This window comes from uncultured Tateyamaria sp. (assembly GCF_947487805.1).
Classification (GTDB): Bacteria; Pseudomonadota; Alphaproteobacteria; order Rhodobacterales; family Rhodobacteraceae; genus Tateyamaria.
In genome coordinates this window covers 864743-1095428 of record NZ_CANKXW010000001.1, presented here as the reverse complement: position 1 = coordinate 1095428, position 230686 = coordinate 864743, and the positions used below count along the sequence as shown (strand labels likewise).

Here is a 230686-nt window from a genome sequence, read left to right as displayed (position 1 = left end):
TGTTCACCGACCTTCTGCTGTCGCTGGCCCTGCTGGCCGGTGCGGTGGGCATGATCCTGTCCCGCGTGCTGTCGGTGGACGAGGCCTACGAGGCCGTCAGCTGGAGCACGGTGTTCCTGCTCGCCTCGCTCATCCCGCTGGGCATGGCGGTGCAAAATACCGGCACTGCCGCCTGGATCGCTGAACAGATCCTGTCGCTGCTGGATGGCTGGCCGCTGTGGTCGCTTCAGGCCGGGCTGGCCATTCTGGCGACCGTGTTCACGCTGGTGATGTCGAATGTGGGCGCAACCGTCCTGCTGGTCCCGCTGGCGATCTCTATTGCAATCTCCGCAGGCGGTGATCCGGCCGTCTTTGCCCTGACGGTGGCGATCTCGACGTCGAACTCCTTCCTGATCCCCACGCACCAGGTCAACGCGCTGATCATGGGGCCCGCGGGTTACCGCGTCGTGGATTTCGTCCGCTCAGGCGGTATCATGACGGTCTTGTTCCTGATCGTGTCCATGATCGGCTTGACCCTCTTCATCTAGCCGCCCAAACGTGGGCCGACCGATCCGTGCCCGCCGACTCCGACCAAAGGCCCCAACGTGACCCACAGCACCGACCCGTTTGCGCACCACCCCGAATTGCGCGACCGCATCACCCCGACACAAGCGTCTTTCTTCCGGGATTTCACCCTCGACAAGCTGGTGGACCACCACCCCGAGATGGCGCACATGCGCGGCTGGGCCCACAGCGACGCCACCCGAGAGGCCCTGCGCGCCGACGCCCTTGCAGACCACGAGGGCGACCTTTGGATCTTTGCCTATGGCTCGCTGATGTGGGACCCGGCGCTGGTGTTCCAGGAGGTCCGGCGCGTACACGCACCGGGCGTCGCCCGCCGCTTTATCCTCTGCGACGACAAAGGCGCGCGGGGCAGCAAGCAGGCGCCGGGACTGATGGCGGCGCTGGATCACGGGACGGGATGCGACGGTCTGGCCTACCGGATCGCCGCCGCTGACGTAACGGCGGAAACCCGGAACCTGTTTCGCCGCGAACTGATCGGCCCCGCCTATATTCCGGCCCACATCCCCGTGCTGGCCGGAGACGCGCAGATGACCGCGCTCACCTTTCTGGCCGACCCCACCTGCCCCGACATCCTCGGCGCGATCTCGCGCACGGATCAGATCCGCATGATCGCCACCGGCGCGGGCGTTCTGGGCAGCAGCCTCGACTACCTCAGGAACGTCACAACGCAATTGGCAGAGCTCGGCATCGACGATCCCGCCTGTACCGATCTGCTGCGCGCGGTCGAGGCCTATACCGCCCGCACAGGCCCCTAGAACGCGGGCTGCGTGGCACGGCGGCTCTGCAACAGGACCAGCCCGCCCAGCAGCAACAGCGCCGGGATAAAGAACAGCTCTTTCGGCATCCGGTCGTTTTCGATCTGGACCGCCGTGACCTGCACCGGCGTGTCACCGTAGAAATCATACTCGTTGCCAAGGCTCTCGAAGAATGGCGTGCCGGGGAACGGCTCGTCCATGGCCAGAACCTCACCATCGGGGATCACCGCAAGGCCCTGCGCATCAAGCGCCCCGTCCGCATCGCCGCTGATCGCAGGCAGAGTGATGGTCGTCGGCCTGATCTTGCCCGTGTCGAAATCCGGTCCCTCGACCAGAACGCGCACCTCATTGCCGGTCTCTGCGCTGGCCAGCAACTCGATAGCCGCAGGTCCGGACGCGGTCTGATACTTCTCGCTGACCTGATCCAGCAGGTAATCGGGCCGGAACAGCATGAACGCAATGACCAGCAGCGCCACGGTCTCCCACGTCTTGCTCTTGGCGATGAAATAGCCCTGCGTCGCCGCCGCAAACAGCATCATCGCAATGAGCGAGATAAAGAACACCAGCACCGCCTTGCCCAGACCCACATCGATCAGCAGCAGATCGGTGTTGAAGATGAACAGGAACGGCAATAGCGCCGTGCGGATGTCATAGGCAAAGCCCTGCACGCCCGTCTTGATCGGATCGCCCCGACTGATCGCCGCCGCCGCATAGGCGGCAAGGCCCACGGGCGGCGTATCATCCGCCAGAATGCCGAAATAGAACACGAAAAGGTGCACCGCGATCAGCGGAAAGATATAGCCCGCGGACGCGCCCACGGTCAGGATCACCGGCGCCATCAGCGACGACACCACGATATAGTTGGCCGTGGTCGGCAGGCCCATGCCAAGGATCAGCGACATGACCGCCACCAGGATCAGCAGGATCCAGATATTGCCGCCCGCGATCACCTCCACCACCTGCCCGATGACCTGATGCGCACCCGTCAGGCTGATCGTGCCGACGATCACACCGGCGGCACCGGTGGCAACGCCGATCCCGATCATGTTGCGCGCGCCCAGGATCAGCCCCTGGATGAAATCGCGCCACCCTTCGACGGTCGCGCCGCCAAAACCCTCGCCCCGGAACATCGCCTTGAGCGGTCGGTGCGTCAGCGCCACCACGATCATGAAGATCGTGGCCCAGAACGCCGACAGCGACGGCGACAGCCGGTCGAGGCTGTCGGTGCGCACCATCAGGTTCCACACAAGGATAAAGATCGGCAGCGCGAAATAGGCCCCGCCCAGCAACGTCGGCGTCAGCCGCGGCGCCTCGAGCGGACCATCGGGATCGTCCATCGCCACGTCTGGATAGCGCGACGCCATATAGACCAAGCCGAGGTACAGCAGCGCCACGATCACCACCGCACCATAGACGCTTTCGGCCATGAAATTGTCCAGCACGCTGCGCAGCCCGATCATGATGAACGTACACGCGCCGAGGAAGATAAAGCCCGACAGGAACAGGATCAGGATCAGCACGGGGCCGATATGACGCCCCGCTTTCTTGAGGCCCTGCATCTGCATCTTCAGCGCCTCAAGATGCACGATATAAAGGAGCGCGATGTAGGAAATCACCGCCGGCAGAAACGCGTGCTTGACCACGTCGATATAGGGGATGTTGACATATTCGACCATCAGGAACGCCGCCGCCCCCATGACGGGCGGTGTCAGCTGGCCATTGGTCGATGAGGCAACCTCGACCGCGCCCGCCTTTTCCGCCGGAAAGCCGATGCGCTTCATCAGCGGGATGGTGAACGTGCCTGTGGTCACCGTGTTGGAAATGGACGAGCCCGAGATCATGCCGGTCAGCATCGAGGACAGCACCGACGCCTTGGCCGGACCACCGCGCAGCGCGCCCAACATGGCCACCGCCACCTTGATGAACCAACTGCCCCCGCCAGCGCGGTCGAGCAGCGCGCCAAACAGGACAAAGAGAAAGATCATCGATGTCGATACACCCAAGGCCACGCCGAACACGCCCTCGGTCTGCATCCAGTAATGGCCCAGCGCCTTGGACAGCGACGCGCCGCCATAGTTGGTAATGTTGCGCGCCCATTCCGAATAGCCGCCAAAAAAGGCGAACGCGACAAAGATGCTGGCGATGATGACCAGCGGCAGGCCGAGCGACCGATAGACCGCGATCAGCAACACGACCATCCCGATGGAGGACATCACGATGTCCGACGTGCTCCACAATCCGGGACGGTCCGCGATCTCGAACCGGAACACGACAAGGTAAAGACAGGCAGCCACGCCCAGCGCCACCAGCACCCAGTCATAGGCTGGGATGCGGTCGCGTGGCGATGATCTGAACAGCGGAAAGGCCAGCGTTGCCAGCATGATGGCAAAGGCCAGGTGCACGAACCGGGCCTGCGCGACAATATTGGCAAAAAGCCCGATGCCCGTGGCCTGGGCTAAAACACCGGGCACCTTGGACGCGATATAAAGCTGGAACAGCGACCAGACGATGCAGGTCCCAATGATCAGGTTGGCCTGAAAGGCAGAGGACGGGTTGCGCGCGCCGGTGTCGGCCTCAGCGACAAGGTCGTCGGCGGTCTGGTCCACGGTGGGTTGCTGATCGGTCATGGTCTGGTCCCCGTTGCGCGGGCGTTTGGCACCCGTCTGCTGGCTGTGTCGTCATGGCAAAACGCCCGGGGAGATCCCCGGGCGCTGCATTGGTGTGGCTCAGTCGATCAGACCCAGCTCTTTGTACGCCTTCTCCGCACCGGGGTGCAGCGGGGCGGACAGACCGTCCTTGACCATCTGTTCGGGGTCAAGGTTGGCAAAGGCAGGGTGCAGCCCGCGGAAGTCGTCGATGTTCTCCATCACCGCCTTGGCCACGACATAAACCGTGTCCTCGGGCACGTCCGCCGATGTCACAAAGGTCGCTCCCACGCCGAATGTCGTGGTGTCACCGTCGGTACCCTTGTACATGCCGCCCGGAATGGTCGCCACGCGGTAGAACGGGTTGTCGGCCACCAGCTTGTCGATGGGCGCGCCCGTCACGGACACCAGTTGCGCGTCACATGTGGTGGTCGCTTCCTTGATGGCGGCGGCGGGGTGACCGATGGTGTAGATCATCGCGTCGATATTGCCGTCACACAGCTGCTTGGCCATTTCCGAGCCCTTGTACTCGGTCGCCAGCGCCAGATCACCCATGCCGATACCAAACGCATCCATCACGACTTCCATCGTCGCGCGCTGACCGGAACCGGGGTTGCCCACGTTGACGCGCTTGCCCTTGAGGTCCTCGAACCCGGTGATGCCGCTGTCGCCGCGCACGATCAGGGTAAAGGGCTCTGGGTGTACCGACATCACGGCACGGATGCCGGGGAATGCCGCATCGCCCTCGAATTTCGACGTGCCGTTATAGGCATGGTACTGCCAGTCGGACTGGGCCACGCCGAATTCCAGCTCGCCACCCTTGATGGTGTTGATGTTGTAGACCGACCCACCGGTCGATTCCACCGCACAGCGAATGCCGTGTTCCTTGCGCGACTTGTTCACCAGACGGCAGATGGCACCGCCCGTCGGATAATAGACGCCCGTGACGCCACCCGTCCCGATCGAGATAAACTCCTGCGCGGTCGCAATCGGCGCCGTCAGAAGTGCGCCGGCCATCACGGCCGCGCTGATTTTGAGTTTCTTCAACATCTGGATACTCTCCCATAAGGTGTGTGACCCGGCCGGTATGCTCCGACTGCGTGGGTCTGTCCGCCTAGACTGCCGATAGATTCCCGAACGTCAACCTTTGTCACCACATCGCCGACATCCGCCCCTTGGGCATCTTTGCCCCCACCATGTCATGAAACCACCGCGACACCTGACGCCCCACGGAACCCTCCGGTGACGCGCGGATGCAAGCGGTGATTTTGTTATGAAAACAAAAAGATAGATGGCCGTGACCGGCCCGGTTTTCGGGGTGAACGCGGCTTTGCCCCGTCGGCTGGCGGGCCGGTCTCAGGGTCCCGCGCTGTCCGCTGACCCGGCCGGTTCAATCATGGCGCACCGCGTAATGGGACAGGATGATATCCACGCTCGTTTCTGCAATGCGCTCCATTTCTTCGGGCGACACGATGTCGGCCCCGAAGATCACCGGCCAGAACGCCTTGGCCTTGATCAGCGCCACGAACTCTTCCGCCGCGGCTTGCGGGTCGGGCACGCGCAACTGTCCGTCCGCGTCCGCGGCGCGCAGCATGTCGGCAAACACGGTCGTCTTGCCCAGTTTGCCCTGCCCGGCCTGCGCCAGTGCCGGGTCGCGCAAAGTCTCGCTGATCAACATGCGCGACATTGCCATCGTATCGGGCGAGGTCAGGATGCGCCCCTCTGCCATGGCCAGCGCACGCAGCTGCGCGCGCACCGGCTCACCGGGCACAAAGGTGATGTCCAGCGTATCCGTCAACCGCGCCGACAGCGTCTCGACAATCGACAGGAACAGATTTTCCTTGCTTTCAAAGTGCTTGTAGACCGTCCGCTTGGACACGCCCGCCCGCGCCGACACCTGATCCATGCTGGCCGCAGCAAAGCCCTTGGCCTGAAATTCCCGCACGCCCGCCTCAAGGATCAGCGCACGTTTGGACATCGGTTCTGGCGGCGTCGTGGTCATGGCCCAGCTTTGAAACATTCAGGGGCCGCGGTCAAACCGTCTCGCAAATTGCGCCAATGTAAACTCACCAGTTTACAGATGGCGAAATCGCACTATCATGACGGGTATCGCGATGCTTTGCGCAGGCAACCCAGATGAGGGAGACCCAGAATGGCCATTTCACTGAAACTCAACGGCAAGACCCACGCGGTCGATGCCGACCCCGGCACCCCGCTCTTGTGGGTGATCCGCGATGAACTGAAGATGACGGGCACGAAATTCGGCTGCGGCGTGGCCTCCTGCGGGGCCTGCACCGTGCACCTGGACGGCGCGCCCGTGCGCTCCTGCCAGACCTATATCGAAGACGTCGAAGGCGCCGAGGTCACCACGATCGAAGCCATGGCCGAGGACCGCATCGGCGCGGCCGTGCAACAGGCATGGGTCGAACTGGATGTGGTGCAATGCGGCTACTGCCAGTCGGGCCAGATCATGTCCGCCGTGGGCCTGCTCAGCGAGAACCCCAAGCCTTCGGCGCAGGAGATCGACGATTATATGTGGGGCAACGCCTGCCGCTGCGCCACCTATCAACGTATCCGCGCGGGCATCCAACGCGCCGCTGACATTCTGGAGGCGTGACCATGACCCTCAACGCAACCCGACGCGGTTTTCTTCAGGGCGCTGCTGCCGCAGGCGCGATCCTTCTGGTGGGTGTGCGCCCGGACGGGGCCATCGCGGCCTCTGGCGATGCGCAAATGATGAACCCTTTCGTCAAGATCGGCGCCGATGGCAGCGTCACGGCGATTGTAAAGCATTTCGAAAAGGGGCAAGGCCCCGCCACCGGCCTCACCACCCTCATCGCCGAGGAAATGGGCCTGCGCATGGATCAGATCGGGTACGAATTCGCGCCCTCCGATGCGACGCTCTATAACAACACGCTCTTCGGCCCGTTCCAGGGCACGGGTGGCTCCACAGCCATGGCCAACTCCTACCTGCAATACCGCACCGCCGGGGCCGCCGCGCGCGAGATGCTGATCGCCGCTGCCGCCCAGGACTGGGGCGTGGAGGCAAGCGCGCTGACACTGGCTGAGGGCATGATCACCGGCGCAGGCAAATCCGCGCCTCTGGGTGATTTCGTCGCCACCGCCGCCAGCCTCGACGCGCCCGCGGAGCCCAAACTCAAGGACGTCTCCGAACTGCGCCTTATCGGCAACCCGGACGTCCGCCGCGTGGACAGCGCGATCAAGGGCAACGGCACCGCCATGTTCGCCATGGACGTCAACTTGCCCAACCAGATGGTCGCGATGATCGCCCGCCCCGAACAGCAGCGCGCCACCGTCGCGGGCTTTGACGACAGCGGCGCGCGCGGGATCAAAGGGTTCATCCGCGCTGCCACCCTGCCCAACAACGCAGGCGTCGTGGTCTATGCCGAACACACATGGGCCGCCATGCAGGCGCGCGACGCGCTGGTGGTCGATTGGGACACCTCCGCCGCCGAAACCCGCAGCTCGGACGAAATCGAGGCCGAAATCCGCGCCGCCCTCGAGGCCGAACCCACCTACAACGTGAACAAGGCCGACACCGCCGCCACCCATGACGCCATAGACGGCGCGGCACAGGTCGTTGAAAACACGTTCTACTTTCCCCTCCTGGCCCACGCCCCGATGGAGCCGCTCAACTGCACCATCGAACAAACCGACGATGGCGGCATCCTGCTGCATGACGGCTGCCAGTTCCCAACAGGGCCACACATGGCGCTCGCGGAAATCTTCGGACTGCCCATGGACAAGGTGCAGATCAACACAATGCTCGCGGGCGGCTCCTTTGGCCGCCGGGCCACCCCGACCGCCGATTATCAGGTCGAGGCGGCGCTGGCCTTTGTCCTCACCGACCGCACCCGGCCCGTGCACCTTGTCTGGTCGCGCGAGGATGACCTGCGATCGGGCTATTACCGCCCCGCCTTTGGCCACAAGGTCCGCGTGGGCCTAGACACGCAGGGCAGGATCGTCGGCTGGGACCACCGCATCGCGGGCCAGTCGATCATGAAAGGCACTGCGTTCGAGGCGTTCAGCGTCCAGGACGGCGTCGACCATTCCTCGGTCGAAGGCACCTATGACAGCCCCTACCGGATCCCCGGCGCGGCCTTTGGCCTGACCGACACCGAAAAGGCCACCAGCACCCTGTGGTGGCGGGCCGTGGGCCACACCCACACCGCCTATGTGATGGAGGTGATGATGGACATGGCCGCGCGCGCCGCAGGTCTCGACCCCGTGGACTTCCGCCTGACCTATCTGGCGGGCGACGGGGCCGATCAACAGCGCAAGGCGGGTGTCCTGCGCATGGCGGCGGAAAAGGCGGGCTGGGGCAACGCCCCCGCCGGGCACAGTCAGGGCATCGCCGTGCACAAGTCCTTCGGCTCCTACGTGGCCGAGGTCGTGGAAATCTCGGGCAACGCCACCGACGGCGTGCGGATCGAGAAAGTCACCTGCGCCGTCGATTGCGGCGTGGCCGTGAACCCCGACGTGATCAAGGCGCAGATGGAAGGCGGCATAGGCTACGGCATCGGCCACAACATGCGTGACCGGATCACGCTGACGGGCGGTGTCGTGGACCAGTTCAACTTTCCCGACTACGAACCCCTGCGCATCAGCGACATCGCCGCCATCGACGTCCACATCGTCAACAGCGCCGAAGCGCCCACAGGCGTGGGCGAACCGGGCACACCGCCTGCCGCCCCGGCACTGGCCAACGCCATCGCCGCGGCCAGCGATCTGCATGTCGCCAGCCTGCCCATGGCCGACAATGGCGTGTCCTTTGTCTGACACCTGAACACGGGGCCCCGGCGGAGGACACCGCCGGGGCCATCACGTCCCTTGCCCTTTGCCGGTCAATGCCCATGATAGCGCAAACCGCACCGCAGGAGACGACCATGCCCCACACCACCGCAGTCATCGGCCTTGGCTCGATGGGATATGGCATCGCCACGTCCTGCCTTGCCGCTGGCCACGTCACCCACGGCTTTGACGTGGCCGCCGCACAGGTGGACCGCTTCCGCGCAGACGGCGGCGCGCCGGGCACGCTGGCCGAGGTCGCGGGCACGCTTGATGCGGTGATCGTCGTGGTGCTGAACGCGGCCCAGACCGAAACTGTCCTTTTTGGTGCGGACGGCGTGGTGCCACGGCTGCAAAAGGGCGCGGTCGTCATGGCCTGCGCCACCGTGCCCCCGGATTTTGCCCGTGACATGGCGGCGCGCTGCGAGGCGCACGGCGTCCACTATCTGGACGCGCCGATCTCTGGCGGATCGGTCAAGGCCGCCCAGGGCGCACTGTCGATCATGGCCGCAGGCACCCCCGCCGCCTTTGACGCCGCCGCAGGCATCCTTGAGGCCACCGCCGAAACCGTGTTCCGGCTGGGCGATGTCGCAGGCCCCGGCTCCGCGATGAAGGCCGTCAACCAACTGCTCGCTGGTGTGCACATCGCCACCATGGCCGAGGCGTTAACCTTTGGCATGACCCAGGGCGTTGACCCTGCGCAGTTCGTCGAGGTCATCAGCAAATGCGCAGGCTCCAGCTGGATGCTCGAAAACCGCGCGCCGCATATCGTGGCCGGGGACTACACCCCCCACAGTTCGGTCAACATCTGGCCCAAGGATCTGGGTATCGTGCTGGACATCGCGAAATCCGCGCAGTTCAGCGCGCCGATCACCGCCGTGGCGCTGCAACAGTTCGTCGCCGCCGCCGGGATGGGACTGGGTGGCGAGGATGACGCCGCCGTAGCCAAGGTTTATGCCCGCAACGCAGGCCTGACCCTGCCCGGAGAGAACACATGAAATTTTCCGCCAATCTCGGATTTCTCTGGGCCGACCGCCCGTTGCCCGATGCGATCCACGCGGCCCACGCCGCCGGCTTTGACGCGGTGGAATGCCACTGGCCCTATGACACGCCCGCCGCGGATGTGCGTGCCGCCCTAGACGCCACCGGCCTGCCCATGCTGGGCCTGAACACGTCGCGCGGCGATGTGGCGGCGGGTGAAAACGGGCTGGCCGCCCTGCCCGACCGCGTGGCTGACGCGCGCGCCGCCATTGATCAGGCGATTGCCTATGCCGATGTTGTGGATGCGGGCGCGATCCACGTCATGTGCGGCTTTGCCAGTGGCGCGCAGGCGCATGCGACCTTTGTGGACAACCTGCGCCATGCCTGCGCGGCGACGTCTCGCAAGATCCTGATCGAGCCGCTGAACCGCCACGATGCGCCCGGCTATTTCCTGCAAACGACCGATCAGGCGCGCGCCCTGATCACCGAGGTGGGCGCGCCCAATCTCAAGCTGATGTTCGACTGCTACCACGTGGGCCGGACCGAGGGCGACATCCTCACCCGGCTCGATGACCTGCACGACCTGATCGGCCATATCCAGTTCGCCTCCGTGCCCGACCGGGGTGCGCCCGATCACGGAGAGTTGGACTACGCTACGATCTTTGCCCATCTGGCCGCCTGGCCCGCGCCGCTGGGTGCGGAATACAAACCCGGCGGCGACACCGACGCGACCCTGGGCTGGCTCAGCACCGCACGCGGCTGATCACCGCTGTTTGCGTAAGACACCGGCGGGCGGCAGGAGTTGCCCGTCGACCTGGGCCGCGTGGGCCGCATAGTTGAACCAGAACTCCTCGCCCCCCGCCGCGCGGCGGCGCACCCCTTCGGGCATCTCCACTGTCTCAAGCGCGGGGGCCAGTTCGCGGATCAGGCGCATATGCGCGTCATCATCGCCCCAGCCGCCTACATAGACCGTGCGCGCACCGCAGCGCACCGCCACCGGCGCGCCCTCTTCGGTCGTCATCACGACGTCGCTACCGCCCTCAAGCTGTTCAAGATAGCCGATGATCTGACCACCCCCCGCCACATCGAGCGGCATGTCAGGTCGCATCGACTGCACCCGCGACACGGCCAGATCACTGCCCGGCCACGCGGGCGGCAGAGGCGTGGGGATGCAGAAATGCGCATCCCGCGCGCCCGACCGCGGCCCCACGATCACCTGACCCTCCGCCGCCTCCAGCGCGGTTTTTAGATCTTCCGCCATGTGCATCAACCCCGGCGCCAGCACCAGATCATACCCGTCAAAATCGCGGCACGTCACCGGAACGATATCCACCGACAGCCCCAGCTTGCGGCACGCCCGGTACCAGTCAAATACCAGCCCGAAATAGCTCAGCCCCGCCCCGTGCGGCTGCACCGCCCAGGCCGCATCGGCATCGTAGTCGAACAGGATCGCAACAGGCGCCTGCGCCACCTCCACATCCGGCGACCCTGCCAGCTCTGCCATCACCTGCCGGGCCTCACCAAACGCCTCGGCCTCCGCGGAATCGGGGCGCAACAGGCCGGCATGCATCTGCTCCTGCGCAAACGGCGCCTGACGCCAGCGGAAATAGCACACCGCCTCCGCCCCATGGGCAAAGGCCTCCCACGTCCACAACCGCACCATACCCGGCAAGGGGGCCGGATTGTACGGCGCCCAGTTCACCGGGCCGGGCTGCTGCTCCATCACCCACCAACGGCCCTCACGCCCCACGGCACGATAGAGATCATGGTGAAAGGCCTGAAAATCCGGATCCCCCTGTCGCGCATAGGCACGCTGATGCGCGTCACCAGCCCCCGACCGGTCCTCCAGAAACCCCAGAGGATAGGAATCCCACGACGCGATATCCAGATCCGCACCCACCTTGAAGTGGTCGAAATCCGTGATCCGCCCCATGTAGTTGTGCGCAATCGGCGCATCCGAATGGGCCCGCAGAATATCCACCTGCGCCCGGTTGAACGCCACCACCTGATCGGACGCAAACCGCCGGAACGCATGGGCATGCGCCGGGTTCACCTCTGTTACGGTCAGGTTGGGCAGGCCAATCTGATCGAAATCGTCGTAATCCATCGACCAGAACACATTGCCCCAGGCCGCGTTCAGCGCCGCGATATCCCCGTCATTGCCCGCCCCCGGAAACTGCGCCCGCAGCCAGTCGCGGAACGCATCGCGCGCGGCATCGGAATAGCTCAGCACCGTGTCGTGACAGCTATACTCATTGTCCGTCTGCCACGCAGCGACGTGCCCGTTGCGCCCGTATCGCTTGGCCATCGCCGTCACGATCCGGCGGCACTCCTCCAGATATCCCGCATGGGAAAAACAGTAATGCCGTCGCGACCCGTAGCCGCGCACGCGCCCCTCTGCATCCACAGGCAACATGCCCGGATGCTTGGCCACGACCCAGGCAGGCGGCGTGGCCGTGGGCGTGCCCAGCACAACCTTGAGCCCCGCGGCCCCCAATGTCTCGATCGCGCGGTCCAACCAACCCCAGTCATAGGTGCCCTCCACCGGCTCCATCCGCTTCCACGCGAACTCACCAATGCGCACCCATGTCAGGCCCAGATCGGCCATCCGCGCGGCATCCTCGGCCCACTGCGCCTCTGGCCAGTGTTCGGGGTAATAACAAACGCCCAAGGTCCGCTTCATAGGATCACCTGATGTTCCCGCTGGCCCATCACGCCAGCCTCGATTTCAAAGGTCATGCCGCCTTGGCGCTCGTCCGCACCCTGCGCGGCAGAGGTGACAAACATCCGCGTGCCATCAAAGGCCGGACAGGTCGTCTGGCTCGCGGGCAAGGCAATGCTGCGCAGGAACGCGCCATCCGCACCATAACAGGCCACCCGCCCCACACCCCATTGCGCGTTCCACAGGTTTCCGCCCGCATCCACCACACAGCCATCCGGGTTCAACCCGTCAGCGCGCAGGTCAATGAACGCCTCCGGCGCGCCCGCAGGCCAGCCGTCAGCATCCAGCGCAACCCGCTGAATACGCTGCGAAAACGTGTCGGTGAAATAGGCCGTCCGCCCGTCAGCGGCAAAACAGATCGCGTTGGATATCGTGATCCGGTCAAAGAGCTGCCGCAACTCTCCGCGATAAAACCGATAGATCGCCCCGGCGTGCGGCTCTGCACCCACACCCATCGTCCCGATCCAGAAGCCACCTTGCGGATCGGCGCGCCCGTCATTGGACCGCGTGACCGCATTGTCCGCCTCCAGCCCGACAACCAGATCGCGCGCGCCGGTGGTAATATCAAACCGCCACAGCCCCGTGGCCGACGCCATCAACAGCGTGTCATGGTCGACCCATCCGGCGGCAGAGACATATTCGTCAAACTGCCACGCCTGCCGCGTCTCGCCCTTGGCAAAGAGCGTCTTTCCCAGAATATCAAACCAGAATAAGGCTTTGCGTTCAGGGTGCCAGATCGGCCCCTCGCCCAGCGCACAGCGCTGGTCGTCGAACACCGCCACCTGCGCGCCGGTCATTGGCCCGCGTCGTAGGCAGCGACCATGTCGGCGGCACGGCTCGCCACATCCGCCACGGACATCCCCGGTTTATAAAGCGCCGACCCGATGCCAAACCCGGTTATACCGGCGGCAAACCAGTCCGCGAAATTTGCAGGCCCCACACCGCCCACGGCATAGGTCTTGGTGCCCTTGGGCAAGACCGCGCCAATGGCTTTGAGGCCCTCGACACCCAAAAGGGACGCGGGAAACAGCTTCAGCCCATCCGCCCCCGCATGCAGCGCGGCAAAGCATTCGGTGGGCGTCATCACCCCCGGAAAGGACAGCATCCCCGCCTGTTTCGTGGCCACGATCACGCTGGCATTGGCATCGGGCGACACCACCATGTGCGCGCCCATCTCGTGCAGGCGTTCAACGTCGCACACATCCAGAACGGTGCCCGCGCCGATCATCGCGGCATCGCCATGGGCGTCCAGCATTTTGCCAATGCTGTCAAAGGGATCGGGCGAGTTCAGCGGCACTTCGATCCGGGTGATCCCGGCATCGACCAGCGCGTCTGCGACCGGGACGGCCTCATCCGGGGTGATGCCACGCAGGATGGCAATAATCTCTCGGCTCATGCGGCCTCTCCGTAAATCTGGGTGTAGGCGGCGGTCAGGCCTGCCAATGTCATTTCCTCGACGCCCGCCATGTGGGTCGGCACGCCCTGCGCCTCCAGCGCGGTGATATAGGCGCGGCTCAGCGCCTCGGCCCCGATCATCGCAACCTGCTGGCCCAGCCAATAGGGCCGCATCGCGGCCAGTTCGGCCCCGATCAACAACCCGGACAGACGCGCGCGTGCGGCATCGGGGTTGAGACCGGCCAGCAGCCCTTCGGCCCGCAGCGAAAAGAGCGACGCGGCCAGCGCCTCGGGCCGCGACAGCGCCTGATCAACGCCCGCGTCAAAGCTCGCCTTGTCCCAGCCGCCGCCCACCGAATGGCGCAGCACCGATTGCGTGGACAAGAGCGAGAACATCTCCCCCGTCATGGCCGTCCGAAAGCTGACGATTTCGCCCGCGCTGACATGCACCCACTTGGTATGGGTGCCCGGCAGGCAGATGACGCCGTCGAACTGCGGATAGGTGGCCAGATAGCCCGCAATCTGGGTCTCCTCGCCGCGCATGACGTCGGCGGGTCTGTCCTGTTTGACACCCGGCAGGATGCGCACGTTCAAATCCGTGTCAGGTACCTGCACGGCCTCTGCTGCACCCGGCGGGGTGCAAGGGGTGGTGGCATAAGGGGCCTCTTGCCAGCCCTGCCGCGATCCGACCATGCCGCAAGCCAGCACGGGCGCGGGCAGCACGTCACCGATCAGCGCCAGCAGCGCAGGCTGAAACCCGTCGCGATCCAGCCCGCCCATGCCGCGCCCTGATTGCCGACGGTCCAGCACGACGCCATCGCGGCCCATCAGCCACGCGCGCAGCTGCGTCGTGCCCCAGTCCACCGCGATCCACGCCACATCCGCCATCAGCCCGTCACCACCACGCCGCCGTCCACCACCATGGCCTGACCGGTCATCATCCGGCTGGCCTCAGAGGCCATGAACAGGGTCGTGCCCACGATGTCGCGCGGCTCAAGATGTTCTTTCAGACACTGCCGGTCCATATGCGCCTCCAGCCCCTCGGGCGTGGCCCACATGTCCAGCTGTTTCTGCGTCAGCACCCAGCCCGGCGCCAGCGCGTTCACCCGGATCTTGTCGGGCCCGAACTCGCGCGCGAGGCTGCGGCTCATGCCCGTGATGCCGCTGTTGGCCGCCGTATAGATCGGATAGCCCGCATTCCCCATCATGTAGCTCACGGACGAAAAGTTGATGATCGACCCGCCGCCCGCCGCACGCATGCCCGGCACAACCGCCTGACAGGCAAAGAAATAGGCCTTGAGGTTGATCGCAATCATCCAGTCCCAGAATTCGCTGTCCACATCCAGCGTCGCATGCCGCTTGTCATTGGCCGCGTTGTTCACCAGCACCGTGATCGGCCCATGCGCCTCCGCCGCCTGATCGATGCACGCCTTCAGCAGGTCGGTATCGGTGATGTCACACTGCATGAACAACGGCCGCACCCCGTGCTTGGCCTCCATCTCGTCGCAAAATTCCGTCGCATCCGACCGCCCGACAAAGGCCACCTTGGCGCCCTGCTCGATAAACCCCTCGGTCAGCGACGCGCCAATGCCTGAACCGCCCCCGGTGATGAACACCGAAGCCCCGGCAAGGTCGTGGAATGTGGCAATGTCTTTCATGGCTCAACTCTCTCTGGCAGGTCAGGCAAGGTCGCCCTTGATGACCCACATCCGTTCCGGAAAACTCCACGGCAATGTCAGGCCATGGTACATCAAATACGCCCCGCTCACCACGAACGGCCCGGTCTTGAGCGCATTTTGCCCGCGCGACAGCTGATCTACATCCTCGCGGTTGATCAACTCCACCCGGTACTTGGCCTCGGGGCTCAGCCGCGTCAGCCGCAGGGGCCGTGGCGCGATCTGATCGCTCGTCGCGGATTTGCCCGCGAAAACAACGAACTGCCCGCCGCCTTCCTCAAGATGCTGCTCGGCAAACACCGCCGGGTCCGCACTGTCGAGGCGCAGGATATCCGCGCGCGTCATCCAGTCGCGGTTGCCCTTCCACCACGCGGTCACGTCCGTCAGAACGCCCGCTTCCTCATCCGTCAACTCGCGCGGGTCCATCTCGAACCCCATGTGCCGCTGTGCGGCCACCCAGGCCCGGAACCGGATGTCCAGCGTGCGCCCCGAGGTGTGGCACGTGCGCGGGCCCACATGGGACCCGGTCACCGCCATCGGCAGGAAAATCGACGCATTGTGCTGAATGCGCAGCCGCTCGACCGCGTCATTGCTGTCGCTCAGCCACACACGCTGCGTCCGCTCCATGATGCCGAAATCGATCCGCCCGCCCCCCGAGGCACAGCTTTCAATCTCCACATGTGGAAACTCGCGCCGCAACCGGTCCAGCAACGTATAGGACCCCCGCGTTTGCGCCGCATCGGGCATCGGCAGCACGCGGTTGTGGTCCCACTTGATATACTCGATGTCGTGGCGGCTCAGGATGTCGCTGATGCGCGCAAACAGGAACGACTGCACCGCAGGCAGGGCCATGTTCAGCGCCATCTGCTGACGGCCCATGATCTGATCCTCGCCCCCCAGCGCCCAATCGGGATGCGCGCGGAAGATATCCGAGTTCGGATTGATCATCTCCGGCTCGAACCAGATGCCAAAGGTCATGCCCAGCGATTTGACGTGATCGATCAGCGGCGTCAGACCATCGGGATATTTCCTCGGATCAACCTCCCAATCCGACAACGCCTGCGTGTCGTCATCGCGGTTGCCAAACCATCCGTCATCCAGAACAAAGCGCTCCGCGCCCAGCTTGGCGGCACGTTCGGCAATGTCCTTCAACTCATTCAGATTGTGATCGAAATAGACCGCTTCCCAACAGTTGTAATGCACCGGGCGCGGCGCATCGGGCCGGGGGAAGGTGACAATCCGGTCGCGCAAATGGCGCTGGAACGCCACCGCACAGCCGTTCAGACCATCATCCGAAAACACGGCATAAAGCTTGCCCGTGGCAAAGGATGTCTGCGCCGATCCCTCGACCCGCGCCGCGTGCCCGAACTGGATCTGGCGGCGGCCATCGGGCAATTCCTCGGCGACCATACGGTGCCCACCGGACCAGCCATAATGGAACGCATAGGCGTGGCCCGACGCATTCGACGCGCCCCGAACCGGCACGATCAGGCCAGGGAAGTGTTCGTGCCCCGTCCGGCCCGTGCGGTTCTCGCGATATCGGATGCCCGGCGACCACGGCGTGCGGTTCATCTGGAATTCGCCACACCAGCGGCCCGCGAAATCGATCATCTCATCCGCCAGCTGCGGCGCCGGAAACACCGGGGCCGACAGCCAGTGCAGGTGCATGGGCCGGTCGGCCTCCACCTCGGCGCTGGCCTCGATGATATGGGTCGCAGGATCGATGGCGAACCGCGCGCGATAGGTCAGCGTCCGGTCCTGATCCAGATAGGTCAGCACCAGAACGCCGTCGCCCAGATCCGCCTGTTCCAGACAGAACTTGGGCAGGAACGGCGTGCCGTCCCCGTCACGGATGATCAGGCCGGGCTGTCCCGGAAAGGACCGCGTGGCCTCTGGACAGATGCTGAGTTCAGGATTCGCATCCAGCATTCCGCCCGTCACATCAAGGGTATAGGCCTCATAGAGGGTCGTCAGGTCTTCTTCGTCCGGCAGGCGGGGTCCCCAATAGACGACCTCCGCCAATCGGCCCCTGTCAGAGCCGAGAACCAAAGACTGACGCCCGTCATCGAGCCGCCAGCATCTTATCACTTAACAGCCCCCAGGGTCAGACCGGCAATAAAGTGCCGCTGCATAAGGAAGAAACAGGCCACCGGCGGGATCGCAGCCAGCAGCGAGGCTGCGGAGACGAGGTGCCAGTTGTTAACGAACTGTCCATTCAGCGCCCGCACACCGGCCGTGATCGGCTTGGCGCTTTCGCCTTGGGTCAGCACGTTGGCCCAGAAAAAGTCGTTCCACACGAAGGTAAAGATCAGCACCGCCAAGGCGGCAATCGCCGGACGCACCAGCGGCAGGACGACATACCAGAAGATCTTCCACTCCGCGATGCCCTCGATCCGCGCGCTTTCGATCAGGTCGAACGGCAAGGCCTTGATAAAGTTACGCATAAACAGGGTACAGAAGCCGGTCTGGAACGCCGCATGGAACAGGAACTGCCCCGCGATCGTGTCATAGAGACCGGTTTGCACGGACATGTCGCGCACCGGCACCATGAGGATCTGGAACGGGATGAAGTTGCCCGCCACGAACAGGAAGAACAGCGGCAGCGCCACCCGGAACTTGTAGATCGCCAGCGCGTATCCCGCGAGGCACGCAAGTGCTACGGAAATCATAACGGTGGGTACGGTGATCAGGACGGAGTTCCACATGTACTGCGCCGCAGCCGACTGGGTGAAGACGGCCGTATAGTTCTCGATGATCGCGAATTCCGACGGCCAGCCGAACACGTTGCCCGAGTTGATGTCCTTGGCCGACCGGATCGAGGTCAGCAGGATCGCGAGCAGCGGCAGCAGCCAGATGATCAGCGCAACGGGCAGGAACGCCTGGTAGGCTGCGCGCGCGGCGGGCGTGGATTTTTCAATAGGACGTGGAAACATCTTACCGGCCCCCCTTCTCGTCTTGATACATGCGCCACAGGAAGTAGCTGATGAAGAACAGCATGATGCCGAACAGAACCGTCGCCACGGACGAACCATAGCCATAGCGCTCGCCATATTCCGAGATCGCGACCTCGTACATGTAGTGCGACAGCACGTTGGTGGAGCCGAACGGTCCCCCCTGGGTCATGATGGCGATCATGTCGAACGACCGCAGCGCCCCGATCACCGTCACGACGACCGCGATGAAGGTTGCGGGCTTGAGTTGCGGCACCACCACGTACCACAGCATCTTCCACCCCTTCGCGCCATCCAGGCGCGCCGCTTCGATCTGGTCTGCGGCCACGTTGTTCAGTCCGGTGAGATACAGGATCATGCAATAGGCAATCTGCGGCCACAGGCCTGCGGCGATGATGCCATAGGTCGCCCATTCCGGGCTCGACAGGATGTCAGGCGCGGGGCGCGAACACACAAAGGTCACGTTGCCGAGGATGTTGGTGGTCTCTTCGCAGAAGATCGCCTTCCAGATCGTGCCGACCACGCCGAAGTCCGGGTTGTAGAACCAGCCAAAGATCAGACCCACAACGACCTGGGAGATGACGAAGGGAAAGAAGAACATCGACTTGTAGAACCGCATCCCCGTCACCGTCTGGTTCAGGAACAGCGCGATGAACAGGCCCAGTGGCACGGCCAGCATGTAGAGCACCAGCCACGCGATGTTATTGCGCAGGGACGTCCAGAAATTCGGGTCGTCCCACAGCTTGGCATAGTTGGCAAAGCCCACCCATGTCGCGGTGGAGTTGCCGTCGGCATCATAGAGACCGTTCCATTCGTAAAGGCTGAGCCAGAGCGATTCAAAGATCGGGATCACGACATAGATCGCAAAGAAGATCAGAGCGGGGATCAGAAAGATCCACGGCGCAATCGCCAGCTTGTTGCGCTTCATCCAACTGGGTTGGGGTCGGACGTCTGTTTGGGGCAAAACCGCATGGGCCATGAGCGCACTCCTGATGAGAGGATCGGGCTGTCCCCGCGGGGACAAAATTCAACCTTTTGAAAAGACAGATACTTTTGTATTTACAAAAGGTTAACGCGAGAAAGAGCGGTGGGGGTGGGCAGCGATGCCCACCCCCTCAAAGTCTTACTTGTAGACTTCTTCCTGAACGGTATCGAGACGCTCAAGAATGGCCATCTTCTTGGAGGGGTCCAGCATGAATTCCTGGAAGCCTTCCATGCCCGCCTTGGCCATCGCCGCGGGGGCGTCACGGTCAAAGAACTGGGCCAGACCTGTGGCGCTGTTCAACAGGGCGAAACCTTCCTGGATGAACTTGTCGTCCGAGATGTCCGCCTTGGAGTTGATGGGCAGCTGACCGATGGTCTTGTTCCACTGGGTCTGCACATCAGGGCGCGCGACGAAGGCCAGGAATTTCTTGGCATCTTCGACGTTCTTGGCGTTGGCAGGGATAAAGAAGGCGTCCGCAGGCGCTTCTTCGGCCGGTGCCACCGACGGATCAATTGTCGGGAATGGCATGAAGTCGATCTGGTCTTCGGTCAGACCGGCATTCTTGTAGCCGTCCACCGAGAAGTTGCCCATCACGTACATCGCCGCGTCACCGTTGGCGAAGGGTGCAATCGCATCCTGCCAGCTCATCGAGGCGTGGTTGTCGACAAAGCCACACTCGTTGATCAGCGTTTCCCAGTTGTCGAATGTCGCGACGATACGGGGATCGGTGTACTTGATTTCGCCAGCGGTCAGTGCGTTGTGCACGTCATAGCCGTTGGTGCGCAGGTTGATGTAGTCAAAGACGCCAGCCGCGGTCCACAGGAACTTGGTCCCGATGGTGAACGGTGTCACGCCGTTGGCCTTCATCTTGCCACAGGCCGCCAGCAACTCGTCCCATGTCTGGGGCTCTTCCAGCTCAAGCAGGTCAAAGATGTCTTTGCGGTAGTAGATGCCCCACTGGTAGTAGGAATAGGGCACGCCCCAGATCTTGCCATCGCGGCTCATGGTTGCCTTGATCGCGGCCAGATCTTCGTTGAAGCCGTTGTCGGCCCAGACGTCATCGACGGGCTGGAACAGGCCCGCATCGACGAAGGGTGCCATGCGGTTGCCGGGATACCAGCTGGTCACGTCAGGCGCGTCAGCGGTCAGGAAGTTGCGAATCGCTGTCTTGTGCGCTTCGCGGTCATTGATGTTGACGATCACGTTGATGTCGGGGTTCTCAGCTTGGAACTGAGCCACGGCATCTTCGAAGCCCTTTTTGGGGCCAGGGTTGAGGTCGTCAAAGTTGATGACCAGATCGCCAGCCATCGCCGCTCCGGCCATAGCCGACAGGGCAATCGCCGCTGTTGCGGTTTTCAATTTCAGGAACATGGTTTCCTCCCTTAGTTCCGTTTCTCCCGGTCCGGAGCTTGTAACATTGCCCCGGAAACGAAAAGTCAGATTTCTTTTGACTTACAGTCTCGCTTTGTGGATGTTCCACATAGTGAAACCGAATTCCAACTATTGGAACTATGCGGCGGAGCTGGCGGCAGGTCAACAGATTCATTTCAGGCAATGCGCTTTGAATGGGTCGGGCCCCGCAATCAGGTTTGGGAGGACCACATGAACACGGCAGCCCCCCGTTCGGGGGATGGAACCATCGGCAAGGCACTGGAGGTGCTGGACCTTGTTGCGCAAGCCGAACGGCCTGTGCGGTTCTCTGAACTGTTGACCATGTCCCACCATCCCAAGGCGACGCTGTATCGGCTGGTGCAGACGCTGACCAACCTCGGCATGTTGCGTTATGACGTGGACCGGCAGACCTATGCGCCCGGTTTGCGCCTTGTCAGCCTGGCCCATGCGGCGTGGCGGCAAAGTTCGCTGGCCCCGATCGCGCGGCCGCATATCGATGCGCTGAGCGAGACGCTGGGCGAGACCGTGCACCTCGCGCAGCTGGATGGCGGGCAGGTTCTTTATGTGGACAAGCGCAACGCCAAGGACCCGATCGAGATGTTCAGCCAGGCGGGCAAGGTCGGTCCGGGATATTGTACCGGCGTGGGCAAGGCGATGCTGGCCTTTCTGAGCGATGACGCGCTGGAGGTGGCGCTGTCGCAGCAGGCGTGGTTTGCGCACACGCCCCACACCCACACGACGCGCGAATCGCTTTGTGCCGATCTGGAGGTCGTGCGCCGAGAGGGCGTCGCCTATGACCGTGAAGAGCATGAGCCCGGTATTATTTGCGTGGCCGCGCCCATCCTGTCGGATGCCGGGCGGTCCATCGGCGCGCTGAGCGTCACGACATCCACCACCCGCAAGACACTGGATGATCTGTCCGGCCTTGCGCCATTTCTCAAATCCACAGCCCGCGACATCGCGGGTGCGGCTGCCAATTGGCAGTTTCCAAGCCATTAACGAGGGGGAGACCTAATGACTGGCGTCACATTGCAGAAAGCCATCAAACGGTATGGGGCCACACAGGTCATCCATGGCGTAGACCTGACCATTGATGACGGTGAGTTCTGTGTGTTTGTCGGCCCGTCGGGCTGCGGCAAGTCCACGCTGTTGCGTATGATCGCGGGTCTGGAGGAGACCAGCGACGGCCAGATCAACATTGGTGCGCGCGACGTCACGCACATGGACCCGGCCGAACGCGGCGTGGCGATGGTGTTTCAGACCTATGCCCTGTACCCGCACATGACGGTCGAGGAGAACATGGGGTTCGGCCTGAAAATGAACGGCGTGCCCAAGGACGAGATCAAGCGCAAGGTGGACGGTGCGTCCAAGATCCTGAAGCTGGACGATTACCTGAGCCGCAAGCCTGCGGCGTTGTCGGGTGGTCAGCGTCAGCGTGTGGCCATTGGCCGGTCGATTGTACGGGGGCCGGATGTGTTCCTGTTCGACGAGCCACTGTCGAATCTCGATGCCGAGTTGCGGGTGGACATGCGGGTCGAGATCGCGCGTCTGCACAAGGAGCTGGGCACGACGATGATCTATGTGACCCACGATCAGGTCGAGGCGATGACGCTGGCCGACAAGATCGTGGTGCTGCGCGCGGGCTATATCGAGCAGGTGGGTTCGCCCATGCATCTCTATCAGGATCCGGACAACAAGTTCGTGGCGGGCTTTATCGGTTCACCGGCGATGAATTTCGTGAGCGGTGTGGTCGAGGCGGGTGGCGTGCGTGTGCCGGGTCTGAACGACCGGCTGGTGGCGACGTCCGTGGCGTTGCCCGCGGCGGGGACGGCTGTCACCGTCGGGGTGCGGCCGCAGGACATGGAACTGACGGAAGGTGCGTCGCCGATCACGCTGGACATCCGCGAGCGTCTGGGCGGGGTCGCCTATGACTATCTCACCACGCCCACGGGCGAGCGGGTGATCGTGGAGTCCAAGGGCGATCTGGCCATGGAAGAGGGCACGCAAGTGACCGTGAGCTTTGACGATGACCGCGTCATGTTCTTTGACGCCGAGACCGAGCAGCGCATCCGCTGACCGCATTCGTTCCTGAAAATCGACGCCGCCGGCCCTGCTGGCGGCGTTTTTTTGCGCCTGTGGAGGACGTAAAATCCGTCTGTGGGTAAACGACAGAGTATTGCCCGGTATTGTGGGGTTTCAACGTATCTTTTGGGGATATCCTGGTCAAAAGAGTCCGAAATTCACGCGGACTTTTGTGATCAATGGCCAAATTGACCTGTGGATAATTTTAGGCAGAGATGTGCCCACACGCACAGGGTTATGAAGGTGACGCGTGCACGTCACCTGACAAGCCGTTCAACCGATTGGAAAAACCGTCGTTTCAAGTCTGCTGGCGCAGATACTCCATGATCGCGGGTCGGACGTTCATCTCGCCGCGGTGGCGCGCGTCGGCGATGACCTTGCGCACCTCGTCCAGATTTGACCGCCGCAACAGGGACTTGACCGGCCCGATTGACGCGGGGCGCATCGACAGGCTGCGCAGTCCGATGGCGGCAAAGCACAACGCCTCGACCGGGCGGCCCGCGTCCTCGCCGCAGAAGGACAGCGGCGTGTCGGTCTGCACACACCGTTCGACGATGCGTTCGATAAAGCTGAGGAAGGACACGTTCAGCGTATCATAGCGACGCCGCACGCGCTCGTTTTCGCGGTCCGCGGCAAAGAAGAACTGCTTGAGATCATTGCCCCCGATCGACAGGAACCCGACCTCTTCAAAGAACTTCTGCGGCGCAAAGGCGAGGCTGGGCGTTTCCAGCATCGCGCCCACCTTGAGCTCGGACGGCAACACGTGACCCAGCCGCGCCTCGCGGTCCATGGCCTTGTCGACCTCGGCCCGCGCGCGCGTGTATTCCTCGTACTGCGCCACAAAGGGGAACATGATCGTCAGCGGACGGCCGTTGGCGGCACGGATCAACGCCTGCAACTGCATGCGCATCACGCCGGGCTTGTCCAATCCCACACGGATCGCCCGCCAGCCCAGCGCCGGGTTGGGTTCGTCATTGGGCTTCATGTAGGGCAGCACCTTGTCGGAGCCGATGTCGAGCGTGCGAAAGATCACCGGCTTGCCACTGGCCGCGTCCAGAACGCGTGCATAAAGCGCCGACAGCTCTGACCGGCGCGGCATCTGGTTGCGCACGAGGAACTGCAATTCGGTCCGGAACAGGCCCACGCCTTCGGCCCCCGACCCCACCAGCGACGGCAGATCGGCCATCAGACCGGCATTCATGTGCAAGGCCACAACTGATCCACAGCGGGTTTCGGCAGGTTTGTCCCGGATCGAGGCATAGCGTTCGACCGCCGCCGCCTGCATCGCCATCTTGTCGCGAAAGGCCGTGACCACGGTGTCATCGGGGCGCAGGTGCACAATGCCCTGTTCGCCGTCGACCATGACGTGATCGCCATTGAGCGCCTCGAGCGTGGCGCGATCCACATGGACGATCAGCGGGATGGCCAGCGCGCGGGCCACGATGGCCGCGTGACTGCCGACGGAACCTGCCTCAAGAATGATGCCGCGAAGGCTGCGGCCATAGTCCAGCAATTCGGCAGGCCCGATATTGCGCGCCACAAGGATCGGGTCGGCAGGCATTTCGGCGCCCGTATCAGCGCCCTGCCCGGTCAGGATGCGCAAGAGGCGGTTCGACAGATCGTCAAGATCGCTCAGCCGTTCGCGCAGGTAGTTGTCAGTCGCCTGCCCCATGCGGGCACGCGCCAGAGATTGTTCCTTTTCCACCGCCGCCTCGGCGCTGAGACCGTTCGAGATGTCCTCTTGCATGCGCCGCATCCAGCCCTTGGAATTGGCAAACATCCGGTAGGCTTCGAGCACCTGCGCCTGTTCCTTGTCACCTGCGGCCAGTGCCAGCATCTTGTCGACGCCCACGCGCAGATCCTCGACCGCTTCGGTCAGGCGTTCCATTTCGCGGTGCGGGTCATCGGCAATCGGGTTGGTGACGACGACGCGGGGTTCGTGCAGCCAGATATGGCCCTCGGCCACCCCCTCTTGAGCCACCGTGCCGCGCAGCATCGAGGGCTGGCTGTGGCGCGCGCCCATGGCACTGCCCTCGCCCACAAAGGCGCCCAGTTCGGTCATCTCGGCCAGCACCATGGCGACCACTTCGAGGGCATAGACCTCGTCCGCGGAAAATTCGCGCGCCGCCTTGGACTGGACCACCAGCACGCCCAGCGCCTCGCCCAACCGCTGCACCGGCACGCCGAGAAAGCTGGAAAACACTTCTTCGCCGGTTTCGGGCATGAACCGGAAGCCCTTGGCGCTGGGGGCGTCGGCGGTGTTCACGACTTGCCTGCGCAGGGCCACGCGGCCCACGAGCCCCTCGCCCAGGCGCATCCGGGTGCGGTGCACGGCGTCCGCGTTCAACCCTTCGGTCGCGCAAAGTTCGAGCGTTTCCTCGTCGCGGAACAGGTAGATCGAGCAGACCTCGCAGCCGATGCTGTCCGCGATGAGATGGGTGATTTTGTCCAACCGCGCCTGGCCCGGGTCATCGCCTGCCATGGCGTCGCGCAAGCGTCCCAACAGCTTGCGGCTTTCGGTTTCAATGCGTTCGACCATATGCGCCGTGATCCCCCCGGGCGTGCCTGCGATCTCAGCTTAGATCACAGCACGGATCAAAGCGAAACGACAAAGCGCGCCATACGGCGGCGGATTTCCCCTCTTGCGGGAATTTTGGTCAGATGTGATGCGCGCCTCAGGCGGCCTTGTCCAACTCGAACGCGTCATGCAGCGCCTGCACGGCCAGTTCCATGTATTTGCGGTCGATCAGGACCGAGATCTTGATCTCGGAGGTGGTGATGACCTTGATGTTGATGCCTTCGGCGCTGAGGCACTGGAACATTTTGGCCGCGACGCCGGTATGGCTGCGCATGCCGATGCCAACAACGCTGACCTTGGCCACATCGGTGTCGGCCACGAGTTCGGCAAAGTTGATCACGCCGCCGGTCTTGGCCGCGTCCATGGCCTTGGTCGCCCGCGCCACCTGATCGGTGGGGCAGGAAAAGGTCATGTCGGTGCGCCCCTCTTCGGAGATGTTCTGGACGATCATGTCCACGTTCACCCCCGCCTCGCTGAGCGCGGTAAAGATGGTGGCGGCGATGCCGGGGCGGTCTGCCACGCTCAAGAGCGTCATCTTGGCCTCGTCGCGGGAAAAGGCCACACCGGCCACAACATTGCTTTCCATGATGTCCTCCTCGTCGCAGACCAGCGTGCCGGCCTCGTCGGATTGTTCTTCGAAACTGCTGAGCACGCGCAGTTTGACCTTGTAACGCATCGCCAGCTCGACCGAGCGGGTTTGCAGGACCTTGGCGCCGAGGCTGGCCAGTTCCAGCATTTCCTCGAATGCGATGCGGTCCAGTTTGCGCGCCTTTGGGCTTACCCGCGGATCGGTGGTATAGACACCATCCACATCCGTATAGATATCGCAGCGCTCGGCCCCGAAGGCCGCCGCAAAGGCCACCGCGGTGGTGTCAGAGCCGCCCCGGCCCAGCGTGGTGATCCGGCCCTCGGGGCTGATCCCCTGAAAGCCCGCGACCACGGCCACGCGCATGCCCTGCCCGAATTTGGCGTTGATGTTGTCGGTCGGGATCTCTTCGATCCGGGCGCTGGAATGGGCAGAATTCGTCCTGAGCGGCACCTGCCAGCCCTGCCAGGAGCGCGCAGGCACGTCCATCTCCTGCAAGGTCAGCGCCATCAGCCCCGCTGTCACGTTCTCCCCGCTCGACACGACCGCATCATATTCGCGCGCATCATATAGCGGCGAGGTCTCGTTCACCCAGCCCACCAGCTCATTGGTCTTGCCCGACATGGCCGACACGATGACGATCACGTCATAGCCCTTGGCCACTTCGACACCGACACGTTTCGCAGCCCGTCGGATGCGATCCAGGGTGGCCACCGAGGTGCCACCGAATTTCATTACGAGAACAGGCATCATCCGCCCCATTTTTCCGTCCGCACGCCCATAGCCCCCGCGCGCACCAGTTGCAAGATCAGCCGGCCCCCATCCGCAGGGCCAATCTCACAAGGGGCTGAAAAGCCGCTTGTGAAAAACATCGCGTCGCGCGGCAGCGCGTCCGTTCGACATAAGCCACCCGTGGTGTCAGTAGGGATGCGTGCGCCCGTCCCATGTCTCGAAACAGCCCGTCGTCTCGGGCCCAAGCGCGGCAAACCGGTCGATCAGACCACCCACCGCCTCATCCACCGTGATGTCGGCCGCGCTGCCGCCCATGTCCGTCTGTACCCAGCCGGGGTGATAGATGCCCACTGCCACCTCTCCGGCCAGATCCGCCGCGAGGTTCCGACCGAGGTTCAGCACCGCCGCCTTGGACGCGCGGTAAATATAGCTGCCGCCAGGGGCCCGCGTGTGCGACGCCATCTGCGACGAGATGATCGCGACCTTGGGCGCCTCTGCCGCCCGCAGGTTCGCCAAAAGCGACTGCACGGTCAGAAACACACCCGTCACATTGGCCGCGAAACTCTGCGCCCACAGATCGGGCGCATAGCCGGTCTCCAGATCCGCGCCCTTGTCGAGGTAAACGCCTGCATTGCACACCAACAGATCCACTGGCAGCCCGTCCAGTTTGGCGGCCATGGCCGTGTGATCGGCAGGCTGCGTGACGTCCAGGGTCACATCCGCACCGGAAGACCGCCCCGTGCCGATCACGGTGTGACCCGCATCCCTGTAATGCGCGGCCAGACCTGCGCCGATGCCACGTGTGGCACCCGTGATGACTATGTTCATGTGTTCAGTTCGCCTTGCGCGTTGGAATGAAGGGAAGCGGGGCCACCGGCACACCGTCCTCGATCAGGGCCTTGGCTTCGCGGGCATTGGCCTCGCCCCAGATGGGGCGGTCGGGCGCGTCGCCCAGATGCATGTCGCGCGCCTCGCGGGCAAAATTGCCGCCCACATAGGTCGCGTTCTTTTCGACCTCGGCGCGCATCTTGCGCAGCGCCGCCTCGACCTCGGCGGGATCGGCTGCGGCGCCCTCGGGCGGCACGTCCGCCGAGGCATCCTCGGCCGGGACCACCGGGGCCATGCGCGAGGTCGCCACGCGCGGGGCCATGACGGCCTTGTCGATCTGGTTGGATCCGCAGCTGGCACAGGACACATGACCCGCCGCACGCAGGCTGTCATAGGCACCTGCATTTGCAAACCAGCTGTCGAACTGGTGTCCGCTGTCACATTTGAGCGTGTACTTGATCATGGCCTGCCTAACATAAGCCCCAGAACCGGTGGCGCAATGGCGATTGCGCCCCTCGCCCGTTCCGTCAGGCCAACTGGCGCGGGTCAAAATCGCGCAGGATGCGCGCCAGTTCCGGCTCGTCCACCATGCTAGCGGCCTTCTTGCGGCTGACCCATTTGCGTTTGCGTTGGCCTGCTTCGGGGAACTCCCGTGCGAGGGTCTTGACCCGAACCGCATAGACCATGGCCACGCAGGGCAGATCGTCTTCGTCCTCGCCCAGCACCTTGTTGTAAGAATAGATCCCAAGAGGACGATCCTCGGCGCGACCGCGCACGCCCGCCTCTTCCCACGCTTCGGTTGCGGCACTTTCGGCGGGCGTCGCCCCGTCCATGGGCCAGCCCTTGGGCAGGATCCATCGTTGCGACCCGCGCGAGGTCACGAGCAACACCTGAACCTTGTCGTTCTTGATGCGATAGCACAGCGCGGCAAATTGCGTGCGGATATCTCGTTTATGGGCGCCCATGAAACTGAGCGGCAATTGTTTTATCATTGGGCGCTCACTGCACTGCCCCTCCTAATTGTGGATAACATAACCAAAACCGACGGGAATTACCAGAATCCTAATGATTTTCCCGTTTTTGTGACCCTGACGGGCTGGTTGGCGCGCCGACGGGGCGCGATTTTGGGCCTTGAGCCGCCCTGCCCCATGCCCAATAGTGCGCGGTGATGAAAACCTGCAACTGGATCAAAGGCTTGGCCCTTGCCCTGTGCGGTGCCTGCGCGGGCGGGCAGGCCGCGGCGGATCCGGTGCGCGTCTTTGCCGCCGCCAGCTTGCAAGGCCCGCTGGATCAAATTGCGGAGACGCATGGCGCGCAGGCGCGGATCAGCTATTCTGGCAGCGGCACGATCGCCCGACAGATCAGCCTCGGCGCGCCTGCGGATCTGGTGCTGCTTGCCAACACCGACTGGGCCGCGTGGCTTGTGGATCAGGGGCATGTGACCGGCCCTGCGGTGTCCGTTCTGTCGAACCGTCTGGTCGTCATCGCGCCCGCTGGCGCGCCGTCTCTGCCCCAGGCCGATGCACAGACGCTGGCGGCGCGACTGGGGACCGGGCGGCTGGCCATGGGGCAGCACATGTCGGTGCCCGCAGGCCAATATGCGCAGGCCTGGCTGACCCATATCGGCGCGTGGAAGGCCCTGCGCCCGCAACTAGCCGAGACGGAAAATGTGCGTGCCGCCCTTGCCCTTGTGGCGCGGGGCGAGGCACCGCTGGGCATTGTCTATGCCTCCGATGCAGCGGCCAGTGCGGCGGTCGATGTTGTCTGGACCATTCCGCCCGACACCCACCCCACGATCCTCTATCAGGCACTGGCCCTGACGCCTGCGGGTGCGGATCTGCTGGCCCATGTGCTGACCCGTGGGCACGTGTTTGTCGGTGCTGGTTTCGTGGCGGTGCGGTGATGCTGGACGCGGCCGGATGGGAGGCGTTGCGCCTGTCGCTGCTGGTGGGCGTGGTTGCCACCGCGCTGGCGCTGCCGCTGGCGATCTGGGTCGCGTGGCTTTTGGCGCGGGGGACGTTCTGGGGCAAATCCATGCTGAACGCTCTGGTGCATTTGCCGCTGGTGCTGCCGCCGGTGGTGACGGGGTACCTTTTGTTGATCGCCTTTGGCCGGACCGGCCCAATCGGGCGGTTTCTGGAGCAGACATTTGGCCTTGTGCTGGCATTCCGCTGGACCGGTGCGGTGTTGGCGGCGATGGTCATGGGCTTTCCGTTGATGGTGCGCGCCATCCGCCTCGCGATCGAGGCGGTGGATCCGCGCACCGAGGACGCCGCCCGCACGCTGGGCGCGCCCGGCTGGTCGGTATTTGCCACCATCACCCTGCCCCTGATCCTGCCGGGCATCCTTGCGGGGGGCGTCATGGGCTTTGCCAAGGCCATCGGGGAGTTCGGCGCGACCATCACCTTTGTCGCCAACATCCCCGGCGAGACACAGACGCTGCCCTCGGCGATCTATGCGCTGTTGCAGGTGCCGGGCGGAGAGCGCGCGGCGGTTGTCCTCGTGTTCTGGGCCTGCGCGCTGGCGTTGGGGGCGGTGGTGGTGTCGGAATGGCTGGCGCGGCGCGTGGCGCGCAGGATCGCGAGCGCATGAGCCTGTCCGTTGCTCTCCGCCACCGGTTTGGGGCCTTTGCCCTCGACGTGGCCTTTGAAGCGCCGCCGGGTGTCACCGCGCTTTTTGGGCGGTCGGGCGCGGGCAAGACCACGGTTGTGAATGCGGTGGCGGGGCTGGCGCGGCTGGACCAAGCGGAGGTCACGGTGGACGGTGCGGTGTTTGACGGGCCGGGCGTGCGGTTGCCTGCGCACAAGCGCCGGGTGGGATACGTGTTTCAGGACGCGCGGCTGTTTCCGCATCTGAGCGTGGCGCAGAACCTTGACTATGCCCGCCGCTTTGGCGCGCGGGGGGCGGCGCGGGCGCGGGTGATCGAGATGCTGGGCATCGGCGCACTGCTGGACCGGCGGCCCGGGACGCTGTCGGGCGGAGAGGCGCAGCGCGTGGCCCTTGGGCGGGCGCTGTTGTCGGATCCGCGCCTGCTGTTGATGGACGAGCCTCTGGCCGCACTTGATACGGCGCGCAAGGCCGAGATCCTGCCCTATCTCGACAGGCTCAAGGCCGAGACGGGCGTGCCGATCCTCTATGTCAGTCACGCGGTGGACGAGGTGGCGCGGCTGGCCGATCACATGGTGCTGCTGTCGGACGGGCGCGTGGTGCAGGCCGGGCCGCTGTTTGACGTGATGGGCGATCCGGCGGCGATGCCGCTGATCGGTGTGCGCGAGGCCGGTGCGGTGCTGCGCGCACAGGTGATGGCCCATGACGCCGACGGGCTGAGCACATTGCGGGTCGCGGCGGGCGATCTGCACCTGATGGGCGTGCAGGCCCCGGTGGGCGCGGAGGTGCGTCTGCGGGTGCTGGCGCAGGATGTCCTGCTGGCGCTGGAACATCCAACGGGGCTGAGCGCGCAGAACATTCTGCCCGCGACCATTGCCGAGATCCGCGCGGGCGACGGGCCGGGTGCGGCGGTTGTTCTAGATGTGGCGGGCGAGCGTCTATTGGCGCGGGTCACGGCGCGCGCGGTGGCGGCGATGGGCCTGCGCGGCGGTTTGCGGGTCTTTGCCGTGATCAAGGCCACATCCGTTGGCCAGACGGCGATCTCTGCGGCACCTAGCGCAGCGCCAGAACCTCGGCCCTGAGCCGGGCCACCATGTCGTCATGCGGGGTGTCCGCCGCAATCGCCAGACGCCGCAACCCGAAATGCACATGGGCGATGTCGGTGTAATAGCTGGTATAGGCATAGTTCGTCGCGGCCCCCGCGACGGCCCCCAGCACGGGCACGGTCTGTGACGCGAGCTTTTGGCCCAGCACGACCGCCAGCCGCGGCGCCACGCGGCTCAGCAGCGCCTGCATCGCCGCCCCGCTGAGCGCCATCCGCGCCGACAGAAAGGCCACGTCCGACCCGTCATCATGCTCCAGAGGCCCGGCGGCGGCAAAGACATGCACGCAGTCGAACCGCACCGACCGGGCCGTCGGATCAAACCCGTGTTCGACCGCGACCCCTTCGATCAAACGTAACAGAAGCGTCGTCGTGACCGGCAATTCGGCCAGTGCCGTGGGCAGCCCGCCAAATCCGCCCGCAGCCCCGAGGCCGGTGGTTACGGCACGGTTCAGCCACTCCGATTGGTCCGGGACCACGCGCCGCGAGGTGCTGGCCGCGGCCAACGCCTGTTCCAGCGCGCGCTGGGTGGCGTTGTTCAACTGGTCGCGCACAGACGCGGGCAACCGGTCGAGCAACCCGTCCGCCCCGGTGCCAAGCGTGTTGAGAAGCTGGATGCCCAAGCCCCCGGCCCCCTTGTAGCGGCGCGCGAGGCGGTCCAGTTCAGCGTCAAGGTCAAGCGGCGGGTCGGCCAGGATAATATCCGTCATGACCCCAATGTTGGGACGCGGCGCGCCGGTTTCAATGTGCGCGCGTGACCTCTCCGGCAATTCCGTCCCACGCGCCGGGCATAAGGGCCCGGCCCAGCACACGGTCGGGGTTGGTGGGGGGCGGCATGGTCACATCGCCCAGACGGGCAAAGCCAAAGCGGCTGTAATAGGGCGCGTCGCCCACCAGCATCACCCGCGCCCAGCCCGATCCGGCGGCCACGTCCAGCGAGGTTTCGATCAACTGCCCGCCCAACCCCTCGCCCTGCCGCGTCGGGTGCACGGCCACGGGGCCCAGCAGCAACGCCTGCACCGCGCCGATCTGCACCGGCCAATAGCGGATGGCCCCGGCAAGAATGCCATCCGGATCGCGCGCCACATGGCTGAGCCCGGCCACGGGCGGGACATCGTCACGCAACCGGTAGGACGACAGCGCTTCGCGTCCGGGTGCAAAACACAGGTCATAGAGCGCCTCGACCTCCCACCAGTCAGGGGCCGTTTCTTGGATGAGGGTGTACATCGGATCAGGTCGTGTGGCGGGCTTTGGCGGCGTCAGGGCTGGAACCCGCCCTAGCATGGGGTTAGGTCTTGCGCAAACGCCCTAGATCGGAGCCCCCATGTTCTACCGTCCTGCCGATGGCCACGGCCTGCCCCACAACCCGTTCAACGCCGTGGTCACCCCCCGCCCCATCGGCTGGATTTCGACCCGCAGCGCGGATGGCGCGGACAATCTGGCGCCCTATTCCTTTTTCAACGGGGTGGCCTATGTGCCGCCGCAGGTGATGTTCGCCTCGACCGGCACCAAGGACGACCGCGACGGCACCAAGGACAGCGTGGCCAATATCCGCGAGACCGGCGTGTTCTGCGTCAACGTGGTGGAATATGCGATGAAGGACGCGATGAACCAGACATCGGGGCCGTGGGAGGCCACGACCGATGAATTCGACCTGGCCCGCATCGAAAAGGCCCCCTGTTCCGAGATCGACTGTGCCCGTGTGGGTGCCGCACCTGCGTCGATGGAATGCCGGATGACCCAGATCGTGCAGATCGAAGGGGCGTCCAACTACGTGGTGTTCGGCGAGGTTGTCGGCGTGCACCTGCGTGACGACTGCATCGTGGACGGGATCTTTGATGTGCTGCGCTACAACCCGCTGACGCGGTTGGGTTACCGCGATTATTCGGTGGTGCGGGACAAGTTCGCATTGGCCCGCCCCGGAGAGTAGCGCGCCATGCGCGCCCTCTGATACATCTGCGCGGACTTCTTTTTCGCTGGCCAAGACCGGTTTCGGGCGGCAGACTGCGGGAAGAATTTCAAAATTAACTAATGTTGATGTTGTTTGAGGGGGGATCACTGATGCCACCACGTCCCAAGATTACTGTTTCCGAAGGTCTTTTTGCAAATCACACGCTGATCGATTTCCTGTTTGAGGTCGTGATGCTGCGCACCACCATCGATACGAGTTCACCGACAGGTGCGACGCTGACGACCACCGGCTTTGCACTGCCGGCACCGGTGGTGACCCTGACCGGGGTGGGGCTGACCTACCGGGCGGGATCTGATGGTCCGGTTTTGACAGGTGGCACGGTAACCGGGATCCTGTTCACCTACCGTGCGGGATATTTCGTGAATTTCGAAAACCTGTCCCTGTCCGGCGCGGACCTGTTCACGGCGGCCACTGCCGAAGAAACGGGAAGCGACGACAGCGCGCTGGAGACCCTTCTGTTCGGTCTGGACTGGGAATACGAGGGCAACTCGATCTCGGATTTCATCCGCAGCAGCGATGTCACCAATGACGGCCACTCGGCCGAGTTGACCGGCGACAACCGGATTTCCACGCATTACGGCTATGATTTTGTGGATGCGGGCGCGGGCAATGACACCGTGTTTGGTGGCGAACAGAACGACACGCTGATCGGCGGGTCGGGCAACGACTGGCTGAGCGGGGATTCAGGTGCCGACAGCATCGAAGGCGGACTTGGCAGTGACACGATCAAGGGCGGCGGTGGCAACGATGCGGCCCACGGGGGTGACGGCGATGATACGGTCGAGGGCAGCATCGGCAACGACTCGCTGACCGGCGGCGCGGGCAACGATCTGGTTGCAGGCGGCGCCGGCGCGGACGTTCTGGAGGGCGGCACTGGCAGTGACACGCTCAAGGGCGGCGGCGGAAATGACACCATGCGCGGCGACGCGGGCGCGGACAGCCTGCTGGGCGACAGTGGCAATGACAGCCTTTATGGCGGCGACGACAACGACATCCTGCGCGGTGGCGACGGTGCTGACGGGATCTATGGCGACGCGGGCAATGACACGCTTTATGCCAATCTGGGCAACGACACCCTTTTTGGCGGAACGGGCAATGACAGCCTGCTTGGCAGTGCCGATGCCGAGACGCTGAACGGCGGTGACGGGGATGACATCCTGCGCGGCGGAGGCAGCAGTGACCGGCTGCACGGAGGTGCGGGCGTGGACACGCTGATTGGCGGGGCAGGCAACGACACGCTGATCGGCGCCGCCGGCGAGGGCCGGCTTTATGGCGGGGCGGGCGACGATTCCATAATTGGCGGCGGCGTGTCCGACACCCTGTTCGGCAATGATGGCAATGACGTGATTTCAGCCTCTGGCGGCGATGACGTGGTGGTCGGTGGCGCAGGCAATGACACACTGACCGGCGGCACGGGCGCGGACGTATTCGTGTTTTCCGAAACTCTGGGTGGCAGTGACACCCTCACCGATTTCGATGTCGACGAGGACGTCATCCGCCTGTTGCTGAGCGTGGACAACGCCGTCTTTACCGAAGTCGGGTCGGACCTGCGCCTGACCTATGGCGCAGGCGAAGAAATCCTGATCGAGAACGTGGCCTTTGTCGACCTGCAACCGGGCAATCTGGTCGTGGTGGACCTGCTGGACGGCTAGCGACAAGCCGCCCGGTCAGTGACCGCCAAGGATCCCCGTGCGCACGCCATAGTTCACCGCGACGCCGTAATCCGGGTCGTCGTCGCTATCCACGACAAGGTGGCCCGCATTTGTCAGCAAACGGTGGCAATCACGGGTCAAGTGACGCAACTGGACCCGCTTGCCCACCGCCTCGTACTTGCCCGCAATCGCCTCGATCGCCTGCAAGGCCGACTGGTCCACAACCCGGCTGTCGGCGAAATCCACGATCACCTCGGACGGGTCATTGTCGATGTCGAACATCTCGACAAAGCCGGTGGCCGAGCCGAAAAACAGCGGGCCCTGTACCTGATACACACGCGCGCCTTCGGGTGTCTCATATGCCTTGGCGTGAATGCGGCGCGCGTTGTTCCACGCATAGGCCAGCGCGCTCACGATCACACCCACAACCACCGCCACGGCGAGGTCTTCCATCACCGTCACGACCGTCACCAGCACGATCACAAAGGCATCCGTCAACGGCACCTTGCGCAGGATCTTGAGGCTGTTCCACGCGAATGTGCCGATCACCACCATGAACATGACCCCCACGAGGGCGGCCAGCGGGATCAGCTCGATCACGCTCGACCCGACAAGGATGAACATCAGCAGGAACAGCGCCGCCGCAACACCTGCGATGCGCGTGCGCCCGCCTGATTTCACGTTGATCATCGATTGGCCGATCATGGCGCAGCCGCCCATGCCGCCAAAGAACCCGGTGGCCGTATTGGCCACACCTTGGGCGATACATTCCTGGCTTGCACCACCGCGCTGGCCGGTCAGATCACCGACAAGGTTCAGCGTCAAAAGGCTCTCGATCAGGCCAATGGCCGCAAGGATCACCGCATAAGGCAAGATGATCTGGAACGTCTCCCAATTCAGCGGCACGGCAGGAATGTGGAACGGCGGCAGCCCGCCTTCGATGCTGGCCAGATCGCCCACACGCGGCACGTCCAGCCCAAAGCCGATCACGATGGCCGCCACAATGCCGATGCCCGCCAGCGGTGCCGGGATGATCCGGGTCACGCGCGGGGCAAGCCAGATGATCGCCATGGTCAGGCCCACAAGCCCCAGCATCAGGTAAAGCGGCATGCCCGACAGCCAGTCACCGCCCGCCATGCCGTGCCCCGAGGCTTCGGCCGTGCCGGGCACCTTGAACTGCGTGAGCTGGGCGAGAAAAATCACGATGGCCAGCCCGTTCACAAAGCCCAGCATCACGGGATGCGGCACCAGCCGGATGAACTTGCCCCATTGCATCACACCGGCAAAAATCTGGATCAGCCCCATCAGCACCACGGTGGCAAAGAGGTATTCCACCCCGTGTTGCGCCACCAGCGCCACCATCACGACCGCCAAAGCACCTGTGGCCCCCGAGATCATACCCGGACGCCCGCCAAAGAGCGCAGTGATCAGCCCCACCATGAACGCCGCATAAAGCCCCACCAGCGGGTGCACGCCCGCCACAAAGGCAAAGGCCACCGCCTCGGGTACCAGCGCCAGCGCCACCGTCAGCCCCGACAGCAGGTCCGTCCGGATCTGCGCGGGGGTCAGTTTGGTGTCACCGGGCGCGATGGAGAAATCGCCAAACCGGGTTTTTCTGTTCAGATTGTCGAAAAAGGCCATAAAGGCTCCACCTGCATTGATGCCGCTTTGCGCGCCCTCTATCGCACGGGGCGCCGAATGACCATGGCTAGAGCGCCCGCCGCCGATCTGCGCGCCTACCGCGCCGAAAATGTCACCACGGATGGGGGAGCAGATCACATATCAGGGTTAACAATTGGACAACTTCCGCTAGGCTGACGCGCAGGCGCATCACCCTGGGGCAGTCATGGCGATCATTCGGACGTATGAAGAGGTTTTGGCCCTCAACCCTACAGGCGCCGAGCGCAAGCTGATCGAAGCGTGCAAAGCTGGCGAGTGGTGTGTTCTGGGAGACGGTACTTGCCCGGAAACGCTTGATCCGCAAGTGTCCATAAGGGCCGAAATTCTGCGTTTCCTTTTGCTGGGTGGCTGCGCCGACTGCCTGGTCGACGCGCAAGGTACAATGATGGAAGGCGGCGCAGTCACCGGAACTCTGGACGTCAACTTTGCACAGGTTCACGGAACGATGCAGTTGAGAAACTGCTACTTCGAAGAGGCAATCGAGTGCCTGCAGACGAGTATGTCGAGGCTGGATCTGAGCGGTAGCCGCCTGCACGGATTGCGGGCACAGAAAGCGCACATTGACGGAGGCGTATTCCTGCGCCGGATCAGATCCTCGCAAGAAATTGACCTGAACAGCGCAACGATCGACGGGCAACTCGGGTTTGAAGGCACGCAGATGGCGTGCGATGGTGCCTATGCGATCTCGGCCCCGGACGCGCGCATTGAAGGCGGCGTCTTTTTCCATCCGCGCACCGCGCTCGACCGGGAGGACATAGAAACACCGTTCCATTCCACAGGCGAAATCCGCCTGAACGGGGCCACCATGGGCGGGCTTTATGCGCAGCAATGCACCTTTGCCGCGACCTCGACCGGCCAATCGCTGTCGCTGGGCGGGGCGACGGTGAATGGCGCGGTGCGCCTTGATGGTTGCGACAGCACAGGTGAGATCCTGCTCGCCGGGTCGCGCATCTCGGGGCGGCTGACCTGCGAGCGGATCAAGCTGCGCAACGACAGCGGGCATGCGTTCAACGGGCAGGCCATGCGGGTGGAACACGCGTTCGTCTGGAAAAAGGTCGAGCACCGTTCCGGCGGCGTGAGCCTGAATGGCGCGCATGTGGCAGAGCTGGACGACCAGCCCGACAACTGGCCACCCTGCGACCAGCTGTTTCTGGACGGGTTCACCTATGACCGGATCAAGGGGACCGTGTCGACCTCGCCTGCGCGGATGGATTGGCTGCGGGATGGCAGCTATTTCGGGGTTGAGTTCCGCCCGCAGCCCTATTCGCAATACGCCAAGTTCCTGCGCGACACCGGCCATGATGAGGACGCGCGACGGGTATTGTACACCCGTGAGCGCAAGCGCCGGGCCAGCACCCGCGCGCAACTGAGCGCATCCGGCCACAGCCTCGCCATGCCGATCAACCTGTGGTCGCGGTTCTGGGATACGATGCTGCGTTTTGTGGTGGGTTATGGCCACTATCCGTTCCGTAGTGTGGCGGCGTTGGCCGTTCTGATCTGTTTCACGATCATCCCCGCCCATTTCGCGTGGGAGGAGGGCAGTTTCGCCCCCAATGCAGCGCCCATTCTGGTCTCGGATGGATGGAAAGACATCGCAGCCACGGAACCCAACCCTGCGGCCATTTGGTCGGGCGACGAAATCCCGGCGGACAGCACCTTTACCGCCGCCGCGTGGAAAGCCGCCGCACCCGGGCGCGATTGGGAGACGTTCAACCGCTATGCCTACGGATTTGACGTGGTGATCCCGATCATCGATTTCGGCCAGACGGATGCCTGGGCCCCGTCGACCACGCGCGACGTCTGGGGCTGGCACCTGTGGTGGGCGCGCTGGGTGCTGAGCGCCATGGGCTGGATCGTCACCGCGCTGGGGGCTGCGGCGATCACAGGCATCATTCGCCGCGAATGATCCCACCTGTTGCACATGATGGTGAACTTGCGCCCGGTGGGGGTGTACAGCCGCCGCCGCTGTTTGTACCCGTAGAGAACGGTGCGCGCCCGCGCATGCCGCATCCTGGTTCTGACGACATGGGGAGACCCCGATGACCCGCACAAAAATTGCCGTGATCGGCGGCTCCGGCATCTATGACATCGACGGGCTGGAGGGCGCGGACTGGGTGCAGGTCGACACGCCATGGGGCGCGCCGTCCGATCAGATCCTGACCGGCACGCTGGACGGTGTCGACATGGCGTTCCTGCCCCGCCACGGGCGCGGCCATGTACACAGCCCGACCACCGTGCCCTACCGCGCCAATATCGATGCGCTCAAACGGCTGGGCGTGACGGATGTGATTTCGGTTTCGGCCTGCGGCAGCTTTCGCGACGCCATGGCGCCGGGAGACTTCGTGGTGGTGGACCAGTTCATCGACCGGACGTTTGCGCGCGAGAAATCCTTTTTTGGCACCGGCTGTGTTGCGCATGTGAGCGTGGCGCACCCGACCTGCCCGCGCCTGTCGGCGGCTTGTGTCACCGCCGCGACGGACGCAGGCGTCACGGTGCATGACGGCGGCACCTATCTGGCGATGGAGGGGCCGCAGTTCTCGACCCTCGCCGAATCGAAGATGTACCGCGAAAGCTGGGGCGCGGATGTGATCGGTATGACCAACATGCCCGAGGCCAAACTCGCGCGAGAGGCCGAACTCTGCTATGCCTCGGTCGCGATGATCACGGATTACGACAGCTGGCACCCGGACCATGGCGAGGTGGACGTGACCCAGATTATCCAGACCCTCATGGGCAATGCCGACAAGGGGCGCGACATGGTGCGCCGCCTGCCCGCCCTGCTGGGGGCCGACCGCGCGCCCTGCCCGCATGGCTGCGACCGCGCGCTGGAATTTGCCATCATCACCGCACCCGAAGCCCGCGACGCGGCTCTGATGGCCAAACTGGACGCGGTGGCGGGCCGCGTGCTCTGACCTCTCCTCCAAGGATACCTTACCCATGCCTCTCGACCTCTGGCTGACCTTTGCCGCCGCCTCGACCGCCCTCCTCGTCCTGCCTGGGCCCACGCTGATGATGGTGCTGAGCTATGCGATGACCCAAGGGCGCCGCGTGGCCGTGGCCTCGGCCCTTGGCGTGGCGGCCGGTGACCTGATCGCCATGACCCTGTCGGTGATCGGCCTTGGCGCGCTCTTCCTGACCTCGGCACTGGCGTTCAGCGTGCTCAAATGGATCGGGGCCGCCTACCTGATCTATCTGGGGATCCGAATGCTGCGCAGCGCGACATCTGCCAGCCCCCCCTCCGCCCTGACGGACCGGCCCGCGGGCCAAACCCCCGGCAAGGTGTTTCGCGATCTGGCGACGGTCACGGCGCTGAACCCGAAGTCCAACACGTTCTTTGTGGCCTTCGTGCCGCAATTCATCCAGCCCGACGCCGCCTTTGCCCCGCAAGCCGCGATCCTGATTGCAACCTTCGTGACCATCGCCTGCCTCAACGCCCTGATCTTTGCGCTGGCCGCAAACGCCATGCGCACCCGCATCACGCGGCCTGCCGTGCAAATGTGGATGACCCGCGCAGGCGGGGCTACGCTGATCGGCATGGGCCTGCTTACCGCCACCCTCCGGAGATCCACATGAAACAGGTTCAGGACTATATCCGCACCATCGTCGACTTCCCGCACGAAGGGATCATGTTCCGCGACGTGACCACGCTCTTTGCCGACCCGCGCGGGTTCCGCATGGCGATTGACCAGATGCTGCACCCCTATGCGGGCCTCCAGATCGACAAGGTCGTGGGCCTTGAGGCGCGCGGTTTCATCCTTGGCGGTGCCATCGCGCACCAGCTGTCCGTGGGCTTCGTACCGATCCGCAAGAAAGGCAAACTGCCAGGTGCCACGATCAGCCAAGCTTACACGCTGGAATACGGCGAGGCGATTGTCGAATTGCACGACGACGCCATCACGGCAGGCGAAAAGATCCTGCTGGTTGATGACCTGCTGGCCACGGGCGGCACCGCAGAGGCGGGCATCAAGCTGGTGGAACGGCTGGGCGGCGAGATCCTGTCCTGTGCCTTTGTGATCGACCTGCCCGATCTGGGTGGGCGGGCCAAGCTCGAGGCGATGGGCATGGATGTCACGGCGCTTTGCGCCTTCGAGGGGCTCTAGGTCACTGCTCGGACAAAACGCATTGCCGCACGGGCGTGTCAAAATCCGTGACGCCTTCATCCGCGATTGCTTTGGTTGCCGCTGGCGGTGTCTCGGGTGAATAGGCCGGGCACCACGCCCCCTGATTGCGCACATATCCCCCATAGGGCAGCTGCGTACGCGCGCGGGACAAGGCAGCGTCCGCCGCGCCCTCGGATGCAAAGACAGCCACCGTGCGTTTCCATGACCGGATCAAGCGAAGCTCGACCGAGTATGTGCTGGCGGGGATGCCTGCGTTGGTCAGGGCCTTTTTCACCGCGTTGATCTGATCGACCGCTGCGGCATAGGTCTGGTCGGCACCCGTGACCAGGAGCCACCGGTCTTTCCATGCTTCAGGTTCAGTGGGCGGGTCGGCTTGTTCGGGTTGCGACGTGCACACACATGGTCCATCGCCCGCAGAGGGCTGTACGCAAATACCCTTTGTCGCGTCCACCGCACATTGCGCCAAAGCTGTTGGCGCAGGTGTCGGGACATCAGGGCTTTGGCGCTCCACCAGACCGCCATCGCTTTCGCAGGGTGTATTGAGATAGACAGAAATTTCCTTGAGCCGTGCCAGCTCGCAGGTGAGTTTCCTGGCTGTATCTTTTTCGATCGCCGGGAACAGGCGCGCCCATTCGCGCACACGCGAGATCATCGTGTCCGCCTTACCTGAATCGATGCGCTGCACCGACCGGGCTTGCGATGCCTGGCCGGACACTTCGAACCCGCTGAACCCGACCTTGGAAAAGTTCGAACACAGGGCAAACAGCCGGAGCTTGCCCCAGAAATCCGTTGGCAGCATTTCCTGCCGGGCCTCGTCCATCAACTGATACACTGCACGTTCCGTCCGCACGCTTTCGATACTGATGGCGTCGGCGCCATCGGGTACATCGATGGTGCGCGTGTGCTGGAAGCAGGCAAAGCTGTGTTTGAGTTTCTGCGTGGTCTTGTAATCGGGGTCCAGGACATACCGGCTTTGATCCACCAGAATAAGGATCAGGGCGACGGCCGCGAGCGAGCCCAGGATTTTGGCAAAGAACCCGACAAGGTCGAACACTGGCGCATCCGGTGCGGTCGATCGTTTGGGTTTGACCCGGGATTTCAAAGGGGCATCCGTTCGCAAATGGGCGTTTCATCTATGGCGGGAAGGTTGGCCCAATATCGCGCGCAAGCCAACAGGTTTTGTTGACCTGCGCGTTGCGGCTTCAGCCGCGCAGCACGGCACCGGGGTTCATGATGCCCAGCGGATCAAGGGCCGCCTTGATGCTCCGCATCGCCGCCAGTTTCGCCGGATCGGCATAGCGTTCCAGATCCCCGACCTTGAGCCGCCCCACACCGTGTTCGGCACTTACCGACCCGTCCATCTCGTGCACCAGATCATGGACGATGCGCTTGATCTCGTCCCGTTCGGCCATGTGATCGGCGCGCGTTTTTCCGGGCATTGGAAAGACGTTGTAATGTAGATTACCGTCGCCCACATGCCCAAAGCAATTGATGCGGAACGTGCCCAGCGTGGCAATCCGGCGGCCCCCTTCGGCGATGAAATCGGCCAGCGCGCCGAGGGGCACCGAGATGTCATGGGAACTGATGGAACCGACCCGGCGGTTGGCCTCGGGGATGGTCTCTCGGATGGCCCAGAAGGCCGCGCGCTGTGCCTCGTTCTGCGCGATCATGCCGTCCTCCATCAACCCGGCTTCGACCCCGGCGGCAAAGAGCGCCTCGAGCGCGTCCGACGGCGATGCCGCAGCGGAAAGGCCCAGTTCCACCAGCACGCACCAGTCCGGCGTCTGGTCCCACGGGTTGCGGATCTCGGGCACGGTTTCGGCGAGGAAATCAAAGCCCTGCCGGCCGATCAGTTCAAAGGCGCTGACCCCCTCGCCCACCTGATCGCGCGCCAATGACAACAGCGACAGCGCCGCGGCGGGCGAGGCCACCTGAAAGAGCGCCGTGCCCACGGATGCAGGCCGCGCAAAAAGCTTGAGCGACGCCGCCGTGATCACGCCCAGCGTGCCCTCGGCCCCGATCAACAGATGGCGCAGATCATAGCCCGTATTGTCCTTGCGCAGCCGCCGCAGCCCGTGCAGCACCTCGCCGGAGGGCAGCACCGCCTCAATCCCCAGACACAGATCCCGCGCATTGCCATAGCGCAGCACGCCCGTGCCACCTGCGTTGGTCGAAAGATTCCCGCCGATGCGCGCGGACCCTTCGGCGGCCAGCGACAGCGGGAACAGGCGGCCCGCCGCCTCTGCCGCGGCCTGCACATCCGCCAGAATGGCGCCCGCCTCGGCCACCATCACATTTTCCTCTGGATGGACCGCGCGGATCGCCGTCATCCGCGACAGCGACAAGACCAGCGGCACCGGTCCGTCGGGTGCCACCTGCCCGCCCACCAGCCCGGTGCCACCGCCATAGGGCACCACCGGCACACGCGCCGACGCCGCCGCGCGCACCAGCGCGGCCACCTCTTCCGTGCTGCGCGGATAGGCGATCAGCCCCGCCTGCCCGGCATAGCGGCCACGCGGTTCCTCAAGATGGTGGGTTTGCGGCGCGTCAAAGCGGTCCGCAGGCAGGGTGGCGCGCAACGCATCTGCACGCGCGGGGGTCAGGGAATTCAACACGGGGAAGCCGTCACATCCTTTGGAACATTTGCCCCTTTTGCCACCAAACCGCGCCGCACAGCAATGGCCAGTCAGTCGTCCCCATTGTCGATCAGGTACCGGGGCCGCAGCACCATGATCGTCGGACGGCCCGGCAAGCGGTCCAGCGACACATCCAGCGACGGCCCCTGCACATCGACAATGGCAAAGTCGTCGCGCATACCTGTCAGGAACAGGTCCAGCGTGTATTCCCCGAACCAGTGCATCGGGATCACGATGGACGACCGCAGCCGTTGCAGGATGCGGATCATCGTCGGCAGATCGACCGTTGATCCGCCATCCACCGCCGCCATCACCACATCCAGCCGTCCGATGGCTGCGTATTGCTCGGCATTGGGTTCGTGGTGCAGGTGCCCCAGATGGCCGATGCAGAGGCCCGCAACCTCGAAGATAAAGATGGAATTGCCGTTTTTCTCGGTGCCCGACCACTGCGACCGGATGTCGGTGGACACATTGCGCACCAGCACCTCGCCCAGTTCGAGCCGGTGATCGATGCCCTCGCCGAACTCACCCCAGCCGGGCAGCACGTGCGGGATGGCCGGGTCCGGATTGGCCGTCCAGTGGGTGCCATGGGCATGGTTCATCGTCACCACGTCAGGGATCATGTCCGACCCGCCGAGAAACCCGGTAAAATCCGTTACCATGTTGAGCCCGCCCGCCGTGCTCAGAAGAAAGGACGCATGTGCCACGTAGTGGATGCGCACCGTCTCGTCCGGCACGGTGACGTCAAAGCTGGCCCGGTGCACGTACTGCGCGCCGTCGATATCCGCGGCAAGGGCAATGCAGTGGCTGGGCGTTCGGGACTGCGCCGCGGCGGTCAGCGGCGCCGCGATCAGGGCAAGGCAGGCAAAGAACATTCGCATGCAAGAGATGATAGCACGCGCCCGCAAAAATCCAGAAACACGAAACCGCGAATTCAGCCCGCGTCGGTGCGCCCGCGCCGATCCATGCGCAATGCTGCATAAAGAACGTGCGTCCGCCAGCGGCCATCAATCTGCAAATAGCTCTGCGCAACGCCTTCGTACTTGAACCCGCAGGTCTCCAGCAGCCCGCGCGAGGCCACGTTTTCCGGCAGGCAGGCCGCTTCGATCCGGCTGAGGTCCAGCCGCGTAAAGGCGAAATGCACAACCGACAGGATCGCCTCGCGCATATAGCCCTGACGCGCGTAGGCCTCGCCCGTCCAATAGCCGAGCGTACCCGCCTGTGCGGGCCCGCGCCGGATGTTGTCCAGCGTGATCGCCCCCATCAGCGCCTCGTCCTTGCGGCGGATCAGGAACAGAGGCAGCGCCGACCCCGAGCCCACGGAGCGCTGCGCCCAGTAGACACGGTTGGTAAAGGCCTTGCGCGTCAGGTGATCGGTGGCCCAGCTCGGCTCCCACGGGGTGAGATGATCCATGCTGGCGCTGCGCAGGGCGGCCCAGTCGCGAAAATCCGAATGCGTCGGCGGGCGCAGGGTCATGCGCTCGGTTTCGATCCGCAATTTCCGTTTGGCCAAGAGCATCAGGCGGCGCGGTGCTCCTGCAAGGCGTCACGGCTGGGCGCGTGGTCGATGGGGCCGTAAAGCGCCATCGCCATGGGTGCCGCACCCGCGATATGTTCGGCAAAGGCCTGCACGTCAGCGACGGTGACCGCGTCGATCATCGCCACGGTTTCCTCCAGCGGCGGCACGCGGTCCCAGATCTGGACCAGCCGCGCCAGACGTTCGGCCCGGTTCGACGGGCTTTCGAGCCCCATAAGCAGCCCTGCCTTCATCTGGACGCGGGCGCGTTCGACCTCGGCCTCGGACATGTCAGAGGCCGCGCGCTTCATCTCGTCCACGGTGATGTGGGCCAGATCCGCGATCTGGTCGGCGGCGGTGCCCGCATAGATCGTCGTCATGCCGGTGTCGGCATAGGCCCCGGCCTGGGCAAAGATCGTATAGCACAGGCCGCGGCTTTCGCGGATTTCCTGGAACAGGCGGCTGGACATGCCGCCGCCCAGCGCGCTGGCATAGATCTGCGCGGTATAGATGTCGGGATCGCGGTAGCCGGGCGATTCAAAGGCCAGCGCGAAATGCGCCTGCTCCAGCGCCTTGACCTGACGCGTCTCGCCGCCCGCGAAGCGCGCCACATCGGCCACAAGTTGCGGGCGCGGGGCGAGATCGCCAAACAGCTCTTCGGCCAGGCGCACGATGGCGTCGTGATCCACCGCACCGGCCGCCGACAGGATTATCTGGTGCGGGCCGTAATGCTGATTGATGAACCGCGACAGGTCCTCGCGCCCAAAGGCCGAGACCCGTTCGGAGGGGCCAAGGATGGTCCGCCCGAGGGGCTGTTCAGGATAGGCCTGTTCCTGCAACCAGTCAAAGATCACATCGTCCGGCGTATCGAGCGCCTGCCCGATCTCTTGCAGGATCACGCCGCGTTCGGTTTCGATCTCGCTGGGGTCAAAGACCGGGTTCAGCAGGATATCGGCCAGCACGTCCAGCGCCAGCGGCACATCGTTCTGCAACACCCGGGCGTAATAGGCCGTCACCTCGCGGCTGGTATAGGCGTTGATATAGCCGCCCACGTCCTCGATCGCCTCGGCAATCTCGAGCGCGCTGCGCCGTTGCGTTCCCTTGAACGCCATATGTTCGAGGAAATGCGCGATGCCGTTCTGGTCGGCCATCTCGTGGCGGGCACCGGCCCCCACCCAGATCCCGATCGAGGCAGAGGCAAGCCCCGGCATGTTTTCGGTCACGATACGGAAGCCGTTGCTCAGTTGATGTGTGCGTGTGGTCAATTCGGTCTCACTGGGCGCGGTGCGCGATGATGTGGGCCTTGAGGGCGTCGAGGTCGTTGGGCACCCGTGTCAGGCGTTCGGGCCGTTCATACAGGTCCGCCATGCGCGGGGGAAGGGGCGGATGCACGCCCGTGGCCGCCTCGACCGCAGCCGGGAATTTCGCCGGATGCGCGGTGGCCAGCGTGACCATCGGCGTGCCTGCGACGCGCTGCTCTTCGGCGACATGCACGCCCACGGCAGAGTGCGGGCACAGCAGTTCGGTGGTCGCGGCCAAGGTCGCGGCGATCTGGGCGCTGGTGTCGTCTTCGGACACGCGGCCCGAGGCATAGTGTTCCTGCAAGGCCTGCATCGCGCCCTGGCTGACGTCAAAGCCGCCCGATTTCAATTCGTCCATCAGCTGCGCAACCGCGCCGCCGTCACGCCCGTAGGCATCAAAGAGCGCACGTTCGAAATTCGAGCTGACCTGGATGTCCATCGACGGGCTGATCGAGGGGATCGTGTCGCCTTTGTGATACCCCTGCCCCGCCAGACAGCGGTGCAGAATGTCGTTCTGGTTGGTGGCCACGACCAGACGGTCGATGGGCAGGCCCATACGCTTGGCGATGTACCCCGCAAAGATGTCGCCGAAATTCCCCGTGGGCACGGTAAAGCTGACCTGCCGCGCAGGCGCACCAAGCGCCACGGCGGAGGAGAAATAGTAGACAACCTGCGCCAGCACGCGCGCCCAGTTGATCGAGTTCACGCCCGCCAGCCCAACGCCGTCGCGGAAGTCGAAGTCGTTGAACATGTCCTTGAGCCGCGCCTGGCAGTCGTCAAAGTCGCCATCCAGCGCCAGCGCATGTACGTTGTCCTCGACCGGGGTGGTCATCTGGCGGCGCTGCACTTCGCTGACGCGGCCATGGGGATAGAGGATGAACACATCCACGTTGCTCAGCCCCCGGAACGCCTCGATCGCGGCAGAGCCGGTGTCGCCGGACGTCGCGCCCACGATGGTCACACGGTCGCCACGACGGGCCAGCGCGGTCTGGAACAGCTGGCCAATCAGCTGCATTGCAAAGTCTTTGAAGGCGAGCGTCGGTCCGTGGAACAGCTCAAGCAGGAAATGCCCCTGATCCAACTGCACCATCGGCGCGCGGGCGGCGTGGCCGAACCCGGCATAGGCGCGGTCGATACAGCCGCGGAATTCGTCGTCCGTGAACGTGTCGCCGACAAAGGGGCGCATTACCGTATAGGCGATCTGCTCATAGGATTGGCCCTCCATCGCGGCGATGTCGGCGGCGTCAATCTGCGGGATCGTCTCGGGCACATAAAGCCCCCCGTCCCGCGCGAGCCCGGTCAGCATCGTGTCTTCGAAGGTCAGCACCGGGGCCTGTCCCCGCGTGGATACATAGCGCATGTGTCGTCTTTCTCAGCGCGGGCTGCGGCGATGGCGCAGCAGGAAATATGCGGTCATGGCCCCCCAGATGGCGGCCAGCGAAAACCATGTGATGGCGTATTGCAGGTGATCGTTGGAAATACCAGCCGTGTCTACGGGCCAAGGCGTCACGCCAAGGTCCATTTCCGGCGCATCGCGCAGCACGACCATGATCGGCGCGGTCGACAGGGTGTCGGCCATGGCAGGCACATCGCGGGCAAACCACAGGTTGCCGTCGATATCGGGGGCGGGCGTGTAGCTGTCGGCCTCGTTCGGGGCGTCAAGGTTGCCGGTCAGCGTGACGGGCGTTTGCGGGACCGGGTCCACCGCGCGGGCGGCAGGCGCCCAGCCGGTGTCGACGAGGATGCGGCCATAGCCCTCGGCCTCGAAGGGACGGATGATGCGGTGCACGGCACCGGTCGTCTTGCGCGAGGCCAGCATGCGGATATGGCCCGTGCCGAACTGCCCGGTGATCTCGACCGGGGCATAGCGGGTGAACGCGGGCGTGGTGGCCGCCTTCAGGCTGATGGGGGCGGCGCTGATCTCGGTTTCGATGCGCGCCAGCAGGTCCTGTTTCCAGGCCAGCCGCTGCACCTGCCAGTTGCCAAGGGACAACAGCGTCGCCACCCCGGCCACGCCGACGATCAGAAGAAACCAAAGCCGCATCGCGCCCTCACCCTGTGCAAAAGAAAAAGCGCGCAGGCCAGGCCCGCGCGCTTTGAAGCCTTGAGAGATCCTGCGCGATCAGTGCGCGCCGGGCATTTGTGCCACGCCCCAGATGTAGACGGCAAAGAAGAGGAACAGCCAGACAACGTCCACAAAGTGCCAGTACCAGGCAGCGGCCTCGAACCCGATGTGTTTCTCGGCAGAGAAGTGCCCCTTCATCGCGCGCAGCAGGCAGACGAACAGGAAGATCGTGCCGATGATCACATGCGCGCCGTGGAACCCGGTCGCCATGAAGAAGGCGGAGAAGAACGTGTCATTGCCGAACTCCCAGCCCTTGTAGAGCAGATAGGAATATTCATAGCCCTGAAGGATCGTAAAGAACACGCCCAGCACAACCGCAATGGCCAGACCGTTGATCACGTCCTTGCGCTCACCGCCGTGCACCAGCGCGTGGTGCGCCCATGTTACGGCACAGCCCGACAGCAGCAGGATCAGCGTGTTGATCAGCGGCAGGTGGAAGGCATCCACGTGGTAGATCTCGGGGCGGACATATGTCGTGCCGACATATTCGCTCATCGGGTAGATGCCGTCTTTGAAGAAGGCCCAGAACCACGCGGCAAAGAACATGACCTCGGACATGATGAACAGGATGAAGCCATAGCGCAGGCCGATGCGCACGACCGGCGTGTGATCGCCGATCCGGCTTTCGCTGACGACGTCAGCCCACCAGCCGAACATCACGTAAAGCACCGCGACAAAGCCCATCAGGAACATCCAAGGGCCGCTTAGCTCGACGGTTTTGAACAGGATGGTCATGCCACCGGACATCCACGCAACGGCGCCGAACAGCATGAAAAAGCCAGCAAGCGCACCCAGCAGGGGCCAAGTCGATGGCGCAAGAATGTGGTAGTCGTGATTTTTTGCGTGGGCCATGGTCCGTCCCTCAGTTCAGGTTAGTGTCTGTTGCCTGCTCTAACGAAGCATATCCTTCGGGCAAGTCAATTTGGTAAAAAGTGTAGCTGAGCGTGATCGTGTGCACGTATTGCGCATCGCGATCCGTCACGATTTCAGGGTCGACATAGAAGGTCACGGGCATCTGGACACGCTCGCCCGGTGCCAGCACCTGCTCTTCAAAGCAGAAGCAGTCGATTTTGGAGAAGAAGCCGCCCGCCTCGTAGGGGGCCACGTTGTAGCTGGCCGATCCGGCGACCGGTTTGTCGGTCGGGTTGTAGGCCTCGTAAAAGGCCAGCCCGGTTTCGCCGATGCGCAACTCCATCTCGCGGACCGTGGGCGTGAATTGCCACGGCATGTTGCGTTCGAGGGACGCATCAAAGCGGACTTTGATGGTCTGGTCCAGGATGTCGTCGCTGGCCACTTCGCTGACGCCGGTGGTGCCGCCAAAGCCGGTGACGCGGCAGAACCAGTCGTAGAAGGGCACCGACGCCCACGCGAGGCCGCCCATGACGACAACCAAACCCACGGTCTGGGCCACTGTTTTCTGCGGTCCGCTCAATCTTGTCATTGTGTGGCCTCCGCCCGTGGCAATTCGAAATCACCGCTGGTGATCTTGACGAATGTCAGCGCCAGAACCAGCACGACGAAACCGGCCAGCATAAGGCCCACGCCCACATTGCGGCCCTTGCGGCGCTGGTGCAGTTCGTGTTCGGCTTTGATCGTCATGCCCAGATCCCCCATGCTGCGGGCAGAACCGCCTCTGCCAGGATCGCACCGAAGTGCAGGAACAGGTACCACAGCGACAGGCGGAAGAAGGATTTTTCCACCTTGTAGTCATCCGCCTCGGCCTGCGCCTCATCGCGCCGCCAGATGTCATAGGCGCCCTTGAGGAACAGCGCGTTCAGGATCAGCGCGGCGGCAAGATAGACGGGCCCGCCAATCGCGGTGAACGCCGTGCCGACGGCCAAAGCGACCAGCAGGACGGTGTAGACCAGAATGTGCACGCGGGTGGACTTGCGCCCATGCGTCACGGTCAGCATCGGCACGCCCGCATCGTCGTAATCCGACTTCATGAACAGGGCCAACGCCCAGAAATGCGGCGGAGTCCACATGAAGATCAGCGCGAACATCAGCCACGGCTCGATCGACATTGTGCCCGTTGCGACCACCCAGCCAATGACGGGCGGAAAGGCACCGGCGGCACCCCCGATCACGATGTTCTGCGGCGTGGCGCGCTTGAGCCACATGGAATAGATCACGATGTAGAAAAAGATGGTGAAGGCGAGCAATGCGGCCGCCATCAGGTTTGCCGCAAGGCCCAGCATCATCACGGACATGCCCGACAGGGCAAAACCAAGCACCTTGGCCTCGTCCGGAGTGACCTTGCCCGCAGGGATCGGCCGCTTGGCCGTGCGGCGCATGACGCCATCGATATCCGCGTCCCACCACATGTTCAACGCGCCGGACGCACCCGCACCGATGGCGATGAACAGGATAGAGGCAAAGCCGATCACCGGGTGCACCGATACCGGGGCCGCCAGCAAGCCGACCAACGCCGTGAACACAACCAATTGCATCACGCGCGGCTTCATCAAGGCGAAATAATCGCCCAGGCTCGCCTCGGCCTCGTGGGTCTGGTTCTGATAGCTGACGTCGGTCATGTGCACTGTTGTCCGTTATCGCGGGCGTCAGGCGGGGTCGCCCCCGCCCTCAAAGGGTTCAGTTGGAGGCGACCTGAAGGGTGCGCGGTGTGCCCGCGAACTCTTCACGCGCGCCCGCCAGCCATTCGGCATAGGCCTCTTCGCTGACCACTTTGACGGTGATCGGCATGTAGGCGTGGGCGATGCCGCACAGCTCGGAACACTGACCAAAGTAGATGCCCTCCTTCTCCGCCTCGAACCACAGTTCGGCCAGGCGGCCCGGCACGGCATCCTGTTTCACGCCGAAAGCAGGGATGGTCCAGGCGTGGATCACGTCCGCGCCGGTGACCTGGATCACGACGGTCTTGTTGACGGGGATCACGACGGCATTGTCGGTGGCCAGCAGGAAATCTTCACGACTGTAGCCTGCCGCGACGAGCGCCTCTTCGGTTTCCGGCGTCAGGGCGTTGTTGCCGCCCGTGGCCGGGGCACCGATCATGTAGCTGTCGAATGCGAACCCTTCGTCGACATATTCATAGCCCCAGAACCACTGATAGCCGGTCGCTTTGATGGTCACGTCCGCCTCCGGGATCTCCTGCTGGTGGAACAGCGTCGGCAGTGAGAAGGCACCGATGAAGACCAGGATGACAATCGGAATCACCGTCCAGGCAATTTCGATGGGCGTGTGGTGGGTAAAGCTGGCAGGCTCGGGGTTCCGTTTGGCGTTGTAACGGATCACCACCCAGGCCAGCAGCGCCACGACAAACAGCGTGATCAGCGTGATGATGACGAGGATCATGCCATCCAGCCATTGCAGGCGGCGCGCCACTTCGGTGGCGGCAGGTTGAAAGCCGATGCCGGCGTCGATGGGACGGCCAATCACTTCCAAACCGTCCTGTGCCCAGGCAGGCGCTGCGCCAAAGGCGCCGAGCACGCCCGAAATCGAGAGAAACTTTTTCATCTGGTCGTCCTGATCTTGTTGGATCGATCTTGCATTGTCGCGGAGGGCCAATGCACGCACTGCATCCCCGCCCGTTGTATTGTCGCGACTTACAATCATATCTTGCTTCCAAGATAAAGAGTTTACAGGCGCGTCAAACGGACGCTTCACCCCGCCCCCCGTCAGGAGAATGCGATGACCGACACCCCCTTTGCCCCGCTGGACACCGATGTGGACCGCGCCGCGGCCCTCGACATCCTGCGCGCCGCCACCGCCGGGGCGGATGACGGCGAATTGTTTTTCGAACGGCGCACGTCCGAGGCACTGGTTTATGACGATGGGCGGCTCAAGACAGCCAGCTATGATGCGGCACAGGGGTTTGGCCTGCGCGCGGTGCGCGGCGAGGTCGCAGGCTACGCCCATTCCACCGAGATCTCTGAGGCCGCGCTGCGCCGTGCGTCCGAGACCGCGCGCCTTGCGGTGGGGGACGGTGGCGGGACGCTGGCGGATGCGCCGCAGCCGACGAACCGGCGGCTCTACACGGCTGACAATCCGATTGCCGGTGCGTCATTTCCGGTAAAACTCGACACGCTCAAGGAGATCGACGCCTTTGTCCGCGACCTTGATTCGCGGGTCGTGCAGGTGTCGGCCTCGCTGGCCGCGTCCCTGCAAGAGGTCGAGATCCTGCGCCCGGACGGGCACAGCGTGCGTGACACCCGCCCCATGACCCGCCTGAACGTATCGGTCATCGTCGAACAGAACGGCCGCCGCGAAAGCGGGTCCGCGGGTGGCGGAGGGCGCGTTGGGCTTGATGGTCTGCTCCTGCCCGCCGACTGGCAGGCCAAGGCGCGCGAGGCGCTGCGCGTGGCGGTCGTGAACCTTGATGCGGTGCCGGCACCAGCGGGTGTGATGGACGTGGTGCTAGGCCCCGGATGGCCAGGTATCCTGCTGCACGAGGCGATTGGCCACGGGCTCGAGGGCGATTTCAACCGCAAGGGCAGCTCGGCCTTTGCCGGGTTGATGGGCCAGCAGATCGCAGCCCCCGGCGTGACCGTGCTGGACGATGGCACCCTGCCCGACCGGCGCGGATCGATCACCGTCGATGATGAAGGCACACCGTCAGCAAAAAACGTCCTGATCGAGGACGGTGTGCTGGTGGGTTACATGCAGGACCGCCAGAATGCGCGCCTGATGGGCGTGCCCGCCACCGGGAACGGACGGCGGCAGAGCTATGCCCATGCGCCGATGCCGCGCATGACCAACACCTACATGCTGGGCGGTGACACAGCACCAGGCGATATCGTGGCGGATCTGCGTGACGGGATCTATGCGGTGGGCTTTGGCGGCGGGCAGGTCGACATCACCAATGGCAAATTCGTGTTCAGCTGCACCGAGGCCTACCGTGTCGAGAACGGCAAGGTGGGTGCGCCGGTCAAAGGCGCCACGCTGATCGGCGACGGGGCAACGGCGCTGAAACATATCCGCGCGATCGGCAACGACATGGCGTTGGACCCCGGCATGGGCAATTGCGGAAAGGCCGGGCAATGGGTGCCCGTCGGTGTCGGCCAGCCGACACTGATGATCGGCGGACTTACCGTGGGCGGATCGGCCGCCTGATTCTGGAGCCGATTCTGCGCCGCTGTCCCTGTTGGCGGTGCAAACCTCGCTATAAATGAGGAGGCGCGGCCCGCCGGGCGTGTTTCGCTTTTGTTCCAATTCGATAAAATCGAACGAATTTTTCCTTGAGAAATCAACCATGACGGGCATTAAATCGAATTTGCGCGTCAGCGTTCATGCGTTGTTAACCTTGCCAAACCTACAACATTCCCAGCAACGGACGGAGCCGCGGATGACTGACAAGGATACCCATCCTTCTTCCACTCACCCCCCACTCCCACCCACCTCGGAAGATGACCAGTTCTTGCGTCTTCGTCTGTTGCGATCCCGCCGGGTCGGCATTTCAACGTATAAACGACTGCTGATTGAACACGGCACCGCGCAAAACGCGCTGGCCGCGCTACCTGAGGTAGCGCGCGCCGCCGGCGTTGCGCGCTATGAAATCTGCCCCGAGGGCGTCATCCATGCAGAGCTGAAAGCCGCCCGCCTCGCGGGTGCCACGCTTGTCGCGCAAGGCACGCCCGCCTACCCTGCGGCGCTTGACGCGCTGCCCGATGCGCCGCCTTTCCTGTGGGTGCTGGGCGATCCGGCCATCCTGCAACGACCGATAATTGCGATGGTCGGCGCCCGCAACGCATCCTCCCTCGGCACCCGTATGGCGCGTCGTCTGGCCCATGATCTGGGGGCCGCAGGCTATGTCGTGGTATCGGGCCTTGCCCGCGGTGTTGATGCCGCCGCCCATCTCGCGGCGCTTGAGACCGGCACCGTCGCCGTGCAGGCGGGCGGGGTCGACACGATCTATCCGGCCGAAAACGCGGAACTGGCGGAAAATATCGCCAAGCAGGGCGCCCGGCTCAGCGAACAGCCTATGGGCCTGCAACCGATGGCGCGGCACTTTCCCGCGCGCAACCGCATCATCTCCGGCCTTGCCCAGGCCACCGTCGTGGTCGAGGCTGCGGCCAAGTCAGGCAGCCTGATCACCGCACGCGACGCGCTGGATCTGGGTCGCGACGTACTGGCCGTGCCGGGGCACCCGATGGATGCGCGTGCGTCTGGCTGCAACATGTTGATCCGTGACGGTGCCACGCTGGTGCGCAGTGCCCATGACGTGCTTGAGGCGCTGGCCCCCATTGCGCCGCGCGCGCCCGAACTGCCGCTCGAGCCTGCGCCGCAACCGGCCCGCGATTTGCGCACGATGGCGCAGCTGCACCAACAGATCCTGTCGCGGCTTGGCCCGTCCCCCGTGGCCGAAGACCAGCTTATCCGTGACCTCGGCGCACCCACCGCCAAAGTCGCGCCCGTGCTGGTGGAACTGGAGCTTGACGGCGCGATCGATCGGGCCCCGGGTGGCCTGCTGACCCGCGCCAGTTAGGCGCACCCTGTCCGCGCCAGTTGACATTCCGGGCTTGCACCCCACATCTTGCGCCGCCATAGAGCACGCACATTTCCCGTTCGAGGTACGCCCCTTAAATGCCTGTCGTCGTTGTCGAATCCCCAGCTAAAGCCAAGACAATCAACAAATATCTGGGCGACGAATATACCGTTCTGGCCAGTTATGGTCACGTCCGGGATCTGCCGCCCAAGGACGGATCAGTCGATCCCGAGAACGAATTCGACATGCTTTGGGAAGTCGCCAGCGACAGCAAAAAGCACGTCAAGGCCATCGCCGACGCCCTCAAGGAAGACAACGCGCTGATCCTCGCAACCGACCCCGACCGCGAGGGCGAGGCGATCAGCTGGCACCTGCAAGAGGCGCTGACCAAGCGCAAGTCGATCAAGAAGGACACGCCAGTCAGCCGCGTCACCTTCAACGCCATCACCAAGGCCGCCGTGACCGAAGCCATGGCGAATGCCCGCCAGGTCGACATGCCACTGGTCGAGGCCTATCTGGCGCGCCGTGCGCTGGATTACCTTGTCGGGTTCAACCTGTCGCCCGTGCTTTGGCGCAAGCTGCCGGGTGCGAAATCCGCCGGGCGGGTGCAATCCGTATGTCTGCGCATCCTGACCGAACGCGAGATGGAGATCGAAGCGTTCCGCAATCGCGAGTACTGGTCGGTCAAGGCCCTGCTGGCGTCCCCGCGGGGACAGGAATACGAGGCGCGGCTGGTCAACCTTGCCGGAAAGAAGCTCGAGAAATACGACCTCGAGAACCAGACACAGGCAGAGATGGCCCAGCAGGCCATCACCAGCCGCGATCTGAAGGTCCAGTCGGTTGAGGCGAAACCGGCGTCGCGCAACCCATCTGCCCCGTTCATGACTTCGACCCTGCAACAGGAAGCCAGCCGCAAGTTCGGCATGGGCGCACGCCAGACCATGTCGAGCGCGCAGCGTCTCTATGAGGCGGGCTATATTACTTATATGCGGACCGATGGGATCGACATGGCGCCCGAGGCCGTGACCATGGCACGTGACGCGATCAAGGACCGCTATGGCGCCGAATACGTGCCGGCCCAGCCGCGCATGTACAAGAACAAGGCCAAGAACGCCCAAGAGGCACACGAGTGCATCCGCCCCACGGACATGGCGCGCGATGCCGCCAGCCTGAAGATCACGGATGACGATCAGCGCAAGCTTTATGATCTGATCTGGAAACGGACGCTGGCCTGCCAGATGGAGGGCGCGCGCCTCGAACGGACCACGGTCGAGATCGGCAGCGACGATGGCCAGGTGGGCCTGCGCGCCACCGGTCAGGTTGTGCTTTTCGATGGCTTTCTGCGGGTCTACGAGGAAGGCCGCGATGACGATGTGGTGGACGATGACGACAAGCGCCTGCCGCAGTTGAGCCAGGGCGATGCCGCCGACAAGCGCTCGGTCACGCCCGAGCAGCACTTCACGCAGCCGCCCCCCCGCTATACCGAGGCCACGCTGGTCAAGCGGATGGAAGAACTGGGCATCGGGCGCCCCTCGACCTATGCCAGCATCGTGACGACGATCCAGGACCGCGGCTATGTACGCAAGGACCGCAACCGCCTGATCCCCGAGGACAAGGGGCGGTTGGTGATCGCGTTTCTGGAGAATTATTTCCGCAAATACGTAGGGTACAATTTTACCGCCAGCCTCGAAGAAGAGCTGGATGACGTGAGCGCGGGCGACCGCGACTACAAGGACGTGCTGGGCCGGTTCTGGCAGGATTTCAGCGCGGCCATCGCCGAGACGTCCGAATTGCGCATTACGGAAGTGCTGGAAAAGATCAACGAGGTGCTGGAGCCGCACCTGTTCCCGGCCAACGAAGACGGCACCGATCCGCGTCTCTGCCCCAATTGCGGCGCGGGCCGGCTGTCGATGCGCACGGCCCGGTCGGGCGGTGCGTTCATCGGATGTTCAAACTATCCCGAGTGCCGCTATACCCGCGCCTTTGGCCCGCCCGGCGCGGAGGATGACAGCGGCATTCCCCCAGAGGGCAAGTTGCTGGGCGAGGACGAAGGCGACAAGATCTATGCCTTCAAGGGCCGGTTCGGGCCCTATGTCCAGCGCGGCGAAGTGACGGATGACAACAAGAAACCACCGCGCCAGTCCATCCCCAAGGAGTGGCCACCCACCGAAGTGGATCTGGAACAGGCCGTGCGACTGTTGTCCCTGCCGCGCCAGATCGGCCCCCACCCCGAGGACGGGATCATGGTTTGGTCGAATATCGGGCGCTACGGGCCTTATCTGAAACACGCGGAATCGACGTCGGATCGCGGCGGCACCAATGCCAATCTGGAAAGCATCGAGGAGGTGTTTACCGTGGGCATGAACCGCGCGGTTCAGTTGCTCGCTGAAAAGGTGGCGAGCCGTGGTGGCCGCGGCGTAGCGGCCAAACCGCTGCACGAACTTGGCGAGCACCCCGATGAGGGCGGGCCAGTCAATGTGATGAAGGGCAAGTACGGGCCCTATGTGAAGTGGGGCAAGGTCAACGCCACGATCCCCAAGGGCACCGAACCCGAGGCGGTGACCATGGAGATGGCCGTGCAGCTGATCGCCGAGAAAGCGCCGAAAAAGAAAACGACGCGCAAGAAGGCACCGGCCAAGAAACCCGCTGCCAAGAAAAAGGCCGCTAAGTCGAAGTCCGAGTAGCGGCCGCACCGTCCGTCTCGAGCGCCTCGACGCGGCCCGCGACCTGCCCGAGCAGGTCCAGCAGGTTGTCCTGATCACCGCCTGACAGAGCGGACAGAAACAGCTCCATGTTGCGGATGTCTTGGCTGTGGATTGCCTCGGCGATCTGGCGGCCCTGCGTCGTGAGCGTCAGATCATAGGCGCGGCGGTCGGTTTTGTTCTGCGTGCGCGCGACATAGCCACGCTTGACCAGCCGCGCGATCACGCTGCTGGCCGTGGTCGCGGCCACCCCCAACCCGTCCGCCATATCTGACGCCCGCAGGCTAGGCGCCGTGCGCAACATGGAAAGCGTGTGGAAATCCAAGGGGTTGAACTTGATCACATGCTGATGTTCCGGCCCGGTCCGTTCGCTGACCAGCATCACGCGCATCAGCACGTGAACGTATTCCAGCAATTTGCACGCCTTGGTCATAACAGTTTTTCGCCAAACGCACTTGAAGTGGCAAGGGGCAATCCCATTTACTACGATACTCGCACCAATTACTGCGAACTTCGCAACAAAAGGAGTTTTTGTCATGTCCGTCCGTTCAGCTTTCGTTGCCGCCCTGCTTGTTGTGCCTTTGGCCGGAGCCGCCGCCGCAGGCACCGGGATCAGCCCGCCGATCCCCTATCTGACCTATGCCTCGCAAACCTCCGACATCCCTGCCCCGCCGGAACTGGCGGCGCAGAAGAGTTACTTGACCAATACGGAGACGGCGACGTTCACCGGAACGGTCGCAGGGTTCCGCGCCTTTCTGGATGCCAACCCGATCACCGATTTTGTCGTGGCCACGGATGCGATCCCTGCGATCGAGGGCATCACCTATCTGTCGGGGACATGGCCCGAGGTCGGCGCGTTGCGGCGTGTGGACCTGGCCGGCGGGCACAGTGTGCACGAACGCGTCCTGACAAACACGGACGACACGTTTGCCTACCAGATCTGGAACATCACCGCGCCTTCGGGGCGCGCGATCAGCCATATCATGGGGCAGTTCCACTATGACCAGAGCGGCGACGAGGTCACGGTGACGTGGGACTATAACATCAAGCCCAGTATCTTTGTCGCGCGCCCTGCCATTCGCGGATTTCTGCGCGACGATTTCGGCCCGTTCATGGAGGCCGGTCTGACCGGTGTTGTCGCCGCCTATCAGCAGTGATGCCCCTTGGAACAGCCCGCGTTTGCCGGGCTGTTTGACCCGCATCATGGGCCAGTTTGCACTATATCCCCAAAGCGCTGTTAGACAGGCGTTAACTGGCGTCGGCGCGGGCGCTTGCGTTGACTTTGCACCCGGTTGGCGTCACATATTTTACCAGAAGTGAGATTACCTGTTCGCAGGTTGCTTGAGGGTGCGCATGAAAAAGATCTATGGGTCCGCCGCTGAGGCGCTGGACGGTTTGCTGTTTGACGGAATGTTTATTGCTGCGGGTGGCTTTGGCCTGTGTGGTATCCCCGAACTGTTGCTGGACGCGATCAAGGACGCGGGCACAAAGGACCTGACCTTTGCGTCTAACAATGCGGGCGTGGATGATTTCGGCATTGGCATCCTGTTGCAGACCCGTCAGGTCAAGAAGATGATCTCGTCCTATGTCGGTGAGAATGCCGAGTTCATGCGTCAGTACCTGTCGGGCGAGCTTGAACTGGAGTTCAACCCGCAGGGCACGCTGGCAGAACGGATGCGTGCGGGCGGCTGCGGCATCCCTGGCTTTTACACCAAGACGGGCGTTGGCACGGTCATTGCCGACGGCAAGGAGCACAAGGAATTCAACGGCGAGACGTATATCATGGAAGAAGGCATCTTTGCCGATCTGTCCATTGTCAAGGCGTGGAAGGCCGACGAGACCGGCAACCTGATTTTCCGCAAGACTGCGCGAAATTTCAACCCGCCTGCGGCGATGTGTGGTAAGGTCTGTGTTGTCGAAGTCGAAGAAATCGTTCCAACCGGCAGCCTGGACCCCGACCACATCCACCTGCCCGGTATCTATGTCCATCGCCTGATCAAGGGCGAACATGAAAAGCGCATCGAACAGAGAACAACCCGCGCCGCGTAAGGAGCCAGGCCATGCCTGACACCATCGAACAACTGCTGGACGACGACAAAAGCTTTGAGGGGTTCTCTCGGGCGCAGATCGCGATGATCGTCACGAACCCGCATCTGGATGACAATCCGATTGTCTACGTGAACCAGGCGTTCACGCGGTCCACCGGCTATGCCCGGTCGGCGTCCATCGGGCGAAATTGTCGGTTCCTGCAAGGCGAAGGCACAAAGAAATCCGATGTGGACAAGTTGCGCGCCGGTATCGAAGCCGAAGAGAGCGTGAGCGTCGACATCCTGAACTACCGCGCCAATGGCGAGCCGTTCGTGAATCGGCTGATCGTGGCACCGGTGGCGGACGACAGCGGCCACACCCGGTATTTCGTGGGCATTCAGAAAGAGCTGCGCCACGGCGAGATGTCGACCAGCACCGAAGAGGTGCATTCGCAACTGATCGAGATCCAGAATCGTGTGGCCTCGGACCTGTCGATGATCATCGGCATGATCCGCCAGCAGACCGGCGCGACATCCGTGCCGGAAGATTTTGCCGCACTGAGCCGCCGGATCGAGACGCTGCAACTGCTTTATGAGGAAATGAAGCTGTCGGATCAGCAGTCCAACCGAGACAGCATCCAGATGGGCAGCTACCTGTCACGCCTTGCTGCGGCCATTGCCCATGTTGAAGGGCGCTCGGGTATCCGCCTGTCGCTTCAGGTCGAACCGCTCGAAGTGCCGATCGAGACCGCGACGCGTGTGGGTCTGGTCCTGTCGGAACTTTTGACAAACGCGTTCCAACATGCGTTCGACCGCATCGAAAACGGGCTGGTCGAGGTTCGGATGAGCCGCCTGAGCGCGGGCGGTTTGCGCCTGATCGTGTCGGATGACGGCGTTGGCGTGCCGCAGGACATGGATTGGCCCGATCCGCGCACCATGGGTGGCCGCATCGTGTCCGGGTTGATCGAGGGGCTGGAAGGCACCTTGCATCTGGGCCGGGGTGCCGCTGGCAGTTTTATCACCATCGACGTGCCTGCGGGCGCGACACTTGTAGACGAATAAGGAAGACCGATGCCTTGGGATCGCAATCAAATGGCCGCGCGGGCCGCACAGGAACTCGAAGACGGCTGGTACGTGAACCTCGGCATCGGGATTCCGACGCTGGTGTCGAACTATATCCCCGAGGGGATCGAGGTGACGCTGCAATCCGAAAACGGCATGTTGGGCATGGGTCCGTTTCCGGTTGAGGGCACCGAAGACGCCGATCTGATCAATGCCGGCAAGCAGACTATTACCGAATTGCCGCAGACAGCCTATTTCGACAGCGCGCAAAGCTTTGGCATGATCCGTGGCGGCAAGATCGCGATGGCGATCCTCGGCGCGATGGAAGTGGCCGAGAACGGTGATCTGGCGAACTGGATGATCCCGGGCAAGCTGGTCAAGGGCATGGGCGGCGCGATGGATCTGGTCGCCGGTGTGGGCCGGGTGGTCGTGGTCATGGACCACACCAACAAGCACGGCGACAGCAAGGTGCTCAAGGAATGCACCCTGCCGCTGACCGGTCAGGGCGTCGTGGATCGCATCATCACCAATCTGGGTGTTCTGGACGTGGTTGAGGGCGGTCTCAAGATCGTCGAAACCGCCGATGGCGTGACCGAAGACGAATTGCGCGCGGCCACGCAGGCAACGCTGGTTTAACCTCATGCCCGGCTTCGACATCTCGCGCGAGGACGGGGACACCAAGGGGCGCTATGTGCTGACCTCCGACGGGGTCGAGGCAGAACTGACCTATTCCATCTTGTCACCCCGGACCCGCATCGCGGATCACACCGGGGTGCCCGACGCGCTGCGTGGCACGGGCGCCGGTCTGGCACTGGTCACGCGTCTGGTCGAGGATGCGCGCGCCGAAGGCTGGAAGATTGTGCCGCTCTGCCCCTTTGTGAATGCACAGCGCAGGCGCCATCCGGAATGGGCGGACGCATTCAACGTCTGATCGCCGCGCATCAGTTCAGGGCAGCGAACACGCATCCATCCGTCACCAGCTGCGGCGGCGTGATGCACAGGCCGCGCGCCAGTTGGAACGTGGCTAGCACCTTGGGCACATAATCACGCGTTTCGGCAAAAGGTGGCACGCCCTGATGTTTGCGCACCGCGCCCTCGCCCGCGTTATAGCCTGCCAGAACCATCACCGGGTCCCGGTCAAAACTGTTCATCAGCCAATCGAGATATTTCACCCCGCCCGCGATGTTCTGCGCGGGCTCAAAGCTGTCCGTCACACCAAAACGGGTCGCGGTGTCGGGGATCAACTGCATCAACCCCTGCGCCCCTGCCCCGCTTTGCGCATCGACCCGGCCACCGGATTCCACCATGATGACCGCCAACACAAGTGCGGGCGAGACGTCCGTGCCGATGGTTGCCTTGAGAATGTCGATGCCATGGGCCTTGGCCAGCGTTTGCATCTGTTGCAACCTTGGGACGGCCACCGGCGTTTCGGCCCGCGCCAGCGCCCGCATTGCCAGATCCAGCCGCCCCGGCCCTGCATCCGCCAGTTCCGGCGAGACATCCGACCAAAACCAATCATACCGCGTGCCGGGTGCTGCGGCCGTCGTCTCGGCTGCTGGCGCGGCCGGAGCGGTGGCGGGCGCTGCGGGATCAATCTGCACGGTGATGCGTTTGCTTGTGCCTGCCTTGGGGGGTTTGACACGCTTGGCCGAAAAATCCTTGAACGGGGGCGGATCCTGCGCCGCGACCGGGCCCACACATATACATGCGGCCAGAAAACCGGCCAGACAAAGGGATTTCATAAGACTGCTCGTTTTTGGCTGCGGTTCTGTGACTGCTGATCCTTGGACTATCGCAAAAAACCGGTCTCAAATCCAGTATTGCCCCCTCAAACATGGCATTTTCGCCTTATTTAACCCTGCGTTTACCAGGATTTCATCGGATGAAGAAAAAGTTAGGATTTATTAACATGCAAAATCAGTAACTTAGATACTTCGGCGGTAAAAAAGCGGATCGGACGTGAAAAGCCCAATTTGCCGCCAAATTCGTGCCCCAATCAGACGGCTATATAGCGTCATACCAAGTCGGACACGGGCCAAAGAGAGAGAGCGGCCCACACTACGGACGACAAGGTTGAAACGCAAAATCTACTGATCCTTTGGAGGGACACTACCATGATGAAATTTATCAAAAACTTCCGCAAAGACGAAAACGGCGCCGTGACTGTTGACTGGGTTGTGCTGACAGCCGCTGTTGTTGGTCTGGCCGTTGCAGCTTACACCTCGATCGAAACAGGTTCCAAAGAGCTGACAGCCGACACAGACAAGTTCCTGCAGGCTCAAGACCCCAACTAAGTTGGTCTGACTTGACAGTGTAACAACGCTTGAGGGCCGCGACCGATCCCGGACGCGGCCCTTTGTTCTGAACAGCAATCGTCACGAGACATTTGAGTAGAGGTTGAAGATGAAAGAGTATTTGAACAAATTGTTGCGCGACGATGATGGTGCTGTCACCGTTGATTGGGTTGTGCTGACCGCAGCAGTTGTGGGCCTTGCCGTGGCCCTGGTTGTGGCGCTGACCAACGGATCCGCTGGCGTCTCTGCCGGTGTCGAATCCTTCATGAAGAACTGGTCCTTCTGATACGGACAGGGTTCATAAGACACGTGTGACAACGCGAACACCCCGGTCCTGCCGGGGTTTTGGCATTTGCGGGCTCTGCGCGGGCGCCGTTGCCCCGGTACGACCCCACCCGCTCCCTGAATTCGCCACAATCTGCGGTCACAAGGATCGCGAGAGGCTCCCACCCTTCCGGTGCAAGGGCCCAACAAAGAGGTGCTGAAATGCGTATGGTATTTGGATTGGTTTTACTTGCCGGGATCGCCCTGGCCGGTGGTGCCGTTTACATGGCGAAAAACTACATTGGGCAGTATCAGACGGCGCTGGCAAAGGAACGTGCGCAGCGCGAAAAGATTGTGCCGACGATCCCGGTCTACGTTGCTGATCGTCTGCTGAAATACGGCGAAGAGCTGACGATGGAAGATGTCCGCACCGTGGACTGGCCTGAAAACGCCATTCCCGAGGGCGCCTTTACCGAAGACAATCCCCTCTTTGCCGAAGGTGTGACAGACCCGCGTGTTGTTCTGCGTACCATGGAAAAGGACGAGGCCGTGCTGCTGGTCAAGGTGACCGCGCCCGGCGAGGAAGCGGGCCTGACGTCGCGTCTTGAACGCGGCATGCGCGCCTTTGCGATCAAGGTTGATGTCGCCACCGGCGTGTCGGGCTTCCTGCGTCCCGGTGACCGCGTGGACGTCTATTGGACTGGTCGTGTGGACCAGTCACTGAGCCAGGACCGCGGCGAAGTGACCAAGCTGATCCAGCCCGGTATCAAGCTGATCGCCATCGACCAGAATGCCGCCGGTGATCTGGATGGAACGCGCATTGCGCAGACCGTCACCGTGGCCGTGCAACCCGCGCAAGTGGCTGCCTTGGCGCAGGCGCAGTCGACGGGCCGTCTGTCCCTGGCCCTGGTGGGTGCCGAGGATGACACGATTGCCGGATCCATCGAGGTTGACCAACGCTCGCTTCTGGGCATCGAACGCGAAGAGATCAAAGCCGAAGTGCAAAAGGAACAAATCTGTTCCATCCGCACACGGCGCGGTGCCGAGGTGGTCGAAATCCCGATCCCCTGCACCAACTGATCCCTGCAATTCAACGGCTTACCCCGGCGTCACCCCCCAAGGTGGCGCCGGTTTCGTCGTGACCTGTTGCTGGTTATCCACATAAACGAATCGCCTGAAGTCATTGATTCTTGCAAAAAAATCGAAACTGCCCCACAGTGGTGACAATTGCGGGCACGTAGACCCGCCCCCGAGGCGTGATCAAAAAGGCAGGTCACATGAACATTGATGGTATTTTCAAAGCAGCCCTGCTTGGGTTGTCTCTTGCCGTAAGCCCGCTCGCGTTGACCTCTGCCGAGGCAAACAACCTGCGCGTGGTGAGAAAGGCAACCGAATCGACGCTCAGCGTTCCGATGAACCGCGCGGTCGTTGTCGAAAGCGATACGCCCTTTGCGGAACTCAGCATCGCAAACCCGGCCATTGCAGACATCTCGTCGCTGAGTGACCGGACGATCTATGTTCTGGGCAAGTCGCCGGGGTTGACAACACTGACCCTGCTGGATGCGAACGGACGTTTGATTACGAACGTCAACGTACGCGTTGCAGCGGACATTTCCGAATTCAAGGAACGTCTGCGCCAGATCCTGCCCGGCGAAAAGATCGAAGTCCGCACCGCCAATGACGGCATTGTGCTGTCGGGGGTTGTCTCTTCTGCGGCACGGTTGCAACGCGCCCTGGATCTGGCCGAACGCTACGCCGAAGGGCGGGTGTCCAACCTGATGAGCGTCGGCGGCGTGCAGCAGGTCATGCTCAAGGTGCGGTTTGCCGAAATGAACCGCACGGTGTCCAAGTCCCTCAGCTCTTCGCTGTCCTTGAATGGCTCGATCTTCTCGGGAGATGTGGGCGTGAACGGCGGTACCGGCACCACGAACGCATCCGGCAGCGTCGCAAACAGCCTGAGCGGCAACGTCCCGGCGACCAATGAGAACACCGGCGCCATCCTTTTTGGCTTCAGCGCGGGCAACACGCAAGTGGGCCTTCTGTTGGAAGCCCTTGAAACCAAAGGCGTTGTTCGCACCTTGGCCGAACCCAACCTCGTTGCCCTGTCCGGGCAAGAGGCCAAGTTCCTCGCAGGCGGTGAATATCCCGTCCCGGTCAGCCAGGACAACGGCGTCATCACCATCGAATTCAAGCCATTCGGGATCGAACTCAACTTTATCCCCCGCGTGGTGGACAAGGACCTGATCAACCTCGAACTCGAAGCGGCCGTGTCGGCGATCGATCCGACCAACGGGTTTGCCGTGAATGGTTTTGAGATCGACGCCTTCTCGCGGCGCGAGACCTCGACCACCGTGGAAATGCGCGACGGCGAGAGCTTTGCGATTGCGGGCCTGCTTGAAGACAACTTTGACGACAATTCCAGCCAGTTGCCTTGGTTGGGTGACGTGCCTGTACTGGGCGCCCTGTTCCGTTCCGCGTCTTACCAACGGAATCAGACCGAACTGGTGATCATCATCACCGCACATCTGGTGTCGCCGGTGCGCGGCGACGTGCTGGCGCTGCCCACCGACCGTATCAAGCCACCGACCGAAAAGGATTTGTTCCTGTACGGTCGAACAGCCGCCGGAACGCGCGCGCCCAGAACCGGGGCTGCGGGCGAGGTTGCCAAACAGGACTTCTCCGGCTCATATGGTTACGTGTTGGATTAAGGACAGGGTCATGAAACCGATCATCTCAGTCGCATTGGCAAGCAGCATCGCGCTTGGCGCGTGCGCGCCGTCCAGCGACCCGGTCTACACCCAATTCTACCGCGAGGCTGGATCGCTGGTAGACACCGGCCAATTCGGCAACGCGACGGCCAACAACACGCTGATCCTGACGGGCGAGCGGCAATATACCTTTGATCTTGCGAACCGCTTTGCATCCGAGGTGATCACGACGGTCAATTTCGCATTCAATTCGTCGACGCTGGACGCCGGGGCGCGCGACGCCCTGAACCAGCAGGCGCAGTGGATCCGTCAGTTCCCCGAAATCCGTTTCCGGGTCTATGGTCACACCGATGCGGTGGGGTCCAACACCTACAACAAGCGTCTGGGCCTCGCACGCGCGCAGGCGGTTGTGCACTATCTGACGACACGTGGCATCAGCCGGTCGCGGCTCGAAGCCGTCGCGTCCTTTGGCGAAACCCAACCCTTGATCGTTACCCAAGGCCGCGAGCGGCGCAACCGGCGCACGGTCACAGAGGTGAGCGGTTTCGTGAAATCGCACCCCACCGTTCTCGACGGCAAATATGCCCAGATCATCTATCGCGACTATGTGGCATCGGCACGGGCCGAAACGCAATTGTCCGGCATCACCGGCGCCGATCTGCGGACAGAACAGTAAAAACCGAATAAAATCTGAAGGATAGGGCGTGCAGACAATTGTGTCTGCGCGCCCTATACCGTTCACAGATACCCAACAATTGGAGTTTTTTGGCCCAAATCTCGCCTGAATTCGCTGCGACAACGGACGGTGAGGATACGTACGCCCGGACGTCTATGACCGGGTTTGGGGATCACAGTCGCACAGATGGCCAATGCCACGCCTGACTGGATGCCCTTGAATAAAGGACGAGTGGGTAATGAGCAGCGTAATGCCACAACCAGAAACCGCACCCATCCTGGCGTGCACAGTCAGCCGGGATGTACAGAACTTCGATCTGTTGATCGAGGATATGGAACAGGCCCTTGGCGAGGCTTGGGGTGATCTGGGTTTTGCCGAAGCGCTCGCGTTCTTCAGCCAGCCAGAGGCCGCAGCGATGGAATTCGTCGCACTTGCGCTCGATGACGAGGACGAAGACAACCTTGTTCTGATGGGTGAAATCATCACCCAAGCGAAGTCGCGCGAGATCAAGGTGATCCTGATCGCCGAGGACGTGACCCCGGCCGCCCTGCACCAGCTTTTGCGCCAGGGGGCCGACGAATTTGTGCCCTACCCGCTGCCCGAAGGCGAATTGCAACAGGCGATCGACCGTCTGCGCGCGGCATCCCATCCGCAACCCGCAGCGCCCGAGCAAACCGCACAGCTCAAATCCGGGTCCGACAAGCAGGGCGCGGTTTTCGTCAGCCACGGCATTGCCGGTGGCACCGGTGCCACGACGCTGGCTGTGAACCTGGCGTGGGAACTGGCGCTCTTGAGTGAAACGGAGACACCAAGCGTTTGCCTGCTGGATCTGGATCTGCAATTTGGCTCGGCCTCGACCTACCTGGACCTGCCGCGCCGTGAGGCTGTGTTCGAGATGCTGTCCGATACCGAAAGCATGGATGACGACAGTTTCGGCCAATCCCTGCTGACCTTTGAGGACAAGCTGCAGGTGTTGACCGCGCCGTCGGACATGATCCCGTTGGATCTGGTCACGCCCGAGGATATCGGCCGCGTGATCGACATGGCGCGGGCGCATTTCGACTATGTGGTCATCGACATGCCATCGACGCTGGTGCAGTGGACCGAAACCGTTCTGAACGCATCGCATATCTACTTCACCACGCTCGAGCTGGACATGCGGTCGGCGCAGAACACCGTGCGGTTCAAACGCGCGCTGCAATCCGAAGAATTGCCCATCGACAAGCTCCGCTATGTGCTGAACCGCGCGCCAAAGTTCACCGATCTGGGGGGCAAGGCGCGCGTCAAACGGCTGGCAGAAAGCCTTGATATCGCGATTGAAATTCAGCTTCCCGACGGAGGCAAGCCGATCACGCAAGGGGCCGATCATGGCCTGCCGCTGGCCACGTCGGCCGCCAAGAACCCGCTGCGCCGCGAAATCGCGAAGCTTGCAGCCTCCATTCACGAACTCAATGCGGATCAGGCCAAAGCGGCCTGATCTGACAACCCGGGGGACCCTCGATGTTTTCGAAGTACAAAAAAGCAGCACCAGCGCCACAAGCCACTCCGAAGGCGGCCAAGGTCACGGAACTGCCCAAGGCGGACGCCGCGCCCAAGATTGCGCGCAAAGCCAACCCTTCGGCCGCGTCCGTCGCCCCGCTGGACAAGGAACGCAAGAAAAAGGAGCGCATGGGCGAGATCAAGCTCGAGCTGCACCGCGCCCTTCTGGACAACCTGAACCTGTCCGCGTTGGAAACGGCCTCGGAAAAGGACCTGCGCCAGGAAATCAGCGCGATTGCCAGCGAGGTGCTCGAAGAAAAGAACATCATCCTCAACCGTGAGGACCGGCTGACCCTGAACCAGGAACTGTTCGATGAGGTCACCGGTCTTGGCCCGCTGGAAACCCTTCTCAAGGACGAGTCGGTCAACGATATTCTGGTGAACGGCCCGCAACAGATCTTTGTGGAACGGGCGGGCAAGCTGCAGCTGACCGACATTACCTTCAAGGACGAACGCCACCTTCTGCGGATCATCGACAAGATCGTGAGCGCCGTGGGCCGGCGCGTCGACGAATCGAACCCCTACGTGGACGCCCGTTTGCAGGACGGGTCGCGTTTCAACGCCATGGTGCCGCCGATTGCGGTGGACGGGTCGCTCGTTTCGATCCGGAAATTCAAAAAGGACAAACTGGGCATCGATGACCTGGTGCAGTTCGGCGCCTTTACCGAAGAAATGGCCGCATATCTGCAGGCCGCTGTGGCCACACGCCTCAACGTGATCGTGTCGGGCGGTACAGGCTCGGGTAAAACGACCACGCTCAACGCTCTGTCGTCCTTTATCGACAACGCCGAACGCATCCTGACCATCGAGGACACCGCGGAACTCCAGCTGCAACAGACCCATGTGGGCCGGATGGAAAGCCGCCCGCCCAACGTCGAGGGCAAGGGCGAAGTCTCCCCCCGCGACTGTCTGAAAAACGCCCTGCGGATGCGCCCTGACCGGATCATCGTGGGCGAGACCCGCGGCGAGGAGGTGATCGACATGCTTCAGGCCATGAACACCGGCCACGACGGATCCATGACCACGATCCACGCCAACTCGGCGCGCGACGGGGTCAGCCGTCTGGAAAACATGATTGCGATGGCCGGCATCGAGATGCCGCTCAAAGCCGTCCGCAGCCAGATTTCCTCGGCTGTGAACCTGATCGTACAGGCCAGCCGCCTGCAAGACGGCTCGCGCCGCATGACATCGATCACCGAAATCACCGGCATGGAAGGCGACGTGATCTCCATGCAGGAAATCTTTCGGTTCCAGCGGGTTGGCCTGACCCCCGAGAACAAGATCATCGGCCACTTCACCGCGACGGGCGTGCGGTCGCACTACTCCGAACGCTTCCGGATGTGGGGCTATGACCTGCCCGCGTCCATCTATGAACCCATCGCGGCCGAGTAAGGACACCAAGAAATGTCCGACCACATTCGTTATCCAAGGACCTGAACCATGAGCGCAGAACCAATCATTTACGGCCTGATCTTCGTGGGCGTCCTCGTTCTCGTCGAAGGTCTCTACCTCGTGGCCTTCGGCAAATCGATCAGCCTCAACAGTCGCGTCAACCGCCGCCTCGAGATGCTGAACAAATCCGGCGGCCGCCGCGAAGAGGTGCTGGACCAGCTCCGCAAGGAGATGCAGCAGCACATGGGCGCGCGGTCGATCCCGCTTTATTCCCTGCTCGCGGACCGGGCACAAAAGGCCGCCATCGCCTTTACCCCGCAACAGTTGATCTTGGTCATGGCAGGCCTCAGCGTCGTAGCCTTCGTCGGCCTCAGCGTGGGCACCGAAACGGATACGCCCGTGCGGATCCTGTTGTCGGTGGGCATCGGCATCGGTGCGGTGTTCTTCTGGGTGTCGTCCAAGGCCAGCAAGCGCCTTTCCATGATCGAGGAACAGTTGCCCGACGCGGTGGAACTGATGGTGCGCAGCCTGCGCGTCGGTCACCCCTTTACGTCGACCATCCAGGTTGTGTCCAAGGAGGTCGCTGACCCCCTGGCTTCGGAATTTGGACTGATCGCGGACGAAAGCGCCTTTGGCCGCGATGTGGGCGAAAGCCTCAAGGACATGGCCGAACGTCTCGATATGCAGGATTTGCGCTTTCTCGCCGTTGCGGTGACGATCCAGCAGCAGTCGGGTGGTAACCTGGCCGAGATCCTCGCGGGTCTGGCCAAGGTGATCCGCGCGCGGTTCCGCCTGTTCCGCCGGGTCAAGGCGATTACGGCCGAGGCAAAGTGGTCGGGCAAGTTCCTGTCCGCCTTCCCTTTGGTGGCATTGGTCGTGATCAACGTCGGCGACCCGCATTACTATGACGAAGTGCGCGACCACGCGTATTTCATCCCTGCCTGTTTCGTCGTCGGTATCTTTCTGTGTGTGAACCTGTGGGTCATGCGCGTGCTGACCAACATCAAAGTGTAAGGAGGCTGACATGGACGCCCTGCTGCAACCCATAACAGACATCCTCGGCCCGCTTGGTCCCATCATTCTTGCGGGTGTTCTGGGGGTGATGATGGTGGTCATCGTGGTCATCATGATAATGCGCCAACCCGAAGACCCGCTGACCAAGCTCAAGCGCTCCACCCACGGGAACGTGTCGGGCGCACCGCAAAAAGAGCGTCTGCGCCAAGGCGCGCGCAACGAACAGCTCGAGCGGTTTTCGAAGTTTCTCGAACCGGAGGACGTGGCCGAACTCAGCAAACGGCAACTGATGCTGCGCCAGGCGGGCTACCAGTCCCGTGATGCGGTGCGGATGTTCCATGCGGCCCAGTTCATTCTGGGTGTGCTTGGCCTGATTGCCGGCGTAATCTACACCAACTTTGTTGTTGGCACCGACAACATGGATACGCAAAAGATCATCATGTGGACCCTCGGGCCGGGCGGTGCGGGCTACTACATTCCGCAATACTGGATCACCAAGCGGGTCGAAAAGCGCAAGGAAGAGATCACCCAGGGCTTCCCGGATGCGCTCGACATGCTGCTGGTCTGCGTCGAGGCCGGGCAGTCGCTGGATCAGGCGATCACCCGTGTGGCCAACGAGCTGACCGCGTCCTTTCCCGCGCTGGCCGACGAATTCATGGTCGTCAGCTATGAAATGAAGGCCGGCAAGGACAAGACTACCGTGCTGAACGACATGGGCGAACGCTGTGGTGTGCAGGATGTGGCGTCTTTCGTGACCGTGCTGGTGCAATCGGCAAGCTTTGGTACCTCCATCGCCGAAGCCCTGCGGGTCTATGCAGGCGAGATGCGCGACAAGCGCGTGATGCGTGCCGAAGAGGCCGCCAACAAGCTGCCGACCAAGATGACGCTGGCCACCATGATGCTGACCGTGCCACCCCTGCTGATCATCCTTGTGGGTCCGTCCGTGCACGGCATCACGCAATTGGGCAACATGAGCGGCGGCAACTAGGCGCGGCCCTAGCAGGACGGGCCCCGTTGATATAAGACAGGCGCATCGCACACCATTCCAGGTGCGCGTTGCGTTTCGTTCTGAATTGGTCGCAAAGACAGCAGATGATCACAGGCATGCGGGGCGGTATCGCCCTTTTCTTCGCAGTTTTCGTCGCGGCATGCGGGCCGCCGGGTATCGACACGTCACAGACCGGGCCCTTTGCTCCCGGTGTTGATCTGCGCGCCACCGGCGTCGACGGGGTCGAGGTCGGCCACCGGCTGATTGCGGCAGGAGAGTTTGAACTGGCCATCAAATCCTTCAACCGCGCCGCACTGGACCGGGGTGGGTTCGATGCCGAGATCCTGTCGGGCCTCGGCACGGCCAATCTGGGATTGGGTCGGCTGGGACAGGCCGAACGTCTCTTGCGCCGCGCCACCACCGAATACGATCCCTACCCCGAGGACCTCAACAACCTCGGCGTTGTGCTGATGGAACAGGGCGAAACCGGCGAGGCCGTCCAGACCTTGCGCCGGGCCTTTGCCCTTGATGACGGAGAAAGCACACTTATCCGCGATAATTTACGCTTGGCACTCGCAAAATCTGAAAATTCTGCTACCGTGGAACCCAATGAGAGCCAGTACAAGCTGGTCCGACGAGGCAGCAGTGATTTCTTGATACGGTCTGCCGGATAAAAGACACGCGATATGCGTGCAAATATTGAGGTGCGCCGCAAGGCGCGTTTGGATGCGACCGGGCAGCAAAAAGCACGGCGTGAACGAGCAGGAAAAGGACGCAAATATGCGCCACACCGTTTTTTTGGCCGTCTCCTTGGCGGGCGCCCTCGCCGTGTCGGCCTGTGGTGAACAAAAAGCCGCAGATGACACCGTCGAACGCGCCTTTCAGGACGTGAACGTCGTCGATGAAAGCGATCTGAACGACGTGATGCTGACTGTGGCCGATCCGAACGAGGCCGTCAGCTATTTCCAGCGCACTGCGGCCGAAAGCCCCGACCGCATCGACGTCCAGCGCGGGCTGGCCACCAGCCTCGTGCGCGCGAAACGCTATACCGAGGCCGCCCCGGCCTATGCCCGCGTGGTCAAGCTGGAAGGGTCCACCAATGATGACCGGGTCGATTATGCGGATGCGCTGTTGCGGTCTGGAGACTGGGCGCGCGCGGAACAGGAACTGGACAAGGTGCCCCCCACCTTCGAGACGTTCAAACGTTACCGGCTCGAGGCGCTGATCGCCGACAGCAACAAGGAATGGAAAAAGGCCGACAGTTTCTATGAAACCGCGGCGGGTCTGACCACCCGCCCCTCGGGCGTTCTGAACAACTGGGGTTATTCCAAGCTCACGCGCGGCGACTACCAAGAGGCCGAGCGCCTGTTTGGCGACGCCATCCGACAGGATCCGTCTCTTTTCACGGCCAAGAACAACCTGATCCTCGCCCGTGGGGCGCAGCGCAACTATCAACTGCCCGTCGTTCCCATGGACCAGACCGAGCGCGCGCAGCTGCTGCACACGCTGGGCCTGACGGCGGTGAAACAAGGCGACGTGCAGACCGGCAAGGCGCTGTTGCGCGAGGCGATTGAAACGCATCCCCAACATTTCGAAGCCGCGGTGCGTTCGCTGCGCGCACTCGAAAACGCCGGGTGATCTGATGGCGCTCTCTGCGCAGATTGCGCTGTGGTTTCTGCCGTTTCTGGTGCCACTCTGTCTCTACGTCGCCTACACTGATCTGGCGTCCATGCGGATCACGAACTGGACCGTGCTGGCCATGGTGACCGTGTTCGTCGTGCTGGGCCCGTTCCTGATGCCCCTGCCCGTCTTTGGCTGGCAAATGGCACAACTTGGCATCGTGCTGGTGGTCTGCATGATCCTGAACGCCGCCGGTGCAATGGGCGCAGGCGACGCCAAATTCCTCGCCGCGGCGGCTCCTTACGTGGCCTTGGGTGACGTACGCCTGCTGATGGCGCTTTTTGCCGCCGTACTGCTCGCCTCTTATGCCGCGCACCGCATCGCAAAACACAGCCCCCTGCGCCGCATGGCCCCGAACTGGGACAGCTGGAGCCAGGACGCCAAGAAATTCCCGATGGGCTTTGCCCTGGGGCCAACGCTGGCGATTTACCTCGTTTTGGCGACAGTGCACGGGTCTTGACCCGTTTGGGTCATATTTTGGACCCAATACCCTGCTACTTCTGAACTCAAGCACAAGCAGCAGCAGGCCGTTTTCCCATGAATATGCAAGTCGCAGACGTGATTGCGCCTCCCGCGCCCAAGCGGATCCAGGACATGAAATTGCCCGTGGTGATGATGCGGGACATCCTGCTCAAGACCATGTTCCGCAAGAATCTCGACATGGTGTCGGATCTCAGCGAGGCCATGTGCCTGCCTATCCCAGTGGTGCAGGAACTGATCGACATGTGCCGCGACCAGCGCCTGATGGAGGCGACGGGCACGCTGAATGCCAACAATGGAAATGAAATGGGCTATCAGCTGACCGATGGCGGCAAGGCGCGCGCGCTTGATGCGCTGGCGCAGTCGGAATATTTCGGCGCCATGCCCGTGCCGCTGGATGTTTACCGCGAGCAGGTCAAACGCCAGTCGATCCGCAACATCATGGTGACGCGCCAGCAATTGACCGGTGCCATGGGGCACCTCGTGCTGCCCGATGACCTGCTGGACCAGCTTGGCCCCGCCGTCTCGGCGGGCCGCTCCATCCTGATGTACGGCCCCCCCGGCAACGGCAAATCCTCGATCTCCAACGGCATCCGGGACGCGCTGGGGGATCAGGTCTATGTGCCGCGGGCCATCGAATATGCGGGTCAGGTTATCACCGTCTATGACCCGATCGTGCACATCCTTGCCCCCGATGCGGGCCAGGATCCGAATTCCCTGCGCCGCCGCACGCCCTATGACCTGCGCTATGTGAAATGCGAACGGCCCACGGTGATCACGGGGGGCGAGCTGTCGCTGGACATGCTGGACCTCGTCTACAACCCCACCGCGCGGACCTATCAGGCGCCGCTGCAACTGAAATCCACCGGCGGTATCTTTATCGTCGACGACCTTGGCCGTCAGGCCGAACCGCCGCAGGCGCTGGTCAACCGCTGGATCGTGCCGCTCGAGGAATCCAAAGACATCCTCGCCCTGCAATCAGGCGAGAAATTCGAAGTGCCCTTTGACACGCTGGTCGTCTTCTCGACCAACTTCCACCCCAACGAGATCTTTGACCAGGCCGCCCTGCGCCGGATCTTCTTCAAGATCAAGATCGACGGGCCGAACCAGGCGAACTTCCTCAAGATCTTTGCCATGGTCGCCAAGAAGAAGGGGATGGCCCTGAACGAAGAGGCGCTGATCCACCTGCTCAAGGTCAAATACCCGACTATCGACAACATCTACGCCAACTATCAGCCGAATTTCCTTGTCGATCAGATGGTTGCGATCTGCAATTTCGAGGGCATCCCCCTGCAAATGCGCCCCGACCTGATCGACCGCGCCTGGGCCAATATGTTCGTCAAGGACGAACTGATCGTCAAATGATCGGGCTTGCGGGATGCGGCCGCATGGGGCGTCCCATGCTTGATGCCTTGCGTGACGGCGGCACCAATGCCATCGGGTTCGATGTGGTGGACAAGGATGTGGATCACATCACGACCAACATTATGGCCTTTGCGCCCCGGCTGGAAACCCTGTTTTCCGTGGTCCGGGACGAGGCGGAAACCAACGCGCTGCTCTTTGACACCCAGAACCTGATGGGCACCGCGCCCAACCTGCGCCGCATCTTTATCTGCTCGACCCTGTCGCCGCGCTATGTGCAGGGCCTGCGCGAACGGGTGCCGGATCACATCACCCTCATTGACGCGCCGATGTCCGGCGCACAGGTGGCCGCGGAAAACCGCACCCTGTCCTTCATGATGGGCGGCGTGCAGGATGACATCGACGAGGCGCTGCCCCTGCTCGCCTGCATGGGCAAGTATTTCCACCACATGGGCCCCTTTGGCACCGGTATGCAGGCCAAGGTGCTCAACAATCTGCTCGCCGCCTCTCACACCGCGATGACGCGTTTGGTGCTGGACTGGGCCGGGGCCTCCGGGCTCGACACCGAACGGCTCTTGACGCTGATCGGCACATCCTCGGGACAGAACTGGCTCGCCTCCGGCTTCGACACGATCGAATTCGCGCGCGACGGTTACGCCCCCGACAATTCCATCGGCATTCTGGTCAAGGATGTCGCCGCGGCCCTCGACGCGGCCCCTGACGGCATGGACACCGCCCTGCCCAAACAAGTTCAGGCCACGATCCGCGCCCTCAAACCGCACCGCTAGGCACTGGCGCCGCGCGTGCCGAAAGATGCAGGCGCCCACTTCCCCCCGGCGCGCCAGCCGCTACATTGACGCGCATGACGCCGCTCCCCCCGATGTTTACCGACTGGTTCGCCGCCAAGGGCTGGACGATCCACCCGCACCAGCAACAGATGCTGGACCGTGCGGACGACCCGGCCCTCCTGCTGATCGCACCCACCGGAGGGGGCAAGACGCTGGCGGGGTTCCTGCCGACACTGGCCGAACTGGCCCAAGGCGATCACGAGGGCTTGCACACGCTCTACATCTCGCCCCTCAAGGCGCTCGCTGCCGACATCAAGCGCAACCTGCGCACGCCGGTCGAAGAGATGGGCCTCGACATCCGGATCGAGGACCGCACCGGCGACACCTCGGCCACGCAAAAGAAACGCCAACGCGCCGACCCGCCGCATATCCTGCTCACCACACCGGAAAGCCTCGCCCTGCTCACCAGTTACGAGGACGCGCCACGCATGTTCGCGGGCCTCAAACGGGTGATCATCGATGAAATCCACGCTCTGGCCGAAAGCAAACGGGGCGACCAGATGTTCCTCGCCCTCAGCCGGTTGCAGGGCCTGCGGCCCGGCCTCAAACGCGTGGGCCTGTCTGCCACGGTCGAGGATCCCGCCGCCATCGCGCACCTGCTGGCCCGGCACCCCGACCCCTGCGATATCCTGCACGCCGATCCCGGCCCCGCCCCCGACATCCAGATGCTGGTGACCGAAGAGGCCCCGCCATGGTCCGGCTCGGGCGGCAAATACGCGATCCCGGCGGTGCTGGAGCAGGTCAGGAAACACAAAACCACGCTCATCTTTCACAACACACGCGCTCAGGCCGAGCTCTATTTCCACAACATCTGGCTCGCCAATGACGAAGGGCTGCCCATCGGCATTCATCACGGATCGCTCGACCGCCAACAGCGCGAAAAGGTCGAACAAGCCATGGTTGACGGCCAACTCAAGGCCATCGTCTGCACCGGAACGCTCGATCTTGGCATCGACTGGGGCGACGTGGACCTGATCATTCAGGTCGGTGCGCCCAAGAACGTCAAACGGCTGGTGCAACGGATCGGCCGCGCCAACCACCGCTACAATGCGCCATCCAAGGCTTTGCTGGTCCCCGCCAACCGGTTCGAGGTGGTGGAATGCGTGGCCGCCCTCGATGCGGTCAAGGCGGGCGCGCTGGACGGCGACCCACGCGGCCCCGGCCCGCGCGACGTGCTCTGCCAGCACATTCTGATCGTCGCCTGCGCTGGCCCCTTCTGCGCCGATGCGCTTTATAACGAGGTGACCAGCACAGGTGCCTACAGCACCCTCACCCGCCCCGATTTCGACGCCTGCCTCGATTTCTGCGCCACAGGTGGCTACGCCTTGCGCGCCTATGACCAATGGAAACGCCTGCAACAACGTCCTGACGGCCACTGGCAACTCCGCGACCCGCGCAGCACGCAACGTATCCGCATGAACATCGGCACGATTCAGGACACCGACACACTCAAGGTGCGCTTCAAGGGCCGCGGCGGCAAACCTCTGGGCGAGATCGAAGAAGGTTTTGCCGCCACCCTCACCCCCGGTGACACGTTCCTGATCGGCGGCCAGATCGTGCGCTATGATTCATTGCGCGAAATGACCGTCCAGGTGACCCGCGACGCCGCCAAGAAACCCAAAATCGCCACCTTCCTCGGCACGAAATTCGCCACCTCAACGCAACTCAGCCACCGCATCATCGAGATGTTCCAGCAAGACACATGGCCCGCCCTGCCACCACACACCGCCGAATGGCTCAGTTTGCAACGCAAGGTCAGCCGCCTGCCCGAACCGGGCCGCCTGCTCATAGAAAGTTTCCCACACGACAACCGTATCCACACCGCCGTCTACGGATTTGCCGGGCGCAACGCGATGCAGACACTGGGCCTTCTCCTGACCAAGCGGATGGAGGAAACCGGTCTCAACCCGCTGGGTTTCCTCGCGACGGACTACGCCACCCTGATCTGGGGCCTCGACAAGATCACCGATCCCGCCCCCCTCTTCGACATCGACGCCCTGCGCGATGGCCTGGACACCTGGCTTGCGGGCAACGCCGTGATGAAACGCACCTTCCGCGCCTCGGCCACCATCGCGGGCCTCATTGAACGCAATCTGCCGTCGAACCGCAAAACCGGACGCCAGGCCACGTTCAGCTCCGACATCCTTTACGACACCCTCGCCAAATACGACCCCGATCACCTGATGTTGCAAATCACCCGCCAAGAGGCCATGCGCGGCCTCGTCGACTTTGGCCGGATCGAGGAAATGTGCGCCCGCATCGGCACCCGTATCGACCTCATCGAACACGACCGCATCACCCCTCTCGCGGCCCCCCTGATGCTCGAAGTGGGCCGCGTGCCCATCAAAGGACTGGCCGAGGAAAAGCTCCTCGCCGAAGAGGCCGAACGCCTGATGACCACAGCCGGACTGCCCCCCGAACCCAAACGCAAGGACTGGCGCGTCCCGTTCTAAAGCTCTTTCATCTTGCCAAAGAAACTCCGGGGTTTGGGGCAGAGCCCCAATCCACGGCAGCCTTGAAGCAAACACATCGTACATATATGAACAAAGTATGAACACGTGCGATCTCTCACTGGCCGGTGCAGCGCTTAAAGCGCTTGGCTCCGGCGCACTCTTTTGGCCCGACCAAAACCTGCTCTGCGTCTCCGACCTGCATCTGGGCAAGGCCGAACGCATCGCCCGCCGGTCCGGGCTGCAACTGCCCCCTTACGAGACACGCGACACCCTCACCCGCCTTGCCTCCGATCTGGAGACCACCGACGCACGCACAGTCGTCTGTCTTGGCGACAGCTTTGACGATCTCTCCGCCGCCCGCAGCCTGCCCGAAGACGAACGCCTCTGGATCACACGCCTGCAAGCCGGTCGCCGCTGGGTCTGGATCGAAGGCAACCACGATCCCGGCCCTCTCGAATTTGGTGGCACCCATCTGGCCGAACTGCCCATCGGGTCCGTCACCTTCCGCCACATCGCAAAACCGGGTGCCAGCGGCGAAGTTTCGGGCCACTACCACCCCAAAGCCACGTTGCCAACGCGTGGTCGCGCAATCACGCGCCCCGCCTTCCTGATCGACAGCGACCGGTTGGTGATGCCCGCCTATGGCACCTATACCGGCGGTTTGCGTAGCCATGACAGCACCCTGTCGCGCCTCATGCGCCCCGACGCCTCTGCCATCATGACCGGCGCGCGCCCCGTGCAGGTGCCCATGCCGCGCGGTGGACCATGACCAACCGGATCGCCGCCAGCTTTGCCCGGCAAAGCATGATGACAACTTTCGGGGCCACGCTGGACGCAGTCGAACCGGGGCTGGTTACGATCTCCGCCCCGATCCTGCCCGGTTGCCGCCAGCAACAGGGCTTTGCCCATGCCGCGCTGACCTTTGGTTTGGGCGACAGTGCCGCGGGCTACGCCGCGCTCACCACCCTGCCGGACGATCAGGAAGTCGTCACCGCAGAGATCAAGATCAACCTCACCGCCCCTGCCACAGGCGACCGCCTCATAGCAAAAGGCCGGGTCATCAAACCCGGCCGTCGCCTTATCGTGGTCACATCCGAGGTGTTCGCCGTCACGGATGGCCGCGAAACCCTCGTCGCAGTGCTGCAAGGCACCATGGTGCCGGTCAGAGCCTAGGCCGTGAGGCCTTCGGGCGCCTCCAGCCCATGCGCGCGGCAACAAGCGGTGATCGTGTTGGCCAGCAAGCAGGCAATGGTCATTGGCCCCACACCACCCGGCACAGGCGTCACGGCCTTGGCGACGGTCACGGCCTGCGCGAAATTCACATCGCCCAGCAGCTTGGTCTTGCCGGGTTTCTCAGGATGCGGAACGCGGGTGATGCCCACATCGATGACCGTGGCACCCGGCTTGATCCAGTCGGCCTCGACCATCTCGGCGCGACCAACAGCCGCCACCAGAATATCCGCACGGGCGCACACCTCGGCCAGATCCTTGGTGCGCGAATGCGCAATCGTCACGGTGCAGTTCTCGCGCAGCAACAGCTGCCCCATCGGCTTGCCAAAGAGGTTCGAGCGGCCAATCACCACCGCCTCCATCCCCGACATATTGCCCAACTGATCGCGCAGCAGCATCAAACACCCCAAGGGCGTGCACGACACCAGACCGGTCTCGCCACTGGCCAAAAGGCCCGCATTCACGACACTCAAACCATCCACATCTTTCGACGGATCGATCCGCGCCACCACGGCACGTTCGTCCAGATGATCCGGCACCGGGAACTGGCACAGGATGCCATGCACGGTCGGGTCCGCATTCAACTGATCAATCAGCGCAAACAGATCCGCCTCGGACACGTCTGCCGGCAACTTGTGCTCGAACGACGCCATGCCGACCTCGACGGTCTGCTTGTGCTTGGCCGCGACATAAACCTCGCTCGCGGGGTTCTCGCCCACCAGAATGACCGCCAGACCGGGCGTGATCCCGTGGTCCTCCTTCAGCCGTGTGACATGGGCTGCCACATCGCTGCGTACCTTGGCCGCAAAGGCCTTGCCATCAATGGTCGTCGCGGTCATCGCCGTTCCTTCTCAGTTCATCGCGTGAAAGTCACCTCATGCGCCCATGTCTCGCCGTCACTGATCACCAGCGTGTCGAATTCCATGAACTGCAAAAGGTCGAAAAACGTCGCCACGAACTGGAGGTTCTGCTGGCGGAAAAACTCGTTGTTGCGCATGTTCGACGTCATCTGCGCCAGCACCGCACGGGCCCGGAACAGGGTCGAAAACACGTCGTCATCAAGGGCAATGACCGTCAGGTGCCGCGCGTCATCCCCCTTGGCAAAGAACACGAAACGCGGGCTTTCGGGGGCGGCCAGCTGCGCCACGGTCAGGTTGGTCACGAACTCCACGCGAACACCTTTGCTGGATTGCGGCGCTTCGCGGATCACGCGGGTAAACGTTTCGGTCGATGTGATCTCGGGGTAATAATACCCTTCATACCGATCACTCGCCGCGGCGGGCGTTACGGTCACAGCCATCAGGCTGAGGATCAGGGCGAACAGTCTGGTCATGGTCTTTCCTCCTTCGGTCACTGCACAACAGGCTGGACGGTCAGAGGCCCCCGGGTCAATCGCATTACACCGCTCTACCCACATCGTGAGTGCACGGAAACATCACGCAGGCGTAGGGTGCGCGCTTGGCGCGCACCGCACGTCTCTGCTTCAGAACAGTCCTTCGATCTGGCCTGCGTCGTTCAGCATGATGTTTTCAGCAGACGGCACACGCGGCAGGCCCGGCATGGTCATGATCTCACCACAGACCGCGACGATGAATCCGGCACCAGCCGACAGGCGCACTTCGCGCACCGGCACCGAATGGCCCGTGGGCGCACCGCGCAGGTTCGGATCGGTCGAGAACGAGTACTGCGTTTTTGCCATACAGACCGGCAGATGGCCGTATCCCTGTTCTTCCCACAGCTTCAGCTGATCGCGGATCTTCTGATCCATCAAGGCCTCGTCCGCACGGTAAATGCGCTTGGCGATGGTCTGGATCTTTTCGGCCAGCGGCATCTCGTCGGGATAGATCGGCGCAAAGTTTGCGGTGTCCGCATCGGCCAGTTCGGCCACCTTGGTCGCAAGATCCGCGGATCCTTCGGACCCCAGCTCCCAGTGGCGCGACAGGATGGCTTCGGCACCTTGTGCGGCGACGAAATCCTTGACCGCCTGCACTTCGGCGTCAGTGTCCGTAACAAAGTGGTTGATCGCAACCACAACCGGCACGCCAAAGGATTTGAGGTTCTCGATGTGACGACCCAGGTTCGGGCACCCGGCCTTGACTGCATCCACGTTCTCTGCGCCCAGATCCGCCTTGGCCACGCCGCCGTTCATCTTCATCGCACGCACCGTGGCCACACAGACCACCACCGACGGGGCTAGCCCCGCCTTGCGGCACTTGATGTTCATGAACTTCTCAGCACCCAGATCGGCACCAAACCCGGCTTCGGTCACAACATAGTCGGCCAGTTTCAACGCTGTCGTCGTCGCGATGACCGAGTTACAGCCATGCGCGATGTTGGCAAACGGGCCGCCATGCACAAAGGCCGGGTTGTTTTCCAGCGTCTGCACCAGGTTCGGCTGCATCGCGTCCTTGAGCAGGACGGTCATCGCGCCATCGGCCTTGATGTCGCGCGCAAAGACCGGCGAACGGTCGCGGCGATAGGCCACGATCATGTCACCCAGACGCTTTTGCAGGTCCTTGAGATCCTTGGCCAGACACAGGATCGCCATGACCTCGGACGCCACGGTGATGTCGAAGCCCGCCTCGCGTGGGAAGCCATTGGCGACCCCGCCCAGGCTGGCCGTGATCTGGCGCAGCGCGCGGTCGTTCATGTCGACCACACGGCGCCACACCACGCGGCGCGTGTCGATCTCGAGGGCATTGCCCCAATAGATGTGGTTGTCGATCATGGCGGACAGCAGCGAGTGCGCCGATGTGATGGCGTGGAAGTCCCCGGTAAAGTGCAGGTTCATTTCTTCCATCGGCACGATCTGTGCATAACCGCCACCAGCAGCCCCGCCCTTCATGCCAAAGTTCGGGCCAAGCGATGCCTCGCGGATACAGACGCAGGCGTTCTTGCCGATGCGGTTCAGACCGTCGCCAAGACCCACGGTCGTCGTGGTCTTGCCCTCGCCCGCAGGCGTGGGGTTGATCGCGGTGACAAGGATCAGTTTGCCGTTTTCGCGGTCCTGCACGCCGTTGATGAACGACTGGCTGACCTTGGCCTTGTCGTGGCCGTAGGGCAGCAGATCATCGCTGGAAATCCCCAGCTTGGCGCCGATCTCCTGGATCGGTTTCTTGTTCGCCTCGCGTGCGATTTCGATGTCGGATTTATAGGCCATGGTGCTCCCCGCCGTGTGAATTGGGTCCGTCTGTCGTGGCCTGCATACAGGCGCATGCCTAGGGGGCATGCGTGCAATTCCGACATTTCAACGCGATGTTGCGCCGCGCAGACGTGCGCAAGTTTCATTTCGGAAACGGCTAGGGCGCTGCGGCAACAAGGTTTCGTGCTTTCAACTGCTCTTCGAGTCGCGCGTTTGTCGCCATCAGCTTGGCCCGCGTGTTGCCCGCAAATGCGAACTCCAGATGCGCGCCCAAATCCGGATTGCGCTTGACCAGACGCCGCAGCACGTCCGAGCGCAGCACAAAGATGCGTGATGGCCGGTTGGTGGACACGCTCGCGCTGGCGGGCGCGCTCTGCATACAGCCCATCTCTCCGATCAGGCCGCCCGCCCCCACATCCGCGATGAACTGACCGCCCAGATCGATATCGACACCACCTTGCGCGATATAGCTCAGCTGCTGCACCGGCTCGCCCTGCACGGTCAGCGGCGCACCGGGCTCCAGATCCTGCCACACGCCTGCCCGCATCAACGTGCGCGCGTCGATCCGGCGGATGGTCGGGAAATGCGCATCGATCAGCGCCTGTTCCTCATCCGTGAACCGCAACCCGCTGGTCAGGATCCACACCCGCACCATGCCCACCATCGACAGGGTGATCCAGCTGATCTGGATGATCGCCGAAAACAGGTTCCAGCCCGTGGCCAGCGACACCAGAACAAGCGACGCTGCCGTAAGGTTCATCAGTGCGTAGGTGTAACTGCTACCCTTGAGCAGGCCCAGTTGCAGCAACGCATAGCTTCCAAGATAAAACGCAACGCCAAAATACCCGGCGATTTGATATGGATCGATCAAGGCAAAAATCCGCAATAAAACTATTGCCGCGAACGTTGCCCGATGGGGGCGGATCAAATCAAGTCCGTGCAGGCCTCGGCCAAATGCTTCTCTGCGGTATCTGCCGCGCCTGTGGTCTGCGCGCCTCAGCCCGCGCGCGCCGCCTCCAGGTGGCTCCAGACCTGCTGATCCGGAACATGCAGCGTCAGCACGTCACCCACCGCCAGCCGTCCGCCATATTCGACCCAGCCCGTCACACCGCGCCGGTCCTTCGCGGCAGGCTTGTAGAGCTTGCCAAAGCCCTTGGCCTCGCGCTCGATCTCCTTGCCCGGAAAGATGCAGGGGCGGTTCTCCATGTCGATCGCGATCCCCGCTCCGCTGGGTGCCATCAGGCGCGAGGATGGCGGCACCTTGGTGAACTCGGGGATACCCTCGATCACCATCGACGCACCGACCCAAGCCGGATCAATCGCATCAAGACCCATGGCCTCCGCCGTTAGCGCCAATTCTTCCGCACTCAGGATCGACAATTGCCGCACGTTCCGGATCGGTGTGCCCTCGGGGTATTGCGTCGCGACCCGCACACAGGCCGGGCGCGTCGCCCCTCCGTGCGCTTCGCCCGGAAACCCGTCAAGCGTCGCCTCCACCGCGTCCACCGACACGGCGCGCAGGCTCTCCTGTCGGTCGGCCACACAGCCCAACCAGGTGATACGGGCCTGAAATAACGTGGGTTTGAGCGCGGGCATCGGTGGTCTCCTTCTGGTCTGCCCATGTGCTAGCAGCGCAATGCGCGCAACGCCAATGACGTTTCCTTACCCCCGCCCCACATTTCGTGATCTGTCAGGCAAAAAGCCGCCCGCGCAGCCGTCGCAGACCCCATTTGGCGATGATGGGCACCGCAAAGATCGCGCACCAGAACAGAACGCGGCCCGTGTACCAATCCAGCAGATACCAGTGCCACAGCGCCAACGCCCCCGCCGGATAGACCCACAGATGCAGCCGCTTCCACCCCCGTCCCATCGCCCGGACCGCACGCGCGTTGGACGTCGCAGCCAAAGCACCGAGGATGATCAGGCTGGCCCACCCAGTCTGATAGGCCAGCAGGCGCAGGTCGAACACCACCGCGCCCAACCCACCAACAGCACGCAGGTAATGAAACAGGTGCACCCCGGCATAGAGCGCCGACGCAATGCCCAGATGCCTGCGCCGCGGCAGCAACCAACGGCCCAGCGTCTGCCCACGCCCAATGCGATTGATCGCCAACAGAACGGGCGTCACCGCCAGCGCCGCGATCAGCAGGCGGATGCTCCAGACGCCGCTGTCATACATCAGCGCCGGGTAATAGGCGGCGGTATCGACCACGCCCCAGAACGCATAGCGCCCGGGCCACAGCAACAGGGCATAGAACAATGTCAGCGACCGCAGGGGAAAGGTAAGGAACTGCATGGTTCCTATCTGCCGCACCGACCCCGCTGCCACAACCCCGCTGGCACAGACGTGAACACCCCGGACGCAAAAGGCCCGCCATCATGGGCGGGCCTTTCAGAGTTGGTTATGGCGTCGGATCAGCCGGTGGGTTCAGGCTCCATCCCGCCATCGCCCGAGGGGCCGGATTTCTTCTTGGCCTTGGGGATCGCGGTCAGGCTGGGTTTCTTGTCCTCAACCTTGGACCCGCCATCCTCGTCATCGGGGCTTTGCGGCGGCTCGCCGTTCATCACCCGCGCGATCTCTTCGCCGGTCAGCGTTTCGTATTCCAACAGGCCCTGGGCCAGACGCTCGAACTGTTCCTCGTTCTCCTGAATGATCTTCAGCGCCCACTCATAGCCGTCCTGAATGAACCGCTGCACCTCTTGCTCCACCAACTCCTTGGTGTTGGCCGAGACCGAGAAACCACCGGTGTTGCCCTGATAGCCCTGCGCCGCTTCGGAATAGTCGATATTGCCGACCTTGTCCGACATGCCCCATTGCAGCACCATCGCACGGGCCAGCGCGCTGGCCTGCTGGATGTCGCCCGCCGGGCCGTTCGACACGGAATCGGGTCCGTATTTGTGGATCTCCGCCGCCTTGCCCGCCATGGTCATGGCCAGACGCTGGTGGCATTCATCCTTGAACATGTTCAGCCGGTCCATCTCGGGCAGGCTCATCACCATGCCCAATGCACCGCCACGCGGAATGATTGTCGCCTTGTAGACAGGGTCACATTTGGGCAGCAGATGCCCCACCAACGCGTGCCCTGCCTCGTGATAGGCGGTCATTTCCTTCTGCTCGGCCGTCATGACCATGCTGCGGCGCTCGGGCCCCATCATGACCTTGTCCTTGGCGCTCTCGAAATCCAGCATCGTCACAAACCGCCGCCCGATCCGTGCCGCCATCAACGCCGCTTCGTTCACAAGGTTGGCCAGATCGGCGCCAGAAAAACCGGGCGTGCCGCGCGCAATGATGCGCAGATCAACGTCCGGGCCCAGCGGTGTCTTGCGCGCATGCACGCCCAATATCTTCTCGCGGCCCTTAATGTCCGGGTTGCCCACGGTGACCTGACGGTCAAAACGACCGGGGCGCAACAGCGCGGGGTCAAGAACGTCCTTACGGTTGGTGGCGGCGATGATGATCACACCTTCGTTCGCCTCAAAACCGTCCATCTCAACCAGCAGCTGGTTCAACGTCTGTTCGCGCTCGTCGTTGCCGCCGCCATAGCCGGCACCCCGGTGGCGACCTACGGCGTCAATCTCGTCGATGAACACGATGCAGGGCGCGTTTTTCTTGGCCTGCTCGAACATGTCGCGCACACGGGATGCACCCACGCCCACGAACATCTCGACAAAGTCAGAGCCCGAGATGGTAAAGAACGGCACACCCGCTTCACCGGCCACGGCCCGCGCCAGCAGCGTCTTACCCGTACCCGGAGGGCCCACCAACAGCGCGCCCTTGGGGATCTTGCCGCCGAGGCGCGAGAATTTCTGCGGGTTGCGCAGGAATTCCACGATCTCGTCCAGCTCGTCCTTGGCTTCGTCGATGCCCGCCACGTCGTCGAACGTCACGCGCCCATGCTTTTCGGTCAGCATCTTGGCCTTGGACTTGCCAAAGCCCATGGCGCCGCCTTTGCCGCCGCCCTGCATGCGGTTCATGAAATAGACCCAAACACCGATCAGCAGCAGGAAGGGCAAGAGCGACACGATGAATGTCTGGAAGCCCGATTGCTGTTGTTGCTCCGCACGCACTGGGATGTCGTTGGCGATCAACAGGTCTGTGACCTCGGCATCCTCGGGCTTGATCGTGACGAAATCCTCGGTCCCGCGGCGGAACCGGACCTGTTCGCCGTCCAGCGTCACATTGCTGACCGATCCGTCTTCGACGGCGTCCACAAACTCGGAATAGCTGATCTCACGGCTTTGCAGCGTGTTGCCCGACCCGCCAAACAGGTTGAACAAGGCCAAGATCAGCAGGAACAGAACCACCCAAAAGGCAATATTACGTGCGTTTCCCAAGGAAAATCTCCTGATACGTGCCACCGACGGGCGGAGGCCCGAGGCGTTTACTCTAAGATAGAGATGCTTACCGTTTGTTCAATGCGATAAAAGTGCGGCGAAAAAGGCATCTTGCCCCTGTTCCAACTCCGCCGACCATTCGGCGTCCGCCCCGGCGATGGGGGCGGCGATCAGTTGGTCGTCGTACCACACCGACGGAGAGGCCGCCAAAACGGCCCGCGGTATGCCCGTGTCGCGCCACCCCTCGACGCCTGAAAGCGCCTCGTAGCCCAGTGCGCGCACCTCCAGGTCGGGGTCGTCTTCGGGGCCGCTGATGACCCATCGTTCGTCCCACAGGTCCCCCACTTCGCAGGTGACATCCTTGATCGCCTCCAACTCGCGCGCGATCCAGACGACGTTGTTTTCCACGATGATCTGGCAGCCATCCAGCGTCGCGCCCTTGCCTGCACGTATCGCGCCAAGCGTACGGGCCACCGCCTCACGTCGCGGCGGATAGGCTGCGTTCGACGTCCACGACAGCGCGTGCAGCAGCAGGCGGCGGCCGATCTCTTCGGGCTGCATCCGGAACCGCCGCAGATCAAACGCAACCGTCCCGCGGATCAGCTGCGCGACCTCGCGCGCGGCCAGAAATGTCTGCCAATCCAGCGCCTCGCGCGCCTTGCTCATGTTGTGCGCCACCTGCACCAGCGTCTCGGTCTGCACGCCCAATGTACCCAGAATGGTCAGCGCGTCGCGCACGCGCACCCGCTCGAAATCGCGGTTCTCGTTGCTGGGGTCCTCGCACCAGTCGAGCCGTGCGGCCCGCAGGAAACTGCGCAGGGCCGACCGCTCGATCCGCAGAAACGGGCGCACCCAGGTGATGCCGTGCCGCACCCGGCGCGGCACCATCGCGCTCAACCCGTCCACGCCAGCCCCGCGCGCCAGCCGCATCAGGAACGTCTCTGCCTGGTCATCCGCCGTGTGGCCCAGCAGGATATGCGAGATGTCATGCGCATAGGCCCAGTCGGCCATCAGCTCGTACCGGGCGTCCCGCGCCTGCGCTTGCAAGTTGCCTTCGCCAGCCCAGCCCTTCCAGAACTCCACGTGATGCGGCAGGTCCCACTTGGCACAAAGGTCCGTGACAAGGGCGATCTCTTCCTTGGCACTCTCGCGCAGGCCATGATCCACCGTGATGACATGCAGTTCAGCCCCGGTGCGGCGCACATATTCGACCATCACCGCCAGCAAAGCCACCGAATCGCCGCCTCCCGACACCGCAACGGCCAGACGGTCAGGCACCTGCCCGGTCAGCTGTTCTTCGATCGCGGCAATCAGCGGCGCGATCATGCCTCAGCCGCAGCCGATATTGCGCATCGCATCCTGCGCGCTTGCCACCGCGTCAGCGCCCGGAAACCGCACGCCAACCTCGCTCAGCGTCACGCAGGCCTCGTTGGTCTGGCCCAACCGGCCCAGGGCCGCACCCAGACGGAACAACGCCTCCGCCGCCTCCGGCCCCTGCTGGTTCAGCGTGAACGCGGCCAGATAGGCCCGCGCGCCCTCGCGCACATCGCCCAATCCCTCCAACGCCTCGCCGCGCCCCAACTCTGCCGCTACCTGGAGCGGTCCGCCGGGATAGGTCTGATTAAAGGCCGCAAACTGGTCTGCGGCGGCGCGAAAGTCACGGGCCGCGAGCGCCTCCTGCGCCCGCTTGAAATCGGCCTCTTCCTGCGTGGCCAGCTGGGTCTGGGGCTGCGGCGCGGGCGCAACCGCCGGCACATCCGGCGTTGTACCACCGCCAAGGGTCGGCGTGTCGCCCAACGCCCCGATGTCACAGCCCGCCTCAAGCTCGCAAAGCCGGAACTCCAGATCGCCCACACGGTTGGTGCCATCGGTCACCACGCGCCCGATGCGAAACTCCAGTTCCTCGGTCTTGCCGGTCAGGCGCTGCAACTCGATCTCAATGGCGTTCACACGGTCCAGCATGGACCCCGACCCTTGGGTCGTGGTCGCAGCACCGGTCGTCGACAGCTCGCGCTTGAGCTTTTGCAGCTCGACATAAAGAACGGTCAGCTCCTGCCGTATATCGGCCAGCGTTCCGTCCTGCGCCATGGCGGCACGCGGCCCCATCAGGGCCAGTGCCATGACGACACCCACAATCACTCGCACCATCTTCACTCCCCCGGTCCTTGTGACCTAGCCGGTCAACCCACCTGCCAGCACCGTCACCGCGCGGCGGTTCTTGGCGTAACAGGCCTCTTCACTGCACACCTCGATCGGGCGCTCCTTGCCATAGCTGACAACCTGCATCCGCCCGCCGGGCACGCCCTTGCTTTGCAGATAGGCGCGGGCCGCATCGGCCCGGCGTGCGCCCAGCGCGAGGTTGTATTCCCGCGTGCCCTGCTCGTCCGCGTGACCCTCGATCACGGCGGTGAAATCCGTGTTGGTCAGCAGCCATGCCGCCTGACCGTCCAGAACGCGTTGGCCTTCGGGCGTCAGCGTGGACTGGTCCACCGCGAACAGAACCCGGTCACCCACCGCCTGCTGGAAATAGGCCACGGATGTGGGATCCGACGCGCTGCCGGGCACGATGCCCGCATTCGCGCCACCCAGCGCATCGGCCCCGGTGCCCGCGCCCGCATCCGATCCAAACCGGCTGGGGTTGGTACAGGCCGCAACGGACAGCGCCGCGCAGAATATCAAAATCGGTGTCTTCAGTTTCATGTGCTCGTGCCTCTCGCTTCGCGAATTCCGCCAGTTCTTCTGGTCGTTAACCTATTTGTACCACGTCTGCCCCGCCAAGGAAACGCGCGCCTATCGTTGCAACGGCCCCCACGACGGGTCCGACCCGCCGTCGGGCGTGCGCACCGGGCGCAGGTTGCGGCCCGTGATGTCCACCGAATACAGCGTCGACCGCCCCGCGGCCCCCTGTGTTTCACGCGCGAACATGATCACCCGGCCATTGGGCGACCATGTCGGCCCCTCATCGAGGAACGACGCGGTCAGCAGCCGTTCTTCGGATCCGTCCGTGCGCATCACGCCGATATGGAAACGGCCCTTGGACTGTTTGGTAAAGGCGATCAGGTCGCCGCGCGGCGACCATACGGGCGTGCCATAACGGCCCTCCCCGAACGAGATCCGCCGCGCCTCGCCACCGCCGCTGGGCATGACATACAGCTGCTGCGTGCCCGACCGGTCGCTTTCAAACACGATCTGTGCCCCATCGGGGCTATAGCTGGGCGCGGTCTCGATGGCCGGGCCGCTGGTCAGGCGCCGTGCTGCACCGCTGGCAATGTCCATGGCATATATGTCAGTGTTGCTGCCCTGGCTGAGCGAATAGACCACCGTCCGCCCATCGGGCGAAAACCGCGGGGCAAAGCTCATCACGCCCTGCTGGCTTTCCAGCACCCGCCGCTGCACGCTGCCCACGTCCAGCACGTAGATGCGCGGAAATCCCGTCTCATAACTGGTATAGAGCACCCGGTCGCCCGTGGCCGAGAACCGCGGGGCCAGCACGATCGCTTCGGAGCCGGTCAGGTACTGCACATTCGCGCCGTCATAGTCCATGACGGCCAGCCGCTTGCGCCGCTGCGCCTTGGGGCCACTTTCGCTGACGAACACGACGCGGCTGTCGAAATAACCGCCCTCGCCGGTGATCCGGGAATAGACGACATCGGCCACTTTGTGCGCGATGCGCCGCCACCCGTCCGTGGTGCCTGCAAATTGCAGCCCGTCGCCCAGCTCCGCGCCCGAAAACACGTCATGCAGTCGGAACTTGACCGTGACCTGATTGCCCGAGACCGTCACCGCCCCGGTGACCAGGGCCTGTGCGTTGATCGCCTTCCAGTCGGCATATTGGACCGGCGCGCCGAAATCGGTGATCTGACTGATAAACGCGCTGGCGGGCAGCTCGCGGAACAGGCCCGTGCCCACCAGATCGGCGGCGATAACACGGCTCAGCTGCTGGCCCATTTCGGCACTGCCCGGCGTTTCGGCCACCAGATCGGGGATCGCAACGGGCAAGGGTTCGATCACCCCTTCGGTGATTTCGATCCGCAGCGGCCCGTTCTGGGCGGTGACCGCGGCGGGCATCTGGATCAGTGCGACCGTCAGGGCGACCACCATGCAAACTATGCGACACATCATTTGATACGCATCCTTTCGGGATTGAACGTCATCTCGATTTCTTTCCATTGGCCGTATTTTTCAACGGGCAAGCCATACCCGTCCCGCGTACAGCGGATAATCGCCCGGCGCGCGGCCTCGAATGCCTGTCTGGCCGCCTGTTCGGATCCTCCCGAACTGGACAGCATCCGGATCGAGGCGATGACCGGCTTGGCGTCCTGTGTCATGTCGACGGCCACCACCACAGTGGTCAAAAGCGCCGCCGAAGACAGCGAGCCCACGTTCCAGCAACTGGATACCGCTACGCGCAGCGCATCCTTTTCCCCCGCCGACAGCGGCGGACCCTGCGGCACATCCGTCTCGCCACCCCCCTCCAGCGCCTGACGCACCGCGTCGTCCACGTCCGCCGTGGGCGCGGGCGCGGGCGCAGCGGCGGTTTCGGTGGGGGGCGCAGGCGCGCTGGGGCGGCGGGCGGGTGGGCGCAGCGATGCGGTGGGCGCGCCGCTGGGCTCTTCGGCCTCGGTCACGATCTCGGTCGTGGCCTCCTCGGGCGCCGTCGCGTCCTGCTCCTCGACCGGGGCTGGCGTGTCCGCCTCCGCGTCCGGTGTCACCGCGTCCTGCTGCACATCGGCGGGTGCGGCCTCGGGCGTGGGCGGGGCGACGGGCTCGGGCGCCACACGTTCGGCGGCACGCGGCACCGGGCGCGGCGCGATCTCGGGCGCCAGCACCGCCTGCTCCTGCGGCGCGGGCTGCACGGGCGCGTCATCCGCCACCTCGGGCTCGGGCTCGGGCAAGGGCGGTTCGGGCAAAGGGTCGGGATCCGGCGCGGGGCTGGGCGCAGGCGGCTGCACCTCCACGACCTCATCCGGCACGGGCGTCTCGATCGGGTCGGGCGTCACATCGGGCTGCACAGGCAGCGCCGCATTGGTCGCCGCATCCGGCGTCGGCCCATTGGTCAACAACGCCTCGAACGCATCCGTCGAGATCACCGACACCTCGGTCACCTCAAAGGGCAGCGGTTCGGACTGGAACGTCCCGCCAAACAGGATCCAGCCGATCAGACCCGCATGGCCGATCCCCGATATGACCTGCCCCGTGTTCAAGGCTACTGCCCCTCACCGTCCAGCGTGGGGCCACCGATATCCGTGACCAACCCGATATTGGAAAAACCCCCGGCGTTCAGCGCCCCCATGACCTCCATCACCGCGCTATAGGGCACCGCCCCATCCGCACGCAGGAACACGCGGTCGCTGTCACGCTCGGCCGCAATGCCGCGCAACCGCGCCACCAACTCGTCCCGCGCCACATCCGTGGTCTGGATCTGCACCGCACCGGCGGCAGTCACCGTCACGGTCAGCGGCTCCTCCTGATCGGTGGGCAAAGCACCCGCAGCCGTCTTGGGCAACTCCACCGGCACCCCTACGGTCAACAGCGGCGCCGCCACCATGAAGATGATCAGCAACACCAGCATCACGTCGACAAAGGGCGTCACGTTGATCTCGGACATCGGACGCGTGCGCGCCCCGCCGCGCCTGCGCCGCTTGCCCCCACCGTCCTTCTGGACCACACCCGCGCCCATGGCTCAGCCGTCCAGCTGACGGCTCAGGATCGTCGCAAACTCGTCGGCAAAGGCCTCATAGCCCGCCACGATGCGATCACTGTCCGCACTCAGCTTGTTGTAGAAAATCACCGCCGGGATCGCGGCCAGCAGCCCCAAGCCCGTCGCCAGCAACGCCTCGGCAATGCCCGGCGCCACAACGGCAAGGTTCGTGTTCTGCTGCTCTGCGATCTCGATAAAGGCGTTCATGATCCCGATCACCGTACCAAAAAGGCCGATGAACGGCGCAGACGACCCGACAGTCGCCAAAACGGTCAACCCGCCCTGCAACGTCTCCGCCTGCTTGGTAATCGCCACGTCCATGCTGCGGTCGATCCGGCTGGTGGCTCCGGCAATCAACCCGCCATCCTCGCGGTGCGACCGCTGCCACTCGATCATACCGGCGGCAAATACCTTCTCCGCCGCCCCCTTGGGCTCGGGCCCGATCTGTTCGAACAAGCCGTCCAGCGGCTCACCGGACCAGAACGCGCGATCAAACCGCTCCGCCTCGACCCGCGCGCGACGGTAAAGGATCAGTTTCTGAATGATGATGCCCCACGCCCAGAAGCTTGCGACGATCAGCATGATCATCACCAGTTTCACGGTCAGCGTTGCACGTGCGAAAAGCCCCCACAGTGAGAAATCAATCTCCTGCGCCAGGGCGAGGGTCTCTGCTTCCATCCGCCTGCTCTCTGCTCTCGGGTCGGTTTTTCCGTCCCTTATTGTGTGTCAGCATAGGCCACGGCAAAGGGGAAAGCTATCACTTCGACGTCAGATCGGCCTTATTTTATGCCCATTGCGCGGATTTCCGCAGGAAGCCGCGTGGGTTTTCCGGCCGTGGTCATGGCCACGGCGACCACATGCGCGCGGAAAATCACCACGCCGTCCCGCTGCACCTCCTGATCAAAGGTCCAGCGTACCGGGCTGGCCGCCCTGTGGGTGGTCACCACCTCCAGCCGATCCCCCAACCGGGCCGACCCGATGTAATCCGCCTCGACCCGCGTGACGGCGAACACGATGCCGTTTGCCCGCATGGCGTTCTGGTCCACGCCCACCTCTTCGACAATCTCGGACCGCGCGCGTTCGATATAGCGCAGGTAGTTGGCGTAATAGACGATGCCCGCCATGTCGGTGTCTTCGTAATAGACGGTCAGGGCAAAGCGGTGCGGGGTCATGTGCGCTCCTTTGGACGGCTGCCCTGTTGTTACCCGGCCCGCCCTGCCCCCGCAATGCCGCGCCTATCCGAATGCGTCCTGACCTATACTTTCGAGCCGTCGCGCGGCCCGGACCCTTCACCTTACAAAGGGGTCGTCAGGTGCGTGGAGGTACGGTGATGATGAAACTGGTTTTATGGCTCATGGCGTTGGCCTTTGCGGTATGTTTGCCGGCGATGTTGCAGGCGGACACCGCCAGGCTGCGCTATGACACGGCAATGGATCTCGCCGCGACAGATCCCGCAGCGGCATTCCGCATGATTGAGGCACTGGCACAGCAGGGCGATGCGCGCGCCATGGACCGGCTGGGCCATTTCCATGTGGCTGGCATCGGCACTGCTCCTGACCTGCACGCGGCCATCACCCAGTTTCGCCGGGCGGTGGCCCATGGGCGGACGCGGTCTCAGTTGCCGCTGGGCGCAAACCTGCTGCGGGCGGGCGACGCAGACGGCGCGCGCGCGGCCCTGCAGGCGGCGACAACGGCTGACATCCCCGGCGCTGCCGCAACATTGGCATGGGCACATGCAACTCACGCGTTTGGCGCAACCTCTGATGCGGGCGCGGGCTTGGCCACGCTGACCACACTGGCCCATGGCGGCGACCGGATCGCGCAACTGCGGCTGGTCGCTCTGGTGGCCAAGACCGGCGCTGAGGTGGCGGGCCTGGATGCCGTGCTGACAGCACTGGATGCGCGCGCCATGACGGGGGACATGCGCGCGGCCGAGACCCTGCTGGTGTATCTGCGCAAACGCGGCCATCCGCGGCACGATCTGGCACAGCGGCAACGCCTTCTGGCATTGCCCGGCCTGCGGACCAAGGCTGCGGTCGAAGAAGGGCTTCATATTGCCGCCCGCACACACGGCAGCCGCTTCTGGACAGTGTCCGAAGATATCGTGAACGATGCGCCCGCTGATCTCTATGCGCGTGGCCTTCTGACCACGTACAAGATCAACAAGAACGCCTATGTCCGGCTGCTGCAAAAGGATCTGCGCGCACTGGGATATGCGCCGGGCCGGGCCAGCGGCTACCTGACGTCCAAAACGATCAACGCATTTACCGAGTTCTGTCGCGACAGGGGCATCAGCTCCGCCTGCCGCCGCGGCCCGCTGAATTGGGTGGCGCTCCAAGCCGCAACACGCGCGCTCGCCCAATCGCGCGTCCCGTCAGAGGGCGCGTAGTCTCCACCGCCCAAGTGCGGCGAGACACCTGCCGCGCGGTGCCCTACGGGATGCCGCGCGGCTATTCGCGGTAAAGCTTGTGACAGGCCGTGCAGGTCTGGCCCAACGGCCCCATGCCCGCCTGCACATCCGCCAGCGTCTCGATAGAGCCCGCCAGCGCCTGCGCGACGCGCTGCATCTCGATGGATTTCGCGGTGAAGTCGGCGTAGTTGTCCCAGATCGCGGGCAGCGCTTCGGATTTGGGATCCGTCTCGGGCGCCTCGAAGAGATCCACGGACCGCGCCGCGTGATCGGCGATGTTGGCCGCCGCCGCGCGCGCCAGCTGCCGGTCAAAGTCGCGTTGCCCCTTGGCCATGGTGCCAAGTGTTTTCACGTTCTCACTGATGTCGCTCATCGCGTTCATACGCGCCATCACGGCAGGGTTCGACACACCCTGATGGGCCACCGCGACCGTCGCGGTCAGGGCAAGAGCGGTTGTCAAAAGGCGAAGCGTTTGCATGGTGGCATCCTTGCGGTTTGTCCGTTCCTGTCCCTGTCCCCGCGGGGACAGCCATGTTTTTTGCGCTCTGTCCCCGCGGGGACAGGTCACTGCGCGGGCGTGATCCGGGCGCTCAGACGCAGCGCGTGGCTCGCATCCTCCGCCGCCACCGGCATCACCGGATCATAGGCCGCGCGGATCAGCGCCGCAATGTCAGGGCGCAACACGGTTGTGTCACCGGCCACCGCCAAGGGCGAACGATCCCGGAACGCCAGATCGGACCACAAGAGCACCGACTGCACCACCTGGCTGAGCGCGAGTGTGTCCGCCGACACAGCCGCCAGCGCGTCATCCATCCGCAGGAACACGAAACACGCCTTGATCGCGCCGTGTTCGTCAAAGCGGAAGATGCGGTACTGGTTGGCATCCGCCGCCTGCAACCGCGCAACGAGCGGACCAAGGTCCGGGATCATGCGGTCGAGGCTCGGCACCTCTGGCAATTCGGCCCAGTCCTTGAAGAAGAACCACATGAAGTTCGCGCCCAGTTCGGTGTCCGTCTCGGCGGTGTCGTGGCCCGCCAGTTGGCACACGGCATCAATCGCGCCCTTGATCACACCCAGCGTATCATCCGTGACGCCGAACACCACCGGCGCGATGGGGCGGCCCCAGCGGGCAAAGACGTAGTCTCCGCTCTCGCGGCGAAAGAGGGCTTCGATCTCGTCCGTTCGCATGGTTCACTCTTATTCAAACAAATCGCCTGACGGGCGCGGCGCCTCGAGCCCGAGATGCCGCCAGGCCCGTTGCGCCAGCATCCGGCCACGGGGCGTGCGCTGGATCAGACCCTGCTGCAACAGATAGGGTTCGATCACCTCTTCGAGCGCGTCGCGGCTCTCGCTCAGGGCCGCGCTCAGCGTCTCGACGCCCACCGGACCGCCGCCGTAATGATCGGCCATCAGTTGGAGGTAACGCCGATCCGCACCGTCCAGACCCAGATGATCGACGCCCAGACGCGTCAGCGCAGCATCGGCAAGCGCTTGGGTCACACGCCCGTCGCCCTCGACCACGGCAAAATCCACCACGCGGCGCAAGAGCCGCCCGGCAATCCGTGGGGTGCCGCGGGCACGTTTGGCGATCTCGCGCGCGCCGCCTTCGTCCGCGGGCGCGCCCAGCTTGCGGGCGTTGCGTTCGACAATCGTAAAGAGTTCATCCTCGGTATAGAACTGCAACCGGGTGGGGATGCCAAAACGGTCGCGCAGTGGCGTCGTCAAAAGCCCCATCCGCGTCGTCGCCCCCACCAGAGTAAAGGGCTGCAATTCAATGCGGACGGTGCGCGCGGCGGGGCCTTCGCCGATCACCAGATCGAGTTCGAAATCCTCGAGCGCGGGATAGAGCACCTCTTCGACGGCCGGGTTGAGGCGGTGGATTTCGTCGATGAACAGCACATCGCGTGCCTCGAGATTTGTCAGGATGGCGGCCAGATCCCCGGCCTTGGCCAGCACGGGGCCGGAGGTCATGCGGAACCCCACGCCCAGCTCGCGCGCCATGATCTGCGCCAGCGTCGTCTTGCCCAGACCTGGGGGGCCGTGGAACAGCGTGTGGTCCATCGCCTCGCCACGCTGTTTCGCCGACTGGATAAAGACGCGCAGGTTGGCCCGTGCCTCGGCCTGGCCTACGAAATCGTCGAGGACCTGTGGCCGCAGCGCGCGGTCCACGTCCTCGGCCTGCGCCTCGGGGCGCAAGGTGGGATCAGAAGAGCCTTGGGTCATCCCGTGTTCCTTTGCAAGGCGCAGATGCCGCGCCCTGTTTCCCTAGCCCGAGGGTGCCAGGAGTTTCAATGCCGCGCGGATCAGTCCGGGCGTGTCCGCATCAGGTGCGTCGCCCGCGGCCTGCGCCACGGCGGCGGCAGCGTCGGAGGGGCCGTAACCCAGATTGCCCAGCGCCGACAGCGCATCGGCCTGAGCGGTGGATACTGGCGCGGCCACGGCGACCGGTTCGATGACCTGTGCGTCGCCCTCGGCCTCGGCCGTGCCGAGCGCCTGCGCCACGGTGCCGCCCATGGCCATGACCGTCGGTGCCTTGTCCTTGAGATCCAGAACGATGCGCTGCGCGATTTTGGGGCCGATGCCCTTGGCCGCCTTGACCGCGTTCCAGTCGCCCAGCGCAATCGCGCGGCTGACCCCATCGGTGCCCAGCGTGCCGAGGATCGCAAGCGACGCCTTGGCCCCCACGCCTTGCACCGACATCAAAAGGCGATGCCATTCCTTTTCCGCCAGCGTGGGAAAGCCGAAAAGCTGCATCAGATCTTCGCGCACCACCAGATCGGTAAAGAGCGCACAGACCTGACCCGCGCCGGGCAAGGCCGCGAGCGTGCGGTCGGAGCAATAAACGATATAACCCACGCCGCGCACGTCGATCAGGATGTGGTCGCTGGCGCGGTAATCGATGCGGCCTGTCAGCTTGCCGATCATATGCTGGCCTGTGCTTCGGCCTTGGCGATGGCGGCGGCGAGGCCCTTGGCAGGCGCCTGCGCCGTGGGCACGGCGCGGGCGCCGTGATGGGCGTGGCAAATGGCGATGGCCAGTGCGTCGGCGGCGTCCGAGCCTTCGATCTCGACCCCCGGCAGTTGCAGGGCGACCATATGCGCCACCTGCCGTTTGTCCGCGTGGCCCACGCCGACCACCGTTTTCTTGACGGCGTTGGGTGCGTATTCCCCGATACTGAGGCCCGCGCGGGCCGGCACCAGCATGGCGATGCCGCGTGCCTGCCCCAGTTTGAGCGTGCCGGAGCCGTCGGCGTTCACGAATGTCTGTTCCACGGCGGCCGTATCGGGGCCATGGGCGCGGACCACCGCGCTGAGCTGTTCGAAGAGGCTGAGCAGGCGTTGGGCCAGATCGTCGCCCGCAGAATGACAGATGCCGTTGGCCACGTGGCGCAGGCGGGGGCCGTCCATGTCGATGATTCCCCAGCCGGTATGGCGCAGGCCCGGATCAATTCCCAAAATTCGCATGTTTCGTGCCCTTGTCCTGCTCGCTCTGACGGCTTTGGACCACCAGTAGCACGAAACGCGAACATCCGCCAAGGGTTAACAGCTCGGCCCATTTGCGACACGGGGTTATCCGGGACCGACGCGGCCGCGGCGAGAGGGGTCAAATTCGTCATTTCCATGTCGGAAATCGACATGTTTCGATTCCGGATTTCTGTATGTTTTACGGTAGGTTAACTGCGATCAGACGCTATGCAATAAACGCATGGCACCTATGATTTTTCTATCCTTGTCTCATGTTCACACTGTGCCTAAATGCGCAGCACAACGCCGAATGGTTCGGCGTCGACACATCGATAAAAGGACTGCTGCAATGGCTGCTTTCGACACCACCCGCCCCGCATATGGCGCTGCACCTGTTGCAGGCCAATTCAAAGGCTTTGTTGCCAATCTGGTCGCCCAAGTTGTGGCCTGGAACGATGCCCGCGTGACCCGCAACGCACTCTCGTCGCTGACGGACCGTGAACTGGACGATATCGGTCTGGTTCGTGGCGACATCGAAGACGTGGCCTCCGGCCACTGAACGATCCGGGTTCTCCCCTTCGGACCGCGCCCCTGAAACGGGGCAAAGCCGCGAAACCAGATGGGTTTCGCGGCTTTTTCATTTGGAGGGTCGTACCGAGAGAGAATGTCAGGTCAGCGGTTCGAGAAAGCCCGCAATGAACTGAGTGATGACATCCAATTGCATCACGTAGGCGCCGCCCTGTTCGATCTGCGTGCCCTGCTGAAGCTTGGCCACGCGTTCGTTGTAGGTAATTTCGCCCAGTGACGCGAGCATGAACGCCTTGAAGATGAAAAAGCCGAGGATCAGCGCCGCCAGTCCCTTGACCGGGAAGAAACGGCGCGCCTTGCCGCGCTTTGCCTTGACGACAATCAATCCGTCGCCGCGAACCTGAGTGGTATAGCCTTGCGCCATCGCCGCATGCTTGCGGCCAACCGCGCCTAGGCGTTTGTGAAAATGTGCTTGGGTTTCAACAGCCATGGCAGCCTCGTTACATCAAACCGGCCCCCACCAGTTTCGAGGATCAAGGTGCGCCCCAATTGTGGCAAAATCTGGGCAAATGCGTCAAATGCCCCTAAAAACCGCGCTTAATTATGGCTTTTTTTGTAGGGTCAGGGTGGTCCATTCACCAATCTCTGCGCGCAAGGTCAGATTGTTTCCAAGCTGAGCATAAACACCGGCCACTTCGTCGGCCTGTTCGTTGAGAATACCGGACAGAATCGCATAGCCCCCCGGCTCGAGGCGATCGGTGAGGTCGGGTGCCAGGGCAATCAAGGGGCCTTTGAGGATATTGGCAAAGATCAGGTTAAAGGGGCCTGCAAGCTCTGGGTGGTCGAACCCTGCGGCCTCGACCACGCGGACCTGACCGGTCATGTCATTGGCGGAGAGGTTGGCCAGGGCCACCTCGACGGCCTGTTGGTCGATGTCGCTGGCGATCACGTCGTTCGGCCAGAGCGTCGCGGCCCCCATCGCCAGAACGGCGGTGCCGCAGCCGATGTCGGCGACGCGCGCCGCCGTGAAACCGTCATTGGCCAACGTATCGAGCGCGCGCAAACACCCCAGCGTCGTGCCGTGGTGGCCGGTGCCAAAGGCCATCGCCGCCTCGATCAGCAGGGGTGTCTTGCCTGCGGGCACCTTGTCCGCGTCGTGGCTGCCGTAGACAAAGAAGCGCCCGGCCTCGACCGGGGCCAGTTCGCGCCGCACATGGGCCACCCAATCGGTTTCGGGCAGTTCGGACACGGTGAACGGCTTGGCCGCCATGGCGGTCGTCAGCAGCAAGAGCGCGGTATCGTCGGGCTGGTCGGTGAAATAGGCGCCGACCTCCCAAAGACCCGATCCATCCTCGACCTCGAAGACGCCGACGCCTGTGGGCTCGGGGTCCATGTGCTCGAGAGCGGCACCCAGCGCGTCGGCCTGCGCCTTGCCTTGCAGGGTGGTGAGGGCGGTCCAGGTGGGCATCAGCGGCTCCGATATCTGTCAGGGTTGGGCCACGGGCGTGGCGTGGGCGGTGCGGCGGCCACATCGGGCCCCAGGCGCGCCACATAGCGCCAGCCCCACAGTGCTGCAAGCCCGCCCATGATCACGCCCGCCGCCGCCTGCCCATAGATGACGCCGGTCGCGCCAAAGCTGGCGGCGAGCAATGCGGCGGCGGGCCAACTGAGCACGCCGTCCTTGATCCAGCCGAGCAGGGTGGACCGGCCGGGCTTGCCAAGGTTGTTGAACGCAGCATTGGCAACAAAAAGTGCGCCGACAAAGATAAACCCGCCCGCGCCAACAGTGGTAAAGGCGCGCAGCACATCCGCCCCCTGCCCCGTCAGGCCAAAGGCCTGGATCACCACCGGCGTCACGGCCCAGAGCACGGCCCAGACAACCACCGTGTAGATACCGCAAAAGATCAACGCGTCGCGGTAGGTGCTGCGCAGGCGGTCATACTGGCCCGCGCCAAGGTTCTGGCCAAATATGCCCCCGATGGAACCCGAGAGCGCAAAGACACCGCCAAAGGCCAGCACGGTCAGCCGCCCCACCACGGCCCAGGCCGCGACGGCATCATCGCCAAAGGGCGCCATCACGATGGTCAGCAGGTAATTGCCCGAGGGTGTCGCCAGCTGGGTCGCAATTGCGGGCAGTGCGACGGCCATATAGGGCCGCAAGGTCCGAGCCGCCGCGCCCCAACCTGGCCGCGCGATCAGATCCAGCTGAACGCTTGCGAAATAGAGCGCCAGGCCCATCAGGCAGAACCGGAACAGCACCAGCCCCAGCGCCGCCCCATCAAGCCCCATGCCCCACCACAGGATGAATATCGGGTCGACCACCATCAAAAGCACGCCCGAGAAGAACGTCACATACATCGCCTTGGCCCCGTACCCGTCCGCACGCAGCGTGCCGGACGCGATCAGGGCGACCGCCATGGGGATCAGCGAGAACACCGTCTGGCCCAGATAGCGCGCGGCAAGGCGGGCCGTGTCGCCTTCGGCCCCCGCCAGCGCCACAAGATCGTGGCGCAGGGCAAAGATGATGCAGGCCACGGCCCCTTGCACCGCCGCCGCGATGGCCAGTGCGGCTCCGGCTTGCGTGCGGGCACCCGCCCGGTCGTCCTCGCCGATGCGGCGCGACACGAGGGCGGTGGCGGCGATCATCAGACCCACGCCAGAGGAGACCGAGAAGAACTGGATCGCGTAGGCAAAGCCGATGGCGGCCACCAGCTGCGGCTGGCCCAGTTGGGAAATCCACAGCAGGTTGGCGGCATCGACAAGAAAGACGAACATGATGCCGAACGCGCCTGTCGCGGTCATGCGCACCACGTGGCCCATGGTGGATCCGGTCAGGAAGCGGCCCGGTGCCATGTCATTCGGCGGGTGCGGGCAGCGGTCCGGCCAGCCGGGTTTCGTATCCGGGCACCGGGTGGCGCGGGATCAGCAGCGCCAGCATGAGCGATGTGGCCGCCATGCCCGCCGCCAGCAGGAAAACCGCCCCCGGCGACACCAGCCACAAAAGGCCCAGCGGCACAGGCAGCGCAACGGCGGCGATGTGGTTGATCGTGAATGCGACGGCTGCCGTCGGCGCGATGTCCTGCGGGTCGGCGATTTTCTGGAAATAGGTTTTCAGTGCAAGTGCCAGGCCAAAGAACACGTGGTCGATCACGTAAAGTGCCGCCGCCACCATCAGGCCCCAGCCAAGGAAATAGACGCCACCATAGGCAAGAAACACCAGCACCAGCCCGGTATATTCAAAGACCAGCGCCCGTTGTTCGCCAAACCGCGCCACGATGCGCCCCAAAAGCGGGGCGACGATGATGTTGACCATCAGGTTGATGAGATAGAGCGCGGTCAGCTCGTGCACCTCAAACCCGAATTTCTCGACCATCATGAAGCCTGCAAAGACCATGAAGATCTGGCGCCGCGCGCCCGACATGAATTGCAGCGCGTAATAGAGCCAGTAGCGCCGGCGCAGCACGAAGGTCTTGAGTTGGGCAGTGGGCGATTCGAATTGCGGATAGGCCAGCATGGCAAAGGCGGCAAGCGCCGCGGTAATGCCGCCACCCACCATGTAGACGGTGTTGTAGGTCAGGCCCAGCGGTTCCCATAAAACCATGATCACGAAATAGACGAGGAAGGTGGCCGTCGACCCGGCCGCCATCAGCCAGCCCAGCATTTGCGGCGCGCGGTCCTTGGGCAGCCATTGCAGTTGCAGCGACTGGTTGACCGTTTCGTAATAGTGAAAGCCGATCGAGCTGATGAAGGTCAGCGCGAGGATGCCGCCCATCTGCGGGAATTGGGCGGTCAGTGCGGTGGCGATCCCCAGCATGATCAGGGACACAAGGCCCAGCACCTGCTCCCGCATGAACATGATGACCACGATCACGCCGATGGCGAGAAAGCCGGGGATTTCACGGATCGCGTGCAAAAGGCCGATGTCGCGGCCGTCGAAATTTGCGGCCTCGACCACGAAGTTGTTCAGGAGCGCCAGCCACACCGAGAACCCGATGGGCATCGCGAATGCCATCAGAAAGAGCAGCGCCGTGGGGCGCCGCCAGCGCGGCAATGCACGCGCGTCGTCGAGGGTGATTGGTTGGGCCATATCGCCGCTTTACGCCCTTTTGCGGAACTTGGCGAGAGGCGGGCCGCGCGCAGGTCTCTGGCGGTTGGTGCACAGTCGGTCGGGGCTGGAAAAAACGGCGCGTCCTGCCGGATTAGGCCGAAGGTTTATTTCACTTGGGCGCGTGATCCTGCATGTATGTGCGGTGCTTCGCGTGGGCTGGTCTCGCCCGCGCAATCAAGATTACTCAGAACAGACCGCGCCATGCGGCACTTGGAATTGACATGAACCCCATTGGCGTGACGCTGATCATCGCGACGACCCTCTTTCCGGCCTATCAACTTTTCACCCTGCCCGGCGTGACCGACCAGGTGGCGCTGTTTTCGCAATATCTCGGGCTTGCCGCGCTGATCCTGATGGCGTGGGGGCAGATCCTGTCGACGCGGTTGGCGGGGGTCGAAGCGGTGTTTGGAGGGCTCGACCGGGTCTATGTGCTGCACAAATGGGCGGGGATCGTGGCGATGGCGGCCATTCTGGTACACGACACGGTCGACGCCGAGATGCGCGGGCTGGGGACAGAGACGGCCCTGACCGAACTGGCCGAGACGCTGGGCGAAATCAGCCTCTATGGCCTGTTGATCCTCGTCGTTCTGTCGGTCGCGACCTTTGTTCCCTATCACCTGTGGAAGTGGACGCACAAAGCCATGGGTGCGCTGTTCATCGCGGGGGCCTTCCACTTTGTCTTTATCATGAAACCATTCGCAATGTCGGATCCTGCCGGGCTTTATACCGGGGTGTTCTGTGCGGCGGGGATCCTCGCCTATGTCTGGATGCTGTTGCCGGAACGGATGCGCCCGGCGCGCCGCTATGCCGTTGCGGCCCTCGACACCACCGGCGATGCGCTGGCCGTGACGCTGACACCCAAGTGGCGTCCGATCCGCGCCGAGGCCGGACAGTTCGGCATCCTCAGCTTTGCCGGGTCCGGTCAGGCCGAGCCGCATCCGTTCAGCTTTTCCGGCATAGGGGCGGATGGCAGCCTGCGGGTGACGGTCAAGCCTCTGGGGGATTTTACCACACGCCTGCCCCGCGTGCTTGAGGTCGGGCAGGACGTGCGCGTGCAAGGCCCGTTCGGGCGGTTCCGGCTGACGGGCAAGCGGGCCCAGGTCTGGGTTGCGGGCGGCATCGGCGTGACACCGTTCCTTGCCTGGGCCGAGGCACTGGCCGCGGATGCGCCGGATGTGCACATGTTCTATTGCGTCAAATCACGGCCCGCCGCCCCGCATCTGGCCGAAATCGAGGGTATTGCCGCCGCCAAACCGAACCTGCACCTGCACATCGTGGCCTCTGGAGAAGGTCAGCGGTTGTCGGCGCAGAGCATCGCGGACAAGGTTGGCGCGGATGCGCTGGCGGCCTGCAAGGTGTCGTTCTGCGGACCCACCAGCCTGCGCCGCAGCTTGCAAACCTCGCTGCCCCGCTATGGCGTTTCGGCCCGGCAGTTCCATTATGAAGAGTTCGAGTTCCGCACCGGTGTCGGGCTCAAACGGTTGGCGGCATGGGTTCTGGAGCGTCGCCGCGACCGGCCTGCGCGCGCTTAGCACAAGGTTCGGGTTGCGGGCGGCCGTGCAGATCGCGACACTGCGCCCATGAGACAGCATGATGTAGAGACGCAATTCGGCGCCCTGACAGTCACCGAAGAGGATGGCGCCATCGTACGCCTGTCTTGGGGCATGTCGGGATGCGCGGACCGGTCCGACACGCTGGACGCGGCGGTGGCGCAGCTGCGCGCCTATGATTCCGGGGATCTTGAGGCGTTTGACCTGCCCCTGCGGGTGCGGGGATCGCAACTGCAACGCGACGTGTGCGAGGCCATGTCGGCAATTCCGTTCGGGGCCACCATCACCTATGGCGACATCGCCAAGGTGCTGGGCGTGCCTGCGCAGGCGGTCGGGCAGGCCTGCGGTGGCAATCCGATCCCAATCATCATTCCCTGCCACCGGGTGATGGGTGCCAAGGGGCTGACCGGGTTTTCAGGTGCGGGCGGGGTCGAGACCAAGGTGGCCCTGCTGCGCCACGAAGGCGGGTTCCTGATCTAGCGCTGCGGGATCAGTTGCTGGGCGATCCCGGCAAAGACCAGATAGACGGATGTGAGCACAAGCCCCCAGTGCGCCCAGCTTTCGGGGTGGAAATCGACCCAAGCGGCCCACCCGGCAAAGAAGGTCCAGGCCAGCGCCATCGGCAGCGTCAACCAGCGCCAGCGTTCGGTGCGCACCGGGTGCACGAATTTCAGCGGCAGGAACATGCCCACGGCCAGCACCGTGACCAGCGCCAGCGACACCCAGAAATTCGGCTCGAGCGCAAAGATCACCAGCACCACCATGTTCCAGCAGCCGGGAAAGCCCGAAAACGAGTTGTCCTTGGTCTTCATCCTTGTGTCGGCGAAATACATGGCCGAGGCGAAGGTGATCAGGATGATCGCGACCCACCCTGTCCAACCCGCCATCAGCCCCGAGGCAAACAGCGCAAAGGCCGGGATGAACACGTAAGTCAGGTAGTCGATGATCAGATCAAGCAGAACGCCATCGAACTCGGGCGCATAGGTCTTGACGTCATATTTCCGCGCCAGCGGCCCGTCGATCCCGTCCACCGCAAATGCCACCACGAGCCACAGAAACATCAGGTCCCACTTGGCCTCGACGGCGGCCAGCATGGCCAACATGGCAAACACGGCGCCTGTGGCCGTCAAAAGGTGAACGCTCAGGGCGCGGAATTGCTGTGTCATGGCCCCGTCATGTACCAGCCCCCGCCCGGTTGCAAATGCAAAACCGCGCTGACGGGGCCAGCGCGGTCCGGGTTTGGGCCACAAGGGCGTGCGGTCTTATTGACCCAAACGCACCTCTTCGAGCGGATAGCCCAGGTGATCCTGTGCCTCCCAACCGACATGGCAATCATGGCAGAAGCTTTGTTTGACCTTCATCACCTTGCCGTTGGGTTGCAACCCGGCATAGAGCCAGCCGGCGGTATCGGGGGCCTCGTCCAGGCCGACCTTGGTCATGATGAACAGCGGTCCGGGGCGCGCGGCCTTTTTCTTGATCGAGACGGTGATCGATTCCTTGGCCAGCACGGAGCCCACGGGCATCTCGAACCCTTCTTCTTCGAACTTGAGGTACTGTTCGGCGGCGATGTCGTTGGCATAGGTGTTCAGCAGGCGGTTGCCGTGCGGACCGGCAACGGCGGGGCGGCTGGCTGTCGGTGCCCAGCTGCGATAGTTCGCGCCGATTTCGTCACCTTCCTTGGCATAGCCGGTCGCCATTTTTTCCTGAAGGCAATCGTAAAGCACGTTGATCTGCGCCTCATCGAGGTCAAAGGCGTCTTCGACGGTGATGGCGGTGCAGTCCTGGGCGCTGGCGGCACCTGCGGCAACGGTCAGTGCAGCGGCGAGCGCGAATTTGCGGATCATTTTGGGGGTCCCCTCCCGAAAGTGGCGTTATAGGTGTGCGGCGGTATGCCGTGCCGCACCTTGGCACAGCGCGGGTGCGATTCCGCATCACCTTTCATGCACAATTCCGTGAAAATGCGCGGCGTTTGCGTCAGGCCTTGGGGTGGGCGCGGGCGTAGACGTCCATCAGGCGCACGGTGTCGACGGCCGTGTAGGCTTGGGTCGTGGACAGGGACGCGTGGCCCAGAAGTTCCTGGATCGCGCGCAGGTCGCCGCCTGCGTTCAGCAGGTGGGTGGCAAAGCTGTGGCGCATGGCGTGGGGGGTGGCGGAAGCGGGCAGGCCCAGTTGCATCCGGCCCTGCGCCATCACCTTCTGGATCGCGCGCGGGGCCAGCGCCCCGCCCCGGATCGCGCGGAAGAGCGGCCCATCGCCAGGCAGGTCATAGGGACAGGCGGCCACATAGGCATCCACCGCGTCGCGGGCCGCATCGATGACCGGCACGATACGTTCCTTGCCGCCCTTGCCGGTGATGCGCAGCACCTGCGGCAGCGGGGCCTGGCCCCCGGTCAGCGACAGCGCCTCGGATATCCGCAGCCCGCAGCCCCAAAGCAGCGTCAGCACGGCGGTGTCGCGCATCCCGACCCACGGCTTGTCCGATTGCAGCGGCGTAATTTCGAGCAGGTCACGCGCCGCATCCTCGGCCAGCGGGCGCGGCAGTTTCTTGGTGAACTTGGGCGACCGGGTGCTGAGCACGGCGGTGGGTTCGAACCCCTCGCGGCTGGCCAGCCACTTGTAGAACGCCTTGACCGCGGACAGCTTGCGCGCCAGCGACCGTGCGCCAACGCCCCCGGACCGGGTGCGCGCCATCCACGCGCGCATGTCCTGTGTGCTGATCTTGGCCAGCGCGCCCAAACCCTGGGTCTGGCCGGAATGCAGGGTCATGAACGCAAGGAATTCTGAGATGTCGCGGCCATAGGCAAGCGTCGTGTTCTCGGCCGCGCCCTTGATGCTGCGTTGATGTGCGAGAAAGGTTTCCAACGCGTCGCGCGCAGCGGGCGAAATCATGGTGCTGTTGGGCGTCTCGGTCATGGCATCCCCCGTTGCGGGAACATCGGACGGCCCGGCGCAGTCATCCCAGCCAGCGCCGCATCGCCCGTTCGAACACACCGGTGAAAAAGGCCAGCAGGTCGGTACCCTGTTGCGGCCCGAACATGTGCGGATCCTCGGCCCCCATCACCAAAAGGCCCGGCAAACGCTTGTCGCCAAAGTCGAGCTTGAGGCACGCCTCGGACCGGATCCAGTTGCCATCATCGCCGTAAACCGCCGGGTCCGCATCCTGCACCTGCCGCAGGGTGACCTGCCGCACGGTGCCGCCGCGCCCATAGGTCAGGTAGCTGTCGATAAAGCCCGGCTCGGCCACGTTGAGCACATCGCCCAGCCGCTGAACCGCGGGGTCCTGATCGTTCTGCACCGATTCAAGCACCAGCTTGACCACATCCACGCGCAGGATCTCGGCCACTTCGCCGCCCAGATCGCGCAGAAACCCCTCGAATTCCAGCGGGTCGAGCATGCGCAGGATGGCGCGGTGCACCTGATTGGTGCCGGCCAGATTCTCGTAGGCCGCAGCAATCACCGAGCGGTGCGTGTCCTCGAGACGATCAAGCCGCGCCTCGAGCCGTTCCATGGCAAGGCCACGCAGATCGACGATATTGCCGCCCATGGCCCGTTCATTGGCCGCAATCAGGGCGTGCATCAGATCCTTGTCGTCAAGAATGACATCGGGTCGGGAAATAATCGCCTCTCGCAAGGCGTCGTCAATTTTCGGCTGGCTGCTCATACCGTACTCAAATCTTATTTTGCGATTTGGTAGCACACCGGGTTGGGAAAATCTGCCCCGAAGTTGCATAAATTTCACCCGATTCCCGCAGGCTGTTGCGCAATCGCGTCAACCATGGGGAAGCGGGCCTGTCTTCTCCCCGTGAAAGGAGGCGATGGCGCTGGCATATCAGCGCCATGACACAGACCGTCAAAGCCATCACTCACGAACTGGGGACCCAAATTTTCCCTCTGGGCCCCGATGCTTTGCGCGAGCTGCTAAGGCGGGCCAGAACCTCCTGATTTTACAGAATGTTCTGGCCTGTCTTAGCCCAATCCTTCATGAACTGCTCAAGGCCTGCATTGGTCAGCGGATGGCTGGCCAGCTTCTTGATCACGTCCGGGGGCGAGGTGATGACGTCGGCACCGATCTTGGCACAATCCTGGATGTGGTTGACCGACCGGATGGAGGCCGCGAGGATCTCGGTTTCAAAGCCGAAATTGTCGTAAATCGTGCGGATATCCTCGATCAGCTCAAGCCCGTCGATGTGGATATCGTCCAGACGCCCGATGAAGGGCGAGATGAACGTGGCCCCGGCCTTGGCCGCCAGAAGCGCCTGGTTGGCGGAGAAGCACAACGTGACATTGACCATGTGACCGTCGCCCGACAGCACCTTGCAGGCCTTCAGGCCGTCCCATGTCAGCGGCAGTTTGACGGTGATGTTCTCGGCGATCTCGGCCAGCTTGCGCCCTTCGGCGATCATCGCGTCCGCCTCGAGTGCCACAACCTCGGCGCTGACCGGGCCATCGACCAGATCACAGATTTCCTTGGTCACTTCGAGGATGTTGCGGCCCGATTTCAGGATCAGCGACGGGTTCGTGGTGACACCGTCAACCATGCCCAGATCGTTCAGCTCTGCGATGGCGTCGATTTCGGCTGAGTCTACGAAGAATTTCATATGCGGCCCCCTTGATGGCTTGGCGTTTGCTGATGCAGCGTTTACCTCAAGAGGCGTGAAGTCGGAACCCCTCATATGTTGGCGCTAACATGACGCCGTCCTTTTTTGACGAAGGCGCGCTGGTCGCGGTGCTGACCACGCAGCCGCTGGATCGGGCGCTGGACTACAAGGCACCGGAGGGGGGGTGTCATTTGGGCGCTTTTGTCGAGGTGCCGCTGGGGCCGCGCAAGGTGCTGGGCGTCGTGTGGGGGGCTGGCACGGGCGATTACGACTATGCCAAGGTGCGGTCGGTCATGCGGGTGCTGGACGTGGCACCGATGCGGGACGAGATGCGCACCTTTCTGGAAAAGGCCGCCGCCTACACGCTGACGCCGATGCCTGCGATGCTGCGGCTGGCCACGCGCGCGCCGGGGTTGGGTGATCCGCCGTCGATGCGCAAGGTGTACAGGCGCGGCCCGTCAGAGCCGGACCGGATGACCGACGCGCGCCGCAGGGTGCTGGAGTTTCTGGCCGAATATGGCGATCTGGCCTTTACCCTCAAGGAATTGGCGGACCTGTCGGGTGTGACATCGTCGGTCATCAAGGGACTGGTCAAGCAAGGGGCTGTCGCCGAAGAGGACAGCCCCCGCGACCTGCCCTTTGCGCCGATGGATCCGGGCCGCCCCGGCAAGGCGCTGACCGAGGATCAGGCGCGGGCGGCCGGGCATATCTCCGCTGCGGTCAAGGTCGGGACGTATGGCACCACATTGCTGCGCGGTGTGACCGGGTCGGGCAAGACCGAGGTATATCTGGAGGCGGTCGCCGCCTGTCTTGCGGCTGGGCGGCAGGCGCTGGTGCTGTTGCCCGAGATTGCGCTTACAGCTGAGTTTCTGAAGCGGGTCGAGGAGCGGTTCGGCGCGCGGCCCGCCGAGTGGCATTCGGGTGCGACCATGACCGAGCGGCGGCGCATCTGGCGCATGGTCGGTCAAGGCAATGCGCAGTTGGTGATCGGGGCGCGGTCGGCGCTGTTCCTGCCCTATCAGAACCTCGGGCTGATCGTCGTGGATGAGGAGCACGACACCTCTTACAAGCAGGAGGACGGTGTCCTTTACAATGCGCGCGATATGGCGGTGCTGCGCGCGTCGCTCTTGGGTGCGCAGGTCGTGCTGGCCTCGGCCACGCCGTCGCTGGAATCCTGGGCCAACGCGGAGAGCGGCAAGTACACGCGGCTGGATCTGGAGGCGCGGTTTGGCCCGGCGGTGATGCCCACGATGCAGACAATTGACATGCGGACCGAGACGTTGCCGTCCAACCGCTGGGTGTCGGACACGCTGAAGCGCGCGGTGGATCAGCGGCTGGAGAACGGCGAACAGGCGATGCTCTTCCTGAACCGGCGCGGCTATGCCCCGATCACGTTGTGCCGGGCCTGCGGGCATCAGGTGGGCTGTGATCAATGTGATGCGCGGATGGTCGAGCACCGGTTTCTCAAGCGGCTGATGTGCCACCAGTGTGGGGAGACGAAGCCCATGCCCACCACATGCCCGTCCTGCGAGGCGGAGGACCGCATGGCCCCGGTGGGTCCCGGTGTCGAACGGCTGGGTGAAGAGGCCGTTGCGCTCTTTCCGGATGCGCGGGTGGCGGTGCTGAGTTCAGACATGTACGGGTCGGCACGGGCCTTGAAGGCCGAGATCGAGGGGATTGCCGCCGGAGCGGCGGATGTGATCATCGGTACGCAGCTGGTGGCCAAGGGGCACAATTTTCCGAACCTCACCCTTGTGGGCGTGATCGATGCGGATCTGGGCCTGCAAGGGTCGGACCTGCGCGCGGCGGAACGGACGTTTCAGTTGATGCGGCAGGTGGCGGGCCGTGCGGGGCGGGCCGAGAAGCCGGGCACCGCGATGATGCAGACATTCCAGCCCGAGCACCCCGTCATTCGCGCCATTCTGGCAGGCGACGAGGAAGGGTTCTGGCGCGCCGAGGCCGCCGAGCGGGAGGCCGCGGGTGTGCCGCCCTATGGGCGCATGGCCGGGATTATCCTGAGCGGGCCGGATGTGGCGCAGGTCTTTGATGCCGCCAACGCGCTGGCGCGCAATGCGGCCCCGCTGACGCGGGTGGGCGCGCAGGTTTATGGCCCCGCCCCCGCCCCGATTGCGCGGATCCGCGGCCGCCACCGCGTGCGCCTTTTGGTGAAGGCGGGCAAGGGGGTGGCGTTGCAGGGGGCTATTGCCCAATGGGTCGGGCAGGTGCACCTCAAGGGGGATCTGCGGCTGGCCGTGGATATCGACCCGCAGAGCTTCTATTGATCCCAAGGACCGCTGCGCGGACGCGATGTTTCAGGGGGGCTCTGCCCCCGGCCTGCGGCCTCCCCCGGGATATTTTTGGCCAAGAGAAAGAGCAAGGCGCCACACTGGGCGGCGCCTCTGGTTGCTTTGGACTTTTTGGGTGTCCGTAAGGCGGAGGTGCCCTCCGCCTAGCCGAGCGCCGTGTTGCACCGGCCACACACACCGGGATGCGCGTGGCTCCCGACATCCGGCAGCACTTTCCAGCACCGGGCGCATTTTTCACCTGCCGCCTTTTCGAACACAACGGCGACGCCGGGGGTTTCTGGCAGGCGGAACGCCTCGGACGGGGCCGGATCGGTGGTCACGTCGATCTGCGAGGTGATGCAGATGTCGGCAAAGGGCAGCGCCTGAAGGGCTCCGGCAAGGTCCGCGTCCTCCACATGCACCACCGGCGCGGCCTCTAGCGAGGCGCCAATCACCTTGTCGGTGCGCTGGATCTCGAGCGCGGCGGTGACGGCACGCCGTGCCGCACGGATGCCCGCCCATTTCGCCGCCAGCGCATCGTCGCGCCACGCGGCGGGTGTGTCGGGGATATCGGTCAGATGAACGGAGCTGTCCTCGCCGGGATACCGCTCCAGCCAGACCTCTTCCATCGTGAAGACGAGGATCGGGGCCAGCCATGTCGTCAGGCGGTGGTAAAGCAGGTCGAGCACCGTGCGCGCCGCGCGCCGTTCGACCGTATCGCCATCGCAATAGAGCGCGTCCTTGCGAATGTCGAAATAGAAGGCCGACAGGTCCACGGTGGCGAATGTGAATACCGCCGAGAACACGCGCTGGAAGTCGAACTTGCCATAGCCGTCGCGCACGATCTCATCCAGTTCCGCCATGCGGTGCAGCACCCAACGCTCCAACTCGGGCATATCCGCGGGTGCGGTCCGATCCGACTCGGAGAAATCGGAGAGCGAGCCCAGCATATAGCGCATCGTGTTGCGCAAACGGCGGTAGCTGTCGGCCACGCCCTTGAGGATCTCCGGCCCGATCCGCTGGTCGGCGGTATAGTCCGTCTGTGCCACCCAGAGTCGCAGGATATCCGCGCCATATTGCTTGACCACGGCCTCGGGCACGATGGTGTTGCCGATGGATTTGGACATCTTGAGGCCCTTTTCATCGAGCGTCATCCCATGCGTGACCACGTTCCGATAAGGCGCGTGGCCCGTGGTCCCCACCGATTGCAAGAGCGAAGAGTGGAACCAGCCGCGGTGCTGGTCGGTGCCTTCCATATAGACATCCGCCGTGCCGTCGTCGGACCCGTCCGTGCGGTCGCGCAGGACAAAGGCGTGGGTGGACCCGCTGTCAAACCACACGTCCAGAATGTCGGTGACCTGCTCATAGTCGTCGGGGTTCACGATACCCTCGAGGAACCGCTGCTTGGCGCCGTCATCGTACCACGCGTCCGCGCCTTCGGCCTCGAAGGCAGAGGTGATGCGGCGGTTGACCTGCGGGTTGCGCAGCAGGAAATCGTCATCCGTGGGCAGCGCGCCCTTCTTGGTGAAACAGGTCAGTGGCACGCCCCAGGCGCGCTGGCGCGACAGCACCCAGTCGGGGCGGCTTTCCATCATCGAATGCAGGCGGTTGCGTCCCGACCGCGGCACCCAGTTGACATTGTCGATCTCGGTCAGCGCACGCTCGCGGATGGTCCTGCCATGCGTGTCCTGCCCGTCGCCCACCGGGCGATCGATGGCCGCGAACCACTGCGGCGTGTTGCGATAGATCACCGGCGCCTTGGAGCGCCAGGAATGCGGATAGGAGTGCTTGATCTTGCCGCGCGCGAGCAGCCCGCCCACTTCGGCCAGCTTGTCGATGACGGCGGCGTTGGCGTTGCCTTCCTTGCCGTTGGGTTTCAGGATCGCCTTGCCGCCAAAGAACGGCAGATCGTCGCGGAACCGCCCATCGGGGTTCACGTTGTAGGTGATGACCTGCTCCAGCATGCCAAGCTCGCGATAAAGCTCGTATTCCTCCATCCCGTGGGACGGGGCGCAGTGCACGAACCCGGTGCCTTCGGTGTCTGTCACAAAGTCGGCGGCGCGGAAGTCGCGCAGGTCATCCCATGCTCCGTCCGCCCCTTCTGCCCCTTTCAGCGGGTGCTCAAGCGCCACATGGCGAAGTTCATCGTGAGTGACGTCACATAAACGACGGTACATCGACTCGTCTAGCCGAGCACGGCTCAGCACGTCTGCGGCCAGTTTGTCGGCCAAGACATAGCGGTCCCCTATGCGGGCCCAGCACTCCTCGGGCTGCCCGATGACTTCGTAGAGGCCATAGGAAATGTCCGGGCCATAGACGACCGCCTTGTTCGACGGCATGGTCCAAGGTGTTGTGGTCCAGATCACCACATACGCACCTCTCAACCTAGAAGCACGCTCATCAACATCGGCCTTGTCATGGCCACTGGCACCACTCCGTTTCACCCGGAACTTCACCCAGATCGTAAAACTGTCCTTGTCGTGGTACTCCACCTCGGCCTCGGCCAGCGCGGTCTGCTCAACCGGCGACCACATCACAGGTTTGGAGCCCTGATAAAGCGTGCCGTTCATCAGGAACTTCATGAATTCCTCGGCGATCACGCGCTCGGCATGGAAATCCATGGTCAGGTAGGGCTGGTCCCAATTGCCAGTGATGCCCAGACGCTTGAATTCCTCGCGCTGGATGTCGACCCAACCGGCGGCAAAGTCGCGGCACTCGGCGCGGAACTCGTTGATCGGCACCTGATCCTTGTCGCGGCCCTTCTTGCGGTACTGCTCTTCGATCTTCCACTCGATGGGCAGGCCATGGCAGTCCCAGCCGGGGATGTAACGCGCATCCCGGCCCATCATCTGGTGGCTGCGCACGATCATGTCCTTGATCGTCTTGTTCAGTGCGTGGCCGATATGCAGGTGGCCGTTGGCATAAGGAGGACCGTCGTGCAGAGTGAAGGGCGCGCGCGCCTTTTCCTGTCCGGTCCCCTGCCGGGCGAGGTCTGCCTTTTCCCGCAGGCGGTCATATACCCCGATCCGCGCCCAGCGCGCCAGCCAGTCAGGCTCGCGCTTGGGCAGGCCCGCACGCATGGGAAAATCGGTCTTGGGCAGGTTCAGGGTATGTTTGTAGTCGGGGGCGTCGTTTACGGACTCGGGGCACATGGGTGGCGTCCTTCATGGAACGGTCGTAGGGAAAATGGCGTGAAGCGGTGCGAGTGTCCTCAAGCACCTTTACCCGGCGGCTCAGTGGTCGATCAGAGCGCCGGGGATATAATTCGCAGAATGATGAATGAACACATCATGCGCGCCTTATAGGCAAGGGGGATACAGACGCACAAGTCCCCCTGGGCGCCTGCGCCCGCCATTTTGCGCCGGGGGGAGTCCGAAGGACGGGGGCCACGCCCCCTGAAACATCGTGTCGCCCGTCAGGGCGGCCTTTGGGTCACGACGGTTTGTCCCATGGCGGTGCCCACCAATTCGGGTACTGTGGCGGCAACCACGGATCAACATCGGACACCCCATGAAAATCGCAATTGCAGGCGCCGGGATCGGCGGCCTCGCCGCCGCCATCCTGCTGCGCAAGAGCGGCGCAAAGGTCACCCTGATCGACCAGTTCGCCACCCCCGCCCCGGTAGGCTCCGGGCTGGTGATCCAGCCCGTGGGACAGGCGGTGCTGGGGGCCTGCGGCGTGGCGGACCGGGTCACGGCGACGGGCAACAAGGTGCACCGTATGCTGGGACACGAGGCTCGCAGTGGGCGGCGCGTGCTGGACGTCTGGTACGACCGTGCGCATGGCACCCGCACAGGCCTCGCAGTGCACCGCAATGCGGTCTTTTCCGCCCTCTGGGACGCGGCCCTCGCCAGCGGCGTGGACCTGCGCCTCGGCGCGCGCGTGATGCGCGGCGAACACGGCTGGCTCGAGACCGCCGACGGCACCCGCATGGACGGCTTTGACCTGATCATCGACGCGCTTGGCGCCAAATCCCCCCTGTCTCCGCTGCGCGCCCGCCCCCTGCCCTACGGCGCGCTCTGGGCCAATGTCGCCTGGCCGGACGACACGGCCCTGCCCGTGGATCAGCTGCGCCAGACCTACCGCAAAGCCAACCGCATGGTCGGCGTTCTGCCCATCGGCACACCGCCCGGTGCGGATGGGCCCATGGCCGCGATCTTCTGGTCCCTGCCCCGCGACGGCCATGACGCGTGGCGCGCCGCAGGCCTGACCGCGTGGCAGGATGAGGCAACGGCCCTCTGGCCCGAATTTGCCCCCTTTGCCCGGCAGATCACCGACCCCAACCAGCTGACCATGGCGCGCTATGCCCACGGCACGCTCGAAATTCCGCACGGACGCGGCATCGCCCATATCGGGGATGCCGCCCACCGCGCCAGCCCGCAACTGGGCCAGGGGGCGAACATGGCGCTGCTCGACGCCTACGCGCTGGCCCGTGCGCTCGACCGCCATGGCCCGGCACAGGCACTGGACGCCTATGCCCGCGCCCGCCGCTGGCACGTGCGCGCTTATCAAGGGATGAGCTGGGCCTTTACCCCGCAATACCAGTCCGACAGCACATGGCTGCCGGTGCTGCGCGACCGCGTGCTGTTCCCGCTATCCATGGTGCCGCCGGTGCCGCGCATCCTGTCGCGGCTGGTCTGCGGCACCCTGCTGCCTGCATTCCCCAAGGGCGATCCGCTGCGCTAGCCGCGCGCCTGCGCCCAGCGGTTCAGCCAGGCCAAACCGGCCAGCGACAGGCCCAGCACCACCAGCGACAGCACCCGCGTCAGCCCATCAAGACCCGAAATGTCGATCAGGAACACCTTGGCCACCGCCAGCCCGATCACCACCAGACCCGCCCGGCGCAGCCCGACCGCACCCCGCGCCAGCGACTGGTAGAACAGGGCCGCGCCAACGATCAGCAACGCCACGGTATAGCTATACAGCTCCGGTTGCAGGAACCCGGTGTCAAGCGGCATGCCTGCCGCCCCCTGCCACAGGTGGCGCAGCGCGGCAAAGGCCCAATAGGCCAGAACCGCAACGCCCGCGCCCATCAGGCCCAGCCGCAGGATGCCCGGCCGCAACCGCCATGCACCAGCCACCAGCAAGGCCCCCGGCAACGCATAGGCCACGGCCAATGTGTTGAGCAACGCAGGCCCCGCCACGGGCCGCCCCCAATCCGCAACGAGCGGCGACAACACGGTCAACCCGACCGCCAACGCCAGCGCCCCGATCAGGCCAAAGACACAAGCCAGCGCGCCCCGCACCCAGGCCATCACCCCGCCCAGCCTTTGCAGGCGCACCAGTTGCACCAGCATCAGGCCCAGCCAGATCACCGCATAAAGCCCAAAACCCCAATGCGAGAAACTGCCGTCGACGCCGAGCGCCGCCTCAAGCGCGCGGAACAGCAGGATGGACGCCAAAAGCCCGGCGAGCGACCACGCCGCCGTGCCCAGAACCACCTCTGCCGCCGGGCGGGGCCGCATGCCCACCGCCCACAAGGCCGCACCGAACGCCGCCAGCGCACCGCCATAGGCCACGATCACCGACGCCAGCGGTGCATCCAACGCCCAGGACAGGCCCGGATCGGCCACCAGCCGCGTGCCCACCGCCGCCACACCTGCCAGGATGAACACCTGCATCAGCTCCAGATCGAACCGTCGGTCAAGGAGTGCTGCCACCAGCACCGTAACCGCCAGCGCCAGTGTCAGCGCAGCCGCCGTCAGGATCAGCGCAAAGGCAAAGCTGATCGCCGACAGCGCCGACAGCACAAAGAGCGCCACGCGGTTGCGCTCTGCCCCGTCAATGCGGGCAAAGCGCAGGGCAAGGCCCACCATCACCGCAGCAATCCCCATGGCGTGCAAAGCCCAGGGGTAGGCGCCGATCGTCTCTGCCGGAGTCCAGGACAGCTCGAGCGCCAGTGCGAGCACGGGCGCAAACAGGGCGGCCCCCAGCGTCCAGCCAAGTGACGCGCCTGGACGCATCGCGCGGCCAGCGCTCAGCAGGCTCAGCCCGATGCCCAGCGCACAGAGGAGCGTGACGGCGATGGGTGCCGCCGCCTCGACCGTTTCGGCGTAAGTCGCGGCATAGGCCGATGCGACCGGCCCGCGCGTCTGCCCCTCGATAAGAACGGTCGCGATGAGCGACACCGCCGGGACCGCGGCCAAGTCCTGCAACGCCCGCGCCCGTACGGACCAGAGCGTCAGCGCGACGGTCATCAGGGTCAGCCCTGCAACCGCGGCCCAGAATGCCTCTGCACCCGCATCGGCGGTCCAGACCAGCCCGACCGAGGACAAAGTGACTGCCCCCGCCGCCAGCAGTGTCGGAAATTCGGGCCAGATCCACAGTCGGGCCACCAGCGCGCGTGACACCATTGTTCCGGCGTGATCGGGGATCAGCCCGCGCGCCGGGATCAACACCGCCAAAGCGACCAGAACGACCGCATAGGCTTGCGCGCCCAGCGTCATCGCCACGCCACCCGCCTGCGCCGTGATCCACCCCGCCCCATATCCCAGAACCAGCGACAGCACCGACACCCAGGCCCAGCGGCGCACCGTATCGATGCCCAGCCCCAGCGCGGTGATGACCGCGAAATACACAAATACCCACGGCGTCGCAGGCACGTCCGAGCCGACCACAAAGGGCGCGGCCACAGCGCCCAGCACACCGACCGTGACAAGAAGCGGCCCGTGCAGCCAACCCAAGCCGACGCCCAAGAGGCCCACCAGCGCCAGCCCGCCAAAGGCCACGCCGGCCCCCACCAGACCATAGAGCAGATGCGCCGCCGCAATCCCGCCAAAGAGCGACACCAGCCCCGCGCCGGAAAACACCGACGGCAGATAGGCGGTCACCTGATCGGGCGCATCGCCGAACCGGCGGCGGATATAGTCGCCCGCCCCGATCAGGGCCGCACCAAAACCCAGCGCGGCAATCACGCGTGCGGTCGGCGGAAAGAGGTCGTTTTCGACCCCGTATTGCACCAGAAACAAACCCGCCAGCGCCAGCGACACCGCCGAGACGGCATAAAACCAGTTGCCCATCAGCCAGGTGACAAGCCCCGTCGCGGCCACGCGGACCTGACTTGGCGCGGGCGCAGGATGCGGCGGCGCAGCAGGCCGCTCCACCCACGGATTGTCCACGGGTTCCGGCTTGGCCGGTGACGGTTGGGGGGGTGGCGCGTCAGCCTGCTCGGCCGCAGGCCGTGCTGCGGCAAGGGTCGCTTCGAGCCGTGCGACCCGGTCGCGCAGGCGGCCATGGGAGACCAGCAGATAGATCACCGCGACCGGGATCCCGAGCACAACCAGCCCGACCAACACAGCAAGTGCCTGCATGCGACCACTCCTTTATTGGCTGATCACATATGCGTTGGGGATGCGTGATGTTAGTGCGGGTATTCCTGACCCGGCCCGTGACGGAGCGTCAGTCCTGCGCGATATGCGCCCAGACAGCGGACATGACAACCGACCCCTCTCCCACCGCGCTGGCCACGCGCTTGACCGAGCCTGCGCGCACGTCGCCCACGGCAAAGATGCCCGCACGGGACGTCTCGTAGGCGTCACGCCCGCCCACATCCGGGCCGGTCCTGACGAACCCGCGCGGGTCCAGATCGACAAGGCCCGACAGCCATTCGGTGTTCGGCGCGGCCCCCACCATGACAAAAAGCGCCTTGGTGTTCAGCTGCCAGTCCTGCCCGCCGGTGCGGTCGCGCACCGTGATGCCGGTCAGCGTATCGTCCCCGTGCAACTGCTTGACCTGCGTGCACAGGTGGATGGTGATGCGCGGGTGCCGCTCCAGCCGCTGCAAGAGGTAATCCGACATGGACGCGGCCAGCCCGTCGCCGCGCACCAGCACGTGGACGTGTTTCGAACTGCGCGCAAGGAACATTGCCGCCTGTCCGGCCGAATTGCCGCCGCCGATGATCGCGACCTCCGTGTCGCGGCAATAGCGCGCCTCGATATCGGTGGCGGCATAGTACACCCCCGACCCTTCCAACGCCTCAAGGTTCTCGAGCGGCAGGCGCCGGTACTGCACGCCCGTGGCAACGATCAGCGCCTTGGCGGACACCCAGTCACCCGAATCGAGCTTGATGTGAAAGAGCTTCTTTTCGCATTGGGTCAGTTCCTGCGCGCGCACCGGCACCGCGAACCGCGTGCCGAACTTCATCGCCTGCACCTCGCCCCGGCCCACCAGATCCCCGCCCGAGATGCCGGTGGGAAAACCCATGTAGTTCTCGATCCGGCTGGAGGTGCCCGCCTGCCCGCCCACGGCCAGATCCTCGAGCACAACGGCGCACAGCCCCTCGGCCCCGGCATAGACGCCCGCAGCCACACCCGCAGGCCCGCCGCCCACGATGGCGACGTCATAGACGTCCTCCTTGCGCAGCGCCATATCAAGGCCCAGCGTCTGGGCCACCGCGCGCGGCGTCGGCGGGTCGATCACTTGGTGCTTGGCAAAGACCACGGCCGGGTGCGCGCGGTCGATCCGGCATTGCGCGGCCAGGTCGTTGCCTTCGGAACTGTCGATCTCCACCTCGACAAAGGGGATGCGGTTGCGCGCGGCAAAGCTGGCGATGCGGCGCACATCGCGGTCGACCTCACCGCCGATCAGGGTCAGCCCACCTTCGGAATTTTCCAGCATCCGCCGCCGCCGCGCGGCAAAGACGGTGATGATGATATCAGACATCTCGGGGATATCGGACATCAGTTTCAACATCTCATCACGGCGCACACATAAAAGCTGGCTGTCCTCGACGGCCCGTCCGCCCATGAAGGCCCGCCCGCCGGTCAGAAAGGCCAGTTCGCCAAAGAACTGCCCTGGCCCAAGTGTCGCCTCGCCATACCGCGCGCCGGTTGCGGCGTTCATGGCCTCGGTCTCGCCGCTCAGCAGATAGTGGAACGTGTCGATCCGTTCGCCCGCTTTCTGGAACCAGTCGCCCTTGGCCACGTCGATGACCGTGCCGACCTTGCGCATCGCGGTCACGTGTTCGGGCGACAGCGGCGTACGCACCATGGTTGTCAGGTCGGCGGCAAATGTTTCCATGGGTCTACTCGCGATCAGGGCTGCTTCGGGATTGAAATAGCCCTCCGAGCGCCTGTGTCACCAGTCGTCTAACCTTGGGGCGCGCATCCTTTTCATAGGCGAGCGGTCGGCAGACCTCCATCGCGGCCACGCCGACCCGTGCGGTCAGCGCGCCATTGACCAGCCCTTCGCCAAATCGGCGGGACAACTTGCCAAGGATCGTGCCGCCCAGAACCGGCTCCAACAGGTCATCGCCCACCGCCACGGCGCCCGTGGCCACGAGGTGGGTCATCACCGCACGGGTCAGACGCCAACTGCCCACAAGGCCCCCGCGCCCGCCGTAGATTTCGGCAATGCGGCGGATCATCCGCAGGTTCGCGGTCAGCGCCGCGACCACATCGGCCAGCGCCAGCGGCACCAGCGCGGTGACGGTGGCGACCTGACGGGCTGCGGCCTCGACCTCGCGTTCGGCGGCCTGGTCCAGTGGGCGGATCAGCGTGTCATCGGCCAGCGCCAACAGCCCGGCGGCATCCATCTGGTCACCGCGCAGCTCTGCCAGGCGGTCGCGCGCCCATGTCGTGTCCGCACGCCCGCGATATAGCGCGTCGAGCCGGTCCACCACGCGGCGCGCCGCACCCAGATCGGCACTGGCCTGCGCCTGTGCCGCGTCGTGGCGCAGACCGTCGATGCGGGTGAGCCGCCGCAACGCCGCCAGTTCGCGCAAGGCAATCCCCAGCAGGACCGCGACAAAGGCCCCGGTCAGCCCGACAAGCACCCAGCCCACGACCGGCGCCCGCGCAATCCACGCGGTCAGGAAATCCCAGGCGGCGGTGGTCAGCACCGCCGTCAGCAGCGCACCCGCCACCCACCAGAACATGCGTGCCAGCCGCGACGGCCTGCGCGCCATCACCCGCGCCGCCATCTGCACCGCGGCCCCGGTCGGCGCACCCATGTCGACATCCGGCACGGGCGGCGCATCGGCCACGGCGGGCGGTGTGCGCGTGTCGTCGATCTCGATCAGTACCGGTCCCCTGGCCATCAGGCGGTCTCCTTTGTCCAGACAAAGCGGATGTCGGGCAACCCTTCGTCATTGTTGGCCCCATCGGTGCGTTCGGCGGCAGCAAAGCCATGTGCGGCGTAAAAGGCCTGCGCGCCCACGTTGGCCTGAAAGGTCCAGAGCCACAGCGCATCGGATCGCGCCAACAGTGGGCGCAGCAAGGCCGCCCCCACGCCCTGACGGCGCATGGATCGGTCCACATAGAGCGCATGCAGGATCGCACCGTCACAGGCCACGAAACCCACAACCGATCCGGCGCGCTCGGCCACATCCACCCATTCGCGGTCAATCATCTGCCCGGCAAATCCGATGTCCTCGGCGCGGCTGTGTAGCTGCGGCATCCACTCGGTCTCTTCCACGAACCCAGACAGGATGGCACCCACAGCGCCCGCATCCGTGCTGCGCGCGGCGCGGATCACCAGCGGGTCCGCACTCACAGGCGGTCACCGAACAGGAACTGTGCCGCGCGGTCCATACGCATATGCGGCGGACCATCGCCGGGGCGCAGGGTCAGCGGCGCGGGCGCAAAGCGCATCACCTGATAATCCTCGTCCAGCCACGCCTCGGCCCCCGCCTGCGCGGGCCGCAGGATGTGCGCGGGATCCTCGGGCAGCGCACCGGGATAGAACGCGGCCTGTTTGCCGCTGTCCAGCAACGTGCCGCGCACCACGTCCAGCGGCGCGCCTTCGTGCTGCACCGTGTCCTCGGTCGTGGCCCGCAATGCGGCCAGCGCCAGCGCCTGCGTCTGCGCCCCGGCAAAGCGCGCGCGGTCGCGGGCCTCGCGGGTCAGCGCCTCCATGATCGCGGTCAGGCGCGGGTGCTGGGCGTGGTGCAGGTGGTCGGCCTTGGTCGCGGCAAAGAGGATGCGTTCGACCCGCTTGCCCCGGAACAGCTGTGACAGGAACGCGTTGCGCCCGGGGCGGAAGGCCGACAGGATCTCGGCCATCGCCGCGCGCATGTCCTCGACCGCGGCAGGGCCCGAATGGATCGCCCCCAGCGCATCGACCAGCACGACCTGCCGGTCGATCCGGGCAAAGTGGTCGCGAAAGAACGGGCGCACCACGCGCGCCTTGTAGGCCTCGAACCGGCGCGCCATTTCGCGGCGCAGCGACCGGCGCGGCGCCTCACCTGGCGGCAGCGGCGCAAAGGTCAGCACCGGAGAGCCCGCCAGATCACCCGGCAGCAGGAACCGCCCTGGCGTGCAATCGTAAAACCCCGCCGCCCGCGCCGCATGGAGGTAGTCGGTAAAGGTCGCCGCCAGCATCTTGGCCTGCACCTCGTCAAGCCGTGCGGCCCCGTCCACATCGCCCAGTGCCGCGCGAAACGCCACCGCACTGTCGCGGCCCTGCAACCGCTCCAGCGTGCCGCGCGACCAGTCGTCAAAGCTTTGGTCCAGCAGCGCCAGATCCAGCAGCCATTCGCCGGGATAGTCGATGATGTCGAGGTGGATGGTGCGCGGCCCCTGCAATCCGGCCAGCAACCCGTTGGGCTTGACCTTGAGCGACACGCGCAGCTCGCTGACCGCGCGGGTGCTGTCAGGCCAATGCGGAGGCCGTCCGGTCAGCGCACCGATATGGGCCTCGAAGTCGAACCGCGGCACGGTGTCGTCGGGCTGCGGTTGCAGAAAGGCCGCGTGGATGCGCCCCTCGCTCGCCGCCAGCAGGTGCGGCATCCGCCCCCGGTCCAGCAAGTTGGCCACCAGCGAGGTGATGAACACCGTCTTGCCGGACCGGGCCAGCCCCGTCACGCCAAGGCGGATCGTCGGCTCTCCCAGCAGGTCGGCACCGGTGTCATAAAGGCCCTGGGCCACATCCAGCACCCCGTCGGCAAGTGTTGTCAGAACCACGCGGCCCACCTTTCGTACTCGTGCAGCGCAACATAGGGGGCCGAACCCCCGCCCGCCAGAGGGAGGAACGCTTTGCCGTTCCCCGCGCCCTCGTCAGACGGTGGCGGGATTGCACGGGCCCTGCCGCTGCGCTAGGTCACCGCCATGGCACGCTACGCGCTCAAGGTCGAATATCACGGGGGCCCCTTCGTGGGCTGGCAACGCCAGCGCGAACAGCGCTCGGTGCAGGGCGCCATCGAGGCCGCACTGGCCCGGCTTGAGCCGCGCGACCACACCATCGCCGCCGCGGGGCGCACCGATACGGGCGTGCACGGGCTGGGCCAAGTGGCCCATTGCGACATGGACAGGGACTGGGATCCGTTCCGCCTGTCAGAGGCGTTGAACTATCATCTGCGGCCGCATCCCGTTGCCATCCTCGCCTGCGTGCGCGTGGACGACGACTGGCACGCGCGGTTCTCGGCGCTGGAGCGGCGGTACCTGTTCCGCATCCTGATGCGGCGCGCGCCTGCCACGCATCTTGACGGGCTGGTGTGGCGGGTGAACCAGTCGCTGGACATCGATGCCATGCAGGAGGGCGCAAATCACCTGCTGGGCAACCACGACTTTACCACCTTCCGGTCGTCGATCTGTCAGGCGCAGAGCCCGGTCAAGACGCTCGACCGGCTGGACGTTCGCGCGGTAACCGGCGTGCACGGGCCGGAGGTGCAGTTCGACGTGCGCGCGCGGTCCTTTCTGCACAATCAGGTGCGCAGCTTTGTAGGCACACTCGAACGCGTGGGCGCAGGGTCATGGCGGCCCGACGATGTGCGCGCAGCACTTGCGGCCCGGGACCGCGCCGCCTGCGGGCCGGTGTCCCCGCCGGGCGGGCTCTACCTGGCCGGGGTCGGATACGATCCCGACCCGTTTGCCGCCGCTTAATCCAGTTCCATCAGCCCCGCACCCGCACCGCCCGCGCGGGATGCGGCACTGTCGGGCACATAAGTCCGCGCTGCGAGATCGTGCAGCGCGTCGGCCAATCGCTGGCTGACAGCGATGCGGACGGGCCGTGCGCGCGTGCTGGGTTCCACCAGCGAAAGCATGGCCCGGACCGTGTCGCCCGCGACCGACACCTCGGACCGGCACGGCAAGCCATTGAGCCAACTGACCAGCAAGGCCCGCCGCCCGGCATCGCCCTCGCGGGTGGACGCCGTGCCTGCGGGGCTGATCGACGCGGCCTCGACCAGCCGTTCGACCGCGTGGGCGAGCGCAACAATCGTATCCGGCGCCTCGAGCGCGCGCAGCACCGGGGCCTCGTCGCCCTCATCGGCGAGATGGCGGGCCAGCATCGCACCAAAGGCCAGCGCCTGCGCAGGCGGCACCTGCGCCCCGCTTGCCGCCTTGACGCCCAACGCCTGCAATTCCGTCCAAGACCAATCCATCATCCCAATACCGGCAACCACCAGTCCTCGTTTTCCGGCGACAGCTCGTCCCCGAGAGGCGCGCCCTGCGCCAGCGTGATCCGGGTCCACAAATCCGACTTGGGGTCGAATTTGGTCGCTCCGAAGAAGCTGAGCTTGCAGCGCAGCATATCAATGGGGCGACACGTCGCAGCAATCAGGCTGTCGCGGATTTCGGCATAAGGATAGCGGCGCAGCACCGCGACGCGGTTGACCGCGTGGGCATGTTCGGGATGCAGGGCCAGGAAATCCGACACCCGGCCGGGCGCATCCGGCAAATCGCAGTGCAGTGCGGCCACCCGGCGGGCGATGTCCAGCGGTGTCTCCAGCTCGGCCCCCGGCTCTTGAAACCGGTCGCCCAGACGCGGCTCCAGCTTGGCCATGCTGACATACCAGAACCGGCGGCAGAGGGCCGGGTCGGCATGGTCCTGCTCCAGCGCCCAGGCCCAGTCCCGCGCGATGGCGGTGCGCAGATCGTCCGTGTCCTCGAACGGCGCGACCAGTGGGCCAAACGGATCGGCCATGCACTCGGTCAACCCGTCCACGGCCTCGGGCACCGCTTCGATCAGCAGCGCGGCCAGCAGTTCCTGCAACGCCGGTGTCTCGCCTTGTGCCGCCTGCCACAGCCGGTCAAGCGGGTCGGTGCCGGAGAGGTCATCGAACCGCGGCGCAAAGCGCGCCCAGTCTGCCTCCAGCGTCCGCAGGAGGCTGTCGTCCTCCGGGCCGGGCACATGCCACTCGGCCAGATGTGCCGCTGCACGTCGCGCCAGGCCAGCCACGTGCGCCTGCGCCTCGGGCGCCAGGTCGGGGACCGCGCGTGCGCGGCCCAGTGCGGTTTCCCGCGCCAGCATCCAGTTATTCAGAAGAACAGGATGCGTCACCAGAAACGGGGCCATGCCGAGCCCCGTTGCGTTGCCAATCCCCAGATGCCGCGCCAGCGCGCGGTCCAGTGCTCCACCACCCACATGCTGCACCAGATCCAAGGTGAAGTGCCGGATCATGTAGACGGCCAGCATCTCGACCGCGAACGGCCCCGAGAGACCGGGACGATCCTGCACAAGGTGACGGTCTGCGATGCCGAACTTGCCGTTGCCGTAAACGGCCGTCGTGCGCATCAGGTAGCCGATGTCGCGGATCATCGCGCGGTCAGGCTGCGTGCCTGCGCGCAGTGCAGCCACGATGTTGTCCCACATGCGCACCGACTTGTTGGCCCGGCTCAGCACCAGATCACGGGGGCCAAAGCGGCCCGCCTCCTGCAAGGGGGCCTGCGCGGCAATGCGGTCGATATCGTCAGCCCCCGGCACCCCGTCAAAGAGGACAAAGGCCGCGTCCCACGCGGTGGCGATCACGCGGTCGCTGCGCGCCTCGCCGGGCAGGTCATTGGAGATGGCGACAAGGGAGTAGACATGCCCGCCCAGCGTCACGGAATAGACCGCGCGCCCGAACCCGGCTTCGCACATCTGCCAATGGGTGCGGGTGATCCGCGCCTTTTCGGCACAGAGCCTACGGACCAGCGATCGCAGAAAACTGATCCGCGTGGGCATCATCACACCCATGCGCGCCAATCGCATCACCTCTTGCGGGTTACGCAATTCCACCGGTTCGGGAACGATGTCCTTCATCTCGCACCACAGTTATTGATCACAGGCGTCACTTAGCAGCGCAAAGCCTGCGCGGTGCAAGTGTTTTCCGCCGCTGTCGCCCTTTGGGCTTACATCGGACGTTGGGTGTATTTCCTGAGCTCGGCGCGCGCGACCTGCCTGCGGTGCACTGCGTCGGGCCCATCGGCCAGCCGCAGCGTGCGTTGGTGGGTCCAGGCGTTGGCGAGCGGCGTGTCCTGACTGATCCCCTGACCGCCATGCATCTGCACCGCCTCGTCGATGACCTTGAGAGACACGCGCGGAGCCACCACCTTGATCTGGCTGATCCATGGGGCTGCGGCGCGCGCATCGCCCTGATCCATCATCCACGCAGCCTTTAGGCAGAGCAGGCGCGCCATTTCGATCTCCATCCGGCATTCAGCGATGATGTCATAGTTGGCACCCAGCTGCGCCAGCGGCTTGCCGAACGCCTCTTTGGACAGCGAGCGTTTGCACATCAGTTCCAGCGCCGCTTCGGCCTGCCCGATGGCGCGCATGCAGTGGTGGATGCGGCCCGGCCCAAGGCGGCCTTGCGAAATCTCAAAGCCGCGCCCCTCGCCCAGCAGGATATTTTCCGCAGGCACCCGCACATTCGTGAACCGGATGTGCATGTGTCCGTGCGGAGCGTCGTCATGGCCATAGACCAGCATGGGACGCAGGATTTCGATGCCCTCTGTCCCCGCGGGGACAACGATCATGGACTGGCGCTTGTGCTTGGGGTTTTCATCGCCACCGGTCTTGACCATGACGATGTATACCTTGCAGCGCGGATCGCCCGCGCCGCTGGCCCAGTACTTCTCACCATTCAGTACATATTCATCCCCGTCGCGCACGCAGGACATCGAAATGTTGGTCGCATCCGAAGACGCCACATCCGGTTCGGTCATCAGGTACGCCGAGCGGATTTTTCCTTCGAGCAGGGGCGCGAGCCAGTCAGATTTCATCTGGTCGGTGCCGTAGCGTTCGAACACCTCCATGTTGCCAGTGTCCGGGGCCGAGCAGTTGAACACCTCCGCCCCCAGCGGCGTCTTGCCCATCTCTTCGGCGAAGTGCGCATATTCGACCGTGGACAGGCCAAAGCCCTTGTCGCTGTCTGTCAGCCAGAAATTCCACAGTCCCGCCGCCTTGGCCTTGGCCTTGAGCGTTTCGAGAATCTCGGTCTGGCGGTCGGTGTATTGCCAGCGGTCGCCCTTGCCGACTTCGGCGGCGTATTCGTCCTCCATGGGCATGATCTCGTCGCGGATCATCGCCGCCACACGGTCCAGCAGATCGCGGTTTTCGGGGCGCAGCGTGAATGTCATGTCCATGGTCTTTGTCCTCCCTGTTGCGGCCAAGGTGGCCGGAATGCCCGCGCATGTCCACAGGCGACCCTGCGGTACGCAAGCGGGTCCAAGACGGGGGGTGTTCTGATCGGCTGGGATTCCGCCTATACTTGGCCCCGGGTCACGGCGCGGAGGCCGGTGGCAAGACCCGTATGAGGGCTGCGTGGAAAAAACGTTGACCCATCAACCAATTTACCCATGCTGGGGGCATGAACAGTATGAATGACGACACCCCGCCGCTGAACCTGCGTGCCTTCCTGACCTTTCGGTTGGCGCGGTTGCAGGCGCAGATCAACAGTCAGGCCCAACACATCCTCCGCACGCATTCGGATGTCGGCCAGACGGAATGGCGGGTTTTGCTGTTGGTGGCCGATACCGGTCAGTGCACCATGGCCACCGTGGTGCGGGATGGACAGATCGATAAGGCGCAGGTGTCGCGGGCGGTCAAGGCGCTGGTCAGGAAGGCCTATATCGCCAGCGAAATCGACCCCGACGACCACCGCCAGAGCCTCCTGTCTCTTACCCCGGAAGGACAGGCGGTCTATGACCGCGTTGTGCCGCTCATGCGCGCACGCCAGCGGCACATGACAGACGCCCTGACCGCGGACGAAATCGCCACGATGTTCAGCGTCATCGACCGGTTGGAAAACGCAAGCCAGCGCCGCGATTTCTGACTGGGTGGCGTCCGGCGCGGACAGCGCGGCGGCCATGGGGCTGGCATGGTCGCCCCCCCGCCACCGGCTGACCACGCCCGAGATCATATGCGGGGATGGCGCGCCGGACAAACCCGATGCGGTTCCGACCTTGCTTACAAACGCCCGTTTTTTCATCGCTTTCCGCCCCGCAATGAGGCGCCGCAAGCAACCCGGTTGCGGGCCGGGTCAGAATGTGCAGGCTGGTACGTATGGCCAAGCAACCCACCTACTTTGATGAGATGACAGGCTTTGGCGCGGATCCCCGCGCCCCTTACGAAGCCTACTGCAACTGGTTCAAATCCGAAGACAATGCGCGATTGCTCGCCAAGTCCGAAGAGGCCGAGGCGCTGTTTCGCCTGATCGGGGTGACGTTCAACGTTTACGGCGATCCGGACGCCACCGAACGTCTGATCCCCTTTGATCTGGTGCCGCGCATCATCGCCGCGCGCGAATGGGCCCGCGTGGCCAAGGGGATCGAACAGCGGGTGCGCGCGCTGAACGCGTTTCTGCATGACATCTACCACCGGCAGGAAATCGTGCGCGCGGGCCGCCTGCCCGCCGAGATGATCGCGCGCAATGACGCGTTCCTGCCGCAGATGATCGGGGTGACGCCGCCGGGCGACATCTACACCCATATCGTGGGCACCGATCTTGTGCGCACGGGCGATGACGAATTCTATGTGCTTGAGGACAATGCCCGCACCCCGTCCGGTGTCAGCTATATGCTGGAGAACCGCGAGACGATGCTTCACATGTTCCCGGAGCTGTTTTCCAAGGTCAAGGTCCAGCCCGTCAGCCAGTACCCGAGGTCGCTGCGCCGGTCGCTGTCGGCCTGCGCGCCTGACGCCTGCAACGGCCGCCCGACGCTGGCCGTCCTGACCCCCGGCATCCACAACTCGGCCTATTACGAACACGCATTTCTTGCAGATCAGATGAGCGCGGAACTGGTCGAGGGCCATGACCTTCGCGTCATCGACGGGCGGGTGGCGATGCGCACAACGCGTGGCTACAAGCCCATCGATGTGCTCTATCGCCGGGTCGATGACGAATATCTCGACCCGATGAATTTCAACCCAGACAGCATGCTGGGGGTGCCGGGGATCATGGACGTGTACCGCGCGGGCGGCATTACCATCGCCAATGCACCGGGCACAGGCATCGCCGACGACAAGGCGATCTACAGCTACATGCCCGACATCGTCGAATTCTACACCGGGGAAAAGGCGATCCTGCAAAACGTGCCGACGCACCGCTGTTCGGACCCTGAGGCGTTGAAATACGTGCTCGACAACCTTGCCGAACTGGTCGTCAAGGAGGTGCATGGATCGGGCGGTTACGGCATGCTGGTGGGGCCTGCGGCGTCGAAAAATGAAATCAGTGCCTTCCGTGCCAAGCTGGAGGCGAACCCCGGCAACTATATCGCGCAGCCAACGCTGGCGCTGTCCACCGTGCCGATCCTGACGGATGCGGGCCTGGCCCCGCGCCACGTGGACCTGCGCCCCTTTGTGCTGGTGTCGCCCGACCGGATCGAGATCACGCCCGGTGGTCTGACCCGCGTGGCGCTGACCGAAGGATCGCTGGTCGTCAATTCGAGCCAGGGCGGAGGCACCAAGGACACCTGGGTGCTGGAGGAGGAGTAACGCGATGCTGGGCAAAACCGCAGGCGGCCTTTTCTGGATGTTCCGCTATCTTGAACGGGCGGAAAACACCGCGCGCATGATCGATGCGGGTTTGCGCATCTCGCTGACCCGGTCGAGTGCGGCCGAAAGCGAATGGACCGCGATCCTGTCTTCGACGGGCGTGAAATCTGCCTATGAGGCCGTGCACGGCGCGCCCGACGGCCCCAAGATCATCGATTTCCTGCTGCGCGATCCGCGCAACCCCGGCAGCGTCATGGCGGGGATCGAGACCGCGCGCACCAATGCGCGTGTCGTGCGCACCGCCCTGACCCGCGAGGTCTGGGAGGCGGTCAACGAATGCTACATGGTGCTGAAAAAGCTGCTGGCCGAACCGATTGCCGACCGTGACCTGCCGCGGGTGCTGCAAGTCATTCGCCAGCGCAGTGCCTTTGTGCGCGGGGCCTCGCACGGGTCGATGGTGCGCAATGACATCTACAACTTCTGCCGGATCGGCACGTTTTTCGAACGCGCCGACAACACTGCGCGGATCCTCGACCAGAAATACTATATCCTGCTGCCGTCCGTACGGCTGGTGGGCAGTGCGTCGGACAATGTCCAGTGGGACACGATCCTGCGCGCCACGTCCACGACCCGCGCCTATCAGACCCTGCACGAGGGCGAATCCGACCCCCGCGCCATCGCGCAATTCCTGATCCTGGATCGCCGTCTGCCCCGCAGCCTTGCCTTTTGCTATGGCAAGATTGGCGAGAATTTAGGGTATATTGAGAAAGAGTATGATACGCGTCAGACCAGCCACGCGCTGGCCGACAGCCTGTGCAACAAATTCAAGGCCCATGACATGAACGCAATCTTTGACTATGGCCTGCACGAATTCATCTCGGATTTCCTGCGCGACAGTGCCAGCCTGGGCCGCCAGATCGAAATCGACTACCGGTTCAGCGAATAGATCATGCGCCTGCACGTCGAACACCGCACACATTACACCTACAACGCACCCGTATTCTACGGGCTGCAACAGGTGCGCCTGCGCCCGAAATCACGTCCGGGCCAGCTGGTCGAGGCGTGGGAGATCGAGGTGATTGGCGGGCAGGTCGAGGTCACCTTCGAGGATGAGCACGCCAATTCCGTTGAACTGGTCAGCTTTACCCCCGGCCAGAGCGAGATCGAGATCATCTGCCGCGGCACCGTCGATGTCGAGGATCAGGCGGGCGTTGTGGGCATGCAGGGGGGATTTGTGCCCCTGTGGCTGTTCCGGCGCAGCACCGACCTGACGCGGCTGGGGCCCGGTGTCTCGGCGCTTGTCGACAGCGCGCCGCGTGCCGACACCGATCTGGACGCGCTGCATGCGCTGTCAGCGCATATCCTGTCGATGGTGCCCTATTCCACGGATCAGGCCGCGTCGAACCTGTCGGCAGAGGATGTGATGACGTCTGGCCATGGGGTCTGTCAGGACCATGCGCATGTCTTTATCACCGCCGCGCGCGCTATGGGATATCCGGCGCGGTATGTGTCGGGCTATCTGATGATGGACGACCGCGTCGATCAGGATGCCAGCCACGCCTGGGCCGAGGCGCATATTCCCGGTCTGGGCTGGGTCGGCTTTGACGTCTCGAACGGGATTTCACCCGATGCGCGCTATATCCGCGTGGCGACGGGCCTTGACTACCGCGGGGCCGCGCCGATTTCGGGCATGCGCTTTGGTCAGGCGGGCGAGGCGATGTCTGTGTCCTTGCAGGTGCAGCAACAATAGCGCACATTTGGACGACTCGGGCAAAAGGCACACAAGATTATGACATACTGCGTTGGAATGCGGTTGGACGCAGGGCTGATTTTCATGTCGGACACGCGCACAAATGCGGGTGTCGACAACATCTCGACCGTAAAGAAAATGCACAGCTGGGAAATCCCCGGCGACCGCAGCATCGTGATCATGACCGCAGGCAACCTGGCTACGACGCAATCGGTGATCAGCCTGCTGGACGAACGCACCAAGGCGCCCGAAGACCGCAAGCCGTCGATCCTCGAGGCACCGTCGATGTTCCAGATCGCCCGCGAGGTGGGGCGCACCCTCAAGGAGGTCATCGCCGCCAACGCCACCACAGGCATGGAGGCGGACGGCGCATTCGGGGCCACCATGATCGTGGGCGGCCAGATCGCCGGATCGCCGCCGCGCCTGTTCCTGATCTATCCCGAAGGCAATTTCATCGAAGCTTCGGAGGACACCCCGTTTTTCCAGATTGGCGAGACCAAGTACGGCAAACCCATCCTCGTGCGCGCGCTGCACGCCGACATGTCCTTTGAACAGGCGCTGAAGCTTTTGATGGTCAGCTTTGATTCCACGATCAAATCGAACCTCAGCGTCGGGTTGCCGCTGGATTACATAGCCTATGCCGCCGACAGCCTCCGCATCGGCTACGCGGGCCGGGTCGCGCAGGACGACGCCTATTACCAGGCGGTGTCGAACGGGTGGGGCGAGGCGCTGACGCTGGCCTTTGACCAGTTGCCGGAATTCACCTTCGACTGATCAGTGCATCTCGGGCGGGAGGTAGTCGCGGATGGAACTGGCCTTGCGGCTGAACTGACCATCAATCTCGCGCAATTCGGCCGAAAGCATAAAGGGGCTGTGGGCCATCACATCCGCCGTATAGGCGCGCGCGGCATCGAACACGGCGTCGAGGGCCAGCGTTTTGGCCTGGCCGTCGCGGCCATGGGCCAGCCGCAGGGTGATGTCGATGAACCCGTGCCCCGGATCGGCATCGGCGATGATCACGTGGCTGGCGGCAAAGGCGCGCACACGGATGCCTGCGGGCGGGAACACCCCGGTCGCCGCGGCGGCGTCCTTGAGGGCCGTGCACAGGCCGCTCATGTCCAGTTTCGCATCCAGATTGGCGGAGTATTCGAGGATGATGTGCGGCATGGTGGGAACTGTCCGCGATTGATCTAGCGCGCGCAAGCCAGAACTGCGTCGATGTCCAGATGCTGCTCCAGATGATCGGCCAGCGCATCCAGCGTCTGTTCGACCGTGTCGGCATAGGACGTGTTCCCGACCGTCGCCCCCATCTGCGCCAGCCAGTGCCGCCGGAACGCATCATCGCGGAACATGCCGTGCAGGTAGCTGCCGACCACGCGCCCGTCGGCGCGCGCCGCACCGTCCGGTTTGCCCGACAGATCCGCAAAGGGGCGCGCGCAATCGGGGCCCGTCGTCACCCCCTTGTGCATTTCATAGCCCTGGATGGCGCATCCGCTGGCCACATGGGTCGCCGCCACTTCGGTCAGGCGCTTGTCGCCCGTCATCACCGTGCTGACATCCAGGAGCCCCAGGCCCTCGGCCCGGCCCGGCAACCCTTCGATCCCTTCGGGGTCATCGACCGCGTCGCCCAGCATCTGATAGCCGCCGCAAATGCCCAGCACATGGCCGCCGCGCCGCACATGGGCGCGGATGTCCTCGTCCCAGCCTTGGGCGCGCAGGAATGCAAGGTCGCCGCGCGTCGATTTGCTGCCGGGCAGGATCACCACATCCGTATCGCCCGGCAGGGGCTGACCGGCGTGCAGCATGGTCAACCGCACGCCCGGCTCTTGCGCCAACGGGTCCATGTCGTCGAAATTCGAGATCCGCGACAGTTTGAGACACACCACGTGCAGCCCGTCCGAGCGTTCGGGCGTGCTGATATCAAGCGCGTCCTCGGCCGGCAGTTTCCATGCGTCGCCAAACCACGGCACCACGCCAAACCCGCGCCAGCCTGTGTGCTGTGCGATCATCGCGTACCCGTCGTCAAACAGGCGCGGATCCCCCCGGAACCGGTTGATGACAAAGCCAGCGATCATCGCCGCGTCGCTTGCGTCAATCACCGCCTGCGTGCCGACGATTTGCGCGATGACCCCGCCCCGATCGATGTCTCCCGCCAGGATGACGGGGCAGTCGGCCGCGCGGGCAAAGCCCATATTGGCGATGTCACCGGGGCGCAGGTTGACCTCTGCGGGGCTGCCCGCCCCTTCGACCAGCACCAGATCATGCTGTGTTTTCAGGCGGTTGAAACTGTCCAGTACCGGCGCCATCAGCGATGGCTTCATCGCCGGATAGTCGCGCGCCTTGACAGTGGCGATGCGCTTGCCCTGCACCACGACCTGGCTGCCCACATCCGTTTCGGGTTTCAGCAGGACGGGGTTCATGTCCGTATGTGGCGCGAGACCGCACGCCATGGCCTGCAAGGCCTGCGCGCGCCCGATCTCGCCACCATTGGCGGTGACGGCGGCATTGTTGGACATGTTCTGCGGCTTGAACGGTGCCACCGACAGACCGCGCTTCACCGCTGCGCGGCACAGCCCCGCCACCAGCATCGACTTGCCCACGTTGGAGCCTGTGCCCTGGATCATCAGCGCTTTGGTCATGCGCGCCCTCTGCGACGCAGAAACACATAGGCCGCCGCCGCGCAAAGCGCCAATTCGAGCGTAAAGGTCCAGTGAAATACAAAGGACAGCACCCAGTGGTCCTGTGTGGCGGGCACGGTCACGATGGGGCCGGACACCGACAGCGGCCCGAACCCCCAGCTGATCGCGCCTGCGACCGTGTCGAGCAGCATGTGCAGCATCGTGCCGATGCCGACCCCGATCAACACCCGCGAGGTGAACAGAAACCCGAGGATCAGCACACCGAGCCACAGGGTCGGATCATGGGTCAGGTAGGTGTGGTGATGCACCGCCCCGTGATCCACAAAGAAGAACCGCAGCATGTCGAGGTCCGGCAACACCGCGCCGGCAAGCACGCTCCAGAACACGACGCGGTCGCGGTCAAACGGCGCGTCAAGCGCGCAGGCGGCGAGGTATCCGGCGGGCAAATGACCGATGATCATGCGGCCTGTCCGATGCTGCCATGGGCCTGCCTATGCCGTTCCCTGTTCGCCTGAGACATGGCCGCTCAGAACTCCACGCCCTTCTGGGCCTTCACGCCCAGATCCTTGAACGGGTGTTTTATCAGCGTCATCTCGGTCACCAGATCCGCCGCCTCGATCAGCTCCGGCTTGGCGTTGCGGCCCGTAAGGACCACGTGGGTCATTGCGGGTTTCTCGTTCATCAGGAAATCGACCACCTCGTCGATATCCAGATAGTCATAGCGCAGCGCGATGTTGATCTCGTCCAGAAGCACGAACTGAATGTCCGGGTCCAGGATCTGTTCCTTGGCGATGCGCCAGCCGTTCCGGGCCGCTGCGATGTCGCGTTCGCGGTCCTGGGTTTCCCAGGTAAAGCCCTCACCCGAGACGAAAAACCGGCATTCATCCGCAAACCTTTCGCGCAGGAACGTCTTTTCGCCCGTGTCCCAGTTGCCCTTGATGAACTGTACGACCGCACAGGGCATGCCGTGCGAGATGCAGCGCATGATCATTCCGAACCCGGACGACGACTTGCCCTTGCCCGGCCCGGTATGGACCATGATCAGACCTTTCTCCTCGGTCTTGGTCTCCATCATCTTGTCGCGGGCGGCCTTGATTTTTTTCATCTTGGCGTTGTGGCGGGCGGTGATGTCGTCCATGGGCGGCCTCCGGGCGGTTTGGTTCGGGACCGTGTTTGGCATGGCTGGATTGCAACTGCCAGAGGTCAAAATGCGCAAACCGTGCCAAGGCCGATTTCGCGGGGTGGCGCATCCTACCTGTGTTCCACTCGATTTATGGCAGCCATGGCCGCGCCGCGTTAGCGATGTACTTGCGTTGACATAGCGCCGCCCCGGGCCGCGGTTCGGCGCTGGCACGGCGGCCTACGGCCCTGATTCCGTGCCGGAGCGTTGCACAACCCCGCTTGACTCGGGCCCTGCCCCCGCGCACTAGGGATGTGCTGGTGCCCGGGGACACTCGGGTGAAAAGGGAATGCAGACGGTGCCGCAACGCACCAAAACGCAGCCGCCCCCGCGACCGTGACCGGAGAGGTCGCCCGACGCCACTGCCCCACCGGGTCGGGAAGGCAGGGCCGCCATCGAGGGAAACCTCGACATCCGCAAGCCGGGAGACCTGCCAGCAAGAGAAGTTTGACGAAACCGGACGGGGTGTTTCCGGGTGTCGGGTCAGATTGGCACGCGTGCCGCCCGCCATCCCAGCCGCCGCCCAAGACTTGGGAACCGAGATGAGCGATTTACCCCCCGTAGAGCTGTTGGTCTGCGTCAAGTGCCGCCGCGAGATGGACATCCCCGAGGGCGGCACCCGCCCCGGCGAGGCGCTGCATGCCGAACTTGCGGACCGCACCATGCCCGAGGGTGTGACGCTGAAAGCCGTGGAATGCCTGTCCAACTGCTCATCGGGGTGTTCCGTCGCCGTGCGCGGCGGCGCCCAGCGCTGGACCTATGTCTATGGCAACCTGATGGAGGACCGCGACGCCGATATGGTCGTTGACGGCATCGCCAAATATGCCGCCACCGCCGACGGGCTCGTCCCATGGCGCGAACGCCCCGAACACTTCCGCAAAAATTGCATCGCCCGCATCCCGCCACAGGAGTTCTGAGATGGCCAACCTCAACAAAGTACCCGTTACCGTCATCACCGGATTTCTCGGTTCCGGCAAGACGACCCTCGTGCGTCACCTGATGCAGAACCCGCAAGGCAAGCGCCTTGCCGTCGTTGTCAACGAGTTTGGTGATGTGGGTGTCGATGGCGAGATCCTGAAATCTTGCGCGATCCCTGATTGCCCCGCAGAGAACATCATGGAACTGGCCAATGGCTGCATCTGCTGCACCGTGGCGGATGACTTCATCCCGACGATCGAGGCGCTCATGGCGCTGGACCCGCAGCCCGAGCACATCCTGATCGAGACATCCGGCCTTGCCCTGCCAAAACCCCTGCTCAAGGCGTTCGACTGGCCGGATATCCGCAGCCGCATCACTGTGGATGGCGTGATTGCGCTCGCCGATGCCGAGGCGGTCGCCGCGGGCCGTTTCGCGCCAGATGTCGCCGCCGTCGATGCCCAGCGCGAGGCCGATGACAGCCTCGACCACGAGACACCCCTTTCGGAGGTCTTCGAGGACCAGATCAGCTGCGCCGACATCATCCTGCTGACCAAACCCGACCTGGCCGGTCCCGACGGCGTCGCCAAGGCGAAGGCGATCATCGCCGCCGAAGCCCCTCGCCCCCTGCCCGTCGTCGAAGTGGCCGAAGGCGTTGTGGACCCTCGCGTTTTGCTTGGGCTTGAGGCTGCGGCCGAAGACGACATGGACGCGCGCCCCAGCCACCACGATGGGCACGACGATCACGAGCACGACGATTTCGAGAGCGTCATCATCGACATCCCCGAGGTCACCGACCCCGCCGAACTGGTCGCCCGGATCGAGGCGATGGCCAAGGCCCAGAACATCCTGCGTGTCAAAGGCTACGCCGCCGTCACGGGCAAGCCGATGCGCCTGCTGGTACAGGCCGTCGGCGCGCGCGTGCGGCACCAGTTCGACCGCCCGTGGGGGCCGAATGAGGCACGTCAGGGTCGTTTGGTCGTGATTGCCGAACATGACGACGTGAACGAAACAGCGATCCGCGCCGCTTTGACCGACGCTCTGGCAGCCGCCGAGTAAAGAAAGTCACCCATGCACGTCGTTTTCCGCGAAAGCCACGGGCTCGAAGAGACCGAGACGCCGACAGATCTGGGGCAGACGCCCGCGGATCTGGTGGTGCTGTCGTTCTCTGACAGTGACCTTGGGGCCTTTGCGGCGGGCTGGCACCGGGGTGGGGGTGCGGTGGGCAAATTGCCCACCCTACGCGTCGCCAATCTGGTGGGCCTCAAACATCCGCTGTCGGTCGACACATATGTCGAACAGACGCTCGAGGGGGCCAAGGGCATCCTGATCCGCCTGATCGGCGGCGTGCCTTACTGGTCCTACGGGTTGCAACAGGTTGAGGCGCTGTGCCGGGCCAAGGGCATCGCGCTGGCTGTCTTGCCCGCCGATGGCCGCGCCGACCCCCGGCTGGACGAGGTGTCCACCCTTCCGGTCTCCACGCTGCGCCGTCTTGCGCATCTCTGCGACACCGGCGGCGCAGTTGCGGCACAGGCGGCATTGGCGCAGATGGCCCTGGCCTCGGGCCTGTACGCAGGACCGGTGCGCGGGTCCAAATCGCTCCCGTCCGTGGGCGCATGGACCCCGGAGGATGGCGTCGCCTGCCCGCTGGTTCTGGGCGCGGATACGCGCCCTCTGGTCGTCGTTACCTTCTACCGTGCCTATCTGGCCGCCGCCGACCTGTCGCCGATCGAGGCGCTTTTTGCAGCGCTCCGCGCGCGCGGGTTCCGGGTGCTGGCGCTCTTTGCGCCGTCGCTCAAGGCAGCGGAGGCCGCAGCGTGGATGGCCCGCCAGATCGCGCATCTGCGCCCCGCGGCCATCGTCAATGCCACCGCCTTTTCCGGGATCGGCGCGAATGGTGCCTCGCCGCTTGATGCGGGCGACGTTCCAGTGTTCCAGATCGCGCTGGCCACCTCCACGCGCGAGGCATGGGCCGAAGCCGAACGCGGTCTGTCACCAACGGATCTGGCCATGCACGTGGTCTTGCCAGAGGTCGATGGCCGCCTCTTTGCCGGAGTCGCGTCATTCAAGGAACCACAACCGCGCGATGAGGCGCTGCAATTTGCCCGCTATGCCCACAAGGCAGACGCCCAGTGCATCGAAAGGGTGGCGGATCGGGTCAAGGCGTGGGTCGATCTGGCCGCGACGCCCCCGGCAGAACGGACGCTGGCGCTGGTGCTCAGCACCTATCCGGGCAAGGACTGGAACATGGCCCATGCGGTCGGTCTGGATGCGCTTGCCTCGACGGAGGCAATCCTGTCGGATCTGTGCGAAGCGGGCCATGACACTGATCTCACCCCCGTTACGGACGCGCTGGCGACCACAACCGTCACATGGCCGCTGGCCGCATACAAAGCCGCCCTTGCCCGCCTGCCCCAGTCCTTGCGCGACGATCTTGAGGCCGCTTGGGGCAAGCCAGACGGAGACACCGATGCGGGCCATTTCCACTTTGCCGCCACGCGGCGCGGCAAGGTCCTGATCGCACTGCAACCCGAACGCGGGAACCCAACGCAGCGCGACGACGACTATCACGATCTGTCGCGGGTGCCGCGCCACGCCTATGTCGCGTTCTACCTCTGGCTGCAAACCCAGACGCACGCACTGATCCATATCGGCGCGCATGGCACGCTGGAATGGCTGCCCGGCAAATCCGTGGCCCTGTCCGACACCTGCTGGCCCGAGGTGCTGACCGGAACGATGCCGGTGATCTATCCCTTTATTGTCAACGATCCGGGTGAGGCCGCGCAGGCCAAGCGGCGCATCGGCGCCGTCACCCTTGGCCACCTGCCCCCCCCGATGAAGGCAAGCGCCACGCCGGACCGGTTCCTGCGGCTTGAAACCCTGCTCGATGAGTTCTCCAACGCCGACGGGCTGGACCCGAAACGCCGCGACCGGTTGCAGGACGACATCCGCGCCGAGGCGCAGGCCATTGGGGTCGAGCAGGATCTGGGCCTCGAAAGCGCGTCCTGTAGTGCCGAGGCGATCACGCGGATTGACCGCTTTGTCTGTGACATCAAGGAAAGCCAGTTTGGCGACGGCCTGCATGTCTGGGGCAGAGGTGCGCCCTACGGCGACGGGATATCGGCGCAGACCGAGCGCACGGCGTTGATCGATGCGTTGAACGGCAAGCGGATTGCCGGGGGGCCGTCCGGGTCCCCCTATCGCGGGCGGCGGGATGTTTTGCCCACGGGGCGGAACCTCTTCACGACCGATCCGCGCGGCGTGCCGACGCGGGCGGCCCATGCGCAAGGCGTGAAGCTGGCCGAAGAGCTGGTGCGCCGCCATTTGCAGGAAGAGGGCGATTGGCCCCGCGGTCTGATCGTGGATCTTTGGGGGTCAGCCACCATGCGCACGGCGGGCGAAGAGTTTGCCATGGCGCTGCATCTGTTGGGCGTAAAACCTGTCTGGGACAAGGGGTCCGAGCGGGTGTCGGGGATAGAGGTCCTGCCCATCACCGATCTGGATCGTCCGCGCATCGACGTGACCCTGCGGGTGTCGGGCCTCTTCCGCGATGTCTTTCCCACGCTCTCCGCGCTGTTCTCGCAGGCGGTGCGGGCGCTGGCGGCGCGCGATGAGGCGCCCGACTGGAACCCGTATGCCGGGCACGCCGTTACCCCGCGTGTCTATGGCCCTGCGCCCGGCAACTTTGGCCTTGGCATGGGCGCGGATATCGAGACCTTCACCGACGACGCGCGTGTGGCGGCGGGCAACGCCTGGCTCTCGGCGAGCGCCTATGCGCTCGATGGCACAAGCGCCACGCGCGACGACCATGGCATCCGCGCCCGCGTTGCCGCCGCCGACAGCTTCGTCCACCTTCAGGACTTGCCCGAGACGGATGTGCTCCTTGCCTCCGACTATGCTGCGCACGAGGCGGGGTTTGCCGCCGCGCAAGCCGTCACAGGTGGGCAAGCCGCGCTATATCACCTCGACAGCACGCAGCCCGACCGCCCGCGCGCCCGCACCCTGCCCGAAGAGATTGCCCGCGTGGTGCAGGCCCGTGCAACACAGCCCGACTGGCTGCGTGGCATGATGCGCCACGGTTTTCGTGGCGGCGCCGAGATTGCGGCCACACTGGATCACATGGCGGCCTTTGCGCATCTGGCGGGCGTGGTCGGCCCGCACCTCTTTGACGCCTATCACGACGCGACGTTGGGAGATCCGGAGGTCGCGGCCTTTCTCAGGGATGCCAACCCCGGCGCGTTCCAGGCCATGCAGGACCAGTTTGCGGCCCTCGATGCCGCAGGCCTCTGGCACACGCGGCGCAATTCGATCCGGGCCGCGTTGGAGGCCGCGCAATGACTGTCAAGGGCTGGTGCCCCGGCGCGTGGCGCCCGATGATGTCCGGCGACGGGCTGATCGTGCGCATACGCCCCCGTCTGGGGCGACTGGACCGCGCGCAGGCACTGGGCCTTTGCGCCCTGTCGCAGGAGCTGGGCAATAGCGTCATCGACCTGACCAGCCGTGCCAACCTGCAAATGCGGGGGCTCGATGCAGATCACCACGGCAAGGCGCTTGAGGCGCTCTTTGATCTGTGCCTGCTGGACGCCACGGCCGAGGACGAGGCGCGCCGCAACATCGTGGTGACGCCTGACTGGACCGAGGGCGACCTGACCCACCGGTTGCACAGCGCCCTGATCGCGGCCCTGCCGGACCTGCCCGCGCTACCGGCCAAGATGGGTATTGCAGTGGACACAGGGGCCCGGCGGAGGCTGGGCGGTACCTCTGCCGATATGCGGCTGGAGCGTGGCGCGGCGGGCGGTCTGATCCTGCGCGCCGACGGGGCCGATACCGGCATCACGGTGCCCGAGGACGGCGCGGCGCAGGCCGTGGTGGCGCTGGCCCAATGGTTCGTGGACACCGGGGGCGCAAGCGCGGGCCGTATGGCGCGCCATCTGGCGCAGCACCCGCTGCCCGACGCATGGCAAGGCTGCGCGCCTGCCCCCACGGCGCAGCCCGTGACGCCCGGCAACGGCACCTTTGGCGCGCCCTTCGGCAGCATCGACGCCCGCGCCCTCGCCGCGCTGATCACAGACAGCGCGGCAACTGCCCTACGGGTCACGCCGTGGCGTCTGTTCACCCTCGAAAACGCCCGTGCCTGCAATCCGCACGGGTTCGTCACGGACGCCCGCGACCCTCTCTTGCAGGTGCATGCCTGCCCCGGCGCATCGGCCTGCGCGTCGGCCACGGTCGACACCCGCGCGCTGGCGCGACGGATCGCACGGCCCGGCCTGCATGTGTCGGGCTGTGCCAAGGGCTGCGCCCACCCCCGTGTTGCCGCGACAACGCTGGTGGGCCGTGACGGCGCGTATGACCTTGTGGAAAACGGGCATCCGTGGGATGCCCCCCGCCAGCGCGGGCTTGCACCCGATGACCTCCTGACCCCGGCGAGCTGACCATGCCTTATGAATACCAAACCGATGGCGCAGCCATCTATCTGCAATCCTTTGCCACCATCCGGGCCGAGGCGAACCTGACCCGGTTCGACCCTGACGAGGAACAGGTGGCCGTGCGGATGATCCACGCGGCTGGCATGGTGGGGCTGGAAGAGCACGTGCATTTCTCGCCCGGATTCGTCGCCGCCGCCCGCAGCGCGCTGGAAAACGGCGCGCCGATCCTGTGTGACGCCCGCATGGTCAGCGAGGGCATCACCCGCCCGCGCATGCCCGCCGACAATGCCGTGATCTGCACCCTGCACGACGACGGCGTGCGCGATCTGGCCGCACAGATGGGCAACACCCGTTCTGCCGCCGCCCTTGAGCTGTGGCGCCCGCATCTGGCGGGGGCGGTTGTGGCCATCGGCAACGCGCCCACGGCCCTTTTCCACCTGCTCAACATGCTCGAAGACCCCGATTGCCCCCGCCCCGCGGCCATCATCGGCTGCCCCGTGGGCTTTGTCGGCGCGGTAGAGAGCAAGGACGCGCTCTGGGCCGATCAGCCCGTGCCCTGCTGCATCGTGCAGGGGCGTCTGGGCGGCAGTGCGATCACCGTCGCCGCCGTCAACGCCATCGCGAGCCGCAAGGAGTGAGCGCGGGCACCGTATACGGCGTGGGCCTCGGCCCCGGCGCGCAGGACCTGCTGAGCGTGCGGGCAGACCGGCTGGTGCGCAATGCCCGTCACGTGGCGTTCTTTCGCAAGGCCGGGCGCGCAGGGCAGGCGCGGCAGATCGTCAACGGGATGCTGCACGCGGACGCGGTCGAATTCCCGATGGAATACCCGATCACCACGGAAATCCCGCTGACCGATCCGCGCTATAACGAAATGCTCAGCGCGTTCTACACCGATTGCACCGCCCACGTGCGCGCCCTTGCCCAAGACGGCGAAGACGTCATCGTGCTCTGCGAGGGCGATCCGTTTTTCTACGGCTCTTTCATGCACCTCTATACCCGCCTTCAGGGCGACGTTGCGGTCGAGGTTGTGCCCGCAATCACGGGCATGTCCGGCGCGTGGACGGCAACGGGCGCGCCGATCACGTGGGGCGACGACATCCTGACGGTGCTGATGGGCACGCTGGATGCGGATACGCTGGTACGCGGGATGAAACAGGCCGACGCGCTGGTGGTGATGAAGATCGGGCGCAATATCGACAAGGTCCGCGACGCCCTGAAACGCGCGGGCAAATACGACGATGCGTATCTGGTGGAATACGCCACGATGGCGGGCCAGACCGTGCAGAGACTGGCCGAGGCCGAGGGCAAGGTCACGCCCTATTTCTCGATCATCGTCGTGCACGGACAGGGCCGCCGCCCGTGACCGGCTGGGTGCGCATTGCGGGCCTTGGCCCCGGCGATGATGCGCTCATCACGCCCGAGGTGACGGACATCCTGACGCAGGCCACTGATATCGTTGGGTATATCCCGTATGTCGCTCGGATTGCGGACCGGCCCGGCCTGACCCTGCACGCCAGCGACAACCGGGTGGAGATCGACCGGTCGCGCCACGCGCTCGAGATGGCAAGCGACGGGCGCAAGGTCGTTGTGGTGTCCTCGGGCGATCCCGGCGTGTTTGCCATGGCTGCCGCGGTGTTCGAGGCGGTCGAGGCTGGCCCCGACCACTGGCGCGGGTTGGATATCTCCGTCTTGCCGGGGATCACGGCCATGCTCGCCGCCTCCGCGCGCTGCGGGGCGCCGCTGGGGCATGATTTCTGCGCCATCAACCTCAGCGACAACCTGAAACCCTGGGATCTGATCGAAAAGCGCCTGCGCCTCGCCGCCGAGGGCGACTTTGCCATGGCGTTTTACAACCCCCGGTCCAAATCCCGCCCCGAGGGGTTCGTGCGCACGCTCAAAGTGCTCAAGGACGCCTGCGGCGATGACCGTCCTGTGATCTTTGCCCGCAACGTGACCCGCCCGGACGAAGAGATCCGCATCGTGCCGCTGTCGCAGACGACGCCGGACATGGCCGACATGCGCACGATGGTCATTGTCGGTTCCTCGCGGACCCGCATCATCCCCCGCGACGGCGCGCCCATCGTCTATACGCCACGGTCGACGCCCGCATGATCCAGCCACGCCATCACCTCGGCCACGCTGTTGGCCTCGGCCCGCGCGGGGATGTCGGGTCGGTCGATCATCAGCACGGGCAGGCCCAGCGCGCGCGCGGCGGTGATCTTGGCATAGGCCCCGGTGCCGCCTGCGTTCTTGGACACAACCAGATCAATCCGGTGCTTTTGCATCAACATGGCATCATCGGCGGCGGTGAACGGGCCTCGCGACACCAGCACGTGGTGATCGGGAAAGGGCGGCGGATCCTTGGGCGGATCGACAAGGCGCAGCAGATAGAAATGCTGCGGATTGGGTGCAAAGTCATCAAGATGCATGCGCCCCACGGCAAGCATCACGCGCTGCGCCGGTTGATCAAGGGCTGCGACGGCCCCGGCGATGTCGGGCACATGGGTCCAGTCGTCGCCCTGCGTGGCCGTCCACGCGGCACGGGTCAGCGCGATCAGCGGCACGCCCGCTTGCGCGCAGGCGGCAATGGCATTCCGGCTCATCTGCGCGGCAAAGGGATGCGTGGCGTCGATCACATGGGTAATGCCTTCGGCCTGCAAATGGTCCACGAGGCCCGAGATACCGCCGAACCCACCAATTCGTTGCGGCAATGGCTGGCGCTTGGGGCGGTCCACGCGCCCGGCAAAGCTGACCGTGCCGGTCAGGCCCCTTTCGGCGGCGGCATTGGCAAAGGCGGTGGCCTCGGTGGTGCCCCCGAGGATCAGGAGGTTGGCGCGCATGTCTGACCTTCCGTGGTTGACCATCATCGGCATCGGCGAGGACGGGGTTGCCGGTCTCGGCGCGGCAAGTCAAGCGGCACTGGACGCAGCCCAGATCGTCATGGCCCCGCCCCGCCATCTGGCGCGTGTCCCCGCGGGGACAGCGCAGCGTATCGAATGGCCCGTGCCCTATGCCGAGGGGCTGGAGGTGCTGGACAGCCTGCGCGGACGCCGCGTTGTGGTGCTGGCCTCAGGCGATCCGTTCTGGTTTGGCGCAGGTGCGGTTCTGGCCCGACGCTACAGCGCACAGGAATGGACAGCGCATCCGGGGGCTTCCTGCTTTGGCCTTGTGGCAGCGCGCCTTGGCTGGGCGCTGGAACGCACGGTCTGTCTGGGCCTGCACGCGGCCCCGATGGCGCGCCTGAAACGCCACCTTGCCCCCGGCGTGCAGATCATCGCGACACTCAGGGACGGCGATGCCGTGCCCGCACTCGCCGCCTACCTGACCGAACAGGGATTTGGCGACAGCGCGCTGCATGTGCTGGAACATCTTGGCGGACCGCAGGAACGGATCACCCGCGCGACGGCTCACACTGTCGGTGGCGCCTTTGCCCATCCGGTTTGCGTGGCGATTGACGTGGCCGGTCAGGGCGCTGTGCTGAGCGTCGCCACCGGGCAACGCGACGATGCCTTTGACAGTGACGGGCAGATCACCAAACGACCCGTGCGGGCGATCACCCTGTCGACCCTCGCGCCCAAGCCCCACGAACACCTGTGGGACATCGGGGGCGGGTCCGGCTCAATCGCGCTGGAATGGCTGCTGGCCCATCCCACAACCCGCGCCACGACCATTGAACCACGTGCGGACCGGGTGGCGCGGATTCGGCAGAATGCAGATGCCCTTGGGATGGCGCATCGTCTGAGTGTGGTGCACGGATCAGCACCCGATGCGCTGACGGGGTTGGAACCTGCCAACGCGATCTTTGTCGGGGGTGGATTGTCGGACGCGGTTCTCGAGGCTGTGACCGCCCTGCCCGCGCGCCTCGTAGTCAATGCCGTGACGCTCGAAGGCGAGGCACTGCTGGCGCACTGGCACGCCCGTCTCGGAGGGGATCTGATGCGCATCGCATTGTCCTCGACCGCGCCTTTGGGTCCCAAACGCGGATGGACCTCGGCCTACCCGGTTGTACAATGGAGCATCACACCATGATTGTCGCAGGATTTGGCTTTACCAGTCACGCCACCACCGAAAGCCTGGAACAGGCCCTTGCTGCCACCGGCTATGACGGCCCGATCCACATGCTGGCCTGCCCGCATGACAAGGCTCTGTCGGACGTCATATCCGGGGTCGCACGGCCGCGGGGCGTCCTGATCAACGCGGTCTATCCCAAGAAACTGCAAGCCGCCCTGACCCAAACCCAATCCGCAATCAGCCGCCTGTTGCGGCGCACAGGCTCGGTGGCCGAAGCCGCCGCCCTTGCCGCCGCAGGCCCCGGCGCGACGCTGATCGTTTCCCGCAAGATATCAAACGACCGCATGGCCACCTGCGCCATCGCCAAAGGACCAGACGCATGACCGTTCATTTTATCGGCGCAGGCCCCGGCGCGCCTGACCTGCTGACCCTGCGGGGCCGCGACCTGATCGCCGCCTGCCCTGTGTGCCTTTATGCCGGATCGCTGGTGCCCGAGGCGATCCTCGGCCACTGCCCGCCGGATGCGCGGGTCGTGAACACCGCCGCCATGGACCTTGACGACATCATGGCCGAAATCGCGGCCGCCGAGGCCAAGGGACAGGACGTTGCCCGCCTGCATTCCGGTGATCTGTCGGTGTGGTCCGCGATGGGCGAACAGTTGCGCAGGCTCAAGGCCGCGGGCATCGGCTTTACCGTGACACCGGGTGTGCCGTCCTTCAGTGCGGCGGCCGCCGCACTGGGCGCCGAGCTGACCCTGCCCGGTATTGCACAATCCGTGGTGCTGACCCGCACGCCGGGGCGGGCGTCCTCCATGCCGTCGGGCGAAACGCTGACCAATTTCGCAGCAACCGGTGCGACGCTGGCCATCCACCTGTCGATCGGCAATCTGGATCAGGTGGTCGCGGATCTGACCCCGGCCTATGGCGCAGACTGCCCCGTCGCGGTCGTCTACCGGGCCAGCTGGCCCGATCAACAGATCATCCACGCCACGCTGGACACCTTGCGGGACGCGATGGACGCAGGGATCAGCCGCACGGCGCTGATCCTCGTGGGGCGTGTGCTGGGGGCCGAAGGGTTCGACGAAAGCTGCCTCTACGCGCCGGACTATGACCGCCGGTACCGCCCCATGAGCGCCGACAGCCCATGGGCCAGCTGGAGCCACGGCGATGACTGATCCGCGAGGCAACCCGCCCGGCCTGATGATCTCGGCGCCCGCGTCGGGCACGGGCAAGACAACCGTGATGCTGGGCCTTCTGCGCGCGCTGCGCGATGACGGGCTGGTGGTTCAACCCTACAAAAGCGGGCCGGACTATATCGACCCCGCCTTTCACCTCGCGGCCGCGGGGCGGGCATCGTTCAACTTTGATACATGGGCGATGGACGCGGGCCTGCTGGACGGGATCGCGGCGCAGCGCGCGGGCGCGGACATCTGCGTGGCCGAAGGGTCCATGGGCCTCTTTGACGGGGTCGCGACACGCGGGCAGTCGGGGTTCGGTTCCAGCGCGGAAACCGCGCTCGCCATGGGCTGGCCGGTGGTGCTGGTCATCGACGTGGGCGGACAGGCGCAATCGGCGGCAGCGACGGCACTGGGGTTCAAGAGCTACAATCCCGATCTGCCCTTTGCCGGTGTGATCCTGAACCGCGTGGCGAGCCCCCGTCACGAACGGCTGACGCGCGTCGGGATGGAGCAGGCGGGCATACCCGTGCTCGGCTGCCTGCCCCGGCGCGGCGATCTGAAATTGCCCGAGCGGCATCTGGGCCTCATTCAGGCGGTGGAACATCCCGACCTCGAGGCCGCGATTGCAGGCTATGCCGAGTTCCTGCGCGACAATGTCGATCTGGACGCCATCCGCGCTGCGGCACTGGCCGGAGCGCCCCGCGCGTCCCACCCCCTGCCCCCGCCGCCTGCACAGCGGATCGCACTGGCGCGGGATGCGGCGTTTTCCTTTACCTATCCGCATCTTGTGACCGGCTGGCGCGATGCTGGGGCGGAGATCCTGCACTTTTCTCCGCTGGCGGATGAGGCGCCTGCGCCGGATGCCGATCTGGTCTGGTTGCCCGGCGGCTACCCGGAACTGCACGCTGGCACCCTGGCTGCCGCCACAACCTTCAAAGACGGCCTGCGCACCCATGCCGAAACCAGGCCCGTGCACGGCGAGTGCGGCGGTTACATGGCGCTTGGGGCAAGCCTGACGGACAAGGACGGGGTGCGCCACGAGATGGCCGGGCTGCTGGGGCTCGAAACCTCATACGAAAAGCGCAAGTTCAACCTTGGCTACAGACGGGCGGTACTGTCCCACCCGATCCCCGGCTATGCCGCGGGCGCGGCCCTGCGGGGACACGAATTCCACTATTCCTCGATCCTCGACCAGCCGGACGCGCCGCTGGCGCAGGTGTTCGATGCCGATGGCAATCCAGCCGCCCAAAGCGGGTCGTGGCGTGGCAATGTGACTGGCACGTTCTTTCACCTCATAACCGGAGAGGCATCATGACCGGTTTCGTGAGCTTTGTAGGATCAGGTCCCGGCGATCCCGAGTTGCTGACGCTGAAGGCGGTGGACCGGTTGAAACGGGCGGATGCTGTGCTGTTTGATGACCTGAGCGCGGGGCCAATCCTGAGCCACGCACGCGCCGGGGCCGATCTGGTGGGGGTGGGCAAACGGGCGGGCCGCCCGTCGCCCAAGCAGCACCATGTCAGCCAGTTGCTTGTCGACTACGCGCAGGAAGGCCAGCGGATCGTGCGCCTGAAATCCGGCGATGGCGGCACGTTCGGACGTCTGGAAGAGGAAACCGACGCGCTCAAGGCCGCTGGGATCGGGTACGAGATCATCCCCGGTGTGCCGTCGGCCTGCGCGGCAGCGGCAGCGGCAGGCATCCCCCTGACCCGACGGCTGACCGCGCGGCGGGTGCAATTCATCACCGGCCACGATGTGCGTGGCGCGCTGCCCGAAGATCTGAACATGACGGCCCTTGCGGATCCGAACGCAACCACCGTCGTTTTCATGGGCCAGCGCACATTTCCTGCGCTGGCGACCATGCTGATCGCCGCCGGGCTGCCTGCCGACACGCCCGCGCTTTTGGCCGAAGGCGTGTCTACGGAGGCTCAGGCCCTGCACAGGCTGACGGTGTCCAGCCTGGCCGCGCGGCTTCGGGATGCCGTCAGCGATGCGCCTGCATTGATCCTGTATGGCGCATTGGCCGACGGCTGAGTTGCATATTTTTGGAACAATGAAGCCAAGCGCACTGCCGACCCCTTCATTGTTCTGCAAATATGCATGGCAACGGTGGCCATTCCGCGCCGTCAAATGCCGCATCCGGGCTTGTTCGGATATGGAATCAATGTAAACGTGGCCCGTGATGGTGCCCCCGCGAGGGGGTTTAAAAGGGAACCGGGTGAAAGTCCCGGACTGCCCCCGCAACTGTGACCGGCGAGCGGCCCGGCATGTACCACTGGCGCATCTGCGCTGGGAAGGTCCGGCCCCGCAGCGACCCGGCAGTCAGGAGACCTGCCATCGGGAACGAAACATGCCGGGGCACCGGCCACTAATGCCGCCGGGGTGGTGGTGAGGAGAGACAGACATGCATATCGAACCGGGCGTCGTGGACGGCGCAAAGATGGTTTTCGCCTATGGAACCGCTGCTGCTGCGGCGGGTTATTCGCTGAAACTGGCCGCCAATGACCTGAAATTCGCCAACATTCCCGCTTTTGCGATCCGTGCGGGTCTGGCCACGGTCGGCACGTTCGCCTTTTTCGAGGTCCTGCCGCATTTCTCAGCCGGCATCTCCGAGGTGCATTTCATTCTTGCGACAACGTTGTTCCTGTTGCTGGGCGCCGGTGCAGCGGCTGCGGGGCTGACCATGGGTTTGCTGATCCAGGGATTGCTCTTTGCGCCGACCGATCTGCCGATGTTTGCGGTGAACATGACCACCCTTCTGGTGCCGCTGTTCGTGTTGAACGCGCTGGCCAGGAAGATCGTACCCGAGGCGCGCGCCTATGTGGATCTGGATTACGCGCAGGTGCTGAAGATGTCCGCCGTCTATCAGGGCGGCGTGATCGCCTGGGTGGCGTTCTGGGCAATCTACGGTCAGGGTTTCGGTGCCGAGAACATCCAGTCGGTTCTGGCTTTTGGCGCGGCCTATGCGCTGGTGATCGTGATTGAACCCGTTGCGGATCTGGCGGTACTGGCCGCGGCAAAGGGTCTGCGCGGTGCCAAGGCGGCGGGCGTGTTCACGCCTCGTCTGTTCAACGCGGCCTGAGGCTCACACAGATTCATCAGAGGAAGGGCCGCCCAGCGCGGCCCTTTTTTGCGACATGATCCAACTTTCCCTCATTGGCATCGGCACGGGCAATCCCGATCATCTGACCGGAGAGGCGCGGCGCGCGATGGCCGAAGCCGACCTGTTCCTTGTGCCGCATAAGGGGCCGGGCAAGTCCGATCTGGCCGATCTGCGTACGCAGATTATTGCGCAGGTGCGCCCAGATGCGACCGTGGCCCTGTTCGACATGCCGGTACGGGATGATACGCTGCCCTATATCGCGCGCGTGGATGCCTGGCATGACGAGATTGCGCGCATCTGGACGGGTACGATCGCCAAATTCCCGGAGGCGCGCCGCGTTGCCCTGCTCGTCTGGGGGGATCCGTCGCTTTATGACAGCACGTTGCGCATTGCCGCACGTCTGAACCCTCAGCCCGCATTGCGCGTGGTGGCCGGGATCACGTCCGTGCAGGCCCTGACGGCAGCCCATGCCATACCTTTGAACGGCTTGAACGCGCCCGTAACGATATCGACGGGCCGGCGATTGGCAGATGAAGGCTGGCCTGCGGGATGCGAGACGCTGGTGGTGATGCTGGACGGGAATTGTACGTTCCAGACCCTGGATGGCGACGGGTACGACATTTGGTGGGGCGCCTATCTGGGCATGCCCGAACAGATCCTTGAGGCCGGCCGCTTGGGTGATGTCGCGGCGCGCATCTGCAAGACCCGTGCGCGGGCACGGGCAGAGCACGGCTGGATCATGGACACCTACCTTTTGCGCCGCAGGTCCTGACCGCAGCGCGGCCCGCAGTGAACTGCTGAAAAATTGGGCGGAATGACCGGCAAAATGCGGCGGACGAACGCGGGGGCTGGTCCTGCGCGGCGGGGAATGCTCATATCGGGCCAAGACGAAGGCTGCTGCCCTGACCATGACTGCACATATGCCCATCCCCGCCCCGACGGGCGCGCAGCCGCGCGCCATCGGATCCGTGCGGCTGTCGACCAAGCCCCTCGGCACACGCAGCGTGATCGGCGATCTCTATCAGCAGGGCGCGGCCAAGGTTGTGTTTCCACGTGCCAATCTGGGGCTGACAGGTGTGCTGTTGAACACGTCGGGCGGGGTCACGGGGGGTGATCGGTTTAACTATGCCGCTGCGGCGCAAAGCGGCACGCATCTGACCCTGACCACCCAGGCTTGCGAACGCGCCTATCGGGCGCAGCCGAGCGAGACGGGGTATGTGACGACATCGCTGAATGTGGCGCCGGAGGCGACGCTGTGGTGGTTGCCGCAGGAGACTCTGGTATTTGATGGCTGTGCCTTTGACCGTCGTCTGACCTGTGATGTGGCGCCGGGAGGCCGGGCCCTGCTGGTCGAGGCGCTTTGCCTCGGGCGGATTGCGATGGGCGAAGACCGTGTTCAGGGCCGCATGCGCGACAGGATTACGGTGACGCGGAATGGCGCGCCCCTGGTGCAGGACGCATGGTGCCTTGACGGAGACATGAGCGCGCAGATGGGCGGCACCGCTGTCGGGATGGGGGCCACGTCGATGGTGAGCGTGACCTGTGTCGGCCCGGATGCGGCCCTGCATTTGACTGCTGTGCGGGGGTTGCTGCCGGAGAGTGGCGGCGCCAGCCTGTTGGCGGAGGACGTGCTGGTGATGCGTCTGTTGGCGCCGTCAGGCTATGCCCTGCGGCGCGACCTGCTGCCCATTCTTGACCACCTGACAGATGGCAACCTGCCCTTGTGCTGGAGACTTTGACTCATGCAACTGACCCCGAGAGAAAAAGACAAATTGCTGATCGCGATGGCTGCGGAGGTGGCCCGCAAGCGGCTGGCACGCGGCGTCAAGCTGAACCACCCGGAGGCGATTGCGCTGATCACCGATGCGGTTGTCGAAGGCGCGCGGGACGGCCATTCGGTGGCACATATGATGGAGGCCGGGGCGCAGGTGATCACGCGTGATCAATGCATGGAAGGCGTGCCGGAGATGATCCACGACGTGCAGGTCGAGGCGACCTTTCCCGATGGCACCAAGCTGGTGACCGTGCACAATCCAATTCGATGATGGACATGCATATTTGTGGAACAATGAAACAGGAGGTGGCACGATGATCCCAGGTGAAGTGATCCCCGCAGAGGGAGACATCGAGCTGAACACCGGCGCGTTGGCGATCACGCTGCATGTGGCCAATACCGGTGACCGGCCCGTACAGATCGGCAGCCACTATCATTTTGGCGAGGCCAACAGCGCGCTGGAATTTGATCGCGCGGCGGCACGTGGCATGCGGCTGGATATCGCGGCGGGCACTGCGGTGCGGTTTGAGCCGGGGCAGGCCCGGGACGTGACGCTGATCCCCATCGGGGGTGGGCGCCGGGTCTTTGGGTTCAATCAGCAGGTTATGGGCGACCTTTGAGCAGGGCAAACCCAATGGGAGGACAAGACGATGTGTGACGTATGTGTGATGAATGCGGTCAAGGACCGGATGCTGTCGCGACGCGATTTTTTCCAGACGGCGGCGCTGGCGGGCGCGGCGGCGGCTGTCGGTGTAACGGCGGCACCGCCCGCGATGGCGGCGGGCCACGGGTCGGTCGTGGACATGACGCACAAGCTGAGCCCTGATTTTCCGACATTTTTCGGCGTGCCCGGCATTTCGATGGAGCAGCAGTTCAACTTTGCCGATCACGGGTTCAACCTGTTCAACCTGTCAATCAATGAGCACACGGCGACCCATATCGACGCGCCGCTGCACTTCTCGGCGGATGGGACATCGGTGGACGAGATCCCGGTGAGCGATCTGGTGATCCCGCTGTGTGTGGTCGACATCGCGGCCCGTGCGGCCGAGAACCCGGACGCGCAGGTGACACCCGAGGATTTGAAGGCGTGGATCGCGGCCAATGGCGACATTCCGGACAAGGCGTGCATCGCAATGCATTCCGGCTGGGCGGCCAAGTCTGGCGACGCGGCGGCCTATGTGGGCAATGACGACGCGGACGTGAAACACTTTCCCGGCTTCCATCCGGAGGCGACGCAGATGTTGCTGGAAGAGACCACGGCGGCGGCCATGGCGGTGGACACGCTGTCGCTGGATCACGGGCCGTCGGCGGATTTTGCCACGCATTACGCCTGGTTGCCTGCGGGGCGTTACGGGATCGAGAACCTCGCCGGTCTGGACAATGTGCCTGCCGCCGGTGCCACGCTGGTCGTCGGCGCGCCGACGCATCCGGGCGGCACAGGTGGTCCGGCCCGCATCTTTGCGATGGTCTGAGTGGCGACTGCTCCGCTCATAAGTGACGACGCGGCCAGCGCAGAGATGCTGGCCGTGATCGGCATCGCGATGCGGACCAATGGTTTGGTGACAGCCAAGCAGGTGCCGGTGGATGAGGTGTTTGAGGCATGACCGCACAAATCAACATGAGCCACGACTATGAAGCGTCCGCAAAAGATGTCTGGGCAATCGCAACGGATTTCGCAGCCCTGGCCGAGGTTTGCCGTCCTTTGATCCGCTTTACCGGGTTGCCGGAGGGCCGATGCGCGCCTGGACAGCGCGTCACTGTAGGCGTGCGGTTGTTCGGTGTGCTGCCCCCGCAGGACTACACGATGGAGGTTGTCGAGCAGGATGATAATGCGATGACCCTTAGGTCTTCTGAACATGGTGCCGGTGTCAGAAGCTGGCGGCATCACCTGTCCGTGGAGTCAACTGCAACGGGGTCGCGGTTGCTTGACACAATTGACATTGATGCGGGCCCGATGACGCCGCTTGTGGCGTGGTGGGGTCGGAAACTTTATGCCCATCGGCACAAGGGTCGGCTGCGCCTGCTGGCCGAACGCGCCTCGAATTGATCCAAGGAACCGCTTATGCCCACATCCATCTCCCGCCGCGATTATGCTGCCATGTTTGGCCCCACTGTGGGCGACAAGGTGCGCCTCGCTGACACCGACCTGATCATCGAGGTCGAACGTGACCTGACCGCCGAAGCGGCGGGGGCCGCAAGCACTGGGGGCAGTGGCGACAATGCCATGCTTTATGGCGAAGAGGTCAAGTTCGGCGGCGGCAAGGTGATCCGCGACGGGATGGGGCAGTCACAGGTCACGCGGGCCGAAGGGGCGGTCGATACCGTCATCACCAATGCGCTGATCGTGGATTGGACGGGCATCTATAAGGCGGACGTTGGCCTGAAGGACGGGCGCATCGCGGCCATTGGCAAGGCAGGAAACCCGGACACGCAACCGGGCGTGAACATCATTATCGGGCCGGGCACAGAGGCCATCGCGGGCGAGGGCAAGATCCTGACGGCGGGTGGGTTCGACAGCCACATCCACTTTATCTGTCCGCAACAGATCGAGGATGCGCTGCATTCCGGCCTGACCACGATGCTGGGTGGGGGCACGGGGCCTGCGCACGGCACGCTGGCCACTACCGTCACGCCGGGGCCTTGGCATCTGGGGCGGATGATGCAGGCGGCGGATGCGTTTCCGATGAACCTGGCCTTTGCGGGCAAGGGCAATGCGTCTCTACCCGCCGCCTTGGAAGAACAGATCAAGGCCGGGGCCTGTGCGATGAAGCTGCACGAGGATTGGGGCACGACGCCCGGTGCGATTGATTGCTGCCTGTCTGTGGCGGACGACATGGACGTGCAGGTGATGATCCACACGGACACGCTGAACGAAAGCGGTTTTGTCGAGAATACGGTGGCCGCGATGAAGGGCCGGACCATCCACGCCTTTCACACCGAGGGCGCGGGTGGCGGGCACGCACCCGACATTATCAAGATCTGCGGCGAAGAGCATGTATTGCCTTCGTCGACGAACCCGACGCGCCCGTTCACGGTCAATACGCTCGAAGAACACCTCGACATGCTGATGGTATGCCACCACCTCGACAAGTCGATCCCGGAGGATGTGGCCTTTGCCGAGAGCCGTATCCGGCGTGAGACGATCGCCGCCGAGGATATCCTGCACGACATGGGTGCGTTTTCGATCATCGCGTCGGACAGTCAGGCGATGGGTCGTGTGGGCGAGGTGCTGATCCGCACCTGGCAGACCGCCGACAAGATGAAGAAACAGCGCGGCCCCCTGCCCGAGGAAACTGGTGACAACGACAACATGCGTGTGCGCCGGTACATTGCGAAATACACGATCAACCCGGCGATTGCGCACGGGATCAGCCACGAGATCGGCAGCATCGAGGTGGGCAAGCGGGCCGACCTGTGCCTGTGGAACACCGCATTTTTTGGGGTCAAGCCCGAGATGGTCCTGTTGGGAGGCACCATCGCCTGTGCGCAGATGGGCGACCCGAATGCGTCGATCCCGACGCCGCAGCCTGTCTATACCCGTCCCATGTTCGGGGCCTACGGTCGGTCGGTGGAACGGTCGGCGGTGACCTTTGTGTCGGCCGCAGCGCAGGCCGAGGGGATCGGTGCGTCACTGGGGCTGGCCAAGGACACGGTGGCGGTTCAGAACACCCGCAATATCGGCAAGAAGGACCTCAAGCTGAATACCGCCACGCCGCATGTGGAGGTGCATCCCGAGACCTACGAAGTGCGCGCGGATGGCGAATTGCTGACCTGCACACCCGCCGAGGTGTTGCCGATGGCGCAGCGCTATTTCCTGTTTTGATGGACCTGTCCGTGGCTGAGATATCCCCAGACCAAGCGCACCAGTGTTATGGAGTTGTGCGTGGCCGAAAGACCGCCGCCGCAACGGGCCTCGAAATCTAGGTCGCCAACCGCATCCGCCCGGCCCTAAGGCCGGACAGCCCCCGACCGCCTCCCCCGGGCGGGGGTTTCCCCCACCCGGCGGCCGGGGCCCGCCCTTTTTCGAGTAACATGCAGACAGCTCAAACCTATCACGCCCACACCCATGGCACCCCTGCCGATCATATCCTGCTGACCTACGAGGACCGGTTTTTGCGCCGCAAGGTGCTGACGCTCGCGTCCGGTGCGCAATTGCTTGTGGACCTGCCACAGACCACGTCCCTGGATCATGGCGGAGCGCTGATCACCACTGACAAGGCAGAGGTTGAAATCATTGCAGCACCCGAGCCATTGCTTGAGGTCACCGGCGACAGCCTGCACCGGATCGCGTGGCATATCGGTAACCGGCACACACCTTGCCAGATCGAGGACACGCGACTGCTGATCCAGCGGGACCATGTGATGGCGGACATGTTGTCCAGGATCGGCGCGACAACGCGCGACGTGGTGGAGCCGTTTACCCCCGAAGGCGGCGCTTATGGCCACGGGCGCACCCATGGGCATGACCATTCCCACGCGCATACATGACCCATGCGCTGACCCTCATGCAGTGGCTGTCGCCCGCGTTTCCCGTGGGGGCCTTTGCCTATTCGCACGGGCTGGAACAGGTGATTGCGGACGGCACTGTGCACGATGCGGACGGTCTGCATGACTGGTTGGCGGATATTGTGGGGTGCGGGTCAGGATTTGCCGATGCGGTTCTGCTGACGGCGGCGCATGGCGCGGACGATACGGCCCATGTCGACGCCACTGCGCGCGCCTTTGCCGCCAGTGCGGAGAGGCTGAAGGAAACCGACCTGCAAGGGGCGGCTTTTTGCGACACGGCCCGCGCGGTCTGGGGCCTTGATCTGGTGGCCCTGACCTATCCCGTTGCCGTGGGCGCCGCGGCACGCGCCATGGCGATCCCGCTTGATCAGACGCTGCCGCTCTATCTTCAGGCATTTGCGTCGAACCTGGTGTCGGTGGCGCAACGCGCCCTGCCCCTGGGCCAGACCGACGGTCAAACCGTCATCGCGCGGCTGACCCCAGTCATCGCCACGACCGCCGCCACCGCTGCAATGACGCCGCTGGACGACCTGACCGCGACCAGTTTCGCAGCCGATATCGCATCCATGCGCCACGAAACCCTGCAACCAAGGATCTTTCGCACATGACACAACTGAACGGACCCCTGCGGATTGGCATCGGCGGCCCGGTCGGGGCGGGCAAGACCACCCTGACCGCCGCCCTTGCCGCCGCCCTCAAGGACCAGCACTCCATCGGGGTGATCACAAACGACATCTATACCCAAGAGGACGCCGAAGAGCTGATGCGGCGGCAGATCCTGCCACAGGATCGCATCATCGGCGTCGAAACCGGCGGCTGCCCGCACACCGCCATTCGTGAGGACGCGTCGATCAACCTCGCCGCCGTGGCCGAGATGCGACAGCGCCACCCGGAGGTCGAGGCAATCCTGATCGAATCCGGTGGGGACAACCTCTCGGCGACCTTCTCGCCAGAGCTGGCGGACATTACGCTCTATGTCATCGACACCGCCGCGGGTGAGGAAATCCCACGCAAGGGCGGGCCCGCGATCACGAAATCCGACCTGCTGATCATCAACAAGACCGACCTTGCCCCTCATGTGGGCGCGTCACTGGAAGTGATGGAACGGGATGCGGCCCGGATGCGGGGCGCGCGCCCCTTTGTCTTTGCGGCGTTGCGCCACGGCAGGGGCGTCGAGGAGATCATCACCCATATTCGCGCGCTGTCGGGGCTGGGCATGGCGACTGTCTAACGACACGCGTCGCTGAAAGGCCAGTTGGTTCGTACACGGGCCGACACATGCGGCTCGGTCCGTGTTCCCTGTGTGCAGACACACAGGGAGGCCCGCATGTCACACCCCCGCACCCGGTCCGGTGGCCGCGCGCACCGACGCGCGCTGCGCAGTGCACCCAACGTTGCGATGTTGCCCGGTCTGGCAAACACCCTGCCTTGGTGCGAGATCATGGACGGGTCGCAGGTTGAACGGATCGATGCGGCCTCGATGGACATCCTCGAGAACGTCGGTGTCGTGTTTCGCGACGACATTGCGCTGGCAGATTGGAAAGCGGCCGGGGCCAAGGTGGACGGAGATACTGTGTTTCTGGACCGGGGGTTGGTGCGCGACCTGATCGCCACGATCCCTTCGGATTTCACCTACCACGCCCGCGACCCTAAAAAGAACGTGCGCTTGGGCGGGCGGCACAGCATCTTTGTCCCCATGACCGGTGCGCCGTTCCTGCGCGATCTGGACGACGTGCGGCGCAATCCGACGCTGGATGATCTGGCGATGTTTCACAAGCTGAGCCACATGATGCCCGCCCTGCATTCATCGGCGCACCACATCGTCGAACCCTATGACCACCCCATCAGTCACCGGCATCTGCGCATCACCTATTCGTCGATGAAGTATTCCGACAAAACGTTCATGGGCATGACCACCAGCCCCAAGAACGCCGAGGATGTGATGGACATGTGCGCCATCCTGTTCGGCGACGATTTCATGGAAGATCACCCTGTGACCACCGGCAATTGCAACGGCAATTCCCCCCTTGTCTGGGACGAGACGATGCTGGGCGCGATGCGCGCTTTCAGCAGGCGCAATCAGCCGGTATTGTGCTCTCCGTTTGTGCTGGGCGGGGCGAATACGCCTGCCTCGGTCGCGGCGTCCGTCGCGCAGCTGAATGCCGAGGCGTTGTCGGCGCTGGCCTATACCCAGGTGATCCGGCGCGGTGCGCCCGCGATTTACGGTCACTACCTGTCGACCGTGTCGATGAAATCCGGCGCGCCCATGGCCGGAACGCCCGAGATTTCCATGATGAACTTCATGATCGGTCAGATGGCGCGCCATTACGGCGTCCCGTGGCGCACGTCGAACACGCTGGGCGGGGCCAAGACCTTTGACGCGCAGGCCGGATATGAAAGTGCCACGACCCTGTCGGCGGTGATGCATGCGGGGGCCAATTACATCTGGCATTCCGCAGGCTGGAACGAGGCGGGCATGCACTGTTCCACGGCCAAGTTCATCGTGGATGCGGAACAATGTGCCATGGCCTACCGGATGGCGCAGGGCGTGCAATGGGACGACTTTGACGCAGCACTGGCGGCGGTGCCGGATGTGGGCCCCGGCGGGCACTACCTCGGCCATCCGCATACGCAGGACAATTTCCAATCGGCGTTTTTCATGCCCGAACTGTTCGACAACAACTCCATCGAACAGTGGCAGGCCGAGGGCGGCAAGGAGATCACCGAGCGCGCCCTGATCCATGCGCGGTCCTTGCTCGGCACCTATGAGGAACCGGCGCTGGATCCCGCCAAGGACGAGGCGTTGCGCGACTATATCGCCCGGCGCGAGCGCGAGATCCCGGCAGCGGACGCGCTGAACCAGGATCACTAGCCGCCTATTCCGCGCCTGCCTGCCATTCCTTCCAACGCAGATAGGCGTTTGCGCCGAGGGCCGCGAAAGGCTGCGGCGGCAGGCGTTTGAGATCGGCCTCGGCGTCGAAATATTCCGTGATTGCGGACGTCTGGCCCAGCGCCCGTTCGGCCGCGGCAATGCCGGTCAGCGTGCCCCGCGCGGTGCCCAAACCGTTCTGAACACAGGCACTGTAAAGACCCGGCGCAATCTCGCGCGCATGGGCCACCCCGTTGAGACTGAGGCACAGGTGTCCGCCCCAGGAATAGGCCTGTTTCACCCCGTTTAGCGCCGGAAATCTTTGGTCAAATTTTGCGCGGTGCTGGCGGGCGGCGCGGCGCATGTCGCGTGGTGTCGGCACCAGTCCAGGGCGCACGACGGCAGCGGTGCGGGTCACGATGTGGTGCCCGCCCTGGCCCGCATCGATGCGGCGCATGGTCGTGCCCATTGGGTCCGACGGCGTGACACCCCAGCGATCCGCGCCACCCATGGCTGCGCGCGCCTCTGGCCCCAAGGGTTCGGTCATCGAGGCAAAGAGGAACAGTTGAACGAGACGCCCCCGCGCGATGCCAAAGCTTTCAAGATGCCCGTTGACGGCGGTGATAACCCGCGGCGCGGTCACGCGGCCCTTGGGCGTTTTCAACACCCAGGCCGCACCCGCCTGACTGACCGACAGAACCGGCGTGTTTTCAAAGATCTGTGCGACGCGGTTGATCCCCTGCGCCAGCCCGCGCACGTATCCTGCGGGCTGTAACATCACGGTGCCGGGGGTATAAAGGCCAGACCGGTAGTGGCGCGAGCCGGTCAGTTCCTGCATCGCTTGCGCGTCCAGCCATTCGCTGGGTTCCGCAAGGTCCGCCAAGTGTTTGGCATAGCTGCGGTTATGCGCGTCCCCCTTGGCCGTGGCCGCCCCGTTCACCTTGCCCGCCGGATCAAAGAAATCCGGTGGAATGTCGTATTCCGCCACCGCGTCGCGGGCAAAGTCGATGGCCTGCCGATTGAGGCGCGTGAGCGTGGTGTCGTCGCCTGCGCCCGCATAATCGTCGGAGGCAAGATCATGGGGCAGATCGATCATGAAGCCCGAGTTGCGGCCCGAAGCCCCTTCGGCGATCCGGCCCGCCTCGAGCAGAACCACGCGCAGGCTTGGGTCAAGTTGCATTACCCGGCGCGCGGCAGAGAGGCCCGCGAACCCGCCGCCGATGACCGCGATATCTGCCGTCAGCGCCTGATCCAGCCGATCAAACCGTGGCCCCGGCCCGAGGATGTCCGCCCAGGCCGCCGGTCCGCGATGGGACGGCAGCCGCCGCGCGACAAAGCTCACTCGACCGCCTCTTCGTCGTCGTCGGTGAGGTCGAGCCAGATGGTTTTCAGCTGTGTGTATTGATCATGGGCGTGCACCCCGTTGTCCCGTCCGCCAAAGCCCGACATCTTCATGCCGCCAAAGGGCGTGGAAATATCGCCCTCGCCATAACTGTTGACGGTGACCGTGCCCGCGCGCAGCATCCGTGCCCCGCGCAGCGCGCGTTTGGCATTGGCAGTAAAAAGCGACGCGCACAGACCGTAAGCCGTGTCATTGGCGACCGCGATCGCCTCGTCAAAGGACTGCACGGTGATCACCGACAACACAGGGCCAAAGATTTCGTCCCGTGCCAATGGGTTGTCGGACGAAGTTGCCACAACGGTTGGAGAGACAAAGGGTTTATCCACAGATCCGCCCACAAGGATATCCCCAGCCTTGTCCACATACCCACAGACCTTGTCGAAATGCGCGCCACTGACCAGCGCGCCCTGACGCGTCTCGGGATCGAGCGGATTGCCCACGGGGAGGCGGCGCATATGCGCCTCGATCCGTGTCAGCAGGTCGTCGCGCACATCCGCATGTACGATCAGGCGCGAAATCGCAGAGCAGTTTTCGCCCATATTCCAGAACGCACCGTTCACCACATGCTGCGCAACGCGGTCGAGGTTTTCTGCGTCGTCCATCACCACGCAGGGGTTCTTGCCGCCCATCTCCAGAACGACCTCTTTGGCATTGGAGTCAGCGGCATAGCGCAGGAACTTCATCCCGGTTTCAGTGCTGCCGGTAAAGCTGACCATGTCGATGTCCATGTGCCGCCCGATGGGTTCGCCAACATCCCCGCCCAACCCCGGCACGACGTTGAGAACCCCGCGCGGCACGCCCGCCTCCATCGCCAGTTCGGCCATGCGCAACGCGGTCAGCGTTGTTTCCTCGGCTGGTTTCAGCACGATCGAGCACCCCGCGGCGAGTGCCGGGCCGATCTTCCAGGCCATCATCAGAAGCGGGAAGTTCCAAGGCAAAACCAGCCCGACCACGCCAACCGGTTCGCGGACCACCAGCGCGATGTGCTCCTCGGACGCAGGCGCGACGGAATCGTAAATCTTGTCAATGGCTTCAGCGTGCCACTTGATGCAGTGGATCGCCTCGGGGATATCCACGGTTTCGCAATCATAAATGGTCTTGCCACTGTCGATGCTTTCCAACACGGCCAGTTCACGGGCGTTGCGGGTCATCAGCTTGCACAACCGGATCAGCACATCCTTACGGTCGGACGGGTGCATCCGCGACCAGCGCCCGTCATCAAAGGCGGTGCGTGCATGGGTGACGGCCACATCCACATCCTCGGGCCCGCAGGCGGCCACTTGGGCGATCACGTCACCGGTGGCCGGGTTCACACTGTCAAAGGTCTTGCCAGAGATCGCTGGCCGGAACCCACCGTCGATGAATGCGGTTGTAGCGGGGCTGAGGTCAGCCGCGATGGCGCGGTATTCCTGAGTGGTCAGCACGGTGTCAGCCCTCCTGTTCGATGGCGGCGATGGTGGTTTTCAGCACGCGGATCACCTGTTCCAGCGCGCGTTTGTCGTCTTTGTTCAAGGCCTTGAGCGGCGGTCTTATTGCGCCGGTGTCGATGCCCTGGCAGGTCACGCCGTACTTGATCGACTGCACGAACTTGCCCCCCTGTTCCAGCACCCGCATCAGCGGCATCATGGCGGACATGATGCGGCGGCCCTTGTCGAAATTGCCCTCGACCGCGCACGCGCGCCACAGGGCGAGATGTTCGTCCGGCAGGAAATTCGAGCCGCCGCAGACCCAGCTGCGCGCGCCCCACGCAAAGAACTCGAGCGCCTGGTCGTCCATGCCGCAGGACATCTGGATATGTGGGTAATCGCGCGCCAGCAGGTGCACGCGATTGATATCGCCGGAGCTTTCCTTGATGGCGCAGACGTTGCGGCTGCGACCGACGCGGTCGAGGAACTCTTCGCCCATGTTGACACCCATCCGGCCCGGATAGTTGTAGAGCATGATGGGCAAGTCCGCCGCCTTGTCGATGGCCAGTGTATTGAGCGCATTTTCCCGGTCCGTCGGCACGGCATAGGGGGGAGTGGCCACGAGCAGCGCGTCCGCGCCCATCTCCTTGCCGCCCAGCGCGAGGGCCATGCTGTCGGCGGGCAGCATCGCACCGGTGCCCATGATAACTGGCACGCGGCCCGCCACGATCCGCACCGTCTCGCGTGCGACGGCCAGGCGTTCGTCCACAGTCATGGCATAGTTCTCGCCCGTCGATCCGCCCGTGATGATCCCGTGCACGCCGGCTCCGATCAGATGATCAAGAACGGCCTGCAACGCCCCGAAATCATGGGTATAATCGGCGTTGAACGGGGTCACGACGGGCGTGTAGATCCCGTTGAATTCCATCTTCGGTGTCATCCGGCACTCCTTGCGGTGGTGCCCAGCGGCACATCGAGCGCACCGGGCATGACATATTTCTCAATCTCGTCGCGCGACAGCTGCCAATGGGCGATGGCAAGATCGCCCGCCGCCTGGGCGTCACGCGCAACAATTGCGTCGATGATGGCCTCATGTTGCGTGCGGGCCGTGTCGATGTTGCGCTGTTGGGTGGCGTCTTGGGGCGCGTAAAAGGTTATCGAGATGCGGGCATGATCAAGCAGCAGCCGATTGAAACTGGGGCTGAGATAGAGGTTGTCCGACATATCGCCTGTCACACGGTGAAACTGGATATTTGCCAGCGCACGCTTGGCCGCATCTCCATCGTCAAGCGCCGTGCAGAACGCGGCCTGTGCCGCGCGCAGCGTGTCGATCTGGTCGGCACTGCGGTGGGTCGCGGCCAGTTGCAGGATCGCGCTGTAGATCATCGGGGCCGCGATAAAGAACGCGCGCAAGGAGGTTTGCGACATCTCTGACACCTGCGCCCCACGGTTCTGGCGCAGCGTGACATAGCCCTCGCCCGCCAGCTGGCGCAGCACCTCGCGCATCGGGGTGCGGGACAGGCCGAATTCGGCGCACAGGCGCGTTTCGTCCAGATCGGCACCGGGGCGCAGGTCCAGGGTCAGGATGTTTGAGACGAGTGTCGCGTAGACGCGATCCTTGGGTGAAGAATCAGCTTGCATACATATTGTATACAAACCAAATACCGACGGTGCGAGTCCGTTCTTCCCGCGCGACTAGACGAAATCGATGAACCGGTTCATTGGCATTTCGCGGATGCGTTGGCCGGTCGCGGCAAAGATCGCATTGGACAAGGCCGCCGCCGCAGGGGGCACCATCGGTTCCCCGACCCCACGGACCTGGTCGCCGTTTTCCAGCCCGCGCACCATTATGTTCGGCGCTTGATACATCCGCATCCCTTCTGCGTCGTAATAATTCACCTGCTCGACCTGGCCGTCGGCATAGGTAATTTCCGAGTTGATCGCGTGACCCAGCGCCCAGACCACACCGCCCTGCACGTTGTTTTCGAAATTGACCGGATCGACGACCCGACCCACATCCAGCGCGGCCCAGACATTGTCGATGCGGATGCCATCTGTCGTCTGGGTCACCTCGATGACTTCGGCCGCGGGCACGCCAAAGGACATGCAGAAGGCGACACCGCGGCCCACGCCCGGCGCGGGTGGCGCACCCCAGTTCGACATCTCTGCCACGGCCTCCAGCGTTTTGCGCGAGGGGTCATGCCAGCACAGGCGCAAGCGTTCCTCCATCGGGTCCGCGCCCGCGGCGTGGATCAATTCATCAAGGAATACGTCGTGGAAGAACCCATTCGTAGATGCCCCGACCGACCGCCAGGAACTGATAGGTGCGAGTTCGGGTGCGCGGTAACCGGTCACGCGGCAATTGGGGATGCGCATTGGCTGGTCCCAAGCGCCTGCGACGATCTGCATGTCGGGGCCAGGCACGGGCAGGCCCTGGCGGCCCATCTGGCTTGCGATGATCGAGGGCATGGCGATGCCCAGGTCCATCGTCTCGACCCGACCGTCGCGGACCGTTCCGCGCCCGCGCGCCATGGCGATCTGGCGGGTGTCGTCATGGGTCATGTCCTCTTCGCGGCTGTAGGTCAGCTTGACCGGCGTGCCGGGCAGTTGCGCGGCAATCTCGGCGGCCTCGCGCACGACGCGGTCTTCGAGGCGGTGCCCGAAGCTGCCGCCCATCATCTGCACGTGGACAAAGACCTGATCGGGGTCCCTGTTGACGATGCGCGCCACGTTGGTCTGCACAAAGCGGGGAATCTGTGTGCCGGTCCAGACATCGACGCGGTCGGGCGTGACCTGCACGGTGGCCGAGATCGGCTCGAGCGGGGCGTGGGCCAGATAGGGAGCGCGGTAGGTGGCGGAGACAACGGGACCTTTGGCCAATGCCGCATCGACGTCGCCGTCATCGCGCCTGCGACTGTCGCGGGCGCTTTCGTCAAAGCTGTTTTCCAGCGCGGCCCAATGTGCGTCCATCTCTGGCGGATAGGGCGCGTCGCCCCAGGTGATGTCGATGGCATTCACGGCCTGAATCGCGCGCCACGTGTTGTCGGCCACAACCGCGACGCCGCCCGTGATGGGCAGAACGGCCCTGACCCCGCGCATGGTTTCCGCCGCTGTCGCGTCAAAGTCCAACATCGCCCCCCCGCGCCGCGGGTTCGTGCGCACCGTTGCGTGCACCATGCCGTCCAGTTCGAGGTCGATGCCATAGGCTTGGGTGCCGGTTGATTTCGCGACCATGTCCAGCCGTGTTACAGCACGGCCGACAAGCCGCCATTGCGACGGATCCCGCAGGGTGACATCCGTGACCGGGTCAATGTCCGCGGCCACGGGCGCTAGGGTCGTATAGGGCAAAGCCTGCCCATCGGGCAGCAGCACGGCGCCGTCCTGTGTGCGCAGGTCGCCGACGGGGATACCTGTTTGTCGTGCGGCCGCTGCCTTGAGTGTCTCGCGCGCCACAGCCCCGGCCATGCGCAGTTTTTCGAAACTGTCGGGCACCGTGGTCGAGCCGCCGGTGATTTGCAGGCCCAGAAGTTTGATCATCACATCCATGAAGCCGCGAGCCGAGTTAGCGACCAGCCCGTCATCCGTGGCCGCGAAGGGTGCCGCGTCATTGGCCAGCGCAGTGTTGTAATAGGCCGGGCCGGGCAAGCCGGGGTCCGCGGTGATCTGGTCGAGGGTGACATCCAGTTCTTCGGCGATCAGGGCGGCTTGCACCGAATAGGCCCCCTGCCCGCTGTCCGCACGTGGCGTGATCAGGGTGATCCCGCCCGCATCAATGCGCACATAGGGCGTGATCGCAGCACTTTCGGGGCCAATCTGGTCCAGCAGCGGGTTCGGGACCGGGCGGCGGTAGGCGTAGGCCCCAAAGGCGACGCCACCTGCAACGGCGACCGATCCGATCAGAAAGCTGCGGCGGGCGATGGTTCCTACGCGGCTCATTCCCTGGCCTCCGCGATTGCCGCGGCGGCGGTCTTGATCGCGGCGCGGATGCGGGGATAGGTGCCGCAGCGGCACAGGTTGCCAGACATGGCGGTGTCGATGTCGTCATCCGTGGGCGCAGGATTTTCCGCCAGCAGGGCGGCGGCCTGCATCATCTGGCCCGCCTGACAGTACCCGCATTGCGCAACCTGATGCGACAGCCACGCGGCCTGAACCGCGTGCAGGTTTTCAGGGTTGCCCAGCCCTTCGATCGTGGTGACCGGGTCCCAGACATCCGCGGCAGCGGTCTGGCAGGACCGGACGGCCTCTCCGTCGATGTGCACCGTGCACGCCCCGCATTGGGAGACCCCGCACCCGTATTTGACGCCCTTGATTTTCAGCTCGTCCCGCAGCACCCACAACAGGGGCATGTCCGGTTCGACATCGACTTCGTGGTCACGGCCATTGACGTTCAGCTTCATTTTGCCCTCGGTTGACTGCCTCGGCTGACAGATAACACCCGGAAACAAAGTCAAAAGTCGCGGATCGCGCCAATGGACATGAAAATCGCGCCACGCCTACGAAGTGACGTCAGGTCGTGCGTATCGGACATAGGCAAAGTGGCGTGCGTCGGGCGACCAGTTGGGAACATTGATCGATCCCTGCCCACCGTAAAAGGCCGCGACCGTTCGCGCGGCTCCACCGGATTGGGGCATCAGGTTCAGCGAGACCTCCTGCCCGCGGGGGTGGCCCAGCACGTCTTTGGGATACGCCAGGTACAGCACATGTTGCCCGTCAGGGGACGGATGCGGAAACCAGTTTACCAGGGCGTCGTCGGTAATCTGTTGCAGATCGCGCCCGTCGGTCCGGATGCGCCAGATGTCCGGCGTCTGCCCGTGGTGGTCGGAGTTGAACCAGATCCACTGCCCATCCGCGGCGTAATCAGGGCCGTCGCGATGCCCGGGCCCGCCGGTCAGCCGCGTCTCGGCCCCGCCCGCGAGTGGACAGGTGCAGATGTGGAACACGCCATTCCGGCGCGCTGTATAGGTGATCGTCGCGCCATCTGGCGACCAGCCGTGGAAATAAGACGGGACCAGATCCGTGATGCGGCGCGGTGTGCCGCCGGTAATAGGCAGCGCATAGATACAGGAAGTGCCGCGTGCGGGGCTTTCGCTGACCAGCAGCGTCGTGCCGTCCGGCGAAATCCCGTGATCGTTATTCAGGTGGGTCAACGGCCCGGTGTCGATAGGCTGCACCCGCCCCGTGCCCAGATCAAAGCGGAACACCCGGCCCGACCCGTTAAGCACCAAAAAGGTCCCGCAGGGGGACCAGTTCGGCGCCTCGATCAGATCGGGCGTTTCGTACACGACCTCTTCGTCGCCTGTCACCACGTCATGCAGGACGACAAAGCTTTGCGGTGTCAAAATTCGACAACCGCGCGGATCGATTTGCCCTCGTGCATCAGATCAAAGCCGTGATTAATCTCGTCGAGGGTCAGTTTGTGGGTGATCATCGGGTCAATCTCGATCTTGCCGTCCATGTACCAGTCCACGATCTTGGGCACGTCAGTGCGGCCCTTGGCCCCGCCAAAGGCCGTGCCGCGCCAGACGCGGCCTGTGACCAGCTGGAAGGGACGGGTCGAGATTTCGGCGCCTGCGGGTGCCACGCCGATGATGATGCTCTCGCCCCAGCCTTTGTGCGCGGCCTCGAGCGCCGTGCGCATGACGTCGACGTTGCCCGTCGCATCAAAGGTATAGTCGGCCCCGCCCCCGGTCAGTTCGACCAGATGAGCCACCATGTCGCCGTCGACTTTCGAAGGGTTCACGAAATCGGTCATGCCGAAATGCTCGGCCATCTCGACCTTGCCGTCATTGAGGTCGACACCGACGATCTGGTCGCAGCCTGCCAGTTTCAGCCCCTGAATGACGTTGAGACCGATGCCGCCGAGACCGAACACGATGCACCGGCTGCCGATTTCGACCTTGGCCGTGTTGATCACCGCCCCGATGCCGGTGGTCACGCCACAACCGATGTAGCAGATCTTGTCGAACGGCGCGTCCTTGCGGACCTTGGCCAGAGCGATTTCCGGAACCACCGTGTGATTGGCAAAGGTCGAACAGCCCATGTAGTGGTGAATGGGCGTGCCATCGAGCATGGAGAACCGGGTAGAGCCATCGGGCAAGAGCCCCTGCCCTTGGGTCGCGCGCACCTTCTGGCACAGGTTCGTCTTGGGGTTCAGGCAGTATTCGCATTCGCGACATTCCGGCGTGTAAAGCGGGATGACGTGGTCCCCGACTTCGAGCGTCGTGACGCCCTCGCCAACCTCGATCACGACGCCCGCGCCTTCATGGCCCAGAATAGCCGGAAAGATCCCCTCGGGATCCGCACCCGACCGGGTAAACTCATCCGTATGGCACAATCCGGTCGCCTTGATCTCGACCAGAACCTCTCCCTTGCGGGGGCCATCCAGATTGACCTCCATGATTTCGAGCGGTTTGCCAGCCTCGACGGCTACGGCGGCGCGGGTTTTCATCATGCCATTGTCTCCCTGTTCCTTTGTCCGCATCAAGGGCAATGCGCGCCGCATGTGTCAATGGTTTGCAGCCTTGCCGTGGAAAAATATGGACCAGAAATTCCCTTTTGAAATCGTCGACTCAGATTGAAGTTCCGCGGTTTCGCCACCAATCATGGGTAGAAAACCCACCTGCACGCGGACGCGTGCTTCATACGACTTGACCTGCCGGCTCACACCTCATGCGGGAACTGTTCGTCAATTTGATACAATTTGACGTCTTTTCGTCTGCACGTTGCACGTCACGCGACAGTGAACTGCAAGTCATGAAATAATGACTTGCCAGGTGTGCCTGCCCCTACGACACTTTCGTCATTAACCAAGAATATTACGATTTTTGTCACGCCTAAAAACTGGGGGAAACGGTTTGCGTGGTTTTGAACAAGCGATTTCAGCGCTGAAACGCGTTCTGTTTGCCGGCGTATTTTCTGCCGTTGCAGCGCAAGGCGTCGCGCAATCCGCAGATCTGAACGCGCCATTGGAGACGGTGGTTTTCGGAGAGAATGACACGCTACGCGGCATCGTGGGAGATTTCCTGAATGATCCCGATCTGTGGCCTTATGTACTTGAGTTGAACGCAATCTCATCTCCGGCGGCCGTCGTGCCAGGTACTGCACTCCAACTGCCGGTGAAGCAGGTCCGCGCGGCAGATGCGGCCTTGGCCGAGGCACTGGCCGCCATCCAGGCCGCCAACGCGGAAGGCGCGCAGGTGTTCGCGCCGCAGGAAATCGGCGAAGCACTGGAGAATCGCGAAGCGGCTGTGGGGCGGCGCGAGGTCGGCGCATGGGTCGAGGTCGTCGACCTGTCGGACATTGCCACATTGCTGGCGATGGAGGCGCTCGATATCTCGATCGCGCAGCGGGACCGGTCCGCCGAGGCGGTCGTGTCGGATGTGCAAGGCGATGTCGAAGGGCGCGCGCCGCAGGAACCCCGCTGGAGCGGGCGTGGCCTGAACGATGTGCTGGTCGAATTCGAACGCGTACGCACCCTGTCCGACAGTACCACACAGGTCACATTCCGGGACCTCAGCCGATTGCGGCTGAACGCCAATTCAAACGCCACGATCCAGCGAATGCGTTCAGACCCGTTGACCGGAACCGAAGTGACCAAGGTGAGCCTCGTGAACGGGGATTTTTATGCGTTGCTCAACCAATTGTCGGAAAAGACCGCCTTTGAGGTCGATGTACCCGGCGTGGAGACGACAACCAATTCCGGCGATTTCTGGATCAAGAACGATTCCAGCGGCGCGCGTTTCGTCAACTACGACACGCCCGCGCTCGAGATCAAGGACGGCAACGAGACTATCCAGGTCAATGAAAACGAGGGGCTGGTGTTGACTGCGTCCGGCGCGGAGCGCGCCGCGGTGCTGGACGCACCATCGCTGGTTTCACCCGATTTGGGCGCGATCCTTTATGACGGGTTTGCACCGCTGGGCTGGTCGGCATTTGCCGACGCCGAGGCCTATTGGGTCGAAGTCGCGCTGGATCCCGGCTTTAACCAGATGCAGGTGTCCGAATGGGGCGTGCGCGGGACCACCTTTGACACCGAGGCCCTGCCGCCGCGCACCTATCACTGGCGTGTCGCCGCGCTGGACCGTCTGGGTCTGCCCGGACAATGGAGCGTGCCGCAATCTTTCACCCTGCGCGTGGACAAGACGCCGCCGTTCCTGACCTTGCTTGCCCCCGGTGACGGGGAGATCGTGACAGAACCGCGGATCGAGATTTTCGGGGCCTCCGAACCCGATGCGGTGGTCGAGTTGAATGGCACGCCCGTGCCGCTGGGTTCTGATGGCAGCTTTATCCTCGATACAGCTTTGACGCCTGGGCCCAACATCCTGACCTTGCGGGCAATTGATCCCGCGGGCAACGAAAGTGCGACCGCGCAGACAGTCGTGTACCGCCCCGCTGCACAGATCGACGTCAGCCTGTCCCCTGCTCTGCCCCGTGTTGGCCCTGCTCTGGCGACGCGGTCTGCCGAACTGTCGGTCTTCGCGGCCTCGAATGCGGCACAGGGGGCGGACGTACTGGTGCAAAGTGGTGGCACAGAGATCCTGCGGACCGTGGTTGCTGCTGCCGGCGCGATCAGTTTTTCGGTTCCCGCCGAGGAAACGCCGCGCGGCTACACGATTGCGGTGCTCGGGCCCACGGGCCTGATCGAAGGGCGGCTCGACTTTGAGGCCGTTCGTGACCGGACAGCGCCCGAAACCGCCTTGGATAGTCCGCCGCCCAAGGCCACGGATCAGGACGAGATTGAGCTGATCGGCAGCGCCGGTGATGCGACCGAATTGACGATCAACGGGGTGGATGTGCCGATGGACGCGGGGCGCTTTGCCTTTTCGCTCAGCCTCGCACCGGGCTTGAACCTGTTTGACCTCGTGGCGACGGATGCCGTGGGCAATGTCAGCGCCTCGCGCTTACAGACGCTCTACGACATTGATCCGCCCGAAGTGCAATCGGTCAATGTCGGTCGGCCAAATGGCGCAGGCGGCCCGATCGAAATCACGGTCGTGGCCAGCGATGCCAGCGGGCTGCGGCAGGCGGCATCCTACTTGCTGCAGGTGGGCGACGCCGAACGCGAAGGGTTCCTGCGCTGCGATGCGACGTCTGGCGTGTGCCGGGCGGCCCTGCCGCCGGAGCCGGGCGCGCTGCAACTGATCGAAGTGGTGATTGAAGATTACGCCGGGAACGCTGCGTTCCGGTGACTGGGTGGGACGGTGCCGCATCTGCGCGGCGCCGAACCTTGGAGGACGAAGAATGATGGGGATTGCGATGCGCAGTATTGGGCGTGTTTTGGCCATGATGTTGATGGTGACGGCCTTGCCTGCGGCGGCCCAGTCCGTCGATGAGGGCTTGATCGTCGTCTATGGCGCCCAGGCGCAGACCCGCGAGGGTGACGTGGATCGGCGCGAGCAGATCTTCTTTTCCATCCCGTCTGACACGTCGGGGCGTGTGTTCGTGCGCCTGTTTGACCCCGAGATCTTCGGTCAGGATGATTTCACCTATGGCGGGCCGCGCGATTCGGTCACCACCTTCCGTGTTTTTGGCGCCGATGGTGCGTTTTCAGCAGCCGACCGGCCGGAGATGGTCGAAGACCGCGCGCGTGCCGACCGTGCGCGCCCTGATTTCCCCGTAACAGGCCCCGGCCGCGTCGTGCTTGAACGCGCATATGACAGTGACCGCAATACCGATGGGCGCTGGGTCACGCTGGGCGCCGTCCGCGCCCGGCAGGGCGAGCAACTAGGCGGGCGGTCTTATTTCCGCATCGATGTTGAGGGCACACGCGGCAATGACGGCAACGGGTTCTCTGTAAATGTCAGCCGCGCCCGTGACCGGGATCGCGCGCCTGATGGTCTGCAACTGTTTTCCTATCAGCCGACGATCCGCTGGACCCGCGCAGGCACCGCGACCCGCGTGGGTTTTGAAGGCACCCAGGGGCCCTATTCGGTCCAGAGCTTCGATGCCGCAAATGGCGACATCGCGATCGTCACCGACTACGAGGACCTGCGCGTGCAGGTCTCGGGTCAGGATTTCTGGACCGTCGACAGCGTCGACACCAGCGAGGACAACCTCGCGCTTAGCCTTGCCGAAGGGTTCGAGACGCCCAATGATGTGACCGTCGCCGTGTTTGATGGCACAGGCGCGCCCGTTGCGCTGAACATGCCGCCGCGCCGCACGCTGGATCCCGCGCGCCCCACTGCCGTTGGCACGGGCCGCCCGCTTGCCAATTGCCAGTCAGTCGCCTTTGACGGCAGCCGGTCGATCGGCCGCGATCCGTTATCCTATGTCTGGGAATTCGGCGACGGCAACAGCGCCGCCGAGCCGGTGATCGCACATCTTTATGACCAGCCCGGTCGCTACACCGCCATTCTTAAGGTGCTCGAAGAGGGCGGCCGCCCCGGTGCGGGTGCCTCTGTCGAGGTGCCGGTGCATGTGCGCGCGGCCCCCGTCGCCCAGCCGGGTGCAGCCATTGTCGTGGCCCCGGGCGAGGTGATCCCCTTTGACGGCACCGCGTCGCAGCCCTCGGACAGCCCGATCACCCGCTATGTCTGGTCCTTTGGCGATGGCGAACAGGTCGAAGGTCCCTTGGCGCAAAAGCAATATGCCCAACCCGGTGCCTACCGCGTGGTCCTGCGCGTCAGCGATGACAGCCTGCATCCGTGTAACTTTGGGGTGGCAACACGCGACATCACGGTGAACTTCTCCCCCGTGGCCGAGGCCGGCACGGATCAGACCGCCAAGGTGGGTCAGACCGTATCGCTCAACGGATCGGCCAGCTATGACGTGGACGGCAATGTCGGCGCCTATGTTTGGGACATGGGCGACGGCACCACGCTGAACGGTGTCGCCGTACAGCACCAATACGCCGAACCGGGCCGCTATACCGTTGCACTGACTGTCACGGATGACAGTGGTGTCGCCAATGCGCAGGCCTCCGACACGCTGGTCATTGGCGTCAACTCGCCCCCAGAACCGGCCATTGTCATCCCCGACCGCCCCGCATCCGTGGGCGAGGCCGCACTGCTTGACGGGTCGGGTAGCACCGACGCCGATGGGGTGATCCTGTCCTATCTGTGGGAATTCGGTGACGGCGCAATGGGCGAAGGGGAGGCTGTCAGCTATGCGTGGACCGCGCCCGGCGTCTATACCGTCGCCCTGACCGTGACAGACAACAGCGGCACGGCGTCCGCCACGCAGCGCACCACGCGGCAGATCGTGATCGACGCAGCGCCTGTGGCCAATGCGGGCCCCGATCAATACGTGACCGCGTCCGAAGTGCAATTCGATGGCACCGGGTCGGTCGACCCCGATGGCACGATCTCGGCCTATGAATGGCGGTTCGGCGATGGTGGCACGGCCACCGGTCCGCGCCCTGTGCACGCCTTTGCGCGTCCCGGCATCTACGAGGTTGCGCTTGTTGTGCGTGACGCCAGCGGCGCGCCGCTCAATTCCAACCGCGACACGATGCTGGTGACGGTCAACGCCACACCTATCGCCGATGCTGGCCCGCCGCAGGTCGTGGCCCCGGACGAGGAATTCGTGCTCAGCGCGCGGTCCTCGCTCGACCCCGATGGCGCGATCAGCGCATATGAATGGCAGTTGCCCAGCGGAGCGACCATGGACCAGGAACGGATCGGCTACGCCATTTCCGAGCCGGGCACCTACCGTATCGGTCTGTCGGTCTTTGACAGCTTTACCGGTGGTGCGGCCCGTGACGACGACGATGTCCTGATCACTGTAAATGCGGCCCCCGTGGCCGAGGCGGGTGCAAACCTGCTGGTCGCGCCGGGTGATCCGGTTGTGCTGGATGCCAGCCAGAGCTTTGACATCGACGGCCAGATCGTCAGCTACCTTTGGGAATTCGACGACGGGTTCCCCGCCCAGACCACACCGCAGGTCACGCGCAGCTATGACACGCCGGGCACATGGTCCGTGCAGCTGGTTGTCACGGATCAGGCGGGCGTGGCCAATTCCACCGATGCCGACGACATGACGGTGCGCGTGAACGCCGCCCCCGTGGCCGAAGCAGGGCCAAACATCGAAACCGACGTGTTGCAGGTGACGGTGGACGCGTCCGCCTCTGCCGACGCGGATGGCGACGCGCTGGTCTATACTTGGGACATGGGTGATGGCTCCGCGCCGCGCATGGGCCGCACGGTCACGCATGTGTATCCCCGGTCCGGCAAATTCCCGGTCACGCTGCGCGTGAACGACGGCACCGGCCTCAGCAACGCGACGGCCATTGATGCGACCACCGTTGTCGTCAATGCGCGCCCCCTCGCGGATGCAGGTGGCAACCGGGATGTGTGCTCGGGCGAGTCCATTCTGTTTGACGCCTCCGACAGTGTCGATCCGGATGGCGGTCTGTTGCTCTATTCCTGGGACTTCGGGGATGGCAGTACCTCTGACCTGATCAACCCAACCAAGATCTATGAAAATCCCGGCGCCTACCCTGTGACCCTGCGCGTGCGTAACGGCAAGGGCACCGAATGGGGCAGCGACGTGGACCGCATTGCCGTTCTGGTGCGCGAAGGCCCGATTGCCAACGCAGGCGAGGACCTCGTGGTCTATACCAACCAGCCCGTCCGCTTTGACGGCTCGGGATCCACGGATGCGGATGGCGCGGTCAACGCGTTCAGCTGGACCATGGGCGACGGCGGCACGGCCAGCGGTGAACGGCCCGAATACCGGTTCAAGAACCCCGGCAATTATCCCGTGACCCTGACCATTCAGGGCGAGGCCGTGGGTGATTGCAGCCCGCTCGACACCGACACCGCAAATGTGCAGGTCCTGCCAGCCCCGGAACAGGTGATTGTCGCAGAGGACCGCGCCGCAGCTGGCCTGCCCGCCACTTTCGTGGCGCAGGTCACCGATCTGGACGGGGCAACCGTGACGGCGCAGGAATGGACATTCTCCGATGGCGGCACGGCGACGGGGGACAGCGTCGACTACGTCTTTGCCGAACCGGGCATCTACTTTGCCAACCTCGTGACACGTCTCGAAGGGTTGAGCTCGGGTCTCGACAAGGTGGAAACCCGGCGCAAGGTGATCGTGAACGAAGCGCCGATGGCGGGCCTTGATGGCCCTGACCGGATTGCGGTTGGCGCCGCGGCGGTGTTCGATGCCTCTGCGTCCGTCGATGCGGACGGTGCGCTTACCGGGTTCGCATGGGACTTTGGCGACGGGACCACCGCCAGCGGTGTGGCCGTGGCACATGCCTATAACACGCCGGGCACCTACACCTTGCGTCTGACGGTGATGGACGACGCGGGCGTCGGCAACTCTGCTGTGACGGTCGAACGGATGATTACCGTCAACCCGGCCCCGTCCGTGGGACTGGAGGTCACGCAACAGATTTGCACCGGCATTGCCACGCCGTGGTCCGTATCGGTGGACGAAACCACCAGCGTCTCCTGGCGCTTTGGTGACGGTACGACGGCCACGGGGGCCTCGGTCTCCCACAGCTTTGGCGCGCCGGGTCTCTATCCTGTTACGGTGTCGCTGGATGACGGCAAGGGGTTGCTCAACAGCCGTCGCAGCGAAGAAGTCTATGTGCGGGTGAACGCGACACCCACCGCGATTGCGGGACCGGACCAGATCGTCAATCCCGGCGAGGCGGTGCAGTTTGACGCCTCGGCGTCCGGTGATCTCGATGGCGCGCTGATCGACTATGTCTGGACCTTCAGTGACGGCGTGACCCTCAACGGCGCGCAGGTCGAGCGTAGCTTTGACGCCAGTGGCCCGGTCACGGTGGAACTTTCGGCCCGCGATGACAGCGGATCGGCCTGCGCCACCGACACCGATACGCTGCGCGTGCTGGTCAACTCCAGCCCATCGGTCGATGCGGGCCCGGACCGCGATGTACCGGTGGGGGCCGCCCATGACGTGGTGGTCTTTGATGCAAGCGACGCAGTGGACGCGGATGGCCATGGGCTGAGCATTCAGTGGGACTTTGGCGACGGGACAACCGCGTCGGGGGCCATCGTGCGCCACGCATATTCCGCGCCGGGATCCTATACGGTGACGGTCACGGCCAGCGACACGACGGGCCTGTCCAGCGGCTCAAGTGTCGACACCGCAACAGTCAATGCACGCGCGCGGGGGAACTGAAAAGGTCTGCAATACCGCCATATCGTTGGCCCTCTGAATCGGCTAAGGTCCGCCCATGTGGTTCCCCTTGCGTCTCAAATTCTTCCTGTTTGCAACGCTGCTTGCCGTGGCGCCGCTGGCGATCGTGGGCCAGAACCTCGAACGCCTCAGCCGGGATGAGCTGAAGTCGGCCGCGAACGAGGATCTGACGACGGTGGCCGCGCAATTGCAGGGGCAGTTCGACACGACCTATCAAGGGCGCTGGCTGTCACCCCTGATGGTGATCCGCAACGGGATCGACAGCGACGATCTGGATGTGCCGCAAAAGGTGTCGCTGCTGACGCTGGGCCTGCAAGAGTTGCCGGACGTGGTGTCGATGCAGCTGGCCGTCGCGGGCAGCAACCTGCCCATCATGGCAACCGATCAGGCGTTTTCGCAGCGGTTGGAGGATGCCGGTCTTGATCCTGTGCAGGTGCTGACAGTGTCCTCGGACCTGATCACCAACATTGCCGAAACCGGACAGTTCGGCCGCCCGCTGATTTCCCGGCTCGAAGAGACCGGCAACTGGATCGCAACGCTCGCGCTGCCTCTCAACACCAAGATCGCGGGGCGGCAGGTGACGCTGACCGCGCGGATCGAACTGTCATCTCTGTCGCGGCTGGTGCAGCAGCACCCGTTTGCACAACGTGGCGACATCACCGTAATCGACCAGGCCGGGCGCACGGTGCTGGGGCCGGACCCTGAACTGATCCTCGAACGCGAAATCGTTCAATCGGCACTGCCGCTGATCGTGGCCGGTGCACGGGCCAATGCGCTCCAGACCTATACCCGCCCCGACGGGACCGACGTGTTGGGGGCCTATGCCTTTCCCGACTGGTTTCCATGGGCTGTCATCACCGAACTGACCGAGGAAAGCGCCTATGCGGTGGTGAATGCCATCACGCGGCAGATCCTGATCATCGGCTCGATTGGCTTTGCGCTGGCGAGTGTCGGCGCGCTGATCTTTGCCCGCCGCCTGACCGGTCCGATCCTGCGTATCGGCGAGGCTGTGGAAAAGGTGGGCACCGGTGACTTCGCCGCGCGGGTCACAAATGTCAAATCGCGCGACGAACTGGGCCAGCTGTCGACGCGGGTGAACAGGATGATCGCCGAACTGGGCGAACGGCTGGAGCTGATGAAGTTCGTCAGCCACGGCACCATGTCAGCCATCCAAAGCTCCGGTGAGGGGATGGAGAGGGGCGGCGTCCGCAAGAAGGTGTCAGTGATCTTTACCGATATCCGGGGCTATACCGAGTTTTCCGAAAGGGTTGCCCCGGAGGTGGTGATCGAGGCGCTCAACGAATATTTCGAGGCGCAGAACAAGATCGTGGTGCAGCACGAAGGCGATGTCGACAAGTTCATCGGCGACGCCCTTGTTGCCGTGTTTGAAGGGGAGAACATGGAACGGCGCGCCATTTGCTGTTCTGTTCAGATCATCGATGCCATGCAGGCCCTGCTGGAGAAATTCCCCGATTACAACCTACACGTAGGCATCGGCGTGGCCTCGGGCGAGGTTGTCATGGGCGCGATGGGGGCGGCCAGCCGGATGGACTATACCGTGCTGGGTTCGACTGTGAACCTGTCCGCGCGGCTGTGTTCCAAAGCCGATCCCGGTCAGGTGCTGATCGATCGTGCTACGCGGGAGGCAGGCGAAGGTTTGGATGATGTGGTTTTCGAAACGCTCGATCCGATCCCGTTGAAAGGCTATGCCGACCCGGTGCCGAATTTCGCAGCACTCAGCGCGCAACGTGCCGCAGCCGAATGATCAGGGCAGCACCGCCAACACCATGAGCAGATAGGTCCACTGATGCAGCGCCTGGTCGACGCCGAAGGCACGCCAGTACCCTGCCTGATGCGGTCCGTGACCCGTACGGTCCGACCACCGACCTTTGCCGAAATCGATGTGGAAATGCACAACCCATTCCGCCACGGCCACGACCAGTGCCAACGGCACGGGCACACCCACCACGACCATCGCAACCAGTGATCCAACAGCATGCAATCCCGCGTGCTGCACCCTGCCAAAGTGCAGATACCGCCCCCTATCCCGGAGCATCCGGGGCGTTTGCAAGTAGAAGTCCGCAAACAGATGCTTGGTTTGCAACAGAAACAGCAACACGATTACGAATGTAACAGGATCGGCCAAGGAAGGTCCTCTGCGCTGGCGATTACCTGCATCCTAGGCGGGCAAATCGAATGCCGCAATGCGTCTGATGCACCATCCGGCCCAAACGATTCAGCGCGGGCCATTGATTTCAAGCGAAACGCCTTGGTAGATTGCACCGGACGCCGGTGTATCGCGGGCAACAAAAAATTGGAAGATCCCAATCGAACGCAGCCTCTTTGCCTTCATCTGGAAATATTCGAAACGCGATCAGCTGATCTTGCTGGTTGTGACGCTGTCACTGTTCCCACTTTTGTACCTGACGCTGGAACTGCCCAAGCAGATCATCAATGACGCCATCGGCTCCGGATCATCGACGATTTCCGCATATGGGTTCGAGTTTGACCAGATCACCTACCTGATGATCCTGTGCGGCGCTTTTCTTGTGGCGGTGCTGCTGCACGGTCTGATGAAGATGCGGATCAACACCATGAAAGGTGTGCTGGCCGAGCGCCTCCTGAGGCGGTTTCGCTATACGCTGATCGCGCGCATCCTGCGCTTTCCGCAGCCCTATTTTGAACGTACGAGCCAGGGCGAGTTGGTCAGCATGGTGACCGCCGAAAGCGAGCCAATGGGTGGGCTGATGGGCGATGCGGTGGCCCAGCCGGTGTTGCAAGCGGGACAGATGCTGACAATCCTGGGCTTCTTGTTCTTTCAGTCCATCGCCTTCGGGTTCGCGGCCATCGCTCTGATCCCCTTGCAGGCATGGCTGATCCCGAAATTACAACGCCAGATCAACCAGTTGAACAAGAAACGCGTGGTACAGGTCCGCGCACTTGCCGCAGAGATCGGCGAAGGGGCAGCGGGGGCAGGCACGTTGCGGGTCAACGGAGGCTGGCGCTACCGGATGGCGATGATCGGAGACCGGCTGGGCCAGCTCTTTGCGATCCGTTTCCAGATCTACCAAAAGAAATTCTTCATGAAGTTCCTCAATAACTTCATCACGCAGCTAACGCCGTTCTTCTTCTTTTCCATCGGTGGCTATCTGGTCATTCAGGGTGATGTGACCATTGGTGCGCTGGTGGCGGCGCTGGCGGCCTACAAGGATCTGTCCAGCCCATGGAAAGAGTTGCTGGCCTACTACAACCAGACCGCTGACATGTCGCTGCGCTGGGACACCATTACCGAACGATTTGCGCCGGAGGGCATGATCGACGACGATCTGTTTTATGGCCCAGTCGACACCATCCCCGAATTGAAGGGCCCCGTGGCACTGGATCAGGTCACGGTGCGCGATGGCGATGGCAACCCCGTACTCGAAGACATCACGGTCACCTTCCCGGCCGGCAGCACCGTAGGGATCACTGCCCCCAATGACGAGGACCGCCGCGCGCTGGCCGAGGTGCTGACACGCGAGACACTGTCCACATCCGGCACCGTCACATTGGCGGGCGAGGACATTCGCAGCTTGCACCAAGCAACAATCGCCCGACGCATCGGCCACGCCAATTCACGTCCCATCCTGTTCAAGGGCAGCTATGGCCAGAACGTGATGATGCCGATGCGCGTGGCACCTGTGGCCCCCGGCGAGGACAACGACTTTTTCCGCGAGGCCGTGCGCGCGGGCAATTCGGCGGACATGCTCAAGGCCCATTGGCTGGATCCAGGCATTGCCGGGGTGGAGGACCGCGATGCGCTGCGGCGCTGGTGGTACACGTTGATCGAACGGTCCGGCAGTGGCGAGGTGCTGACCCGCCGCACCATGGACCAGACCTATGACGCCGAGGCCCATCCCGAGTTGACCGCGGCGCTGGTCTCGGTGCGTCCCAAAGTGGCCGCCGCCATCGGGGATGCTGGCCTGTCGCGCTTTGTGCACGGTTTCGATCCAGAGGCCTACAACCCCGCCCTGCCGGTCGCGGAAAACCTGCTGTTTGCCACCCCGCGCGAGAAAATCACGCCTGAGATCATCGAGGCCAAGCTGGAGTTCCTGCGCCTGCTGCATGACCTCAAACTGGCGTCGAACCTCGAGACGCTGGCGCGCAACATCATCGAAATGCTGCGCCAGATCTTTGGCGCAACGGGCACGGATCACCCCCTTTTCCGCAAGGTGGGCCTTGAGGTCGAAGTCTACGAGGCCGCGTTGGATCTGGTGAACCGCAAACCCGCGGGCAGCGAGATTTCCGACGGCGAACTGGCCTTGTTGCTGAGCGTCCCGACCAGTGTGACCGCCGAACAGGTCGGGCCGTCGTTCCCGGACGAGGTCAAGGCGCGCGTTCTGGACATGCGCCGCGATCACGCGGAGATGCTGCGCGCGCAGATGGACCCGCTGTTTGTGCCGATCGTGCCGGATCAATATGTGCACGGGCTGACAGTTCTGGAAAACGCGCTCTATGGCAAAGTGTCCGACAGCGCGGGCACCCGCGGCGAAGAGTTGCGCCGCGTGGTGGGTCAGGTCCTGGCCGATGAGGGCATCAGCCAGCTGGTGCTGGAACTGGTCTTTGACGTGCCGATCGCCTTGGGTGGTGCCAACCTGCCCGCGCTCTTTGCAGAGCCGCTGTCGATCAGCCGCGCCACGATCAAACGCCCCGACATCCTCATCCTCGACAAGGCGATGGCCAGCTATGACGCCGAGGTACAGGACGCGCTGGTGGCGAACCTGCGCGCGCTCTTGCCGGATGCGGTGTTGATTTTCCTGGCCGAAAGCTTTGAAAACGAGGACATTTTCGACATGCATGTCGAGGTGCAACAGGGCCGTCTGGTGGGGGCAGAAGGCGCGCGCGCCGAGGCCGACAGCGAGGTCGGCGCGGACCTTGCCCGCAAGCTGGAGGCACTGAGCAGCGCGCCGCTCTTTTCAGGTCTCAAACGCAAACAGCTGCGCCTTCTGGCCTTTGGCGCGCGTTGGTACAAGGCCGCCCCCGGTGAATACGTGTTCCACAAAAACGACGACCCCAAGGACGGCGCCTACATGATCCTTGACGGTGAGGCCGACCTGCTGCTGCCCGTCGAAGGTCAGGACGACACGCTGATCGCCACCGTTGGTGCCGGTGCGCTGGTGGGTGAATTGGGCCTGATCCGCAGCGAACCGCGCGCACTCGATATGCGTGCCAAGTCCGAGCTGTCCTGCCTGCGCATCGGTGAGGAAGAGTTCATTTCCGTGGTTGAGAACGACGCCGCGACGGCGTTCCGGCTGCTTCAGGTGGTCGCGGGTTACGTCAAGACCTGAGCCGATTTACGCCGTCACGCGGGCGTTATCCACAGAACACAGATAACTGCTGGAACCTTTGGCAAAGTTTTGGCATTCGTGTACAGAGCCGTGCGCTGCGCGCGGCGGAGTGCTGCCGATGTCAAACCCCTTCTGCCGCGTATTGGCAGCCGCTTTTTCCGTGATCTGGCTGGCCGGGCAAGGGCTGGCGTTGACGCTGGACGTGCAGGCTCCAGACCCGCTGCAGGATGACATTCGCGCGGCATCGCTGACCGCAACGCTTGCCGATACCGAAGCCGAAGAAGCCCCCCTGCCTATCGACATCCTGAGTGCGGCACAGGCCGATTACGGCCGGATCATCGCCCTGCTTTATGATCAGGGGTACTTCGGGCCCCAGATCAGCATCACGCTGGATGGTCGAGAGGCTGCGTCCATCGCGCCGATTGCGGCACCGCGGGCCGTGTCGAACGTAGTCGTGACCGTCAACCCCGGCAAGGTGTTTACCTTTGGCGATCTGTCGATAACGCCGAAAGCACCAGAAACGGAACCCACATCGGGCTTTGCCCGCGGCGAGACGGCGCGCGTGTCCGTCCTGCGCGACGCGACGCGCGCCGAGATCGAAGGGTGGCGTCAGGCGGGGCATGCCAAGGCCGCCGTGGCAGGTCAGCGCATCACCGCCCGCCATCCCGACGGCACGCTGAACGCCGCCGTGACGCTGGAGCCCGGCCCCCGCCTACGGTTGGGTCGCCTGACCATTACGGGCGAAAGTGCGGTGCGCGAACGGCGCATCCGCCAAATCGCCGGGTGGCCCTCGGGCGAGGTGTTTGACCCCGATACGCTGGACAAGGTCGAAACCCGCCTGCGCCGCACTGGAACCTTTGCGTCGGCCGCGCTGACCGAGGCCGAAACGGCCAATCCGGATGGCACTCTGGATGTGACGGCCACGATCACGGACCAACTGCCCCGCCGCTACAGTTTTGGCGCGGAATACGGAACGCTCGATGGGTTCAGCGCCAGCGCTCTCTGGCTGCACCGCAACATTTTTGGTGGTGCCGAACGGTTGCAGATCGAAGGCGAGATCAAGGGCGTCGGCGGCGATACGGAAGGGGTGGATTTCAGGCTGGGTGCGAAATTGTCCCGCCCCGCCACATGGCGCACCGATCTCGAAGCGTTCATCCGCGCCGAGATCGAACAACGCGACGATCCCAACCTGTTTGCCCGCACCGGTGTGCTCGAGTTCGGAACGCTTTATTTCGCCTCCGAAGACCGGGAATACAGTTACGGCGTTGGCCTGCGTCGGTCCAAGACGCGTGATGATCTTGGCGAGCGGGATTATACCATTCTGACCTTTCCGTTCACCTTTACATTTGACCGGCGCAATGACCCGCTGAATGCAACGGCAGGATACTATGCACAGGCCGCCGTGACCCCGTTCTTCAACATCGACGGCACAGAAAATGGCGTCGTGACCACGCTGGATCTGCGCACCTATCGGCAAGTGAGTGACCGCGTGACACTGGCCTTTCGCGGCCTGCTGGGATCGGTCGCGGGTCCGGACCTAGACGTGGCTCCGGCCGACTACCTGTTCTTTTCGGGGGGCAGTGGCACGGTACGCGGCCAGGATTACCAATCGCTTGGCGTGGATCTGACGCCCACGACGACAATTGGAGGCCGGTCTTTCCTTGGCCTGTCGGGCGAGGTGCGCGTGCAAACCTCGCGTGAGGCGCTATCGCTCGTTGCCTTTTACGATGCGGGCTATATCGGCGCAGAAAGCTTTATCGATGGCTCGGGCGAATGGCATACCGGCTACGGCGCAGGCATCCGGTACGACACTGGTATTGGCCCGATCCGCTTTGACATGGCGCTGCCCGGCTCAGGCCCCGGCGACAGTTCCGGCCTCGAAATCTACATCGGGATTGGACAGGCGTTTTGATGTTCCGGGTTCTCGCTACTCTGCTTTGCCTCCTCTGGCCCCTCGCGCTCACCGCGCAAGAGGCGGATGAAGATCGCGGGTTCCTGATCGGACTGCTCGAACGGTCGCTGGGTGGCGACGGGCGCACGGTTCGGATCAACGGATTTTCCGGTGTCCTCTCCAGCACGGCGCGCATCGATCAGATCACCGTGGCAGACACGGACGGCATATGGCTGACGCTGAACCAGGTCGAGATCGGCTGGAACCGCAGTGCACTTTTGCGCGGCGCGATCGAGATTGCAGACCTCAAGGCCGCGCAGATCGACCTGCCGCGCCTGCCCCTGCCCACCCCAAGCGACGTGCCCTCGCCCGAGGCCGCCCCCTTTTCCCTGCCGGACCTGCCCGCATCGCTGCGCATCGAACAAATGGCGATTGACGCCATATCATTGGGCGCGCCCGTTCTGGGAGAGGCGGCAACCTTTTCGCTGGCAGGCTCTGCCTCGCTCGCCGGGGGGGCCGGGGACGCGCAGATCGTGGCACAGCGGATCGATGGTCCCCAAGCGCGGTTTGACGTAACCGCCAGCTATGCCAACGACACCCGCGCCCTCTCGATTGATCTGGGACTGGTGGAAAGCGCGAATGGTTTGATCTCCGACCTTCTGAATATCCCGGGCCGACCCAGCGTTGATCTGACCATCAAGGGCGACGGGCTACTTAGCGATTTTGCCGCATGGCTGGATCTCCGGACTGACGGCGCACCGCGGCTGTCGGGCACGCTTGATCTGCAATCCGAAGAGGCCGGGCCAATGGCCTTTGACGTGGATTTGAGTGGAGACGTGACGGCCCTGTTCCTGCCGGAATATGCAGCGTTCTTTGGCCCTGACGTGTCGCTGGTGGCAAATGGCAACCAGACGACTGATGGCGCGCTGACGCTGGATGGCTTTGCGCTCGACACGCGCGCCATGCAGATGTCGGGACGCGCGGCACTGGGTCCCGATGGCTGGCCCACTCTGCTCGATATAAGCGGCACTCTTGCGGATACAGCTGGCACGCCCGTTTTGTTGCCCTTTGGCGCGGATGCCACGCGGATCGACGGCGCGCGGCTCACCGTGGCCTTTGACGCGTCAGACGGCGATGCGATCACCGCGGATATCGATCTGGACGGCCTTGATACATCGGGATTGCAGGCGCAGGATCTGGCACTCGGACTGGACGGAACACTCACGGGATCAACGGCGGGCGTTGGCGCGCTGGCGCTTGGGATCGCTCTGACAGCGGACGGATTACAGTTCGAAGATCCGGGCCTGGCCGATGCAGTGGGGCGCGCCGTGTCGGGACGGCTGGCCGTGGACTATACCGAGGGCACACCGCTGCAACTGCGGGACCTGGCGCTGACAGGGGCCGAATGGGAGCTGCGGGGCGATGTCGGGATCGACGGCTTTGCGGATGACTTTGCAACAAATTTCGATATCGCCGTGAACACGCCCAACCTGGCTGCGTTTGCCGCACTGGTCGGCCTGAACCTGAGCGGCGCGGGCGAAGTGTCGGCCACCGGTACCGCCGCTCTGGGCGGGTTCTTTGACGTAACAGTCTCTGGCCAGACGCGCGATCTGGCCATCGGCGTTGAGCAAGCCGATACTCTGCTGGCTGGGCCAACCGACTTGACCCTGGCCGCGCGCCGGGATGAGACAGGCACCTTCCTCGACCGGCTGGTCCTGCAAAACGCAGCCCTGAGCGCGGATGCCACGGCACAGTTGCAGACCGGCGCATCCACCGCACGCTTTGCCTTCCGCCTCGAAGATGTGGGACAGATCACGGAGGCGCTGTCCGGTCCGCTGACGGTCAACGGACAGGCCGAACAAACAGGTGAGGTCTGGGATCTGGCAGGAAATGTGGCAGGTCCCTTCGACGCCACGGCGCGCACCACCGCACAGGTGGCCCCAGATCGGATCACAATTGACCTGAACGCCGATGTGCCCGACCTCGCGCCTGTGGTCCCGCAACTGGCCGGTGCCGCGAATGTCACCGTGTCTGCGGTGCAAGAGGATGGTGTCTGGGCCTTTTCCACTTCCCTGTCCGGCCCGCATCAGGCGACCGCAGACGTCGCGGGCACCTATGATGAGACGTTGACCGCACGCTACCTCGTGGAAATCCCGGATCTGGCCCCACTTGCACCCGGCGTTGATGGCCCGCTGGGCCTGGATGGCACGGTTGTCCAAAGCGCATCGGACTGGCAATTCAACACCAAGGTGACTGGCCCCTTTGCCAGCGCGGGCACCGTATCGGGCCGCTTTGTCGACGCGCGGCTGAGCACGGAATTTGAACTAGTTCTGCCCAATATCGCCCGCGTTGTGCCCGGCCTTACCGGCGCGCTGGACCTCAGCGGCACGTTGGATCAAACCGATCAGGGCTGGGCCATCGACACCCGCGCCGCGGGTCCCTATGCGAGCACGGCCACAGTCACCGGCACGTATTCCTCGGACGACACACAGGCGCGCTATACCCTCGACATCCCCAACGTTGCGCCGCTGGCACCGGGCATCAACGGTGCGCTGGCGCTTTCGGGCAGCGTACGTCAGTTGCAAAGCGGATGGGCGCTGACAGCGGATGCGCGCGGGCCTTACGCGAGTACCGCGACTGTCACAGGCACCTATGCGCCCGATGCGCTTGCCGCACGTTATGCAGTGCGCGTGCCGAATATTGGCGCGTTGGTGCCGCAGATCTCTGGCGCCGCCGCCGTCACCGGGACGGCAACGCAAGTGCCCCGCGGCTTTGATATCGCGGCCACGCTGGATGGTCCGGCGGGCACGCGCGCGCAGGTCTCCGGGCTGGTGGGCAGTGACGGCCAGCTGGCGCTGGACGCCACGGGGTCCGCACAGCTTGGCCTGATCAACCCAATACTTGAGCCGCGCAATATCGCAGGTATCGCCAATTTCGACCTGACCATCGACGGCCCCCCCGCGCTTGGGTCGGTTGCGGGCCGGATCACGACGCAAGGCACGCGCCTTGCCGCGCCCAATCTGCCGCTGTCCTTCAACGATATCTCAGGCAACGTGGCGCTTGCGGATGGTCAGGCGACGCTGGCGCTGAATGCGGGCGTGACCGAGGGCGGGGTGATCCGCATCTCCGGGCCCATGACGCTCAGCGGCGCCTTTCCGGCACAGATCGACGTGGCACTTGATCAAGTGGCCGTGGTGGATCCGGCGCTGTATACCAGCACGGTGAACGGTCAAGTGTCGCTGCGTGGTCCGCTGACCGGCGGCGCGCGCATTGCCGGCACAATCAATGTCGGTGAGACGACGGTACGCGTTCCGGAAAGCGGGATTTCGACCTTTGGCGCAATCCCCGAGATCACACATATCGGCGCCACGCGGCCGGTGATGCGCACCCGGGAACGTGCCGGTCTGACCCAACCTTCCGAAAACAGCAGCGGCTCTGGCCCCGCCTATCCGCTCGACATCACGATCAACGCGCCCTCGCGCATCTTTGTCCGTGGGCGCGGCCTCGACGCAGAGCTTGGCGGCAGCCTCAGGCTGACGGGAACCAGTTCGGATACGTTTTCCACCGGGCAATTCGACCTGATCCGCGGGCGGCTCGACATTCTGGCAAAGAGGTTCGAGCTGGACGAAGGCCGGGTACAGTTGCAAGGGCGTTTTGACCCCTACCTGCGCTTTGTGGTCGCCACGACCACGTCGACGGGCACTGCCCGCATCATCCTCGAAGGGCCTGCGGACGACCCCGAGGTCACCTTCGAATCCACACCGGAATCGCCGCAGGATCAGGTGCTTGCCCAGATCTTCTTTGGCCGCGACATCTCGCAACTATCCGCCTTTCAGGCGTTGCAACTGGCCTCCGCCGTGGCCTCGCTGGCCGGGAGCGGTGGCGAGGGGATCGTGTCGCAACTGCGAGGATCCTTTGACCTAGACGATCTCGACGTGACAACGGACGAAGAAGGCAACGCCGCCGTGCGCGCGGGCAAGTATATCTCAGACAATGTCTATACGGATGTGACCGTGGGCGGATCGGATGGGGCAGAGGTGTCGCTGAACATCGATCTGACGCCCAACGTGACCGTGCGCGGCACCGTTGGCGCGGACAGCAACACCGGCATCGGGATATTCATCGAAAAAGACTACTGACGCGGCGCTTTGTTCGGCGGGAATTTTCATGCAAATGGAAATTGTATCCAACTGGATACAATGATAAACAAGCCGCATGTCAGACACCGAAAAATCTCAGGGCGAAACCGCTTACGACCGCTTGCTGACCGCCATTCGCAGCGGTGAATTCGCCCCGGGCGACAGGCTGCGCGAAACCGATGTGGCCACCCGACTTGGCCTGTCCCGCACGCCTGTCCGCGAGGCGCTCCGCAAGCTTGAGGCGGACGGGATCGTCGAACACCGTCCCCGGCTGGGCGCAGTTATCCGCAAGCTCAGCCACAGCGAACTGGTCGAGCTTTACGAGATGCGGATCGTTCTCGAACGTACAGCGGCGCAAATGGCGACCAAACATGCCGCACAGGCCGAAATCGACACGCTGCGTGCACTCAACATGCGGATTGGCAAATCGGAACCGGCAAAGGCCGCCGCACTCAATCAGGACTTCCATCGCGGCATCTATCTGGCGACCCGCAACCGGTTCCTGCGCGACAGCGCGCGTGCGCTCAACAATGCGTTGATGCTGATGGGGCCAACCACGCTGGACGATGCAGAGCGTGTGGCCGTAGTGGTGTCGCAGCATACCGACATCCTCGATGCGATCGAGGCGCGCGCCCCCGTGGCCGCAGGTGACGCCGCCGAGGCCCATTTGCAGACTTCGCTGCGCCATCGCCTGCGCGGGCTGGGCCGGTGATACGTGTCGCCCTGACCTTTGCCATCGCGCTGATTGGCGTGGCGGTGTTTCATGCAACAGGCATGCCGCTGCCATGGCTGCTGGGTCCGATCTTTGCCTGCCTGTTCTGTGCACTGGCGGGCGTGCGGATGCAGGGCATCAAACCAGTGAACGAGGCGATGCGCACCGTACTGGGCGTCGCTGTCGGCGCAACCTTCACCCCGGTGTTGCTCGCATCGATGGTGGGCATGTGGCCCACTCTGCTGATGATCCCGCTGATGGTGCTGACCATCGGCCTGATCGGCGTGCCCTATTTCCAGCGGCTCTGGGGGTATGACTTTGCCACCAGCTACTATTCGACGATGCCCGGCGGGTTGCAGGACATGCTGGTCTTTGGCGAAGAGGCAGGCGGCAATCCTCGCGCGCTGTCGCTGATCCATGCCACCCGTGTGCTGGTCATCGTGGTGGCCCTGCCATTCATCCTGCAAGGGCTGTGGGACGCAGACCTGAGCAACCCGCCCGGCGCGCCGGCGTCCAGTATTCCACCTATGCAATTGGCGCTCATGGTGGCCTGTGCGCTGATCGGCTGGCAAGGGGCCAAGGCCATCGGCATGTTTGGCGCCTCGATCCTCGGGCCGCTCATCGCGGCTGCGGCGCTGGCGCTGGTGGGCGGGCTGCACCATCGCCCCCCGGCCGAGGCGATCTGGGCCGCACAATTCTTTATCGGGATGACGGTCGGGGTGAAATATACCGGGATCACCATGGCCGAGGTGCGCCGCGATTTGGCGGCGGGCCTTGGGTTTTGCGGCATCCTGATCGTGCTGACGCTGATCTTTGTTGAACTGGTCTATGGCACCGGCCTCGCCCCGGGGATGGAGGCGCTTTTGGCCTTTGCCCCCGGTGGGCAGGCCGAGCTGACCGTGCTGGCGCTGATCGTGGGGGCGGATGTCGCCTTTGTCATCGCGCATCACGTGTTGCGCATTTTCGTCGTCATCCTGGGCGCGCCGCTTTTCGCGCGATTGTTCAACCGACCTCCGGGTTGATCACGTGAATGGGCGCGCCTTCGGCATAGGCGTTGACCTGATCGAAAATGTCCGAGAATTGCAGGTCGAATTCGTCCTCGGTGACATAGCCGATATGCGGGGTGGCCAGCACGTTGGGGTGGGTCGCCAGAATATCCGTGCCGTCGGTCATCGGTTCGGTATCGAACACATCGACTGCGGCGCACAGGCTGCCCTTGGCAATCTCGGCCTCAAGCACGCCGGGCGCAATCAGTCCGGACCGCGATGTGTTGACCAACAGTGCACGCGGGGTCATCGCGGCAAGGTCCTCGGCGGTGATGATGCCGCGCGTTTCCGGCTTCAGCCGGACATGCAGGCTGACGATGTCGCTGGTGGAAAAGAACGCCGCCCGGCTGGCGGCCAGGGTCGCCCCATCCACTGCGGCCCGCGCCCGGCCCGCCTCTGACGCCCACCACTGGACATTAAGGCCAAGCGCCGCCGCATATGTCGCCACAGCCCCCGCGATCCGGCCATAGCCATAGAGCCCGAGCGTCCGCCCCCGCAACGTACGCCCAACGCCCATCTGCCAGTCCCCTGCCCGCAGCGATGCCGCTTGTTGCGGTATCTGACGGTAGTGGGCGAGGATTAGGGCCAGTGTCATCTCGGCCGCCGCATAGGACGGCGCATCGGCATGCATGTTGGAACACAGCATGACGCCATTGCGGGTACAGGCGGCGACGTCCACATGCGGGTACACACTGCGCTGACTGATCAGCCTGAGGTTAGGCAAACGGTCCAAAAGGTCCGCACCGATCCGCGTGCGTTCGCGAAAAAGGACAAGGCAGTCGGCATCCGCCACCCGCTCGGCAAGCGCAGCGGGGTCAGGTTCGTGATCTGTCCAGACGGTGACATCGTGCCCCGCCAACTTGGCAAAACACGGCAGCCCGCGCAGGGTGTCGAACCAGTCGTCAAGGATATGGACCTTCATCTGCTTTCAATCCGGCTGTCCGGTGTGGGCATCCGCGGTGTCGGGACAAAGATCGATGCATCAAGCTGAGACAGCGCATCCGTCACCCGTGTCCGTTCGGCCAGCAGGTGATTGAACTGGGCATCGCAGCCCGAGATTGGCGTAGGATAAGCGGAAATCTCCGCGCTCAGCAGTTGGCGCGCGGCCCGCAATTCTGCACGCGCCGCAATCACGCACTCGGCATAGGTTTCTTCCATCATCGGCCGCTCCTCCAGAATGTATACCATTGTATACCGAATCCGAGCGGCCAGATCAATCCCGCATGATCCGTGCCGCGATGTCGACCATCAATCCGTGCTCTTGCTCCGGTGTCAGATCGAAATCGTTCTTGCCATCGATCTCCAGAAACGCATGCCCGTGCACGAACATGTGCAGCATGTGGGCGCGGCGCGCAATTTCCAGTTCAGGGGTGCCCTGCGGCAGGATCAGACGGACTTCGCGGCGCACGATCTCGGCACATGCGTCGCCGCGTTCCTTGATCTCCTGATCCCCTTCGTGACTGTCCGTGAGGCCGAACATCAGACGGAAAACACCCGGCTCTGTGCGGGCGAAATTTGCATAGCACATGCCCAGTGCAATGATCGGACCCAGCGGCGCGCCCCGTGCGCCAAGCGCGGCCTCATCCATCTGATCCCGCATCCGGTCGATTCCCGCCAAGGCGACGTGGCGCACAATCTCATTTCGGTCATTGAAGTGCTTGTACGGCGCCGCCGAGCTGACACCAGCCCTGCGCGCAGCCTCTGAGATGGAGAAACCGTCAGCGCCCTTTTCCTCAACCAAAATACGAACAGTTTCAATAAGATGCGCCCGCAGATCACCATGGTGATATTGGCCGCGCGTCGTAGAATTTTCCGCCTGCTCCAACTTTTTTCACCTTTTTCTTGCCCGCGCACTTGTCAAAGTAAGTGGCTATTACATATCTCTCTGACAACAAGTAAGCACCACTCACTTTATGTCAAGGAGCGGATGAATGCCCCAGGATCGGACCAAGGATACACCCAAACCCCCGCTATGGAAGCGCGCTTTGCGTCGGGGCGTCACACTCACGGGCACCGCATCTGTCCTGGCCTTGGCAGCGGCGGCGGTGTGGATGGGCACATCCACACTCGCCACCCGTGCCGCCGCAGTCGAGGCACCCGCCGCCGCGCCGATCCGCAGCGTGTCCGCCCTGCAGATTGCACCGCAAGACACCATGACGGTCACCCGCCAATTTCACGGCCAGCTCGAGGCCGCCCAGACCGTTTCCCTCGGGTTCGAGCAGAGCGGTCGCCTGAACATCCTGACCGTGGATGAAGGCGACCGCGTTCGAAAGGGCGACGTCATTGCCCGCCTCGACACCCGCATCCTGACTGCCGAGCGCACCCGCCTGCTGGCATCGCGCGACGCACTCGAAGCGCAGGCAGAGCTGTCGCGCCGCACAACCGAACGGCAGACCGCGCTGCGCGCCCGTGGGCATGTCTCGGACCAGGCGGTCGACAACGTGGCTCTGAACCTCGCCGCCGCCGAGGCGCAGATTGCCGAAGTCGATGCCGCGCTGGTGCGGATCGATGTGGAACTGAGCCAAACGGAACTGACCGCGCCCTTTGACGGGATCATCGGCGCGCGCCTGGCCGACACCGGCGCGATCATGTCGCCCGGTCAGCCGGTGGTCGACATACGGCAGGACGCGGCGCCCGTGTTCCGCGTCGGGCTGGACCCGAAACTGGCGGCGCTCGTGTCGGACAGTCCCGCAACGATTGACATGGACGGCATCACCTTCCCTGCCCGCTTTGTCGGGTTCCGCCCGGATCTGGACGCGCAAACGCGCACCCGCACGGCTCTGTTCGAAGTGGACACTGCGACCGCGCCCTACCTTTCCTCCGGCACGCTGACACTGCAAACGCAGCGGGCGCAACAGGGCTACGAAATACCGCTGCGCGCCCTGCGCGACGGGGTGCGCGGCCTGTGGACGATCCTGGTGCTGATTCCAGATGCGGATGGGCTGGCACAGGTCAAAGCCGCCGCGGTCGAGGTTCTGCGCATCGAGGGCGACCGCGCCTTTGTCCGTGGCACATTGACCGGTGACGCACTGATCGTTCCCGACGGCACGCACCGCCTTGTCCCCGGTGACCGGGTCCGACTGGCGGAGGCTGGGTGATGGAAACGCTGACCTTTCGCCAACCCCGCCTTGTCGCGCTTGCGCTGCTGGTGATCATCGCCGCCGGGTTGTCGTCTCTGCTGGCCATCGGCCGGCAAGAGGACCCAACGATCACCAACCTCTTCGGTACGGTCACCACGGTCGTGCCGGGCGCGGATCCGGCCCGGATCGAGGCACTGGTGACCCAACCGATCGAGGACGCGCTGCGCGAAGTGGCCGAGGTCGACGTGATCGAAAGCACTTCTGCTACGGGCATCTCTATCGTTTCGGTCGAACTGGGCGTGACCGTGCCCAACGACCGCATCGAAGGGGTCTGGGCCGAGATCCGCGATGACCTGTCAGAGCTAGCCCCGACCCTGCCCGCCGACGCCCAGGAGCCGGAATTCGACACCGACGGCGGCAGCGCCTTTGCCGCCATTGCCGCCTTTTCGGCCGATGCAAACGTCCCACCGACCATTCTGGGCCGCTATGCACGCGATTTGGCCCAGGACATGCGAAACATCCCCGGCACCGAACTTGTTGAGGTGTTTGGTGCGCCCGAGGATGAGGTGCTGGTGACACTCGACCCCGTCGCCACCGCCGCCCTCGGCCTGACCGCCCGCGATATCTCCCGCGCGATTGCTCAGGCTGATGCAAAAGGCCCTGCCGGACGCGTGCGCCCGGCGGGGTCCGACCTGCTGATTTCCGTTGCAGGCGAAGTCGAGGCACTGGACCGACTGGCCGAGATTGTCATCCGCCGCTCGGACGACGGCGCGGTGACATATTTGGATCAGGTGGCCGACATCACCCGTGGCCCGCGCATGCCGCAATCGGAACTGGCGATCTACAATGGCAAGCCCGCTGTGCTGCTCGGGGCCAAGCTGGAAAGCGGGTTGCAGGTGGATGTCTGGGCCGGGTTTGTCCGCGACGAGATCGCATCCTACCGCGACACCCTCCCCGTCGGCCTCTCGCTCGACCTGACCTTTGATCAGTCGCGCTATACTGCGGACCGTCTGACCGAGGTGGGCATGAACATGGCCATCGGAGTCAGCCTCGTCGTGGGCGTTCTCCTTCTGACTCTTGGCCTGCGGTCGGCGATGATCGTGGCGCTGATCCTGCCCGTGGTGACCCTCGCCACGCTGTTCACCATGAATTTCATCGGACTGGCCATCCATCAGATGAGCGTGACAGGTCTGATCGTGGCGCTCGGACTGCTGGTTGATGCGGGCATCGTGATGACGGACGAGGTTGGCCAACGTCTGGAAAAGGGCCTGAGCCGGGTCAAAGCCGCCGGGCAATCCGTCAAGCGGCTCTTCGCGCCGCTTCTGGCCTCCACGGTGACGACGGCGCTGTCCTTCACACCGCTGATCCTACTGCCGGGGCCAGCGGGTGATTTCGTAGGCTCCATCGCGATCGCGGTGGTCATCATGCTGGGCTGGTCTTTCGTGGTCGCTGTCACACTGACGCCCGCGATTGCAGCCCACCTGCTGCCTGCGGGCGGCAAACGGGGCGGCATTTCGGGCGGGGCCCTGGCCCGCGCCTTTGCCGCCTCGCTGCGCTGGTCGGTGCGCAACCCTGTCCGCTCCATCGCGCTGGCGCTGGTCCTTCCCGTCACGGGGTTCCTGTCAATGCCGACCCTCACGGCGCAGTTCTTCCCCGGCGTAGACCGCGATCAGTTCTATATCGAGGTCGACCTGGCCCCCGGCGCAGGTATTGCCGACACGCAGGATGTGGTGGACCGGCTGAATGCACGCCTCGGCGCGGATGACCGGATTGAGCAGGTCATGTGGGTAGTGGGCCGCTCGGCCCCTGCGTTCTACTACAACATCGTGGGAGCCCGCGACAACGCGCCGGGCCACGCGCAGGCCCTGCTGACCACACAATCGCCCGCCGCAACCGAAGAGGTCCTGCGCGATTTGCAACGCACGCTGGCCCTTGTCGCGCCCGAGGCCGAGATCCTCGTCCGCGGCCTTGTACAAGGCCCGCCGGTGAATGCGCCCGTTGAGATCCGCCTTGTGGGCAATGACCTGACCGCGCTGCGCGAGACCGGTGACGAAATCCGCCGCATCATCACAGAGGTCGATCCCGTCCTTGTCACCCGCAGCACCATCGGAGGCGGCGCGCCCAAGGCCGTGGTCACCGTGAACGAGGCGCAGGCACAGCTGCTGGGCCTCGATCTCGGCCAGATCTCCGGCCAGTTGCAAGCCGCACTCGAAGGGGTCACGGGCGGGTCCATGGTCGAGGGCGACGAAGAGCTGCCCATCCGGGTCCGTCTGGGGGATGAAACGCGCGGATCGATGCAAGCCATCCGCGACCTGCCAATCCTGCGCCCCGACGCGCAGGCGCTGACCGATCAGGGCCGCTGGCCCGCCCTGCCGCTCTCGGCCGTGTCCACCATCGCGCTGGAACCCGCCGCAGGCAGCATCACCCGCCGCAACGGCGAACGTGTGAACACGGTCCAGGCGTTCATCCTGCGCGACGTCCTGCCCGAAGAGGCGCTGGTCGATGTCCAGGCCGCGCTTGATGCGCAGGGCTTTGCCGTGCCCACGGGCATGCGACTCGAACTCGGCGGCGACAGCGACGCACGGGCCGACACCCTGTCGGACCTGCTCGCCTCGCTGGGCCTGATCGTGACGCTGTCCATCGCAGCCATCGCGCTGACCTTCAACAGCTTCCGGCTGACGGGCGTGGTGCTGGTCGTGTCGGCCCTGTCGGCGGGTCTGTCGCTGCTGGCGCTGGCCGTGTTCCAATACCCGTTTGGCATCAACGCCATCATCGGGGTGATCGGGTCCATCGGCGTGTCGATCAACGCCGCCATCATCATACTGACTGGCCTGCAAGAGGACGACGCCGCAGCCTCGGGCGACCGCGACGCCATGGTCGATGTTGTCATGGGGTCAAGCCGCCACATCGTGTCGACGACGATCACCACCTTCGGCGGTTTCCTGCCACTGATCCTTGCCGGGGGTGGGTTCTGGCCCCCCTTTGCGATGTCGGTCGCAGGCGGTGTGCTGCTGTCTACCGTGGTCAGCTTCTACTTTACCCCACCGGTCTTTTCGCTGATCCACCGTGTGCGCCGCGCACCTGCGCAAACCACGCACCGCCCTGCGCCCAAGCCTGTGCCACTGGTGCTGCGCGCGCCTTACGGTCAGGCCGCCGAATAATCACTTGCCCCCAAAATATGCGCCGCCCGCCTTGGCCGGGCGGCGCAGTCATCTACCTCCTTGCCAATCCGCGCAGACTGTCCAACACTCGCGCATAGATTGATAACGGGGAGACCATCATGAAAATGAGATCACTGATTGCCACCGCTGTGCTGCTGTCCAGCACGTCGCTGGTCAGCGCCGAGACGCTGAAATGGGCCCGCGCCGGCGATTCGCTGACGCTGGATCCACACGCCCAGAACGAAGGCCCCACAAGCACGCTGGCGCACCAGATCATGGAACCGCTGGTCATGCGCGACCACTCCGGCGCGCTTGTGCCCGCGCTGGCGACCGAATGGGCGCCCTCGACAGACAATCCGAACGTCTGGACGTTCACCCTGCGCGAAGGGGTGACCTACCACGACGGATCCGCCTTTAATGCCGAGGACGTCGTGTTCTCGCTCAACCGTGCGATGACGCCCGACAGCGATTACAAGGAACTGCTGGCATCGGTCAAAGAAGTCCGCGCCGTCGGCGATTACACCATCGAGATCGAGACCGATGGTCCGAACCCGATCATGCCCAACAACCTGACCAACATGTTCATCATGGACAAAGGTTGGGCCGAGGCAAATGGCGCGGTCAAGGTTCAGGACTACGAAGGGGGCGAGGACACATTCGCCGCCAAGAATGCCAATGGTACCGGCCCCTACAAGCTGGTCAGCCGCGAACCGGACGTGAAAACCGTGCTCGAGGCCTATGACGGCTATTGGGGCGCGGACGAGTTCCCGCTGGCCTATACGACCATCGAATACACGCCGATCCAGAACGCAGCCACCCGCGTCGCGGCGCTCCTGTCGGGCGAGGTCGACTTTATCCAGGACGTGCCGGTTCAGGACCTTGAGCGTGTGGCCTCGACCGACGGTCTGGACGTACGCACGGCACCGCAGAACCGGGTGATCTTCTTTGGTCTGAACGCAGGTGACGCCGATCTGGCCAATGACAATGTCGAGGGCAAGAACCCGCTGGCGGATGTCCGTGTGCGCCGCGCGATGTCCATGGCGATCAACCGTGACGCGATCAAGCAGATCGTGATGCGCGGCCAAAGCCAACCGGCAGGCATGATCGCCCCACCTTTCGTCAACGGCTGGGACGAAACCATGGATGCCTCATCCAAGACTGACATCGAAGGCGCCAAGGCCCTGATGGAAGAGGCAGGCTATGGCGACGGCTTCTCGATTCAGCTCGACTGCCCCAATGACCGCTACATCAACGACGAAGCGATCTGTCAGGCGTCCGTCGGAATGCTCGCCCAAATCGGCATCACCGTGAACCTCGATGCCAAGCCCAAGGCCCAGCACTTCCCGCTGCTCAGCAATCTGGAAACGGATTTCTACATGCTGGGCTGGGGTGTGCCGACCTACGATTCCGAGTACATCTTTAACTTCCTCGTACATGGCCGTACGGACAAGTATGGCTCCTGGAACGCCACGCGCTTTACCAACGACGGACTCAACGAAAAGATCGTGAGCCTCGCAGGCAACACCGATCTTGAGGCCCGCAACGCGGACATCGCGTCGATTTGGGAAGCGGTTCAGGAAGAGGCGATCTACATCCCGCTGCACCACCAAGTGCTGAACTGGGGGATGAAATCCAGCGTCGGCACCGTTGTCGAGGCCGAGGACTCGCCCAAGATCAAATATTTCGAGATCAACTAAACGTGATGGGGGCCGCACGTCGGCCCCCATTTGCCCCCGTATGCGCGCCGGGCGGTCTATCCTACAGTTCTACCATACCGACACCAACCCAAGGACCGCACAGATGATACGCGCCTTTTTGTTGGCCAGCACCGTTCTGGCCGCCCCTGCCTTTGCCGAAGAATTCCGCTGGGCCGAAACCACCGATCCCCAGACCATGGACCCGCACGCGGTAAACTCCGCTCCGGTTCTGGGCTTTCTCAACAACGTCTACGAAGGCCTCGTGCGCCGCGGCAAGGACATGGCGATCGAGCCTGCGCTGGCCACGGGTTGGGAACCCATCGGCGACGGCGAAGGTTGGCGGTTCACGCTGCGCCAGGGCGTGACGTTCCATGGCGGCGAGGCCTTCAACGCCGATGACGTGGTGTTCTCCTACCAACGCGCCAGCGACGAGGCGTCGGACACCCGCAGCTGGTTCGCGCCCGTCTCCGAGGTGGTCAAGGTCGACGACTACACCGTCGACATCATGACATCCGCGCCCAACCCGATCTTTCCCGACAGCATCGCCAACTGGATGATGATGGACAGCGGCTGGGCCGAGGCCAACGGCACCGCCCTGCCCGACAAGGAAAACGGCAACTACGCCACGCTGAACACCAACGGCACCGGCGCGTTCATGGTCACCGCGCGCGAACCGGGCCTGCGCACCGTGCTGGAACCCCATGCGGGCTGGTGGGGTGAGGCGACTCACAACATCACCCGCGCCGAACTGACCCCGATCCAGAACCCGGCGACCGCCGTGGCCGCCCTGCTGTCCGGTGACGTTGACCTGATCAACCCCGTGCCGATCCAGGACGCGGCGCGTCTGGCCGGCAATGACGCGGTCAAGGTGATCCAGGGCATCGAGGCGCGCGTGATCATGCTTGGCTTCCCACACGAAGCGGACGCGCTGAAATATTCGGCCGAGACCACCGACGCCAACCCCTTTGCCGACGCCCGCGTGCGCCGCGCCGTGGCGCAGGCGGTGAATGTGCCCGCGATCCTGCAAACCATCATGCGCGGCAATGCCGAACCCGCCAGCCAATTGGTCAGCCCTGCGATGCGCGGCTACTCCGCCGCTCTGTCCGACCGCCCGGCCTATGACCCCGACGCGGCCAAGGCCCTGCTGGCCGAGGCAGGCTATGCCGACGGGTTCTCGTTCGGTCTCAAATGCCCCAACGACCGCTACCTGAACGACGAAGCCGTCTGTCAGGCGGTCACCGGCATGCTGGCGCAGGTGGGCATCACTGCCGTGCTCGACGCGATGCCGGTCCAGAACTACTGGCCCGAACTGCGCGCCGACAACTACGACATGTACCTGCTGGGCTGGTCGCCGGGCACCTTCGACGCTGAACACCCTATTCGCTTCCTCGCTTCCACCCCCAATGCCGAGAAAAAGCTGGGCTCGTGGAACTTTGGCGGGTTCTCCAACGCCCGTGTGGATGAATTGCTGCCCATGATCCAATCCGAGATCGACGACAGCAAACGCCAGGCGATGCTGGATGAAGTCACAGGCATCCTGCAGGACGAAGTGGCCTATGTGCCGATGTATGTCCAACCGCTGGTCTGGGGCGCGAAATCCAACGTGGACCTGACCCAACGCCCGGACAACTTCTTTATCCTGCGCTGGGTCACCGTGAACTGATCAACACCGTGGGCCTGAAAGACGGCCCACGGACCGCGTTCCATGCTAGACTGCCGCAAACGCAGCGCGGGATTTCACGGCCATGGAACGCAACTACCTTTCGATCAACACAGACATCTGGAACGAGGACGCCCCCAATTGGGTCGGCGTCGCCCACCGCCTGTGGGGCCTTGAGACGCCCGAGTGGGGCACCTGGGGCAACTCCGAAACCACCGTCGCCATGCTGCCCGCAGACATGCAGGGGATGGACGCCGTCGAATTGGGCTGCGGCACGGGCTACGTGTCGTGGTGGATGCACAAACGCGGCGCGCGGGTAACAGCCATCGACATCTCGGCCGAGCAACTGGCAACCGCACGAAAACTCGCCACCGATCACGACGCCCCAATTACGTTCATCCATGGCAACGCCGAAGCCACCGGCCTGCCGGACGCCAGCTTTGACTTTGCCATCTCGGAATACGGCGCGTCCATCTGGTGCCCGCCCGACACATGGCTGCGCGAGGCATGGCGCCTGCTGCGCCCCGGTGGGCGGCTGGAGTTTCTAGGCAATCACCCCCTGTCGCTGATCTGCGCACCGCTCGACGGATCGCCAGCTGACAACGCACTGCACCGCCCCTATCGCAACATGTGGGGCGCCGACTGGACCGAGGTAGAGTTTGAACCCACAGGCGTGTGCTTCAACCTGACCACATCCGGCTGGATGGACCTCTTTGCCGAGATCGGATTTGCGGTCACAAGGTATCAGGAACTCTATGCGCCGGAACATGCGGGTGGCACCCGCGCGGCCATTCCCGCCGACTGGGCCAAAGAGTACCCGGTCGAACATGTCTGGCACCTGCAAAAGCCAGAATAACGGCAGCGCCCGCATTGGGGCACAACACGCGCCGCTTTCCGCTTGACCCCACTGCCCGCGCGTTATCTGCTGGGCAAATGCTCGCCTATGTCATCCAACGTGTTGCGCAATCCGCCCTGGTTCTGCTGGTCGTGGGCCTTGTCGCCTTTTCCATGTTCCGCTTTGTCGGCGATCCCATCGACAACATGCTGGGACAGGAACGCACCCAGGCCGACATCGAACGCCTGCGCGTGGTGTTGGGTCTCGATCAACCCTTTGTCGTGCAGTACTACAAATTCCTCGAAGGCGCGGTGCAGGGCAATTTCGGCGTCAGCTACCGCCAGGGCCGCCCCGTCTCCGACATCCTGATCGAACGCGCGCCCGCCACGCTGGAACTCGCCGCGGTCAGCGGTTTTCTCGCCATTTCCATCGGCATCGGGCTGGGCGTGTTCACCGCCATCCGGCGCAACGGAATCGGCGCAAATGTCATCATGTCAGCCTCCCTCATAGGGGTGTCCCTGCCCACCTTCCTGATCGGGATATTGCTCATCTACCTGTTCTCGGTCGAACTGGGCTGGCTGCCCAGTTTCGGACGGGGTGAGACCGTCGACATAGGGGCCTGGTCCACCGGATTTCTGACCGCCTCGGGGCTCAAGGCCCTGATCCTGCCCTCCATCACGCTCGGCCTCTACCAGATGACGCTGATCATGCGCCTTGTCCGGTCCGAAATGCTCGAAGTGCTGCGTCAGGACTATATCCGCTTTGCCCGCGCCCGCGGCCTGCGCGAACGGGCGGTCAACTTCCGCCATGCGCTGAAAAACACGCTGGTGCCGGTGATCACCGTGACGGGCCTGCAACTGGGCTCGATCATCGCCTTTGCGATCATCACCGAAACGGTGTTTCAGTGGCCCGGCGTGGGCCTTCTGTTCATCAACGCGATCCAGTTTGTCGATATCCCCGTCATGGCAGCTTACCTCATGCTGATCTCGGTCATGTTCGTCGGCATCAACCTGATCGTTGACCTGCTCTATTTCGCCATCGACCCGCGCCTGCGCGTGGACCGGACCGGGGGCCACTAAGATGACCGACATCACCCCGCCCAAGGACCCGTCCCGCCTGTCGCTCGCGCTGCAATCGGACTTTGTCTACCAGTTCAAACGCTCGCCCGTCGCGGTGGTCAGCTTTGCCATAACGCTGATCCTCGTGCTGGGGGCCGTCTTTGCCCCACTGATCGCACCCTACAACCCGTTTGATCCGGCCTCGCTGAACCTGATGAACGGGTTCTCGCGGCCCATGACGCCCAATGCCTTCACCGGCGACAGCTTCTGGCTCGGCACCGATGACCAGGGGCGCGACGTGTTCTCCACCATCCTCTACGGGATGCGGATTTCGCTCTTTGTGGGGGCGGCGGCCGTGGCCTTTGCGATGGTGCTGGGCATCACGCTGGGCCTGCTGGCAGGCTATGTGGGTGGCTGGACCGAAACGATCATCATGCGCATCGCCGATGTGCAGCTGACCTTCCCCTCGATCCTCGTGGCGATGCTGATCTTTGGCGTGGCCAAGGGCGTGACCCCGGTGGAATACCGCGACCAAATGGCGATCTGGGTGCTGATCATCGCCATTGGCCTGTCGGACTGGGTCCAGTTCGCCCGCGTCGTGCGCGGCGCGACACTGGTGGAAAAGAACAAGGAATACGTGGCCGCCGCCAAACTGATTGGCCGCACGGGGCCTGCCATCATGGTGCGCCACATCCTGCCCAACGTGCTGTCGCCAGTGCTGGTGATCGCCACCATCTCACTGGCCCTCGCCATCATCGCCGAAGCCACACTCAGCTTCCTCGGCGTCGGCGCGCCCCCCACACAACCCTCGCTGGGCACCCTGATCCGCATCGGCCAAGGGTTCCTGTTCTCCGGCGAATGGTGGATCCTCCTGTTCCCCGCCGTGACGCTGCTGGCCCTCGCGCTCAGCGTCAACCTGCTGGGCGACTGGCTGCGCGACGCGTTGAACCCGAGGTTGCGGTGATGAGACCCAAGGCACTATTGCTGATCGCAACACTGGTTCACCCGTCTGCACTTGCTGCGCAGCAACCCATCCCCGAATGGGATCCGCGTGGCGCTGTTTGGTGCACCTATGTCATCACAGCCATGCTTGGCAAAGTCCAAGAGACCTGCCTACCCGACCACGCCACAGCCAAGGCATCGCTGGCGGACAGCTTGGCCAAGCATCGCGCGTTTGTTCGGCGCAACACAAGCGAGACAAAAGCATCCTTGGCGGCGTTCGAGGCGCAGCAAACCGACTTGCAGGGCACCAGTTGCCAGACACTCGAAACTGAAGGCTGGTTGCGCATGGTCGAAGACATCGAAAGCGACCCGATGTCCTATCGCGCCGAGATAGACGAGATTCTCTCGGTGGACCGCAAGCCTCTTTGGAACCCGTGCCTATGACCACCCCCACCCTCTCCATCCGCGACCTCACCGTCGACATCCCCACCCGCCACGGCGTGCTGCGGCCCGTCAATGGTGTGTCCTACGATATCGCGCCCGGTGAAATCCTGGGCGTGGTGGGCGAATCCGGGGCGGGCAAGTCCATGGCGGGCAATGCGGTGATCGGCCTGCTCAATCCGCCCGCCCATATCGCCTCCGGGGAAATCCACCTCAACGGCACCCGCATCGACCACCTCAAGGGCGACGCCATGCGCAGGCTGAGGGGCAAGGACATCGGCATGGTCTTTCAGGACCCTCTGACCTCGCTCAACCCGCTCTTAAAGATCGGCGACCAGTTGACCGAAACCATGCTCGCCCACCTCGACATCTCGGCCCAGGACGCGCGCAAACGCGCCATCGCAGCACTCGAAGAGGTCGGCATCCCCGGTGCCGCCCAGCGCGTCGACAGCTACCCGCACGAGTTCTCCGGCGGGATGCGGCAGCGCGTGGTGATTGCGCTCGCTCTGTGCGCCGAACCCAGCCTCATCATCGCGGATGAGCCGACCACCGCGCTCGACGTGTCCGTGCAGGCGCAAATCATCGCCCTGCTGAAAAAACTCTGCCGCGAACGCGGCACCGCCGTCATGCTGATCACCCACGACATGGGCGTGATCGCCGAGGCCGCCGACCGCGTAGCCGTCATGTATGCAGGCCAACTGGCCGAACTTGGCCCCGTGCGCGAGGTGCTGGCCGCCCCCGTACACCCCTATACCGACGGGCTGATGGGCTCGACCCCGCTGGCCTCGCGCGGCAAGGACCGGCTGCACCAGATCCCCGGCGCGATGCCGCGGCTGGACGCGCTGCCCACGGGCTGCGCCTTTCACCCCCGCTGCCCACGTGCGCAGGACGACTGCACGCAAGACCCCGGCCCACGGATCGCCGATGGCGCAGGGCGCGCCGCCTGTTTCCACCCTATCACGCGCGAGGCCGTCGCCTGATGCCCCTCGTCAATATCCGCAACCTCACCCGCATCTTCGACGTCTCCAAACCCTGGCTGAACCGGGTCATCGAACGCCGCCCCAAGGCGCTGCTGACCGCTGTGTCGGACGTGTCGTTCGAGATCGAGGAAAAGACCGTTTATGCCCTCGTCGGCGAATCCGGGTCGGGCAAATCGACCATCGGCAAGATGCTGGTGGGCCTGCTTCCCCCCTCCGAAGGGGCCGTGGAAATCCGCGACATCGACCTTGCCCGCGAAACCGACGCGGCCAAGATCGACAGCATCCGCTCGGATATCCAGATGATCTTTCAGGACCCCTACGCCTCGCTCAACCCGCGCTGGCGGGTGCGCGATATCATCGCCGAACCTGTGGCCGCGCGCGGCGATGACACCAAGGGGCTGGCCGAAAAGCTGCTGGAACAGGTGGGCCTCGCCGCCCGCGACGCAGGCAAGTTCCCGCACGAATTCTCCGGCGGCCAACGCCAAAGGATCTGCATCGCCCGCGCGCTGGCCTCGGAACCCAAGCTGATCGTCTGCGACGAACCCACCAGCGCGCTCGACGTCAGCGTGCAGGCGCAGGTGCTCAACCTGATGAGCGACCTCAAGGACGAATTTGGCCTCACATACCTCTTCATCAGCCACGACCTGACCGTGGTGCAGCACATGGCCGACCGTATCGGCGTATTGTACTTGGGCCGCTTGGTCGAAGAGGCGGACCCCGACACGCTCTTTGATGCGCCCAAACACCCCTATACGCAGATGCTGCTGGCCGCGGCGCCGAAACTCGACGGGTTCGGGCGCGAAATCGCACCGCCCACCGGCGAAATCCCCGACCCGATCAACCCGCCGCCCGGCTGCGCCTACAACCCGCGCTGCCCGCTGGCGCAGGACATCTGCCGCACCAAACGGCCCGAGCTGCGCACCGTCGGCAATGCCCGCGTGGCCTGCCACATGGTCGACTGACCGCGCCTATACCTCGTAGGCGGGCAAACCGATGGCATTGGCCCCGTGAGGTGCCCCGAAATCATCAAACAGCGCCCGCAGATCCAGCGTGCTTTCCCGCTCGATACTGTCGAAATGCGCCGCCAGCCAGCGATCCGCATGGGACCGGCCCAGATCGCGCAGGTGCACCAGAAACGCCCATTCGGAATTCAGCTTGGACGACGCATCCAGCGCCAGCATGTCGTCGCACCCGTCGATCAGGTGCATGTGCATCCGCCGGTACTGCTGGTCCGACAGAGCGCCATCTTCGATCAGCGGGTGGATCAGATCGATCGTCCGCAGATCCCGCAAAAGCGAGGCATTGAACGTGATCTCGTTCACGCGGTTCTGGATGTCGCGCGCCCGCCGTGGGGTGCCGGGCCGCCGCAGGGGGTTGATCTGCACGATCACGATATCCGGCGACGGCGAATGGTCGATGAAAGGAAACAGCACCGGGTTGCCCATGAACCCGCCGTCCCAATAGGGCACGCCGTCGATCTCGACCGCCTTGAACATCGACGGCAAACAGGCCGAGGCCATCACCACATCAAGGCTCACCTCCTCGCGGTGGAATACCCGCGCGCGGCCCGTCTCCACATTGGTGGCCGAAATGAACAGGCCCATATCGGCGCAATTGGCGACCTTGTCGAAATCGATGAACCCTTCCACCACATCGCGCAGCGGGTTCAGGCCAAGCGGGTTCAGATCATAGGGCGACGCCATGCGGCTCATCATGTCCATCATCGCATAACCGGGATTAAGGTCGAGCGACCACGATCCCATCATCTTTTCAAACGGTGTGCGCTGGATCGGGCTGGCCTGCCCCGCGACACTGACCGCGCGCCAGAAATCCTCCAGCGCCTGCCGCGCGCCCTGCGCCCCGGCATCGTACATGCCTTGGGTCGCGACCACCGCGTTCATGGCCCCGGCGGACGTGCCGCTGATCCCCTCGATCCACAGCCGGTCTTCCTCGAACATCCGGTCCAGCACACCCCAGGTGAACGCGCCATGTGACCCGCCACCCTGAAGCGCAAGGTTCACCGACTTCTCGTGCCGCTTGGCGCGGCCCTCTGCCTTGGACATGTGCTGATCTCCCTGCGCGGGCCGGACCGTGATGGCCCGGCCGCCACAGGCTACGCGCGATGCGGCACCGCAGCAATGGCTACATCGGGATGATCGACGCAGGGCCCACATCCAGCCGATGTATATGCGGTGCCAGCACCGTGTCGAAATGCGCGCGCACCAACGGGTCATGCCCCGGCACGATCAGTTGCGGGCTGCTCGCCAATCGGCGCAGCGTGGCAAACCCGTCCAGCATGTCCTGCAAGTCGACCACGATCGGAAATGGCTTTTGCGCGGCAAAATTCTCGTAGAAATGCGCGGCATCCGAGGCCAGCACCATCCACCCCGCCAACGTGCGCACCCGCACCGCCTGCAACCCGCGCGAATGGCCGCCAATGCAGTGCACCGTCACGCCTTCGGCAATCTCTGCTGCGCCCTGGTGAAACGTGACCTTGCCGGAATAGAGCCGCTTGATCGCCTCGCAGACATGGCCTGCCGTGAATGGCATCCGCAGCGTGTCATGGCACATGCACGGCCCCGTGGCATAGGCCATCTCGGCTGCCTGCAAATGCAGCTGCGCGTTGGGAAACAGGTGCAGCCCGCCCGCGTGATCGTAGTGCAGGTGGGTCACGATGATCTCGGTCACGTCTTCGGGCGCCAGCCCAAAGGGGCGCAACGCCTCCGCCGGGTCAAGCCGGATGGGCCGATCCCGCGCCGCGGCCTCATCTGCATCATAGCCGGTGTCGACCAGAATCACCCGCCCCTGCCCGCGGATCAGCCACATGAAATAATCCATCGCATGGGGCGCGTCGTGGTTGTCGTCAAAGATGAAACTGTCGGCGCGCGTCCGCGCGTTCCGGTCCGCGTATTTGATCGCATAGACCTCCCAGGCGTCGCTGCTCATCTGTCGACCCGCTCAAAGGTGCGCAGGGTCTTGTCGGCCACCAGATCGGCAATGCGCGGCCCCGTGGCGATGTAATGCGGCATGGTTTGGTGCGCCTCGAATGCCGCCAGATCATCATAAAGTTCGTACAGGAACACAGTGTCAGGCAACGCGGGGTCAGTGCAGACGTCAAACTGCTGGCACCCCGGTTCATTGGCCAGCGAGGCACGCGCATTGGCCAGAATGTGGGGCATGAAATCGTCAAGCTTGCCCGGTTTGATATCAAAGGTGACCGTGACGGCATAAGGCATGGTGCGGTGTCTTTCTTTGGGCGCGTAAGCGCGTTTGGGAATTTACATGTGCATTCTTTAATGTATACGTTATCGCATACCGGATGGCGAGAGCTTTCCTTTTCCAAGGCCAAGAACGGAGCCGCGCCCATGAAAACCACATTTGAAATCGCAGTGTTCGATGGCGACGGGATCGGCCCCGAGATCATGGCCCCAACGGTCGACATTTTGCAAACGCTGGCCGGGCCGAGCGACTATGACCTGCGCTTTGTCGATGCGCCTGCGGGGGCGGCGCACTATGCGCGCACGGGTGAAAGCTTTCCAAAGGCGTCCATGGACACCGCCCGCCGGGCGGATGCGATCCTGCTGTCGGCCATGGGCCTGCCGGACGTACGCTATCCCGACGGGACCGAGATCTCGCCCCAGATCGACCTGCGCAAGGCGCTGACGCTCTTTGCCGGGGTGCGCCCCGTCACCATCCGGCCCGGTCAGCCGACGCCACTGGCCACCGACGAGCCCATCGATTTCGTCCTGATCCGCGAAAGCACCGAGGGGCTGTTCCACACCCAGGGCCGCGGCGAGGTCACGGCGGACGAGGCGCGCGAAACGCTGCTGATCACCCGCGCCATTTCCGAGCCACTGTTCAAATTCGCCTTTGACCTTGCCAAATCGCGCAAGGCCGCTGGGCGGGGTCCGGGCAAGGTCACCTGCGTGGACAAGGCCAACGTGTTTCGCGCCTTCGCCTTTTTCCGCGAGATGTTCGACGCCGAGGCCGCCAAACACCCCGACATCACCGCCGATCACGCCTATGTCGATGCCACCGCGCTGTGGATGGTGGAACGGCCGTGGTCCTTTGACGTGATGGTCACCGAAAACATGTTCGGCGACATCCTGTCGGATCTGGGCGCCGGGCTGATGGGGGGCTTGGGCCTCGCACCTTCGGCAGATATCGGGCACGACCACGCGGTGTTCCAACCCTGCCATGGCTCGGCCCCCGACATCGCGGGCCAGGGCGTGGCCAACCCGATGGCGATGATCCTGTCGGCGGCCATGATGCTCGAATGGCTGGGCGGGCGGCACGACCGGCCCGACATGGCCGCCGACGGCGCGCGCCTGCGCGACGCGGTGGACACGGTCATCGCCGCCGGCACCACCCGCAGCCGCGATCTGGGCGGCACCGCAGGCACGGTGCAGGTCGCCACGGCCGTCAAGGACGCGCTGGCATGACCGTGCGCGTCGCCTGTCTGGGCGCGGGCTATTTCAGCCAGTTCCACTATGGCGCGTGGGCCCGCATACCGTACGCAGAGGTCGTGGCCGCCTGCGATCACGATCTGGCCCGCGCGCAAGCCACCGGCCTGCCCGCCTTTGACAACCTGCCCGGGATGCTGGCCCAGACCACGCCCGACCTTCTGGACATCATCCTGCCGCCCCCCGCCCATGCGGCAGCCATCCGCACGGCCCTGACCGCAGGCGTCCGCTGGATCATCTGCCAGAAACCGTTCTGCACCGACCTGGCCGAGGCCCGCGCCATAGTGGCCGAAGCCGAGGCTGCGGGCGCCACCATCGTGGTGCACGAAAACTTCCGGTTCCAGCCATGGTACCGCACAATCAAGGCCGCGCTGGACGCACGCCGCATCGGCACGGTGCTCAACGCGACCTTCCGCCTGCGGCCCGGCGACGGCCAGGGGCCCGACGCCTATCTCGACCGCCAACCCTATTTCCAGCAAATGCCCCGCTTTCTCATCCACGAAACGGCGGTGCACTGGGTGGACACGTTCCAGTACCTCTTTGGCCCCGCTACCCATGTCTATGCCGATCTGCGCCGCATCAACCCGGTGATTTCGGGCGAGGATGCGGGCCACGTCCTCTTTGACCACGCCAGCGGCGTGCGCGCGCTTTTTGACGGCAACAGGCACCTCGACCACGTGGCCGACAACCTGCGCCGCACCATGGGCGAGGCACAGATCGAAGGGACCGAGGGCGTGATCACGCTGTCGGGCGACGGATCAGTCGCCCTGCGCCGCTTTGGCGCGACCGAGGCAGAGACGCTGCGCGGCCCCGACAGGTGGCAGGGATTTGGCGGCGACTGCGTGCACGCCCTGCAAGAGCACGTTATTGACGCGGTTGAAGGGCGCGGCGGGGTCGAGAACACCGCCCGCGACTATCTGCGGGTGATCGAGATCAAGGACGCCATCTATGCCTCTGCCGAGACGGGGCAAAAGCTGGCGCTGGAGGACGGGTGATGGGTGCCATGACAAATGTGGACCGGGCCGTATCAGCCCTGCGCCAGATGATCTTTACCGGCGAACTGACACCCGGCTCGGACCACCTCGAAACCGAACTGGCGGAAAAACTGGGCATGTCCCGCACGCCCATCCGCGAGGCTGCCCTGATGCTACAGGCACAGGGGCTGGTCGAGATGCGGCCCCGGCGCGGTATCCGGATAAGCCCCGTCTCGGCGCAGGACATGGCCGACATCTACGACATCCTGACCGAGCTCGAGAGCTTGGCCGCGAAACGCGCCGCACAGGCAGGATACTCCGCCACCGATCTTGAAACGCTGGCGGCAGCCATTGCCGACATGGACACAGCACTGGGCGCGGACGATCTGCGCGCCTGGGCCGACGCCGACGACAGGTTTCACCGCGAACTGGTACGGCTGGGCCGCAATGCCCGGCTGAGCATGATCGTCTCCGTCATGCGTGACCAGGTGCGCCGCGCGCGGGCGACGACCCTCTTTATCAGGCCCCGCCCCTCGCAATCGAACGCCGACCACCGCGCGGTGTTTCGGGCCATCGCGGACGGCGACGCGGCCACCGCACATGACACGCACCACTCGCACCGGCGCGCCGCGCGGGACATGCTGGTCGCACTGCTGGAAAAGCACCAGTTCCACGGGCTCTGATCAGCCCCGGTGCAGGGCCGTCAGATCATCCGCACCGCGGCGCAGCGCCGGCAAATAGTCCTTGAGCTGCGCAAGTGAGCGCCGCTGCATCGGCGCGTGGGCCGACAGGGTCGCCAGCAACTTGCCGTTTCCGTCCCAGATCGGCACGGCTACGGCGGTCATGCCGGACATGAATTCCTCGTTATCCGTCGAATACCCGCGCGTGCGCGTCAGCTCCAGCTCCTCGCGGATCGCGTCAATCCCGGTCAGCGTTGCCTCGGTGCGCTGCTCCAATGGCCGCGCCGTCAGGATCGAATTCAGAACATGCGGCCTTAGCGTCGACAGGTACATCTTGCCCGACGCAGTGCAGTGGAACGGCACCTGCGTGCCAATGGGCAACTGGATGCGCAGCGGCCACTCGGTCTCCACCCTGTCAAGATAGGTCATCCCCTCGCGGTCCGGTGTGGCCAGGTTGCAGGTCTCGCCGATCTCTTCGGCCACGCCGCGCAGGATGGTCAGACGCGCGGTGCGCAGATGTTCGGACGACATGGTGGACACGGCAAGGGCCCGCAATCGCGGGCCCGGGCCATAGCTGCGGCCATCCAGATCACGCTGCAAAAACCCCTCGGCTTCGGCTGTTTGCAACAGCCTGTGCACGGTTGGTTTCGGCAGACCCAGCGCATCGATCAGATCCGTGGGCTTGACCGCCACCCCGCGCTTGGCCACCTCCTCCATCACCATCAGCAGTCGCAGATTGGTGGGGATCTGGTGTTCCTTACGGGAGCGGTGATCGTCCGGCATAGCCTCTCGCCTTAGTTGGGCAGCAACATCAGTGCCAGGTTAGGTGTCAGCGCCACGAGTACCCAAACAGCAATGAGTGACGCAAGATACATCGTCGAATACCGCAGCAGCCGGAAGTATGGAACACCCGTCACCCCGGACGCCACGTAAAGGTTCAGACCATATGGCGGCGTGATGAAGCCAATGGAAGCCCCAACGAGGAACACAACCGAGAAGTGGATCGGATCGATGCCCACACTCGCCGCAATCGGCGCAAGAATAGGCGCAAGGATGATCGTCACCGGCAGCGATTCCAGGATCATGCCCGCCACAAAGACGATGGCCATCGATGTGAACAGAACGGGGAAGTAGCCCCCCATGCTGCGCAACAGATCACCAATCACCTCGGACGCGCCCAGCGCACCCAGCACCTGCTGCATCACGATGGACACGGCAATCAGGGGCGTCAGAATGCCCGCAATCTGGGCCGACCGCATGACGACATTCGGCACATCGCGCAGGCGGAACCCTTCGACCACAACCATCGCGGCAAAGGGTTTTTCATCCACGGCCGTGTTCTGATCCGTCCCCATCAGCTTGTTCAGCGGATAGCTGATCACGCCCACGATGATCCCAAAGCCCACGGTCACACCCGCCGCTTCGGTCGGAGAGAACTTGCCGGTGTAGATGCCCCAAAGCACCAGACCGATGGCAAAGAAGCCCAACCATGCGCCCACAGCCGTCTTGAAGACCCGGAACGGCGATAGTTTGATCAGGAAACCCCACTTGTTGACGGTCGACACGACAAAGCACATGGCCATCATCGCCAGAACCATCAGCGAGCCGGGGATGATGCCCGCGATGAACAGGTCCGAAATCGGCAAGTTCATCAGGAAGCCGTAGACGATAAAGATGATCGACGGCGGGATGATGATCCCGACCGTACCGCCCGCAGCCGCTGTGGCCGCCGAAAAGCGTTCGTCGTATCCGCCCTTGGTCATTTCAGGGTGCAGCATCGACCCGATGGTGGCCGTCGTGGCCGAGTTCGAGCCCGAGATCGCGGCAAAGAGACCGCAGGCCCCGATGGCCGCCATCGCCAGACCGCCCCGCAACCAGCCAAGGCAGGCATAGGCGAAATCGGACAGGCGTTTGGCAATCCCCGACTTGTTGATCAGGTCCCCGGTCAGAATGAACAGCGGCATCGCCAGCAGGGCAAAGCCGTCCTTGAACACGTTCAGCAATTCGTTGCCCGCGTTATCCAGGGTCAGGCCGATCACGAGGCTACAGCCCACGGACCAGTAAAAGATGACCAGCAACACGGGCGTGCCCAGCATAAACAGCACGGTCACCGCCAGTGATATCAGTGTAATCCAGCTTCCATCGGTCATCACGCGTCTCCCCCGATCACGGCTTGTTCGATCAGTGTCTCATTGTTGCGGAACTTGCGCAGATCGATGATCGCATTGCTCAGAACCCGTCCGGCCATCAGCACGAAACAGATCGGCATGGTCACGATGAACCACCAACGCATGATGTCGTCGGTGCCCAGCACGATGGCGAAGTTGTCATAGGTGTTGACGGTGATACGCGACATCGTGGTCACGCAGATGATGCAGAAGATGAACCACAGGACGTTGTCCATCACCAGGCACCAGTACTGGGCCTTGTGGCTCATCTTGGAGCGGAATTCGCTAAAGCTGAGGTGGGTGCGCAGCTTGACGTTATACGAACACCCGTACCACGACATGATCATAAAGATCAGCGGGGGGATCGTTGTCGACCACGGCACCTGAGAGGAGAACACGAAACGCTGGATCACGCCGACAAAGATGATCGTGGCGATCAGGATATAGGCCGTAACCGCAATCGTACGCTCCAGATGTTTGTCCAGCCATGGGGCGACCTTGTACAGGTAATAAATGAAAATCGCGCCGATCACGGTGATCGGCCCGAACACCAGCCACGCCGCATCCGATCTGTATGCTTGAACAACTTTAAAGTTGATGTCTCCGCTCACCGTCGCTGTGACGATGGTGGACATATCCGCCCAGATTGACATCTGGCGCCCCTCCCTATGATTCTTGTTTGTCAAATATGACGCGTTTTCGCGTTCTGATGACAAAAAAGCCGACCCCTGTTGCGGGGTCGGCTCCTGTTGCTCAATCGCGGATTAAGCTTTCCACCAGCGGCGGGGCTCGACGTTCTCAGGCAACGTGTTCGCGTCGATCGTGCGGACCTCGTCGTAGATTTCCTGATAGGTGTCTGCGCCACCCTGCCAGCCGTTGATGCGCTCGCGCCATTCTTCCCACAGCTGTGGTTGGTACTCGGGCGAACACATTTCCTCGGCCTTCTTGATTTCGGCGTCGGACAGGAACGCATTGCGCACGTTGTTTTGCGCAAAGATCGTGTTCGGCAGCTGCGGGTCGGACTGACCAACCGTTTTGACCAGTGCGGCTTCGTTTGCGGCCTGCACGTGTGTCTGCGCCCAGTAGGACGATTCCATCACAGCGTCTTGCAGTTCGCCGCTCAGACCGTCGAACACGGATGCGTTCATGGCTGTGTGCTCTGTACCGCAGAAGAAGTTCAGGTGAACCGACTGGGACACAACAGGCGACATGTTGGCATATGCCACGGCCGAGGCCCATGTTTCCGCACCGTCGATCAGGCCCTGCTTCAGACCATCCAGCGTTTCTTCCCAAGCGACCGGAACCGGGTTCAGGTTCAGGGCGGTCATGGCGATCCGGCCCAACTGGGTGCCGGTGACGCGGTTTTTCGTGCCGAAAAGCTGCTCGACCGACGTGACCGTTTCCTTGTCTTCCCATGCCAGACCCAGCTGGATGCCGCGCAGTTCTGCGTGGCTGAACAGGAATTTCAGGCCGTGACGACGCTCATAGGGCTCGCGCAGCAGCGCCTGAGACTTGGGCGAGTACAGGAAGTGGTATTGGTCCGCACGGTTACGGAACATGTACGCATAGTCCAGCACGTTCAGATACGGTGCACCACCGGCGGAGTTCTGTGTCGAAGCCGCATAGATATCAACGATACCTTGCTGGGCTTTCTCAACGCAGGACACCTGACCACAGATCTGGTTGTCGCCGATGAATTCGACGCGGATTTCGCCGTCTGTCCGGCTTTCCAGGTCACGGGCAAATTCCAGTGCGCCAGCGCGCTCAATCAGCAGGTTGCGTGCGTTAAAGCCCGCAGCGCCGAACTTCAGCGTGTGCTTGGCTTCCTTGGCAAAGCGCTTTTCGTAGGTCGATTCTGCCGCCGATGCCAGGTTCGCAAGGCTCATCGCCCCACCAAAACCACTCGCCGCCAAAAGCGTGGAGCTCATGCCGTAACGGCCTGCCACCCTGAACAAATCCCGGCGGGAAATGCCGTTGATTTTGTCACTAATTCCCATGCTATCCTCCCTGATGCATATTATTGAGACGTTTTATCTCAGAAAAGGCTAGCGCACGCGAGACAATCTGCCTAGTCTTTTTTTCACTTAATGCGAGGGAGGATGCGTGGTGGACGCCGATTATATCGTTATAGGGGCCGGTTCTGCGGGCTGTGTCATTGCGAATCGGCTGAGTGCTGATCCAACAAAGACCGTCGTTCTCCTCGAAGCGGGCGGGCGAGATCTGAACCCATGGATCCACATTCCGGTGGGCTATTTCAAGACAATCCACAACCCGAGCGTCGACTGGTGTTACAAAACAGAACCCGATCCCGGCCTGAACGGACGGTCGATCGAGTGGCCGCGTGGCAAGGTTCTGGGCGGGTCGTCCTCGCTCAACGGGCTGCTTTATGTGCGCGGACAGCCACAGGATTACGACCGCTGGGCGCAAATGGGCAACCGCGGCTGGGCCTGGGACGACGTGCTGCCCCTGTTCAAACGATCCGAGAAAAACGAACGTGGCGCGGATGAGTTTCACGGCGATCAGGGCAACCTGTCCGTCTCCAACATGCGGATCCAGCGCCCGATCACCGACGCATGGGTCGCGGCGGCCCAGGCGGCGGGCTACAAGTTCAACCCAGACTACAACGGTGCCGAACAGGAGGGCGTAGGGTTCTTCCAGCTGACCGCGCGCAACGGGCGGCGCTGCTCGTCGGCGGTAGCCTTCCTGAACCCGGTCAAGGACCGCAGCAACCTGCACATCATCACCCATGCGCAGGTCGAAAAGATCGAAATCACCGACAAACGCGCCACCGGTGTGACCTACAAGGATCGCGGCGGCGCCTGGCACACCGTCACCGCCCGCGAGGAAATCGTCCTGTCCGGCGGCGCAATCAACTCGCCACAGCTATTGATGTTGTCGGGCATCGGCGAGGCCGCGCATCTGCAGGAACACGGCATCGACGTCGTGGCCGACCTGCCCGGCGTGGGCAAGAACATGCAGGACCACCTACAGGCCCGCCTTGTCTACAAATGCAACGAACCCACCCTGAACGATGAGGTCTCGAGCCTCTTTGGGCAGGCCAAGATCGGGCTAAAATACCTGATGTTCCGCGCAGGCCCGATGACCATGGCCGCCAGCCTCGCCACCGGGTTCATGAAAACCCGCGACGATCTGGAAACGCCGGACATCCAGTTCCACGTCCAGCCCCTGTCGGCCGAGAACCCCGGCAAGGGCGCCGACCCGTTTTCCGCCTTCACCATGTCAGTGTGCCAGCTGCGCCCCGAATCCAAGGGCGAGATTCGCCTGTCCAGCAAGGATGGCCGCGCCTATCCCAAGATCATCCCGAACTATCTCAGCACAGAAACCGATTGCCGCACCATCGTCGATGGGGTGAACATCGCCCGCAAGATCGCGCGCCACGCGCCGCTGACCTCCAAGATCTCCGAGGAATACCGCCCGCACGCGGACCTGCCCATGGACGACTACGACGCCACGCTCGACTGGGCGCGCAACAACACGGCCTCGATCTACCACCCCACCGGCACCTGCAAGATGGGGTCCGACAAGATGGCCGTGGTCGATGATCAGCTGCGCGTGCACGGCATTGCGGGCCTGCGGGTCGCGGATTGTTCGATCATGCCCGAGATCGTCAGCGGCAATACCAACGCGCCCGCGATCATGATTGGCGAAAAGGCCTCCGACCTGATCCGCGGCACGGCCTAACCGCTGCGCCACCGGGCCTGCGGCTCGTGCAGGGTTTGCAGGCTGTCCACCGGATCGCCCTGCAAACGCCCGATCAGCAGCCGCGCCAGTTCCGCGCCTGTCGCCACCAGATCCTCAGCCACTGTGTCGATGGTCGGGTAAAGCGTCGGCAGGATCTGCGTCGTCTGGCGGCAGATCAGAGCGTAGTCCTCGCCCTGCACAAGACCCGCATCCGACATGCCCCCCATCAGGGCCAGCGTCGCCAGTTCGTTGTTGCTGATCACCGCGTCAAACGGCTCGGCCCGCGACGCCAGCGCATAACCGAACCCGCGCGCCGTTTCGGTGGACACCAGAATACCCGTCTCCGTCGCCACTTCCCCGGTCATCCCATGCCGCCCCAGCGTCCGGTGAAACGCGCTCGCAATCTTGGAAAAGTTCGTGGTCGCGTCATCCTCGGCCACCAGCACGAACCGCCGCCGCCCCGTTTCAAGCAACCGCTCCACCGCCATCTCAACGAACCGCTCGGCATGGAAGTCATGGAACGCATGGCGCGCATAGAATTCCGTCCGCCCGTGGGACACAAACGGGAAATCCGCGTCGATCAGCATCTGCACCCGCGGATCCCGCGCGCTGGTATGGGTCAGGATGATCCCGTCCGCCGTCCGGTTCTGCAACACATAGCGCACCGATTCCTCGGGCGTGGCCCCTTGCAGGTCCGGGATGACGTTCAGGTGGTATTTCGACCCCGACAGATGTAAGCCGATGCCCTCGATCAACTGGCGGGTATAGTCGATCGTGTTCTTGGCCGGCGACAGCACCAGCGTCAGAACATTGGTCTGCCCGGTCCGCAACCGCACCCCCGCCCGGTTCGGCACATAGCCCACTTCGGCGGCAGCCTTGGCGATCTTGTCACGGGTCTCGGGCTTCAGACGACTGCCATCGCGCAGCGACAACGACACCGTCGACAGGCTCAGGCCCGTCAACTCCGATATCGTTTTCAGCGTCGGCGGCTTGTTCGACTTGCCTGCCATGAGACGGGGTGCCCCGCATAAGGATTTGAAAATTTGTACAGTGATATTGGTACAGCCCTGACCAGACAAGGCAATTCCGAATCGTGTTGCAACGATGCAAAAAACTGTGCACGCCTCTCGCTGCAACGCGGCAAGGCAATGGATTTAATTGAGTTTTTGTCAAATTAGATTCGCAAAAAAATTTGTTGCAACGATGCAATAAAGCGCGCATGCTGACCGGCATCCGACCCAACCTGCTTGGTTGGATCCGCGAAAAACGACAAGTTTCCTAAAGGGAGGAGAAACTTATGACACCGACCAAAGGCCTCACAGGCCGTCTGTTGCTGGGGTCCGCGCTTGGCCTTGTGCTGGGTGCAAGTGCCGCCATGGCCGACAATATCCGGTTCTGGACAACCGAGGAACAGCCCGAGCGTCTGGCCAAGCAGCAAGCCATGGCCGAAGAGTTCGCCAAGGCGACCGGCAACACCGTCGAAGTGATCCCCGTTTCGGAAAACGATCTGGGCACACGCGCCACCGCCGCCTTTGCCGCCGGTGACCTGCCCGACGTGATCTATCACACACTGCAATACGCCCTGCCCTGGGCCGAAGCCGGCATTCTCGACACCGAGGCCGCGACCGAAGTGGTGGAAAACCTGGGCCGCGACACCTTTGCCGCCGGTCCTCTGGCGATGGCCGACTATGACGGCGACGTGGCCTCCGTGCCCGTGGACGGCTGGACGCAGATGATCGTCTACCGTGCCGACCTGTTCGAGGAAAAGGGCCTCGCCGCCCCCAACACATACGCCAACGTACAGGCCGCACTTGACGCCCTGCACAACCCGCCAGAGATGTACGGTTTCGTCGCGGCAACCAAGGTCGACGAGAACTTCATGTCTCAGGTTCTGGAACACGTGTTCCTGTCCAACGGCGTCTCCCCTGTGGGTCCCGACGGGTTCCAGCCGCTGGATGTGGCCGCAACCACCGAAGTGCTGGATTTCTACAAATCCATCGCCAAAGCCTCTCCCCCGGGCGAGCTGTTCTGGAAGCAATCGCGCGAGATCTATTTCGCCGGTGACGCCGCCATGATCATCTGGTCGCCCTTCATCCTTGATGAACTGGCCGGTCTGCGCGACAGCGCTGCGCCCACCATCAACGATGATCCAACCACCCGCGAACTGGCGGCCAAGACGGGCATCGTGACCAACTTTGCCGGGCCCTCGAACCCCGATGGCGCGGCCTGGGGTGATGTCCGCTATTTCGGCATCACATCGGATGCGGACACAGAAACGGCGCAGGCCTTTGTCGAATATTCGATGAATGACGGCTACATGCAGACGCTGTCCATCGCGGCCGAGGGCAAGTTCCCCGTGCGCACAGGCACTGCGGACGAGCCGGGCAAATTCTCGGCCGGTTGGTCGGAAATCCCTGTGGGTGTGGACCGCAAGGCCCCGATGAAAGACCTCTATTCCGCAGAAATGCTGGACGAGATCGTCGGTGGTCTGAAAGTGGCCCAGCGCTGGGGCGTGGCCGAGGGACAGCTGTCGCTGGCCTCCAAGATGATCAACAGCCAGGCCATCAACCGCATCGTGCGTCAGTATATCGACGACGAGATTGATGCCGCCGCAGCCGTGGCTGCGATGAACGACGAGCTGTCGTCGATCAACTAAGCCCTGACGGGCATTCAGGGGGCGGGTGCGCCTGCCCCCTCACCCTTTCATCCTCACATAATCGGAACATCCGATGACGGCCTCGACACCACCGACCACCCGCGGCGCTCTTGAGCGACGCGAGGCGCGGCTCGCATGGAGCTTGCTTTTCCCCACGATCGCCATCGTGAGCCTCGTGATCATCCTGCCGCTGTTGTCCATCTTCTGGATCAGCTTCAAGCCTGTGGGCCTTGCCGATCTGCGCCCCGTGGCGCCCGTGATCCGCGAAAGCCTGCGCAGCAGTGGCGATGATTTCCGCATCGAATACCGGGTGCGCAATTCGTCTCAGCAGAAAGAAGTGCGTGGGCTGACCCTGACCGACACCATCCCCGCCGGGGTGACACTGGGCGCGCTGCCGCAGGTCTGCGCGCTGACCGGTGACACGCTGTTTTGTGATTTCGGCGACGTGCCCGGCGGCTTCAACGAACGCGTGCGTATCCCTGTGACGCTGGACGGCGATCCGGAGGTGCTTGAGGACATCGTCGAGGGGTCGGAACCGACCGCGACCGGATCGGGCGACAACATCCTGACCAATGCCGAGTTCACGCTCGACAACTTTGCCCGCATCTTTGACAGCAAGGAGTTCTTGTCGGTGCTCTGGGCCACGGTGTTCTACACGGTGGTGGGCACCATCGGGGCGCTGGTCATCGGGCTCTTTGCCGCACTTCTCCTGAACAAGGAGTTTGCGGGCAAGGGTGTGTTGCGCGGTCTTTACCTCTTTCCCTACGTGTCGCCGATCATCGCGGTGGCGTTCACCTGGGTCACGCTGTTTGATCCGTTTTCCGGCTCGCTCAACGCGCTGCTCATCCAGATGGGTGTGGTGGAAGCGCCGATCAATTTCTTTGGCCAGCGACCTCTGGCGTTGATCATGGTAACGGTGTTCGAGATCTGGCGCTATTTCCCGCTGTCCTTCCTGTTCATCCTTGCGCGGATGCAGTCGATTGACACCGACATGTACGAGGCCGCCGATATGGACGGGGCCTCGCCCTTCCAGAAGTTCTGGTATCTGTCGCTGCCGATGCTGCTGGGCATCCTGTCGGTGCTGTTCCTGTTGCGGTTCATCTGGACCTTCAACAAGTTCGACGACATTTTCCTGCTGACCGGGGGCAATGCAGGCACGCGGACGCTGACCGTGAACGTGTACGAGCAGGCCTTTGCGATCTCCAACATTGGTGCGGGGGCGGCGGTGGCGGTGGTGGTCTTTGCCACGCTGCTCGTTTTCTCGGTGTTTTTCTTCAAATACATCAGCCAGGAGGAGGGCCTGTGATGGGTGCCGCAAAACAAGTTTGCGTCTCGCCTGCGGCGGGCGGGCTGCAGGGGCGCTGCCCCTGCGAGGGGGCCGACCCCTGCCTGGGGCGCTGCCCCTCTTGGCCTGACGGCCAATTCACCCCGAGGTATTTGACGCGAAAGGAAGTGTCATGAGTGTCCTGCGCAATGGGGCCGTGACGGCCGGTGTGATCGGGCTTTTGTGGGCCTTTGTGATTGCGGTCACTGTGGCGGTGACCTTGTCTTTTGCCTCTGGGCTCGGGTTTCGGCCCGGTGCGTTGGGCTGTGTGATCCTGGGCGTGGGCGGCGGTCTGGCGTTGATTTATCTGCGCGCCGTGCCGTTTTTGCTGGCAGGGTTCGTGGCGGTGTCGGTGGTGTTGATGTTCACGCCGCTGTCGCCGATGCAATTCACCGAAGGTGTGCCGCTGGGCTGGCAGTTGTTGTCTGTTGTGGCGTTTGGGGTGTTCACCCTGTGGCCCATGCGCGTGATGCTGGTCGAGGCGCATCCCGGTGACCTGACGCGCCATGCGTTCGAGGATGCCGTGATCCGGTTTCTGACCGGCTTTGGCTATATCGTGTTCACCGCCGCCGTGCTGATCCCGTTTTACGTGATGGTGATGACCAGCCTGAAATCTCAACAGGCGCTGTTGAAGAACCCGCTCGATTTCTCGATTGATCTGAGCCGGGGGCTGGATCTCTTTCGCAGCTATTTCGAGCTGTTTGGGCAGTTCAACTTTGGCAGCTACCTCTGGACCAGCTTTTATGTGTCGGTGCTGACCGTATTGATCACGCTCGCCTTTTCGGTGCCGGGGGCCTATGCGGTCGCGCGGTTGCGGTTCAAGGGGCGGGCGGCGTTTTCGCGGTCGATCCTGTTGATCTACATGGTGCCGATGATCGTGCTGGCGCTGCCCATCTACATCGCCTTTTCGATGACGGGGCTGCGCAACACCATTCCGGGGCTGTTGATGATCTATCCGGTCACAACGATCCCCGTGGCCCTTTATATGCTTCAGGGGTATTTCCGCGGCCTGCCGGGCGAGGTCGAGGAGGCGGGGCTGATGGACGGCCTCAGCCGCCTGCAAGTGATCTGGAAGATCACCTTGCCCCTGTCTCTGCCTGCGATGGTGTCGGTATCGCTTTATGTCTTCATGATTGCGTGGAACGAATTCCTGCTCGCCTTCATGCTGCTGGACGATCCGTCCAAGTTCACGCTGACGCGCGGTGTCGCAATGCTGAACTCTTCTGAAATTCCGCGCCAGCACCTGATGGCCGGTGCCGTGATCGCCACCGTGCCGATCATGGCCCTGTTCCTCGGGCTTGAGCGTTTCATGACGAAAGGGCTGACCGCCGGGTCGGTAAAAGGATGATGCGAGATATGACATCCACAGACATGCGCACGATCGATGCGCGCAGGAAAGTGCGCGACGAAGAGGCGCGCGCCATTTTGCAGCGCAACGACAAGGGGGCCTATACGATCCCGACCTCGGGGCTTTATCCCTATCAGTGGAATTGGGACAGCGCCTTTGCCGCCATCGGTTTTGCCGAGTTCGATCTGGACCGCGCGTGGCGCGAGCTGGAGACGCTGATGTCGGGCCAGTGGGAGAACGGCATGGTGCCGCATATCCTGTTCCACGTGCCCGATGACGGATACTTCCCGAACCATGATGTATGGCAGGGCACCGGGCCGATCCCGTCTTCGGGCATCAGCCAGCCGCCCGTCGCGGCGACCATGGCGCGCATGGTGCTGGCCAAGGATCCGGATTTTGGTGCTGCGCGCATGGCGGGGATCTATGACGGGTTGGTGCGCTGGCACCGCTGGTTCATGGACTGGCGGCTGGACCGTGGTGCGGTGTGCATCACCCATCCCTGGGAAGCAGGGCGTGACAATGCGCCGGACTGGGATGCGGCAATGGCTGCGATCACGCCCGAGGGCGTGGGCGAATACACCCGGCGCGACACCACCCATGTGGACGGGTCGATGCGGCCCACGAAATACGACTATGACCGGTACATCTGGCTGGTCCAGCGCGGGGCGCGGCTGGGCTGGGACGAGGCGGCGATGTTGGAGAACACGCCGTTCCGCGTGGCCGATCCGACCATGACCTTCACCCTGCTGCGCGCCACGCGCGACCTTGCGGCGCTGGGGCGTGACATGGGCCGGGATGTGAGCGAGCTGGAGCAGTGGATCGAGACGCTCGAGGCGGGCGCGCAGACCCTGTGGAACCCCGACATCGGCTGTTTCGATGGCCGCGATGCGGTGGGTGGCACCTGGGCCAATGCGGTGACCAACGCGTCTTTCCTGTGCTGGTATGCGGGCATCGACCACCCTGACATGCGCACCCGTCTGGATGAGGTAATGGCGCAGGCCAAATACGGCGTGCCGTCGCTGACGCTGACCGATCCGCGCTTTGACGGCAAGCGGTACTGGCGCGGGCCGGTCTGGGGCGTGATGAACATGATGATTGGCACCGGGCTGACCGAGATGGGCCTGCCCCAGGGCGAGGTTGTGCGTCGCACCACGGCGGACCTGATCGCCGATCACGGCTTTGCAGAATACTTTGACCCCCGCGACGGTGCACCAGCCGGGGGCAGTTCGTTCACCTGGACCGCCGCGATCTGGCTGGGCTGGGCACACAAGACGGAAGGAGCCTGATCATGGGCGCGATCACACTCAACGCAGTCGAGAAATGGTATGGCGAGGTGCAGGTCATCAAGGGCGTCGACCTTGCCATACACGACGGCGAATTCGTGGTGTTTGTCGGGCCGTCGGGCTGCGGCAAGTCAACCTTGCTGCGGATGATCGGCGGGTTGGAGGATATCAGCCGCGGGTCGCTCGACATCGACGGGACGGATGTGACCGACCAGCCGCCCAGCAAACGCGGGCTGTCGATGGTGTTCCAGTCCTATGCGCTTTATCCGCACATGTCGGTGCGCGACAACATGGGGTTCTCGCTGAAAACGGCGGGCGCGCCGAAATCCGAGATCACGGCCAAGGTGGATGCGGCGGCGGACACGCTCAAGCTGGACCAGTATCTCGACCGGCGTCCCAAGGACCTGTCAGGCGGTCAGCGCCAGCGCGTGGCCATTGGCCGGTCGATTGTGCGGGACCCCACAGCGTTCCTCTTTGACGAACCCCTGTCGAACCTGGATGCCGCACTGCGGGTGGAAATGCGGCACGAGATCTCCAAGCTGCACCAGTCGCTGTCGGCCACAATGATCTACGTGACCCACGACCAGGTCGAAGCAATGACGCTGGCCGACCGGATCGTCGTGCTGGACGCGGGCCGCATCATCCAGGTGGGCACCCCGCGCGAGCTCTACAATCATCCGGGCAACGTGTTCGTGGCGCAGTTCATCGGCAGCCCCAAGATGAACGTCTTTGCTGCATCGGCCTCCGGCGACACCTACACGGTGCCGGGCGGACGGACCGGGCCCTACCGGGCCTCGGCACAAGGCGCCACGCAGATGGGCATCCGCCCCGAACACATCACCGCAGGGGCGGCGGGCACTGGCCAGTGCGACGGGCGCATCGATGTGGTCGAATACCTCGGTGCGGACACATTTGTTCTGTTCGACTGTGGCGCGGCGGGCCAGATCAACGTCCGAATCTCCGGCGATGCAGACGTCAAGGTGGGCGATACGATGGGGCTCAGCTTCGATCCCGACCGCACCCACTTCTTTGATGCGGATGGCAACACGATCCAACCCTGACCCTGCCTTGCCTGCGTAGGATTTGCATATTTGAAGAACAATGAACGCAAAGGCGCGCCTGATCCTTCATTGTTCCAAAAATATGCACTGTTGGACGGTCTGGTTTTCCCATGACGGAGCCGTCACCGCCCGTCAGTCGTCCCAGGCGATGTCGAACTTGGTCACCACGGCCTGCACCTGGGGCTCTGTCAGGCCCTGGGGGGACATGCCTCGCGTCATCAGGGTCAGGCGCGCGGTGTCTTCCAACTCTTCGATGGCATTGCAGGCGGCCTCGACGTCTTTGGCGGCCACAACGGGGCCGTGATTGGCCAGCATCACCGCCGACCGCTTGCCGGCCAGCCCGCGCACTGCCGCCCCCATCGCCGGATCGCCGGGTACAAAAAACGGTAACAGCTGGACCTTGCCCAGCTTCATGATGCCGTAGGGCGTGAGCGGCGGCAGGAAATTCGCCGCATCCTCCACCGGCAGCATCGACAGCGCGACCGAGTGGCAGCTGTGCAGGTGAACCACAGCGCCCGCCGTGCTGCGCGTGTCGTAAAACGCACTGTGCAACGGCATCTCCTTGGTGGGCGCATCGCCCGCCACATGCTGACCGCGCGCGTCAAACCGGCTCAACCGCCCGGGATCGAGCCGCCCGAAACTCGTGCCCGTGGGCGACACCAGCAGCCCGCCATCTTCGGTCCGGGCGGAGATATTGCCCGTGCTGCCATGGGTCAGGCCACGGTCGAACAGCGACCTGGCCAGCAGGCACATCTGTTCACGCAATGCGGTTTCCGTGCTCATCCGCGCAACACCCCGTCCGCCTTTTCAAAGAAATCCTCGGCCCCGAAATTCCCCGATTTCAGCGCCACCACCAGGTCCGGCCCCGCCCGCAGCGCAGGCACGCCGGGGTCGATCTCTGGCCCGATCTCAAGCGTGCCCAGATCCAGCGCCTCGACCACCGCGCCGGATGTCTCGCCCCCGGCCGTGATGATCCGCGTCACATCGCCCGCGCGCACCAGACGCGCCACCTCGGCAAAGACCCCTTCGAGCGCCGCCGCCGACCGTTCGCGGCCATATTGCTCTTGTACCGCCCGCACATCGTTGGGATCCGCCGAGCTGTAGGCCAGCGGCAGGCCGTCCTGATCCAGCAACCATGTCGCGATGTCTTGCGCGGACAGACGCCCCTCGATCACATCCGCCGCGACGATCTCGCGTGCCGGGTGCCGGGCGGCGTGCCGCGCCACCTGCGCCCGCGTGGCCACCGAACAGGACCCGGACAGCGCCACCGCGCGCCCCCCCTGACCCTGCCACGGGACATCACCCGCCACACAGCCGAAATTTGCGGGCAGGCCAAGCGCCACACCCGATCCCCCGGTGATCAACGGCAGATCCCGCGCCGCGGCCCCGATGGCGCGCAAATCCTCGTCGCGGATCGCATCCACGACGATGTGACGATGGCCCTTACCATGTTCCGCCTCCAGCGCCGTCGCAATCGCCGCGGCCCCGCCAAAGACCGGCCCCGGCCCCACATGGCCCACGCTGTAGCGTGTCTGCGGCGCCAGCCAGCGGCGCAGGTCGGGGTCGGTCATCGGCGTCAACGGATGGTTCTGCATCCCGCTTTCGTTCAACAGCACGTCATTCACAAACAGATGCCCCTGATAGACCGACCGCCCCGTGCCGGGAAAGGCAGGGCAGACGATGACCTTGTGCGCCTCCAGCGCCTCGGCCAGCGCATCCGCCACGGGGCCGATATTGCCCTCTGCGGTGCTGTCAAAGGTCGAGCAATATTTGAAAAAGAACTGCGTGCATCCCTGCGCCTGCAACCACCGCAACGCGGCCAGCGATTTCTCGACCGCCTCAGTGACCGGCACCGACCGGGTCTTGAGCGCCACAACACCCGCCTCGACGGATGGGTCCGCATCGCCCGCTGGCACGCCCGTGTACTGCGTGGCGCGCATCCCCGCCTTGGCCAGCGTATTGGCCAGATCGCTGGACCCGGTGAAATCGTCGCCGATACAACCCAGTTTCATATACCGTCATCTCCTTGAATCTGGGCACAGAAAAACACCGACCCGACCCCGGACACAAGGCGCTGCGCGAATTTCGTTATTTCAGGCCCAGCAAACCACCCGGCTGCCCCGGGCCCTGCCACGCCAGATGCAGCATGTGCCAGGCCAGCACCAGATTGCTGGACAACACCGGCACGCCCAGCCGCGCCTGCAACGGGCCAATCACATCCAGCGTCCGCAGGTTCGTGCAGGACAGAAATACCGCGTCCACTTGCACGCCCTGCATCATGTCCAGCGTCGCCGCGGTGATGGAGGCCGCGTCGATCCCCGCCACCGCTGCCTCGTTGGCCTCGTCAAAGCTGCCGAAGGTCGGCGTGTCGATGCCTGCCGCCGCCAGCACATCGCGCAGCCGGTCCGACACCGACGCCACATAGGGCGACAGGATGGCGATCCGGCGCGCCTGAGCGGCAGCACAGGCCGCGATCAGGGCCGTAACCGGGTCGGTCACATGCGCCGTCTCGGCCCCTTTGCGCACCTGATCCGCCACCGCTGCGGCCCCGATCTGCGCCGTGGCCGAGGTACAGCCATAGCCGATCACGTCAAATCCATGGCCATCGGGAAACAGCGCGGCAGAGGCGCTCAGGTGTCCTTCCATCTCTGCCAAGCTGTCGGGGGTGACTTCCAGACCGGACGGCACGCGCGACACAAGCACGCTGACATCGGCGGGCATCAGGCGGCGAAAGTCATCCTCCATCGTGCGGTCGGCCTGAAGGGCGATCAGCCCCAGTTTGGGCCTCTCCTCCGGCGCGCGGGTGTAGGCATAGGCCATGTCAGATCACCGGCAATTCGCTGGGCGCCGGGACCGACAGATAGGCCGCACCATCATCGGTGATCACGATGTTTTCCTCGTGCACCATGGTGCGGCCGGGGGCCAGTTCCAGCCCCGGCTCCAGCGTCAGCACCATGCCCGGCTCCAGCACCGTCTCGTCGGCAGGGATCAGCGACGGCCATTCGGTCAACTGCATGCCCAGCCCATGCCCATAGCGCCCGGCGTCCGACCCGCCCGCGCCGTCGGTCAGCACCTTGTCCATGGCGTGAAACAGGTCGCAGGCGCGGATGCCGGGGCGCGCGATCTCAAGAGAGCTGTCGCTGGCGTCGATCAGCCGTGCATAAGCCTCGGCGGTCTGGCCGTCGGGCGGGCCAACGGACCAGTTGCGGTCATAATCGCTGAAATACCCGTCGCGCACCACGCCGGTGTCCAGCATCAGGACATCGCCCGCCGCCAGCGGCACGTCCGTCGCGGGCGCGATGATATCGCCATAGCCCCCCGGCCCCGCGCCGCCCGCCACATAGGACACCCAATCGGCCCCCTCGGTCAGGCACAGCAGTTGGAACCGGCGAAAGATCTGTGACAGCGGCACGCCTTCCGCCGCGATCTCCGGCACGCGGGCAAAGGCCGCATCGGCAATGGCGCAGGCGATCTGGATCCTGTCGATCTCGGCCTCCGACTTGATCATCCGCAACCGGCGCATCACGCCCGCATCACCCCCAAACGTCCGGTCGGGCAGCGCCGCGTGCAGCGCGTGCCAGCTGTCGAGCGGCAGGCGCAAATGCGTCTCGGGGCCACTTGGTACACCGATCACGCCCCCCGCAGGCACCAGATCGGCCAGCGTCGCGGCCACCAGCGACACACCGTCGTCCTCGTAATCCGGGCTGCGCCACGTGCGGATATCGTCCAGCCACGTGGCCCCCATCAGCGGCGCACCGATGGACGGGATCACCGCCACCGGCTTGCCGCGCGCAGGCACGATCAGGAACCATGGCCGCGTGGGGCTTTCCCAGAACCGCGTCAGGAACCCGGTGAAATAGCGCACCTCCGGCTCTGTCGTCAGCATCAGCGCATCCAGCCCCGCCGCCGCCATCAGACCCTGCGCCCGCGCCAGCCGCGCCTCGTATTCGGCAACCTCGAATGTCATGCCTCGGGCCCCTCCGACAGGATCACCAGCACCCGCGCATCGCCGGGCAGGTCCGGCCCCGCCAGCGCCCCGGCCAGCCCCGCCGCCCCGGACGGCGTGCTGTCAAACCCATGATCCGCCGCCGCCTGCGCGCCTGCAAACCCCTCGTCCTCGGTGATGGTCATGAACGCATCCGCATCCCGCGCCAACCCGCGCAATGCAATCAGCGACGGCACCTTGCAGTCCAGCCGCCCCATCGCCGACACCGGCCCCGGTGCCTCCACCGCGCGGCCCGCCTGCACCGACGCCATCAGCGCAGGCGCCGCGGCAGGCTCCACCACGGTGATATGCACATCCGCCCCCCAGGTGCCCCGCGCCATCGCCGCCGCGGCACCCGCCAGACCACCAACACCTGCCTGCAAGAACAGATGCGTGGGCGGGGCGTCCATCTGGTCAAACACCTCTGCCATCAACGCGTTATACCCCTCCATCAACCGATGCGGTCGCACGAAATACCCGTCCCACGAACTGTCCGACAACAGCACGGCACCGCGCGCCTCCGCCTCTGCCATGGCGGCCTCCATGCTCGCCTCGTAATCGGCACCCGCACGCACCACCTCTGCGCCAATCCCGCGCAACCGGTCGGCAAAGGCCTCCGGCACCGTCTCGGCCAGGAATATCACCGCACGCGCGCCAAAGGCCGCCGCCCCCGCCGCCACCGACAACCCGTGATTGCCTGCACTCGCCGTCACATAGGTCTGGCCCCGCGCCGTGCCATCCTCTGCGTCACAGGCAATCACATAGGCCGCGCCCAGCGCCTTGAAACTGCCCAGTTCCATACGTCCCCGTTCGTCCTTGATATGGACCTCCGCCACACCCAGACCCCGCGCCAGACCCGGCACAGCAACCAGGGGCGTGACCCCCGCCACAGGGCACCGGCCCAGCAACGCCCGCGGTGCCGCCGCATCCTCGGATGGATACGGCACGGCATCCATGCCGCCCAACCCCTCACCTCGATACGGGTTCTCGATACGCTCCATTGTGCCCCTTTCCTCTCTGGCCCGACCCGCACCTTGCGCCGACACGCCCCACCGCACAAGCCAAACGCCGTTACGGCACTTGCCCGCAAAACCTTGCAGCCCCCACGCCCCATGGATAAGTTTGCGCAAACAAGCCTAAAGGGGCGCGCCTTGTCTTTCACTCCCGCCATCACCGGCACCGGCGTCTTTACGCCCGACCTGTCGATCTCCAACGCCGAACTGGTCGAGGCCTTCAACGCCTACGCGGACAAGTTCAACGCCGAACATGCCGACGCCATTGCGCGCGGCGAGGTCGAGGCCAAACCCCACTCCTCCGAAGAGTTCATCCTCAAGGCCTCCGGCATCGAACGCCGCTACGTAATGGACAAGGCGGGCGTTTTGAATCCGGACGTCATGCACCCGCTCCTGCGCCAACGCGGCGATGACGAGCCGTCGATCATGGCCGAAATGGCCGTGGATGCCGCGCAAAAGGCGCTCAAGGCCGCGGGCAAGACAGCCGCCGATGTGGGCGCCGTGATCTGTGCCGCCTCCAACCTCGAACGCGCCTACCCCGCCGTCGCCATCGAAATCCAGGACCTGCTGGGCGTGCAGGGCTTTGCCTTTGACATGAACGTCGCCTGTTCCTCTGCCACCTTCGGCATTCAGGCCGCCGCCGACATGGTGCGCTCCGGCTCGATCCGCTCGGCGCTGGTGGTGAACCCGGAAATCTGCTCGGCCCACCTCGAATGGCGCGACCGCGACTGCCACTTCATCTTTGGTGACGTGGCCACCGCCACTCTGATCGAACGCGCCGAAGACGCCGCAGGCCCCTGTTTCGAAATCAAGTCCACCCGCTGTGCCACCGAATTTTCCAACAACATCCGCAACAACAACGGCTACCTGCGCCGCTCGCGCCCCGATGGCCTTGCCGACCGGCGCGACATGCAGTTCATGCAGAACGGCCGCAAGGTGTTCAAGGAAGTGCTGCCCATGGTCAGTCAGCACATCGCGGGCCACATGGCCGACGAAGGGCTGGGCGCGGACCAGCTCAAACGCCTGTGGCTGCACCAGGCCAACAAGTCGATGAACGATTTCATCGGCAAAAAGGTCCTCGGCCGCGACCCCGGCCCCGGGGAACAGCCCAACATCCTGCAGGATTATGCAAATACGTCCTCGGCCGGGTCGATCATCGCGTTTTCACAGAACTCGGATGACCTGGCACCGGGCGATACAGGCATCATCTGCTCGTTCGGCGCTGGTTACTCGGTTGGCTCGGTGATTGTCGAACGCCGCGGCTGAGGCGCGCCGCGCGCCGCGTCCGGTTCCACGATATCGGTGTTGATCTCGCAAGCGGCGCGCCGCAACCGCTCCAGCGGATCGCCCCGGTCCGGGGTCTGCGCCAACACGCCCGCCATCTGCGCATAGGCCGCATCAAAAAGTTCGCGCCCCCGCTTCCAGCTCATAAAGCTCATACCCTGCAAAACCGAGATATTCAGCAGCACGTCACTGCCGAAATCAATCTGTCGCAACAGCTTGCGCGCATTGACCACCATCGCCCGCTGCAACACCGCAAAAGCGCTGGGATAGCGCGGCGCACCCTTCTTTGGCCCCCGAAGCAGCGCGCCCAGCGCCTCCACCCGGTTGGGCAGGTCCTCGTATTTCGCCCGCACCGTCCACGGCTTGCCCGGCATGAAATTCAGCACGATGTTTGGCCCCGGTTTCAGATCCCGCATGGCGGTCAACGGGACATTGTCGATCAGCCCCCCATCAATCAGGACCTCTCCGTCGCCGCGCACGAAAGGCGGGAACACCCCCGGTATCGCCGTCGACGCCCGCACCGCCTGCCACAGCGGACCGGTGCGGATGACGGTCACGTCGTTATGGGTCAGGTTCGTGGCAATGGAAAAGAAGTTGACCGGCAGATCCTCGACATCAAAGGCCCCGTAATGCCGCTTGAACGCCTCATCCAGCCGGTGGTGATCCAACAGCGAATACCGTGGCACCGTCAGCCGGGACATGGCCTTGGACTTGATAAAGATATCTTCGCATTGCGCCATGATGTCATCCGGGTGCAGCCCGATGGCCAGCGCCCCGCCCATCGCCGCCCCGACACTGGTTCCGCCCACGAAATCATAGGCATAGCCGTTCTCAAGCAGGGACTTCACCACGCCCAGATGCGCGGTCCCGAATGCACCGCCCCCACACATGACAAGCCCCACCGCCTCGCCCCGGATGAACCGGCCCAGCCGCGCGAAATCCGCCGCACTGTCCAGCGCGACATGGTGATGCAACCCCACGGGCCTCCCCTCCAGCCACCGTGCCGTGCCCGCGGTACTGTCGGTGCTCCGGTCACGGTGCAGCACCAGCTGCACATGCGCCGACAGCGTCGCATCAAACACACCGCGCTCGAACACCGACGGCGCATCGCCCGGCCCAAAAGTGGCCCCTTTCGGCATCACCAGCATCACCATGTCGCAATTGTTTGCCGTGACCTGCGCCCAGACGGGATACGCCTCCG

Annotated in this window: 210 protein-coding genes, 1 pseudogene and 2 riboswitches (2 of these 213 cut by a window edge); of the genes and pseudogenes, 107 read left to right on the top strand and 104 right to left on the bottom strand. The window is 64.0% G+C overall.

Annotated features, from left to right (window positions below):
* Positions 1–527 carry the 3' portion of an SLC13 family permease gene (locus Q0949_RS05485; RefSeq protein ID WP_299369515.1) on the top strand. Its footprint begins 1363 nt before the window's first position, so the window shows 527 of its 1890 coding nt (coding positions 1364–1890); the start codon falls outside the window, past its left edge; it ends in the stop codon at positions 525–527.
* A 57-nt stretch (positions 528–584) separates the two neighbouring features.
* Positions 585–1319: a gamma-glutamylcyclotransferase gene (locus Q0949_RS05480; protein ID WP_299369387.1), complete on the top strand. Its 735-nt coding sequence runs from the start codon at positions 585–587 to the stop codon at positions 1317–1319.
* Here Q0949_RS05480 and Q0949_RS05475 read toward each other — a convergent pair.
* From Q0949_RS05475 to Q0949_RS05465, 3 genes are all read right to left on the bottom strand, one after another.
* Positions 1316–3946, bottom strand: a complete 2631-nt coding sequence (locus tag Q0949_RS05475) for a TRAP transporter permease (protein ID WP_299369385.1) — start codon at positions 3944–3946, stop codon at positions 1316–1318. The two genes, Q0949_RS05480 and Q0949_RS05475, sit on opposite strands and share 4 nt — an antisense overlap.
* 99 nt (positions 3947–4045) lie before the next feature.
* Entirely contained in the window at positions 4046–5014 is a 969-nt protein-coding gene (locus Q0949_RS05470) for a TAXI family TRAP transporter solute-binding subunit (protein WP_299369364.1), read from the bottom strand.
* A 340-nt stretch (positions 5015–5354) separates the two neighbouring features.
* The gene (locus Q0949_RS05465; protein ID WP_299369362.1) at positions 5355–5966 is read right to left on the bottom strand and encodes a TetR/AcrR family transcriptional regulator; all 612 of its coding nucleotides are present in this window, start codon (positions 5964–5966) and stop codon (positions 5355–5357) included.
* A gap of 150 nt (positions 5967–6116) precedes the next feature.
* Here Q0949_RS05465 and Q0949_RS05460 point away from each other — a divergent pair, with 150 nt between their 5' ends.
* The 4 genes from Q0949_RS05460 to Q0949_RS05445 all read left to right on the top strand — a co-directional run bounded on the left by Q0949_RS05460 (position 6117) and on the right by Q0949_RS05445 (position 10517).
* Positions 6117–6581, top strand: coding sequence for a (2Fe-2S)-binding protein (locus tag Q0949_RS05460; RefSeq protein WP_299369360.1), 465 nt, complete (start codon positions 6117–6119; stop codon positions 6579–6581).
* Between the two features lie 2 nt (positions 6582–6583).
* Positions 6584–8764: a molybdopterin cofactor-binding domain-containing protein gene (locus Q0949_RS05455; RefSeq protein ID WP_299369358.1), complete on the top strand. Its 2181-nt coding sequence runs from the start codon at positions 6584–6586 to the stop codon at positions 8762–8764.
* 107 nt (positions 8765–8871) lie between these two features.
* On the top strand, positions 8872–9771 hold the full coding sequence (gene ltnD, locus Q0949_RS05450) for an L-threonate dehydrogenase (protein ID WP_299369356.1): 900 nt from the start codon (positions 8872–8874) through the stop codon (positions 9769–9771).
* Positions 9768–10517, top strand: a complete 750-nt coding sequence (locus Q0949_RS05445; protein ID WP_299369354.1) for a TIM barrel protein — start codon at positions 9768–9770, stop codon at positions 10515–10517. Before ltnD ends, Q0949_RS05445 begins: the two co-directional genes overlap by 4 nt.
* Here Q0949_RS05445 and Q0949_RS05440 read toward each other — a convergent pair whose 3' ends face one another.
* From Q0949_RS05440 to Q0949_RS05400, 9 genes are all read right to left on the bottom strand, one after another.
* Positions 10518–12437 (bottom strand): beta-galactosidase, encoded by a 1920-nt coding sequence (locus Q0949_RS05440; RefSeq protein ID WP_299369352.1) that lies wholly within the window; start codon positions 12435–12437, stop codon positions 10518–10520.
* On the bottom strand, positions 12434–13273 hold the full coding sequence (locus Q0949_RS05435; RefSeq protein WP_299369350.1) for an SMP-30/gluconolactonase/LRE family protein: 840 nt from the start codon (positions 13271–13273) through the stop codon (positions 12434–12436). Before Q0949_RS05435 ends, Q0949_RS05440 begins: the two co-directional genes overlap by 4 nt.
* On the bottom strand, positions 13270–13872 hold the full coding sequence (locus Q0949_RS05430) for a 2-dehydro-3-deoxy-6-phosphogalactonate aldolase (RefSeq protein WP_299369348.1): 603 nt from the start codon (positions 13870–13872) through the stop codon (positions 13270–13272). The genes Q0949_RS05435 and Q0949_RS05430 overlap by 4 nt, the downstream gene beginning before the upstream one ends.
* A complete protein-coding gene (locus tag Q0949_RS05425; protein ID WP_299369346.1) occupies positions 13869–14759 on the bottom strand; it encodes a 2-dehydro-3-deoxygalactonokinase in 891 nt (296 codons plus the stop codon). Before Q0949_RS05425 ends, Q0949_RS05430 begins: the two co-directional genes overlap by 4 nt.
* Positions 14759–15529: an SDR family oxidoreductase gene (locus tag Q0949_RS05420; protein ID WP_299369344.1), complete on the bottom strand. Its 771-nt coding sequence runs from the start codon at positions 15527–15529 to the stop codon at positions 14759–14761. The genes Q0949_RS05425 and Q0949_RS05420 overlap by 1 nt, the downstream gene beginning before the upstream one ends.
* A 21-nt stretch (positions 15530–15550) precedes the next feature.
* A complete protein-coding gene (locus Q0949_RS05415) occupies positions 15551–17635 on the bottom strand; it encodes an alpha-galactosidase (protein WP_299369342.1) in 2085 nt (694 codons plus the stop codon).
* Complete coding sequence (locus Q0949_RS05410) at positions 17632–18480, bottom strand: carbohydrate ABC transporter permease (RefSeq protein WP_299369340.1); 849 nt, start codon at positions 18478–18480, stop codon at positions 17632–17634. The genes Q0949_RS05415 and Q0949_RS05410 overlap by 4 nt, the downstream gene beginning before the upstream one ends.
* Position 18481: 1 nt before the next feature.
* Positions 18482–19477: a sugar ABC transporter permease gene (locus Q0949_RS05405; protein ID WP_299369338.1), complete on the bottom strand. Its 996-nt coding sequence runs from the start codon at positions 19475–19477 to the stop codon at positions 18482–18484.
* A gap of 144 nt (positions 19478–19621) precedes the next feature.
* Positions 19622–20854, bottom strand: coding sequence for an extracellular solute-binding protein (locus Q0949_RS05400; RefSeq protein WP_299369336.1), 1233 nt, complete (start codon positions 20852–20854; stop codon positions 19622–19624).
* A gap of 231 nt (positions 20855–21085) precedes the next feature.
* On the opposite strand from Q0949_RS05400, the gene Q0949_RS05395 reads away from it, so the two are divergent.
* Together Q0949_RS05395 and ugpC (Q0949_RS05390) are read left to right on the top strand one after the other, a co-directional pair.
* Positions 21086–21874 carry an IclR family transcriptional regulator gene (locus tag Q0949_RS05395; protein WP_299369335.1) on the top strand — a complete coding sequence of 263 codons (789 nt, stop codon included), beginning with the start codon at positions 21086–21088 and terminating at the stop codon, positions 21872–21874.
* Positions 21875–21889: 15 nt separating this feature from the next.
* Positions 21890–22951 carry a sn-glycerol-3-phosphate ABC transporter ATP-binding protein UgpC gene (gene ugpC / locus Q0949_RS05390; RefSeq protein WP_299369333.1) on the top strand — a complete coding sequence of 354 codons (1062 nt, stop codon included), beginning with the start codon at positions 21890–21892 and terminating at the stop codon, positions 22949–22951.
* A gap of 304 nt (positions 22952–23255) precedes the next feature.
* On the opposite strand, the gene ptsP is transcribed toward ugpC (Q0949_RS05390), so the two are convergent.
* The 5 genes from ptsP to Q0949_RS05365 all read right to left on the bottom strand — a co-directional run bounded on the left by ptsP (position 23256) and on the right by Q0949_RS05365 (position 28673).
* The gene (gene ptsP / locus Q0949_RS05385) at positions 23256–25496 is read right to left on the bottom strand and encodes a phosphoenolpyruvate--protein phosphotransferase (protein ID WP_299369331.1); all 2241 of its coding nucleotides are present in this window, start codon (positions 25494–25496) and stop codon (positions 23256–23258) included.
* A gap of 136 nt (positions 25497–25632) precedes the next feature.
* The gene (locus Q0949_RS05380; RefSeq protein ID WP_299369329.1) at positions 25633–26871 is read right to left on the bottom strand and encodes an aspartate kinase; all 1239 of its coding nucleotides are present in this window, start codon (positions 26869–26871) and stop codon (positions 25633–25635) included.
* Positions 26872–27039: 168 nt separating this feature from the next.
* Entirely contained in the window at positions 27040–27681 is a 642-nt protein-coding gene (locus tag Q0949_RS05375; RefSeq protein ID WP_299369327.1) for an SDR family NAD(P)-dependent oxidoreductase, read from the bottom strand.
* A gap of 4 nt (positions 27682–27685) precedes the next feature.
* Positions 27686–28144, bottom strand: a complete 459-nt coding sequence (locus tag Q0949_RS05370; RefSeq protein ID WP_299369325.1) for a DUF1178 family protein — start codon at positions 28142–28144, stop codon at positions 27686–27688.
* 64 nt (positions 28145–28208) lie between these two features.
* Positions 28209–28673 carry an NUDIX hydrolase gene (locus Q0949_RS05365; RefSeq protein WP_299369324.1) on the bottom strand — a complete coding sequence of 155 codons (465 nt, stop codon included), beginning with the start codon at positions 28671–28673 and terminating at the stop codon, positions 28209–28211.
* Between the two features lie 176 nt (positions 28674–28849).
* Between Q0949_RS05365 and modA the strand changes: the two genes are divergently transcribed.
* From modA to modC, 3 genes are read left to right on the top strand one after another with little or no spacing between them, the layout of a single operon-like run.
* Positions 28850–29584 (top strand): molybdate ABC transporter substrate-binding protein, encoded by a 735-nt coding sequence (modA, locus tag Q0949_RS05360; RefSeq protein ID WP_299369322.1) that lies wholly within the window; start codon positions 28850–28852, stop codon positions 29582–29584.
* Positions 29584–30273 (top strand): molybdate ABC transporter permease subunit, encoded by a 690-nt coding sequence (modB, locus tag Q0949_RS05355; protein ID WP_299369321.1) that lies wholly within the window; start codon positions 29584–29586, stop codon positions 30271–30273. Before modA ends, modB begins: the two co-directional genes overlap by 1 nt.
* Positions 30270–31370 (top strand): molybdenum ABC transporter ATP-binding protein, encoded by a 1101-nt coding sequence (gene modC / locus Q0949_RS05350; protein ID WP_299369319.1) that lies wholly within the window; start codon positions 30270–30272, stop codon positions 31368–31370. The genes modB and modC overlap by 4 nt, the downstream gene beginning before the upstream one ends.
* Here modC and Q0949_RS05345 read toward each other — a convergent pair.
* Together Q0949_RS05345 and Q0949_RS05340 are read right to left on the bottom strand one after the other, a co-directional pair.
* Complete coding sequence (locus Q0949_RS05345) at positions 31342–32100, bottom strand: EcsC family protein (RefSeq protein WP_299369317.1); 759 nt, start codon at positions 32098–32100, stop codon at positions 31342–31344. The genes modC and Q0949_RS05345 overlap by 29 nt on opposite strands.
* Positions 32101–32131: 31 nt before the next feature.
* Entirely contained in the window at positions 32132–32617 is a 486-nt protein-coding gene (locus Q0949_RS05340; RefSeq protein WP_299369315.1) for an N-acetyltransferase, read from the bottom strand.
* Between the two features lie 97 nt (positions 32618–32714).
* Here Q0949_RS05340 and Q0949_RS05335 point away from each other — a divergent pair, with 97 nt between their 5' ends.
* Both Q0949_RS05335 and Q0949_RS05330 read left to right on the top strand, forming a co-directional pair.
* Positions 32715–33320, top strand: coding sequence for a flavin reductase family protein (locus Q0949_RS05335; RefSeq protein ID WP_299369313.1), 606 nt, complete (start codon positions 32715–32717; stop codon positions 33318–33320).
* 131 nt (positions 33321–33451) lie between these two features.
* Positions 33452–35014, top strand: coding sequence for a calcium-binding protein (locus tag Q0949_RS05330; RefSeq protein ID WP_299369312.1), 1563 nt, complete (start codon positions 33452–33454; stop codon positions 35012–35014).
* A gap of 15 nt (positions 35015–35029) precedes the next feature.
* Here the strand turns inward: Q0949_RS05330 and Q0949_RS05325 are convergent, their stop codons facing one another.
* Positions 35030–36655: a SulP family inorganic anion transporter gene (locus tag Q0949_RS05325; RefSeq protein ID WP_299369310.1), complete on the bottom strand. Its 1626-nt coding sequence runs from the start codon at positions 36653–36655 to the stop codon at positions 35030–35032.
* A 205-nt stretch (positions 36656–36860) separates the two neighbouring features.
* Between Q0949_RS05325 and Q0949_RS05320 the strand changes: the two genes are divergently transcribed.
* The 4 genes from Q0949_RS05320 (at position 36861) to Q0949_RS05305 (ending at position 40794) form a co-directional block, all read left to right on the top strand.
* On the top strand, positions 36861–38600 hold the full coding sequence (locus tag Q0949_RS05320; RefSeq protein WP_299369308.1) for a hypothetical protein: 1740 nt from the start codon (positions 36861–36863) through the stop codon (positions 38598–38600).
* A gap of 133 nt (positions 38601–38733) precedes the next feature.
* Complete coding sequence (locus tag Q0949_RS05315; protein ID WP_299369306.1) at positions 38734–39606, top strand: S-methyl-5'-thioadenosine phosphorylase; 873 nt, start codon at positions 38734–38736, stop codon at positions 39604–39606.
* 25 nt (positions 39607–39631) lie between these two features.
* Positions 39632–40267: a LysE family translocator gene (locus tag Q0949_RS05310; RefSeq protein ID WP_299369304.1), complete on the top strand. Its 636-nt coding sequence runs from the start codon at positions 39632–39634 to the stop codon at positions 40265–40267.
* On the top strand, positions 40264–40794 hold the full coding sequence (locus Q0949_RS05305) for an adenine phosphoribosyltransferase (protein ID WP_299369303.1): 531 nt from the start codon (positions 40264–40266) through the stop codon (positions 40792–40794). The genes Q0949_RS05310 and Q0949_RS05305 overlap by 4 nt, the downstream gene beginning before the upstream one ends.
* 1 nt (position 40795) lies before the next feature.
* Here Q0949_RS05305 and Q0949_RS05300 read toward each other — a convergent pair whose 3' ends face one another.
* The 12 genes from Q0949_RS05300 to coxB all read right to left on the bottom strand — a co-directional run bounded on the left by Q0949_RS05300 (position 40796) and on the right by coxB (position 51867).
* Positions 40796–41869: a hypothetical protein gene (locus Q0949_RS05300; RefSeq protein WP_299369301.1), complete on the bottom strand. Its 1074-nt coding sequence runs from the start codon at positions 41867–41869 to the stop codon at positions 40796–40798.
* Positions 41870–42017: 148 nt separating this feature from the next.
* A complete protein-coding gene (locus tag Q0949_RS05295) occupies positions 42018–43394 on the bottom strand; it encodes an FAD-binding oxidoreductase (protein WP_299369513.1) in 1377 nt (458 codons plus the stop codon).
* Positions 43395–43501: 107 nt separating this feature from the next.
* Positions 43502–44326, bottom strand: a complete 825-nt coding sequence (locus Q0949_RS05290) for an MBL fold metallo-hydrolase (RefSeq protein WP_299369511.1) — start codon at positions 44324–44326, stop codon at positions 43502–43504.
* Positions 44327–44385: 59 nt separating this feature from the next.
* Positions 44386–44970, bottom strand: coding sequence for a GNAT family protein (locus Q0949_RS05285; protein ID WP_299369299.1), 585 nt, complete (start codon positions 44968–44970; stop codon positions 44386–44388).
* Positions 44970–46232, bottom strand: a complete 1263-nt coding sequence (locus Q0949_RS05280; protein ID WP_299369297.1) for a pitrilysin family protein — start codon at positions 46230–46232, stop codon at positions 44970–44972. Before Q0949_RS05280 ends, Q0949_RS05285 begins: the two co-directional genes overlap by 1 nt.
* A 7-nt stretch (positions 46233–46239) precedes the next feature.
* The gene (thrC, locus tag Q0949_RS05275) at positions 46240–47628 is read right to left on the bottom strand and encodes a threonine synthase (RefSeq protein WP_299369295.1); all 1389 of its coding nucleotides are present in this window, start codon (positions 47626–47628) and stop codon (positions 46240–46242) included.
* Positions 47629–47640: 12 nt separating this feature from the next.
* On the bottom strand, positions 47641–48312 hold the full coding sequence (locus tag Q0949_RS05270; RefSeq protein ID WP_299369293.1) for an SURF1 family protein: 672 nt from the start codon (positions 48310–48312) through the stop codon (positions 47641–47643).
* Between the two features lie 78 nt (positions 48313–48390).
* Positions 48391–49245 carry a cytochrome c oxidase subunit 3 gene (locus tag Q0949_RS05265; RefSeq protein ID WP_299369291.1) on the bottom strand — a complete coding sequence of 285 codons (855 nt, stop codon included), beginning with the start codon at positions 49243–49245 and terminating at the stop codon, positions 48391–48393.
* A gap of 10 nt (positions 49246–49255) precedes the next feature.
* On the bottom strand, positions 49256–49834 hold the full coding sequence (locus tag Q0949_RS05260) for a cytochrome c oxidase assembly protein (RefSeq protein WP_299369289.1): 579 nt from the start codon (positions 49832–49834) through the stop codon (positions 49256–49258).
* Positions 49831–49992, bottom strand: coding sequence for a cytochrome C oxidase assembly protein (locus tag Q0949_RS05255; protein WP_299369287.1), 162 nt, complete (start codon positions 49990–49992; stop codon positions 49831–49833). The genes Q0949_RS05260 and Q0949_RS05255 overlap by 4 nt, the downstream gene beginning before the upstream one ends.
* Positions 49989–50927, bottom strand: a complete 939-nt coding sequence (locus Q0949_RS05250; RefSeq protein ID WP_299369285.1) for a heme o synthase — start codon at positions 50925–50927, stop codon at positions 49989–49991. Before Q0949_RS05250 ends, Q0949_RS05255 begins: the two co-directional genes overlap by 4 nt.
* Positions 50928–50985: 58 nt before the next feature.
* Positions 50986–51867: a cytochrome c oxidase subunit II gene (coxB, locus tag Q0949_RS05245; RefSeq protein ID WP_299369283.1), complete on the bottom strand. Its 882-nt coding sequence runs from the start codon at positions 51865–51867 to the stop codon at positions 50986–50988.
* A gap of 174 nt (positions 51868–52041) precedes the next feature.
* On the opposite strand from coxB, the gene tldD reads away from it, so the two are divergent.
* The 3 genes from tldD (at position 52042) to topA (ending at position 57519) form a co-directional block, all read left to right on the top strand.
* The gene (gene tldD / locus Q0949_RS05240; protein ID WP_299369281.1) at positions 52042–53463 is read left to right on the top strand and encodes a metalloprotease TldD; all 1422 of its coding nucleotides are present in this window, start codon (positions 52042–52044) and stop codon (positions 53461–53463) included.
* A 232-nt stretch (positions 53464–53695) separates the two neighbouring features.
* Entirely contained in the window at positions 53696–54835 is a 1140-nt protein-coding gene (dprA, locus tag Q0949_RS05235) for a DNA-processing protein DprA (RefSeq protein ID WP_299369279.1), read from the top strand.
* A gap of 98 nt (positions 54836–54933) precedes the next feature.
* Positions 54934–57519: a type I DNA topoisomerase gene (gene topA, locus Q0949_RS05230; RefSeq protein WP_299369277.1), complete on the top strand. Its 2586-nt coding sequence runs from the start codon at positions 54934–54936 to the stop codon at positions 57517–57519.
* Here the strand turns inward: topA and Q0949_RS05225 are convergent.
* Positions 57500–57952, bottom strand: a complete 453-nt coding sequence (locus tag Q0949_RS05225; RefSeq protein ID WP_299369275.1) for a MarR family transcriptional regulator — start codon at positions 57950–57952, stop codon at positions 57500–57502. The two genes, topA and Q0949_RS05225, sit on opposite strands and share 20 nt — an antisense overlap.
* A gap of 121 nt (positions 57953–58073) precedes the next feature.
* Here Q0949_RS05225 and Q0949_RS05220 point away from each other — a divergent pair, with 121 nt between their 5' ends.
* From Q0949_RS05220 to Q0949_RS05200, 5 genes are all read left to right on the top strand, one after another.
* Positions 58074–58694: an SRPBCC family protein gene (locus Q0949_RS05220; RefSeq protein WP_299369273.1), complete on the top strand. Its 621-nt coding sequence runs from the start codon at positions 58074–58076 to the stop codon at positions 58692–58694.
* 196 nt (positions 58695–58890) lie between these two features.
* On the top strand, positions 58891–59586 hold the full coding sequence (locus Q0949_RS05215; protein ID WP_299369272.1) for a CoA transferase subunit A: 696 nt from the start codon (positions 58891–58893) through the stop codon (positions 59584–59586).
* Between the two features lie 11 nt (positions 59587–59597).
* On the top strand, positions 59598–60626 hold the full coding sequence (locus tag Q0949_RS05210) for a PAS domain-containing protein (protein WP_299369270.1): 1029 nt from the start codon (positions 59598–59600) through the stop codon (positions 60624–60626).
* Positions 60627–60635: 9 nt separating this feature from the next.
* Positions 60636–61262, top strand: a complete 627-nt coding sequence (locus Q0949_RS05205; protein WP_299369268.1) for a 3-oxoacid CoA-transferase subunit B — start codon at positions 60636–60638, stop codon at positions 61260–61262.
* 4 nt (positions 61263–61266) lie between these two features.
* Complete coding sequence (locus tag Q0949_RS05200; protein ID WP_299369266.1) at positions 61267–61557, top strand: GNAT family N-acetyltransferase; 291 nt, start codon at positions 61267–61269, stop codon at positions 61555–61557.
* 10 nt (positions 61558–61567) lie between these two features.
* Here the strand turns inward: Q0949_RS05200 and Q0949_RS05195 are convergent, their stop codons facing one another.
* On the bottom strand, positions 61568–62368 hold the full coding sequence (locus Q0949_RS05195) for a lytic transglycosylase domain-containing protein (protein WP_299369264.1): 801 nt from the start codon (positions 62366–62368) through the stop codon (positions 61568–61570).
* Positions 62369–62740: 372 nt separating this feature from the next.
* Here Q0949_RS05195 and Q0949_RS05190 point away from each other — a divergent pair, with 372 nt between their 5' ends.
* From Q0949_RS05190 to Q0949_RS05110, 17 genes are all read left to right on the top strand, one after another.
* Positions 62741–62920 (top strand): hypothetical protein, encoded by a 180-nt coding sequence (locus Q0949_RS05190; RefSeq protein WP_299369262.1) that lies wholly within the window; start codon positions 62741–62743, stop codon positions 62918–62920.
* Positions 62921–63029: 109 nt separating this feature from the next.
* Positions 63030–63206, top strand: a complete 177-nt coding sequence (locus Q0949_RS05185) for a hypothetical protein (protein ID WP_299369260.1) — start codon at positions 63030–63032, stop codon at positions 63204–63206.
* A 200-nt stretch (positions 63207–63406) separates the two neighbouring features.
* Positions 63407–64264 (top strand): Flp pilus assembly protein CpaB, encoded by an 858-nt coding sequence (gene cpaB / locus Q0949_RS05180; protein WP_299369258.1) that lies wholly within the window; start codon positions 63407–63409, stop codon positions 64262–64264.
* A 197-nt stretch (positions 64265–64461) separates the two neighbouring features.
* A complete protein-coding gene (locus Q0949_RS05175; protein ID WP_299369256.1) occupies positions 64462–65892 on the top strand; it encodes a type II and III secretion system protein family protein in 1431 nt (476 codons plus the stop codon).
* Positions 65893–65902: 10 nt separating this feature from the next.
* Positions 65903–66568 carry an OmpA family protein gene (locus tag Q0949_RS05170; RefSeq protein ID WP_299369254.1) on the top strand — a complete coding sequence of 222 codons (666 nt, stop codon included), beginning with the start codon at positions 65903–65905 and terminating at the stop codon, positions 66566–66568.
* Positions 66569–66806: 238 nt separating this feature from the next.
* The gene (locus Q0949_RS05165; RefSeq protein WP_299369252.1) at positions 66807–68045 is read left to right on the top strand and encodes an AAA family ATPase; all 1239 of its coding nucleotides are present in this window, start codon (positions 66807–66809) and stop codon (positions 68043–68045) included.
* 23 nt (positions 68046–68068) lie between these two features.
* The gene (locus tag Q0949_RS05160; RefSeq protein ID WP_299369250.1) at positions 68069–69499 is read left to right on the top strand and encodes a CpaF family protein; all 1431 of its coding nucleotides are present in this window, start codon (positions 68069–68071) and stop codon (positions 69497–69499) included.
* 48 nt (positions 69500–69547) lie between these two features.
* Positions 69548–70513, top strand: coding sequence for a type II secretion system F family protein (locus Q0949_RS05155; RefSeq protein ID WP_299369248.1), 966 nt, complete (start codon positions 69548–69550; stop codon positions 70511–70513).
* Between the two features lie 10 nt (positions 70514–70523).
* Positions 70524–71501 carry a type II secretion system F family protein gene (locus tag Q0949_RS05150; RefSeq protein ID WP_299369246.1) on the top strand — a complete coding sequence of 326 codons (978 nt, stop codon included), beginning with the start codon at positions 70524–70526 and terminating at the stop codon, positions 71499–71501.
* Between the two features lie 104 nt (positions 71502–71605).
* Positions 71606–72175, top strand: a complete 570-nt coding sequence (locus Q0949_RS05145; RefSeq protein WP_299369244.1) for a tetratricopeptide repeat protein — start codon at positions 71606–71608, stop codon at positions 72173–72175.
* A gap of 106 nt (positions 72176–72281) precedes the next feature.
* On the top strand, positions 72282–73139 hold the full coding sequence (locus Q0949_RS05140; protein ID WP_299369242.1) for a tetratricopeptide repeat protein: 858 nt from the start codon (positions 72282–72284) through the stop codon (positions 73137–73139).
* 4 nt (positions 73140–73143) lie between these two features.
* On the top strand, positions 73144–73641 hold the full coding sequence (locus Q0949_RS05135; RefSeq protein WP_299369241.1) for a prepilin peptidase: 498 nt from the start codon (positions 73144–73146) through the stop codon (positions 73639–73641).
* A 77-nt stretch (positions 73642–73718) separates the two neighbouring features.
* The gene (locus tag Q0949_RS05130) at positions 73719–75026 is read left to right on the top strand and encodes an ATPase (RefSeq protein ID WP_299369239.1); all 1308 of its coding nucleotides are present in this window, start codon (positions 73719–73721) and stop codon (positions 75024–75026) included.
* Positions 75023–75811 (top strand): NAD(P)-binding domain-containing protein, encoded by a 789-nt coding sequence (locus Q0949_RS05125; RefSeq protein WP_299369237.1) that lies wholly within the window; start codon positions 75023–75025, stop codon positions 75809–75811. The genes Q0949_RS05130 and Q0949_RS05125 overlap by 4 nt, the downstream gene beginning before the upstream one ends.
* A gap of 74 nt (positions 75812–75885) precedes the next feature.
* Complete coding sequence (locus Q0949_RS05120; RefSeq protein WP_299369236.1) at positions 75886–78324, top strand: ligase-associated DNA damage response DEXH box helicase; 2439 nt, start codon at positions 75886–75888, stop codon at positions 78322–78324.
* Positions 78325–78421: 97 nt separating this feature from the next.
* Positions 78422–79093, top strand: coding sequence for a ligase-associated DNA damage response endonuclease PdeM (gene pdeM / locus Q0949_RS05115; RefSeq protein WP_299369234.1), 672 nt, complete (start codon positions 78422–78424; stop codon positions 79091–79093).
* Positions 79090–79497: a PaaI family thioesterase gene (locus Q0949_RS05110; RefSeq protein ID WP_299369232.1), complete on the top strand. Its 408-nt coding sequence runs from the start codon at positions 79090–79092 to the stop codon at positions 79495–79497. The genes pdeM and Q0949_RS05110 overlap by 4 nt, the downstream gene beginning before the upstream one ends.
* Here the strand turns inward: Q0949_RS05110 and folD are convergent.
* From folD to Q0949_RS05035, 15 genes are all read right to left on the bottom strand, one after another.
* The gene (gene folD, locus Q0949_RS05105; RefSeq protein WP_299369230.1) at positions 79494–80393 is read right to left on the bottom strand and encodes a bifunctional methylenetetrahydrofolate dehydrogenase/methenyltetrahydrofolate cyclohydrolase FolD; all 900 of its coding nucleotides are present in this window, start codon (positions 80391–80393) and stop codon (positions 79494–79496) included. The genes Q0949_RS05110 and folD overlap by 4 nt on opposite strands.
* Positions 80394–80410: 17 nt before the next feature.
* A complete protein-coding gene (locus tag Q0949_RS05100) occupies positions 80411–80887 on the bottom strand; it encodes a hypothetical protein (RefSeq protein ID WP_299369228.1) in 477 nt (158 codons plus the stop codon).
* A gap of 150 nt (positions 80888–81037) precedes the next feature.
* A complete protein-coding gene (locus tag Q0949_RS05095; protein ID WP_299369226.1) occupies positions 81038–82714 on the bottom strand; it encodes a formate--tetrahydrofolate ligase in 1677 nt (558 codons plus the stop codon).
* A 139-nt stretch (positions 82715–82853) separates the two neighbouring features.
* Entirely contained in the window at positions 82854–83567 is a 714-nt protein-coding gene (locus Q0949_RS05090) for a cyclic nucleotide-binding domain-containing protein (RefSeq protein WP_299369224.1), read from the bottom strand.
* Positions 83568–83692: 125 nt separating this feature from the next.
* Positions 83693–84292, bottom strand: coding sequence for a sulfurase (locus Q0949_RS05085; RefSeq protein ID WP_299369222.1), 600 nt, complete (start codon positions 84290–84292; stop codon positions 83693–83695).
* Between the two features lie 94 nt (positions 84293–84386).
* Entirely contained in the window at positions 84387–84992 is a 606-nt protein-coding gene (locus Q0949_RS05080) for a ferric reductase-like transmembrane domain-containing protein (RefSeq protein ID WP_299369220.1), read from the bottom strand.
* A 119-nt stretch (positions 84993–85111) separates the two neighbouring features.
* Positions 85112–87031 carry an ATP-dependent zinc metalloprotease FtsH gene (gene ftsH, locus Q0949_RS05075; protein ID WP_299369218.1) on the bottom strand — a complete coding sequence of 640 codons (1920 nt, stop codon included), beginning with the start codon at positions 87029–87031 and terminating at the stop codon, positions 85112–85114.
* 78 nt (positions 87032–87109) lie between these two features.
* The gene (tilS, locus tag Q0949_RS05070) at positions 87110–88357 is read right to left on the bottom strand and encodes a tRNA lysidine(34) synthetase TilS (protein ID WP_299369216.1); all 1248 of its coding nucleotides are present in this window, start codon (positions 88355–88357) and stop codon (positions 87110–87112) included.
* A 3-nt stretch (positions 88358–88360) separates the two neighbouring features.
* Positions 88361–89179: a tetratricopeptide repeat protein gene (locus tag Q0949_RS05065; RefSeq protein ID WP_299369510.1), complete on the bottom strand. Its 819-nt coding sequence runs from the start codon at positions 89177–89179 to the stop codon at positions 88361–88363.
* A 24-nt stretch (positions 89180–89203) separates the two neighbouring features.
* Positions 89204–89731 (bottom strand): peptidoglycan-associated lipoprotein Pal, encoded by a 528-nt coding sequence (gene pal, locus Q0949_RS05060; RefSeq protein WP_299369214.1) that lies wholly within the window; start codon positions 89729–89731, stop codon positions 89204–89206.
* 90 nt (positions 89732–89821) lie between these two features.
* Positions 89822–91150: a Tol-Pal system beta propeller repeat protein TolB gene (tolB, locus tag Q0949_RS05055; RefSeq protein ID WP_299369508.1), complete on the bottom strand. Its 1329-nt coding sequence runs from the start codon at positions 91148–91150 to the stop codon at positions 89822–89824.
* Positions 91150–92235 (bottom strand): energy transducer TonB, encoded by a 1086-nt coding sequence (locus Q0949_RS05050; RefSeq protein WP_299369212.1) that lies wholly within the window; start codon positions 92233–92235, stop codon positions 91150–91152. Before Q0949_RS05050 ends, tolB begins: the two co-directional genes overlap by 1 nt.
* Positions 92236–92237: 2 nt before the next feature.
* Positions 92238–92711, bottom strand: coding sequence for a protein TolR (gene tolR, locus Q0949_RS05045; protein ID WP_299141458.1), 474 nt, complete (start codon positions 92709–92711; stop codon positions 92238–92240).
* A gap of 3 nt (positions 92712–92714) precedes the next feature.
* A complete protein-coding gene (gene tolQ, locus Q0949_RS05040; RefSeq protein WP_299369210.1) occupies positions 92715–93410 on the bottom strand; it encodes a protein TolQ in 696 nt (231 codons plus the stop codon).
* 101 nt (positions 93411–93511) lie between these two features.
* A complete protein-coding gene (locus Q0949_RS05035) occupies positions 93512–93904 on the bottom strand; it encodes a YbgC/FadM family acyl-CoA thioesterase (RefSeq protein WP_299369208.1) in 393 nt (130 codons plus the stop codon).
* Positions 93905–94044: 140 nt separating this feature from the next.
* On the opposite strand from Q0949_RS05035, the gene Q0949_RS05030 reads away from it, so the two are divergent.
* Positions 94045–95121, top strand: a complete 1077-nt coding sequence (locus Q0949_RS05030) for a hypothetical protein (protein ID WP_299369207.1) — start codon at positions 94045–94047, stop codon at positions 95119–95121.
* Positions 95122–95182: 61 nt separating this feature from the next.
* Here Q0949_RS05030 and Q0949_RS05025 read toward each other — a convergent pair whose 3' ends face one another.
* The 5 genes from Q0949_RS05025 to ruvC all read right to left on the bottom strand — a co-directional run bounded on the left by Q0949_RS05025 (position 95183) and on the right by ruvC (position 98606).
* Positions 95183–95620, bottom strand: coding sequence for a cytochrome c (locus tag Q0949_RS05025; RefSeq protein ID WP_299369205.1), 438 nt, complete (start codon positions 95618–95620; stop codon positions 95183–95185).
* An 86-nt stretch (positions 95621–95706) separates the two neighbouring features.
* Entirely contained in the window at positions 95707–96330 is a 624-nt protein-coding gene (locus tag Q0949_RS05020; protein ID WP_299369203.1) for a hypothetical protein, read from the bottom strand.
* Between the two features lie 9 nt (positions 96331–96339).
* On the bottom strand, positions 96340–97365 hold the full coding sequence (gene ruvB / locus Q0949_RS05015) for a Holliday junction branch migration DNA helicase RuvB (protein ID WP_299369201.1): 1026 nt from the start codon (positions 97363–97365) through the stop codon (positions 96340–96342).
* Between the two features lie 42 nt (positions 97366–97407).
* Positions 97408–98067 carry a Holliday junction branch migration protein RuvA gene (gene ruvA, locus Q0949_RS05010; RefSeq protein ID WP_299369199.1) on the bottom strand — a complete coding sequence of 220 codons (660 nt, stop codon included), beginning with the start codon at positions 98065–98067 and terminating at the stop codon, positions 97408–97410.
* Positions 98064–98606 (bottom strand): crossover junction endodeoxyribonuclease RuvC, encoded by a 543-nt coding sequence (gene ruvC, locus Q0949_RS05005; RefSeq protein ID WP_299369197.1) that lies wholly within the window; start codon positions 98604–98606, stop codon positions 98064–98066. Before ruvC ends, ruvA begins: the two co-directional genes overlap by 4 nt.
* Before the next feature lie 349 nt (positions 98607–98955).
* On the opposite strand from ruvC, the gene Q0949_RS05000 reads away from it, so the two are divergent.
* Complete coding sequence (locus Q0949_RS05000; protein ID WP_299369195.1) at positions 98956–99165, top strand: DUF1127 domain-containing protein; 210 nt, start codon at positions 98956–98958, stop codon at positions 99163–99165.
* Between the two features lie 108 nt (positions 99166–99273).
* Here the strand turns inward: Q0949_RS05000 and Q0949_RS04995 are convergent, their stop codons facing one another.
* The 4 genes from Q0949_RS04995 to Q0949_RS04980 all read right to left on the bottom strand — a co-directional run bounded on the left by Q0949_RS04995 (position 99274) and on the right by Q0949_RS04980 (position 103221).
* The gene (locus Q0949_RS04995; protein ID WP_299369192.1) at positions 99274–99624 is read right to left on the bottom strand and encodes a hypothetical protein; all 351 of its coding nucleotides are present in this window, start codon (positions 99622–99624) and stop codon (positions 99274–99276) included.
* 111 nt (positions 99625–99735) lie between these two features.
* Positions 99736–100602 (bottom strand): 50S ribosomal protein L11 methyltransferase, encoded by an 867-nt coding sequence (locus Q0949_RS04990; protein ID WP_299369190.1) that lies wholly within the window; start codon positions 100600–100602, stop codon positions 99736–99738.
* Entirely contained in the window at positions 100602–101987 is a 1386-nt protein-coding gene (locus Q0949_RS04985; RefSeq protein ID WP_299369188.1) for an MATE family efflux transporter, read from the bottom strand. Before Q0949_RS04985 ends, Q0949_RS04990 begins: the two co-directional genes overlap by 1 nt.
* A 1-nt stretch (position 101988) precedes the next feature.
* Positions 101989–103221, bottom strand: a complete 1233-nt coding sequence (locus Q0949_RS04980) for an MFS transporter (protein WP_299369186.1) — start codon at positions 103219–103221, stop codon at positions 101989–101991.
* Between the two features lie 242 nt (positions 103222–103463).
* Here Q0949_RS04980 and Q0949_RS04975 point away from each other — a divergent pair, with 242 nt between their 5' ends.
* Positions 103464–104774: a ferric reductase-like transmembrane domain-containing protein gene (locus Q0949_RS04975; protein WP_299369184.1), complete on the top strand. Its 1311-nt coding sequence runs from the start codon at positions 103464–103466 to the stop codon at positions 104772–104774.
* Positions 104775–104822: 48 nt separating this feature from the next.
* A complete protein-coding gene (locus Q0949_RS04970) occupies positions 104823–105272 on the top strand; it encodes a methylated-DNA--[protein]-cysteine S-methyltransferase (RefSeq protein WP_299369182.1) in 450 nt (149 codons plus the stop codon).
* Here Q0949_RS04970 and Q0949_RS04965 read toward each other — a convergent pair.
* From Q0949_RS04965 to fsa, 5 genes are all read right to left on the bottom strand, one after another.
* Entirely contained in the window at positions 105269–105958 is a 690-nt protein-coding gene (locus Q0949_RS04965; RefSeq protein ID WP_299369180.1) for a CDP-alcohol phosphatidyltransferase family protein, read from the bottom strand. The two genes, Q0949_RS04970 and Q0949_RS04965, sit on opposite strands and share 4 nt — an antisense overlap.
* 96 nt (positions 105959–106054) lie before the next feature.
* Entirely contained in the window at positions 106055–106636 is a 582-nt protein-coding gene (locus Q0949_RS04960) for a cytochrome P460 family protein (RefSeq protein ID WP_299369178.1), read from the bottom strand.
* Between the two features lie 130 nt (positions 106637–106766).
* Positions 106767–107705 carry a tyrosine recombinase XerC gene (locus tag Q0949_RS04955; RefSeq protein WP_299369176.1) on the bottom strand — a complete coding sequence of 313 codons (939 nt, stop codon included), beginning with the start codon at positions 107703–107705 and terminating at the stop codon, positions 106767–106769.
* A gap of 40 nt (positions 107706–107745) precedes the next feature.
* Complete coding sequence (locus Q0949_RS04950) at positions 107746–108453, bottom strand: DUF484 family protein (protein ID WP_299369173.1); 708 nt, start codon at positions 108451–108453, stop codon at positions 107746–107748.
* A gap of 283 nt (positions 108454–108736) precedes the next feature.
* On the bottom strand, positions 108737–109390 hold the full coding sequence (fsa, locus tag Q0949_RS04945) for a fructose-6-phosphate aldolase (protein ID WP_299369172.1): 654 nt from the start codon (positions 109388–109390) through the stop codon (positions 108737–108739).
* Between the two features lie 89 nt (positions 109391–109479).
* Between fsa and Q0949_RS04940 the strand changes: the two genes are divergently transcribed.
* Positions 109480–111672 (top strand): primosomal protein N', encoded by a 2193-nt coding sequence (locus tag Q0949_RS04940; protein WP_299369170.1) that lies wholly within the window; start codon positions 109480–109482, stop codon positions 111670–111672.
* Between the two features lie 167 nt (positions 111673–111839).
* Here the strand turns inward: Q0949_RS04940 and ileS are convergent, their stop codons facing one another.
* Positions 111840–114827: an isoleucine--tRNA ligase gene (gene ileS / locus Q0949_RS04935; protein WP_299369169.1), complete on the bottom strand. Its 2988-nt coding sequence runs from the start codon at positions 114825–114827 to the stop codon at positions 111840–111842.
* Between the two features lie 358 nt (positions 114828–115185).
* Here ileS and Q0949_RS04930 point away from each other — a divergent pair, with 358 nt between their 5' ends.
* Entirely contained in the window at positions 115186–116361 is a 1176-nt protein-coding gene (locus tag Q0949_RS04930) for an NAD(P)/FAD-dependent oxidoreductase (protein ID WP_299369167.1), read from the top strand.
* On the opposite strand, the gene Q0949_RS04925 is transcribed toward Q0949_RS04930, so the two are convergent.
* The 5 genes from Q0949_RS04925 to Q0949_RS04905 form a co-directional block, all read right to left on the bottom strand.
* Positions 116358–118985, bottom strand: coding sequence for a DUF2339 domain-containing protein (locus tag Q0949_RS04925; protein WP_299369165.1), 2628 nt, complete (start codon positions 118983–118985; stop codon positions 116358–116360). The two genes, Q0949_RS04930 and Q0949_RS04925, sit on opposite strands and share 4 nt — an antisense overlap.
* A gap of 88 nt (positions 118986–119073) precedes the next feature.
* A complete protein-coding gene (locus Q0949_RS04920) occupies positions 119074–120693 on the bottom strand; it encodes a cyclic nucleotide-binding domain-containing thioredoxin-disulfide reductase (protein ID WP_299369163.1) in 1620 nt (539 codons plus the stop codon).
* 4 nt (positions 120694–120697) lie between these two features.
* Positions 120698–121711 carry a TIGR01620 family protein gene (locus Q0949_RS04915; RefSeq protein WP_299369161.1) on the bottom strand — a complete coding sequence of 338 codons (1014 nt, stop codon included), beginning with the start codon at positions 121709–121711 and terminating at the stop codon, positions 120698–120700.
* Entirely contained in the window at positions 121711–122166 is a 456-nt protein-coding gene (locus Q0949_RS04910; protein ID WP_299369160.1) for a GNAT family N-acetyltransferase, read from the bottom strand. Before Q0949_RS04910 ends, Q0949_RS04915 begins: the two co-directional genes overlap by 1 nt.
* Entirely contained in the window at positions 122163–123575 is a 1413-nt protein-coding gene (locus Q0949_RS04905; protein WP_299369158.1) for a YcjX family protein, read from the bottom strand. The genes Q0949_RS04910 and Q0949_RS04905 overlap by 4 nt, the downstream gene beginning before the upstream one ends.
* A gap of 144 nt (positions 123576–123719) precedes the next feature.
* On the opposite strand from Q0949_RS04905, the gene truA reads away from it, so the two are divergent.
* Entirely contained in the window at positions 123720–124493 is a 774-nt protein-coding gene (gene truA / locus Q0949_RS04900; protein WP_299369156.1) for a tRNA pseudouridine(38-40) synthase TruA, read from the top strand.
* Here the strand turns inward: truA and Q0949_RS04895 are convergent.
* The 3 genes from Q0949_RS04895 to Q0949_RS04885 form a co-directional block, all read right to left on the bottom strand.
* Entirely contained in the window at positions 124490–124996 is a 507-nt protein-coding gene (locus Q0949_RS04895; RefSeq protein ID WP_299369155.1) for a hypothetical protein, read from the bottom strand. The two genes, truA and Q0949_RS04895, sit on opposite strands and share 4 nt — an antisense overlap.
* A complete protein-coding gene (locus tag Q0949_RS04890; RefSeq protein ID WP_299369153.1) occupies positions 124993–126633 on the bottom strand; it encodes a hypothetical protein in 1641 nt (546 codons plus the stop codon). The genes Q0949_RS04895 and Q0949_RS04890 overlap by 4 nt, the downstream gene beginning before the upstream one ends.
* A gap of 89 nt (positions 126634–126722) precedes the next feature.
* A complete protein-coding gene (locus tag Q0949_RS04885) occupies positions 126723–127958 on the bottom strand; it encodes an acyl-CoA dehydrogenase family protein (RefSeq protein ID WP_299369151.1) in 1236 nt (411 codons plus the stop codon).
* 224 nt (positions 127959–128182) lie between these two features.
* On the opposite strand from Q0949_RS04885, the gene Q0949_RS04880 reads away from it, so the two are divergent.
* From Q0949_RS04880 to Q0949_RS04860, 5 genes are all read left to right on the top strand, one after another.
* Positions 128183–128647: a MarR family winged helix-turn-helix transcriptional regulator gene (locus tag Q0949_RS04880; protein WP_299369149.1), complete on the top strand. Its 465-nt coding sequence runs from the start codon at positions 128183–128185 to the stop codon at positions 128645–128647.
* Positions 128648–128877: 230 nt separating this feature from the next.
* The gene (locus tag Q0949_RS04875) at positions 128878–130308 is read left to right on the top strand and encodes a circularly permuted type 2 ATP-grasp protein (RefSeq protein WP_299369147.1); all 1431 of its coding nucleotides are present in this window, start codon (positions 128878–128880) and stop codon (positions 130306–130308) included.
* A gap of 4 nt (positions 130309–130312) precedes the next feature.
* Entirely contained in the window at positions 130313–131254 is a 942-nt protein-coding gene (locus Q0949_RS04870; RefSeq protein WP_299369145.1) for an alpha-E domain-containing protein, read from the top strand.
* A gap of 3 nt (positions 131255–131257) precedes the next feature.
* Entirely contained in the window at positions 131258–132058 is an 801-nt protein-coding gene (locus tag Q0949_RS04865) for a transglutaminase family protein (protein ID WP_299369143.1), read from the top strand.
* 39 nt (positions 132059–132097) lie between these two features.
* Positions 132098–132832 carry a proteasome-type protease gene (locus Q0949_RS04860; RefSeq protein WP_299369141.1) on the top strand — a complete coding sequence of 245 codons (735 nt, stop codon included), beginning with the start codon at positions 132098–132100 and terminating at the stop codon, positions 132830–132832.
* Here Q0949_RS04860 and Q0949_RS04855 read toward each other — a convergent pair whose 3' ends face one another.
* The 4 genes from Q0949_RS04855 to cobO form a co-directional block, all read right to left on the bottom strand.
* Positions 132833–133225: a 5-carboxymethyl-2-hydroxymuconate isomerase gene (locus Q0949_RS04855; protein WP_299369140.1), complete on the bottom strand. Its 393-nt coding sequence runs from the start codon at positions 133223–133225 to the stop codon at positions 132833–132835.
* A 23-nt stretch (positions 133226–133248) separates the two neighbouring features.
* Positions 133249–134697, bottom strand: coding sequence for a cobyric acid synthase (locus tag Q0949_RS04850; protein WP_299369138.1), 1449 nt, complete (start codon positions 134695–134697; stop codon positions 133249–133251).
* A complete protein-coding gene (locus Q0949_RS04845) occupies positions 134694–135158 on the bottom strand; it encodes a metal-dependent hydrolase (protein ID WP_299369136.1) in 465 nt (154 codons plus the stop codon). The genes Q0949_RS04850 and Q0949_RS04845 overlap by 4 nt, the downstream gene beginning before the upstream one ends.
* Positions 135159–135223: 65 nt before the next feature.
* Positions 135224–135835, bottom strand: a complete 612-nt coding sequence (cobO, locus tag Q0949_RS04840) for a cob(I)yrinic acid a,c-diamide adenosyltransferase (protein ID WP_299369134.1) — start codon at positions 135833–135835, stop codon at positions 135224–135226.
* Between the two features lie 283 nt (positions 135836–136118).
* A riboswitch (cobalamin riboswitch) is annotated at positions 136119–136330 on the top strand.
* A gap of 89 nt (positions 136331–136419) precedes the next feature.
* Here cobO and Q0949_RS04835 point away from each other — a divergent pair.
* From Q0949_RS04835 to cobJ, 7 genes are read left to right on the top strand one after another with little or no spacing between them, the layout of a single operon-like run.
* On the top strand, positions 136420–136794 hold the full coding sequence (locus Q0949_RS04835) for a DUF1636 domain-containing protein (protein WP_299369132.1): 375 nt from the start codon (positions 136420–136422) through the stop codon (positions 136792–136794).
* Position 136795: 1 nt separating this feature from the next.
* Complete coding sequence (cobW, locus tag Q0949_RS04830; protein WP_299369130.1) at positions 136796–137851, top strand: cobalamin biosynthesis protein CobW; 1056 nt, start codon at positions 136796–136798, stop codon at positions 137849–137851.
* A gap of 12 nt (positions 137852–137863) precedes the next feature.
* On the top strand, positions 137864–141130 hold the full coding sequence (gene cobN / locus Q0949_RS04825) for a cobaltochelatase subunit CobN (protein ID WP_299369128.1): 3267 nt from the start codon (positions 137864–137866) through the stop codon (positions 141128–141130).
* Entirely contained in the window at positions 141127–142224 is a 1098-nt protein-coding gene (locus Q0949_RS04820) for a cobalamin biosynthesis protein CobG (protein ID WP_299369126.1), read from the top strand. Before cobN ends, Q0949_RS04820 begins: the two co-directional genes overlap by 4 nt.
* Positions 142225–142226: 2 nt before the next feature.
* On the top strand, positions 142227–142856 hold the full coding sequence (locus Q0949_RS04815; RefSeq protein ID WP_299369125.1) for a precorrin-8X methylmutase: 630 nt from the start codon (positions 142227–142229) through the stop codon (positions 142854–142856).
* Positions 142853–143581: a precorrin-2 C(20)-methyltransferase gene (gene cobI, locus Q0949_RS04810; protein ID WP_299369123.1), complete on the top strand. Its 729-nt coding sequence runs from the start codon at positions 142853–142855 to the stop codon at positions 143579–143581. The genes Q0949_RS04815 and cobI overlap by 4 nt, the downstream gene beginning before the upstream one ends.
* The gene (gene cobJ / locus Q0949_RS04805) at positions 143578–144330 is read left to right on the top strand and encodes a precorrin-3B C(17)-methyltransferase (RefSeq protein ID WP_299369122.1); all 753 of its coding nucleotides are present in this window, start codon (positions 143578–143580) and stop codon (positions 144328–144330) included. Before cobI ends, cobJ begins: the two co-directional genes overlap by 4 nt.
* On the opposite strand, the gene Q0949_RS04800 is transcribed toward cobJ, so the two are convergent.
* Entirely contained in the window at positions 144303–145058 is a 756-nt protein-coding gene (locus Q0949_RS04800) for a cobalt-precorrin-6A reductase (protein WP_299369120.1), read from the bottom strand. The two genes, cobJ and Q0949_RS04800, sit on opposite strands and share 28 nt — an antisense overlap.
* Between Q0949_RS04800 and cbiE the strand changes: the two genes are divergently transcribed.
* The 18 genes from cbiE (at position 145057) to Q0949_RS04710 (ending at position 159658) form a co-directional block, all read left to right on the top strand.
* Entirely contained in the window at positions 145057–146247 is a 1191-nt protein-coding gene (gene cbiE / locus Q0949_RS04795; RefSeq protein WP_299369118.1) for a precorrin-6y C5,15-methyltransferase (decarboxylating) subunit CbiE, read from the top strand. The two genes, Q0949_RS04800 and cbiE, sit on opposite strands and share 2 nt — an antisense overlap.
* Entirely contained in the window at positions 146244–146612 is a 369-nt protein-coding gene (locus Q0949_RS04790; protein ID WP_299369116.1) for a cobalamin biosynthesis protein, read from the top strand. The genes cbiE and Q0949_RS04790 overlap by 4 nt, the downstream gene beginning before the upstream one ends.
* On the top strand, positions 146609–147403 hold the full coding sequence (cobM, locus tag Q0949_RS04785) for a precorrin-4 C(11)-methyltransferase (RefSeq protein WP_299369114.1): 795 nt from the start codon (positions 146609–146611) through the stop codon (positions 147401–147403). Before Q0949_RS04790 ends, cobM begins: the two co-directional genes overlap by 4 nt.
* Positions 147396–148721 carry a cobyrinate a,c-diamide synthase gene (locus Q0949_RS04780; protein WP_299369112.1) on the top strand — a complete coding sequence of 442 codons (1326 nt, stop codon included), beginning with the start codon at positions 147396–147398 and terminating at the stop codon, positions 148719–148721. Before cobM ends, Q0949_RS04780 begins: the two co-directional genes overlap by 8 nt.
* A complete protein-coding gene (cobA, locus tag Q0949_RS04775; RefSeq protein WP_299369110.1) occupies positions 148718–149437 on the top strand; it encodes a uroporphyrinogen-III C-methyltransferase in 720 nt (239 codons plus the stop codon). The genes Q0949_RS04780 and cobA overlap by 4 nt, the downstream gene beginning before the upstream one ends.
* A 132-nt stretch (positions 149438–149569) precedes the next feature.
* Positions 149570–149757: riboswitch (cobalamin riboswitch) on the top strand.
* Positions 149758–149807: 50 nt separating this feature from the next.
* On the top strand, positions 149808–150485 hold the full coding sequence (locus tag Q0949_RS04770; RefSeq protein WP_299369108.1) for an energy-coupling factor ABC transporter permease: 678 nt from the start codon (positions 149808–149810) through the stop codon (positions 150483–150485).
* A gap of 55 nt (positions 150486–150540) precedes the next feature.
* Positions 150541–151278 carry a precorrin-6A synthase (deacetylating) gene (gene cobF, locus Q0949_RS04765; RefSeq protein WP_299369106.1) on the top strand — a complete coding sequence of 246 codons (738 nt, stop codon included), beginning with the start codon at positions 150541–150543 and terminating at the stop codon, positions 151276–151278.
* A 148-nt stretch (positions 151279–151426) separates the two neighbouring features.
* Positions 151427–152245 (top strand): urease accessory protein UreD, encoded by an 819-nt coding sequence (locus tag Q0949_RS04760; RefSeq protein ID WP_299369104.1) that lies wholly within the window; start codon positions 151427–151429, stop codon positions 152243–152245.
* A gap of 3 nt (positions 152246–152248) precedes the next feature.
* Complete coding sequence (locus tag Q0949_RS04755) at positions 152249–152551, top strand: urease subunit gamma (protein WP_299369102.1); 303 nt, start codon at positions 152249–152251, stop codon at positions 152549–152551.
* Positions 152552–152594: 43 nt separating this feature from the next.
* Positions 152595–152900, top strand: coding sequence for an urease subunit beta (locus Q0949_RS04750; protein ID WP_299369100.1), 306 nt, complete (start codon positions 152595–152597; stop codon positions 152898–152900).
* A gap of 30 nt (positions 152901–152930) precedes the next feature.
* Positions 152931–153752 (top strand): cyclase family protein, encoded by an 822-nt coding sequence (locus tag Q0949_RS04745; protein WP_299369098.1) that lies wholly within the window; start codon positions 152931–152933, stop codon positions 153750–153752.
* Positions 153753–153884, top strand: coding sequence for a hypothetical protein (locus tag Q0949_RS04740; RefSeq protein ID WP_299369096.1), 132 nt, complete (start codon positions 153753–153755; stop codon positions 153882–153884). It begins immediately after the preceding gene.
* On the top strand, positions 153881–154327 hold the full coding sequence (locus Q0949_RS04735) for an SRPBCC family protein (RefSeq protein WP_299369094.1): 447 nt from the start codon (positions 153881–153883) through the stop codon (positions 154325–154327). Before Q0949_RS04740 ends, Q0949_RS04735 begins: the two co-directional genes overlap by 4 nt.
* Positions 154328–154342: 15 nt before the next feature.
* Positions 154343–156103 (top strand): urease subunit alpha, encoded by a 1761-nt coding sequence (gene ureC / locus Q0949_RS04730; RefSeq protein ID WP_299369092.1) that lies wholly within the window; start codon positions 154343–154345, stop codon positions 156101–156103.
* Positions 156104–156312: 209 nt separating this feature from the next.
* On the top strand, positions 156313–156768 hold the full coding sequence (gene ureE, locus Q0949_RS04725) for an urease accessory protein UreE (protein WP_299369090.1): 456 nt from the start codon (positions 156313–156315) through the stop codon (positions 156766–156768).
* Positions 156765–157394 carry an urease accessory UreF family protein gene (locus Q0949_RS04720; protein ID WP_299369089.1) on the top strand — a complete coding sequence of 210 codons (630 nt, stop codon included), beginning with the start codon at positions 156765–156767 and terminating at the stop codon, positions 157392–157394. Before ureE ends, Q0949_RS04720 begins: the two co-directional genes overlap by 4 nt.
* The gene (gene ureG, locus Q0949_RS04715) at positions 157391–158017 is read left to right on the top strand and encodes an urease accessory protein UreG (RefSeq protein WP_299369087.1); all 627 of its coding nucleotides are present in this window, start codon (positions 157391–157393) and stop codon (positions 158015–158017) included. Before Q0949_RS04720 ends, ureG begins: the two co-directional genes overlap by 4 nt.
* Positions 158018–158113: 96 nt before the next feature.
* A complete protein-coding gene (locus Q0949_RS04710; RefSeq protein WP_299369085.1) occupies positions 158114–159658 on the top strand; it encodes a trimethylamine methyltransferase family protein in 1545 nt (514 codons plus the stop codon).
* A gap of 4 nt (positions 159659–159662) precedes the next feature.
* On the opposite strand, the gene Q0949_RS04705 is transcribed toward Q0949_RS04710, so the two are convergent.
* The 8 genes from Q0949_RS04705 to Q0949_RS04670 form a co-directional block, all read right to left on the bottom strand.
* Positions 159663–160997: an FAD-binding oxidoreductase gene (locus Q0949_RS04705; protein ID WP_299369083.1), complete on the bottom strand. Its 1335-nt coding sequence runs from the start codon at positions 160995–160997 to the stop codon at positions 159663–159665.
* Positions 160994–162481, bottom strand: a complete 1488-nt coding sequence (locus tag Q0949_RS04700) for an aldehyde dehydrogenase (protein ID WP_299369081.1) — start codon at positions 162479–162481, stop codon at positions 160994–160996. The genes Q0949_RS04705 and Q0949_RS04700 overlap by 4 nt, the downstream gene beginning before the upstream one ends.
* Positions 162482–162485: 4 nt before the next feature.
* Positions 162486–163403, bottom strand: coding sequence for a dihydrodipicolinate synthase family protein (locus Q0949_RS04695; RefSeq protein ID WP_299369079.1), 918 nt, complete (start codon positions 163401–163403; stop codon positions 162486–162488).
* Positions 163400–164104, bottom strand: coding sequence for a GntR family transcriptional regulator (locus Q0949_RS04690; RefSeq protein ID WP_299369077.1), 705 nt, complete (start codon positions 164102–164104; stop codon positions 163400–163402). The genes Q0949_RS04695 and Q0949_RS04690 overlap by 4 nt, the downstream gene beginning before the upstream one ends.
* Before the next feature lie 54 nt (positions 164105–164158).
* Positions 164159–166399, bottom strand: coding sequence for a molybdopterin cofactor-binding domain-containing protein (locus Q0949_RS04685; protein ID WP_299369075.1), 2241 nt, complete (start codon positions 166397–166399; stop codon positions 164159–164161).
* A complete protein-coding gene (locus Q0949_RS04680) occupies positions 166396–166860 on the bottom strand; it encodes a (2Fe-2S)-binding protein (RefSeq protein WP_299369073.1) in 465 nt (154 codons plus the stop codon). Before Q0949_RS04680 ends, Q0949_RS04685 begins: the two co-directional genes overlap by 4 nt.
* A 96-nt stretch (positions 166861–166956) precedes the next feature.
* Positions 166957–167802, bottom strand: coding sequence for a hypothetical protein (locus Q0949_RS04675; RefSeq protein ID WP_299369071.1), 846 nt, complete (start codon positions 167800–167802; stop codon positions 166957–166959).
* The gene (locus Q0949_RS04670; protein ID WP_299369506.1) at positions 167799–168911 is read right to left on the bottom strand and encodes an S-(hydroxymethyl)glutathione dehydrogenase/class III alcohol dehydrogenase; all 1113 of its coding nucleotides are present in this window, start codon (positions 168909–168911) and stop codon (positions 167799–167801) included. The genes Q0949_RS04675 and Q0949_RS04670 overlap by 4 nt, the downstream gene beginning before the upstream one ends.
* A gap of 406 nt (positions 168912–169317) precedes the next feature.
* Between Q0949_RS04670 and Q0949_RS04665 the strand changes: the two genes are divergently transcribed.
* Genes Q0949_RS04665 through Q0949_RS04655 form a run of 3 tightly spaced genes read left to right on the top strand, consistent with a single transcriptional unit; the run spans position 169318 to position 178340 of the window.
* Positions 169318–171651 (top strand): FecR domain-containing protein, encoded by a 2334-nt coding sequence (locus Q0949_RS04665; protein ID WP_299369069.1) that lies wholly within the window; start codon positions 169318–169320, stop codon positions 171649–171651.
* Between the two features lie 52 nt (positions 171652–171703).
* Positions 171704–176557 (top strand): PKD domain-containing protein, encoded by a 4854-nt coding sequence (locus Q0949_RS04660; protein ID WP_299369067.1) that lies wholly within the window; start codon positions 171704–171706, stop codon positions 176555–176557.
* A gap of 55 nt (positions 176558–176612) precedes the next feature.
* A complete protein-coding gene (locus Q0949_RS04655; protein ID WP_299369065.1) occupies positions 176613–178340 on the top strand; it encodes an adenylate/guanylate cyclase domain-containing protein in 1728 nt (575 codons plus the stop codon).
* Here Q0949_RS04655 and Q0949_RS04650 read toward each other — a convergent pair whose 3' ends face one another.
* Positions 178341–178721, bottom strand: coding sequence for a DUF3307 domain-containing protein (locus tag Q0949_RS04650; RefSeq protein ID WP_299369063.1), 381 nt, complete (start codon positions 178719–178721; stop codon positions 178341–178343).
* Positions 178722–178956: 235 nt separating this feature from the next.
* Between Q0949_RS04650 and Q0949_RS04645 the strand changes: the two genes are divergently transcribed.
* The 5 genes from Q0949_RS04645 to Q0949_RS04625 all read left to right on the top strand — a co-directional run bounded on the left by Q0949_RS04645 (position 178957) and on the right by Q0949_RS04625 (position 189666).
* Positions 178957–181902, top strand: coding sequence for an ABC transporter transmembrane domain-containing protein (locus Q0949_RS04645; protein ID WP_299369504.1), 2946 nt, complete (start codon positions 178957–178959; stop codon positions 181900–181902).
* Between the two features lie 118 nt (positions 181903–182020).
* On the top strand, positions 182021–183814 hold the full coding sequence (locus tag Q0949_RS04640; RefSeq protein WP_299369061.1) for a BamA/TamA family outer membrane protein: 1794 nt from the start codon (positions 182021–182023) through the stop codon (positions 183812–183814).
* Entirely contained in the window at positions 183814–187932 is a 4119-nt protein-coding gene (locus Q0949_RS04635; RefSeq protein WP_299369060.1) for a translocation/assembly module TamB domain-containing protein, read from the top strand. The genes Q0949_RS04640 and Q0949_RS04635 overlap by 1 nt, the downstream gene beginning before the upstream one ends.
* A 76-nt stretch (positions 187933–188008) precedes the next feature.
* Entirely contained in the window at positions 188009–188644 is a 636-nt protein-coding gene (locus tag Q0949_RS04630) for a GntR family transcriptional regulator (protein WP_299369058.1), read from the top strand.
* Positions 188641–189666, top strand: a complete 1026-nt coding sequence (locus tag Q0949_RS04625) for an AbrB family transcriptional regulator (RefSeq protein WP_299369056.1) — start codon at positions 188641–188643, stop codon at positions 189664–189666. The genes Q0949_RS04630 and Q0949_RS04625 overlap by 4 nt, the downstream gene beginning before the upstream one ends.
* On the opposite strand, the gene Q0949_RS04620 is transcribed toward Q0949_RS04625, so the two are convergent.
* The 4 genes and pseudogenes from Q0949_RS04620 to Q0949_RS20610 form a co-directional block, all read right to left on the bottom strand.
* Positions 189647–190612: a D-2-hydroxyacid dehydrogenase family protein gene (locus tag Q0949_RS04620; protein WP_299369054.1), complete on the bottom strand. Its 966-nt coding sequence runs from the start codon at positions 190610–190612 to the stop codon at positions 189647–189649. The two genes, Q0949_RS04625 and Q0949_RS04620, sit on opposite strands and share 20 nt — an antisense overlap.
* Positions 190609–190851, bottom strand: a complete 243-nt coding sequence (locus Q0949_RS04615; RefSeq protein ID WP_299369052.1) for a hypothetical protein — start codon at positions 190849–190851, stop codon at positions 190609–190611. Before Q0949_RS04615 ends, Q0949_RS04620 begins: the two co-directional genes overlap by 4 nt.
* Positions 190852–190903: 52 nt before the next feature.
* Entirely contained in the window at positions 190904–191323 is a 420-nt protein-coding gene (locus Q0949_RS04610) for a TetR-like C-terminal domain-containing protein (protein ID WP_299369050.1), read from the bottom strand.
* Positions 191324–191326: 3 nt separating this feature from the next.
* Positions 191327–191431: pseudogene (locus Q0949_RS20610) on the bottom strand (TetR family transcriptional regulator); the annotation flags it as partial.
* Positions 191432–191621: 190 nt separating this feature from the next.
* Here Q0949_RS20610 and Q0949_RS04605 point away from each other — a divergent pair.
* From Q0949_RS04605 to Q0949_RS04560, 10 genes are all read left to right on the top strand, one after another.
* Positions 191622–192788, top strand: coding sequence for an efflux RND transporter periplasmic adaptor subunit (locus tag Q0949_RS04605; protein WP_299369048.1), 1167 nt, complete (start codon positions 191622–191624; stop codon positions 192786–192788).
* Positions 192788–195931 (top strand): efflux RND transporter permease subunit, encoded by a 3144-nt coding sequence (locus Q0949_RS04600; RefSeq protein ID WP_299369046.1) that lies wholly within the window; start codon positions 192788–192790, stop codon positions 195929–195931. Before Q0949_RS04605 ends, Q0949_RS04600 begins: the two co-directional genes overlap by 1 nt.
* A gap of 119 nt (positions 195932–196050) precedes the next feature.
* Positions 196051–197628 (top strand): ABC transporter substrate-binding protein, encoded by a 1578-nt coding sequence (locus tag Q0949_RS04595; RefSeq protein ID WP_299369044.1) that lies wholly within the window; start codon positions 196051–196053, stop codon positions 197626–197628.
* A 103-nt stretch (positions 197629–197731) separates the two neighbouring features.
* Positions 197732–199291: an ABC transporter substrate-binding protein gene (locus Q0949_RS04590; protein ID WP_299369042.1), complete on the top strand. Its 1560-nt coding sequence runs from the start codon at positions 197732–197734 to the stop codon at positions 199289–199291.
* A gap of 82 nt (positions 199292–199373) precedes the next feature.
* Positions 199374–200144, top strand: coding sequence for a class I SAM-dependent methyltransferase (locus Q0949_RS04585; protein WP_299369040.1), 771 nt, complete (start codon positions 199374–199376; stop codon positions 200142–200144).
* 77 nt (positions 200145–200221) lie between these two features.
* On the top strand, positions 200222–201202 hold the full coding sequence (locus tag Q0949_RS04580) for an ABC transporter permease (protein ID WP_299141625.1): 981 nt from the start codon (positions 200222–200224) through the stop codon (positions 201200–201202).
* 1 nt (position 201203) lies between these two features.
* On the top strand, positions 201204–202145 hold the full coding sequence (locus Q0949_RS04575) for an ABC transporter permease (RefSeq protein ID WP_299369038.1): 942 nt from the start codon (positions 201204–201206) through the stop codon (positions 202143–202145).
* Positions 202145–202567 (top strand): hypothetical protein, encoded by a 423-nt coding sequence (locus Q0949_RS04570; protein ID WP_299141627.1) that lies wholly within the window; start codon positions 202145–202147, stop codon positions 202565–202567. The genes Q0949_RS04575 and Q0949_RS04570 overlap by 1 nt, the downstream gene beginning before the upstream one ends.
* Positions 202564–203544 (top strand): ABC transporter ATP-binding protein, encoded by a 981-nt coding sequence (locus Q0949_RS04565; protein WP_299369036.1) that lies wholly within the window; start codon positions 202564–202566, stop codon positions 203542–203544. Before Q0949_RS04570 ends, Q0949_RS04565 begins: the two co-directional genes overlap by 4 nt.
* Positions 203544–204506, top strand: coding sequence for an oligopeptide/dipeptide ABC transporter ATP-binding protein (locus Q0949_RS04560; protein WP_299369034.1), 963 nt, complete (start codon positions 203544–203546; stop codon positions 204504–204506). Before Q0949_RS04565 ends, Q0949_RS04560 begins: the two co-directional genes overlap by 1 nt.
* A gap of 6 nt (positions 204507–204512) precedes the next feature.
* Here Q0949_RS04560 and Q0949_RS04555 read toward each other — a convergent pair whose 3' ends face one another.
* The 3 genes from Q0949_RS04555 to Q0949_RS04545 form a co-directional block, all read right to left on the bottom strand.
* Positions 204513–205607, bottom strand: coding sequence for a patatin-like phospholipase family protein (locus Q0949_RS04555; RefSeq protein ID WP_299369032.1), 1095 nt, complete (start codon positions 205605–205607; stop codon positions 204513–204515).
* A 79-nt stretch (positions 205608–205686) separates the two neighbouring features.
* Positions 205687–206490 carry an N-acyl homoserine lactonase family protein gene (locus tag Q0949_RS04550; protein WP_299369031.1) on the bottom strand — a complete coding sequence of 268 codons (804 nt, stop codon included), beginning with the start codon at positions 206488–206490 and terminating at the stop codon, positions 205687–205689.
* On the bottom strand, positions 206487–206780 hold the full coding sequence (locus tag Q0949_RS04545) for a putative quinol monooxygenase (protein ID WP_299369029.1): 294 nt from the start codon (positions 206778–206780) through the stop codon (positions 206487–206489). The genes Q0949_RS04550 and Q0949_RS04545 overlap by 4 nt, the downstream gene beginning before the upstream one ends.
* Positions 206781–206909: 129 nt before the next feature.
* On the opposite strand from Q0949_RS04545, the gene Q0949_RS04540 reads away from it, so the two are divergent.
* The 3 genes from Q0949_RS04540 to Q0949_RS04530 are packed head-to-tail and all read left to right on the top strand — an operon-like array spanning position 206910 to position 209664.
* A complete protein-coding gene (locus Q0949_RS04540; protein ID WP_299369027.1) occupies positions 206910–207986 on the top strand; it encodes an isocitrate/isopropylmalate family dehydrogenase in 1077 nt (358 codons plus the stop codon).
* Positions 207983–209002, top strand: a complete 1020-nt coding sequence (locus Q0949_RS04535; protein ID WP_299369025.1) for a Gfo/Idh/MocA family oxidoreductase — start codon at positions 207983–207985, stop codon at positions 209000–209002. Before Q0949_RS04540 ends, Q0949_RS04535 begins: the two co-directional genes overlap by 4 nt.
* A complete protein-coding gene (locus Q0949_RS04530; RefSeq protein WP_299369024.1) occupies positions 209002–209664 on the top strand; it encodes a GntR family transcriptional regulator in 663 nt (220 codons plus the stop codon). Before Q0949_RS04535 ends, Q0949_RS04530 begins: the two co-directional genes overlap by 1 nt.
* Here Q0949_RS04530 and Q0949_RS04525 read toward each other — a convergent pair whose 3' ends face one another.
* The 4 genes from Q0949_RS04525 to Q0949_RS04510 form a co-directional block, all read right to left on the bottom strand.
* On the bottom strand, positions 209665–210444 hold the full coding sequence (locus tag Q0949_RS04525; RefSeq protein ID WP_299369022.1) for an IclR family transcriptional regulator: 780 nt from the start codon (positions 210442–210444) through the stop codon (positions 209665–209667). It lies immediately after the preceding gene.
* Positions 210445–210455: 11 nt separating this feature from the next.
* On the bottom strand, positions 210456–211811 hold the full coding sequence (locus tag Q0949_RS04520; protein WP_299369020.1) for a TRAP transporter large permease: 1356 nt from the start codon (positions 211809–211811) through the stop codon (positions 210456–210458).
* A complete protein-coding gene (locus Q0949_RS04515) occupies positions 211811–212482 on the bottom strand; it encodes a TRAP transporter small permease subunit (RefSeq protein ID WP_299369018.1) in 672 nt (223 codons plus the stop codon). Before Q0949_RS04515 ends, Q0949_RS04520 begins: the two co-directional genes overlap by 1 nt.
* 111 nt (positions 212483–212593) lie before the next feature.
* The gene (locus Q0949_RS04510) at positions 212594–213826 is read right to left on the bottom strand and encodes a TRAP transporter substrate-binding protein (RefSeq protein ID WP_299369016.1); all 1233 of its coding nucleotides are present in this window, start codon (positions 213824–213826) and stop codon (positions 212594–212596) included.
* 109 nt (positions 213827–213935) lie between these two features.
* On the opposite strand from Q0949_RS04510, the gene Q0949_RS04505 reads away from it, so the two are divergent.
* Entirely contained in the window at positions 213936–215531 is a 1596-nt protein-coding gene (locus Q0949_RS04505; protein ID WP_299369502.1) for a choline dehydrogenase, read from the top strand.
* Here the strand turns inward: Q0949_RS04505 and Q0949_RS04500 are convergent.
* Positions 215528–216541, bottom strand: a complete 1014-nt coding sequence (locus Q0949_RS04500; protein WP_299369015.1) for a LacI family transcriptional regulator — start codon at positions 216539–216541, stop codon at positions 215528–215530. The two genes, Q0949_RS04505 and Q0949_RS04500, sit on opposite strands and share 4 nt — an antisense overlap.
* 287 nt (positions 216542–216828) lie before the next feature.
* Between Q0949_RS04500 and Q0949_RS04495 the strand changes: the two genes are divergently transcribed.
* From Q0949_RS04495 to ugpC (Q0949_RS04475), 5 genes are all read left to right on the top strand, one after another.
* Positions 216829–218187 (top strand): extracellular solute-binding protein, encoded by a 1359-nt coding sequence (locus Q0949_RS04495; protein WP_299369013.1) that lies wholly within the window; start codon positions 216829–216831, stop codon positions 218185–218187.
* A 73-nt stretch (positions 218188–218260) separates the two neighbouring features.
* Positions 218261–219493: a sugar ABC transporter permease gene (locus tag Q0949_RS04490; protein ID WP_299369011.1), complete on the top strand. Its 1233-nt coding sequence runs from the start codon at positions 218261–218263 to the stop codon at positions 219491–219493.
* A gap of 151 nt (positions 219494–219644) precedes the next feature.
* Entirely contained in the window at positions 219645–220859 is a 1215-nt protein-coding gene (locus Q0949_RS04485) for a carbohydrate ABC transporter permease (RefSeq protein WP_299369009.1), read from the top strand.
* An 8-nt stretch (positions 220860–220867) separates the two neighbouring features.
* Positions 220868–222145, top strand: a complete 1278-nt coding sequence (locus Q0949_RS04480) for a hypothetical protein (protein WP_299369007.1) — start codon at positions 220868–220870, stop codon at positions 222143–222145.
* 2 nt (positions 222146–222147) lie between these two features.
* Complete coding sequence (gene ugpC, locus Q0949_RS04475) at positions 222148–223203, top strand: sn-glycerol-3-phosphate ABC transporter ATP-binding protein UgpC (protein ID WP_299141665.1); 1056 nt, start codon at positions 222148–222150, stop codon at positions 223201–223203.
* A 132-nt stretch (positions 223204–223335) separates the two neighbouring features.
* Here the strand turns inward: ugpC (Q0949_RS04475) and Q0949_RS04470 are convergent, their stop codons facing one another.
* The 5 genes from Q0949_RS04470 to Q0949_RS04450 all read right to left on the bottom strand — a co-directional run bounded on the left by Q0949_RS04470 (position 223336) and on the right by Q0949_RS04450 (position 228189).
* The gene (locus Q0949_RS04470) at positions 223336–223986 is read right to left on the bottom strand and encodes an aldolase (RefSeq protein WP_299369005.1); all 651 of its coding nucleotides are present in this window, start codon (positions 223984–223986) and stop codon (positions 223336–223338) included.
* Positions 223983–225215 carry a 3-oxo-tetronate kinase gene (otnK, locus tag Q0949_RS04465; protein WP_299369003.1) on the bottom strand — a complete coding sequence of 411 codons (1233 nt, stop codon included), beginning with the start codon at positions 225213–225215 and terminating at the stop codon, positions 223983–223985. The genes Q0949_RS04470 and otnK overlap by 4 nt, the downstream gene beginning before the upstream one ends.
* Positions 225216–225291: 76 nt before the next feature.
* The gene (locus Q0949_RS04460; RefSeq protein ID WP_299369001.1) at positions 225292–226023 is read right to left on the bottom strand and encodes an Asp/Glu racemase; all 732 of its coding nucleotides are present in this window, start codon (positions 226021–226023) and stop codon (positions 225292–225294) included.
* 1 nt (position 226024) lies between these two features.
* Entirely contained in the window at positions 226025–227170 is a 1146-nt protein-coding gene (locus tag Q0949_RS04455; protein ID WP_299368999.1) for a Xaa-Pro peptidase family protein, read from the bottom strand.
* A complete protein-coding gene (locus tag Q0949_RS04450) occupies positions 227167–228189 on the bottom strand; it encodes a pyridoxal-phosphate dependent enzyme (RefSeq protein ID WP_299368997.1) in 1023 nt (340 codons plus the stop codon). Before Q0949_RS04450 ends, Q0949_RS04455 begins: the two co-directional genes overlap by 4 nt.
* Before the next feature lie 150 nt (positions 228190–228339).
* Between Q0949_RS04450 and Q0949_RS04445 the strand changes: the two genes are divergently transcribed.
* The gene (locus Q0949_RS04445; protein WP_299368994.1) at positions 228340–229467 is read left to right on the top strand and encodes a beta-ketoacyl-ACP synthase III; all 1128 of its coding nucleotides are present in this window, start codon (positions 228340–228342) and stop codon (positions 229465–229467) included.
* Here Q0949_RS04445 and Q0949_RS04440 read toward each other — a convergent pair.
* Positions 229428–230686, bottom strand: partial view of a patatin-like phospholipase family protein gene (locus Q0949_RS04440; RefSeq protein WP_299369500.1) — the 3' portion only. Its footprint extends 658 nt past the window's final position; the window shows 1259 of its 1917 coding nt (coding positions 659–1917); the start codon falls outside the window, past its right edge; the stop codon is at positions 229428–229430. The two genes, Q0949_RS04445 and Q0949_RS04440, sit on opposite strands and share 40 nt — an antisense overlap.

Bases quoted from the DNA above. Each gene is read 5' to 3' on its own strand.
- Q0949_RS05340 (WP_299369315.1), bottom strand. From the start codon at position 32,617: ATGTACACCCTCATCCAAGAAACGGCCCCTGACTGGTGGGAGGTCGAG.
- Q0949_RS05255 (WP_299369287.1), bottom strand. From the start codon at position 49,992: ATGACGATCAAAGCCGAACACGAACTGCACCAGCGCCGCAAGGGCCGC.
- Q0949_RS05435 (WP_299369350.1), bottom strand. From the start codon at position 13,273: ATGACCGGCGCGCAGGTGGCGGTGTTCGACGACCAGCGCTGTGCGCTG.
- Q0949_RS05440 (WP_299369352.1), bottom strand. From the start codon at position 12,437: ATGAAGCGGACCTTGGGCGTTTGTTATTACCCCGAACACTGGCCAGAG.
- Q0949_RS04670 (WP_299369506.1), bottom strand. From the start codon at position 168,911: ATGAAAACCCGCGCCGCCGTAGCCGTCGAGGCTGGCAAACCGCTCGAA.
- Q0949_RS05100 (WP_299369228.1), bottom strand. From the start codon at position 80,887: ATGACCAGACTGTTCGCCCTGATCCTCAGCCTGATGGCTGTGACCGTA.
- Q0949_RS04685 (WP_299369075.1), bottom strand. From the start codon at position 166,399: ATGAGCCGCGTAGGAACCATCGCCCGCCGCAGCTTTCTGATCGGATCG.
- Q0949_RS04745 (WP_299369098.1), top strand. From the start codon at position 152,931: ATGTGTGACGTATGTGTGATGAATGCGGTCAAGGACCGGATGCTGTCG.
- cobO (WP_299369134.1), bottom strand. From the start codon at position 135,835: ATGGACGACATCACCGCCCGCCACAACGCCAAGATGAAAAAAATCAAG.
- Q0949_RS05155 (WP_299369248.1), top strand. From the start codon at position 69,548: ATGAGCGCAGAACCAATCATTTACGGCCTGATCTTCGTGGGCGTCCTC.
- Q0949_RS04915 (WP_299369161.1), bottom strand. From the start codon at position 121,711: ATGGCCAGGGGACCGGTACTGATCGAGATCGACGACACGCGCACACCG.
- Q0949_RS04555 (WP_299369032.1), bottom strand. From the start codon at position 205,607: ATGTCCAAGGCAGAGGGCCGCGCCAAGCGGCACGAGAAGTCGGTGAAC.
- Q0949_RS05430 (WP_299369348.1), bottom strand. From the start codon at position 13,872: ATGAGCCGAGAGATTATTGCCATCCTGCGTGGCATCACCCCGGATGAG.
- Q0949_RS04920 (WP_299369163.1), bottom strand. From the start codon at position 120,693: ATGGAAACATTTGCCGCCGACCTGACAACCATGGTGCGTACGCCGCTG.
- otnK (WP_299369003.1), bottom strand. From the start codon at position 225,215: ATGAAACTGGGTTGTATCGGCGACGATTTCACCGGGTCCAGCGATCTG.
- tolQ (WP_299369210.1), bottom strand. From the start codon at position 93,410: ATGGAAGCAGAGACCCTCGCCCTGGCGCAGGAGATTGATTTCTCACTG.
- cobW (WP_299369130.1), top strand. From the start codon at position 136,796: ATGGCCAACCTCAACAAAGTACCCGTTACCGTCATCACCGGATTTCTC.
- Q0949_RS04485 (WP_299369009.1), top strand. From the start codon at position 219,645: ATGAGTGTCCTGCGCAATGGGGCCGTGACGGCCGGTGTGATCGGGCTT.
- ruvA (WP_299369199.1), bottom strand. From the start codon at position 98,067: ATGATCGGCAAGCTGACAGGCCGCATCGATTACCGCGCCAGCGACCAC.
- Q0949_RS05375 (WP_299369327.1), bottom strand. From the start codon at position 27,681: ATGAACATAGTCATCACGGGTGCCACACGTGGCATCGGCGCAGGTCTG.
- Q0949_RS05150 (WP_299369246.1), top strand. From the start codon at position 70,524: ATGGACGCCCTGCTGCAACCCATAACAGACATCCTCGGCCCGCTTGGT.
- tldD (WP_299369281.1), top strand. From the start codon at position 52,042: ATGACCGACACCCCCTTTGCCCCGCTGGACACCGATGTGGACCGCGCC.
- cbiE (WP_299369118.1), top strand. From the start codon at position 145,057: ATGTCTGACCTTCCGTGGTTGACCATCATCGGCATCGGCGAGGACGGG.
- Q0949_RS05095 (WP_299369226.1), bottom strand. From the start codon at position 82,714: ATGGCCTATAAATCCGACATCGAAATCGCACGCGAGGCGAACAAGAAA.
- Q0949_RS04450 (WP_299368997.1), bottom strand. From the start codon at position 228,189: ATGGAGCGTATCGAGAACCCGTATCGAGGTGAGGGGTTGGGCGGCATG.
- Q0949_RS04615 (WP_299369052.1), bottom strand. From the start codon at position 190,851: ATGATGGAAGAAACCTATGCCGAGTGCGTGATTGCGGCGCGTGCAGAA.
- Q0949_RS05140 (WP_299369242.1), top strand. From the start codon at position 72,282: ATGCGCCACACCGTTTTTTTGGCCGTCTCCTTGGCGGGCGCCCTCGCC.
- Q0949_RS04720 (WP_299369089.1), top strand. From the start codon at position 156,765: ATGACCCATGCGCTGACCCTCATGCAGTGGCTGTCGCCCGCGTTTCCC.
- Q0949_RS05425 (WP_299369346.1), bottom strand. From the start codon at position 14,759: ATGGCGGATGTGGCGTGGATCGCGGTGGACTGGGGCACGACGCAGCTG.
- cpaB (WP_299369258.1), top strand. From the start codon at position 63,407: ATGCGTATGGTATTTGGATTGGTTTTACTTGCCGGGATCGCCCTGGCC.
- Q0949_RS05135 (WP_299369241.1), top strand. From the start codon at position 73,144: ATGGCGCTCTCTGCGCAGATTGCGCTGTGGTTTCTGCCGTTTCTGGTG.
- Q0949_RS04925 (WP_299369165.1), bottom strand. From the start codon at position 118,985: ATGCAGGCACTTGCTGTGTTGGTCGGGCTGGTTGTGCTCGGGATCCCG.
- Q0949_RS05250 (WP_299369285.1), bottom strand. From the start codon at position 50,927: ATGACCGACGTCAGCTATCAGAACCAGACCCACGAGGCCGAGGCGAGC.
- Q0949_RS04710 (WP_299369085.1), top strand. From the start codon at position 158,114: ATGTCACACCCCCGCACCCGGTCCGGTGGCCGCGCGCACCGACGCGCG.
- Q0949_RS05065 (WP_299369510.1), bottom strand. From the start codon at position 89,179: ATGGTGCGAGTGATTGTGGGTGTCGTCATGGCACTGGCCCTGATGGGG.
- Q0949_RS05175 (WP_299369256.1), top strand. From the start codon at position 64,462: ATGAACATTGATGGTATTTTCAAAGCAGCCCTGCTTGGGTTGTCTCTT.
- Q0949_RS05290 (WP_299369511.1), bottom strand. From the start codon at position 44,326: ATGTTCTTTGCCTGCCTTGCCCTGATCGCGGCGCCGCTGACCGCCGCG.
- coxB (WP_299369283.1), bottom strand. From the start codon at position 51,867: ATGAAAAAGTTTCTCTCGATTTCGGGCGTGCTCGGCGCCTTTGGCGCA.
- Q0949_RS05370 (WP_299369325.1), bottom strand. From the start codon at position 28,144: ATGATCAAGTACACGCTCAAATGTGACAGCGGACACCAGTTCGACAGC.
- Q0949_RS04780 (WP_299369112.1), top strand. From the start codon at position 147,396: ATGACTGATCCGCGAGGCAACCCGCCCGGCCTGATGATCTCGGCGCCC.
- Q0949_RS04520 (WP_299369020.1), bottom strand. From the start codon at position 211,811: ATGACCGATGGAAGCTGGATTACACTGATATCACTGGCGGTGACCGTG.
- Q0949_RS04865 (WP_299369143.1), top strand. From the start codon at position 131,258: ATGCGCCTGCACGTCGAACACCGCACACATTACACCTACAACGCACCC.
- Q0949_RS04980 (WP_299369186.1), bottom strand. From the start codon at position 103,221: ATGGCCCAACCAATCACCCTCGACGACGCGCGTGCATTGCCGCGCTGG.
- cobF (WP_299369106.1), top strand. From the start codon at position 150,541: ATGATCCAACTTTCCCTCATTGGCATCGGCACGGGCAATCCCGATCAT.
- Q0949_RS05470 (WP_299369364.1), bottom strand. From the start codon at position 5,014: ATGTTGAAGAAACTCAAAATCAGCGCGGCCGTGATGGCCGGCGCACTT.
- Q0949_RS04535 (WP_299369025.1), top strand. From the start codon at position 207,983: ATGACCGTGCGCGTCGCCTGTCTGGGCGCGGGCTATTTCAGCCAGTTC.
- Q0949_RS05305 (WP_299369303.1), top strand. From the start codon at position 40,264: ATGAAACAGGTTCAGGACTATATCCGCACCATCGTCGACTTCCCGCAC.
- Q0949_RS04885 (WP_299369151.1), bottom strand. From the start codon at position 127,958: ATGGACATGACATTCACGCTGCGCCCCGAAAACCGCGATCTGCTGGAC.
- Q0949_RS04970 (WP_299369182.1), top strand. From the start codon at position 104,823: ATGAGACAGCATGATGTAGAGACGCAATTCGGCGCCCTGACAGTCACC.
- Q0949_RS05085 (WP_299369222.1), bottom strand. From the start codon at position 84,292: ATGCCCGCGCTCAAACCCACGTTATTTCAGGCCCGTATCACCTGGTTG.
- Q0949_RS05335 (WP_299369313.1), top strand. From the start codon at position 32,715: ATGTTCTACCGTCCTGCCGATGGCCACGGCCTGCCCCACAACCCGTTC.
- Q0949_RS04500 (WP_299369015.1), bottom strand. From the start codon at position 216,541: ATGGCAGGCAAGTCGAACAAGCCGCCGACGCTGAAAACGATATCGGAG.
- Q0949_RS04595 (WP_299369044.1), top strand. From the start codon at position 196,051: ATGAAAATGAGATCACTGATTGCCACCGCTGTGCTGCTGTCCAGCACG.
- Q0949_RS04960 (WP_299369178.1), bottom strand. From the start codon at position 106,636: ATGATCCGCAAATTCGCGCTCGCCGCTGCACTGACCGTTGCCGCAGGT.
- Q0949_RS04950 (WP_299369173.1), bottom strand. From the start codon at position 108,453: ATGAGCAGCCAGCCGAAAATTGACGACGCCTTGCGAGAGGCGATTATT.
- Q0949_RS04800 (WP_299369120.1), bottom strand. From the start codon at position 145,058: ATGCGCGCCAACCTCCTGATCCTCGGGGGCACCACCGAGGCCACCGCC.
- Q0949_RS05285 (WP_299369299.1), bottom strand. From the start codon at position 44,970: ATGCTCTTGGCCAAACGGAAATTGCGGATCGAAACCGAGCGCATGACC.
- Q0949_RS04845 (WP_299369136.1), bottom strand. From the start codon at position 135,158: ATGATCATCGGTCATTTGCCCGCCGGATACCTCGCCGCCTGCGCGCTT.
- Q0949_RS05080 (WP_299369220.1), bottom strand. From the start codon at position 84,992: ATGCAGTTCCTTACCTTTCCCCTGCGGTCGCTGACATTGTTCTATGCC.
- ruvB (WP_299369201.1), bottom strand. From the start codon at position 97,365: ATGACCCAAGGCTCTTCTGATCCCACCTTGCGCCCCGAGGCGCAGGCC.
- Q0949_RS04820 (WP_299369126.1), top strand. From the start codon at position 141,127: ATGACTGTCAAGGGCTGGTGCCCCGGCGCGTGGCGCCCGATGATGTCC.
- Q0949_RS04460 (WP_299369001.1), bottom strand. From the start codon at position 226,023: ATGGCCTATGCCTACACCCGCGCGCCGGAGGAGAGGCCCAAACTGGGG.
- Q0949_RS05035 (WP_299369208.1), bottom strand. From the start codon at position 93,904: ATGACCCCGCACCGCTTTGCCCTGACCGTCTATTACGAAGACACCGAC.
- Q0949_RS04695 (WP_299369079.1), bottom strand. From the start codon at position 163,403: ATGACACCGAAGATGGAATTCAACGGGATCTACACGCCCGTCGTGACC.
- Q0949_RS05365 (WP_299369324.1), bottom strand. From the start codon at position 28,673: ATGATAAAACAATTGCCGCTCAGTTTCATGGGCGCCCATAAACGAGAT.
- Q0949_RS05325 (WP_299369310.1), bottom strand. From the start codon at position 36,655: ATGGCCTTTTTCGACAATCTGAACAGAAAAACCCGGTTTGGCGATTTC.
- Q0949_RS05410 (WP_299369340.1), bottom strand. From the start codon at position 18,480: ATGTTTCCACGTCCTATTGAAAAATCCACGCCCGCCGCGCGCGCAGCC.
- ptsP (WP_299369331.1), bottom strand. From the start codon at position 25,496: ATGGTCGAACGCATTGAAACCGAAAGCCGCAAGCTGTTGGGACGCTTG.
- Q0949_RS04525 (WP_299369022.1), bottom strand. From the start codon at position 210,444: ATGCCGGACGATCACCGCTCCCGTAAGGAACACCAGATCCCCACCAAT.
- Q0949_RS05205 (WP_299369268.1), top strand. From the start codon at position 60,636: ATGCCTTGGGATCGCAATCAAATGGCCGCGCGGGCCGCACAGGAACTC.
- Q0949_RS04540 (WP_299369027.1), top strand. From the start codon at position 206,910: ATGAAAACCACATTTGAAATCGCAGTGTTCGATGGCGACGGGATCGGC.
- ugpC (WP_299369333.1), top strand. From the start codon at position 21,890: ATGACTGGCGTCACATTGCAGAAAGCCATCAAACGGTATGGGGCCACA.
- Q0949_RS05215 (WP_299369272.1), top strand. From the start codon at position 58,891: ATGAAAAAGATCTATGGGTCCGCCGCTGAGGCGCTGGACGGTTTGCTG.
- cobA (WP_299369110.1), top strand. From the start codon at position 148,718: ATGACCGGTTTCGTGAGCTTTGTAGGATCAGGTCCCGGCGATCCCGAG.
- pal (WP_299369214.1), bottom strand. From the start codon at position 89,731: ATGAAACTGAAGACACCGATTTTGATATTCTGCGCGGCGCTGTCCGTT.
- Q0949_RS05395 (WP_299369335.1), top strand. From the start codon at position 21,086: ATGAACACGGCAGCCCCCCGTTCGGGGGATGGAACCATCGGCAAGGCA.
- ruvC (WP_299369197.1), bottom strand. From the start codon at position 98,606: ATGCGAATTTTGGGAATTGATCCGGGCCTGCGCCATACCGGCTGGGGA.
- Q0949_RS04850 (WP_299369138.1), bottom strand. From the start codon at position 134,697: ATGACCAAAGCGCTGATGATCCAGGGCACAGGCTCCAACGTGGGCAAG.
- Q0949_RS04600 (WP_299369046.1), top strand. From the start codon at position 192,788: ATGGAAACGCTGACCTTTCGCCAACCCCGCCTTGTCGCGCTTGCGCTG.
- Q0949_RS04690 (WP_299369077.1), bottom strand. From the start codon at position 164,104: ATGCAAGCTGATTCTTCACCCAAGGATCGCGTCTACGCGACACTCGTC.
- Q0949_RS04495 (WP_299369013.1), top strand. From the start codon at position 216,829: ATGACACCGACCAAAGGCCTCACAGGCCGTCTGTTGCTGGGGTCCGCG.
- Q0949_RS04940 (WP_299369170.1), top strand. From the start codon at position 109,480: ATGACGCCGTCCTTTTTTGACGAAGGCGCGCTGGTCGCGGTGCTGACC.
- Q0949_RS04965 (WP_299369180.1), bottom strand. From the start codon at position 105,958: ATGACACAGCAATTCCGCGCCCTGAGCGTTCACCTTTTGACGGCCACA.
- Q0949_RS04875 (WP_299369147.1), top strand. From the start codon at position 128,878: ATGGCCAAGCAACCCACCTACTTTGATGAGATGACAGGCTTTGGCGCG.
- Q0949_RS04630 (WP_299369058.1), top strand. From the start codon at position 188,009: ATGTCAGACACCGAAAAATCTCAGGGCGAAACCGCTTACGACCGCTTG.
- ureG (WP_299369087.1), top strand. From the start codon at position 157,391: ATGACACAACTGAACGGACCCCTGCGGATTGGCATCGGCGGCCCGGTC.
- Q0949_RS04770 (WP_299369108.1), top strand. From the start codon at position 149,808: ATGCATATCGAACCGGGCGTCGTGGACGGCGCAAAGATGGTTTTCGCC.
- ureC (WP_299369092.1), top strand. From the start codon at position 154,343: ATGCCCACATCCATCTCCCGCCGCGATTATGCTGCCATGTTTGGCCCC.
- Q0949_RS04660 (WP_299369067.1), top strand. From the start codon at position 171,704: ATGATGGGGATTGCGATGCGCAGTATTGGGCGTGTTTTGGCCATGATG.
- Q0949_RS05265 (WP_299369291.1), bottom strand. From the start codon at position 49,245: ATGGCCCACGCAAAAAATCACGACTACCACATTCTTGCGCCATCGACT.
- Q0949_RS04680 (WP_299369073.1), bottom strand. From the start codon at position 166,860: ATGAAGCTGAACGTCAATGGCCGTGACCACGAAGTCGATGTCGAACCG.
- cobM (WP_299369114.1), top strand. From the start codon at position 146,609: ATGACCGTTCATTTTATCGGCGCAGGCCCCGGCGCGCCTGACCTGCTG.
- Q0949_RS04515 (WP_299369018.1), bottom strand. From the start codon at position 212,482: ATGTCAATCTGGGCGGATATGTCCACCATCGTCACAGCGACGGTGAGC.
- Q0949_RS04620 (WP_299369054.1), bottom strand. From the start codon at position 190,612: ATGAAGGTCCATATCCTTGACGACTGGTTCGACACCCTGCGCGGGCTG.
- Q0949_RS04750 (WP_299369100.1), top strand. From the start codon at position 152,595: ATGATCCCAGGTGAAGTGATCCCCGCAGAGGGAGACATCGAGCTGAAC.
- Q0949_RS04815 (WP_299369125.1), top strand. From the start codon at position 142,227: ATGCCTTATGAATACCAAACCGATGGCGCAGCCATCTATCTGCAATCC.
- Q0949_RS04580 (WP_299141625.1), top strand. From the start codon at position 200,222: ATGCTCGCCTATGTCATCCAACGTGTTGCGCAATCCGCCCTGGTTCTG.
- Q0949_RS05270 (WP_299369293.1), bottom strand. From the start codon at position 48,312: ATGCGGCTTTGGTTTCTTCTGATCGTCGGCGTGGCCGGGGTGGCGACG.
- fsa (WP_299369172.1), bottom strand. From the start codon at position 109,390: ATGAAATTCTTCGTAGACTCAGCCGAAATCGACGCCATCGCAGAGCTG.
- Q0949_RS05025 (WP_299369205.1), bottom strand. From the start codon at position 95,620: ATGCAAACGCTTCGCCTTTTGACAACCGCTCTTGCCCTGACCGCGACG.
- tolR (WP_299141458.1), bottom strand. From the start codon at position 92,711: ATGGGCGCGGGTGTGGTCCAGAAGGACGGTGGGGGCAAGCGGCGCAGG.
- Q0949_RS04975 (WP_299369184.1), top strand. From the start codon at position 103,464: ATGAACCCCATTGGCGTGACGCTGATCATCGCGACGACCCTCTTTCCG.
- Q0949_RS04880 (WP_299369149.1), top strand. From the start codon at position 128,183: ATGAACAGTATGAATGACGACACCCCGCCGCTGAACCTGCGTGCCTTC.
- Q0949_RS05310 (WP_299369304.1), top strand. From the start codon at position 39,632: ATGCCTCTCGACCTCTGGCTGACCTTTGCCGCCGCCTCGACCGCCCTC.
- topA (WP_299369277.1), top strand. From the start codon at position 54,934: ATGCCTGTCGTCGTTGTCGAATCCCCAGCTAAAGCCAAGACAATCAAC.
- Q0949_RS05020 (WP_299369203.1), bottom strand. From the start codon at position 96,330: ATGCGAACGGACGAGATCGAAGCCCTCTTTCGCCGCGAGAGCGGAGAC.
- thrC (WP_299369295.1), bottom strand. From the start codon at position 47,628: ATGCGCTATGTATCCACGCGGGGACAGGCCCCGGTGCTGACCTTCGAA.
- Q0949_RS04870 (WP_299369145.1), top strand. From the start codon at position 130,313: ATGCTGGGCAAAACCGCAGGCGGCCTTTTCTGGATGTTCCGCTATCTT.
- ltnD (WP_299369356.1), top strand. From the start codon at position 8,872: ATGCCCCACACCACCGCAGTCATCGGCCTTGGCTCGATGGGATATGGC.
- Q0949_RS04655 (WP_299369065.1), top strand. From the start codon at position 176,613: ATGTGGTTCCCCTTGCGTCTCAAATTCTTCCTGTTTGCAACGCTGCTT.
- Q0949_RS05455 (WP_299369358.1), top strand. From the start codon at position 6,584: ATGACCCTCAACGCAACCCGACGCGGTTTTCTTCAGGGCGCTGCTGCC.
- pdeM (WP_299369234.1), top strand. From the start codon at position 78,422: ATGAACACGTGCGATCTCTCACTGGCCGGTGCAGCGCTTAAAGCGCTT.
- Q0949_RS04490 (WP_299369011.1), top strand. From the start codon at position 218,261: ATGACGGCCTCGACACCACCGACCACCCGCGGCGCTCTTGAGCGACGC.
- Q0949_RS05330 (WP_299369312.1), top strand. From the start codon at position 33,452: ATGCCACCACGTCCCAAGATTACTGTTTCCGAAGGTCTTTTTGCAAAT.
- Q0949_RS04575 (WP_299369038.1), top strand. From the start codon at position 201,204: ATGACCGACATCACCCCGCCCAAGGACCCGTCCCGCCTGTCGCTCGCG.
- Q0949_RS04635 (WP_299369060.1), top strand. From the start codon at position 183,814: ATGTTCCGGGTTCTCGCTACTCTGCTTTGCCTCCTCTGGCCCCTCGCG.
- Q0949_RS04955 (WP_299369176.1), bottom strand. From the start codon at position 107,705: ATGACCGAGACGCCCAACAGCACCATGATTTCGCCCGCTGCGCGCGAC.
- truA (WP_299369156.1), top strand. From the start codon at position 123,720: ATGGCACGCTACGCGCTCAAGGTCGAATATCACGGGGGCCCCTTCGTG.
- Q0949_RS05170 (WP_299369254.1), top strand. From the start codon at position 65,903: ATGAAACCGATCATCTCAGTCGCATTGGCAAGCAGCATCGCGCTTGGC.
- Q0949_RS05120 (WP_299369236.1), top strand. From the start codon at position 75,886: ATGACGCCGCTCCCCCCGATGTTTACCGACTGGTTCGCCGCCAAGGGC.
- dprA (WP_299369279.1), top strand. From the start codon at position 53,696: ATGACTGACAAGGATACCCATCCTTCTTCCACTCACCCCCCACTCCCA.
- Q0949_RS04835 (WP_299369132.1), top strand. From the start codon at position 136,420: ATGAGCGATTTACCCCCCGTAGAGCTGTTGGTCTGCGTCAAGTGCCGC.
- Q0949_RS04480 (WP_299369007.1), top strand. From the start codon at position 220,868: ATGACATCCACAGACATGCGCACGATCGATGCGCGCAGGAAAGTGCGC.
- Q0949_RS05125 (WP_299369237.1), top strand. From the start codon at position 75,023: ATGATCGGGCTTGCGGGATGCGGCCGCATGGGGCGTCCCATGCTTGAT.
- Q0949_RS05345 (WP_299369317.1), bottom strand. From the start codon at position 32,100: ATGACGGATATTATCCTGGCCGACCCGCCGCTTGACCTTGACGCTGAA.
- Q0949_RS05445 (WP_299369354.1), top strand. From the start codon at position 9,768: ATGAAATTTTCCGCCAATCTCGGATTTCTCTGGGCCGACCGCCCGTTG.
- Q0949_RS04470 (WP_299369005.1), bottom strand. From the start codon at position 223,986: ATGAGCACGGAAACCGCATTGCGTGAACAGATGTGCCTGCTGGCCAGG.
- ugpC (WP_299141665.1), top strand. From the start codon at position 222,148: ATGGGCGCGATCACACTCAACGCAGTCGAGAAATGGTATGGCGAGGTG.
- Q0949_RS04455 (WP_299368999.1), bottom strand. From the start codon at position 227,170: ATGACATTCGAGGTTGCCGAATACGAGGCGCGGCTGGCGCGGGCGCAG.
- modC (WP_299369319.1), top strand. From the start codon at position 30,270: ATGAGCCTGTCCGTTGCTCTCCGCCACCGGTTTGGGGCCTTTGCCCTC.
- Q0949_RS05260 (WP_299369289.1), bottom strand. From the start codon at position 49,834: ATGACAAGATTGAGCGGACCGCAGAAAACAGTGGCCCAGACCGTGGGT.
- cobN (WP_299369128.1), top strand. From the start codon at position 137,864: ATGCACGTCGTTTTCCGCGAAAGCCACGGGCTCGAAGAGACCGAGACG.
- modB (WP_299369321.1), top strand. From the start codon at position 29,584: ATGCTGGACGCGGCCGGATGGGAGGCGTTGCGCCTGTCGCTGCTGGTG.
- Q0949_RS04510 (WP_299369016.1), bottom strand. From the start codon at position 213,826: ATGGGAATTAGTGACAAAATCAACGGCATTTCCCGCCGGGATTTGTTC.
- Q0949_RS05465 (WP_299369362.1), bottom strand. From the start codon at position 5,966: ATGACCACGACGCCGCCAGAACCGATGTCCAAACGTGCGCTGATCCTT.
- Q0949_RS04755 (WP_299369102.1), top strand. From the start codon at position 152,249: ATGCAACTGACCCCGAGAGAAAAAGACAAATTGCTGATCGCGATGGCT.
- ureE (WP_299369090.1), top strand. From the start codon at position 156,313: ATGCAGACAGCTCAAACCTATCACGCCCACACCCATGGCACCCCTGCC.
- Q0949_RS05195 (WP_299369264.1), bottom strand. From the start codon at position 62,368: ATGAAATCCCTTTGTCTGGCCGGTTTTCTGGCCGCATGTATATGTGTG.
- Q0949_RS05400 (WP_299369336.1), bottom strand. From the start codon at position 20,854: ATGTTCCTGAAATTGAAAACCGCAACAGCGGCGATTGCCCTGTCGGCT.
- Q0949_RS04735 (WP_299369094.1), top strand. From the start codon at position 153,881: ATGACCGCACAAATCAACATGAGCCACGACTATGAAGCGTCCGCAAAA.
- Q0949_RS04860 (WP_299369141.1), top strand. From the start codon at position 132,098: ATGACATACTGCGTTGGAATGCGGTTGGACGCAGGGCTGATTTTCATG.
- Q0949_RS05220 (WP_299369273.1), top strand. From the start codon at position 58,074: ATGTCCGTCCGTTCAGCTTTCGTTGCCGCCCTGCTTGTTGTGCCTTTG.
- Q0949_RS05165 (WP_299369252.1), top strand. From the start codon at position 66,807: ATGAGCAGCGTAATGCCACAACCAGAAACCGCACCCATCCTGGCGTGC.
- Q0949_RS04550 (WP_299369031.1), bottom strand. From the start codon at position 206,490: ATGAGCAGCGACGCCTGGGAGGTCTATGCGATCAAATACGCGGACCGG.
- Q0949_RS05405 (WP_299369338.1), bottom strand. From the start codon at position 19,477: ATGGCCCATGCGGTTTTGCCCCAAACAGACGTCCGACCCCAACCCAGT.
- Q0949_RS05145 (WP_299369244.1), top strand. From the start codon at position 71,606: ATGATCACAGGCATGCGGGGCGGTATCGCCCTTTTCTTCGCAGTTTTC.
- Q0949_RS05110 (WP_299369232.1), top strand. From the start codon at position 79,090: ATGACCAACCGGATCGCCGCCAGCTTTGCCCGGCAAAGCATGATGACA.
- Q0949_RS04895 (WP_299369155.1), bottom strand. From the start codon at position 124,996: ATGATGGATTGGTCTTGGACGGAATTGCAGGCGTTGGGCGTCAAGGCG.
- Q0949_RS04640 (WP_299369061.1), top strand. From the start codon at position 182,021: ATGTCAAACCCCTTCTGCCGCGTATTGGCAGCCGCTTTTTCCGTGATC.
- Q0949_RS04990 (WP_299369190.1), bottom strand. From the start codon at position 100,602: ATGCCCACCTGGACCGCCCTCACCACCCTGCAAGGCAAGGCGCAGGCC.
- modA (WP_299369322.1), top strand. From the start codon at position 28,850: ATGAAAACCTGCAACTGGATCAAAGGCTTGGCCCTTGCCCTGTGCGGT.
- Q0949_RS04930 (WP_299369167.1), top strand. From the start codon at position 115,186: ATGAAAATCGCAATTGCAGGCGCCGGGATCGGCGGCCTCGCCGCCGCC.
- Q0949_RS05190 (WP_299369262.1), top strand. From the start codon at position 62,741: ATGATGAAATTTATCAAAAACTTCCGCAAAGACGAAAACGGCGCCGTG.
- Q0949_RS04570 (WP_299141627.1), top strand. From the start codon at position 202,145: ATGAGACCCAAGGCACTATTGCTGATCGCAACACTGGTTCACCCGTCT.
- Q0949_RS04585 (WP_299369040.1), top strand. From the start codon at position 199,374: ATGGAACGCAACTACCTTTCGATCAACACAGACATCTGGAACGAGGAC.
- folD (WP_299369230.1), bottom strand. From the start codon at position 80,393: ATGACCGCGACGACCATTGATGGCAAGGCCTTTGCGGCCAAGGTACGC.
- Q0949_RS04605 (WP_299369048.1), top strand. From the start codon at position 191,622: ATGCCCCAGGATCGGACCAAGGATACACCCAAACCCCCGCTATGGAAG.
- Q0949_RS04590 (WP_299369042.1), top strand. From the start codon at position 197,732: ATGATACGCGCCTTTTTGTTGGCCAGCACCGTTCTGGCCGCCCCTGCC.
- ileS (WP_299369169.1), bottom strand. From the start codon at position 114,827: ATGTGCCCCGAGTCCGTAAACGACGCCCCCGACTACAAACATACCCTG.
- Q0949_RS05380 (WP_299369329.1), bottom strand. From the start codon at position 26,871: ATGCCTGTTCTCGTAATGAAATTCGGTGGCACCTCGGTGGCCACCCTG.
- Q0949_RS05315 (WP_299369306.1), top strand. From the start codon at position 38,734: ATGACCCGCACAAAAATTGCCGTGATCGGCGGCTCCGGCATCTATGAC.
- Q0949_RS04890 (WP_299369153.1), bottom strand. From the start codon at position 126,633: ATGAAGGACATCGTTCCCGAACCGGTGGAATTGCGTAACCCGCAAGAG.
- Q0949_RS04530 (WP_299369024.1), top strand. From the start codon at position 209,002: ATGGGTGCCATGACAAATGTGGACCGGGCCGTATCAGCCCTGCGCCAG.
- Q0949_RS05200 (WP_299369266.1), top strand. From the start codon at position 61,267: ATGCCCGGCTTCGACATCTCGCGCGAGGACGGGGACACCAAGGGGCGC.
- Q0949_RS04760 (WP_299369104.1), top strand. From the start codon at position 151,427: ATGCCCATCCCCGCCCCGACGGGCGCGCAGCCGCGCGCCATCGGATCC.
- Q0949_RS05420 (WP_299369344.1), bottom strand. From the start codon at position 15,529: ATGAAAGACATTGCCACATTCCACGACCTTGCCGGGGCTTCGGTGTTC.
- Q0949_RS04565 (WP_299369036.1), top strand. From the start codon at position 202,564: ATGACCACCCCCACCCTCTCCATCCGCGACCTCACCGTCGACATCCCC.
- Q0949_RS05210 (WP_299369270.1), top strand. From the start codon at position 59,598: ATGCCTGACACCATCGAACAACTGCTGGACGACGACAAAAGCTTTGAG.
- Q0949_RS04995 (WP_299369192.1), bottom strand. From the start codon at position 99,624: ATGGCTGTTGAAACCCAAGCACATTTTCACAAACGCCTAGGCGCGGTT.
- Q0949_RS05460 (WP_299369360.1), top strand. From the start codon at position 6,117: ATGGCCATTTCACTGAAACTCAACGGCAAGACCCACGCGGTCGATGCC.
- Q0949_RS04855 (WP_299369140.1), bottom strand. From the start codon at position 133,225: ATGCCGCACATCATCCTCGAATACTCCGCCAATCTGGATGCGAAACTG.
- Q0949_RS05160 (WP_299369250.1), top strand. From the start codon at position 68,069: ATGTTTTCGAAGTACAAAAAAGCAGCACCAGCGCCACAAGCCACTCCG.
- Q0949_RS05475 (WP_299369385.1), bottom strand. From the start codon at position 3,946: ATGACCGATCAGCAACCCACCGTGGACCAGACCGCCGACGACCTTGTC.
- Q0949_RS04560 (WP_299369034.1), top strand. From the start codon at position 203,544: ATGCCCCTCGTCAATATCCGCAACCTCACCCGCATCTTCGACGTCTCC.
- Q0949_RS04545 (WP_299369029.1), bottom strand. From the start codon at position 206,780: ATGCCTTATGCCGTCACGGTCACCTTTGATATCAAACCGGGCAAGCTT.
- Q0949_RS05000 (WP_299369195.1), top strand. From the start codon at position 98,956: ATGGCTGCTTTCGACACCACCCGCCCCGCATATGGCGCTGCACCTGTT.
- Q0949_RS05185 (WP_299369260.1), top strand. From the start codon at position 63,030: ATGAAAGAGTATTTGAACAAATTGTTGCGCGACGATGATGGTGCTGTC.
- tilS (WP_299369216.1), bottom strand. From the start codon at position 88,357: ATGATCGCGCCGCTGATTGCCGCGATCGAAGAACAGCTGACCGGGCAG.
- Q0949_RS05320 (WP_299369308.1), top strand. From the start codon at position 36,861: ATGGCGATCATTCGGACGTATGAAGAGGTTTTGGCCCTCAACCCTACA.
- Q0949_RS04790 (WP_299369116.1), top strand. From the start codon at position 146,244: ATGATTGTCGCAGGATTTGGCTTTACCAGTCACGCCACCACCGAAAGC.
- tolB (WP_299369508.1), bottom strand. From the start codon at position 91,150: ATGTGTCGCATAGTTTGCATGGTGGTCGCCCTGACGGTCGCACTGATC.
- Q0949_RS04985 (WP_299369188.1), bottom strand. From the start codon at position 101,987: ATGGCACCGGGCCGCTTCCTGACCGGATCCACCATGGGCCACGTGGTG.
- Q0949_RS05130 (WP_299369239.1), top strand. From the start codon at position 73,719: ATGAATATGCAAGTCGCAGACGTGATTGCGCCTCCCGCGCCCAAGCGG.